The 174865-nt window shown below is 31.9% G+C and carries 138 protein-coding genes, 2 tRNA genes, 1 other RNA gene, 2 pseudogenes and 1 CRISPR repeat array (1 of these 144 cut by a window edge); of the genes and pseudogenes, 86 read left to right on the top strand and 57 right to left on the bottom strand.

Annotated elements, in window-relative coordinates; all coding sequences use genetic code 11:
* Positions 1-119 precede the first annotated feature (119 nt).
* The 5 genes and pseudogenes from EYD46_RS06390 to EYD46_RS06370 form a co-directional block, all read left to right on the top strand.
* Positions 120-1172 (top strand): annotated as a pseudogene (locus tag EYD46_RS06390) (RHS repeat domain-containing protein); the annotation flags it as partial.
* Positions 1173-1177: 5 nt separating this feature from the next.
* A complete protein-coding gene (locus tag EYD46_RS06385) occupies positions 1178-1624 on the top strand; it encodes a hypothetical protein (protein ID WP_130936219.1) in 447 nt (148 codons plus the stop codon).
* Between the two features lie 299 nt (positions 1625-1923).
* Positions 1924-2964, top strand: a complete 1041-nt coding sequence (locus tag EYD46_RS06380; RefSeq protein WP_130936218.1) for a tyrosine-type recombinase/integrase — start codon at positions 1924-1926, stop codon at positions 2962-2964.
* A 347-nt stretch (positions 2965-3311) separates the two neighbouring features.
* Positions 3312-3869 carry an REP-associated tyrosine transposase gene (locus EYD46_RS06375; protein WP_130936217.1) on the top strand — a complete coding sequence of 186 codons (558 nt, stop codon included), beginning with the start codon at positions 3312-3314 and terminating at the stop codon, positions 3867-3869.
* 126 nt (positions 3870-3995) lie between these two features.
* Entirely contained in the window at positions 3996-4763 is a 768-nt protein-coding gene (locus EYD46_RS06370; RefSeq protein ID WP_130936216.1) for a toxin-antitoxin system YwqK family antitoxin, read from the top strand.
* An 8-nt stretch (positions 4764-4771) separates the two neighbouring features.
* On the opposite strand, the gene EYD46_RS06365 is transcribed toward EYD46_RS06370, so the two are convergent.
* From EYD46_RS06365 to EYD46_RS06345, 5 genes are all read right to left on the bottom strand, one after another.
* Complete coding sequence (locus EYD46_RS06365; protein ID WP_130936215.1) at positions 4772-5950, bottom strand: class I SAM-dependent methyltransferase; 1179 nt, start codon at positions 5948-5950, stop codon at positions 4772-4774.
* Positions 5951-5957: 7 nt separating this feature from the next.
* Positions 5958-7046 carry an AI-2E family transporter gene (locus EYD46_RS06360; RefSeq protein WP_130936214.1) on the bottom strand — a complete coding sequence of 363 codons (1089 nt, stop codon included), beginning with the start codon at positions 7044-7046 and terminating at the stop codon, positions 5958-5960.
* A gap of 53 nt (positions 7047-7099) precedes the next feature.
* Positions 7100-7600 (bottom strand): TrmH family RNA methyltransferase, encoded by a 501-nt coding sequence (locus EYD46_RS06355; RefSeq protein ID WP_130936213.1) that lies wholly within the window; start codon positions 7598-7600, stop codon positions 7100-7102.
* Entirely contained in the window at positions 7581-7937 is a 357-nt protein-coding gene (locus EYD46_RS06350) for a hypothetical protein (RefSeq protein WP_130936212.1), read from the bottom strand. Before EYD46_RS06350 ends, EYD46_RS06355 begins: the two co-directional genes overlap by 20 nt.
* Positions 7938-8199: 262 nt before the next feature.
* A complete protein-coding gene (locus EYD46_RS06345; protein WP_229731293.1) occupies positions 8200-8799 on the bottom strand; it encodes a DUF4159 domain-containing protein in 600 nt (199 codons plus the stop codon).
* Positions 8800-8893: 94 nt separating this feature from the next.
* Here EYD46_RS06345 and EYD46_RS06340 point away from each other — a divergent pair, with 94 nt between their 5' ends.
* Positions 8894-9625 carry a DUF1223 domain-containing protein gene (locus EYD46_RS06340; protein ID WP_130936211.1) on the top strand — a complete coding sequence of 244 codons (732 nt, stop codon included), beginning with the start codon at positions 8894-8896 and terminating at the stop codon, positions 9623-9625.
* Here the strand turns inward: EYD46_RS06340 and EYD46_RS06335 are convergent, their stop codons facing one another.
* The 4 genes from EYD46_RS06335 to tsaD all read right to left on the bottom strand — a co-directional run bounded on the left by EYD46_RS06335 (position 9626) and on the right by tsaD (position 12574).
* A complete protein-coding gene (locus EYD46_RS06335) occupies positions 9626-10339 on the bottom strand; it encodes a 16S rRNA (uracil(1498)-N(3))-methyltransferase (protein ID WP_130936210.1) in 714 nt (237 codons plus the stop codon).
* Positions 10339-10980 carry a peptidylprolyl isomerase gene (locus EYD46_RS06330; protein WP_130936209.1) on the bottom strand — a complete coding sequence of 214 codons (642 nt, stop codon included), beginning with the start codon at positions 10978-10980 and terminating at the stop codon, positions 10339-10341. Before EYD46_RS06330 ends, EYD46_RS06335 begins: the two co-directional genes overlap by 1 nt.
* 109 nt (positions 10981-11089) lie before the next feature.
* On the bottom strand, positions 11090-11545 hold the full coding sequence (locus tag EYD46_RS06325; RefSeq protein WP_130936208.1) for a hypothetical protein: 456 nt from the start codon (positions 11543-11545) through the stop codon (positions 11090-11092).
* Between the two features lie 6 nt (positions 11546-11551).
* Positions 11552-12574 (bottom strand): tRNA (adenosine(37)-N6)-threonylcarbamoyltransferase complex transferase subunit TsaD, encoded by a 1023-nt coding sequence (gene tsaD, locus EYD46_RS06320; protein WP_130936207.1) that lies wholly within the window; start codon positions 12572-12574, stop codon positions 11552-11554.
* 202 nt (positions 12575-12776) lie between these two features.
* Here tsaD and EYD46_RS06315 point away from each other — a divergent pair, with 202 nt between their 5' ends.
* The 5 genes from EYD46_RS06315 (at position 12777) to EYD46_RS06295 (ending at position 21516) form a co-directional block, all read left to right on the top strand.
* Positions 12777-17177: a translocation/assembly module TamB domain-containing protein gene (locus EYD46_RS06315; RefSeq protein WP_130936206.1), complete on the top strand. Its 4401-nt coding sequence runs from the start codon at positions 12777-12779 to the stop codon at positions 17175-17177.
* A gap of 153 nt (positions 17178-17330) precedes the next feature.
* On the top strand, positions 17331-18317 hold the full coding sequence (pfkA, locus tag EYD46_RS06310) for a 6-phosphofructokinase (protein WP_130936205.1): 987 nt from the start codon (positions 17331-17333) through the stop codon (positions 18315-18317).
* Between the two features lie 21 nt (positions 18318-18338).
* Positions 18339-19340, top strand: coding sequence for a type I glyceraldehyde-3-phosphate dehydrogenase (gene gap / locus EYD46_RS06305; protein ID WP_130936204.1), 1002 nt, complete (start codon positions 18339-18341; stop codon positions 19338-19340).
* 63 nt (positions 19341-19403) lie between these two features.
* Positions 19404-20264: an N-acetylglucosamine kinase gene (locus EYD46_RS06300; protein ID WP_130936203.1), complete on the top strand. Its 861-nt coding sequence runs from the start codon at positions 19404-19406 to the stop codon at positions 20262-20264.
* Between the two features lie 25 nt (positions 20265-20289).
* Positions 20290-21516, top strand: a complete 1227-nt coding sequence (locus tag EYD46_RS06295) for an ATP-binding cassette domain-containing protein (RefSeq protein ID WP_130936202.1) — start codon at positions 20290-20292, stop codon at positions 21514-21516.
* A 12-nt stretch (positions 21517-21528) separates the two neighbouring features.
* On the opposite strand, the gene EYD46_RS06290 is transcribed toward EYD46_RS06295, so the two are convergent.
* Positions 21529-22569: a GMP reductase gene (locus tag EYD46_RS06290; RefSeq protein WP_130936201.1), complete on the bottom strand. Its 1041-nt coding sequence runs from the start codon at positions 22567-22569 to the stop codon at positions 21529-21531.
* 127 nt (positions 22570-22696) lie between these two features.
* Between EYD46_RS06290 and EYD46_RS06285 the strand changes: the two genes are divergently transcribed.
* The gene (locus EYD46_RS06285; RefSeq protein ID WP_130936200.1) at positions 22697-24133 is read left to right on the top strand and encodes a response regulator; all 1437 of its coding nucleotides are present in this window, start codon (positions 22697-22699) and stop codon (positions 24131-24133) included.
* A gap of 3 nt (positions 24134-24136) precedes the next feature.
* Here EYD46_RS06285 and EYD46_RS06280 read toward each other — a convergent pair whose 3' ends face one another.
* Both EYD46_RS06280 and EYD46_RS06275 read right to left on the bottom strand, forming a co-directional pair.
* Positions 24137-24517 (bottom strand): RidA family protein, encoded by a 381-nt coding sequence (locus EYD46_RS06280; protein ID WP_130936199.1) that lies wholly within the window; start codon positions 24515-24517, stop codon positions 24137-24139.
* 39 nt (positions 24518-24556) lie between these two features.
* A complete protein-coding gene (locus EYD46_RS06275) occupies positions 24557-27340 on the bottom strand; it encodes a putative LPS assembly protein LptD (RefSeq protein ID WP_130936198.1) in 2784 nt (927 codons plus the stop codon).
* Between the two features lie 160 nt (positions 27341-27500).
* Here EYD46_RS06275 and EYD46_RS06270 point away from each other — a divergent pair, with 160 nt between their 5' ends.
* The 5 genes from EYD46_RS06270 to EYD46_RS06250 all read left to right on the top strand — a co-directional run bounded on the left by EYD46_RS06270 (position 27501) and on the right by EYD46_RS06250 (position 32390).
* Entirely contained in the window at positions 27501-28634 is a 1134-nt protein-coding gene (locus EYD46_RS06270; protein ID WP_130936197.1) for an N-acetylmuramoyl-L-alanine amidase family protein, read from the top strand.
* Positions 28635-28685: 51 nt separating this feature from the next.
* Positions 28686-29624, top strand: coding sequence for an MlaD family protein (locus EYD46_RS06265; protein ID WP_130936196.1), 939 nt, complete (start codon positions 28686-28688; stop codon positions 29622-29624).
* 2 nt (positions 29625-29626) lie between these two features.
* Positions 29627-30940: a (Fe-S)-binding protein gene (locus EYD46_RS06260; protein ID WP_130936195.1), complete on the top strand. Its 1314-nt coding sequence runs from the start codon at positions 29627-29629 to the stop codon at positions 30938-30940.
* A 148-nt stretch (positions 30941-31088) separates the two neighbouring features.
* The gene (locus EYD46_RS06255) at positions 31089-31874 is read left to right on the top strand and encodes a (Fe-S)-binding protein (RefSeq protein ID WP_130936194.1); all 786 of its coding nucleotides are present in this window, start codon (positions 31089-31091) and stop codon (positions 31872-31874) included.
* 33 nt (positions 31875-31907) lie between these two features.
* On the top strand, positions 31908-32390 hold the full coding sequence (locus tag EYD46_RS06250) for an ABC transporter ATPase (protein ID WP_130936193.1): 483 nt from the start codon (positions 31908-31910) through the stop codon (positions 32388-32390).
* A gap of 55 nt (positions 32391-32445) precedes the next feature.
* Here EYD46_RS06250 and EYD46_RS06245 read toward each other — a convergent pair whose 3' ends face one another.
* From EYD46_RS06245 to EYD46_RS06235, 3 genes are read right to left on the bottom strand one after another with little or no spacing between them, the layout of a single operon-like run.
* Positions 32446-32958, bottom strand: coding sequence for a MepB family protein (locus EYD46_RS06245; protein ID WP_229731267.1), 513 nt, complete (start codon positions 32956-32958; stop codon positions 32446-32448).
* A gap of 24 nt (positions 32959-32982) precedes the next feature.
* Positions 32983-33732: a C40 family peptidase gene (locus EYD46_RS06240; protein ID WP_130936192.1), complete on the bottom strand. Its 750-nt coding sequence runs from the start codon at positions 33730-33732 to the stop codon at positions 32983-32985.
* A 4-nt stretch (positions 33733-33736) separates the two neighbouring features.
* Positions 33737-34915, bottom strand: coding sequence for an acetyl-CoA C-acyltransferase (locus EYD46_RS06235; protein WP_130936191.1), 1179 nt, complete (start codon positions 34913-34915; stop codon positions 33737-33739).
* A gap of 127 nt (positions 34916-35042) precedes the next feature.
* Here EYD46_RS06235 and EYD46_RS06230 point away from each other — a divergent pair, with 127 nt between their 5' ends.
* From EYD46_RS06230 to EYD46_RS06140, 19 genes and pseudogenes are all read left to right on the top strand, one after another.
* Positions 35043-37091: an HD family phosphohydrolase gene (locus tag EYD46_RS06230; protein WP_130936190.1), complete on the top strand. Its 2049-nt coding sequence runs from the start codon at positions 35043-35045 to the stop codon at positions 37089-37091.
* A 98-nt stretch (positions 37092-37189) separates the two neighbouring features.
* Positions 37190-37273 (top strand) — tRNA-Ser (locus EYD46_RS06225).
* Positions 37274-37345: 72 nt separating this feature from the next.
* Positions 37346-37420 (top strand) — tRNA-Pro (locus EYD46_RS06220).
* A gap of 210 nt (positions 37421-37630) precedes the next feature.
* The gene (locus EYD46_RS06215) at positions 37631-37906 is read left to right on the top strand and encodes a hypothetical protein (RefSeq protein WP_130936189.1); all 276 of its coding nucleotides are present in this window, start codon (positions 37631-37633) and stop codon (positions 37904-37906) included.
* Between the two features lie 158 nt (positions 37907-38064).
* Positions 38065-39115, top strand: a pseudogene (locus EYD46_RS18160) (ParB/RepB/Spo0J family partition protein); the annotation flags it as partial.
* 579 nt (positions 39116-39694) lie between these two features.
* Positions 39695-40555: a tail fiber domain-containing protein gene (locus EYD46_RS06205; RefSeq protein WP_130936188.1), complete on the top strand. Its 861-nt coding sequence runs from the start codon at positions 39695-39697 to the stop codon at positions 40553-40555.
* Between the two features lie 113 nt (positions 40556-40668).
* Positions 40669-41163, top strand: a complete 495-nt coding sequence (locus EYD46_RS06200; protein ID WP_165454349.1) for an OmpH family outer membrane protein — start codon at positions 40669-40671, stop codon at positions 41161-41163.
* 333 nt (positions 41164-41496) lie between these two features.
* On the top strand, positions 41497-42996 hold the full coding sequence (locus EYD46_RS06195) for an O-antigen ligase family protein (RefSeq protein WP_130936186.1): 1500 nt from the start codon (positions 41497-41499) through the stop codon (positions 42994-42996).
* 6 nt (positions 42997-43002) lie between these two features.
* Complete coding sequence (locus tag EYD46_RS06190) at positions 43003-45135, top strand: discoidin domain-containing protein (RefSeq protein WP_130936185.1); 2133 nt, start codon at positions 43003-43005, stop codon at positions 45133-45135.
* 536 nt (positions 45136-45671) lie between these two features.
* Positions 45672-46268 carry a hypothetical protein gene (locus tag EYD46_RS06185; protein WP_130936184.1) on the top strand — a complete coding sequence of 199 codons (597 nt, stop codon included), beginning with the start codon at positions 45672-45674 and terminating at the stop codon, positions 46266-46268.
* 52 nt (positions 46269-46320) lie between these two features.
* The gene (locus tag EYD46_RS06180; RefSeq protein WP_130936183.1) at positions 46321-52830 is read left to right on the top strand and encodes a hypothetical protein; all 6510 of its coding nucleotides are present in this window, start codon (positions 46321-46323) and stop codon (positions 52828-52830) included.
* A gap of 32 nt (positions 52831-52862) precedes the next feature.
* Complete coding sequence (locus tag EYD46_RS06175) at positions 52863-54146, top strand: hypothetical protein (RefSeq protein ID WP_130936182.1); 1284 nt, start codon at positions 52863-52865, stop codon at positions 54144-54146.
* Between the two features lie 3 nt (positions 54147-54149).
* Positions 54150-54857, top strand: a complete 708-nt coding sequence (locus EYD46_RS06170) for a hypothetical protein (protein WP_130936181.1) — start codon at positions 54150-54152, stop codon at positions 54855-54857.
* Positions 54854-64222 carry an RHS repeat-associated core domain-containing protein gene (locus EYD46_RS06165; protein WP_130936180.1) on the top strand — a complete coding sequence of 3123 codons (9369 nt, stop codon included), beginning with the start codon at positions 54854-54856 and terminating at the stop codon, positions 64220-64222. Before EYD46_RS06170 ends, EYD46_RS06165 begins: the two co-directional genes overlap by 4 nt.
* 9 nt (positions 64223-64231) lie before the next feature.
* Positions 64232-65461 (top strand): Hint domain-containing protein, encoded by a 1230-nt coding sequence (locus EYD46_RS06160; RefSeq protein WP_130936179.1) that lies wholly within the window; start codon positions 64232-64234, stop codon positions 65459-65461.
* A gap of 6 nt (positions 65462-65467) precedes the next feature.
* Positions 65468-66337 carry a leucine-rich repeat domain-containing protein gene (locus tag EYD46_RS06155; protein ID WP_130936178.1) on the top strand — a complete coding sequence of 290 codons (870 nt, stop codon included), beginning with the start codon at positions 65468-65470 and terminating at the stop codon, positions 66335-66337.
* Between the two features lie 23 nt (positions 66338-66360).
* A complete protein-coding gene (locus EYD46_RS06150; protein ID WP_130936177.1) occupies positions 66361-66798 on the top strand; it encodes a DUF2059 domain-containing protein in 438 nt (145 codons plus the stop codon).
* A 3-nt stretch (positions 66799-66801) separates the two neighbouring features.
* On the top strand, positions 66802-66870 hold the full coding sequence (locus tag EYD46_RS18115) for a DUF1508 domain-containing protein (protein ID WP_130936253.1): 69 nt from the start codon (positions 66802-66804) through the stop codon (positions 66868-66870).
* A gap of 396 nt (positions 66871-67266) precedes the next feature.
* The gene (locus EYD46_RS06140; RefSeq protein WP_130936176.1) at positions 67267-67977 is read left to right on the top strand and encodes a hypothetical protein; all 711 of its coding nucleotides are present in this window, start codon (positions 67267-67269) and stop codon (positions 67975-67977) included.
* 160 nt (positions 67978-68137) lie between these two features.
* On the opposite strand, the gene EYD46_RS06135 is transcribed toward EYD46_RS06140, so the two are convergent.
* Positions 68138-68437 carry a helix-turn-helix domain-containing protein gene (locus tag EYD46_RS06135; RefSeq protein ID WP_130936175.1) on the bottom strand — a complete coding sequence of 100 codons (300 nt, stop codon included), beginning with the start codon at positions 68435-68437 and terminating at the stop codon, positions 68138-68140.
* Between EYD46_RS06135 and EYD46_RS18110 the strand changes: the two genes are divergently transcribed.
* The 5 genes from EYD46_RS18110 to EYD46_RS06115 all read left to right on the top strand — a co-directional run bounded on the left by EYD46_RS18110 (position 68404) and on the right by EYD46_RS06115 (position 70551).
* A complete protein-coding gene (locus EYD46_RS18110; protein ID WP_130936252.1) occupies positions 68404-68817 on the top strand; it encodes an AHH domain-containing protein in 414 nt (137 codons plus the stop codon). The two genes, EYD46_RS06135 and EYD46_RS18110, sit on opposite strands and share 34 nt — an antisense overlap.
* 121 nt (positions 68818-68938) lie before the next feature.
* A complete protein-coding gene (locus tag EYD46_RS06125; protein ID WP_130936174.1) occupies positions 68939-69595 on the top strand; it encodes a hypothetical protein in 657 nt (218 codons plus the stop codon).
* A gap of 11 nt (positions 69596-69606) precedes the next feature.
* The gene (locus EYD46_RS06120; protein ID WP_229731269.1) at positions 69607-69711 is read left to right on the top strand and encodes a DUF1508 domain-containing protein; all 105 of its coding nucleotides are present in this window, start codon (positions 69607-69609) and stop codon (positions 69709-69711) included.
* A gap of 43 nt (positions 69712-69754) precedes the next feature.
* Entirely contained in the window at positions 69755-69910 is a 156-nt protein-coding gene (locus EYD46_RS17725) for a hypothetical protein (protein WP_165454348.1), read from the top strand.
* A 149-nt stretch (positions 69911-70059) separates the two neighbouring features.
* Positions 70060-70551 carry a hypothetical protein gene (locus tag EYD46_RS06115; protein WP_130936173.1) on the top strand — a complete coding sequence of 164 codons (492 nt, stop codon included), beginning with the start codon at positions 70060-70062 and terminating at the stop codon, positions 70549-70551.
* Between the two features lie 38 nt (positions 70552-70589).
* Here EYD46_RS06115 and EYD46_RS06110 read toward each other — a convergent pair whose 3' ends face one another.
* Complete coding sequence (locus EYD46_RS06110; protein ID WP_130936172.1) at positions 70590-71411, bottom strand: phosphodiester glycosidase family protein; 822 nt, start codon at positions 71409-71411, stop codon at positions 70590-70592.
* A gap of 116 nt (positions 71412-71527) precedes the next feature.
* Here EYD46_RS06110 and EYD46_RS06105 point away from each other — a divergent pair, with 116 nt between their 5' ends.
* Positions 71528-71641 (top strand): DUF1508 domain-containing protein, encoded by a 114-nt coding sequence (locus tag EYD46_RS06105; RefSeq protein ID WP_229731270.1) that lies wholly within the window; start codon positions 71528-71530, stop codon positions 71639-71641.
* 915 nt (positions 71642-72556) lie between these two features.
* Here EYD46_RS06105 and EYD46_RS06095 read toward each other — a convergent pair.
* The 3 genes from EYD46_RS06095 to EYD46_RS06085 form a co-directional block, all read right to left on the bottom strand.
* Complete coding sequence (locus EYD46_RS06095; RefSeq protein WP_130936171.1) at positions 72557-72889, bottom strand: CCC motif membrane protein; 333 nt, start codon at positions 72887-72889, stop codon at positions 72557-72559.
* A gap of 9 nt (positions 72890-72898) precedes the next feature.
* Positions 72899-73198: a DUF2752 domain-containing protein gene (locus EYD46_RS06090; protein ID WP_130936170.1), complete on the bottom strand. Its 300-nt coding sequence runs from the start codon at positions 73196-73198 to the stop codon at positions 72899-72901.
* 74 nt (positions 73199-73272) lie between these two features.
* Entirely contained in the window at positions 73273-75258 is a 1986-nt protein-coding gene (locus EYD46_RS06085) for a T9SS type A sorting domain-containing protein (RefSeq protein WP_130936169.1), read from the bottom strand.
* A 160-nt stretch (positions 75259-75418) separates the two neighbouring features.
* Here EYD46_RS06085 and EYD46_RS06080 point away from each other — a divergent pair, with 160 nt between their 5' ends.
* Together EYD46_RS06080 and EYD46_RS06075 are read left to right on the top strand one after the other, a co-directional pair.
* Entirely contained in the window at positions 75419-75601 is a 183-nt protein-coding gene (locus EYD46_RS06080; protein WP_130936168.1) for a hypothetical protein, read from the top strand.
* 6 nt (positions 75602-75607) lie between these two features.
* On the top strand, positions 75608-76162 hold the full coding sequence (locus EYD46_RS06075; protein WP_130936167.1) for a Smr/MutS family protein: 555 nt from the start codon (positions 75608-75610) through the stop codon (positions 76160-76162).
* Here the strand turns inward: EYD46_RS06075 and EYD46_RS06070 are convergent.
* The gene (locus EYD46_RS06070; RefSeq protein WP_130936166.1) at positions 76159-77166 is read right to left on the bottom strand and encodes a hypothetical protein; all 1008 of its coding nucleotides are present in this window, start codon (positions 77164-77166) and stop codon (positions 76159-76161) included. The two genes, EYD46_RS06075 and EYD46_RS06070, sit on opposite strands and share 4 nt — an antisense overlap.
* Before the next feature lie 98 nt (positions 77167-77264).
* Between EYD46_RS06070 and EYD46_RS06065 the strand changes: the two genes are divergently transcribed.
* Together EYD46_RS06065 and EYD46_RS06060 are read left to right on the top strand one after the other, a co-directional pair.
* Entirely contained in the window at positions 77265-78419 is a 1155-nt protein-coding gene (locus tag EYD46_RS06065) for a cysteine desulfurase family protein (RefSeq protein ID WP_130936165.1), read from the top strand.
* A gap of 137 nt (positions 78420-78556) precedes the next feature.
* Positions 78557-80008 carry a hypothetical protein gene (locus EYD46_RS06060; protein WP_130936164.1) on the top strand — a complete coding sequence of 484 codons (1452 nt, stop codon included), beginning with the start codon at positions 78557-78559 and terminating at the stop codon, positions 80006-80008.
* A 39-nt stretch (positions 80009-80047) separates the two neighbouring features.
* Here EYD46_RS06060 and EYD46_RS06055 read toward each other — a convergent pair whose 3' ends face one another.
* Together EYD46_RS06055 and EYD46_RS06050 are read right to left on the bottom strand one after the other, a co-directional pair.
* Positions 80048-82507 carry a TonB-dependent receptor gene (locus tag EYD46_RS06055; RefSeq protein ID WP_130936163.1) on the bottom strand — a complete coding sequence of 820 codons (2460 nt, stop codon included), beginning with the start codon at positions 82505-82507 and terminating at the stop codon, positions 80048-80050.
* Positions 82508-82519: 12 nt separating this feature from the next.
* Positions 82520-84205, bottom strand: coding sequence for a M23 family metallopeptidase (locus EYD46_RS06050; protein ID WP_130936162.1), 1686 nt, complete (start codon positions 84203-84205; stop codon positions 82520-82522).
* Between the two features lie 176 nt (positions 84206-84381).
* Between EYD46_RS06050 and EYD46_RS06045 the strand changes: the two genes are divergently transcribed.
* The 4 genes from EYD46_RS06045 to rny all read left to right on the top strand — a co-directional run bounded on the left by EYD46_RS06045 (position 84382) and on the right by rny (position 86795).
* The gene (locus tag EYD46_RS06045) at positions 84382-84672 is read left to right on the top strand and encodes a hypothetical protein (RefSeq protein WP_130936161.1); all 291 of its coding nucleotides are present in this window, start codon (positions 84382-84384) and stop codon (positions 84670-84672) included.
* A gap of 14 nt (positions 84673-84686) precedes the next feature.
* Positions 84687-84980, top strand: a complete 294-nt coding sequence (locus EYD46_RS06040) for a cell division protein ZapA (RefSeq protein WP_130936160.1) — start codon at positions 84687-84689, stop codon at positions 84978-84980.
* Between the two features lie 55 nt (positions 84981-85035).
* Positions 85036-85164: non-coding RNA, 6S RNA (gene ssrS / locus EYD46_RS06035), on the top strand.
* A 56-nt stretch (positions 85165-85220) separates the two neighbouring features.
* Entirely contained in the window at positions 85221-86795 is a 1575-nt protein-coding gene (gene rny, locus EYD46_RS06030) for a ribonuclease Y (RefSeq protein ID WP_130936159.1), read from the top strand.
* A 106-nt stretch (positions 86796-86901) separates the two neighbouring features.
* On the opposite strand, the gene xerD is transcribed toward rny, so the two are convergent.
* On the bottom strand, positions 86902-87798 hold the full coding sequence (xerD, locus tag EYD46_RS06025) for a site-specific tyrosine recombinase XerD (protein ID WP_130936249.1): 897 nt from the start codon (positions 87796-87798) through the stop codon (positions 86902-86904).
* 222 nt (positions 87799-88020) lie between these two features.
* On the opposite strand from xerD, the gene EYD46_RS06020 reads away from it, so the two are divergent.
* Both EYD46_RS06020 and aroQ read left to right on the top strand, forming a co-directional pair.
* A complete protein-coding gene (locus EYD46_RS06020) occupies positions 88021-88518 on the top strand; it encodes a hypothetical protein (protein WP_130936158.1) in 498 nt (165 codons plus the stop codon).
* Positions 88519-88596: 78 nt separating this feature from the next.
* Positions 88597-89013, top strand: a complete 417-nt coding sequence (gene aroQ / locus EYD46_RS06015; RefSeq protein WP_130936157.1) for a type II 3-dehydroquinate dehydratase — start codon at positions 88597-88599, stop codon at positions 89011-89013.
* A 298-nt stretch (positions 89014-89311) separates the two neighbouring features.
* On the opposite strand, the gene lpdA is transcribed toward aroQ, so the two are convergent.
* Positions 89312-90688: a dihydrolipoyl dehydrogenase gene (gene lpdA / locus EYD46_RS06010; protein WP_130936156.1), complete on the bottom strand. Its 1377-nt coding sequence runs from the start codon at positions 90686-90688 to the stop codon at positions 89312-89314.
* Positions 90689-90794: 106 nt separating this feature from the next.
* Here lpdA and EYD46_RS06005 point away from each other — a divergent pair, with 106 nt between their 5' ends.
* A complete protein-coding gene (locus tag EYD46_RS06005; protein ID WP_130936155.1) occupies positions 90795-92078 on the top strand; it encodes an NAD(P)/FAD-dependent oxidoreductase in 1284 nt (427 codons plus the stop codon).
* Positions 92079-92253: 175 nt separating this feature from the next.
* Here EYD46_RS06005 and EYD46_RS06000 read toward each other — a convergent pair whose 3' ends face one another.
* Both EYD46_RS06000 and msrB read right to left on the bottom strand, forming a co-directional pair.
* Entirely contained in the window at positions 92254-92805 is a 552-nt protein-coding gene (locus tag EYD46_RS06000) for a DUF1572 family protein (RefSeq protein ID WP_130936154.1), read from the bottom strand.
* A 74-nt stretch (positions 92806-92879) separates the two neighbouring features.
* The gene (msrB, locus tag EYD46_RS05995) at positions 92880-93368 is read right to left on the bottom strand and encodes a peptide-methionine (R)-S-oxide reductase MsrB (RefSeq protein WP_130936153.1); all 489 of its coding nucleotides are present in this window, start codon (positions 93366-93368) and stop codon (positions 92880-92882) included.
* Between the two features lie 159 nt (positions 93369-93527).
* On the opposite strand from msrB, the gene EYD46_RS05990 reads away from it, so the two are divergent.
* The 3 genes from EYD46_RS05990 to EYD46_RS05980 all read left to right on the top strand — a co-directional run bounded on the left by EYD46_RS05990 (position 93528) and on the right by EYD46_RS05980 (position 96633).
* Positions 93528-94346: a M48 family metallopeptidase gene (locus EYD46_RS05990; protein ID WP_130936152.1), complete on the top strand. Its 819-nt coding sequence runs from the start codon at positions 93528-93530 to the stop codon at positions 94344-94346.
* A gap of 63 nt (positions 94347-94409) precedes the next feature.
* Complete coding sequence (locus EYD46_RS05985) at positions 94410-95714, top strand: MFS transporter (protein ID WP_130936151.1); 1305 nt, start codon at positions 94410-94412, stop codon at positions 95712-95714.
* A gap of 82 nt (positions 95715-95796) precedes the next feature.
* Positions 95797-96633, top strand: coding sequence for a hypothetical protein (locus tag EYD46_RS05980; protein WP_130936150.1), 837 nt, complete (start codon positions 95797-95799; stop codon positions 96631-96633).
* A gap of 127 nt (positions 96634-96760) precedes the next feature.
* On the opposite strand, the gene EYD46_RS05975 is transcribed toward EYD46_RS05980, so the two are convergent.
* From EYD46_RS05975 to EYD46_RS05960, 4 genes are all read right to left on the bottom strand, one after another.
* The gene (locus EYD46_RS05975; protein ID WP_130936149.1) at positions 96761-97855 is read right to left on the bottom strand and encodes a DUF4097 family beta strand repeat-containing protein; all 1095 of its coding nucleotides are present in this window, start codon (positions 97853-97855) and stop codon (positions 96761-96763) included.
* Positions 97833-98402: a hypothetical protein gene (locus EYD46_RS05970; protein ID WP_130936148.1), complete on the bottom strand. Its 570-nt coding sequence runs from the start codon at positions 98400-98402 to the stop codon at positions 97833-97835. The genes EYD46_RS05975 and EYD46_RS05970 overlap by 23 nt, the downstream gene beginning before the upstream one ends.
* 9 nt (positions 98403-98411) lie before the next feature.
* Complete coding sequence (locus EYD46_RS05965; RefSeq protein ID WP_130936147.1) at positions 98412-98975, bottom strand: RNA polymerase sigma factor; 564 nt, start codon at positions 98973-98975, stop codon at positions 98412-98414.
* A gap of 120 nt (positions 98976-99095) precedes the next feature.
* Positions 99096-101648 carry an ATP-dependent Clp protease ATP-binding subunit gene (locus tag EYD46_RS05960; RefSeq protein WP_130936146.1) on the bottom strand — a complete coding sequence of 851 codons (2553 nt, stop codon included), beginning with the start codon at positions 101646-101648 and terminating at the stop codon, positions 99096-99098.
* Between the two features lie 262 nt (positions 101649-101910).
* Between EYD46_RS05960 and gyrA the strand changes: the two genes are divergently transcribed.
* The 4 genes from gyrA to EYD46_RS05945 all read left to right on the top strand — a co-directional run bounded on the left by gyrA (position 101911) and on the right by EYD46_RS05945 (position 107117).
* Positions 101911-104448 carry a DNA gyrase subunit A gene (gene gyrA / locus EYD46_RS05955; RefSeq protein WP_130936145.1) on the top strand — a complete coding sequence of 846 codons (2538 nt, stop codon included), beginning with the start codon at positions 101911-101913 and terminating at the stop codon, positions 104446-104448.
* A 20-nt stretch (positions 104449-104468) separates the two neighbouring features.
* Complete coding sequence (locus EYD46_RS05950; protein ID WP_130936144.1) at positions 104469-105710, top strand: tetratricopeptide repeat protein; 1242 nt, start codon at positions 104469-104471, stop codon at positions 105708-105710.
* A 115-nt stretch (positions 105711-105825) separates the two neighbouring features.
* A complete protein-coding gene (locus EYD46_RS17905) occupies positions 105826-106212 on the top strand; it encodes a helix-turn-helix domain-containing protein (RefSeq protein WP_206662888.1) in 387 nt (128 codons plus the stop codon).
* Positions 106212-107117: an IS3 family transposase gene (locus EYD46_RS05945; protein ID WP_206662887.1), complete on the top strand. Its 906-nt coding sequence runs from the start codon at positions 106212-106214 to the stop codon at positions 107115-107117. The genes EYD46_RS17905 and EYD46_RS05945 overlap by 1 nt, the downstream gene beginning before the upstream one ends.
* A 59-nt stretch (positions 107118-107176) precedes the next feature.
* On the opposite strand, the gene rocD is transcribed toward EYD46_RS05945, so the two are convergent.
* Positions 107177-108457 (bottom strand): ornithine--oxo-acid transaminase, encoded by a 1281-nt coding sequence (gene rocD, locus EYD46_RS05940; RefSeq protein WP_130936143.1) that lies wholly within the window; start codon positions 108455-108457, stop codon positions 107177-107179.
* A gap of 271 nt (positions 108458-108728) precedes the next feature.
* Between rocD and EYD46_RS05935 the strand changes: the two genes are divergently transcribed.
* Positions 108729-109898: a mechanosensitive ion channel gene (locus EYD46_RS05935; protein ID WP_130936142.1), complete on the top strand. Its 1170-nt coding sequence runs from the start codon at positions 108729-108731 to the stop codon at positions 109896-109898.
* Between the two features lie 55 nt (positions 109899-109953).
* Here the strand turns inward: EYD46_RS05935 and EYD46_RS05930 are convergent, their stop codons facing one another.
* The 3 genes from EYD46_RS05930 to EYD46_RS05920 are packed head-to-tail and all read right to left on the bottom strand — an operon-like array spanning position 109954 to position 111360.
* On the bottom strand, positions 109954-110340 hold the full coding sequence (locus EYD46_RS05930) for a DUF6768 family protein (protein ID WP_130936141.1): 387 nt from the start codon (positions 110338-110340) through the stop codon (positions 109954-109956).
* Positions 110330-110875 carry an RNA polymerase sigma factor gene (locus EYD46_RS05925; RefSeq protein WP_130936140.1) on the bottom strand — a complete coding sequence of 182 codons (546 nt, stop codon included), beginning with the start codon at positions 110873-110875 and terminating at the stop codon, positions 110330-110332. The genes EYD46_RS05930 and EYD46_RS05925 overlap by 11 nt, the downstream gene beginning before the upstream one ends.
* Positions 110872-111360, bottom strand: coding sequence for a hypothetical protein (locus EYD46_RS05920; protein ID WP_130936139.1), 489 nt, complete (start codon positions 111358-111360; stop codon positions 110872-110874). Before EYD46_RS05920 ends, EYD46_RS05925 begins: the two co-directional genes overlap by 4 nt.
* A 121-nt stretch (positions 111361-111481) precedes the next feature.
* Between EYD46_RS05920 and rlmD the strand changes: the two genes are divergently transcribed.
* The 4 genes from rlmD to EYD46_RS05900 all read left to right on the top strand — a co-directional run bounded on the left by rlmD (position 111482) and on the right by EYD46_RS05900 (position 115356).
* Entirely contained in the window at positions 111482-112897 is a 1416-nt protein-coding gene (rlmD, locus tag EYD46_RS05915; protein WP_130936138.1) for a 23S rRNA (uracil(1939)-C(5))-methyltransferase RlmD, read from the top strand.
* 12 nt (positions 112898-112909) lie between these two features.
* Positions 112910-113467, top strand: coding sequence for a DUF6452 family protein (locus tag EYD46_RS05910; protein ID WP_130936137.1), 558 nt, complete (start codon positions 112910-112912; stop codon positions 113465-113467).
* Positions 113433-114179, top strand: coding sequence for a DUF6048 family protein (locus tag EYD46_RS05905; protein WP_130936136.1), 747 nt, complete (start codon positions 113433-113435; stop codon positions 114177-114179). Before EYD46_RS05910 ends, EYD46_RS05905 begins: the two co-directional genes overlap by 35 nt.
* A 121-nt stretch (positions 114180-114300) precedes the next feature.
* Positions 114301-115356: an endonuclease/exonuclease/phosphatase family protein gene (locus tag EYD46_RS05900; RefSeq protein WP_130936135.1), complete on the top strand. Its 1056-nt coding sequence runs from the start codon at positions 114301-114303 to the stop codon at positions 115354-115356.
* Positions 115357-115407: 51 nt separating this feature from the next.
* Here EYD46_RS05900 and EYD46_RS05895 read toward each other — a convergent pair whose 3' ends face one another.
* Both EYD46_RS05895 and EYD46_RS05890 read right to left on the bottom strand, forming a co-directional pair.
* Complete coding sequence (locus EYD46_RS05895; protein WP_130936134.1) at positions 115408-116412, bottom strand: PorP/SprF family type IX secretion system membrane protein; 1005 nt, start codon at positions 116410-116412, stop codon at positions 115408-115410.
* A 4-nt stretch (positions 116413-116416) separates the two neighbouring features.
* On the bottom strand, positions 116417-122497 hold the full coding sequence (locus EYD46_RS05890) for a PKD domain-containing protein (protein ID WP_130936133.1): 6081 nt from the start codon (positions 122495-122497) through the stop codon (positions 116417-116419).
* A 181-nt stretch (positions 122498-122678) separates the two neighbouring features.
* On the opposite strand from EYD46_RS05890, the gene EYD46_RS05885 reads away from it, so the two are divergent.
* A complete protein-coding gene (locus tag EYD46_RS05885) occupies positions 122679-123611 on the top strand; it encodes a patatin-like phospholipase family protein (protein ID WP_130936132.1) in 933 nt (310 codons plus the stop codon).
* Here the strand turns inward: EYD46_RS05885 and EYD46_RS05880 are convergent.
* On the bottom strand, positions 123595-124116 hold the full coding sequence (locus tag EYD46_RS05880; protein WP_130936131.1) for a DUF7935 family protein: 522 nt from the start codon (positions 124114-124116) through the stop codon (positions 123595-123597). The genes EYD46_RS05885 and EYD46_RS05880 overlap by 17 nt on opposite strands.
* Before the next feature lie 14 nt (positions 124117-124130).
* Positions 124131-125702, bottom strand: a complete 1572-nt coding sequence (locus EYD46_RS05875) for an FMN-binding glutamate synthase family protein (RefSeq protein ID WP_130936130.1) — start codon at positions 125700-125702, stop codon at positions 124131-124133.
* A 130-nt stretch (positions 125703-125832) separates the two neighbouring features.
* Between EYD46_RS05875 and EYD46_RS05870 the strand changes: the two genes are divergently transcribed.
* On the top strand, positions 125833-128184 hold the full coding sequence (locus EYD46_RS05870) for an ATP-dependent helicase (protein ID WP_130936129.1): 2352 nt from the start codon (positions 125833-125835) through the stop codon (positions 128182-128184).
* Between the two features lie 5 nt (positions 128185-128189).
* On the opposite strand, the gene EYD46_RS05865 is transcribed toward EYD46_RS05870, so the two are convergent.
* Genes EYD46_RS05865 through EYD46_RS05855 form a run of 3 tightly spaced genes read right to left on the bottom strand, consistent with a single transcriptional unit; the run spans position 128190 to position 131029 of the window.
* The gene (locus tag EYD46_RS05865; RefSeq protein WP_130936128.1) at positions 128190-129158 is read right to left on the bottom strand and encodes a glycogen-binding domain-containing protein; all 969 of its coding nucleotides are present in this window, start codon (positions 129156-129158) and stop codon (positions 128190-128192) included.
* The gene (locus EYD46_RS05860) at positions 129155-130117 is read right to left on the bottom strand and encodes a pepsin/retropepsin-like aspartic protease family protein (RefSeq protein ID WP_130936127.1); all 963 of its coding nucleotides are present in this window, start codon (positions 130115-130117) and stop codon (positions 129155-129157) included. The genes EYD46_RS05865 and EYD46_RS05860 overlap by 4 nt, the downstream gene beginning before the upstream one ends.
* A gap of 42 nt (positions 130118-130159) precedes the next feature.
* Positions 130160-131029 carry an alpha/beta hydrolase gene (locus EYD46_RS05855; RefSeq protein WP_130936126.1) on the bottom strand — a complete coding sequence of 290 codons (870 nt, stop codon included), beginning with the start codon at positions 131027-131029 and terminating at the stop codon, positions 130160-130162.
* A gap of 47 nt (positions 131030-131076) precedes the next feature.
* On the opposite strand from EYD46_RS05855, the gene EYD46_RS05850 reads away from it, so the two are divergent.
* From EYD46_RS05850 to cas2, 4 genes are all read left to right on the top strand, one after another.
* Positions 131077-131697 carry an L-threonylcarbamoyladenylate synthase gene (locus EYD46_RS05850; protein ID WP_130936125.1) on the top strand — a complete coding sequence of 207 codons (621 nt, stop codon included), beginning with the start codon at positions 131077-131079 and terminating at the stop codon, positions 131695-131697.
* A gap of 508 nt (positions 131698-132205) precedes the next feature.
* Entirely contained in the window at positions 132206-136423 is a 4218-nt protein-coding gene (gene cas9, locus EYD46_RS05845; protein ID WP_130936124.1) for a type II CRISPR RNA-guided endonuclease Cas9, read from the top strand.
* 3 nt (positions 136424-136426) lie between these two features.
* Positions 136427-137347, top strand: a complete 921-nt coding sequence (cas1, locus tag EYD46_RS05840; protein ID WP_130936123.1) for a type II CRISPR-associated endonuclease Cas1 — start codon at positions 136427-136429, stop codon at positions 137345-137347.
* 215 nt (positions 137348-137562) lie between these two features.
* On the top strand, positions 137563-137907 hold the full coding sequence (cas2, locus tag EYD46_RS05835) for a CRISPR-associated endonuclease Cas2 (RefSeq protein ID WP_130936122.1): 345 nt from the start codon (positions 137563-137565) through the stop codon (positions 137905-137907).
* A gap of 196 nt (positions 137908-138103) precedes the next feature.
* Positions 138104-140351: a CRISPR direct-repeat array (repeat unit 46 nt; unit sequence CCTGTGAATTCTCCATAAATTTAAAGAACTGAAAGCAATTCACAAC).
* A 244-nt stretch (positions 140352-140595) separates the two neighbouring features.
* Here the strand turns inward: cas2 and EYD46_RS05830 are convergent.
* The 3 genes from EYD46_RS05830 to EYD46_RS05820 form a co-directional block, all read right to left on the bottom strand.
* Positions 140596-141435, bottom strand: coding sequence for an OmpA/MotB family protein (locus EYD46_RS05830; RefSeq protein WP_130936121.1), 840 nt, complete (start codon positions 141433-141435; stop codon positions 140596-140598).
* A gap of 108 nt (positions 141436-141543) precedes the next feature.
* Positions 141544-142533 (bottom strand): glycosyltransferase family 2 protein, encoded by a 990-nt coding sequence (locus tag EYD46_RS05825; protein WP_130936120.1) that lies wholly within the window; start codon positions 142531-142533, stop codon positions 141544-141546.
* A complete protein-coding gene (locus EYD46_RS05820) occupies positions 142530-142976 on the bottom strand; it encodes a type I restriction enzyme HsdR N-terminal domain-containing protein (RefSeq protein WP_130936119.1) in 447 nt (148 codons plus the stop codon). Before EYD46_RS05820 ends, EYD46_RS05825 begins: the two co-directional genes overlap by 4 nt.
* A 63-nt stretch (positions 142977-143039) precedes the next feature.
* Here EYD46_RS05820 and holA point away from each other — a divergent pair, with 63 nt between their 5' ends.
* Together holA and EYD46_RS05810 are read left to right on the top strand one after the other, a co-directional pair.
* Complete coding sequence (holA, locus tag EYD46_RS05815; RefSeq protein WP_130936118.1) at positions 143040-144044, top strand: DNA polymerase III subunit delta; 1005 nt, start codon at positions 143040-143042, stop codon at positions 144042-144044.
* Positions 144044-144709 (top strand): uracil-DNA glycosylase, encoded by a 666-nt coding sequence (locus EYD46_RS05810; protein ID WP_130936117.1) that lies wholly within the window; start codon positions 144044-144046, stop codon positions 144707-144709. The genes holA and EYD46_RS05810 overlap by 1 nt, the downstream gene beginning before the upstream one ends.
* On the opposite strand, the gene EYD46_RS05805 is transcribed toward EYD46_RS05810, so the two are convergent.
* Positions 144710-144901, bottom strand: a complete 192-nt coding sequence (locus tag EYD46_RS05805) for a hypothetical protein (RefSeq protein ID WP_130936116.1) — start codon at positions 144899-144901, stop codon at positions 144710-144712.
* Between the two features lie 280 nt (positions 144902-145181).
* On the opposite strand from EYD46_RS05805, the gene EYD46_RS05800 reads away from it, so the two are divergent.
* The 7 genes from EYD46_RS05800 (at position 145182) to EYD46_RS05770 (ending at position 151453) form a co-directional block, all read left to right on the top strand.
* Positions 145182-146021, top strand: coding sequence for a 1,4-dihydroxy-2-naphthoyl-CoA synthase (locus EYD46_RS05800; protein ID WP_130936115.1), 840 nt, complete (start codon positions 145182-145184; stop codon positions 146019-146021).
* Entirely contained in the window at positions 146021-146923 is a 903-nt protein-coding gene (menA, locus tag EYD46_RS05795; protein ID WP_165454347.1) for a 1,4-dihydroxy-2-naphthoate octaprenyltransferase, read from the top strand. Before EYD46_RS05800 ends, menA begins: the two co-directional genes overlap by 1 nt.
* A 64-nt stretch (positions 146924-146987) precedes the next feature.
* The gene (locus EYD46_RS05790; protein WP_130936113.1) at positions 146988-147665 is read left to right on the top strand and encodes a metal-dependent hydrolase; all 678 of its coding nucleotides are present in this window, start codon (positions 146988-146990) and stop codon (positions 147663-147665) included.
* Between the two features lie 5 nt (positions 147666-147670).
* Positions 147671-148363 carry a DUF2490 domain-containing protein gene (locus tag EYD46_RS05785; RefSeq protein WP_130936112.1) on the top strand — a complete coding sequence of 231 codons (693 nt, stop codon included), beginning with the start codon at positions 147671-147673 and terminating at the stop codon, positions 148361-148363.
* 6 nt (positions 148364-148369) lie between these two features.
* Positions 148370-149404: an o-succinylbenzoate synthase gene (locus EYD46_RS05780; protein ID WP_130936111.1), complete on the top strand. Its 1035-nt coding sequence runs from the start codon at positions 148370-148372 to the stop codon at positions 149402-149404.
* Between the two features lie 3 nt (positions 149405-149407).
* Positions 149408-150367 (top strand): CPBP family intramembrane glutamic endopeptidase, encoded by a 960-nt coding sequence (locus EYD46_RS05775; RefSeq protein ID WP_130936110.1) that lies wholly within the window; start codon positions 149408-149410, stop codon positions 150365-150367.
* Positions 150368-150376: 9 nt separating this feature from the next.
* Positions 150377-151453 (top strand): AMP-binding protein, encoded by a 1077-nt coding sequence (locus EYD46_RS05770; RefSeq protein ID WP_130936109.1) that lies wholly within the window; start codon positions 150377-150379, stop codon positions 151451-151453.
* Positions 151454-151524: 71 nt separating this feature from the next.
* Here the strand turns inward: EYD46_RS05770 and EYD46_RS05765 are convergent, their stop codons facing one another.
* From EYD46_RS05765 to gcvT, 5 genes are all read right to left on the bottom strand, one after another.
* Entirely contained in the window at positions 151525-152271 is a 747-nt protein-coding gene (locus EYD46_RS05765; protein WP_130936108.1) for a YebC/PmpR family DNA-binding transcriptional regulator, read from the bottom strand.
* A 112-nt stretch (positions 152272-152383) separates the two neighbouring features.
* Complete coding sequence (locus EYD46_RS05760; protein ID WP_130936107.1) at positions 152384-152677, bottom strand: 4a-hydroxytetrahydrobiopterin dehydratase; 294 nt, start codon at positions 152675-152677, stop codon at positions 152384-152386.
* Between the two features lie 111 nt (positions 152678-152788).
* Positions 152789-153619, bottom strand: coding sequence for a sugar nucleotide-binding protein (locus EYD46_RS05755; protein WP_130936106.1), 831 nt, complete (start codon positions 153617-153619; stop codon positions 152789-152791).
* A 23-nt stretch (positions 153620-153642) separates the two neighbouring features.
* Positions 153643-154557 carry a glutaminase gene (locus EYD46_RS05750; protein ID WP_130936105.1) on the bottom strand — a complete coding sequence of 305 codons (915 nt, stop codon included), beginning with the start codon at positions 154555-154557 and terminating at the stop codon, positions 153643-153645.
* Entirely contained in the window at positions 154554-155636 is a 1083-nt protein-coding gene (gcvT, locus tag EYD46_RS05745; protein WP_130936104.1) for a glycine cleavage system aminomethyltransferase GcvT, read from the bottom strand. The genes EYD46_RS05750 and gcvT overlap by 4 nt, the downstream gene beginning before the upstream one ends.
* 306 nt (positions 155637-155942) lie before the next feature.
* Between gcvT and EYD46_RS05740 the strand changes: the two genes are divergently transcribed.
* The 3 genes from EYD46_RS05740 (at position 155943) to EYD46_RS05730 (ending at position 163309) form a co-directional block, all read left to right on the top strand.
* The gene (locus EYD46_RS05740) at positions 155943-156356 is read left to right on the top strand and encodes a hypothetical protein (protein WP_130936103.1); all 414 of its coding nucleotides are present in this window, start codon (positions 155943-155945) and stop codon (positions 156354-156356) included.
* Between the two features lie 18 nt (positions 156357-156374).
* Positions 156375-161402 carry a DUF4132 domain-containing protein gene (locus EYD46_RS05735; RefSeq protein WP_130936102.1) on the top strand — a complete coding sequence of 1676 codons (5028 nt, stop codon included), beginning with the start codon at positions 156375-156377 and terminating at the stop codon, positions 161400-161402.
* 440 nt (positions 161403-161842) lie between these two features.
* On the top strand, positions 161843-163309 hold the full coding sequence (locus EYD46_RS05730) for a coiled-coil domain-containing protein (RefSeq protein WP_130936101.1): 1467 nt from the start codon (positions 161843-161845) through the stop codon (positions 163307-163309).
* Between the two features lie 151 nt (positions 163310-163460).
* On the opposite strand, the gene EYD46_RS05725 is transcribed toward EYD46_RS05730, so the two are convergent.
* Entirely contained in the window at positions 163461-163658 is a 198-nt protein-coding gene (locus EYD46_RS05725; RefSeq protein WP_130936100.1) for a hypothetical protein, read from the bottom strand.
* A 137-nt stretch (positions 163659-163795) separates the two neighbouring features.
* Here EYD46_RS05725 and EYD46_RS05720 point away from each other — a divergent pair, with 137 nt between their 5' ends.
* Positions 163796-164017, top strand: a complete 222-nt coding sequence (locus tag EYD46_RS05720) for a helix-turn-helix domain-containing protein (RefSeq protein ID WP_130936099.1) — start codon at positions 163796-163798, stop codon at positions 164015-164017.
* A 1976-nt stretch (positions 164018-165993) separates the two neighbouring features.
* Here EYD46_RS05720 and EYD46_RS05715 read toward each other — a convergent pair.
* Both EYD46_RS05715 and EYD46_RS05710 read right to left on the bottom strand, forming a co-directional pair.
* Positions 165994-166404 (bottom strand): hypothetical protein, encoded by a 411-nt coding sequence (locus EYD46_RS05715; RefSeq protein ID WP_130936098.1) that lies wholly within the window; start codon positions 166402-166404, stop codon positions 165994-165996.
* Positions 166401-166607: a helix-turn-helix transcriptional regulator gene (locus EYD46_RS05710; protein WP_174719892.1), complete on the bottom strand. Its 207-nt coding sequence runs from the start codon at positions 166605-166607 to the stop codon at positions 166401-166403. Before EYD46_RS05710 ends, EYD46_RS05715 begins: the two co-directional genes overlap by 4 nt.
* A 194-nt stretch (positions 166608-166801) precedes the next feature.
* On the opposite strand from EYD46_RS05710, the gene EYD46_RS05705 reads away from it, so the two are divergent.
* Positions 166802-166987: a hypothetical protein gene (locus EYD46_RS05705; protein ID WP_130936097.1), complete on the top strand. Its 186-nt coding sequence runs from the start codon at positions 166802-166804 to the stop codon at positions 166985-166987.
* Positions 166988-166996: 9 nt separating this feature from the next.
* Here the strand turns inward: EYD46_RS05705 and EYD46_RS05700 are convergent, their stop codons facing one another.
* From EYD46_RS05700 to EYD46_RS05690, 3 genes are all read right to left on the bottom strand, one after another.
* On the bottom strand, positions 166997-167791 hold the full coding sequence (locus tag EYD46_RS05700) for a hypothetical protein (RefSeq protein WP_130936096.1): 795 nt from the start codon (positions 167789-167791) through the stop codon (positions 166997-166999).
* Positions 167784-170045 carry a DEAD/DEAH box helicase gene (locus EYD46_RS05695; RefSeq protein WP_130936095.1) on the bottom strand — a complete coding sequence of 754 codons (2262 nt, stop codon included), beginning with the start codon at positions 170043-170045 and terminating at the stop codon, positions 167784-167786. The genes EYD46_RS05700 and EYD46_RS05695 overlap by 8 nt, the downstream gene beginning before the upstream one ends.
* A 1028-nt stretch (positions 170046-171073) precedes the next feature.
* A complete protein-coding gene (locus EYD46_RS05690; RefSeq protein ID WP_130936094.1) occupies positions 171074-173995 on the bottom strand; it encodes an HD domain-containing protein in 2922 nt (973 codons plus the stop codon).
* 292 nt (positions 173996-174287) lie between these two features.
* On the opposite strand from EYD46_RS05690, the gene EYD46_RS05685 reads away from it, so the two are divergent.
* Positions 174288-174865 carry the beginning of a tetratricopeptide repeat protein gene (locus EYD46_RS05685; RefSeq protein ID WP_130936093.1) on the top strand. 601 nt of this gene lie beyond the right edge of the window, so only the first 578 of its 1179 coding nucleotides appear in the window; its start codon is at positions 174288-174290; the stop codon falls past the right edge of the window.

The raw sequence follows: 174865 nt of genomic DNA, 5'->3' as shown, positions 1-174865 counted from the left end.
CGATTTTAAGTACTAAAAAATAGCTTAAAATTACATTTTTTGGCAATTTTTAGTTTTTAAAAAAACCAATACGTTCTTACTATTACTGATGTTGCAGCGATTTTGATTACTATCCCTTTGGAATGCTGCTGCCTAATCGCCACGGCGCCAGTGATAGTTATAGGTATGGCTTTAACGGCCAAGAAAAGGATGATGAGATTAAGGGTGAGGGCAATAGCTTAAATTTTACATTCCGTATGCATGACCCAAGAATCGGTAGATTCTTTGCTGTAGACCCGTTAATACATCAGTACCCTTGGTATTCTTCTTATTCTTTTGCAGGAAATAAAGTATTACAATTTATAGAACTAGAAGGATTGGAAGAGCAAATTTCACCTTATCTACAAAAAACACAATACAGAATAGTTTTTGCCAAAGATGATAATGCTTCTGTTCTAAAAAGGGTAGATAATGCTCTTTGGAATATTTCTGGTTTTATTAAAAATATCGGTGCTGACTTATATAATGCTTCGAGTAGTACTATAAATAATAGTTATTGGATGATTTCAGGTCAAAAACAATATGATTTCCATAATACTTTTGTTGCACCTGTTCAAGATGGAGCTCAAGACATATACGATTATCATACCCAAACGCCACTTAAACAACAACTTGAAGATACAGGGAATGCTCTAGTGGATTTAAGGAATTGGGAAGGTCCTGCTGAGCTTCTATTGGGTACACGGTTTGGGTTGTCCAAGACTAATAGGTTGTCTCCTAATAATATTAAGACACAAGGTTTAGCGGCTGCAACGGAAAAAGCGGTTGCTACTTTTAGTCATACAATTACTAAAGTAGGCGATGATTTCTTACATGTAGTTATTAAGAGTACAGATGAGGCATTACCTGACATGCACATATTTGCAAATTTAAAAAAGAATGGTAGTCATTTAGAATTCAAAGTAGACATTGTTCCTGAAACTGTTTTGAATGGTTTAGAAGAATTAGAAGATGCTTATAAAAAATATAAAGGAAAATATTCTAAAGGACTGTATCAGGCTCAAAAAGATTTATTAGATTTAGCAAAGGAAGAAGGGTTTGAAACTGCTAAATTTTCTAATAAGAGAGAAACTGGTAAAAGAAAGGGGCAAAACCAAGAATCTAAAACTTATGATTTAAAAGATAAAGGTTAATTTTTATGAATATTGTTAATGAAGTAGAAGAATTAAAGAAAATAACTGAGAAAGGTTATAATGTAAGGTATGCTGTAAACTATTTAGCGGATAAAAAAATATATCATATAGCAGCTTTAAATATATTATCAATTGTTTATCCAAAAAAAAAAGATTTAAATGAGATGCTTTATTCTCACCCCTTTTATTTTGATAAACAAAATGAGAAGAACCCTTTTACAGAAGATTTTTTAACGGATGCAGACAATTCAAGATTATATAAATTAAAATGGGGTGATATTGAAAATGATATAATAGAACATCCTGTACATTTGTATAATTGCCCAAACAATGAAGAACATCTTTTGTCTTATGAAGTTATTCCTTATAAAGAACCGTATAATAAAGCTATAATTATACTTCATTGCTTTGAGTGTAATGAAAAACATTATATAATTAAAGATTTAGCATAAAGGGTAAAATTAGTGGATGAAATAAATCTACCCCGCTAGCGCTAGCATTTGCTAGTGGCGGTAAAGATTGGAACAAGAGTAAGAAATAAAGAAAAGCTTTTATAGAAATATAAAGGCTTTTTTGTTGTTTTGGGAACACTAGCTACAAGCTAGTTGTAGCGTGCTATTCCATGAATAGAGAAAAAAGAGTTAGAAAAGAAAAAAGAACCACCTTATAAACAACATTACCTGCAATCTCAACCCTATTAATTTTTTTCATGTAGATTTATACGCTATAAATAATTACAAGGGTATAGCACATGAAAAAAACCACACTCCTACTCCCATTATTTAAACAGTTTATTCGTGATAGCGAAACAGGAAAACGTCTGAAGAAAAACGGAGAAAGAATAACTAAGAGTTCAATAAATAATTATAAATACACATTTAATAATCTGCAGAAATTCAGTATTGATACAGGTTTTGAATTACGCATTTGTGATGCGTCTAAATTAAATAAACGCGAATTACGATCAGAAAAGAATTACTGGAAAAAGTTTTATAAAAGCTTTACCGATTACATGTATAAAAATGGTTGCTACGATAACTATGTAGGTGCCAATATAAAGTTAATACGCACCTTTTTTAATTATTTAAAGTACGATAGGGACTTCCCTACTGGCGACTTTCAACATCTATTTTATGTAAGAAAAGAAGATGTAGATATTTTAGTATTATCTCCAGAGCAGCTAAAATTTTTAATACATGATACCGAATTTGAAAATAGCTTAACCCCAGCCATAAGGCGTATTAAAGCTATTTTTGTATTTGGCTGTACTACAGGCCTGCGTTTTTCGGATATTTTTAGTTTAACCAACAAAAATTTCGAACAACAAAACAAAGATTGGTACTTAAAAATAAAATCTCAAAAAACAAAAACCTATAGTTTTATTAAACTTCCAGAATATGCCATTGCTATTTATAAAACATATAAATCTAAATCTTCTAAAATACCTGTTTTTAAACCAATTAGCTTATTCATTTTTAATAGAAATCTAAAGTTAATTGGAGAAAAAGCAGGTTTTACGAACCCCATTGCAATGACACGGGAGCGCCAAGGAAAAACTAAAGTATTACATAAAAACACAAAACAAATACGCTTTTGTGATAAAATGAGTTCGCACATGATGCGACGTACTGCAATAACCACACTACTAATATTAGGCATGCCAGAGCATTTGGTTAGAAAAATTAGTGGACACAGTTATGCAAGCAATTCCTTTAACCGATATGTACATTATGCACAAGCGTATATTGATAAGGAAATTGATAAAGTACATAGTAAATTGGAGGCATACTAAAAGCTACCTAAAGTGATAATTACTGTATGTTTATCACAGCAATAAAAGTCACGGTATGTAAGTAGGATGAACATTGAGCTTAGTTTAGAATCTCATTATGAAAAATATGAGCATGAATTGCAATAACGCGATTATGTGTTCAGTCGTTTTTGATTAATGAAGATCACGAACAGGATTCCCCTGATGGTCCTAGTTTGTAGCTCTGGCTACCGCTAGCATTTGCTAGTGGCGGTAAGAGTAAGAAGAAAAAAAGAAAAGCTTTTACGGCAACGTAAAGGCTTTTTTGTTGTTTTTAGTTCACTAGCTACAAGCTAGCGGTAGCAGTAAAGATTTACTATATTGGCATAATGAGTAGAAATTATAAGTTTCACAACAAAGCAGGTTTATATTTTGTAAGCTTTGCTACTGTAAATTGGATAGACGTATTTACAAGGCAGATATATTTTAACGTTTTGGTGGACAGTATAAACTATTGCAGGGCAGAAAAAGGCATGGAACTATATTGCTACTGTTTTATGCCAAGCCATGTACATTTTATATTTAGGTCAACAAATGAACAACCCTCGGAACTGTTACGAGATTTTAAGCGCCATACGTCTAAAAAAGTTATAGAAGCTATAGAAATTAATCCGCAAGAAAGTAGGAAAGAATGGTTATTATGGATGTTTGAAAGAGCTGGTAAAAAGAATGCAGCAACAAGCAAATATCAATTTTGGCAGCATCATAACAAACCTATAGAGCTATGGAGCGAAAAAGTAATCAAACAAAAAATAGATTATATTCATAATAATCCTGTAGAAAGTGGTTTTGTAACTAATCCAGAAGATTGGAAATATTCAAGTGCCAGAAATTATCAAGACGACCATACTGTTTTAGAAATAGATGCTATTGGATTTTTTCAGTAAACGTTAATCCTGTTGTTGTTTAAGATTCATCAACGCTCCAAAACCATACATTTAATAAGGCAAAACCCTAACTAGCATTAAGGTAGAGTATATAACTTTAGCCACAAAAAATTTACTTACCAAAAAATGAAAAAACAGATACTTGTTTTATGTGCGGTCTTAACATGTATAGCGTTTACTACCGATGTGCAAAAACGCATGGTAAGAGAAAATGGCTATGATATTGAGTGTTATATCTCTACCAAAAAGTTAAACAATTACAGTACAGACAAAACATATTACTGGTTTAAGTCTGGAGGCGTACATCAATCATTAGCAAATGCAGGTGGCGATGTGCTGCATAATTCTTATTTAAAATATTACAGATCTAACCAATTGGCAGAACAAGGTACTTTTGATTATGGCCTAAAAACAGGAGTTTGGAAATATTGGGATGAAAACGGACAGTTATTATTACTAGAGCATTGGCAAAATGGTTACAAACAAGGTAAATGCATAACATATAGTACCGATGGAGATATGGCTTTGGCTGGTACATATAGACATAATGTTAAAGTGGGTAGATGGATAAATTATAAAACTAAAGATACAACATACCACACAAAAGATACTATTTATACAGAAAAACCTAAGTTTATGTTGCTTAGTGTCCTAAGAAAAAAAGACTCAACTGAAAAAGCAGAAATAAAATTTAATAGAATTGCCAAACGAAAATTTGATTCTATTGAAAGGTTTAAACTAAAACAAGAAAGGATTATTAAAAAGCGTAATGATTCTATTGAAAGAGCAAAAAATAAGCAAGAACGATTAATCAAAAAACGTTTGGATTCTATCGAGAAGGCCAGAGGTAACAAGAAAAGTTTTATTAGGCACTTATTTAAAAAGAAAGAATAAGTGATTTATTAAATTTTACTACAACTAATAACAACCTTATCACCTTTTGTATCTGTGGTAAAAAAGAGATAATGGTTGCCTCCGTCTTTTAGTTTTAACTTTTTTCGAATAGCTTCAACTTTATCAGGAAAATTTCTGGTGGTTACATTGGCTTTATCAATCTTTAGTGTTTTAAAGTGTTTTTTATTATACGGAATTACAGTATCTATTTTAAATCGTCTTCCAGGGAAATCTATCAAGGTTTGACTAGTATATAAATGAGAATGCGCTTGTAATTTAAAAACATTTAATTGTTTTGATACCTGATTAAAACCACCAGACTTTAAGATAGCTGCATTAGGTTCGTATAAATAGGCTAGGGGTTCGCTATAGCTTGCTTCACATAGTGTTTCATCATTTAAACCTAAGTTAAATCTTTCTATGGCATTGCTCTTTAAATTGACTGTTTTTATTGCTATAGTACTATCGTAATCTTTTTCTAAAACCCATAACAGTTCTTTTACTTCATTTTTTACAGCTACGACGTGTATGGTTTTTACATGCTGTAATTCGTTAATTCCTGCTGAAATATCTAATAGAGGCGCAGTTTTTATAAGTATGTTTTTAGAACGTTGAAATAATACATCTAAATGCTTTGGGATATCTGGCAAACAATCCTTAAGAAAGAACACTTTACCTTTTGAATCGTGACGTCTTGATGGGTCTACATAAATCCAATCGTATGTAGTATTGGTCTCTGATAGTAATGTAATACCATCAACTTGCTTTGTCTTAATATTTTGAATATTTAGTTGCTTAAAATTATGCTTTGCAATAGACGACAATGCGGTATTGATTTCACAATGTGTAACAGTTTTAAATCGTTTTGCGAAGTAGTAGCAATCTACACCAAAGCCTCCTGTTAGATCAATTAGGTTGTTACCTTGTATGAGTTGCGATTTATATTTTGCTGTAGCTTCTGATGATGTCTGTTCAATATTTAGCTTATTGGGATAGTAAATATTTTTGGTTTTAAACCATGTGGGGAGCTTTAATTTGCATCGCTTTTTTGCTTCAATTTGATTAACAATTTCTGAAGTCTCTATATCTTCAAAATTAGTACCCTTTAAAAGAATTGAATTTACATCAGTATATAAATGATAATTTATAAACTCTTGAATTTCATTATTTAAAATTAATGTATTCAAACAAAAACTACAAGTCCTTAGTTAGCTTTTTAACAATCTTATTTTCTGATAAAAAAGCTTTTAAAATAACTTTGATAGCCGTGTAAGCAGGCACTGCAATAATAAGACCAACAACACCAAATAAAATACCTGTAATTAGTATAACTAAAAAGATTTCTAACGGATGGGATTTTACACTTTTGGAAAATATGATAGGTTGGCTCCCAAAATTATCAACCAGTTGGCCAATAACAAAAACAAGCAGCACCCAAAAGGTTTTTGGTAAAATAACATCACTAAAACTTTCACCTAAATTACTGGTCATGGTAAGTGTAAGCATTAAAACAGCACCAATTAATGGCCCCACATAGGGGATAAGGTTTAAAAGCGCACATAAAAAGGCAATTACTACAGCATTTTCTACACCTATTATCAATAATCCTATCATATAGATGATAAATAGGATTAAAATTTGAAAAATTAATCCAACAAAGTAGCGTGATAACAAGTCCTTAATTTTTGTGGATGATGTTTTCCAGCGACTCTCTTTATTGTCAGGAATTAAAGTTAAAATGCTGTTTTCAAATAATCTACTATCCTTTAAAAAGAAAAAGGAAATAAAAATCACAGAAAAGAGCCCTATACTGAAACTGCCAAGTCCACCAATTACAGAATTTAGAAAATTTGGAATTAATGAAAAATCTATTTTAGATAATAGATTAGATTCTTTTAAGGACTGTTCTACATCAATTTGATGCAAATCAAAATAAGTGACTATTTCAGTATACAAGTTTTCTATATTACCCTGTAATTCTTCAATGTTTAGAAGGGATAAGTTTTGTCCTTGTTTTACAATTAAAGGAATAAACAAACTTACTAATCCAATAAAGAGCCCCAATAACAGCGTCATAGTTACAACAACCGCTATAGTGTTTTTAAATTTAAGCTTTCGCTCTAAAAACAGCACTATAGGCCTACCAATAAGTGATATTACAGCTGCAATGGCAATATACCCAATAACGGATTGTATTTGATAAAGAAAATAGAGTAGGAGTGCTACACCACAAATAATAGCAATAGCTCTTAAAATACCGTTGGCTATAGTTTTTGAATTCATGTAGTAAATATAAACAATGCAGTTGGAAGCATGAAAAACCGAAACGAGAAGTTTTACCTCAATTGTTTTGTGATCTCGTAAAGCGAGATATTAGTAGCTTGTACAACATTCATACTACTGTTTTGTCCAAACATATCTATATGCACTACTTGATTAGATAGTTTTAATATGTCTTCTGAAACCCCAAAATTCTCGTCACCTACGACTAAAACAATAGATCTCTTAGATGAAAATTCAACTTGATGAAGTGGTTTACTGTTACTTGTAATTTCTAATGATATAATTTGATAGTCTAACTTTTTATATTGCTTTATAGTTTCTAAAGCAGAAGTTTCAATTTTAAAATTGACTACTTTCTCAGTTGCTCTAGAGGTTTTAGTCATTTTTCTGCCTAGCGGAATACTATCGCCACAAAGTATGAGTTGTTCAACACCAAAAGCATCAGAAATTCTAAACAAACTACCAATATTAGGGGCATTTGTTACACCATCGCAAACTACAATGATTGGGAATGTTTTCTTTTTAAAGTTGGTGTTACCATGTGTAAGCTGCATAATTATTACACCATAACTCTATTAAAATTACTTGCCTTTTTTTCTCGCTCATCCAAACAGCTATAGGTATACTTCCTGTTAATGTTGAAACAAACCCTAAATCCCAAATAAATACTGTTATTAATACAGCAGCTATAATACCACCAATAATTAAATAATAATTTGGTTCTGCCATCAATCTATTAATATGGCGCTTTGTTTGGTGTCCACAATGTTTACAACGTTTATTTAGTTCTTCTCCTATTTCTGCTTTTAAATCAAATCTGTTATTAGATTTTACTTTAATAGTGTTGCTTTTGCCACAAGAGGGGTAACTGCAGTAATATTGTAGTTTCATATTTTAGTCGTTTAGTAAACTTTTATTAAGTATTAGGGATGAATTAAAATTAAAAATGTATTGCGCTTTCAGAACTACATTTAATAGCCAGATGCGTTTCCCAGCATCCGAAGCATCCGCAAGTATAATGATAACTATTAATACCAGTGGTGTAAGTATGAGGGTTGATTGAGTTCAAAGTATTAAAAACAAAGATTAAGGCTATTATAATTGCAAATACTTTATAATGTATACTGAATTTTTTCATATTGAAATTATGAGATTAATGCTCAAACGCATACTTTACAATATTAGCACCCATTTTTAGTGCTTTTTGTCGCACATTTTCTGGGTCATTATGTACTTCGGGGTCTTCCCAACCATCCCCTAAATCACTTTCAAATGTAAAGATTAGTAATAATCTATCTTCATGAAAAATACCAAATGCCTGGGGGCGTTTACCATCATGCTCATGGATTTTAGGTAATCCGTTTGGAAATTTGTATGCAATATTAAAAATAGGATGCGTTGTAGGTATTTCAACTAAATCTTTATTTGGAAATACTTTTTTAAGTTCTTTTTTCAAAAAAGGTTCCATCCCGTAATTATCATCGATATGCAAAAAACCTCCAGAAATTAGATAATTACGTAAATTTTCAGCGTCATCTTCAGTAAAAAACACATTACCATGCCCAGTCATATGTAAAAGTGGATACTGAAAAATGTCAGAGCTTCCAGTTTCAACAGTTTCAGGTTGTACTGTTATTTTAGTCTTAATGTTTTCATTACAAAATTTTATCAAATTGGGTAAAGCAGTAGGGTTACTATACCAATCACCACCACCTTTATATTTTAAAACAGCAACCTCTTGACCTGAAACCATAGCTGTTAAAAAAACGCTAATTAAAAGGGGTAATGTAAGATATCGTAAAGATTGACAACTAAAACTCATAAGTTCAAAAATAATAAGAAATACCATGCGAAAAACGTTTTTGTTACCAATTATAGTACTCAGTACCTTTTTTTACGGACAATCTCAAGTTGATAATAACTTACCGTTAGTTGTTTTAGAATTGTTTACTTCGCAAGGGTGTTCTAGTTGTCCTCCTGCAGATGAATTACTTGATAATGTACAAACCGAAAATGAAGATAAGATTATTGCACTTTCTTATCACGTAGATTATTGGAATTATATAGGTTGGAAAGACCCTTTTAGTAAAGCGATTTTTACAGAGAAACAAAAGGCGTATGGTAAAAAGTTTTATAGTAGTTCTATTTATACACCTCAAGTTGTAGTAAATGGGAAGGAGCACTTTGTAGGTTCTAACGCATCTAAAATGAAAGATAAAATAAAACTTTACTCTAAAAGTTTGCCTAGTAACTCAATCGCTATTTCAAATTTAAAAAGAAAGGATAGCGATATTAATTTTGATTATACTGTAACCGGAACAATTACTGACAAAGTGTTACGATTGATTTTAGTAATTAAAGAACGGATTACTATTGTGAAACGAGGTGAGAATAGAAATAGAACTCTAAAAAACTCAAATATCGTGGTAGAGGAAGTGTATTTAAAAACAGATGCTAAAACTGGTAAAGCACATTTAAAAATCCCCAAAATAATTACTAAAGCTGATAATTTAGCTATTGTTGCTTTGGTACAATCTGAAAATTTAGATATTACTGGAGGTACTCAGATAACTTTATAACTAACTAATAACTTCGTTAACAAAAGCCACTGAATGGCAGGCTACTATTGCTGCTGTTTCTGTACGTAATCTTGTATCGCCTAAAGTTACAGCTGTAAAATTATTTTTTAAAGCTAACGCTATTTCTTTGGTGCTAAAATCACCTTCTGGACCTATCAAAATAGTAACGTTTGTTTTTGGTTTTAGCTGTTGTTTTAATGATTTTTTACTACTTTCTTCACAATGTGCGATAAATAACTCGCCTTGAAACGCTTTGTCTATAAAAGCCTTAAACGATATGGCTTCGTTAAGTTGGGGTTTGTAGCAGCTTAAAGATTGTTTCATTGCAGATTGTAAAATACGCTCAAAACGTTCTGGTTTAATTATTTTACGCTCGCTGTGGTCACAAATAATAGGCGTGATACTGTCAACTCCTATTTCGGTAGCCTTTTCTAAAAACCATTCATAACGGTCATTCATTTTTGTTGGAGCAACAGCTAAATGCAAATAATACTCCTTTTGTTGCTGAAGTTGTTTAGCGGTTATTGTTGCTATACATTTATTTTGAGTTGCTAAAGTAATTTCTCCAGTAAACAATATACCTTTCCCGTCAGTAATATTTACAATATCTCCCACTGATTTGCGAAGAACTTTAACGATATGTTTACTTTCTTCTCTCGAAAAAGAAAAATCTTTAGAATCATCATGTATATCTGGGCTATAAAAAAGTTGCATTACTCTAGGGGTTCAACGATTTTTAAAACTTTAATTTCAGAAATATCTTTTGGTTCATGAGATTGAAACACTAAATAGTACCATTGCTTTGAGGGAATATCAACAATATAAACATCTTCTAGAGCATGATTATCAGATATAATTGCATCCTCAAGTTCAGTAGGCATACTCCCTACAGTAAACCATCCCGTATCTCCTCCTTTTTTACGATTTTGATCCATAGAATATTGATTGGCCAATGCGCTAAACGGGATACCGTTATTGTATTTTTTAATTAAAATCTCTCTCAATTTATTGATACTTTCTAAACTATAAGCATTACCATCTAAAAAAATATATGCTACACGATAATAGGCATTTGTGTTTTTTTCTATGATTTTATAAAGTACTTTTTCGTAAGCTGATTTTTCAGTTTTCACATTACCTTTTTCCAATTTAAACAATGCTTTAGCTAGTTGGGACTTATGCTTTTCTTCATTAAAAGTAAAAATCTTACTATTGAAGGCATATTTATCTTTAATAAATTGTTTGGCTTGCTCTTGGGTTTCTATAGAAGCAAGCGCTTCTTCTGTCTCGTCCTGGGCTGATAATAGACTAATAGTAAATAAAAAACTGAATGTAAAAAGTAGGTGTTGTTTCATGTTTAGAATTAAATTTTTTCAAATTTAAATTTTAAACAAAATGATACGTTTTAAACCATAAGAAGTTTTTAAGAATTAGTTGTTTACAACTTTGTTGTACTTATGTAGATTATACCCAATCTTCTAAAATCCAACCTTCTTCAAGCTTTTCTTTTATGTAAGTGTCATTCATTATACCAAAAGGCGATAACTTTAAATCCCAAATAAACAGTGTTTCTTTGTAAATTATTTTTAAAGTATGCCTATTTATTATATTCCAACCAGAAACTTTATCTGGAATTACATGCTTTGATCTTGCATATGGAGAAATTCTGAAGAATGATGGTACTTTGAAATTATCAACTTTAGCAACAATTTTTCTTTTTAAAGCAATAGATAAAACAAATTCAGTATACCAACGCTCTTTCTTGTCTACTTGTATTTGCGAAATATTTCTTGTATCTGAAATATGATCTAAAACCCTTATGTAATAAATTCCTTTTTCAGCCAGCTCCACATATTGTAAAAAGCCATAGCCAATTTTTGTTTCAAGACTAAATACATCTCCTTTTTGAATTTTAGCCATTATAAGTTATATTTTCAACCTAGCCGAAGCCATAATATCCTGTTCAGCAAAATTACCTTCTAAAAACTTTAAATAACCAACTATAGCAATCATAGCAGCATTATCTGTGGTGTATTCAAATTTTGGGATATAGGTGGTCCATCCAAATTTTTGTTCCCCATCTTTTAAAGCTTTTCTAATTCCTGAGTTAGCCGAAACACCACCACCTATAGCAATATGTTCTATACCAGTTTCTTTTGAAGCTTTTTTCAATTTATCTATCAAAATACCTATAATAGTGTATTGAATAGAAGCGCATACATCATTTAAATTTTTATCTATAAAATTAGGATTCGCTTTTGTTTCCTTTTGTATAAAATATAAAATAGCGGTTTTTAACCCCGAAAAGCTAAAATTTAGTCCATCAACTTTAGGTTTTGTAAAAGGATATGCTTTTAGGTTTCCCAATTGTGCTCGTTTATCTATTTCTGGCCCAGCAGGGTAGCCTAAACCTAAAATTTTACCACTTTTATCATAAGCTTCTCCAACAGCATCGTCAATAGTTTCCCCAATTACGGTCATATTAAAATAACTTTCTACTTTCACAATTTGGGTATGCCCTCCAGAAATCGTCATGGCTAGAAAAGGAAATGGTGGCTTTTTAAAATCGTCCTCTTCAATATAATGAGCTAAAATATGGGCCTGCATGTGATTAACATCAATTAAAGGAATATTTAAACCATAAGCTAAGGATTTAGCAAACGAAGTACCTACCAGTAAACTTCCCATGAGCCCGGGGCCTCTGGTAAAGGCTACAGCATCTAACTGTTCTTTAGTAACCCCCGCTTTTTTAAGTGCTTGGTGTACAACAGGTACTATATTTTGTTGATGTGCTCTAGAGGCCAATTCTGGCACCACACCACCATATTCTTCATGTATTTTTTGGCTGGCGACAACATTGCTTAAAATCTTGCCGTTGTGTATTACAGCAGCTGATGTATCATCACAAGAGGATTCAATCCCTAGAATATAAATATTTTGTTTCGCCATTACTCAATATTAGGCACAATAATTGTTAATTTTGAAAACGAGATAAACATCCGTTTTTCTTAATTGTTTCGTAAATGCAAAACTAGGTAATATTTCATTGTAAAATAGCCTCGATTTTTTTTGTACATGTAACACCTTTTAAAAGCACTATATCATAAAAAAAGCACTTAAAATAGTATATAAAATCCTAGCGATAATATTATTGTTGTTTGTTATTTTGGTGCTTGTATTTTCTATTCCAGCAGTACAAACTAGTTTGGGTAATTATGCCACAAATAAACTTAATGAAGCGTTTAAAACTAATATTAACATTGAAAAAGTAGGGCTTCAATTTAATGGAGATGTAGAATTAAAAAACATCTATGTAGAAGATTTTAAACAAGATACTTTAATAAGTATTAAAGAACTTAATACATCCATACTAAATTTTTCAAATTTAATTAATGGTCAACTAGTATTCGGCGATATTGATATCATGGATTTGATATTTAATATTAAAACCTACAAGGGTTATAAAGAGACTAATCTTGATGTATTTGTAGCAAAGTTAGAAGGCGACAATCCTAAAAAGGGAGATGGTAGCTTTTTATTATCTTCTAGTGATGTTTCTATTTACGATAGTACATTTAGACTATTAGATGAAAATAGAGAAACAACAAAAGTTTTAGAATTAGAAGATCTAAACATTAATGCTACCAATTTTCTAATACTTGGCAGTGATGTTAGTACTAGAATAAATACACTCTCATTTAAAGATAGTAGAGGGGTTAAAGTTAAAAACTTGATGACTAACTTTAAGTATACCTTATCCAGTATGACGTTTGATGCTTTAGAAATAAAGACAGCAAATTCTATTTTAAAAGGCGATTTACAGTTTTTTTACAAAAGAGAAGATTTACAATTTTTTACTGATAAGGTACAGCTAGAAGCATCTTTTAAGGATTCTAATATATTAATGGATGAGCTAAATACATTTTATGATGAATTTGGAAAAAATCAGAAAACCACTTTTAGCGTAGACCTTTCAGGAACACTTAATGATTTAAATGCAGAAAACCTTGAACTTAATACAAGTAGTAATACTTTAGTGTATGGCGATATAATTTTTAAAAATTTATTTAGCAAGGCATCTAACGATTTTTTGATGGATGGTAGTTTTAAAAATCTAACTTCTACATACAAAGATTTAAAGGCGCTTTTGCCCAATGTTTTAGGAGCTGCTATTCCTTCATCTTTTGATAGGTTGGGGAAGTTTAAAATTACTGGTAATTCTCAAGTTACAGCATCTGAGGTGGATGCAGATATTGCAATGGATACCGAGTTGGGCTATGTGAAATCTGATTTACACATCACTAAAATAAATGATATTGATAATGCATCCTACAAGGGAAGGATAGTTTTAGATACGTTTAATTTAGGAACTTTTATAGAAGACCCTAAAGTAGGGCAGGTATCCCTAGATATGAATGTGAATGGACACGGCTTTGTTGCTGAAACTATTGATACAGAAATAAAAGGCGATGTGTATCAGTTAAACTATAATAATTATAATTACAATAAAACTCAGGTTTCTGGTAAAATAAAAAATAAAATATTTGATGGCATTTTGTTAGTTAATGATGATAATCTCAAATTAAAATTTAATGGTTTGATTGATTATTCCGAAACCATAAATAAATATGATTTTGAGGCTGAAGTTGACTATGCAGATTTAAATACCTTAAATTTTGTAAAAAAAGATAGTATTTCAATTTTTAGAAGTACTGTTAATATGAATATGAATAGTAGTAGCCTAGACGATGCTTTTGGAAAGATAACGTTTAGGAATACGTCTTACAAAAATGAACACGACACATATAATTTTAAAAGTTTTAAGATCGCCTCCAGATTTCAAGGTAAAACACGTTATATAGATATTGATTCTCCAGATATTATAGAAGGGGGCATAAGTGGAGAGTTTAACGTAAGAGACATTGTAAAGCTTTTAGAAAACTCTGTAGGTAATATTTATACTAACTATAAGCCACATAAAGTAGCAGATAATCAAAGAATAGATTTTAATTTAAAAATATATAACAAAATTGTAGAAGTTATATATCCTGAAATAGAGTTAGGTAAAAACACATTTATACGTGGAAACATACAAAGTGAAGCAAACAAATTTAAGCTAACATTTAAATCGCCTCAAATTAAACTTTTAGAGAATTTCGCCAAGGGTATAGAATTACAAGTAGATAATGGCAATCCATTATTTAATACTTATATTGAAGTAGATAGTATTAATACAAAGTACTATAATGCCTCTAAGTTTAGCTTAATTAACGTTACCGTTAATGATACATTGTTTATGCGTTCAGAATTCTCAGGAGGAAAACGTAATAATGATAAGTTTAATCTAAGTTTTTATCATACTATTAATGAAGACAATAACTCTGTAATTGGTTTTAAGACCTCAGACGTTATTGTTAAAAATTATAAATGGTATATAAATGGAGATAATGATAAATTCAATAAAATTTCGTTTGCAAAAGATTTATCGTCTCTTGAAATTGATAAGTTAAATATAAACCATGGTAACGAAGAAGTGACTTTATCAGGTTTTATAAAAGATTCTACCGAAAAGGATTTGAAGCTTAAATTTAAAGATGTAAGGCTTTCTAAAATCATCCCAGATGTTGATAGTTTAAAATTAAACGGACGTGTTAATGGAAAGTTAGATATTTTACAGAAAAACGGTAGTTACCTTCCTAATTCTACTGTAGTTATTGATAATTTTAAAGTTAACGATTTTCCACTAGGAGATTTTAACGCACAAATAATAGGAAACAAAGATTTAACCAAGTACAATGTTGATGTTAGCATTATAGATGATATTAAGAGTACTTTTTCTGCTATTGGAGATATTAGTGTTAAACGAAATAACACAAATATAGATGTAGATTTAGAATTTGATAGATTCAATTTAAGCCCGTTAAACCCTCTTTTATCTGGTGTTTTGTCTAATATTAGAGGTAAGGTTACAGGAGAAGCCAACATTATTGGAAATTTAAATCGTCCAAATATTGTAGGAGAACTTAATTTAGATGGTGGTGGTTTTACAATACCATACTTAAATGTAGATTATCAATTTAACAATAACGCAACAGTAGGGTTAGAAAATCAAAGCTTTTTGTTTAGGGATATCCTACTTACTGATACTAAGTATAATTCTACAGCTAGATTAAATGGTAAGTTGAGCCATATAAATTTATCAGATTGGAGATTGGATTTAGGTCTATCAACAGGAAGGCTTTTAGTGCTCGATACCAAAGAAACAGAAGAGTCTCTATATTATGGTACTGGGTTTGTTGGAGGAACCGCAAGTATTTATGGGCCTACTGAAGAATTGGTAATTAGTGTAGTAGGGGAAACGAAACGTGGTACAGTATTTAAGATCCCTTTATCAGACACAGAGTCTTTTGGAGATAATTCCTTTATACATTTTATAACCCCAGAACAAAAATTGGCACGAGAAAAAGGCGAAGAATTTGTTTTAGAAGATGTTGAAGGGTTAGAGTTAGATTTCGATTTAGATGTCACACAAGATGCAGAATTAGAAATAATCATCAATAAAGAAACAGGACACGCCCTTAAAGGTAGAGGAGTTGGTGGTGTTTTAGTAGAAATTAACACCAATGGCAAATTTGATATGTGGGGGGATTTCTCTGTATTTGAAGGGGTGTATAATTTTGCCTATGGTGGTTTAGTGCAAAAACAGTTTACAGTGCAACCTGGTGGAACTATAGCATGGAATGGAGATCCGTTAAGGAATACTACCATAAATATGTTGGCAACCTATAAAACACAAACAAACCCTTCTCCGTTATTGGATAACCCTATAAACAGAAGTATTCCAGTAGAACTAAACATCACATTAACAGGAGATTTAGAGCGTCCACAACCTACATTTGATTTTGAATTTCCTAATGCAAACTCTACAATTAAATCAGAGTTACAATACCGTTTAGATTCAGATGCCGAACGTGAAAATCAAGCATTATATTTCCTAGCTACAGGAGGTTCTTTCCAAAATAGAGGTTCTGGAGAACTAAATGTATCAGGCACAATAGCAGAACGTTTAAATGGCATCGTAAACGGTATCTTTTCAAGTGAAGATGGTAAGGTAAATTTTGGTTTTAATTATGAAGCAGGTCAAAATAGACCTGATTATCAAACTGACGATAGGGTAGTAGCCACATTTCAAACACAAATAAATGATAAAGTGTTTTTTAATGGTAGTGTTGGTGTGCCTGTGGGAGGTGCAGGAGAAACCCAAACTGTTGTCGCAGGAGACTTAGAGATTAATTTCCTATTAAATGAAGATGGCACTCTATCAGCAAAGGTTTTCAATAGAGAGGTTGACATTCAGAGTTTTGGGCAAGATATTGGTTATAAACAAGGTGTAGGTTTATCTTATAACGTAGATTTTGACACCTTTAAAGAACTCATCAGAAGTTTATTTAAAAAGAACCCAAAACCAAAAGAAGTTTCAAAAGAAGAACCACAAGAAAAAGAAGCAGAAGCACTCCCCAGTTTTATTACAGTAAAATCCTCCAAAAAATAAAGAGAAACTAATTTGTAACCTACTTATTTAGTTAACAATAAGGCGCTCTGTTGTTAACTAAAACGTTATAGTTTTATAATATCATTAAAATATGATATATGTTATAAAAATATAATATTTGTTTAGTAATTTTACTTCGAAATAAAAGAGTTGATGTCAAAAAAGATAAGAAAAATTGGTGTTTTTACTTCAGGAGGAGATTCTCCTGGGATGAATGCTGCAGTACGTTCAGTTGTAAGAACTTGTGCCTTTCATAATATAGAATGCGTTGGTATTTATCAAGGATATGAGGGCATGATGAAAGGAGATTTTGAAGTTTTAGGACCTAGAAGTGTTAAAGGTATTATTAATAAGGGAGGGACTATACTTAAATCTGCCAGATCTAAAGAATTTAGAACCAAAGAAGGAAGACAAAAGGCATTTGAACAATTAGCAAAAGCAGAAATTGATGCTCTAGTAGCAATTGGTGGAGATGGAACTTTTACTGGAGCCATGATTTTTAATCAAGAGTTTGGTTTTCCTATAATGGGTATTCCTGGTACCATTGATAATGATATTTTTGGAACGTCTCACACCTTAGGTTTTGATACAGCACAAAATACTGTAGTTGAAGCTATAGACAAAATTAGAGATACAGCAAGTTCTCATAACAGACTATTTTTTATAGAAGTAATGGGGCGTGATGTTGGCCATATCGCACTTAATGTAGGTATAGCTGGTGGTGCAGAAGAAATCTTAATTCCTGAAGAAGACTTAGGGCTTGATAGATTAGTAGAATCTTTAAATAAAAGTAGAAAATCTGGTAAATCATCAAGTATTGTTGTCGTTGCTGAAGGTGATAAAATAGGCAAAAATATATTCGAACTTAAAGAATATGTTGATGAAAATATGGAAGGTTATGATGTGAGAGTTTCTGTTTTAGGTCACATGCAGCGTGGTGGAGCACCATCATGTTTTGATAGAGTACTTGCCAGTAGAATGGGAGTGAAAGCTGTAGAGTCCTTAATAGAAGGTAAAACAAATTTCATGGTAGGATTACAGAATAATGTGATGCAATTAACTCCTTTGGATCAAGCTATAAAAGGAAAATCAAAAATTAACTTAGAATTACTTCGTGTCTCAGACATCATGAGCACATAATAAACATTAATAAATAAAAACATGTCAAAATTGAAAATTGGAATTAACGGGTTTGGAAGAATAGGAAGAATAGCTTTTAGAGTAGCAGCTACTAGACCAGACATAGAAGTTGTTGGAATTAATGATTTGCTGGATGTTGATCATTTAGCATACTTATTAAAATATGATTCTGTACACGGAAAATTTGATGGTACTGTTGAAGTTGTAAACGGTAATTTAGTTGTAAATGGTAATGAAATTAGAATTACTGCTGAGCGTAATCCAGAAGATTTAAAATGGGATGCTGTTGGAGCTGAAGTTGTATTAGACTGTACAGGTATATTCACAACTTTAGATAAAGCACAAGCACACATTACAGCAGGAGCTAACAAAGTAGCTATATCTGCGCCATCTGCAGATGCACCAATGTTTGTAATGGGAGTAAACCACGATAAAATTACTGATGCAGATACTATTGTTTCTAATGCATCTTGTACTACAAACTGTTTAGCTCCTTTAGCTAAAGTTATTAATGATAAATTTGGAATTGCCGAAGGTTTAATGACAACTGTTCACGCAGCCACTTCAACACAATTTGTTGTTGATGCGCCTTCTAGAAAAAATTACAGATTAGGTCGTGCAGCTATTTCTAACATCATTCCTTCATCTACAGGTGCTGCTAAAGCAGTAGGTAAAGTAATTCCAGAATTAAACGGAAAACTAACAGGTATGGCATTTAGAGTTCCTACTCCAGATGTATCTGTAGTAGACTTAACATGTCGTTTAGAGAACCCGGCATCTTTTGATGATGTTAAAGCAGCGCTTAAAGAAGCTTCAGAAAACGAATTAAAAGGTATATTGGGATACACTGAAGAAGGTGTGGTATCTCAAGATTTTGTCTCAGAACCACGTACAAGTGTTTTTGATGCAGGAGCAAGTATTGGTTTAAATGATGGTTTCATTAAATTAATTTCTTGGTATGACAATGAGTTTGGTTACTCAACTAAACTTATTGACTTAGCACAACACATTGGTTCTTTATAATACTTTAAATAACTTTAAGGCTTCGCGATCCTACGATTGCGAAGCTTTTTTATTCCCATACTTATGATTTTAATTGTTGATAGTGGTTCTACGAAGTCAGATTGGTTAGCAGTAGACAACGAAGGAAATAAATTAATGGAAAAAGTTCGTACTAAAGGGCTTAATCCTGCTATTTTGAGTGAAAAAAAACTTCACAAAACAATTTTAAAGAGTAAAGAGTTAAAAGAAAATAAAGAACAGGTAACTCATGTGTTTTTCTATGGAGCCGGCTGTGGTACTGAAAATGCAAGAGAGTTGTTAACCAATGTTTTAACGGGAATATTTACTAATGCCCATGTAGAAGTAAATGAAGATACCTTAGCAGCTGTTTATGCTACTATTAATCACCCTAAAGAAGCTGCTGTTGTTTGTATTATGGGTACAGGTTCTAACTGTAGTTATTATGATGGAGAAGTATTACACCAACGTGTTACATCTTTAGGTTATACTTTAATGGATGATGCTTCTGGTAATTATTATGGTAAACAATTAATTAAAGATTATTATTATAATCACATGCCAGAAAATGTAAAAATAGCTTTTGGTGCTAAATACAATATGGATGCAGATTTTATAAAATACAATTTATATAAACAACCAAGTCCAAATGCTTATTTGGCTAGTTTTGCTGAGTTTATGTTTTTGCATAAAGACTCAGAATACACTATTAAACTAATAAAAGATGGTATAAGAGAGTTTGCCAGAAACATGATTTTTCAATATGAAAAGGAACTACAAACAGTTCCTGTGCATTTTGCAGGTTCCATTGCGTTTTTTGCACAAAAAGAAATTAAAGAAGTTGCTGAGGAAATGGGGTTTAAAGTTGGTAATTTTGAGAGAAGACCAATCGATGGTTTAGTACCATTTCATACTAAAGATTTATAATATTTTCTAATTAGTAGAACGTCTTGTGTTAGAACATACCGCAATTTATATCTCTAATAGAGATGATAAAAAAGCACTTATAAAAAGAATAACTTCAGGATTTATTTTTCCGGAATTGGCATCTCAAAAAGGTGACATTTTTTCTGAAATAACAGTAAACAGATTTATTGAGGAAGAAACGCGTCACGAAAACTATCAAGTATCAACGCTAACCCAAAACAGTCTTAAAAACTCTTCAGATGGTGAGCGAAAAAAAGCATTATTAAATCATATTTTATCAGATAACACTTCAGATTATCTAATTCTTGATAATGTATTTGATTGCTTAGATATTAAGACTCAGGCACAAGTTAGTAAGATGCTTGCAGAAGTAAGTAACACAACTCAAATCATTCAAATTACTACACGTAAGCGTGATATTTTAACTTTTGCAGATAAAGTCTATACAATTAAAAATAACGCCATAAGACCATATTCAACAAAAGAAACAAATAGCAGTACAAATTATTTCATAAAAGATTTACCCCAAGCCTATAAGAATGAGTTTGAATATATAACACCTATCATTTCACTACGCAATTTAAACTTGAGTTATGGTAACAGGCCAATCTTAAATAACGTGTCTTGGGAAGTAAAACCAAATGAATTTTGGCAACTTATTGGTCCTAACGGTTCAGGTAAAAGTACCATTCTGTCTTTAATTTCTGGAGATAATCCAAAAGGATATATGCAGGATATGACCTTATTTGGAATGAAAAAGGGGAGTGGGGAAACTGTTTGGGATATAAAAAAGCATATAGGATACTATTCTTCTGAAATGCTAAGAGGGTTTAAACGAAAAGATTCCATTGAAAGCATGATAATTTCAGGTTTTTTAGACTCTATTGGTCTCTATAAATACCCAACAGATGTACAAGTTAAAATCGCTAGAGAATGGGTAGACTTGCTTAATATGACACCCATTAAAGATAAGAGTTTTCATTTCTTATCAAATGGACACAAAAGGTTAGTATTAATTGCAAGAGCAATGGTAAAACATCCTCCATTATTAATTTTAGATGAACCAACTAATGGTTTAGATGATAATGATGCACAAATTTTTTCAGAATTAGTTAATAAAATTGCAAAAGAAAGTAGCACCTCTATTATCTATGTATCACACCGTAAAGAAGCCTATATTAATCCAGATTTTATATATGAACTAATCCCTAATAATACAGGTTCTGTAGGAAGAATTTCAAAGGCTAAATAACAGCTAAATATATCAAGTTGTATATACTTTATTTTCTTGCTCAGCAACCCTAATAAAAGTTGTGCGTTTGGTTAGTTCCTTCAATCTAGAAGCACCAACATAAGTACAAGTACTGCGTAAGCCACCTAAAATATCTTTTATAGTATCAGCGACTTTACCTCGGTAAGGCACTTCAACCGTTTTACCTTCACTAGCTCTATAATCAGCTACACCTCCAGAATGTTTGTCCATTGCAGTAGCAGAACTCATACCGTAGAACTTTCTGTACTGTTTACCATTACGTTCAATTATACTGCCACCGCTTTCATCATGTCCCGCAAACATACCACCTAACATTACAAAGTCAGCACCAGCTCCAAACGCTTTAGCTACATCACCAGGGGTTGTACATCCACCATCACTAATTATTTGACCTCCTAAACCATGGGCAGCATCAGCACATTCAATAATAGCAGATAGTTGAGGATAGCCAACACCAGTTTTAACTCTTGTTGTACAAACCGATCCCGGACCTATACCTACTTTTATAATATCTGCACCAGAAAGTAACAACTCTTCTACCATTTCTCCTGTAACAACATTACCAGCAATAATTACTTTTTCTGGGTAATCATCTCTTGTTTGTTTTACAAAATCAGTAAAATGCTCAGAATACCCATTAGCAACATCAATACAAATAAATTGTAATTGGGGATTTGCTTTAATATTTTCAGAAAGGCGTATGGCATCCTGCTTACCTATACCAGTACTTACTGCAATATGGTTTTCAATACCTTTAGGGGAAGTATTTAAAAACGTACTCCATTCACCTGTAGTATAGTGTTTATGTATGGTGGTAAATAGCTTAGCTTTAGATAACTCATTTGCCATTTTAAAAGTGCCAACAGTATCCATATTGGCAGCAATAATTGGAATTCCAGACCAAGTTAATGAACTATGTAAAAACTTAAATTCCCTTTCAAGGTTTACCTCTTTTCGGCTTTTAAGTGTTGAGCGCTTTGGACGAATCATAACATCCTTAAACCCTAATTTAATATCATATTCAATTCGCATGAGATACTCATTTTAATAGCATCCAAAATTAAGGCTTTTACGATTTTAAATCACTTAAACGAAAATATATTTTTATAACATAAATAAATCGATATTGTTTCTTATCTTTAATGCTATTTTAGCTTTAATGAAATTTCATCCCAAATCCAAGCAAGGTTTCAGACTATGGACTTTTGGTTTTATCTTAGGTCTGATAAGTTTAGGAGTTCTATTTTTTATTGGAAGTCACTCTTCATATAGTGCTGATTATTTTTCAACGTTTGCCTTATTAGTATTGATGATTCTAGTAGTGGTTACTTGTGGTTTTTTGTATGTATTGAGAACTCAAGTAGGCAATGAGGTTGTTGAGTCCTATTTGAATAATAGAATTGACGAATTAGTAGATGAATTAGAATTAGCAACAGAGAGTTCTGAACATAAATCTATCTATTTAGAGAATATGAGTCATGAAATCCGTATTCCTTTGAGTACAATTTTGGGGATGATTCGTATGTTAAAAAACACTAATTTGGATTCCGATCAACAGGCTCAACTTGAGATTGCTGAGTATTCTTCAGAACACTTACTACAGCTAATCAATATGGTTTTAAATAATTCCAAAGATCTCAATACAGATTTAAAAATAGAACAAGTACCCATTCGCTTGAAATCAGACTTTATTAAACTATTTAAAATATTTGAATATCAAGCTTGGGAAAATAATTTGGATTTCAGCTATAAATTCTTGATTGATAAAAAACAGGATTTTTTATTACTAGGTGATTTTGCTAAAATTCAACAAGTACTTATCAATTTAATTAACAACGCTATTAAGTTTACAAATAATGGGAAAATAGAAGTTACTATTGACCATAAAGTTACTTATGATAACCTACAAGTAGTTTCATTTTATGTAAAGGATACAGGTATAGGTATGAGTTATTTTGAACAAAAGGAGACTTTAAAAAGTATTGAAGAGAAAAGCTTGTCTAGAACTATACAACACTATAAAGGCTCAGGAACTGGGTTAACTGTAAGTAAAAAGCTTATAGAGTTAATGGGAGGAGAACTAAAGTTTGAAAGTAAGGAGAACGAAGGATCTACATTTTATTTTAGTTTGCAATTACAAAAAACACTTAATGTGATTGAAGAGCCACCTAAAGACATTCCAATTTTATTAAATAAATATGATTATAGGTTTAGTGTTTTGGTTGCTGAGGATAGCAAAATGAATCAAAAAGTAATTAAATTTTTATTAGAACAGCATGGTGCAGAATGTACATTTGTAAGCAATGGTTTAGACGCTGTAAATCTGTATAAAGTAATTAATTTTGATATGATTTTTATGGATATTTATATGCCTAAAATTAATGGTTATGAAGCTACAAGAATTATAAAAAACTCTGATAAGTACTCAAAAAATAATATCCCAATTGTAGCCGTATCGGCTAGTGCTTTTGAAGAAGATATTGAAAAGGCAAAGGCTGCCGGAGTTGATGAGTTTTTGGCAAAACCTATAGATAATAAGAGGCTGAGTAGTGTCTTAAAAAAATATGCTTTAAAAAAGGAAGAACAGGTGTCTTAGTTTTTATTTTTCTGCAATCATACTTATTTCTACATTCACATTTTTAGGTAACCTAGCTACCTGCACTGTTTCCCTCGCTGGTGCGATTTCATCATTAAAAAAGCTACCATATACATCATTAATTAAACTAAAATCATCCATGTTAACTATAAATATTGAAGATTTTACAACATCTTCAAATGTATAACCCGCAGCTGCTAAAACAGCTTTCAGGTTTTGCATAATCTGCATAGTTTCAGATGTAATATCGCTTAAAACTAAACGCCCAGTTTCGGGGTTTATAGCAATTTGTCCAGATAGATATAGTGTATTTCCACTCAGTATGGCTTGATTATATGGACCTAATGGAGCTGGAGCTTTATCCGTTGTGATTATTTTTTTCATTTGAATAGTATAAAATTAAAACACCAGCAAAAGTAAAACTTATAATGTTTGATCTGGTTGTCTTCTTTGTTCGTATTTAAGGTCTTTAAGAATATTAGACTTTATACCTATAAAGAAATTCCATGAACTTCTTGAACTAAAGGGCACCCAACTAAAATTCATTCGCCAACTAAGCAAATCCCGCTCAAAGCGTAATTGGGTAAATGTGAATCCATGGTCCTTAAAATCGTATCCAGAAGAGCCTCCAACAGACCATTTTGGGGATAACTCAATATCTCCTGAGAACATTAAAGAGTGTGATGCTATCTCATTATTTCGTCTTTGATTGGAATAATTTACAGCGTACGCTAACCTTAAACTCCAAGGTACTTTAAAATTGTAAAATTTATCATCCTCTTTATCCTCGTCTTTTTTGGCATTAGCGTCAAAACGTTTACTCGTAAAATCTTCTGAACGCCCAAATAAATCATCTGCTCTTCCTCCATTCCTAATGTTTTCTTCTACACTAGCATCTCTGGCATTATCATCTTTTTTATCACCGCCTTTACTAGAGATAGAATAACTCATATTCATATTAGCGCTTGTAAGCCTAAACAAACTACCGCCATTATCTATATTAAAGGTGTTTATTCTTCTGTTGTTGTTATCTAGAGCATAAGGATCTAGTGTTGCACTAAAGTTTACACTTAATTTTTTATCAAATAATTGTGTACCACCATTTATTCTTACAGGACTCCACTGTAAAGAGTCTCCGGCAAAATTATAAGCAGTAGATAAATTAAAGTTATTTAAGAGTATTATCTTTTTGGGCTCAGTTTTAGTAGAATCTTTATCTCTTACCTTGGCTTCAAAATTATTGGATAGAGATATCCCCATTGAGCTGGAAAATCGCCTATTTGGAACACCAAATAAACTTTGCTCAAAACGTGTAAATTCAACATCGTCTCTAGTAACACCATCGGCTGTTATAACTTCAGTTTCATAACTATCGTAATATCTGTCAAAAGCAGGATTAATATTATAGCTAATTGCTGGGCGCATTACATGTCGTATAGCTTTTAACTTTTTATCTTCTCCCTTTTTTTCAAAATTGAACATTCCATAAATTGTAGTACCAATACTAGTACTAAAATTGTAAGTTCTGTAAGAATCAAACCCCTTTATAGTATCCGTAATAGTTTCTCTAGTATCAAAATCAAAACGCCTATCAATGGTATTAAATGTCCATACCTCATTAAAACTACTACTAGCACTTACACTAAAATGCTTAAATAATTTGAAATTTGTACTTAAGGGAACAGAATGCTGAAAACCTGCTTTAGCATCATCAAACATCTCTTTTTTGAAGAATAAAGAATCAGTAGTTTGAATTCGGTTTTCCCCTCGAACATTATATTGAAAGTTGATGTTTTGAATCATTCCCTTCTTAGTTCCTGCTTTAGGAGCAAAAGGAAATACACGCCCCATGTTAGCCTGAAAAGTTGGGAGCGTCATATTTATTTGTTGTGTTTGTGTATTTTGTGAGTGTGTTGCTGTTACACTAAAATCTATCTGAGGCTCTCCTTGAAATGTTTTAGAATAAGAAACTGATGAAGCCAAGGTATTATTTAAAAATGCGCCTGTAGTAGCTTGATTCAAAGATGCTCTAAAAAAGGTACTACTACCTAGGTTTACAGAAGCAGAAAATCGTGAGTTTGGACTTGCCTTAGCATCCTGACTGTGCGACCACCTGAGATTGTATACAGTGGTTTTAGAGTAATCGGGGAATCCACGTTCACTGGTTATTAAGTTTTCGTATCTAAAACCAAAATTACCACTAAACTTATAGCGTAAAGCATAAGTACTCTCTCCTCTAACACCATAACTCCCATTAGTATAGTAATCTCCCATAAGTGCCAGATCTACATGAGGACTAATAGCAAAATAATATCCTCCATTTTGTAAAAAATAACCTCTCTCGTTTTGTTCTCCAAATGTTGGAATTAACACTCCTGAAGCAGCAGTATTTGCAGGTCTTTGTGGAAAGAAACTAAATGGCATCCATATTGGAGTTGGAACATCGTAAAAATACATCTGCGCTGGCCCAGTAACAATTTTTTTCTTGGGAACAATTTTAGCTCTTTTTAGTAAAATGTAGTACTCAGGATCCTCCAAATCTTCTGCCGTAGTATATTTGGCATCTTTTATAAAATATACAGAATCATTTTCTTTTTTGGTAACCTTAGCTATAACAGTACCTTCACCTTGTTCAGTAATACTATTATAAATAAGTGCTTTTTGAGATTTTGTATTAAATATTATTGAGTCTGGTTTTACAATATTACCACCTTGATCAAAAACAGGAGCTTGGGTATATGTTCCTGTAGAATCTACAATTCCTTTAGCAGTAACTTCATCCTTGGTATAATCTATGGTAATATCTCCAGCTTTAATATTTAAATCTCCATAAGTAATCTCTGCTTCATTGTAGAGATATAATTTTTGCTTTCTCTGATTCATAGAGGTGTAATCCTGTGCCTTATAGATAACAATATTTTCTAAAAACTCTTTCTTTTTTGGTTTGATGGAGTCTGTAACTGTAGAGTCTTGAAGTGTCTTAGAAACTTCAGGTTTTATAATACTATCAAGAGATTTTACAACAGTATCTTGTTTTTTTTGAGGGACTGCTTCAATAGATTTTTCCTTTTTCGGGATATCTTGGGCGAAGCTAAAAGTGTTGATAAACACTGTAAAACTCAATGCAAAAAGTATTTTAAATTGGTTTGTACGCAACGCTTTTAAATGTATTTTTGTAAAAGTATGGCTCGGTTTTTGAAATGCCAAAATTACATATATTTTTCTGGGTTTAATTTATATTTCATTAGAAAATTTTCATTTGAAATAAACCAAATTATAAAGTCCTAATGATAAACCATTATGTAATCAAAAACTGAACCTTTTTAGGTAAAATTGAATTATATATTCAAAATTTAACAATTACCACATGAAAACGAACATCATATTACATTTCGTATGTTTTATAATAGTATTAACATTTAGCTTGCCTAATAATGCACAATCTAATGATAAGTTTGTTGTTGTTTTGGATGCTGGACACGGGGGTAAAGATTCTGGAACTCCGGGTACTAAGAGGTATAAAACAGCAGAGAAAGATATAGCTCTTGATGTAACTTTAGCTTTGGGAAAGCTCATTAAAAAGCACATGCCCAATGTAAAAGTGTTATATACCAGAACAAAAGATACCTATCCTACTTTGAATAAACGTGCTGTTTTTGCTAATGATGAGAAGGCAGATTTGTTTATATCAATACATTGTAATGCGCAACCAGGAGGTAAAGGTTCTGCGTATGGTTCAGAAACGTTTGTTTTGGGACTTCACAAAAACGCAGCAAATCTTGAAGTTGCAAAACGCGAAAATTCAGTGATTTTCCTAGAAGATAACTATGAGGAAACATATAAAGATTTTAACCCTAACTCGCCAGAATCCTTAATAAGTTTAATTTTAGCTCAAGAAGATTATCTAGATCATAGTATAGAGTTAGCAAATTATATAGAAACGGAGTTTAAAGTTACTGGTAAGCGAAAAAGTAGAGGGGTTAAACAAGCAGGTTTATATGTTTTGGCATACACTTATATGCCTAGTGTACTTGTGGAATTAGGGTTTTTAACTAATAAAAAAGAAGAAGATTATTTAAATTCTAAAAAAGGAAAACAGGTAATGACCAAGTCATTATTTAATGCCATAGAAAAGTATGTAAATAGTATATTTCAAAATAAGTTAAAATCTGTTGCAGCTAAAAATGATGATTCTCAAAAATCATCTAGTGAACATCTTGAACAAAGAATTATAGAAGGTGTTAATTTTAAAGTTCAAATAGCAGCGAGTTCAAGAGCCTTAGAACCCAAATCTTATAACTTTAAAGGATTAAAAAATATTTCTCGAATTAGTCAAGGGAGTTTGTATAAATATTTTTACGGCAACACTTCAGATTATAACAAGGCGAAGTCTTTAGTAAAAGAAGCAAAAGCAAAAGGTTATGCTAGTAGTTTTGTAGTCGCCTTCAAGAACGGAAATAGGGTTTCGTTAGCAGATGTGCTAAAAACAGCTTCAAATTAATAAGTTTCTATCTAAATTTATTTTAAATTTGTTTTTAAAAGAAAGCAAATTTTGAAAATATCAAAAGAAGTAAAAACAGGCATTCTTGTATTGTCTGGAATTATACTATTCATTTTTGGGTTTAATTACTTAAAGGGAAAAAATCTACTTGATTCTTCCAGAACATTTTATGCAGAATACGAAAATGTTGAAGGTTTAGTTGCCTCTACACCAGTAACTATTAATGGGCTCTCTGTTGGTAAAGTTATGGATATAGATTTTAAAGGAGATGGCTCTGGGAAATTGAAAGTTAAACTTGTAGTAAATAGTGAATTTGAGTTTTCTAAAAATAGTCGCGCAGAATTATACGAAACAGGCTTAATAGGAGGTAAGGCTATTGCAATAGTTCCAGCTTTTGATGGGGCTGAAAATGCTAAAGATGGTGATAAACTTATTGGAGGCGTAAAAGCAGGACTTAGTGAACTGGTAAATCAAAGATTAACACCTTTGCAAGAGAAGATAGAAAAGATGATGTCTGAAGCAGATGCGCTTTTGATAAACCTTAATGAAGTTTTTGATGCTAATACAAAATCTAATCTAAGAAGTAGTATTGCTGGGTTGGATCAGTTAATGAGTGAGTTTAAAACCACATCAAAATCTTTGAACACATTAATTTCAAGAGAAGATAGTAAGTTAAATAAATCACTAAGCAATTTTGAAACTGTATCTTCAAACTTAGTCAAAGTATCAGACTCTATTGCTAGTACCAATATTGCGCAAACAGTTAATAACTTAGAGTCAACTTTAAAAAACGTAGATGCTATTTTAACCGATTTCGAAAAAGGAGAAGGCTCTATGGGGAAATTGCTTAAAGATGAAGCACTATATAATAATATGAAAGGCGCTTCAAAAGAGCTAGAGGAATTATTACGTGATGTGAAATTACACCCTAAACGTTATTTCAGAATCCTATCCAAAAAGGAGATACCATATAAAGAAGAAACTAACTAAGCATGACCTATTTACCCAATATTCTATTTGCTATTGCCTTAGTATTAGGTATTGGCTACTTTTCAAAAAATGTAAAAAAACTTATTAGAAACATCAAACTTGGTCATGATGTTGATGCGTCAGATAACAAATCGCAACGCTGGAAAAATGTTGTAAATATAGCATTAGGACAAAGTAAGATGGTACGTCGTCCCGTATCTGGTATTTTGCACTTAATCGTTTATATAGGCTTTATAATTATTAATGTTGAAGTACTAGAAATTATAATAGACGGTTTATTTGGCACACACCGTATAGGCTTAAAAGTATTACCAGAATCAGTTTACGGTTTTTTAATAGGAACTTTTGAAGTTTTGGCATGTTTAGTTTTACTATCAGTAATTATATTCTGGATACGACGAAACGTTTTAAAACTAGCGCGCTTTTGGAAAAGTGAAATGACCAGTTGGCCTAAAAATGATGGTAACTTTATTCTATATTTTGAAATAGTGTTGATGACCTTATTTTTGGTCATGAATGCTACAGATCTAGATTTCCAGGCATTAAACTCAGGAAATGTTGTAAGTCAACACATCTCACCTTGGTTTTCTAGTTTACCAGAAACCACACTACATCTTATAGAAAGAGGTGCATGGTGGTTACATATATTGGGGATTTTAGTATTTCTTAATTACCTTTATTTTTCTAAGCATCTGCATATCTTATTAGCATTTCCAAATGTATTCTACGGAAGTATAAAACCAAAAGGAGAATTAAATAACCTGGAGGCTGTTACTAACGAAGTAAAATTGATGATGGATCCAGATGCAGACCCGTACGCAGCTCCAGCAGAAGGTGCTCAAGAGGAAGTTCCTGCTAAATTTGGAGCTAGTGATGTGATGGATCTAAATAGAATTCAGTTACTAAATGCTTACACCTGTACAGAATGTGGGCGTTGCACATCAGCATGTCCTGCAAATTTAACAGGGAAAAAATTATCACCACGTAAAATAATGATGGATACCCGTGATAGATTAGAAGAAGTAGGGAAAAATATTGATGCAAACCAAGGCGCGTTTAAAGACGATGGTAAGCAATTACTAGGAGATTATATTACTACTGAAGAGTTATGGGCATGTACAACATGTAATGCATGTGTAGAAGAGTGTCCAGTAAGTATAAATCCATTATCGATTATTCTGGATATGAGACGCTATTTGGTTATGGAGCAAAGTGCAGCACCAACCGAATTAAATAATATGATGTCTAATATAGAGAATAATGGTGCACCTTGGCCATACAACCAAATGGATCGCCTAAATTGGAAAGATGAATAATTAGGGCGTTACCACGCTAAGGCGCGGTCGGGCTTTCGGCAGTCGCTCTCTGCGAGGAGCTTCAACAAATGCCTCAATCCCTAACGCAAATCCGTCGTCAAAATAAAAAGGCATTTATAAATTTATTTATAGCTTAAAAACAAACACTATGAGCGAAACACTCAAAGTAAAAACAATGGCAGAATTCATGACTGAAGGTAAGCAACCTGAAATATTATTTTGGGTAGGTTCAGCAGGAAGTTATGATGATCGTGCTAAAAAAATAACTAAGGCTTTTGTTAAAATTCTAAATGCTGCAAATGTAGATTTTGCTGTGTTAGGACAAGAAGAAAGTAGTACAGGAGATATAGCAAAACGTGCAGGAAACGAGTTTTTATTTCAAATGCAAGCCGTTATGAATATCGAGTTGCTAAATGGTTACGACATTAAAAAAATAGTAACCTGCGATCCGCATTCATACAATTGTATTAAAAATGAATATCCAAGTTTAGGTGGTAATTATGTGGTGTATCACCACACGCAATATATAAAAGAACTAATTGCCTCTGGAAGATTAAAAGTATCAGGAGACACTTATAAAGGTAAACGCATTACGTTTCATGATCCCTGCTATTTGGGACGTGCCAATAATGAGTATAATGCACCAAGAGACGTGCTACAAAATACTAAAGCCAATTTAGTAGAAATGAAACGTCACAAAAATACAGCTTTATGCTGTGGAGCAGGAGGGGCACAAATGTTTAAAGAACCAGAAAAAGGAGATAAAGACATCAATGTTTTAAGAACCGAAGATGCCTTAGAAACCAATCCTAATATTATAGCTACGGGTTGTCCATATTGCAATACTATGATGACTGATGGCGTAAAAGCAAAAGAGAAAGAAGCAGATATTGAAGTATTAGATGTAGCTGAGTTAATTGCGAATTCTTTTTAGTTTTAATTTATTGCAACAACCTAAATCAACAAAATGTTAGTAGATTTTAATACATTACCAGAAGAATCTAGAGTGTGGATATACCAAGCCAACCGTTCATTTACACCAGATGAGATTAATGAGATAGAAGATAAATTAAATATTTTTATAGAGAACTGGACGGCGCATGGCAGCGATCTTCAATCAGGTTATCTGTTTAAATATAAACGATTTATAGTAATAGGTTTAAATCAAAACTTAAATAGCGCAACTGGATGTTCTATCGATGCTTCTGTGCATTTTATTCAGCAATTAGAAAAGGACTATAAGGTTGATTTAATGGACAAAATGAATGTGTCCTACAAGCAAGGCGAATTTATTGCCTACAAGCCATTAGCCGATTTTAAGAAAATGGCTAAACAACGTGCAATTTCAAAAAACACTATTGTGTTTAATAATTTGGTTAGTAATATTGCTGAATTTAAAGACAATTGGGAAGTACCAGCTAGTGAGAGTTGGCATTCTAGGTTTTTATAGGGATTAAGTAATTCCAGTTTGTTATTAGAATTTTCACTTGGAAAAAGTCTGCTTTTTATAAATTATCATACAATTCAACAACTTCTTCTAAATTGGTGGTATTGTTAATTTCATAAAAGTAATTCAATTGCCATTTTTGAGTTTGCTGCGCTTGTTTACTTTTAGTTATGTCCCATTTCGGATACACTCTAAACCCTCTCTTTCCATCTTTTTTCTGTGTTGTAATGATACTTTTATTTATCAGCACAGATTTTGGGAAAACAAATTGTCCAAATCTATTCTCTGCTCTTACATTGACAATGTAGAAATCAATTTGGTCTTTTTCATTAAACGGTTCAATCACACCATTTTTATTTCGTTTCCAAAATGTAACGAACTGTCCAATTTTTTTTGGTGTCATTTTAGCATTTCTACTTATAATACTTCGTCCATTTAATTTAAATTGACAAGCTTGATAAGCTTTACCTTCTAATTCAGTTTGGAAATCCGAAATTTTAAGAGCGCATTTATCATAAATTTCGGTCTTAATTTGTTTAAGATTGTGATCTATTGATTCTAGTGTATTCAATTATATCATTTCCTTTTAAAAATATCAAATTACCTTTTTAATCACACGCAACTTATGAGTATGCGTGTTTGTATCTACATTGTATATGCCAGAATGATCCAATCTATCTATTCTCACTTTACCATGGGCGTGTATAATGTAATTATCTTTCATAATAATGCCTACATGTATAATCGTACCATCAGCATTATCAAAAAATGCTAAATCGCCAGACTCACTTTCTTCTATAAAGCTTAAAGCTTCACCTTGTGTAGCCTGTTGTGAAGCATCTCTTAATAGCTTATAGCCATTTAGCTTATAAACCATTTGTGTAAAACCAGAACAATCAATACCAAAAGGTGTTTTACCACCCCATAAATAAGGACTGTTTAAGTACAGAAAAGCGGTTTGTATAATGTTCTTTTTATCTATAACACCAGTAGAAGTGTTACCATCAAAAGCATGTTTTAATAAAGGTAAACCATTTAGAGTAGAGCCCAATTGAATTGGATAAATCTGCTGATGTTCATCTTCAATAAACTCCACTAAATCCATAGAGAGCTTTAAAGGTTCTGAGTTTAAACTATTGTAGTCATCAACTTCAATATGTTGGTATTGTTTGTTATCAATCCAACCTTCGTACTTATCATAAGCCAATCGGATTTTACTCCAGTTTTTCCGTTTTTCAAGTACTTTAAACCATTCGCCATACAATACCTGAGAAACTAATTCACTTTTATCAGATGCTTCAAATCGTAAAGGAACGATACTTAAATTACAAATTCCGTATTGCATTCGTTTAATTGCGTTCAATTACCATAGCAGAAGCACCTCCACCGCCATTACAAATAGCAGCAGCACCAACTTTGGCGTTGTTTTGTTCTAAAACGTTTAGTAAAGTAATTAAAATTCTAACACCAGAACAACCTAAAGGATGCCCTAATGATACTGCTCCACCATTAACATTCACTTTATCATTAGATAGTCCTAAAATTTTCATGTTAGCCAACGCTACAACTGAAAATGCCTCATTAAATTCAAAATAATCTACATCGTCTTGCGTGATACCAGCTTTCGCTAATGCTTTAGGTAATGCCTTTGCAGGTGCAGTTGTAAACCATTCAGGCTCGTGTGCAGCATCAGCGTAACTTCTAATAGTAGCTAAAACTTTTAACCCTAAGGCTTCTGCTTTTGTTTTACGCATTAAAATCACAGCACCAGCGCCGTCGTTAATGGTAGAGGAGTTCGCAGCGGTAACGGTGCCATCTTTAGTAAAAGCAGGTCGTAAGCTAGGTATTTTATCTAATTTTACTTTTGTAAATTCTTCGTCTGTATCAACAACTATAGGTTCGCCTCTGCGCTGTGGTACTTCTACAGGGACTACTTCATTTTTAAATTTTCCTGCTTCCCACGCAGCAGCAGATCGTTTGTATGATGTAATAGCATAAGTATCTTGATCCTCACGAGAAAACTCATATTTGTTAGCGCAAGCATCAGCACAAACTCCCATTGCATTTTGGTTGTAAGCATCTACTAAACCATCACGTTGTAAACCATCTATTAGAGTAGATGGTCCAAATTTAGTTCCAGTTCTTGCATAAAGGTAATGCGGAATTAAACTCATATTTTCCATACCACCAGCAACTACTATCTCAGCATCTCCTAAACGTATAGCTTGAGCTCCATGCATCACAGCTTTCATTCCAGAAGCACAAACTTTATTTATTGTTGTACAAGGTACAGTATTAGGAATTCCAGCACCTAAAGCAGCTTGCCTAGCTGGTGCTTGCCCATTTCCTGCCTGCACTACATTACCCATAAATACTTCATCAATCATTTCTGGCTTTAAATTAGCATAATCTAGAGCACCTTTAATAGCAACAGAACCTAATTTGGTGGCAGGTACAGTTGATAAAGCACCCAAAAAACTACCAATAGGCGTTCTCGCTGCAGATACTATAACAACATCTGAATTCATAATTTTAGTTTAAAATTAATAAGGCGAAAATAATCAATTTTTAGTTGATAATATAGGGATTAATTGGATTATAAGATTCTCTATAACCCATAGAATTTATTACATTTGACAATATTATCCTCTTTACATGAAAGACTTTATAAATAAGCTGTATAGAAATCATTCGTTAATATATAAAGCTTTATTGTTTGTATGCACCACATTTTTAATAGTGTATTTATTTCCAAAAAGTGGAAAATTTAAGTATAACTTTGAAAAAGGAAAACCTTGGCAATCTGAAAATTTATTGGCGCCTTTTGATTTTGCCATAAAGAAGTCTGAAGAAGAAATTAACAATGAACGTAAATCTATAGAAAGTCAATCTCCTTTATATTTTGACTTAGATGAAACCGTTAAAACAAAAGCGCTTCATGATTACGAAACTTCGTTTTTAAGCGTGTTTTCTGATTCATTAACAATTACTAATCTTAATATACTAAATGATTCTGGAAAACGTGTTTTAGAGGATTTATACACTTTTGGAATATTATCTGATAGTTATACTTTTAAGGAAAACAGATTAGTTGAAATTATAAGCGGGAATGTAAAGCAACAAAATACAGTTTATAGTAGTTTGATTCAACAGGATAAAGTAAAATCTTTTATTGAAAGGAAACTTGAAGCCAAAGGGTTAAATAATTACATCCCTAAATTCACATCGTTATTTTTTGATATTATTGAGCCAAACCTTACCTATAATAAATCATTTACAGAAAAGTCACTTCAAAATGAATTAAGTACTATATCCTTCACGCGTGGTAGTGTAGAGCGTGGTACATTAATTATTTCAAAAGGAGAGGTGGTTGAAGGCGATAAATTTCAAAAATTAAAATCGCTTCAATCTGAATATGAATCGCAAGTTTGGAATGAAGCCAACTACAACTGGATTTTATTTGCATACACATTGCTAGTTGCTTTAGCATTGTTGATGTTACTTCTGTTTTTAAGGAAATATAGGGTTGAAGTTTTTGAGAATAATACTAAGGTTACTTTTATCTTTTTCAACATACTATTAATGGTGTTTATTACCACAATGGTAGTAAATTATAATTCAGAATATTTATATGTAGTGCCCTTATGTATGCTACCTCTTGTTTTAAAAGCATTTTTTGATGCACGTTTAGGTATGTTTACTCACGTTATTACGGTATTATTATTAGGCTCTATAGTTCCTAATAGCTATGAGTATATGTTTTTACAAATTCTTGCTGGTATAGTAACCATATTAACTGTTTCAGAGTTATATAAACGAGCAAATTTGTTTATTTCTGTTGGACAAATAACATTAATTTACATCATTGCCTATTTTGCGTTTTTCGTGATTCATGAAGGAAGTGTAGAAACTATAGATTTAACAACGTTTTTATTGTTTATTCTTTGTGGACTAGCCACATTATTTGTACAACCATTAATCTATGCCTACGAAAAACTATTTGGATTAGTATCAGACGTATCACTTTTAGAGTTATCAGATACTAATACAAAGCTTTTAAAAGAATTATCTAATGTATCGCCGGGGACATTTCATCATTCACTAAACGTCGCTAATTTGGCCGAAGCTTCAGCTAACGAAATAGGAGCAAATGCCATGTTGGTTAGGGTAGGTGCTTTGTACCATGATATAGGTAAAATGGTAAATCCTAATTATTTTACTGAAAATCAATCCACAGGAATTAATCCGCATGATGAATTATTGCCAAGCGAAAGCGCTAGAATAATAACAGATCATGTAATAAATGGAATTGAAATAGCTAAAAAATATAAATTACCAGATAGGGTTATTGATTTTATTAGAACACATCATGGCACTAGTGTTGTTTATTATTTTTATAGGAAAGCAAAAGAGATTGATGCCGAAATCGATGCAGACTTATTTAGATACCCAGGACCAAAACCTTTTAGTAAAGAAACAGCCATCTTGATGATGTGTGATAGTGTAGAAGCAGCCTCTAAAAGCTTGAAGAATCCAACATCAACAAAAATTGATGCATTTGTAGAAAACATTATTAACAAGCAAATAGACGAGGAGCAGTTTTTAAATGCTAATATTACTTTTAAGGAAATACAAGCCATTAAAAAAGTGCTAAAACACAAGCTTGCAAATATTTACCATTTGCGTATAGAATATCCTGAATAATTTTTATTAAAAATTCAATTAAATAGTTGCGTTCTTATAATGTTTAATTTACATTTGCATCCGAAATTTTAGGTTGCGAAAGTTCTTAAAAAAGAATAGGAGAGGTGCCAGAGTGGTAATGGAGCAGATTGCTAATCTGTCAACGCGTAAGTGTTGCCCGGGTTCGAATCCCGGTCTCTCCGCAAGGGTTGTTTTGAAATTCTACTGAGTATGGATTTCTACTAGAAATGTTTACATTTTTAAAACGCTCAACCCGGGGTGTAGCGTAGCCCGGTTATCGCGCCGCGTTTGGGACGCGGAGGTCGCAGGTTCGAATCCTGCCACCCCGACAAAAGGGTATCAAAATAAAATTTTAGATACGTAAACAAATGAAAACCAGTAAAATACATTTTTATTGGTTTTTTTGTTTCCATTTGAGATTATATCGCTTAGTGTCTTATTTAGCGTCCTGTTTTTTAGAAAATAAATTCCTGAATTTATAGTTCAAAGCCCGTATTTGACTTTCGTTTTAACTAATTTTTTAATTAAAAACGAAAGTAATGACAATTACACACACATTCAATATCCATTTTTTGTTGAAGAAGTCTTCAATTAGAAAAGATGAGACCATTTCAATCTATGCACGTATCTGGATAGATAGTATTCCCGTGGATTTAAGTACCAAAGAGGCGGTTTTAGAAGATCATTTGTCAACTACAGTAGGTAGTAAGGCCAGAGGGAGGGCAAAAAGTGTAAAATATATTAATGAAATTCTTGATGATGTAAATTCCAAAATTAAAGTAGCCTACAAACAACTTAAAATGAAGGTAGGATAATTACGGCGCAGGTAATTAAATCATGTTATTTAGGCAAGGATAAGGCGGTTTTAACCTGTAACGACCTTGTAAAATATCATAGAGAGAACGAATTAGAAAAACTTGCGCCAGGAACTGTAAAGAACTATAGTGCAACTGAAAAGTACCTTGACCGTTTTATAAAAAAGGAATACAAGAACAATTATGTTTTTGAAATTCAAATCATTGAAAATTTACAAAGACAAGATGTTGAGCCTACTGAAGAAGCTGAAGCGATTGCGTTCCTAAGTGAAAATATTTACCTACAGAGATTTCGAAACGGTTGGAAAGAACAGATAACTTTGTAAGACAACGCTTGAAGTTAGCAGGTCTAATTGAAGGTTTTAAAGTTTTTGTCTGTAAAGACGAAATGACGATTTCATTAGGAGTAGGTGTTGCACTTTTCGAGCCAGAGGAACAGCAAATGATGCTGGAAACGATGAAAAATTGTTATCAAAAGTAGGTACTTATACAAAATGTCCATTCAATACCTCAAATCAAGACAATTTGTTTGGAGATGGTAAAATGGTTTGTACAAAATCAGCTTGTTATGAAACGAAGAAAAATAAGTCGTTTCTGAACCTGATTGAGACTTCGAAGAAAGATAATGTGCTGTTGATTCCTGAAATTCGAAAGTATTAGGCAGATAACGAAAATAATCAGCTCATTATATCGCAATTAGAAAAAAATGGATTGAAAGTATATCTTCTGGATGATGTTGAAATCATTAAAGAACCAATTGAACCTACTATAGAAACAATTAAGGTTGAATACCAAAATTATGACTATTCTGAAGATTAGCTACAAGCTGAATTTGAAGAAGCGATTGAATTACAAGGAAGAATTTGAAGCATACAATTCCGCAAAAGAGCCAATAGAACAATGGCAGAGTGTACACCTGAAGAGCAAATTGTAAAAATCAACGAAAGGAAAACTCGTAAGTGGCATATTGAGCACAATAAGCAATTCGAGGATATGGTTCAGATGATTCGTGAAACCGATTATATTCACATAAAGAAAACACTTTCGGTAGAAGAAATGGTGGCTTTTTCATTAACCTTATATGAAAATAATCTGGATTATGTAGTTCGTTAAAAATACTTTTCAAAATTATTTGGTAACACATCCAAGATGACTGATAAGGAAACTGTTGAGCACTTCAAGAAGAATTTCAAAAAGGAAACGTTTTACATTTCAAAACGAAGAGCTGATGTGTTTTTTAGATTAAAACAAGGGGAGTTCATAACTTTTGCAGATGGTAAGGATAGAAAAATACAATTTGAACTTCGGGATATTTCAAAGAAGCCCCCCCGTAAATTTAAAAATATTTTTTAATGAAGAATTAAAATTATATTTTCTGCGAGTCTTTACAGATATTAGTAATACTTTTTAATCAATAGGATTCCCTAGCTTTTACATTGGGAGTTAATAAGGTAAATTTAAAAACTTTAGGATATTTGTCAAATTAAAGTGTAAATTTTCCCAGACTATATCTAGCATGTTTACGTTGAAATTTAAACCTTATAAATAGTAAGGCTAAACCTTAGTTTTTTTTCATGTTGTTTAATTAATATTGTATCATGATGATTTTTAAGGCATAAAAAACTTTTTTATTTTATAAGACTGCTAATTTTGGTAGTTAAGAAATTTTTGAAGCCAATAAAAAATCAGGGAAATCTAGTTTTTTAAATTATTTTTTATGTATTAACTCTTGTTTTTAGGTAGATTATAATTTTGAAATATTGTTAAACATCTGAAAAAATAATTTTTATGAAAACTAAAATCTTTCTTTTTGTTTTGTTGAGTTTTGCAATAACGTTTCATATACAATCCCAAATTAAGGTAAACGCATCAGGGAAGGTAGGTATAGCAGGATATGAGCCAAGCAACTCATATAGTATACGGGGTGAGTCAGCAAGTTATTACAATGCAGATTTCAACTCCAGTTATTCTATTAATAACGGAGCTTGGTATAGTTATGTTTATGAAGCTGCAGCTGTAGGGCAAAATATTTCTAATAATTATAGTCTTAGAATACGCCCCAGTCAAAACGTAATAAATACACTTTATATTACCGATGGTTCCTATACTACATCTGGAACAACTTTACATGTTGATGGCGATGCGACAATAACAGGGACTTTACATAATCCTTCAGATAGAAGGTTAAAAAAGGAAGTGGACACCATAGATAGTAAAAAGCTCTTTAGAAAGTTGTCAAAAATAAGGGGTAAACGATATAAGTTTAAATCTAGGAAAGAGTTATTGGCTATGCATGAATCTGGTGAGTTTAAATTTACTATAGATACAATATATAAGAAAATAAAAATACCAAATAAAGAAAAACCAGGGGATTCAATTAGAATTCTTACCGACGATATTAAAAGAATTCGAATAAATACTCCAAAATTCAATAAAGGAAAGCAATATGGGATTATTGCTCAAGATGTTATCGAAGAATTTCCAGAATTAGTTAGTCTTGATGAAAATTCAGGGGTTTATTCTGTAAACTACGTTGGTTTTATTCCCTTATTAATAGAGGCTGTAAACCTTCAGAAAGAAGAAGTTTCTAAAATGTCAAGACAAATAGATAGATTGAAAGAAAGAATTAAAGTTTTGGAAGCTAATTAAATTTGTTTTTTTATTAAAGCAGTAATTCTAATGATTAACAATCGTTTCACTTTTTATAGTTAATGAGGAATAGTAAAAATATATTTTTAGTCTTTGTTTTATTTATATCAATATTGTCCCTTGTCCTAAGTTTTTTTAATAAAGGTTCTAAAGTTGGATATATTTATGTGGATGAGGTTTTATCCGAATATCATGCTTTTCAAGATTATAATACCAAACTAAAAGCACAAGAATCAGAATTTAAAGATGTATTGGATGTTTACTATGCAGATATTCAAGAAAAAGTAGAATACTTTAAAAAGAATAAGAAAAAATTAAAAGAGCCAGAAGTAATACAGAAGAGAAATGAAATTAAGGAGTTAGAAAGAGTACATAGAGAAATGAGTGTTATTTCAAAACAACAAATAGATAGTATAAAAACCGCCTGGCTAGAACCCTTGTATAAAGATGTTAATGATGAAATTAAAATTTATAGTGAAGAAAAGGGATTTGACTATGTTTTTGGGAATTTAGGAAATGGTAATATTATGTATGGAAAAAAAACATATAATGTTACTCTTGATATAATAGATAGAATAAATGTGACTTACAACAAAGACAAATATTGATGCCGTATATTTCTTAACTTTAAAATTGTGATAAGTAATATAAATCTGTTTAAAAAATTATTTTCAACTGGAGAGCTTTTATTTCTTATTTTTATATTATTAACCCCATTAATAACTTCTTTTTCATTTCAGGTTAACCTAATAACTTTTAAGCTTTTATGGTTCAGTTTTTGTATATTTTGCTTTATTTTAATATTTACAGTTAATTTTTTTTTACAGTATAAGAAAACAAACTTACAACTAAGCTTAAATCTAATTGATTTATGTGTTATTTTCTTTATTCTATATGTCCATCTTAACTACTTGTTTTTAGGTAAATACTACGTCTATGCCATGCTAACTCCTTTTTCTTTAATTTTATTATTATACATAATTTTAAAGTTTAAGTTAAAACAAAGACAATTAAAGATTAACGATTATATAAAACATTTTCCCTTTATTTTAGCTTTATTATCTTCCTTAATAGCTCTATATCAAATTGTTCAAATTTATTATTTTAAAAAACCATTACAAGTAAATGGCTTTATGGGTAATTCAGGAGCTTTTTCTTCGTATTTGGCTATTATAATGGTTTTAATGCTTGTTTTTATTAGTTCAATAAATAAATTTCGCCTTAAATATTTTTATATAGCCATAATTTTTGTAACCGTTGTGATTATACTGTTTACTCAAGGAAGGGCTTCTTGGGTTGCTATTAGTATAACAAGTTTATTTATCGCATTCAATGTACTTAAAACCGAAGCGAAAGCACTAACTGGTTTGTATAAAAAATATAGACTAGCAATAATTGGAGTTTCATTATGCTTTATTCTAATCAGTAGTTTTTTTATTTTTAATTTGAAAAAAGACTCATCTAATGGGCGCGTACTCATTTGGAAAATAACAACTGAAATGATAAAAGAAACTCCTTTTCTAGGTGTGGGTTTTGGGAATTTCGGGAGTATTTATCCTTTACATCAAGCAAATTATTTAAAAGTAAATAAAGTCGAACCAATGCGGTTTCTTGCTAATGATATAAGCCATCCTTTTAATGAATACCTTTTTACAACTGCTGAAGTTGGTGTAGTTGGTTTTGTTATGTTTGTTGCCATATTTGTTGCAGTCCTTTATTTTAAGCCTCCAAAAAACAGAACAATTTTAGCTTGCTACTCTGGCATTTTTTGTTTTTTAATACTGTCATTGTTCACATATCCTTTTAAAATATTTTCGATTCAATTTTTAGTTTTTTCCTTCATTGTAATAATTTCTTCAGAAATCAAAAACAAACCGTTGCTTGTATTTAAAAAGAATACTTTATCCATGATTTTTATAGGTGCAGTTATTTCATCCTTTTTAATATTTCAAATGGAATTTAATAGATTTCAATTAGAAAGAAAATGGAATAAAACTAATGAAATCACTAAGGATTTAACTTGGGAAGCAAGGCACGAAGCCCTTTCATCCATTTATGAGAAAGAAGATATTAGGAATTGGTCTATCTTAATGAATTATGGTGTAGAATTAGTGTATCAGAAAAAATACCATAAAGCAATTGAAGTTTTTCTAAAATCATCAAATTTTTTTAAGACTTCTGATTTGTATTTGAATTTAGGCGTTGCTTTTGAAAATACAGACCAACCAAACGAAGCTGAACAGGCTTATTTAACCGCTGCGAATATTGTGCCTCACAAGTTTTTACCAAACTATCGCTTAGTTTTATTGTACGATAGAATGGATCGAAAGTCTGAAGCTAAATCGCTTGCAAAAACCATTCTACAAACTCCTGCTAAGATTAACTCAAGTACCGTTTTGGATATCAAATACGAAATGAGAAAATATTTAAAAAATGATTGATATCAAATGATTATAAAGAAAAAAAATCAGACAATTTGTTTCGGTATATTTATCCTTTTGGTTTTTGGACTTTCTTTTTCATGTTCCACAAAAGAGAATAGTAAGAACTATAATGTAGAAGAAGCTCTTTTAATTTCTAAAACAAATAAAATAGAATTAGAAAATGTACTAGAGTATTTCAAAGATGATTCAGAAAAGTTAAAGGCAGCAGAATTTTTGATAAGCAATATGATTTCACATTATAGTTATGGAGATGTGAAATTCATAAATAACAATCATAAAAAGGCTCTTGAGTTATTAAATTTAAACTCTAGAGAGCAATTTTTGGTTGGATTAAACAGAGTTAAAGTTAAAAAGGAAATTTGGGATAAAAATAAAAAAGTTAAAAAGGAAATAGATTCGCTTGTAAATGGAATCAAAATATTGAAGAATACTATTACAACTAAAGATGTAGAAACCTTGAATGGTAATTTTTTAATAGCCCATATTGAAAAAGCTTTTACGAAATGGAAAACCTCAAATTTAATTGATAAAAACAATTTTGAAGAGTTCGCTGAAACCTTTTTACCTTATAGGTATGGAAATGAGCAATTAAATACTCCCAAGAACTATCCAAGAGATATTACGTTCGAACTATTAAAAAACACAAACCCTAACGATACCAAAGGTGTAGTAAACATACTAAAAGGTTATTTTTCAAGAATACATAGACTAACATCAGGTATTAAAAAGAAAGATAATATTGGTTTTTATAATATTTTAAAGTGGTGGGATTTATATTGTGATGATCAGGTTGTAATTGCTGCTCAAATTTTAAATGACATCTCTATTCCTACATATATTGATTGCACTCCAATTTGGTTAGACCAAACGCTGGGGCATTCCTGGTGTGTCTCTAAAGATTCGTTGGGAAATCACTTGCCTTTTTCCCCTTTTTATCAGTCTGTTGATAGTTTGGAAAATAAAGGCATTTACAATAAAAATTATTTTAAAAGAACATCAAAAGTATTCAGAAGAACTTTCGAGATTCAAAAACAGTCAGCTCTTGATCTAAAAAAGGAAAATGAAGAAATTCCTGGGTTTTTTAAAACGCAACACTGGAAAGATGTTACTGATAATTACCACAAAACAACTTCAATATCATTACAAATTAGGGGTTTTAATTACGCTAAGAATAATTTAGCATACCTAGCGGTTTTTACAGCTAAAGGATGGATACCAGTAGATTATGGTCTAGTAAATCAAAATGAAAGTAAAGTTAGTTTTTATAAAGTACCAAAAGGAATTGTTTATAATGTGGTTACTTTTTCTAATCAAAAAACAATACCAGTTTCTTCGGCATTTTATGTCAAGGATGATGGTCGCATTATAAAAGTAGTACCAAGTCTTCGAGATAAAACAGATATGTATGTTTTAGAAAAATATCCTGAAAAAGAAAGATTATTAGATTTTAGAATAGAGAGAATCAATAGCAAGTTTCAAGGCTCTAATAATCCTAAATTTAAAGATGCTGAAGATTTATATGAGTTTAAAGAAGCACCAAAAAATTATATTGAAAGTATTGATATAAAAAGCGATAATAAATATCGATACTTAAGGTTTGTAACTAATAACAATCTACCTACATATATTTCACTAATAGAGTGCTATGGAAATAATCAAAGTGATAACCCCCCAATACAAAAATCAATACCATATATTTTCGATATTAAAGACACTATTAACGTTAATAACCAGTTAACACTTTTACAAGGTAAATTATTTAGTAACAATAAAAATACATCTTCTGAAAATTTAAATTGTGTTTTTGATGGAAACATAGAAACGTATTCAAGAGATAAGTGGATAGGTGTTGATTTTGGAGAACCAAAAAAAATTGAGGAGATAAGATATGCTTTAAGAAGTGCTAATAATAGAATAAATGCAGGAGATCTATATAAACTTTTTTATTACGATAATGGCTGGGTCTATTTTGGTATTCAAAAAGCAAAGTACAATTTTCTGAATTTTGAGAATGTCCCTTCTGGTACCATGTATATGTTAAAAAACATCACAAAAGGTAAAGAAGAGTTACCATTTATGTATAAAAATGGTAAACAATATTTTGCGAACCATGATGATTTAGCAGAAATACTTTGATATGCTCTTAAGGGAAACTTCAATCAAGAGATTCACTATCAAACACTATTAAGGTATTTAATACACCACTTAAACAAAGAAAAACATCCAATAATTACCTTACAAAAAAGATAAAGACGCTTTAGAGGTTTTAAAAAAATCTACGTAACACCTCAGAGTTAGTAAGATTAGGTTTTAATAAAAACTATAAGTAGTTTAATATTTATTTTCAATATATAATGCGATTCGGTTTGATGAATAATTTGGGGATAGTATCTACTAATAAAGGCGTAAAACACATTTTAAATTATCAGGAAGCTTTTAAAACACTTATTTGTATGGAAGTTTTTCTTTAATAAATGGAAGTCATGTACAAGGTTCTTAGTTTAGTCCCTAAAAAGTTCGTAGTGATATTTTAAATTTCAAAACTAATATATTTGAAATATGAAATACGAAGGAAATTAAAAGGGTTTTTCCTTAAGTAAATAATGGAGAAACCCTAAAACACATATTAAGGCTTTTAATATTTTTAAGAGAGTTTTAACAGGTGTTTTTTTATGAGGTTTAATAAAAAACTTTTTAGTGTTTTTCTCAGTTTATTTATAATTGTATTATTTATATCTTGTAATAATTCAGAGGAACAAAATTACAAACCAGAATTTAAACTCTTCAATTTTCAACAACAAGGGTGGAAATCTAAAAGTATTAATCATTTTATTAATAATATTAACTACACGGCTACTGAAGTTCCGTTACAATATTATCTTTTAAAAAGCACAAATAGTAATTTCAAAAAAGTAGATTCAATATATAATGTGAATTCTAAAGAACGCATTATTGAATTAGAATTTCAACACACCAATCAAACGGACCTTTTATTAGATAAGTATACTAATAAATCTTATGATGATGCTGTAAAATATATAGCATTTACTATAGAAAAAGATTTTACTGTGGTTACTTCAGCTAACGATACAATATTGTGTTCTGGAGTGAACTTTGAACGTAATTTTAAAGTAGCACCTTTTAAACGGGTGTTACTCTACTTCAATAATATAAATCCAAGCGTAAATATAAAACTAATATATCAAGACCAGTTATTTGATAATGGTGTTGTCAAATTTAATTTTAACGAAATGCCTTTAAAATTGTAACTCATAAAATTGTATTTGCAATAGAGTATTATTAGTTGATTAAAAAACCTATATGAAAAATATTAGAACCAGTAAAATTTCAAAAATTATTGCCAGTTATTTAGCAATACAATTAATCCTAACCACCATACAGCCTTCAAATTTGTTTGCGCTTACAGGTGGTCCGTCACAACCAGAGTTTAATTCGTTTACCCCTATTGGTACATCTGATATGGTAAATTTATCATCTGGAGATTTTAACTATAACATCCCCATTATGGATGTTGGTGGGTATCCTTTAAACTTAGCATATAATTCTGGCATTACCATGGATCAAGAAGCTTCTTGGGTTGGTTTAGGCTGGAATCTAAATGTGGGGCAAATAGCGCGAAGCGTTCGCGGTATTCCTGATGATTTTAAAGGGGATGAGATTCGTTATGAGAATGAATTAAAAAAAAATGTTACCATTGGTACGGCTTTGAGTGTTCCTACATCCATATTTGGAGTAGATGCTTTAAACGCTAGCATTGGTTTAGGTGTTGAATATAATAACTACAATGGTTTTACGTATAAACCATCTTTGGGCTTAAGTTATGGGTTAAATGATGCCAATGCTGCGGTTGGCTTAAATATATCTTCAGCGACAGGAGAAGGAGCTACAGTTACCCCATCAGTATCCTTAACTCGTAAAGGTAAGGAAACTGAAAAACATTACATAAATAATATTACTACAGGATTTGGTTTGGGTTTAAATTCTCGACAAGGGGTAACTAATCTAAACCTATCTTTTTCAAATAAACGACAAAGGCAAAACTACATTAATCTGGATATTGGAGGGGTTAAAAGCTCACATAAAACGGATATTACAAATGTCTCTAACCATGGTGCAGGTGGATCTATATCATTCAACGATTTAACAAATTATACACCAACAAAACGTGTTGCCATGTATAATGATAGTAAGACTTTTGCTTTGTCAGGTGGATTTACGGCATTTAGTCTTAGTTTACAAGGACAGGTTTCTGCCTATGGCTCTTACCAAGAGATTAAAGAATCTGAAAAGGATAAATACATTAAATCTTTTGGTTACGAGAATACAGAATTTGCTGAAGGTGTTGATGGCATTTTAGATTTTAATAGAGAAAAGGATAATGTCGTTAATAAGTTCACTACAATGTTACCAGTAACTAATTATTCTTATGATGTTTATTCAATTCAAGGTCAAGGTACAGGAGGAACATTTAGACCCTTTAGAAGCCAAGTAAGTTATGTATATGATAACCCTGTGTCTGACTCAGGTATAGGTGCAACTTTTGGTTTTGAAGTTGCTGGAGGAAATTTAGCATATGTAGGTGCTGAAATTAATATAACTACAACTACTAATAAAACTGGTAAATGGGATACCAATAATTATGCATTAAAAAATTTTAAAGAAAAAAGCTCAGATTTAAACCCCATAGATTATGAGAAAGTTTATTTCAAAAGTATGGGAGAACTAATAGTAGATAATGAAATTAATATTTATAACGACCTACAAGCAGACCATCCTATACGACTAGAAGTAGCAGGTAATAAATATAATAGATCATTACGCTCTAAATTCAAAGTTAAAGATGTAACCGAAGATAAAATAATAACAGGAGTAACTAAACGTACACAAAGAGAAAAGAGGAATCATACCATACATAAAATAAGCCAATCCGAAGCTTCCTTAGATGATTTTGTAGATACGCATCCCAATGCAAAAGGTCATCATACAGTTGGTATAAAAACAACAAAACCAGATGGTAGTACCTATGTATTTGGCAAGGCTGCTTACAATACAACAAAAATTGAAGCTAGTTTCGATGTTTCAGGAAGAAATGATGCTGATTGTCAAACAGGTTTAATAGGCTATAATGGAAATGTAAATGGCAATAATAGTAGTCGTAGCAATAAATATTTAAATAAAATAACTACACCAAGCTATGCACATACTTATATGCTGAGTAGTATTTTATCTAGTGATTATGAAGACCTTTCATTAGATGGTCCAACAGACGACGATTTGGGAGCCTATACTAAGTTTAATTATGATGAAAGAGTAGATAATTATAAGTGGCGTGTACCTTATCAAGAAAATAAGGTAATTTATAATGAAGGGTTAAAATCTAATGAGGATGATCAAATGGGAAATTATATTTATGGTGAAAAAGAATTAAGATACATCTCTTCCATAGAAACCAAAACACACGTAGCCGTTTTTCAACTTGCAGATAGACATGATGCTATAGGGGTTAAAGGAGAGACAGGAGGAAGAGATGCAAGTTCTGCAAAAATGAAAAAGATAGAGAAAATATTCTTGTACACTAAACCAGAGTATAAAACGCTTACAGAAAATACTCTTTTTAAAGATTTAAATTATGTTGATAAATCCAAAGCAGCTATTAAAATAGCACATTTCGAATATAATTATTCACTTTGCCCAGACATGATAAACAATGATGGGCAGCCTTATGATACCGATCTCACAGATAATATTAATTCAAACGATAACCTTAATAAAGGTAAACTAACTTTAAAAAAAGTATACTTTACTTATCGAGGGTCTAACATGGGAAAATATACGCCCTATAAATTTAACTATGAAGGTTTTGATAATATAGATGGAGAAACAATTATACAAGCAAATGCCAGTTATAATTTGAAAGCTCATGATATATGGGGGAATTATAAAGGAGTTACAGAAGGTATTAATTGTAGTGTTTCTAGCGATATTACCAATGCAGAATTTCCATTTGTTGAGCAAGATCAAACAAAAGCAGATTTAAATACTAGAATGTGGACACTTACTTCAATTGATCTTCCTTCTGGAGGTAGATTGGAATTAGAAACTGAGTCTGATGATTATCAATATGTGCAAGATCGAGAAACAATGAGTATGCTAAAAGTTTCTGGATCTGGTAATGACCCTAGTACAGATTCATATACAAGTACAGAACTGTATAGGGGTGTAAATAGGCATAATAAGTATCTGTATGTAAAACTTCCAGAGGTAACTACTAGAGATGAATTTTTAAATAATTATATAGGTGATCAAATTGATAAGGCTATTTATTTCAGGTTTTTGTTAAACCTATCAGCAGGAAACGATGAGGCATATGACTACGTATCTGGCTATTTCGAAATTGATGATGCATTATTGTCAACACTATATAGTAATAATCAGCTAGTTGTTAACGAAGGTGTTAACTATTATGGCGTTATCCCACTAAAAACATTAGATAAAGAAGGCGGGTTTGTTAGTAATAATAAACAAGTAAATCCTATAGCTAAGGCAGGATGGTACTTTGGGAGAACATATTTAAATCGTTTGGTTTATGAGGGAGATCAATATACTGATGTTAATAATTTTGGAGATGTAGCCGAAGGGATATGGGGTGCTATAAAAAATTTGAAAGAGATATTTACTGGCCCCAATTTAAGGTTAGAACAAAATGAATGTGCTAAAAATTTTAATCCAGATAAATCGTGGATTCGATTAAAACATGCTAACAAAGTAAAGTTAGGAGGTGGTTTGAGAGTAAAAAGAATTGTACTAAAAGACAATTGGGAATTAATGACTGAAAATGAAAGTAGTGAAGATGTTAACTTATATAAACAACATTACGGTCAAGAGTATGATTACACAAAAGATGGTTTATCTAGTGGAGTCGCCACATTTGAGCCGAATGGAAGTAAAGAAAATCCTCTTGTAGAACCTTTCTACAGTAAACTTGAAGCTACTAAATATGCAGATAGAATGGTTTCCCCAAATGAAAATAACTATGTTGAAAAACCTATAGGGGAAACATTTTATCCATCACCAACAGTTACTTATGGTACTGTTACAGTTAGAAATTTAGAACGGAAGAATTTAGATCAAAATTTAGTCGTTAATAAGCATGCTACAGGAAAAGTAGTAAATGAATTTTTCACATCTAGAAATTTTCCAACAATATCAGATTATACTCAAACTAATGGTAACGGATTAGATGAAGCACCTAAAATTTTAGGTCTATTTAATTTAAGTGCTAGAAATCATATCACTTTGTCTCAAGGGTTTTCAATAATAACGAATGATATGAATGGAAAACAAAAAAGTCAAAGAGTTTACGGGGAAGGACAATCTGAAGCTATTTCTGGTGTAGATTATTTTTATAATGTTGATGAAAATAATCCTAACAAACTGGATAATACTTTTACAACTATTGATAAAGATGGAACAGTCGGAGAAAGATTAATAGGGCAAACCTACGATGTGGTTAATGATTTTAGAGAAAATTATTCCAGTACAAAAATGGCAGGTGTTAATTCAAATGTAACTACGTTTTTAGCAGCAATAATACCAGCTGTAGTCCCATTTCCGTTACCAACGTATGCCCAACATGAAAATATATTAAGAACAGCAGTTACCACAAAAGTTATTCATAAAACGGGTATTTTAAAGGAGAAAATCGCTTACGATGTAGGAGCCCAAGTATCTACAGAAAACTTAGCCTGGGATGCTCAAACGGGTCAAGTATTACTTACTAAAACCGTAAATGAATATGATGACAACTACTATAATCTTACCTACCCTGCACATTGGTATTATGAAAGTATGGGACAAGCAAGTAAAAACTTGGGAGCTGAGGGGCTTTTAAAAAAATCTGACGTTGATGGTGACGGTAATTTTTATTTAGCTCGAAAAGAAACCCCCAACGAAAACATTAATACAAACCTATTATTCTCCCCAGGAGATGTACTACAAACTTATCATAATGATGGTTTAGATAGTGATGCAGAATTACTTTGGGTCGTCGAAGTAGGTAGTAATACCATAAAGCTCATGAATAAAGAGGGTTTCATGATTAATGATGAATGTAGCGAGCATTTAAAACCTGATTTAAAATTTAAAATTATACGTTCTGGTTACAAAAATTTACAGTCTGCATCAATGGCATCTGTAACCAGTAAAGAAAACCCTATTGTTAACAATAGTATTACTATTAATAATTCCAAAGTTATTAATGCTAGTGCAGTTATGTATAATGAGTATTGGAAACCTCAAGACCAATTAGGGCTACCAAGGTTAACGCCTAGTGTTTTATCACAATACGATAAGGCATTTGATAATGATATTGATTCTCAACCATTAATAGAAGATGTTAATAGTTATGGTTTTAACCCCTACTTATATAATGCTAGAGGAGAATGGCGTACTATAGAGTCTTATGCTTATTTAACCGGACGTACCTCTAACGTAGTAAGTGAAGGGGATAGTCCTAACTTACGAGATGATGGCTATTTTTCAGCATTTAACCCATTTTATAAAAAAAATGGTTCAGAATGGGAAATAGATAGTAATAATTGGACTAACGCAAGCAGCATAACGCATTACAGCCCATACGGCGCAGAGTTGGAAAATAAAGATGCCTTAGGTAGGTATTCATCAGCAATTTATGGGTATGCATATACACTACCAACAGCCGTAGCTTCAAACAATAGGTATAGTGAGATTGCTTTTGATAGTTTTGAGGATGCTGATTATAATGGTGTTTTAAACGAGACCTCTGCACTTATAGACGACGTAAACTTTGTAACAGATGAGATAAACTATTTTACCAGAGATCATTTTAGTTTTAACACTCTTACAGAAGACACTGCGGGTAATGGAGAGGTAAGTGCTGAAGAATCGCATACTGGTACCCAGAGTTATAAAGTAACGGGAAACCAAGTAAGAGTTACTAAAGATCTTACCGAGTTAGAACATGAGTTTACATCTTTATGTTTAGATGAGGAGGAATTGCCTAATTTAAAGGGGTTAGATACAAATCTTACTCAAACAGATAGTATTGGGGATTTTCATGATTCATATGAAAATAAATCATATGATAGTAATGGTCATTTAATTAGAAATACAAGTAGTATGAGTGGGTATGTGGATAGAAAGTTTCTAATACAAATTAGTGCTGATGACATAGAAGATTTAGCTACCATGGATAGAACTTTCCTATTTGTAACTGTTAAGCATAATCTAGATTTCCCAATTTGTGGTGATGATAATGGGCCACAATATAATGATTCTATTCCAGAAGAACCTCATAGTCTTGATCCTCAAGACTTCGAGAATTATGAGCTAATACCTGGCCATGACAATTGGATAGATGCAGTGATTAGTTTAAAAGATAAAGACAGCCAAAATTCTTACCCTGGCTCCCCTTTTAATTTTGGGTTTCTATGTAGTGTATATCATGAAACAATCGTACCTGAGAATTATATGGATGAGGAAAATGGTAGCGGTCAACTAATAGAGCTTACATTCCCAGATACACCTATTGACAACCAAGACCTTTTAATGGAAATAGAAGTAGGACTATACATCGATTACGCATTACACGTTGACCTTAAAGGTGATGAGAAGGAATTAAAATTTGATTCAACTGTACAGTTTCGTCTTTTAGATGAATACGGTAGGCAACAAGGTGGCAGCGGCCTTGATAATGTCGATATTAAAGTAGTCGATATTAAAGTATATGCTGATGATAATAATACTGAAATTACTGTTACTCCACAATTGTAATAATTATAAGTTAATCAACACATAAGATAAGCATGAAAATTTTACATAAAATATTAGTAATAAGCCTCTGTTTGTTAGTCAACTATACTATGTATTCTCAAGAGTGCGAAAGTTTAATACCTAACTATCAAAACGACGAAAATAGCACTACAAATAGTTCTAATTTTGAATTAAGCACAGGATCACATGGTTACAATGAAACTAGTCAACAAGATTTGTCAATAAGTTTAGCTGGATCAGGATGGTTACAACTTAATACCACTAGCAATTATGCCAACATCATTAGTACTCCATGGCATGGAAACATCAAAGTTATCAGTAATTCAGGGATTTATAAAGGGCAAGATCGAGGTTACTTGATATCTCCCTATATTGTAGAAGACACTTACAAAAGCCCTCTTAATTTAGCTGGATCTGGCACTATGTTAGGCGCAAAAACAGGAGGTGGTATTCATAAAGAAATAACTTTTCCAAATGCAGGCACTTACTACCTGTTTTTCTCTCAATTAAACGCTACTCAACTTAATGGTTCTGGACCAATAACCTCTTCGAGATGGGCAGTAACAATAGCTGGAGACACAAGAGAGAGCATATTTATGCCCGCTTCCAACGATATTATTGATAATACGGGAAATTGGAAAAGAGCATTTTTAAAGTTTAATATACCAAATCCAGGGCCATACGATGTTGAGTTCAAAGTAAAAAATATAGTAAGTAGTTTTAATGAAGAGCTTTATATAGATAACTACTTGCTGTTAGACAATATAGAGCTTTATGCAGAGGCAGATTGTAACGCACCAGATAGGGTAACACAAAGAAATAGTAGCTCGTTTAAGCCTGCTCCAGGAAATTATGTGTTAAGTGCATGGGTAAAAGAAGAACATAATCCCCAAGATCCTCCACCTATTAGCTATAGTAGTAATATTCAAGTTTCGTACAGTAATGGAAGTACAATAACTACTGATGGTCCTTTTTTAGCATCGGGTTCAATCATTGAAGGTTGGCAACGAATAGAAAAAGAATTTACAATTCCTGAGGGAAGTACAGATATAACTATTGCATTAAAAAATAATGCAGGGTCTAGTTATGTAACTTACTTCGATGATATCCGTATTCATAAAGCTGATGGTACTATGAAGAGTTTTGTTTACGATCCAGTTACACAACGCCTAATGGCAGAGTTGGACGAAAACAATTATGCAACACTTTATGAATACGATCATGAAGGTGGATTAGTAAGAGTAAAAAAAGAAACCGAAAAAGGAATTTATACCATACAGGAGACGCGTTCAAGTAATGTTAAGCTAAATAATTAGAATATGAGATTAAAAGTGATAGTGTGCCTAATGTTAATTTTTAGGGTTGGTTATTCGCAAAACGATTCTCTGAAAATAAAAGATTTATTTTTAAAATCACAACAGTTATACAGTAGTAAAAAAGCATACCAGATAGATGCTACTTACAAGGTTTATAATTCATTAAAAAGTGAAAACCCTTCAGAATCTTACAAAAGTATTATAATAAAAAATGGTAACGATTACTATTCTAAAATACACAACACAGAATTTATACAAATAGGTAATAGAAGCTTAAAGATGAACCACGATGAGAAAGCTTTATTATTAGCAAAACGGCAATCGCAAACGAATGGTTTAGAGCTTATAAATAATATGCTTTCAATCTTGCCCTATTTTAAAAGCTATGATGTTACAGAAACTGATAATATGATTGTTTGCAAATTTGTAGCGCCAGATATTACCCAGCTCCCCTTTACAAAGGTCTTGATATATTTTAACAAGGAAGACTATTCAATGAAAGAACAAATATTATACTTGTCAAACGCTATGCCTTATGAGGAAAAAGGTAAAACAGTATATGGTAATCCTAGACTTGAAATCAGTATGTCAAAATTTAAACCTTATGTAGAAACTGGAAAATGTAAGTTAGATTCATATATAAAACAAAATAAAAATGAAAATATACTTTCAGATAAATACGCTAACTATCAACTAATATCCAAGCTATGAGACTTCATTCATTATCATTTTTAAAGTTTGTTATATTAGCTTTAACACTATTAAATATTAATGTATTAATATCGCAGAATAATATTCAAGAAGAACCTTGGATATCTGGAAATAATATTATTTCTACCGCACAAAAAACGATAGAAGATTCAAATTTTAACGCTCCAAATTCAGAGAGTTTAAACGCTTTTAGTTACTTAAAATTAAAAGTAAATCCAGACGTAGCATACGCTCACGCTTATACAACTACAATGGTCGTAGATGTATATGCAATGATATCTCCCACTGTTTATGAAACAACTCCTGTAAGCACTACACTAGAAATATCATATAATCCATTTGGAAATGTAGGAAACAAAAAGAATATAGATCTTAAAGGTTTTGAAAATATTCGAGGACTTAGAGCAGTCATAACCAGTATAACATCAACAAATGATGATACTGGAGTAACGATTAATGAAACTCCTGATAATTTAGAGTTATACCTAGGGTTTCAATCTGATTTTTATCAAGTACTAGATTTAACAGCTCCAACTTTTAATACTTCTACTTTAGAAAACAATGAATTAGTCATAGAATGGTACCCTAAAGTTGGTGCAGTTTATTATGAGTTAGAATGGACATGGTTAGATAATTATGATAAAGCAGCAAATGGAAGTGATATAGACTTAACTATTAAACAATTCGAATTAAATAATACAAGAATTCAGACAACTAATTTGAATTATAGGATACCATTAGTTTACGACGAAGGATTTATTATTTATAGAGTAAGAGCTGTTGGAGGTTCGTTAATTGATAAAAAGGTTAATATACCTGGACCATGGTCTTCGGATGATGGAACAAACTATCTTACTGTTGAGCAATGGCCTGGAAATAATACAGGTAACGGAAAATGGAAAATTCTTGAAGAACATGCTCATGAGAACAATAAAAACTGGCAATTTCAAGCCAGTTATGCTGAAGACGGAAAAAAGAAAGAAGTTGTAAGCTATTTTGATGGTACGTTGCGCAATAGGCAAACCGTAACAAAAATAAATAGTGATGATAATGCTATTGTAGGAGAGGTTATTTATGATAATCAAGGTCGGCCAGCGATAGAAGTACTTCCTACACCTGCAGATAGAAATCACCCAAATCAAGGCAATAACTTAAAATTCTATCCAGATTTTAATTTAAATATTGACGGAAAAATTTACACGCATCATGATTTTGATTGGTCGACCACTACAGGTGATAATTGTTTGGTAACCACAGAAGAGATGAGTACGCTAATAGGCGCTAGTGCATATTATAGTCCAAACTCACCTACAGATGTAGAAAAACCATTTCAAAGCTTTGTGCCAGATGCTAAAGGATATCCATTTAGCCAAATACAATACACACCAGATAACACAGGTAGAATAAAATCTAAAGGAGGTGTAGGAAAACAACACCAGATTAATTATGATTTGGCAGACCATGAGATGCGTTATTTTTATACAACACCCACACAAGATGAATTAAACCGTCTTTTTGGAACTACAAATGTTGGTAATGTTTTGCATTACAAAAAGAATATTGTTATAGATCCTAATGGTCAAGTAAGTATAAGTTATATTGATCCTCAAGGCCGTACTATTGCTACCGCTTTAGCTGGAGAAGCTCCTGCTATTACCGAAGGTGAGACGCAGACTAATTTATTAGAACCATTAAGTGATGTTACAGCAAACATTCATGGAGATATTACTACCGATATATTAGAAAAATCCAACTTAAATGATGTAGATACCACAGTAGATAAAAACCGAAGAAGGTCAACTGGAAATTTTCCAGGTTTATTTGATGCTTTAATAGCTACCAAACCTGTGATTTCATCAAAAGAGAACGCAGGTTTTACATTTAATTATAGCTTAAAAAACCTAAATGATGATTATAATTTTATTGCATCAGGGTGTTCAACACCCTATCCTTTAGTATACGATTTATCTATTAGTTTGAAAGACGAATGTGGAGCGGAAAAGTTAATTACTACAGTAAATAACATCACAGAATTAGAAGCTCAAAGCGGTACGTTTTACCAATCTCCAGACTTGGATGCTATTCTACCCGTAGGAACATATCAATTATCTAAACAATTAACGGTAAATAAGGAAACTCTAAATCAATATTTAGAAGACTATGTAACTAGTATTACAACAGAAGGAGAAGCGTGCTATGTGCCTCCAATAGAGCCAGTAGCAGATACCACAGGGTGCTTTCAAAGTTGCACAGAATGTTTAAATAGTTTGCCTATTAATGTAGATACATATGTAATAATAGAATTAGAAGCACAATATAACACCACTACGTTTTCTTTAGGGACTGGAGGAGAAAATACCGCTAGCGGAACTTTTAATGGAGTAACTGTAGATGTAAGCTGGAGTGGTAATCCAACAAATATTGCTGAAGTAGCTTTTGCCATTTCTTCTAAGATAGCAGGTTACGATTTGTTAGTAGAAGCATGCAAAAGTTTACCAGACGAAAATGGGGTTTTTGGGGCATGTGATGCTTTAAATTATGCAACAGGTGGATCATTAACACTACCCTCATGTAGTGTTTATGAAACCAACTTACGAGAAGATATAGCCCCAGGGGGACAGTATGGGAATAGCGAATTTACATTAATAGATATAGGTGGGGGTATTTCTCAAAACCAAGTATTAGACCCACTAAGTGTTTACAATGATTCAAATACGCTTTTATATAATGATAATGGTGTAGATAACGATTGGCGACATCCAATTGGAGGCACCTATTTAGATGCATTAGGACTACCAGCAAAAGTAAGGGTTATTGAGGTTGAAAATGAATTAGGTGTTTTAACGTATTCTCCCGAGCCAATAGTAGATGGGAATATAATTAACGAAGATGAAGAAGGATTATGGATTAGCCCTCAGAATTTAGCAAATGTTGAAGATTTTATAGATTTATTAGGCATCAACGATTCTTGGTTAGATGCATTATTGCCATATCACCCCGAATATTGCTACTTAGAATATTTACAAGAAGATTGCAACATTGGTACTACAAATGTTTTAGACTACATAACCAATGATGGCTCAACCGTAACAGTAGATTCTGATGGTTATGATGCCTATATAAGAAGCGTTAAAACTTTTGATGATGCATATAATAATACAGGGCTATTTGATACCAAAAATAGTATCTATGGTAATAGCAATGGATCTATAATAAAAGATCCTTATTTCGCCAACCACAATGCGCTCCTATTATCTGTTACCACTACTGCTACATCTAATATTAGACGCAGTATTATGTTAAATGCTCTCAATCTGAGGTATGAAAACAATGGTAATAATAATATGTTGGAGACCGCTTATGCAAATATTATGTGTGCAGGAGATCCAACATGCAATGGCGTGAATGGAGTAACTCCAGATTATATTAATGCTAATGTTGATTCTGAAGCTCAAAGAAATCAAATTTGGGAAGTATATAAAGGGTTTTATTTAGGCTTAAAAGCAAGAATTAAAGCTACATTTTTAAATGCTTATGCAAAAAATCAAGGATGTTATAATGTATGTATAGGTAATACAGAAGGAAGTCTGTCTTCAGTCACAAACGAATTAGCTTATTATTTTACAAATGGCATAAATAATTTTGCTAATTTAGGAGCTAGTGATGCAAATCAACTTTGTAGCTCAGATAATGCACCATTGTTTTCTGAAAAGGAAAAACGATTTAAACCAGCAAATGGAGATCTATATCAAGATGAGAATGAACTAATAACCAACTCTGGAACCGATTATCAAAATTATTTAGACTCAGGTAAATGCCCATTATTATTTGATTTAGAATACTTTTTAAATGGATTAATCAAGCAAACAGATAACAATGGGTTAGCTTATAACTTCCCTACACAAACAACTATCTATAATGGTACATATGTAACTAAAGATTTAATAGATAATCTAACTAATGGTAATATATCAGATGGATTAGCCAATGGCTCTTCATTTACACCTTCTATATCTGGTAATGAGCTTACAATTAATCAAGGTATCTATGAGATTTTAACCCTGAATTTGCCAACCTACGTAAGTACAAATTTAGGCTTGAGTTGGAATGATTATGATGCAACAGCTACAGCAGGCTCAAAATGGGTAATATCGGGGTTTTATAATTTCTATTATGATGATTCTGAAGGATCTGAAAATGATCCTGCCAATGGAATATTTGCCTTCCAATCTAATCTTATCATTCGAAATATAGGTACTAACGAAATAGTAGATTATGTAATATATGGAACAACACCCATTGCTATTGGAGAATGTACTATTGGGGGTAATGTAATTACAGCGAATACTGACGACCCCGCAGCACCAGGAGTTAATGGTGATGAACTTGGAGGTCCAGGAGAGCTAGGGGCTGTATTTAATTCTCCTACATGTGAAAACAAAGACCGTTTTGAGATAAGTATACGAAACCTATTTAATGCGTTAAACCAAACTTCTCAGATAAATGCGGTTGTTGATTTGAGTACTATACCTACTTATCATAATGATTCTTTTTTACCAGACTATCTAGGGGATACAAGTCGAACAGCTACTTGGAATAACTCTTCTGGATACTATGCTATAGAAAAAAATGGAATAGAATTATTAAAATTAGACACCTATTTTGTTGATATTCATGGTGTAGGTGCTATTGATCATTTTGTTAATATGGAATTAACAACTGCTGATGGTAGTAATTATGATCATATGATCATAAAAACAATTTCAGCGAATTCAGATCAGGTAGTAACCTCAAGTCCAATTACCGTAAGTCCAAGTGTGATTTGTCCTTGTACTGTTGCTTTTGATGAAGATCTAGAAGAAACGAATATTGCTTTTATAGTAGATGCCTCAGGCTCTATAGATCATATCGAGGAACAATGGATTAAAGATGGGATTAATAATTTTATAGATGATGTTGTTGAAAGCAGATCTAATGCTACAATATCATTGATAGCAATGTCTGATTCTACATTACCAACACAAAATTATATTTTAGAACAAAATTCATCAGTCTCAGCAGAAGTCACTGCATTAAGGTCTTGGATAAATACACAATATAGTGGCAGTGGAAATAGAGATTTTTGGTCTAGTGGTTTGCAAATAGTAGATAGTTTATCTGAAGTGCCAGATATGATCATTATAGTTTCAGATGGTAGTTGTGTTGAAGACATTTCAACAATGTATAAAGGATATGCTGCTAATTCAAAAATTTATGCTTTTGGTCAAAATGGTGGAAGTTATTTTTACAACGGAACTGTAAATGCAACTTTAGATTCATTTGACAGTTTTATGCAATCGTTATATACTCCTGATACTGCAATTGTAAGTAGCAGACCTGATGATTTTTGGGATACAGATTATGCACCGTTCAATCAGTTTAGTGATTTATTCAATAGGTTAGATTACCTTGCTAATAATCTAGGGCTTTGTAGCCATCCGTGTATCCCCCAAACCGTAGCCCCAGTAATACGTAAAGACAAATACGATTTATGGTTTGGAGCAAATGGTATGAATTTTTCAGTAGGTTATGATATGGATGATGATGCAGATCAAGACCTCGTTTCAGGCTTAGTTACAGATTATTATTTTACAGATAATTATCTTGAAGCTGATTTTTACAATATGAATTTTGAATACTTAGTTGATTCATATTTGTATTACACAAAAGATGTTTTTCAAATAAATACTACAGCCCATCCTCAATTTTTAACATTGTCTCAATTTGGAGATACTAATCTTAATTACGGTTTTAATGAAATTAATACAGTAATTGACGATTATAAATTATATGTAGATAGTACCAGTTACAACGGAGAAAATTGGCAAGAATATGTAAATAATATATGGATGCTTTCAAACAATGGTATTTGCCCACCAGCACCAATGATGCCAAAAGAGGAAATTACCATAGACCCAGACACTATTGATAATCAATGCGAAACCTTTGCCATAAATGTGTCTGCAACTTTTACTGAAGATCTTTATCAAAGTTATGTAAATACTTTAAAAGAAGATTTTAAAAGAAATTATATAAACAAAGCAATGAATAACGCCATAGAAAATTTTACTATGGATTATTCAGACAAAGAATACCAATACACCCTTTATTATTACGATCAAGCAGGTAATCTAGTACAAACCGTAGCACCAGAAGGTGTAAATAGAGGGAATCCAGATAATCATACATTCAAAACCCAATACCGTTATAACTCTTTAAATCAATTAGTATGGCAAAGTACACCAGATGGAGGCGAAACGCGTTTTGCTTATGATGAACTAGGGCGTATCATAGCTTCTCAAAATGCCTTACAGTTAGAAAATAGTACGTCAATAAATACACTTATCAGTTATACATTATATGATGGTTTAGGCAGAATTACGGAAGCAGGTCAAGGGCATTTAAATGACCAATATATTATAAATGATATAGGAAAACTAGACCTTTTAATTGGAGGGAATATCATTGATAAAAATGATGCTTTGGTAGCTTTATTTACAAAAACAGAGCAAGTTACTAAAACAATGTATTCTACTCAATCTGCATTAGCAGAAGATGAAGAGTTTATCCAAAACAACCTCCGTAATAGGGTGTCGGCGGTAGTGTATATTGATGATTCAACTTCAGGACTAGATTGTAACAATGCCATTTTTTATGATTACGATATACACGGTAATGTTAAAAAAATGGGGTATTATATCTTCTTGGGTGCAGATGCAGAAAAGAAAATAAAAACCACTGAGTACGATTACGATTTAATAAGTGGAAATGTTAACCAAGTAACCTACCAAAAAGGAGAAAATGATCAATTTATACATCGTTATGAGTACGATGCCGATAACCGAATAACATTAGTTAAAACCTCAAAAGATGGCGTACTCTGGGAAACCGATGCCTCTTACGAGTATTATGCACATGGCCCATTGGCGCGAACCGTTTTAGGGGAGCAAAAAGTACAAGGTTTAGATTATGCATACACCATACAAGGTTGGTTAAAAGGTGTAAATGGAGAAAATGCAGGTGTTAACGATATGGGGAATGATAATGGCACCCTTAGCGCAAAAGATGCTTTTGCATATTCTCTAAACTATTTTAGTGGTGATTATGCCCCCATTACTGCCACTAACCCTTTTACATTGGCCGAAAACGGTAGCAATGTAAATAACAAAAATCTATATAATGGTAACATTAAAACAATGGTTACCAGTTTAATAGATTTAAATGAAAACCCATTAGCTGTATTACAAAACAATTATGCCTACGATCAGTTAAATCGTATAAACTCCATGAAAAGCTATAACGGTAGTGCTTTAGCTTACGAATCTGGATATGAATATGATAGAAATGGTAACTTAACCAGTCTTCAACGGTTTGTTGGAGGAACAGCAATGGACAATCTTAGCTATAACTATAATTATAATGAAGATGGATCTCTACTAGATAAATACTCTCCATTAAGAAATAATAAACTGTATAGCGTTAACGACGATGTATCATTAAATGCATTTGAAAATATTGATATAGACAATCAAAACAATCAAGGTAGCCTAATAGCTTCTGGAGAGTTAAATAATGCAAACTACCAATACGATGCTATAGGCCAATTAACAAAAGATGTAGCAGAAGGTATAAGCAATATAAACTGGCGTGTAGATGGTAAAGTAGAGCGTATAGAAAAAACAGATGGTACCACCATAATTTTTGAGTATGATGGTTTAGGTAACCGTATCTCAAAAACACACGTACCGTTAGGCAACACAAATGATGCCACATACACCTATTATCTAAGAGATGCACAAGGCAATGTTATGGCAGTTTACCATAAAGGTTTAATAGAAACTACAACATCAATACCAACAGATTATTATTTGCCCTCAGGAACTGTTCATACTGGAGTAGAAATTATTGAAGCACCTACAAATATTTTTTTAACAAATTATACTGCCGAATCTGGTTCTAATATAACTGTTAAAGCAGGAAATTCTATTGTAATAAACCCGAATTCGCATATAAAATATGGTGCTGTTGCACATTTTTTTATAGATCCAAATATTATACTACCAACTACTAGCGAAATAGTAGGTTTAAAATTATCAGAGCACCATATTTACGGAAGTTCTCGATTAGGCATGCAACAATATGTTGATGATGCTATTTTAACTGATAATGAATTCGTAAATTCTGTAGGCGATAAGCGTTATGAGCTAACAAACCACCTTGGTAATGTTTTATCTGTAATTAGTGATCGTAAATTAGTAAAAAGTGGTATATTTATGCCTGACGTTCTTACATTTAATGACTACTATCCCTTCGGTGCTTTGTTACCCAATAGACATGGTCAATCTGATGATTATCGCTATGGTTATCAGGGCAATGAAAAAGACGATGAAGTCAAAGGAGAAGGAAAAACTTATACTTCTCAATTTAGGACTTATGACCCAAGGATAGGGAGATATTTTACTATGGACCCATATACTACAGCCTTTGCTAGTCATAGTCCTTATAGTCATGCCTTAAATAATCCCATTACACTTGTAGACAAAGATGGGGATTTCCCAAAACCATCTAAGTTTTTAGCAGATGAATTTGGATTGGATTTACCACCTCTTGCAGCTGGTATTATGGATGGAATTATTGAAAATATTGGATGGGTTTCAGCTATAACTACAGGTAAGTTAGCAGTTGATATTATTCGAGACCCAGAACAGCGAAAAGCATTTTATGAGGGAATAAAGTCCTTGGTTGCAGACCCTATAGGCACATTGAAGTCAATAGGAAAGGAATATATGGGGCTAGTAGAGAGATTAGCCAATGGAACGGCTACAGATGAAGATTGGTATCAGTTAGGTTATGATGGTTCAGGTATTATTGTTGGGGGTGGAGCTAAAATGTTTCTTAAAAAACTAGTAAGGCATGGAAAAAGTAAAATGTCCAGAAAGGCTGTCAGGCGAATGTTTGATTGTGCTTGTTTTACTGGAGAAACAGATGTTCTTACTGTAAGTGGGTATAAAGATATTTCCGAAGTGAATATTGGTGATAAGGTATGGATTTATGATGCTGATGATAAAAAATTAAGGCTACAAGAAGTATCAGAAAAAGTTAAGAAAAATGTCAAAAAGCTATACCAAATTCAATTTGAAGATAATTCTTTAATTGAAGTTTCTGAAGACTTCACGTTTTTAGTAGATAATAAAGAAACTAAAGCTTCTGAGTTAAGAATTAACGATATTATAATACTCTTTAATGGGAAAACTATTAAAATTAAAGGAATTAATATTCTTGAAGGTGATTTTGAAGTTTATGATTTAAACGTAGTATCTAATTAATAAATAAGGATGATGAAAAAATTAATTTTACTTTTATTCGGAGCACTCTATATTAATAATTGCTTTTCACAAGAATTAGCATTACTATCTAATGCTAAACCTGAATTAAGCTCTTTTAATAGTTTTATATATTACCGCCCACAAAATGTTTTTGAAAACCCTTATTTGTTTTCTAGTACTTTTACATCTAAGCCTATCTCAGCAGATTATTACTCTAAAGAAGACATAGAATTACAAAAAGAGTTAAATAAAAAGGAAGAGGGAATAATAACTTTTTCTGATGGTGAAGCTGAATTCTACATGCGGGAAATAGATAGAGAAGATATAACACCATATACATGGAAATGGGTTCATCTGCAAGTTAAAGAAGAAGATGGTAGTTATACCAATGTACATTTAAGACGACCCAATTGGTGGTTCTTGGAACATAACGCTACTAAAATTGGTGATAAAGTTCATATCAATATTCCGCAAATAGGTCTTGATAAAGAAGTTACAATATTAAAAATTTATCCTAACCAATTAGATACTCGATTTTGGGATTTAAATCAAAATGGAAATACGGTAGTTCGTCCCTTGATAGGTAAAGTAGAGCACTATGTTAACAATGTAGTTAATCTACATTTAGAAGATGGAAATAAGCCTATATCTGTTACTAAAAATCATTTATTATGGTCTCAAGATAGGGATGATTGGGTAAAAGTTTCGGATTTAAAAATTGGAGAAAAATTAACCACTAAACAGGAAACTGTAACGGTAAAAGATATAATTGCTAAAGAAGGATGGTATGTTGTATACGACATAGAAGTCTATAGAGACCATAATTTTTTAGTAAGTACTCAAAACATTTTAGCCCACAATGGTTGTACTAAAAAAACAGGTACTACACATAATGGTTTTTACGAAGTCGTGAAAGAAGGGCAAGTAAACTACGCAGGGAAAGGTCCTAGTACTAGGGCTAAGTCAAGTAGAAAAAGAGTCGAAGGAGATAAAGTAGTTCACTATCAGTTAACGGAAGGTATAGGCCATTTAAGTCTTAAAGAGACTGCTGAAATAATGGAGCATAAATTAGGTTTAATGAGGGCCAAACAACAAGGTGGGGGTAATTTTACAGATTTGGATAAAAATAGAATTAATTCCCCTGGTAAAAAGCGATACGAAGCTTTAAGTCAAGATATGAAAGAACAAATAGATAAGGCTTTTGAAGAAATAATTAGTAAAGGTGGAGAAACGTTTTAGTAAATTATGAGTATTAGATTTATAAGTGAAGAACATCATGTGTTTTCATATACAGTTGAAGCACACGAATTAATTGTAGAATATTTAAACAAATATCCTGATGCTCATTTTCATTTGGATGACGAAAGTATTAATGCAGAAAAACAATTACAATATTTCAGTGAAATTAGTAATTTAAATATTTCATCTTTATTAATAGGCTTTAGTGTTTCAAATGTACCTACTGATATTGAAAGTTTGTATCATCATAAATCATTGAAAAGACTAGGTTTGGGAGATGGTTTAAATAAGCTTACAATTGATTTATCAAATTTTCCAGAGCTCAAGTACTTGAGTACAAATTGGTTTTCTAAATTAAAAAATATTGGTGCATTGCATAAATTAGAGAAATTAAATTTATTTAAATATAAACCTAAGAATAAAGATTTAATTGAGTTGTCAGAACTTGTTGAATTAAGAGAACTCAAGTTAGCAAGTGGTAATTATGAAAGTTTGGATGGTCTTGATAAATTAAAACAATTGAAAGAGTTAAGATTATATCAAAATAGTAAATTGAAAATTAATGAAAATGTAGTACTTAATAGTGTTGAGAATTTAGATATAACTAATTGCAAACTAGTCAATGCAGATTTTTATAAAAGTTTTCCTAATGTTAAAATTTTGTGTTTTGACAATACTACCGAGATAATTAGCTTAAAACCAATTTTAGATGGTTTAAAAAAACTTGAACAGATTAATGTTTATGGAGCTAATATATTAGAAGAGGATAATAGTTATTGGTTAGATTATAAAAATATTAAAAGCTTTAATTTTAGAGATAGGCGTCATCATAAATTAAAAACAAAGGATTTTCTTAATTATCCTTATTTAGATTAGCTAAAAAAAAGAAAGATGGTATTATGAAAGTATTAAGTGCATTAATTGTGTTTTTTATGATTTTAAATATAAATGCACAGCAAAATATGGATAAAAAAAGTGTTTTACTAAATAAGTTATTTGAAGTTACTCAAACTGAGCAAATAGCCCCTGCTTTAGTAAGTACGATTTTAAATAATTTTAAAAAAAATGCTTCCAACATACCTAGTTGGTATTGGGAAGATATTAAAAGGAATATACCTTATAAAGAATTTAATACAAAAGTAAAACAGTTATATATGAATAACTATTCTGAAAAAGAGATAGAAGAGTTATTGACTCTGTACAAACCTGAGACTATGAATGTCTATAAAGAAAAATCTAAAAAAATAGAACCTCAATTGTATTTGCTAGGAAATGAGTTTGGTAAGAATGTGGTTAAAATAATTACAAATAAAATACAAACATATAAACCGAATTAGTGAATATTAGAAAACGATATTGCTTCTGTAAAAAATAATGCCCCTGATGCATCTGTAGAAGATAATTCTTAGAATAACAGATTTAATAATATTTAATAAAAACGAGTGTGCAATGTGTATGCTCGTTTTTTTATGGAGTAAATTAAGGTTTATCCATTTGGATAAAGGTTAATTAATCAAGTATATAAATTACTGAAAATGAAACAAAAGAAACTTTAATTATTAAAATCACTGTTTTTAGTATTTAAAAAAGTAAAAACACTTTTTTATACAATCAACACATTCTATTTTTGAAATATTCTTTTAAAATTATTACTATGAATCATATAAACAATATCTTTAACAATCCTTTAGTTACATATAATTCACTAAAAGTTTATTTTAAAAATGGCTCTTATAAAATATACAGGAAGAACAAAAATATTAGGTAAGAAATCATTCTTCAAAAGAATATTCAAAAAATAATTAATGACAAGAAAAGAAATAGAAGAAAAAATAATTAATGGTTTTACAGATAGAATAGACTTACATGGTTGGTCATTATTAGAAAAAAAATTTAGGGGAGACCATTATGCTGACTATGGTAAAAGAATTAATGGATTGGATTATAGACTGTCAATTAACTTTATGAAACCATCATATTTGGAATATTATAATTATGTTAAAATAGTATCTCCAGAGATAACGAATTTATATAAAACTATAAATACAAATTTCATCGGTGATTGTTTTGAAATATCTAGTATACAGTTAAATTCCATAATGCATTTAAGCAATATTAATGGTATATATAAATCGACTGAAAGAGCAAAACATAAAATAGATGATAAACCAATATTAAATGATTTAGATATCAACTCTCTAGTTCAAGAGCTATATGTTAGACAATATTCGTTTGTGGCAAATACAATAGAAGAAAGAACTAATTCATTAAATAAATTAAATTACCTCTTTAATGAATTACCATATGAAAATAATGATTCAACTAAACCCAAAATGACATCTTATTCTACTTTTTTGGTTAGGCAGGTTTTAGTTGGCACTCTGCTTGCGATACATTTGGATATTGAAGAGAAGAAAATATTATTTAATAAATATTTAGACTACTCTAGTAAATTTAGTTCAGGTCAGAATGAAGATATTGACTATATGCGTATTGCAATTGAAAAATATTCTTAATACTCTATAATTGAAAAAAATAGTTTCCCCCCGCTGCCGCTAGTTTAACACGTACTGGCTACCGCAAGTTTGTAACTTGTGGCGGTAAGAGTGAGAAAAAATAAATAAAAGAGAAAAAGCTTTTACAGTCCCGATAGCTATCGGGATGTAAAGACTTTTTTTATTGACTTAATTTTTGTGTAAGGTCGGCCTTGAGCACAAAAGCAGAGAGAAAATCCTTGACCGTTTCCTTTTGTTTTTTGGAGAGTTTTTGAGCCTTGTTAAATAATGTAAGCAAATCTATGTCCTCTATGGTGTCCTGTGCCATGTTCTCGCCATGAGCCAATCTATCCAAAGAAATTTCCAATACTTCGGCCATACGCTTTGCAACTTCTAAAGACGGAATCGAAAGGTTACGCTCATATTTAGAAAGGTTGGTAACATGAACTGCTCGAGCAAATACTGAAAAATGTTGATAAATTTGAAGGTAGAATTCAACGTATAGTTAAAAACACTCAAAAATTTGGTAAAGATGCTGCGTTAAAGATAGACAAGGCACTAACGGCTGCCCGCTTCAATTATAAAGCAAATTATATTAAGAAAACTGGAAAGAAATTAGGAGACTTATTCCAAGTTCATCATGTTATTCCAGTAGAATTATTAAAGAAAAACGATTTTGTTAAAAAAGCAGTTATTGATGGATTTGACTTTAATGGCGTTACTAATGGAATTCCTCTACAATCCTTTTTTAGGGATAAAAGAGGAAGAAAAAGGCTTTCTAGAATGCACGCTCCCTATGGAGATTACACAAAAAACATTGAAAAAGCGATTGAAAAATTTGTTAAATCAAAAGGTGAATAGATAATATTTCACCAGACATGGCTAGAAAATTTTTAGAAGGTTTTGCTGATAAACTTAAAAAGCAGATTGATGCTAAAACTATTAAAAATAGGATACCTTTAAATAAATTAAAAATAAATTAATGAAATATTATAATTTATCCTTAGACCAAGATTACATAGGAAAATATTCACAGGTAGATACACATGGACTAGATACTGAGGCTTATATTCAAGAAATTAATAGAGCTGGTCTAAGAGATATAAACGGCTTGATGGAGTTCGATTTAGAACAAGGTGCTAATTTTACAGATATCTTGAGTCATGGTGGTATTTTTTTTAGTACTGGTTTGCTGATTTCTGAAAGTTTTAAAGATTTTTTATCACAGTTTAATTTGTTTGACCATAAATTTTATTCTGGTAAATTAAATTTAAACGATTCAGTTGAAAATATTTATTGGCTCAAGTTTGATACTAGTGATGACAACCTTGAAATGATAGATTTTAAGCGTTCTACATTTTATAAGGAGAAGTTTATGGATGATTTAGGAGAAATTACTATTGATAATGCGTTAGATTTTAATCGCAAAATCAAAGAAATAAATGAAATTGATGATATGATAGTAATATGTCCAAAAAAAATAGTGTTGAAAGAGTTGTTTTTGGAAAAAGGTTATGATATGATTGCGTTACCAAGGATTATTACGGATGTTTTGGTATCTCAAACTATTAAGAATGCTATGGAAAAAGAATCTTTTAAGGGGATTTTATGTGAGGAGAACATTATAGTAACTGAGTAAAGTTAAAAGAGTTGGAACAAGCAAAAAAAATGTATTCAAGTAAATATGCTATGGAAAACGGTATTGCTTCTGTAAAGCATAATGCTCCAGATGCATCTGTAGAAGATAATTCTTAGAATAAGGAGACTTAATAATATTTAATTAAAACGAGTGTGCAATGTGTACCCTAATAGTTTAAACCCTAATACATATCAAAACCATACACCAGCCCCTACTACGTTTATAACACCTTTGACCCCTAACGCAGTTGATGTACCAGCTGAATTTATTTTAGAGCCTATCGAATATAAGTCTGGTAAGTTTACAAAGTGGTGATGTTTATTAAGTTATTATTAAACCTATTACTTTATATGATAATGAGTACGTTTAGTTATTTATATTTTTTTGGAATATTGCTATTCATCCTTTTGATAGTTTTAATATCAATACTTCTTATCAAAAAAAAGAGGTTAAGGATTTTAGTTTTGGGGTCAATAATTCTAATTACACTTATTTTTTCACCTGTTATAGTCAAAAATTATAAATATTGGAATTTTTGGTTTTATGGTTCTAATCATTATTCGATAAAAGAGAATTCTTTTTTATGGTATCTGACAATAAAAGAATCGGAAGTTTGTAATTTTCCAGTCATTAAACCATTAAATGAAGTATCATTTAATTACTTAGGAGAAAGTAATCAAGATATAATTGTTTGTGAGGTAGAATATAAATCAAATGAATCGTATAATACTTTAATAAATGAAATCAATGATAAATTAAAGCTTGCTTACAATGGTGATGTTAAATTTTCAAGCACTTTCTGTCCATCTATGTGGGATGGAAGACAAATGTTAATGGATACTTTATATTCTGCTGAAATTTCCGATAATGATTGCATTAATATTTCTTTGGAAAAAGAATCTGATAATTCAATTATTGTGACAGCTTTTATTTTTAACGAGTTTGAAGACGAGTAAAGAAATATAAGATATGGATAGGTTGAGGGTAGAAGTAATTATTTATTTACTATCAATAAAGCATTAGATACTGGTCGTTCACCATTTTTATCACTTGGATAACTTACTACTCCTTTGTCTTTAATCCACATGGTTGTAGAGCCGCCCCCATCTAAATTAATTGCATTAATACATCCTAAACTCAGTAAAAAACTTTGGGCTTCGGACAAACTCATACCTTCTGCACCCATACTTCGACCATCAATAGTTATAAATATTGTAGAATCTTTAGTATTACATAAACAAGTTCGAGGGTGTCTATTATCGACAAAACTAACATGAGGTAGTTCTAAGGCTTTCGAATCAATCAATAGCAAGGGACAAGATATCAAAACTGCAGATTCCTGTTTTGAAGATTCATAAAATTGTTCTGATTTAGCATGCTGTATGATGATTTCAGAACCATATTTAATAACTATTGCACCATTCATTAGAATGTCTAACATACTCTTTTTCTTGCTAATTTTCTTTCTATTAATTATAGTATTGTTTATTTCAAAATATGTAGTATTTTGCCCATTATTTATATCAAAAAAACCACCATTAATAGCAGCTATTGCATTATTGCTTTCAGCAAGAATGCTGGTTGTATTTAAGTTTGGAGAATTGTGTCCAAATTTTACATTAAAATTATTAATGTCTTTTTTATTTATGGTTAATAGGCTTATTATCTGATTACTATCAAAAATAGAATCATTTTTTATTTGAATATAATCTATTGAACTCTTTACACTTCTTGATTTTTGATAAAAGAAACTTTTATTGTGCCCACATCCCCAATTCATTATGGATACAATTAAAATGATAATAAGATTTTTCATTCTATTTTTGTTATAGGAAGGAGTATTAATTAGTATGCTTAACAGTTAATAAAATTAAAAGATTTTACCATATTTTGTAAAAATTAAATAATAAAAATAAAGCAAGTTTAAACTTAGTGGCATTAAGAGTTGGAACAAGCAAAATGTATTCAATTAAAGATGCTATGGAAAACGGTTTTGCTTCTGTAAAAAATAATGCTCCAGATGCATCTGTTGAAGATAATTCTTAGGATAAAAAGATTTAATATTTAATAAAACGAGTGTGCTATGCGTATGCTCGTTTTTTGTTTAGAATAGTGGTCGATTTATTCTAAATTAGATTTAATACTACCAATTTTTTCAAGTTTTTCTGTGATTTTTTCGCCCCCGCTCGTCCTAGTATGTTCACACAAGAGTGAGCGCTAGTGCTAGTTTGCAACTAGTACCGTATTGAGTGATAAAAATAAAAAAGAAAGAGCTTTTACAGCAATGTAGAGACTTTTTTATTGACTTAATTTTTGAGTGAGGTTAGCTTTAAGGATAAATGCAGAGAGGAAATCTTTAACGGTTTCCTTTTGTTTTTTTGAGAGTTTTTAAGCCTTGTTAAATAATGTGAGCAAATCCATGTCCTCTATGGTGTCCCGTGCCATGTTCTCGCCATGAACCAATCTATCCAAAGAAATCTCCAATACTTCGGCCATAGCCTGGCAACTTCCAAGGAGGGAATCGAAAGGTTGCGCTCATATTTAGAAAGGTTGGTAACGTGAACCGCTCTTGTTGATGTATATATTAGGATCATGTTCTTGAATAATATTTTCACACTAATTTGTTAAACCCCAAAATTGAAGGGATAAATACAACAAATAGATGGCTAGTAGAAGCTTAAACGTAGTCAATAGAAGAAAAGAGGTAACGATAAAATAAATTAGAATGCAATATAATTTATATCTTTAAATGACATTAAAGACAAGCAAATTTTATGCTTTAATAGTTCTTTTATAAGATAGTGTGCAAATAGGTTAATATACATTGTTGAAATATTCAAAATAGCAGCAATGATAAAGGTTAAGGTAGTTTCGAAATTCCTGCCACCCCGACATAAAGAAGCCTTGAAATATTTTTATTTCAAGGCATTTTTTATAGAGAATAATAATGTAATGTGTTATTTATCCACCCATCATTTCTCTTATTTTTTCTTGCATCAATTCTTGATCTTGCATACCCTCTATTCCTATTACCGAAAATATCCAGATGAAGTATATCAAAGTTAAAGCACTTAATACAATACCTATTATTGCTAAAATTTTACCAGTTTTTACATTTTGAAAACCTGAGTATTGCTCTGGATTTTTGGAATAAACTTGAGTTGCCTTTTTTGCTAATATTATTGCAACTATACCAAGGATTAAACCTACTATTCCATAGCAGCAACAAGTTACTATAGATAAGATTCCGAAGACTAAAATGAGCGTTGAATTAGGTAATTTTTGTTGTTCCATTGTATTTGATTATTTAATTATAAAAGTTTTCATTATAAAGCTACCCACTATTACTGTAGCAGAAATTATTCCAAGTAAAACAATTGCTTTGTATCTATATTTGGATGGCTTAAACGTATTTATACCTATTATTATAAATAATAATACTAATGGATAAATAGCAGGATACATTTTAAAAGCCGCAACGAATTCGCCTTGCATTAAAAGAGCTAAACTACGTTGTAAGCCACACCCCATACATTCAATTCCTAAATACTTTTTACTTAGGCAGGGAAGCATGTATTCTTCAAGTTCACTAATTAGTAGCATTTGTAGTGGAATTTGTGCTAAATATAGTAAAAATGATAGTAATTAAGAACGCAGAGAAATTAACATATAGTAATTTAGTTACCAGAAATCACTACTTTTTTGTTAAGTGTTTGATTATCTGATAATTTTAAGGATACTAAATATATACCTGAACTTAGTGACCTTGTGGATATTATGTTTTTGCGCTTAGTAGAAGTAATATTTTGTTGCAATACTAGCTTTCCAGAGACATCGTAAAGTTTTACTGTGTTTATCTCTTTACGTTTTGGATTAATAATTTCTAAATGGTGGCGTTTAAAGTTTTCAAATACTTTAAAATCAGATATATCTATTGCTTCTATATTTAAGGTACTCTCATTACTAAAGGAAATCTCAAATCTTTCATTATAGATACCTTCTTCTAAAACAACACTAAATGTAGCGTTACGTATATCGGTATATGTATCGTTTAATTTATCATGAACATAAATAGAGACAGTTTCAGGAATCGCTCTAAGATTATGAACTGTAATTTCAAAAGAAGTATTATCCTTATTTGCTTTTAAACCCATTGGGATTTTGGTGTCTTCACTATAATTAATAGACTTAATAACCAATTCTTTGCCTTCAGATAAAAGGTAAGCGTCTCTTGTTAAACCTCCTTCATAATTTCTACCATCAAAAAATCTATTGTAGGTATTATTATTTGGGGTGCCATCTCTAAAAGCTATAACACTCTCTCTGTAAAACGTATTATCAACTTTAGTATGAATTCTTATTTCAGGAATTGTTATAGGGTTATTAATAATTTGCTGGTAATCGATACCATTATGAGACATTGCTATTACCTGAGGTTTTATATGTTCTTCGGTTTTATTTTTTGATTGAGTTTTTGCAAAAACAGAACCATTACCTCCTGTAGTAGAATCTTCAGCTAGATATAATCGCATGGCATTATTAAATACAGCAGTACCGCCAGATGCAGCACCTCCGTTATCTAAACTACTTACAATAAAACCTTGGCCTATTGCAGCATATCGTCTTGCATTATTTGCAGTAAAATCTTGAGTATTACCTGCAGTGGCTCCATTTACACTTCCATCTAAGTTATAATTTTCAAAAGGAGCGGTAGCGTAAGATCCATTATCTGAAAGGTCTAAAGGGTCACCAACATTATAAACACTGTAACCTCCTTGATAGTCTTGAAGATTATGAGAGCCAACAGGTACTTGTTCCCAAAAAAATATTTCTCCACTTAATATATTTCTATTATTTGTTCCTGTTAAGGAAGTAGTGCCATCAAAACCATCAGTTAAGAACAACTTTAAATCTAATGCTGATGGATATGGATTCCCAGTAAGTGTCTCCACTTGTGTTGTTGATCCTGAAAGCGGATCTAAATCCACTCCTGTAAATGTACAGTCAATTGAAATATCTCCATTATTAGGTCTGCCTCTTAAATCTAAAACATTATTTACATTAGGACTACCTTTTAATGTAAATCCATATCCAGAAGCAATATTTCCTGTACTACTTTGATATACCCATCCATTATATCCTCCAGCAGAAATCAAAGTATAAATCCAACGTTGGGAAAGTTGAGTAGCATTACCATTGTAAGAATTTGTATAAGCGTAAGCACTGGAAGTAACATTTGTTAAATCTGTATGATCGGCAGGATCATGAATACTAGTGCCATCAAAATCAACATTTGCATTAGTAGTTCCATCAATACTTACCCCTACTGGAGAACACCAAAAATTATATTCATAAATACCAGTAGTTTGATTTTGATAGATGGATAATTCGCCAGCATCTGAGTTTTTAATGTCTGTGTTTTGCATCAATTGAGCGTTACCCCTCATATAAATATTAGAAGTAGTTGTTTCTAATCTGATATCATCATTAACAAAAAGCACAACATCTCTAGCATATAGATAGCTGTCATTATCTACATATAAATCTTGAGCCAAACAATTATTTAAACCTAGTATAACAATGGCGAATAGTATTACTTTACTAATTATGAAGGTGTAATTAACGGTAATAAGTCTTCTAAGTATATTAACAGCTAAAGTCATTTATTTTTGGAGCTTCAATTGCAAATATACAAAATTTTATCATTTAAACGTATTTATGTGCTTTTTGTCGATATTTTAATATGAATTTTGATTTATTATGAAGTACAATCATCACTATTTTCATGTAAATTTGTGTCTCTTTAGAAAGGAATAGTCTTTTATGAAATACTTTAATTATATACTTATTATTATAGGTGCAATAGTAGCTATGTATGCTAAAGCAGGCGAATCACAAAACCAAATTATTTTAATAGTTGGTATCGTTGTTTTAATGATAGGTGTCTATAGAATAACAAAGACTATCCCGAGCAAGAATGAGGAAAATCAAGAAGGAGAAAAATAAATTTTAATGGCTATTGCAGTAGGAGATATGGTTTTGGTTTTAGACGATGACTTGTCAGGTATAGTAAAGAGTATAAGTGGCGATACTGTTACTGTAGAAACTAAAGATGGCTTTTTACTAGATTTTTTAGAATCTGAATTGGTTATAAAAGATTCAAATATTTCTATAGAAAATACCTTAAGTAACTCTAAAATTAATGCTATAATCACTGAAAAAGAAGTGATTAAAAGAAAACCATCAAAACGAGTAAAACCAAAAGAACGTTCTCAACCTGCAATGGAAGTAGATTTACATATCCATCATTTAGTGAAATCCTCAAGAGGTATGACTAATTTTGAAATGCTAAATTTACAGCTTGACACAGCAAGATATCAATTAGAATTTGCTATTAAAAAACGAATACAACGTATAGTGTTTATACATGGAGTTGGGGAAGGTGTTTTAAGAGAAGAATTAGCAACCCTTTTTAGGAGATATGATAATATTAAGTATTACGATGCAAATTTCCAAAAATACGGCGTAGGAGCAACTGAGGTATATATTTACCAAAATTCTAATTAAGGAAAATCAGGAGTAATTACTCTACTACCAGATAAATTGGATTCTCCTGTTAGAACTCCAAAATCTAACTCATCTTGACCTAAAAAGCTAATATTTATATTTGACACTATAAGTCTTACAACATAAGTTCTTATAATATCATGCTCTCTGTAAGAGACAGCGGCAATAGTATTAGAAACATTTGGGTTTATATAATCTGGCCCTATGTCACTATTTGTAATATCATCAAGCGGGTTCTGATTTTGGGTGTCATTCTCCTCATCTCTAGTTAATACACCGTCTCCATCGTCATCAGCGTCTAGATAATCTGGAGTACCATCTCCGTCAGTATCTAGGGCATCAGAAAGCTCTCCATTATCATCAGGGTCAGGATTTTCATTTTTAGTAAGTACATTGTCTCCATCATCATCTTCGTCGATAAAGTTAGGAAGACCATCTCCATCTGTATCAAAGCCCTCTTCAATCATTCCATTAGCATCTAAGATAGAATTATCATTAGAATTATCATCAAGATAGTTTGGTACCCTATCATTATCAGTATCTCCTAGTGGATCTATTCCATTTGGACCTTCGAGTTCGCTTGGAATTCCATCATTATCATCTTCGGTTAAAACCCTTATTATAGTTGCTGTAGCTGTTTCATCATTTTCATCAATTACAATATTTAGGCCTTCTGCTGGTATGCTTGCACAAAATAAATCATCATTATCTGGTAAACCTATTCTGTCATACGTTCTATATGTAAAACGTACATTAGTTTTCTCAATGACTAAAGAATCATTTTCCTCGTCTTCAGAAAATATCTCATCTACAGTATAATTTAAAATCAAAACAGAAACGGTTTCTGAAGGGTCTTCTTTTGTCTTGAATAATAACAATTCACTTTCTCCACAAGCTCTAAATTCGTCATCAAAATCAAATTCAAAATCTATAACATCCCCATCACTACAAGAGAAAATGAGTAAAAAACTACATGACAAAAACAGAACAAAAACAGATCTCATAGAATTTTATTTTAAGCAAAAATAATAGAATTGCCTATATAACGTAGCTATTTACTAATAATTTTATTTGAAGTATTTTTGTTAGAAATTAAGAACTGATGCAACAGGTATATTTTGATAATGCTGCCACTACACAAATGCGTGATGAAGTAATTTCCGTGATGACAGATGTGTTAAAAAATAATTATGGAAATGCCTCATCTTCATACAATTTAGGCAGATTATCCAAATCATTAATTGAAAATTCTAGAAAAGTAATTGCTAATCTTTTAAATGTTTCCGCTAGTGAAATTATCTTCACATCTGGAGGTACTGAAGCAGATAATTTAGTTCTACAAAGTGCTGTAAAAGATCTTGGTGTTAGACATATTGTTTCATCAAAAATTGAACATCACGCAGTACTACATACTATTGAAGAATTACAAAAACAGTATGGTATAAAAGCAAATTTTTTAAACTTAGATGCATACGGAAATATTGATTTAGACGAATTAGACACACTCTTGACTGATAACGAAAATGTTTTAGTTAGCTTAATGTTTGTGAATAATGAGATAGGGAATATTTTAGATATAAAAAAAGTTGCAGACTTATGTAATACTCACAACGCTCTTTTTCACACTGATGCTGTTCAAGCCATAGGGCATTACAATATAGATCTGGAGTCTATTAAAGTAGATTTTTTAGCGGCTAGCGCACATAAATTTCATGGACCTAAAGGTGTAGGTTTTGCGTTTATACGAAAGAATAGTGGTGTAAAACCAATGATTTACGGAGGAGAACAGGAGCGAGGATTGAGAGCAGGTACTGAAAGTGTTCACAATATAGTTGGACTTGAAAAAGCGATAACTTTAGCTTATGAAAATTTAGAATCTGAGACAAAATATATCAAAGAATTGAAGACTTATTTCATTTCAAAACTAAAAAGTGAAATTCCAAATGTTTTGTTTAATGGGTTTTCTGAAGATTTACAAAAAAGCACTTACACGCTGGTTAATGTGAGATTACCTATCACTCCTAAAAAATCAGCCATGCTATTATTTCAGTTAGATTTAAAAGGAGTAGCATGTTCTAAGGGTAGCGCATGCCAAAGTGGTAGTAACATTAAATCTCATGTTTTAGCGGAAATTTTAAACGCTAAAAACCTAGAATTACCCTCAATTCGTTTTTCATTTAGTATTTATAATACAAAAGCAGAAATTGATTATGTAGTTGGTATTTTAAAAGACTATATAAGCTCTTCAAGCAGTTAAAATTTACCATTTCAATTTCTTTTTAAAAAACAAAAACCGCATTTTATCTTTAAAATTTGTTTTTTATCGATAAAATCACTAAATTGGTAATGCTATTTAAAAAGAAAAGTCTCTCATAACAAATAAAAAAATTTGCAATGAAGAGATCTACTATTCTGCTAGCCGTTTTTCTATTTCTTATAAGCATTAAAATACAAAGCCAAATAGGAATAGGAAATACTAATCCTGATCCAACAGCCATTTTAGATATTACATCTACAACTCAAGGTGTTTTAACACCAAGAATGACCACTACGCAGCGTAATGCAATTGCCAGTCCTGCTGAGGGGTTATTAGTGTTTGATACTGATGATAGTGTTTTTTATTTTTATGATAGTACAGGATGGCTTCCCTTGGAAAGTGTTCCAGTTAGAGATAACTATAAATTAATAAAAAGTGCTGCAGATTTAGCTGATGAGCTAACTGCTGGAGGAGGTAGTACCTACATGCTGGATGAAAATACATATTATGAAATTAATGGTACTATTGCGTTAGCAGCTCCTATAGATTTAAATAATGCATATATTTCAGGTTTAGACGCTAACGAGGATATTTTGGTTTATGTTGGGGGAACTATTTTCTCTGGCGCAAATGGAGGTTCTATTAGGAATTTAACATTAACCGCACCAGGTGGAAGTATTTTTAATTTGACAGGGACCTTAGCACAAACATTAATATTTCAAAACTCCATTATTGCTAATGCTAATAGTGTTGGAGCTATTAATACCTTTGGGGTTGTGTTTATGAATATAATTCAGCTAGTAGGTAATACAACAGGAATAACATATACCAACATCGGTAATTTATTGCTTAGTAATGTGGCTTGGTTTGATTCCAATGGTGGAACTTTCGAGACTTATGTTGGTACATTCTCTTTGATAGAAAAGATAAGTGGTTTTTGCAATGTTCCTGCTGGCGCAACAGGTATAAATGTAAGTTCGAACCCTACAGTTACTACCGGAGTAATTAATAGTACAACTTTTGCAGGAGCAGGGACTTATGTTAATAGATATACTATTGGGTCTTATCCAGGATATAATTTTACAAATGATTGGAATATTGAATGTCCAGGCCTTCCTTCTGAATCCGATGCCTTATCAATAGGGTATTATTATATGACTGGAAATACTACAGTTACAGATTTTGTAGCAGCTGGTGCAGCAGGCACTGATGTTAAAATAGCAGGGGCTACTACACCTTCTGCAAACTTGTTTAGAATGTCATCAACAGACAATAGATTGACCTATGAAGGTAAGGAAAGTAGAGAATTTGAAATATTTTGCACTGGAACTGTGGATAATGATGCCAACTCTCCAAACGCAAGGATTTATGAATTTGCTCTCAGAAAAATACCCAATATAGGTGCTCCTACTATTTTGCCTGAAATCTCCTCAGAAAGGCGATTTTCTAATAACGACATAGGTAATTTTACTTTAATAGGTATTGTAAATTTAGAACCAGGGGATGCTATAGAAATATATGCGTCTGTTAACAATGTAGGTGGCACACTAAATACTGTTGTTACACGGTTAAGTGTTGTATTGAAATAGAGAACTATCCCGAGGCAGGGCCTCGAGGAATTCTATAGATTAAAATTTCATGGTAGTTCTTACATTAAAAACCCGTGGGGTCAAAAAATTTGGGATAGCAAATTGACGTTTGCTTGATACATCTCTAACCCAAGTATTTGTAATAGAGTTTTGTACATCAAAAATATTGAAAATTTCAACTCCAAACGATAGCTTTTTAAAAGGTTTTTTCCAGCCACTTTTAAATTGTTTATTTTCATCAACCAAAACAAATCGAAAACCTACATCAGCACGTTTATAATCAGGTAATCTAATTTGGAAGTCGTATGGGTCTGCATAACTTGGAGAGCCTCCAGGAAGTCCTGTATTATATACTAAATTGAGATACACTTGCATGTTAGGTATATTTGGCACATAGTCCTGAAATAAAGCTGCGAATTTCAAACGCTGATCTGTTGGCCTTGAAATGTAACCTCGATTATCGATATTTTCTTCTGTTTTTAGATAACCAAAGCTAAACCAGGATTCTGTACCAGGCACAAACTCACCATTTAAACGCATGTCTAGCCCATAAGCATAAGCTTTTGCATTGTTTCGTGCGCGATACCTAATACGCACATTTTCTAAAGTATATGGATTAACATCAGTTAAGTTTTTGTAGTATATCTCTGATGTTAATTTAAAAGGTCTGTCCCACATCTTGAAACTATAATCATTTCCTAAAACTAAATGAAATGATTTTTGCGCCTTCACATTGGGTTGAACAGTTCCCGTAGAATCCCTAAGTTCACGATAAAAAGGCGGCTGGTAATACAAACCAGCTGCTGCCCTAAATAGCATATCCTTTTTCCAATTGGGTTTTATAGCAAACTGGGCTCTAGGACTTACAACAGTTTGGTTTGAGGCACTAATATTATCGCCTTTAACTCCCCAATTGTGTATCCGCACTCCAGCGTTATACCACACTTCACTTTCCCCTATATAAGATCGTTTACTCCATTGCGCATAGGCTTGAAGTCTACTAATTTGAGTGTTGTTTCTAGCTCTAACATTAGTAAAAGGTACTAGTGGACCTTCAAAAGCTACATAAGGCTGCTCATTTCTAGGAATAGTTCTTGGAGGTCTTATAGAAAAGCCAGCAGAATCTATAACTTCCCATTCTACTAAGCGATCTCTAATATCTTCGTTTGTATATTTTATTGACCATTCAAATCTGTTATCATCAATTCTTAAATCACCCTTTGTCTGTATGGTTGAAATCAGAGCATCTAAATCATTTCTACCATGGTTTAATTGACTACCAATACCTTCAGTAAATTCAACTTCTCCTAAATTTTCATCTCCAATGTTACCATTTACCTCTCCTAAGTTATACTGTGCCAAAATATCAAAATACTCCTCCTCAGTAGTATGATATGTAGATGCTGTTAAACTTAAAGTTAAATCGTTATTCGCAAAATAGGTACCTTGAAAAGCACCAAAATAAGTTTGGTATTCTGTTTTCTCTTGCCCTTCATAAAATACAATCAGAGCTACAGGATCAGCTAAAGTTCCAAAATTGGTTTGTCGGGTTAGTGGTTCATAATCATATTCATTTAAAGAAGCATTACCTAAAAAACTTAAATGAAATTTGTTTGAAAATTTATAGTTAAAATACCCTTGTAAATCTGCAAAAATTGGACGAAAATTAGTCTGTATTTGTTTTGCATTAACAAAAAGATTATTGTTACGGTATCTTGCCCCAATAATACTTGTCAACTTTGAGTCTTTACTAATATTTTCGACGGATACGGCTGCTCCAAGTAGACTTAAATCTGCATTTACCTCAAACTTATATGGCGTTTTATAAGTAATATCTAAAACCGAGGATAATTTATCACCATACTTAGCTTGAAAACCACCAGCTGAAAAATCAACATTTTGCACCAAATCTGGGTTTACAAAACTCAACCCTTCTTGCTGACCAGATCTTACTAAAAAAGGACGATAAACCTCAATACCGTTTATGTACACTAGATTTTCATCATAATTACCACCTCTTACTGAATATTGTGTACTCAACTCATTGTTGTTATTTACTCCAGGAAGTGATAATAGTAAATTCTCTACACCTGCATTTGCGCCAGGAATATTTTTTACTGTCTCTCTATCTAAAGTAATAATACCTTCAACTTCTTTTCTGCGCTTTCCAGATATAACTACCTCATTTATTTGTTCTATTGAAGTACTCATTACAGGATAAAACTCTCGAATCACACCATTTTTTAAATTAAAAGTAACTAGCACTTTTTTATGAGAAATATGGGTAAATTCTACGATTACATTTTGATTAGCCGGAATGTTAATAGAATAAAATCCGTTTTCATTAGTCTGAGTTCCAATATTTCCAGTTTTCACTGATACATTTTCTATGGGCTTATTATTTTCATCAAGTATTACGCCTTTTAAGGTGGCTTCTTGTGAAAAACCGAGTAAAATTGTAAAAAAGAAAAGTATTGTAATTAATCTATTCGTTTTCAAAGGCTGTTTAGTTTATTTTCTGTAAAATGTAGTTTCAAAAGTAGAACTATTTCCAACATTATCAGTAACAATTACTTTTAAATTATTTTTGGTGTCTGTGATAATGCCATCATTAAAATCATGAGTTAGTATTTTAGTTTTATAGTCATATTCCATTAAAATCCATTTGCCATTTACTGTAGCTCTGTAATTAGATATACCTGAAATTTCATCATTAATTTTTAATTTAAGAAAACGATATTTACTTAGCCATTGTCCTTTTTTAAAGTTTACAGGTACTATAGTTGGTTTCTCATTATCATAAGCCAAAGTATAGGTTCCAAGTCTTTTAGTATAAGATAACAAAGTATCACCTTCACGCTTAGTAAACGAATAATATGGCGTTTTCTTATAGCCTGATAACCTAACTATAAAAAGTTTATTCTTATCTCCAGATGTATACTTATCAATATTATATGAAATTTTAAGATTTTTCTTTAAAGGAGTGATGTCTTTATGAAGTGTTAATGTATCACCTCTTACACTAAAATCCATATAAAAATCTTGGTAAAACGTATCAGGATAAATAGCAATACTAATATTGTTTTCTTTTAAAGTGGTGCTTTTATTAGCATAAATGTAATATGGTGTTGTTGCTTTAGATTTAGTTTTTACAGTTTTACTTTTCTGTCCTTTAATAGGTATTGCAACCCAAGCTGTATTATTTTTATAATCACTTATCTTAATTTTATATACAACGTATGTGCTATCTTCAATAGTTAAAACACCTTCTTTATATAAATCTTTGTAAATACTTAATGGATTGTTTTCTCTAAAAAGTTTTTGAACTCTTTGTTTACTGGTTTTAAACTGTTTATAATCTATCAATTGATTTATATGTTTAGTTTCATCAAAAGTAAATCTTTTAAAATCTAGCTCAAAATTTTTGCTACCGTTTGAGAAGGTTTGAATATTATAAACTCCATTTTTATTAACAGCTAAATCCTGTCTATCCCAAGTGGTAATTCCAAAACCTATTTTTCCAAAAGCTTCAATATTTTCAACGGTATAGTCTCCATTTTTAAGTGGAATTAATCTCAAATTTTGTTTCGAATTAGAATTTTTTACAGATGAACTATCATCTAGTGGATACGCATAAATTGATGTAACGGTTGGCAATTTGCTATCTTTTATTTCTATACCAAACAACATGGGATTAATAGGGCGTTCAGCATTATCACGAATTTCAAAATGTAAATGTGGTCCTCCAGAACCTCCTGAATTACCACTGTAAGCTATCAAACTATTCTTTTCGACTAATAATTCATCATTTTTTGGAAAAAGCTCAATTTCATAAGATTCTTTCTGGTATTGCTTTGCTTTGATGTAATTTTCAATCTCAGGAGCGAAACTTTTCAAATGCGCATAAACTGTTGTATATCCATTTTTATGAGTAATGTATAATGCTTTTCCATAACCATAATGCGATATTTTTATTCTACTCACATAACCATCAGCAGAAGCCTTAACTTTTAACCCCGTTCGCTGTTGGGTTTTTATATCTATACCTGAATGAAAATGGTTTGAGCGTAATTCAGCAAATGTTCCTGAAAGCACAAGAGGAATATCTAAAGGGTTACTAAAGTAGTCTTGAGGATAAATATTTTGAGCTCCAATTGGTAAAGAAAGAAGAAGTATTAGGGCAAGAAGTATTCGCATATTTATGTATTAGGCTAAAATATTAATTTGAGTACAATTTCCAAAGCATTAAACAAAAATCAAGCCACATAAATAGGAGTGAAGGTATTAGAAATAATTTTGGAAAAATTATGAAAAAACAATTGCTATTTAGGGCAAGGTATGTTAACTTTGTTAATTGAGTATTGTTTTTGTAAATGAGTAAGATTGAAGATATTGTTGATTCTCTAGAACACAAAATTAGTAAAGTGCTATTAAAAGCAGACGCTCTAAAGCAAACTAATTTGGAGTTGTCAAAAGATTTAGCATCAGCTCGACAAGAAATTCAAACCCAAAAAAAGGTAAATAGTGATTGGGAAGAAAAATATGAAGCTCTAAAAATTGCAAACTCAATGCTTGGTAGTGACGATAATAAAAGAGAAACTAAGCTTAAAATAAATGCATTAATTAGAGATATTGACCATTGTATTGCGCAATTATCAGATTAATGTTATAAAAATCAATGTCAGAAAAGCTTAAAATAAAGCTATCTATAGCAAATAGAGTGTATCCCTTAACCATTGATATCTCTCAAGAAGAAGGTTTACGCAAAGCAGCTAAGAACATTGAGACTATGATTAAACAATTTGAGCAAAGTTATTCCGTTAAAGATAAGCAAGACGTACTAGCTATGTGTGCTTTACAATTTGCATCGCAAGCGGAACAAAAAACTATAGATAAAGAAGTGAAAAATGAGGCTGTTGAAGAAAAGCTAGAAGCAATCAATAGTATATTGGATGCTCATTTAAGCACTTAACGTTCTTTAAAATAAAGTAAAAAGTTACTACCTACATCGGTTATTTTTTTGATAAACTCAACGTTAATTCTTTAAAAAGGGTAAGTTGAAGTTGTTAAAGCATGCTGCTAGTGCTAGTTTATTCTAGTATCTCGGGCAGACCCTTGATCAGCTTGTTAGCCCTAAACTTGTTTTTAAGGAGTTTATACAAAACACATACTGATGTAGGTTTTTTTATATATATAAATCAACTAAATTAAAATGGATAACTCAATTATATTAATTGTAGGAGGAGTAATTGTAGGGCTTATAATAGGATTTATTATAGCTAAGACAATGGAAAAGAATAATGCATCTAAACTTATAAAAAGTGCTAAAAAAGATGCAGCATCAATACTAAAAGAGGCTAAGAGTGAAGGGGAAACTATAAAAAAGGATAAAATACTCCAAGCTAAAGAAAAGTTTATTGAATTAAAGGCAGAACATGAAAAGGTAATCCTGTCTCGTGATAAAAAAATGGCCGAAGCAGAAAAGCGCACTAGAGATAAAGAATCTCAAGTATCTAATGAGCTGTCGAAAAACAAAAAGCTCAACGTTGAAATTGAAACTAAAGCAAAAGATTATAACCATAGGATAAACGTGCTTGAGAAAAAGCAAGCCGAAATAGATAAACTACATAAAAGCCAAGTACAACAATTAGAGGTAATCTCTAGTTTGTCTGCAGAAGAAGCCAAAGCGCAATTGGTAGAATCGTTGAAAGGTGAAGCGAAAAATGACGCTATGGCTTACATACAAGGCGCACTAGAAGAAGCAAAACTGACTGCGGAGCAAGAGGCTAAAAAAGTAATTATAAATACAATTCAAAGAGTAGGTACTGAAGAAGCTGTTGACAACTGTGTATCTGTATTCAATATAGAATCAGATGACGTAAAAGGACGTATTATTGGACGTGAAGGAAGAAACATTAGAGCCATAGAAGCTGCAACAGGTGTTGAAATTATTGTAGATGACACTCCTGAAGCTATTATTTTATCATGTTTTGATTCTGTGCGTCGAGAAATTGCAAGATTGTCGCTTCATAAGTTGGTAACCGATGGTAGGATTCATCCGGCTAGAATTGAAGAAATAGTTAAAAAGACCAAAAAGCAAATAGAGCAAGAAATTATTGAGGTAGGTAAACGTACTGTGATAGATTTAGGTATTCATAATTTAAACCCAGAATTAATAAAGACTGTGGGAAGAATGAAATACCGTTCATCTTACGGACAAAACCTATTACAACACTCCAGAGAGGTTGCAAAACTATGTGGTGTAATGGCAGCAGAGTTAGGTTTAAACCCTAAACTAGCTAAACGTGCTGGATTACTTCATGATATTGGTAAGGTGCCAGATGCTGAAACAGACATGGAAACACCTCATGCTATTTTGGGTATGCAATGGGCAGAAAAATATGGTGAAAAAGAAGATGTCTGTAATGCCATTGGAGCACACCATGATGAGATAGAAATGAAATCTTTACTTGCCCCCATAGTACAAGTATGTGATGCTATATCTGGTGCAAGACCAGGAGCTAGGCGTCAAGTTTTAGACAGTTACATTCAGCGTTTAAAAGATTTAGAAGATATTGCTTTTGGATTTAATGGGGTTAAAAAGGCCTATGCAATTCAAGCAGGTAGAGAATTACGCGTTATTGTGGAAAGTGAAAAAGTAAATGACGAAAAAGCAGCAGAGTTGTCATTTAATATCTCTCAGAAAATCCAAACGGATATGACATATCCTGGACAAGTTAAGATTACTGTAATAAGAGAAACAAGAGCTGTTAACATTGCTAAATAAAATATTTCTGAAAAAGAGTTATAGAGAATAGAACAAATATAATATTGAAAAATCCAGTGTAAGCTGGATTTTTTAATTTCACTAACCACTAACCACTAACCACTAACTATTTCCTAGGATGAAATTGTTCCACCACTTTTGTTAAATGACTTTTGTCTATATGTACATATATTTCTGTAGTGGTTATGCTTTCATGTCCTAACATCAATTGTATAGCTCGTAAATCAGCATTATTTTGAAGTAAATGTGTCGCAAAAGAATGTCTAAACGTATGAGGTGATACGTTTTTCTTAAGCCCAATTTTTTCAACTAATTGTTTAATTATAGTAAATACCATGGCTCTGGTTAACTGTTTGCCTCTTCTATTCAAGAATAAGGTGTCTTCATACCCCGCCTGAATGTTTAAATGATTTCTAATCTGTTTTCGGTAAATATTTATAAACTTTATTGTTGTTTCAACAATAGGAACAAAACGTTGTTTATCTCCTTTACCCGTAACTTTAATAAATCCTTCATCAAAAAATAAATCAGATAGTTTTAAATTAATAAGTTCACTAACACGTAAACCACAGCCGTATAGTGTCTCAAGCATAGCTCTATTACGTTCGCCTTCGGGTTTACTTAAATCTATAGCACTAATAATTTGATCTATTTCTTCTTCAGAAAGTGTGTCGGGAAGCTTTCGTCCAATTTTAGGAGATTCAATTAAATCCAACGGATTATCATTTCTATAATCTTCAAAAACCAGATAATTAAAGAAACTACGAAGCCCTGAGATTAATCGGGATTGGGAGCGTTCATTAATTATTTTAGCCGTTTCATAAATAAACTGTTGTATAGTTTCCTTGGAAATAGAAATAGGACTAGAGCTAATACTATTGAATTCTAAATACTTTATTAATTTATGAATATCTAAAGTATAATTGTCAATGGAATTTTGAGATAAACCACGTTCAATCTTCAAATATAAAGTATAGTCTTTTATTGCATTTTGCCATTTCATATAACTGTAAATGTATTGAAAAAACATAAATAAATGAAGGCTTTAAAACCTATGTCTTTATAGTTTTTATTTAAAATTGTTAATAACCATTAATTTAATAACCTGAAAAACAGAAATTTAATTTTCATGTTAATAATATTGTTAATAAAGTAAAGATGTAGTAATTATTTTACTAGAAATTTATCTAATTTTGATCTTGTCAAACTATAAACTTTAAACATTATGAAAAAATTATTTTTTGTGGCTATAATTGCCATTTTTGGAAGTCTTAGTGTAAATGCGCAAGGTCAATTTAATGCGGGTATCAGTGGAGGAATTCCAATTGGAGACGCAGGTGACTTTTCGACGTTTGCTATAGCTGTTGATTTAGGATATTTATTTGAAATATCTGATGATTTTGATGCCGGTGGAACTATCGGTTACTCTCATTCTTTTGGAGAGGAGCAAACATTTGGTAGTATTACCATTGAAGCTCAAGATGTTCAATTTTTACCTATTGCAGGATCAGCTAGATTTGAAGTAGCCCCTAGTTTTACTCTTGGAGCAGACTTAGGTTATGCTTTAGGGATTAATGATGGCAATGACGGAGGTTTTTATTACTCACCAAGAGCTCAGTATAGCGTAAGCGAAGCTATAGATATTGTAGCCGCTTATAGAGGTGTTAGTAGAGATGGTGGATCATGGAATATCGTATCATTAGGTATTATGTTTGGTTTATAATCAGCTTTATTAAAAAACAAAAAGCCGAAGCTTAATAGCTTCGGCTTTTTTATGCAATAACTTTTGTATTTTTAACGCATGAAAAAATTAATCATCATTAATGGTCCTAACCTAAATTTATTGGGTAAACGCGAACCAAATATATATGGAAGTCTATCTTTTACAGAATTTCTGGATGAAGTAAAACAAAAATATCCTAAAGTAGATTTAGATTACTTTCAATCAAATATAGAGGGAGAGTTAATTGATAAATTACATGAGGTAGGGTTTAGTTATGATGGTGTAATATTAAATGCAGGAGCTTATACACATACATCTATAGGTCTAGGGGATGCTATAAAAGGCATTGAAACACCTGTTGTTGAAGTTCATATTTCTAATACATTTGGCAGAGAAGAGTTTAGACATCAATCTTATATTTCTCCTAATGCGAAAGGGGTAATACTTGGATTTGGCTTACAAAGCTATGAGTTGGCTATAGGAAGTTTTAAATAATTTAAAAATTCACGTTACTAAGCATCATTTTGTTGTGACTTCTTTAGCTTAAAAGTGTCTTATTTAGTAGAATAAAAAAGATGCTGTTATACCTACTTATACTGATTTGCGTAATTTCAATTTTATGCATTATACTATATAAATCTGAAAAAATTTTATCTAAGCAGATTAAAGATTACAGAAAAATACTTTCTGAAACTCGTAAACTTATTCATAAAAATAAAAACGGTTAAAAGTGAGAGTTACTTTTAACCGTTTTGTGTTATAGTATGTTGTAGATGTATTGTAATCTACTATTTTAAATATGAATTACCTCATCATAAGCAGCAGCAACAGCCTCCATAACTGCTTCACTCATAGTTGGGTGAGGGTGTACTGCTTTTAATACTTCATGCCCGGTAGTTTCAAGTTTTCTACCTAAAACCGCTTCAGCAATCATATCTGTAACACCTGCACCAATCATGTGACATCCTAACCACTCACCGTATTTAGCATCAAAAATTACTTTCACAAAACCTTCTTTATTACCTCCAGCACTTGCTTTACCAGAAGCAGAGAATGGGAATTTCCCAACCTTAATATCAAAACCTTTTTCCTTAGCTGCTTTCTCAGTTAAACCAACACTTGCAATTTCAGGAGTACAATACGTACATCCAGGGATATTACCATAATCTATTGGCTCTACATGATGACCTGCAATTTTCTCAACACATAAAATACCTTCAGCAGAAGCAACATGTGCTAACGCTTGTCCAGGAGTAATATCACCTATAGCATAATATCCTGGGATATTAGTTTGATAAAAATCATTTACTAAAATTTTATCTCTATCTACTACTATTCCAACATCTTCAAGTCCTATATTTTCTATGTTAGTTTTAATACCAACAGCAGATAAAATAATATCAGCCTCTAAAACTTCTTCTCCTTTTTTAGTTTTTACAGTGGCTTTCACACCTTTTCCAGAAGTATCTACAGAAGTTACTTCAGCTGAAGTTTTAATCTTAATGCCGTTTTTCTTAAAAGAACGTTCTAATTGTTTAGATACCTCTTCATCTTCAACAGGAACTATATTAGGCAAATATTCAACAATTGTGACTTCAGTTCCCATAGAATTATAGAAATAAGCAAACTCAACTCCAATAGCACCAGAACCAACAACAATCATTTTCTTAGGCTGCTTTTCCAAAGTCATAGCCTGTCTGTAACCAATAACTTTTTCACCATCTTGTGGTAAACTAGGCAACTCTCTAGAACGCGCACCAGTAGCAATTATAATATGGTCTGCCGAATATTCTGTACCATCAACATCAACTTTTTTACCAGGTTTAATTTTACCATAGCCTTCAATAACGTCAATTTTGTTTTTCTTCATCAAAAATTGCACGCCTTTACTCATACCATCAGCAACACCTCTACTACGGTTTACAACAGCATCAAAATCATGTTCAGCATCTTTAACCTTTAATCCGTAATCCTCAGCATGTTTCAGATATTCAAATACTTGAGCAGATTTTAATAAGGCTTTAGTTGGGATACAACCCCAATTTAAACAAACGCCTCCAAGATTTTCCTTTTCAACAATAGCCGTTTTAAAACCTAATTGTGATGCTCTAATAGCAGTTACATAACCACCAGGACCACTTCCAAGAACTATAATATCGTATTTACTCATGTGTTAAAATTTAAGCTGCAAATTTACAAAATGAAGTTTGAATAACGAATATAGAAGCGTACTAAATTTGTAACTTTTACTACCTTTGTGCTGCAATTTTTACGATATGAATATACCTAGAACAAGTTTTCCGCGAGTTGTAATTGTTGGCGGGGGTTTTGCAGGCGTTGCTTTAGCTAAAAAATTATCAAAACAAGAAGTTCAGGTAGTGTTGTTGGACAAGCATAATTATCACACATTTCAACCCCTATTATATCAAGTATCTACAGGAGGACTTGAGCCAGATTCTATAGCATATCCTATTAGAAAAATATTAAAAGACTTTCCCAACTTTTTCTTCAGACTAGCCTCTGTTGAAGAAATTGATACTAAAAAGAATAAAGTGAAAACAAACATAGGAGAACTAAAATTCGATTATTTAGTAGTAGCATCAGGTTCTAAAACTAACTTTTTTGGAAATTCTGAGATCGAAAAACACAGTATGGCAATGAAAACCATACCACAATCATTAAATTTACGTAGTTTAATTCTCGAAAATTTTGAAGATGCACTATTAACTTCAGATTTAAATGAGCGCAATGCGCTAATGAATTTCGTTATAGTAGGAGGCGGACCAACAGGAGTTGAACTTGCAGGAGCTTTAGCAGAAATTAAAAAAGGAATTTTACCAAAAGATTACCCAGATTTAGATACACGTTTAGCACAAATACATATTATTCAAGCAGGAGATTGTATTTTAAAAGGGATGAGTGCCAAGGCATCACAAAAAGCTGAAGACTTTTTAGAAAAGCTAGGCGTTAATATTTGGAAAAATGTTCGTGTAACGAGTTACGATGGTAAGACAGTAAGTACAGATACAGATTTAACCTTTGAAACCGCAACAGTAGTTTGGGCTGCAGGTGTAAAAGGCGCCACAATTAAAGGGCTAGATGCAGAAGATTACGTTACCAGAGGTAACCGTATAACTGTAAACGAATACAATCAAGTACAAGGATTTAAGCACATTTTTGCCGTTGGAGATATTGCTTGTATGACTTCCGATGAACATCCTTATGGCCTACCAATGATGGCACAACCAGCAATTCAACAAGGTGAACAATTAGGTAATAACCTACTTAGAATAATAGAAAACAAGCCCCTCAAATCTTTCAAATACAAAGATAAAGGCGCTATGGCAACCATAGGTAGAAATAAAGCCGTTGTCGATTTAAAAAACTGGAAATTTCAAGGTGTTTTTGCTTGGTATGTATGGATGTTTGTACATCTTTTTTTCTTAATAGGTTTTAGAAATAGGATGGTGGTATTTGTAAATTGGGTATACAATTATGTGAGGTTTGATAGAGAAGCGCGCCTAATTATTCGTCCCTTTAAAAGTATACATAAAGATTAATTGTATTTGGGCGAGTTGCCAGAAAAATGGCAAACGGGCTTTCACTAGTCGCTCTCTGTGAGGAGCTCCAACATGCCGTTCAATCCCTCTCGCAGGGCATACTTGAAAACAACAGTCTAAAACTATAGCTTTTAGAAAGTTTATAAAAACAAACTATTCTTAATTTTTCTTAACACTAAAGATCATCAGTAAAATGCTTACGCTCTTTAGCTTTACTAAACTTTTCAACATTATACTTTGAAGAATTACCTTTTGGAATTGAAAGCGAATCCCAGTTTTTACCTTTAATCAATTTCCCTGAAAAAACTATTTGTCCCACATGGTAAGCATAATGTGCTAACTGTCTATTAATAGCTTCAGTAACTGTATGCCCTTGATTTCTTATGTAGATAATTCGCTCTAAATCGTTTTCTGCTAGAGGTTTAATAGCATCAAATAAGCAAGACCAACCTTTATCCCAATTAGCAAGCAAATCGGCTTTACTTCTATAAGTATCAATAAACTCCTCGTCACGATGCCTCCATGTTTTCTCACCATCTTCAGTCAAAAAGTTAGTCCATCTACTTAACATATTACCAACAATATGTTTTACAATAATTGATATAGAGTTAGAATCTTCAACAAACTCCTTTTGCAATTCCTCAAAAGTTAAACCTTTAAAAGTTTTATCTCCCAAAGATTTATAATATTCAAATTGTTTAATAACACTGGTTAAGTAACTTTCCATGATACTTCAAAATTTCAATATACAAATACTAAATTCCAAAACCTAAATATTGATTATTGGGATTTAAAAGTCAATTATTCTTTCGGAACAAATTTCAAAGCAACTCCATTAATACAGTGTCTTTTTCCAGTAGTATCTCTTGGGCCGTCATTAAACACGTGTCCTAAATGCCCTCCGCAGGTAGCACAATGTTCTTCAGTTCTAGCATAGCCCAAATTATAATCAGTAGAATAGGCAACATTACCCTTAATTTCTTTATCAAAACTTGGCCATCCAGTCCCAGAATCAAATTTGTGCTTACTTTCAAAAAGAGGTGTGTCGCAACCTTTACATACATAAGTACCTTCCTCATAATTCTTATTTAAAACACTTGAAAAAGAACGTTCAGTTCCGGCTTGTCGCAACACATAATATTCCATATCAGTAAGTTGTGCTTTCCATTCAGCATCAGTTTTAGTAACCTTAAAACTCTTTTCCGTTTCGGTTGCTTTTTCTTTCTTTTGGGCTAATGTATTGCAGCTAAATACCATTATAACTGCAACTAGGGATAGGATTTTTTTCATATTAATAATTTTTTATATTATGTCGATACCTCTCAATTAAAATAACACTTCTTTTTTAATTTCATATAAATATATATGCGTATTGTGACCAATTAAAATTAAAAGTGTCCTATTATTATATATCGATTTTGTATTTTTAACTCTAAATTCAAAGCTATTATGAAACGAAATAAAGTTATACTTGGTATCGGACTCACATTACTTTTAGTTGCGTGTGCTACCAATCCATTTACAGGTAAAAAGACTATAGCATTAGTGCCAAATTCACAGCTATTTCCAACAGCATTTGCTCAGTATAATCAGTTTTTAAATGAAAACAAAGTGGTAACAGGAACAAAAGATTCCGAAATGATAAAACGTGTTGGGCAACGTATTGCTGTAGCAGCAGAACGTTGGCTAAATGCTAATGGTCATCAAGGCTATCTAAAAGATTACAAGTGGGAATATAATTTAGTTCAAGATGAAACCGTAAATGCTTGGTGTATGCCGGGTGGTAAGATTGTATTTTATACCGGTATTTTGCCTATAGCTAAGACTGAAGCAGGAGTGGCAGCAATTATGGGACATGAAGTGGCTCATGCATTGGCTAATCACGGACAGCAGCGCATGAGTGCAGGTATAGTTCAACAGTTAGGGGCTGTAGCTGGAAATGTAGCAATCAAAGATGAACAAACTAGAGCTATTTTTAATCAAGCTTATGGTATTGGTTCCCAAGTAGGAGTAATGCTACCTTTTAGCCGAAATCATGAAACTCAATCAGATAATTATGGGCTACATCTTATGGCTATTGCAGGATATAATCCATATGAAGCTGCAGAATTATGGAAACGTATGAAAGCAAAAAGTGGGGGACAAGCGCCACCAGAATTTATGAGTACGCACCCATCAAATGATACTAGAATTAAAAATTTGACAGAGTGGGCGCCATTAGCAGAAAAAGAAGCTAGAAAATTTGGAGTCACATCATTTAAAAATTAATATCGCTTAGAATAAAATATTTGTTTATTTTAGAAGTCACACAATAAAAGTGTGACTTTTTTTATGAAAGAACCTTTACAAAAGGGAAGCAAAAAACTATTAAATGCCTGGGCTTTTTATGATTGGGCAAATTCAGTTTATACCTTAACTATTGCTTCATCCATTTTTCCTTTATTTTATTCTAGTTTGTTTGATTCAAAAGAAGAGCTAGTGACAGCTTTTGGCTTTGAAATGAAACAAACGGTTTTAATTTCAATAGTTACGGCTTTTACATTTTTGGTGGTTTCTTTTCTCTCTCCATTATTGTCTGGTATAGCTGATTATGTAGGCAATAAAAAGAATTTCATGAAATTCTTTTGCTACATGGGAGGTTTAGGGTGTATTGGTTTGTACTTTTTTGATTTAGATTACATACATACCAGTATTTTATTTTATTTCATGGGATTATTAGGTTACTGGGGGAGTTTGGTGTTTTATAACTCTTATTTGCCAGATATTGCTTATCCAGAACAACAAGACAGTATAAGTGCCAAAGGATTTGCCTGGGGTTATTTTGGAAGCGTAATATTGCTAATTGTAAATTTGGTTATGGTAATGTCTCAAGATACAGGAGAGGCAAAAATAGAGATGATGAAATATTCATTTATAACCGTTGGTTTATGGTGGATTTTATTTAGTCAATACAGCTTTTATCATCTACCTAAAGGGAGTTCTAAAGGTCATAAAATTACCAAAGATGTTATATTTAATGGTTTTAAAGAATTAAAATCTGTTTGGAACGATTTAAAGAATAATCTAAGATTGAAGAAGTATCTCAATGCCTTTTTTGTGTTTAGTATGGCAGTACAAACCATAATGTTAATGGCGGTATATTTTGGCGAGAAAGAAATATTATGGGAAAACGATGAGCAAAAAACTTTTGGTTTAATCATAAGTATTTTAGTAATACAAATTGTTGCTGTGTTTGGTGCATTTCTCACTTCTAAAATGTCTGATAAATATGGAAATATTAAAGCCTTAATAATTGTTAATTTTATTTGGATGGGGCTATGCTTTTACGCTTACTTTATGAAAACCCCAGTGCAATTTTATATCGCTGCCACTATAGTTGGCTTTGTTATGGGCGGAGTACAATCTTTAGGAAGATCAACCTATTCTAAGTTTTTACCTGAGACAGAGGACACAACATCCTATTTTAGTTTTTATGATGTAGCCGAAAAAATTGGAATAGTAATAGGAATGTCCATTTTTGCTGTTGTAGATCAAATATACACCATGAGATATGCTATTTTATTCCTATTTGTTTTCTTTTTGATTGGTATTGTTTTATTATTTCGAGTGAATACAAAGGATAAAATAAGCATTTAATCTAAAATCTAGTTTTTTATGAGAAAAATCGTAGGTAGATATTGCCTTATGATTACTTTTGGGTAATCAAATTTTATTAACAATGCAACTTACCAAATACGCTTTTCTTTTACTTTCCTTATGTCTAACGTTTACTTTTGTTTCATGTAACATTGAACCTTTTGATGGGGAAATTCCAGAGCAAACGAATACTAACTTACCTTCGTCATGTGATGAGGCTACATTGAACACTGCCAATGCGGCACAAGCTTTTGCCGAAGCATCTTCTTCAAGTGAAAACTATTCGGATTTATGTAGTGCATACAAAGCTGCATTAGAACATCAAATAGAATTGTGCGGAGATGATGATGGTGTGTTCCAAACACTAATAAATAGTTTAAATTGTGGAGATGGCAACAGTGGTGGCGAAACCCCCTCTGTTACTGTTCGTGCGTTTATGACAGCTAATATTAACGGACAAGAGTATAATGACATGAAACCCAATGGTTATTTATTTTTTCCTGGAGGAGTTTCTGTTAATGATTTTTTGTCAAGACCAGACGATGATTATATATTGATACAAGGAAATAGTGGTTATACCAAACCTACGATTTTAGCTGACACAGATAGGGAGATAAATTTGAGAATACCTAAACCTCTATGGAAAGAAGGCTCTTATGTTTTGTATGATGAGTTTAATGATGTTTTTGAGGGTGTTTGCTTTTATACTTTCTTTGGTTTAAATAAAGCAGGAGAAGTAAGTACAAAGGAATTACCGGGAGAAATTGTTATTAGCAAGTTTGATTTAGATGAGAGAGTTATTACAGGAACCTTTAAGTTTGAGTATATTCTTGTGTATGAAGATGGAACTCCAGATGAAGGGCCGTATGAAGTAACGGGTACGTTTGATTACTCTCTAGATGACGAGTTTTTTGATTAACACCACTTTTTCAAATTTGCTACAATTTTATCAAAAAAAAGCCTACAATCTAAGATTAGAGATGTAGGCTTAATATTTAGAAAAAAACTAGTTTAAGATTCCGTAGGCTTTCCTCATTTTTCAATCTTTAATTCTTATAAAAATTCAAGCCCCCATAATTAGATTTTATAATTATTTTCGCTCCCGAACCTTTATTTCCATAATATCCTGAATATCTTTTTTGTGTAGATTCTACAGATTTATAGGTAAAATCAAAATCATTATCTCCACTAAGATTTGCATAAGATAAATCCAAATCGAAATCAAAATTTAAGTCTGGATGAAATCCAATTTTTGAACCTGTATAACTAGTCTTTATGGTTAAAGCTTTCAAACTACTCTGTAATTGTTCTATTTTAATAGAACCGTAGCCGGCTTTTATAGTGGCTTTATCATAAATACTACCAAATTTTAAATTTACATAATCGCTATTACCGTTTATAATATTTGCTTTTTCTATGTATAATGAGCCATAATCGCTATTGTAATTTACTTGTTCAGCAATTTCGATTTTTGATTTGGTGTAATCACTATTAATGTTAAGCATTTTGGTTTTTCCTACTGTAAAGCCACTGTAATCTGCATTTATACTACCAGATTTTATATACTCAAAATAACATCCACTGGAATAATCAAAAGTTAAAACATTATCATCAGCCATAAGTTCCTTTGTGGTTATCTTACCATAATCACAGTTTATATTAGCTTGTCCTTCTAACTTTCCTAAGTTTATGCTGCCATAATCATTATTTAAAGCAACACTATTGGTAATTGGCATTTTAACAATATAATTTACCGAAATATTTACATTGTTTTTTTTATTATTCCCCCACCACGAACTAGATTTTCCTTTACCAAACTTAGTTCTGGCTGATACATTACTACTACTGCCTTCAAACTCAACAGTTATATCATTTATACGTTCTTCAACTTTTTCTTGATTGTTACCAGAAGTAGTGATTGTTATTTCAAAAACAATTCTATTTTCATTCCAAGTGATAATATCTAAATTACCATAACTGTTTTTAATACTTAAGTTGGCATCGGATGATACCGAATACTCTTTGTTAATTTTCTTTTCCTTACTGTATTTACCTTTATCATTTGAATTGCTTAATGCAGAAACAAAGAGTGGTATCAGTAAAAAAGTAATAAGTGATTTAAATTGTACTGTTCGTTTCATATGATGTGATTTTTAATTGTTTTATATTATCTATTTCTTGAAGTGTGTGTTTTAATATTTCAATTCTCGTTTGAAAGTTTGTAATCATCGCAAATATTACGCGTTTATCATCTCCACTTTCATTTAAATCCTTTTTTAGATTTTCATAAGCCTTTTCAAGATTAGCTAATCGGTTTACTGCATCTTGAATTAATTGTTGTGTTTCAGGAGTAGATGCGTTTTCAAGTTTGTAAAGCTCTTCGGAAATGGTTACAGTGAAAAAATTTTCTGTTCTAGCCATTTCTGGTGATACACTTGCTAGGTCCCTTAATTCATTATCTTGAGAAGTAAAGCTAAGACCTAGTGTTATAACTAGTAGAATAGAGGCGGCCACACCTAGTAACGGTTTCCATAGACGACGCCTTTGTCTAATTTCACTAGTAGGGTATAGCTCGCCTTTATCATTTAATTTTTCAAGAAACCGTTGCTTATGGTTAGCACTAGGCTCTTCAACATCAAAATCATCTTTTGCCGTTTCAAAAAAACTATCTAAGTAATCTTTATTCATATTCTAAGGTTAATTAACTCTTAAGTGTTCTAATTTTTGACGCAAACTACTTTTTGCTCTTGAAATTATAGTTCTACAATTAGCATTACTTATATTCATTATTTCGCTTACTTCCCCATAATCAAATCCTTCTATTAAATTTAATGTAAGCGCAACTCTATAATTGTCTTTTAAACTATTTAATCCATCTAATACTTGCTTAATTTTTAATGAGACTTCAGCATGATTAGTAGTGTCATTAGTGTTCTGATCTTCAACTTTAAATAAAGTATCGTTTAATGGTGTTTCTTGTTTATTTGATTGTTTTTTATAATGATGTATACTGTTATTAATAACTATTCGTTTTAACCAAGAGCCAAATACTGTTTTGTCTTTTAGGGTATTAAGTTTTGTAAAAGCCATTAAAAACGAGTCTTGCATAATATCTTCTGCTTCAAAACTATTTTTTACTATTCGTAAAGACGTATTGTACATTGCTTTATAATATCTATTATATATTTCTAGTTGCGCAGACTGATTACCAGATATGCACAGTTCAATTAAATTTTCAATATTTTGGTGGTTAGGCGTCAAAAAATAATTGGTTTACTATTATAAGGAGAATAACTTTTTTGATGTGTTACAGTTTTTATCAAAAAAAAGCCTACAATCTAAAATTAGATGTAGGCTTTATGTTTATCTACGGTTACTTTCTTAAGACTCTGTGGGCTTTTCTGCCTTTTCGATATCTATTTTTAGTTCTTCCGTTTTCTTATCTAAATCGATAATAATTTTATCGCCTTCTTGAAGATTTGAAGCTACTATTTCTTCTGCTAACGCATCTTCAATATACTTCTGAATAGCACGTTTTAGTGGTCTTGCCCCATATTGCTTATCAAAACCTTTATCAGCGATATAATCTTTGGCGGTTTTGGTTAATTTTAAATTATAGCCTAAACCTTTAATTCTAGATAGTAATTTTTCTAACTCAATGTCAATGATTTGATTAATGTCTTCTTTCTCAAGAGGATTAAAGACTACTACATCATCAATTCTATTTAAGAATTCAGGAGCAAATGACTTTTTAAGTGCATTTTCAATAACTTTTTGAGCATTGGCATCTTCTTGTGCTTTTTGAGCTGAAGTACCAAAACCTATACCTGAACCAAAATCTTGAAGTTTTCTTGCTCCTATATTTGAGGTCATGATAATGATGGTGTTTCTAAAATCAATCTTTCTACCTAAACTATCAGTTAAATGACCGTCATCAAGCACTTGCAGTAACATATTAAATACATCAGGGTGAGCCTTTTCAATTTCATCTAATAAAATAACAGAGTAGGGCTTACGTCTTACTTTTTCAGTTAATTGTCCACCTTCCTCGTATCCAACGTATCCAGGAGGCGCGCCAACTAAACGGGATATTGCAAACTTCTCCATATACTCACTCATGTCTATTCTAATTAAAGAATCTTCACTATCAAACAATTGACGAGATAGCACTTTAGCTAATTGAGTTTTACCAACACCTGTTTGACCTAAGAAGATAAAAGATCCTATGGGCTTATTAGGATCCTTTAATCCTGCACGGTTACGTTGTATAGCTTTTACAACCTTTACTACAGCTTGATCTTGTCCAATTACTTTACCTTTAATAAGGTTTGGTAATTCAGCCAATTTATTAATCTCAGTTTGTGCAATTCTGTTTACAGGAATTCCAGTCATCATCGATACTACATCTGCTACATTCTCTTCAGTAACAATTTCACGATGTTGCTTAGTTTCCTCTTCCCATTTTTCTTGGGCTATAGCCAAATCTTTTTCTAAGCGTTTTTCATCATCTCTTAATTTTGCAGCTTCCTCATATTTCTGCTTTTTTACCACAGAATTTTTTGTTTCTCGAACTTGTTCTAATTGTTTCTCAAGTTCTAATATCTGTTGAGGCACATCAATATTAGTAATGTGGACACGAGATCCAGCTTCATCTAAAGCATCGATAGCTTTATCTGGAAGAAATCTATCCGTCATATATCTATTAGTCAACTTTACACAAGCTTCTACAGCTTCTGGTGTAAAATCAACATTGTGATGTTCTTCATATTTTCCTTTAATGTTGTTAAGGATTTCAATAGTCTCTTCAACAGTAGTTGGTTGCACAATCACTTTTTGAAAGCGACGCTCTAAAGCACCATCTTTCTCGATATATTGCCTGTATTCATCAAGTGTTGTAGCACCGATGCATTGAATTTCTCCACGAGCTAAGGCAGGTTTAAACATATTAGAAGCATCCAAGCTCCCAGTAGCACCTCCAGCCCCAACTATAGTGTGTATTTCATCAATAAAAAGTATGACATCATCATTCTTTTCTAGTTCGTTCATTACAGCCTTCATGCGCTCTTCAAATTGACCGCGATATTTTGTACCAGCTACTAAACTTGCTAAATCAAGAGTAACAACTCTTTTATTAAATAAAATTCTTGATACTTTTCGTTTTACAATTCTTAAAGCTAAACCTTCAGCAATGGCAGATTTACCTACACCTGGTTCACCTATTAAAAGTGGATTGTTTTTCTTTCGTCTACTCAAAATCTGTGAAACACGTTGTATTTCAGCTTCTCTACCCACAACAGGGTCTAGCTTGCCTTCTTCAGCTAAAGCCGTTAAATCACGTCCAAAGTTATCTAGAACAGGTGTTTTAGACTTCTTATTAGACTTGCCTGATGGGGAATTAAAAATATTATCCTTTTGAGATTCATCTCCTAAATTAGCATCATCATCTTGGAACGATTCAGATTTAGGCTCTATATAATCATCATTATCGTTTGTAATCATTTGTTTAAATTGTTCTTTAACATTATCATAGTCAACTTTTAACTTATTCAATAGTTTGGTAGTTGGGTCATTTTCGTTTCGTAAAATACACAACAGCAAATGTGCTGTGTTTATAGATGTACTTTGAAATAGTTTCGCTTCTAAAAAAGTGGTTTTTAAAGCACGCTCTGCCTGACGTGTTAGGTGCAGGTTTTTCTTTTGATTTGAAGCGATACTAATATTTGGATTAGCAGGACTTAAAATTTCAACTTTTCGTCTTAAATGATTTAAGTCTACATCCAACGCACTTAATATATCTATTGCTTTTCCATTTCCATCTCTAAGCAATCCTAGCATCAAATGCTCGGTGCCAATAAAATCATGCCCTAATCGCAACGCTTCTTCTTTGCTATAAGCGATTACATCTTTTACTCTTGGGGAAAAATTATCATCCATAACTAAATACCTTTCTGCATTAAAAATACTAAAACATTTTTACTAACGACAAAAACTATACCTTAAAATGTATTAGTCGTGCTAATTGACGAAAAATTAATCAAAAAATCAAAACCTATAACCTTATAGTTATTAACTAAAAATAGTAGTGAAATTGTTAATAAAAAGTCTTAAAACAGAAGCAAAAATCACTTATTCACACTAACGAAATTATTATATTAGCATGTTTTGAAAAAATCGTAAAAACTAAATTAAATTATATATGGCAGAAGGAGAAAAACTGATACCTATTAACATTGAAGATGAGATGAAATCTGCGTACATTGATTATTCAATGTCGGTCATTGTGTCACGTGCGCTACCAGATGTAAGAGATGGTTTAAAGCCTGTTCATAGACGTGTGCTTTACGGCATGCATGAATTAGGAGTTAGAGCAAATTCAGCACACAAGAAATCAGCTAGAATAGTTGGAGAAGTTTTAGGTAAATATCACCCACATGGTGATACTTCGGTTTATGATACCATGGTGCGTATGGCACAAGAATGGAGTTTGCGTTATATGCTGGTTGATGGTCAAGGAAATTTTGGTTCTGTAGATGGCGATAGTCCTGCAGCAATGCGTTATACTGAAGCAAGAATGCAAAAGATTTCTGAAGAGATGCTTGCAGATATTGATAAAGAGACAGTTGATCATAAACTGAATTTTGATGATACACTTCAAGAGCCTACTGTATTACCAACTAGAATACCTGGACTACTAGTGAATGGAGCTTCTGGAATTGCAGTAGGTATGGCTACAAATATGCCACCTCACAATTTAACCGAAGTTGTAAATGGTACCATTGCTTACATTGATAATGATGAGATTGAGATTGATGAATTAATGTCATTTATAAAAGCACCAGATTTTCCAACAGGAGGAACTATTTATGGATATGACGGTGTTAGAGATGCATTTCATACAGGTCGTGGTAGAGTTGTGCTGAGAGGAAAAGCAAATATTGAAGAAGTTAACGGTCGTGAGTGCATTATTGTAGATGAGATTCCTTATCAAGTAAATAAGGCAGATATGATTAAGAAGACTGCCGATTTAGTTAACGAGAAAAAGCTTGAAGGGATTTCTACAATCCGTGATGAATCTGACAGGAAAGGTATGCGTATTGTTTATGTGTTAAAGCGTGATGCAATTCCAAATATAGTCTTGAACAAATTATATAAGTATACTGCGCTACAGTCTTCATTTAGTGTGAATAACATTGCTTTAGTTAATGGAAGACCTCAACTTTTAAATTTAAAAGATCTCATTCATTATTTTGTTGAGCATAGGCATGAAGTTGTAGTTAGAAGAACTCAATATGAACTTCGTAAAGCAGAAGAAAGAGCACATATTTTAGAAGGTTTAATTATCGCTTCTGATAATATAGACGAAGTTATTCAAATTATCAGAGCATCTTCAAATGCAGATGAGGCGCGTGAGAATTTAATTAAACGTTTTGAACTTTCAGAAATTCAAGCGCGTGCTATCGTAGAAATGCGTTTACGTCAATTAACAGGACTAGAGCAGGACAAGTTACGATCAGAATACGAAGAGATAATTAAAACCATTGCCGATTTAAAAGATATTCTTGATAATAAAGATCGTAGAATGAATATCATTAAGGAAGAATTGGAAGTAATTAGAGATAAATATGGTGATGAAAGACGTTCTGTAATAGAATATGCTGGAGGAGATTTAAGTATTGAAGATATGATACCAAATGAGAAAGTGGTAATTACCATCTCTCATGCAGGTTATATTAAGCGAACATCTTTAACCGAGTATAAAACTCAAAATAGAGGAGGAGTTGGGCAAAAAGCGTCTACTACCAGAAATGAAGACTTCTTAGAACATTTATTTGTAGGAACGAATCATCAGTACATGCTATTCTTTACACAAAAAGGAAAATGTTTCTGGATGCGTGTTTATGAAATTCCTGAAGGCGCAAAAACCTCAAAGGGTAGAGCTATTCAAAACCTCATAAATATTGAACAAGATGACAAGGTAATGGCATTTATTTGTACTCAAGATTTAAAAGATGAGGACTATATAAACAGCCAATATGTCATTATGGCAACCAAAAAAGGACAAGTAAAGAAAACATCTTTAGAGCAGTATTCTCGTCCAAGAACAAATGGTATCAATGCGATAACAATTAAGAATGGTGATGAGTTGTTAGAAGCTAAATTGACTACAGGAGAGAGTCAAGTGATGTTGGCACTTAAGTCTGGAAAAGCCATTCGCTTTGAAGAAGCAAAGACAAGACCTATGGGTAGAAATGCTTCAGGTGTAAGAGGTATAACTTTAGCACACGACAAGGATGAAGTAATAGGTATGATAGCTGTAGATGACATGGAAAGTAACATATTAGTTGTTTCTGAAAATGGTTACGGAAAACGTTCCAGTTTAGATGATTATCGTATTACCAATAGAGGAGGTAAAGGTGTAAAAACTATCTCTATTACAGATAAAACAGGAAACCTAGTTTCTATTAAAAATGTAACTGATAGTGACGATTTAATGATTATCAATAAATCTGGTATTGCCATAAGAATGGCTGTAGAAGATTTACGCGTTATGGGACGTGCTACACAAGGTGTAAGATTGATAAACTTAAAGGGGAGCGATTCTATTGCTGCAGTTGCCAAAGTTAGACACGACGAGGATGACGTGGATGATGTAGAAACCACTGAAAATACTGATGTTTCAAATGATGGCACAACTGTTGATAATAATGATACTGATAACAACAATAACGAATAAATAATACAAATTGAATTAAAATGAAAAAACAACTAATTATAGCTATAGCTATTTCATTAAGCACATTTTCTTTTGCACAGAAAAAAGAGTTGAAAGCTGTTGAGAAAGCCGTTAAAGCCAATAACTTTGCGGAAGCAAAGGAGGCTTTAAAGATTGTAGAACCTATGTTAAGTTCTTTAGATGACAAATTGTTAACTAAATATAATTATTTAAAAGGATTAGCCCTGTATGCCAATGGAGCGGGATCAAACGAAGAGATTGATACAGCATTAGGTTTCTTAAATAAAGCTAAGGGAGTTTATAAAGATGAAGTAACTAAAATAAATAATGACGTAATTAATAAGCTCTTAGAAAAAGGAAACAAAGCTTATGAAGATAAAAAGTTTGATGTTGCTTCTGATCATTTTGAAAAGTTATATAATTTAAGACAAAGTGACACAATATATCTATATTATGCTGCTGCCACAGCTGTAAATGTCCCTGATTACGATAGAGCATTAGGCTTATATCAACAGCTTAAGGATTTAAAGTATACTGGTATTGAAACTCAGTATTTTGCTGTAAATGTTGAATCAGGACAAAAAGATCGTTTTGAGGATAAAACACAGAGAGACTTCCAAGTTAAGGCAAAGTTGTATAAAGACCCTACTGATGAAGTCACTTCTTCAAAACGAGGTGAGATTGTTAAAAATGTTGCATTGATTTACATATCAAAAGGAGATAATGAAAAAGCTATACAAGCCATTAAAGATGCTAAATCTGAAGCTCCTAATGACATTAATTTAATTCTTTCAGAAGCAAACATCTATTATAAAATGGGTAATACTGAAAAGTTTAAAGAGTTAATGGAAACAGCTACAAAGTTAGATCCTGAAAATGCTGAACTGCAATATAATTTGGGCGTAATATCTGCTGATTCGAATCAACCTGATGAAGCTTTGGAATATTATAAAAAAACTATTGATTTAGATCCAAATTACATCAATGCTTATATTAATAGTGCTGCAGTAATATTAGGAAAAGAGAAAGACATTATTGAAGAGATGAATGGACTTGGAACATCATCAGCTGACAACAGACGTTATGATGAATTACGTGAAAAGCGACAAGCAATCTATAAAGAGGCTGTTCCGTTTTTATCCAAAGCTTTAGAGATTAATCCAAAAAGCTCTAATTCCGCTAAAACTTTGATGAATATTTATAGCGTTCTCGGGGAAACTGAAAAATTTAAAGAAATGAAGGCTATAGTTGAAGCTATGTAAGCTGAGACAATAACCTATATTTAGATAATAAAAAAAACCAGAGCATATGCTCTGGTTTTTTTTATTATCTAAATATGTCTCGTCCTGAAATAGCGTTACACTAAATTTAAGTGTAATGAAAAATAAATATGTAAAACGTACCCAGAAGGATTATCCGAAGTCCTTTAAGTTAGATGTAGTTCGTGAGATTGAGCAAGGAGAACTCACACGTTCTCAGGCATTGGTCAAGTATGGTATCCAAGCTAAATCCACTATTACGGATTGGCTTAGAAAATATGGTAACTTTGATTGGGAGAACCAAAGTTACAAACCTATGTCTAAGAGTCCACAACAGCGTATCATAGAACTTGAAGAGAAAGTTAAGCTATTAGAGAAGCAAAAAGCCAGAGCAGAACACTTAGCAGAACGCGCGGACAAGAAAGCTATTTTGTTCGATATGATGATAGATTTAGCAGAGAAAGAGTTTAATATTCCAATCAGAAAAAACTCCAAACCCAAGTAATGGATATGTTCAGAATCAATTATCAAGAGAGTATCTCAACCACCTGTGAGCTACTTGGGTTTAGTAGGCAGGTATATTACAGAGCTATTAACTCAAGGCAAAAACGACAAGCTATTGCAGATCAAGTTATAGACCTAGTACAGCGTATCCGTATAGAACAACCACGTCTTGGCACCAGAAAGCTATACCATATTCTAAAGGTAGAATTACAAGAGCTAGGTGTTGGTAGGGATCGATTGTTTGCCATTCTCAAAGCTAATAAAATGCTTATCAAGCCCAGACGAAGTTACCACATAACCACTAACTCACACCACCGTTTTAGAAAACATAAGAACCTGATAGAGGATAAACCCGTAACCCGACCAGAACAAGTTTGGGTATCTGACATTACCTATGTGGGACATCGGCAGAACCCGATGTACCTATCTTTAGTCACAGATGCCTACTCTAAGAAGATTGTAGGCTACCATTTAGACAATACACTGCAAGTGGATGCTTCGCTCAAAACATTAAGGCGAGCAATTAAAAGCAGGATGTATCCCAATGACAAACTTATCCACCATTCCGATGGGGGTCTACAGTATTGTAGTGATGGTTATCAAGAATTACTATTGAAAAACAATATTATATGTAGCATGACAGAATCCTATGATCCGTATCAAAATGCAATAGCCGAGCGTGTAAACGGTATCTTAAAGCAAGAGTTTTTAATCAATACCCAAAAATCAGACCTGATAACAATGCGAAAAATAATCAAGCAAAGCATTACTATCTATAATACCAAAAGACCGCATTTATCATGCAAGATGCTAACACCAGAACAAATGCACAAACAAGATAAAATCAAAGTGAAAACTTATAAAAAGAAAAACTCTGAACAACCCATGGGTTGTTCAGAGTTTTAGTAATTTTAATCCTAATTAAAACTGTAACGGTTTTTTAGGACTAGTCAATAATATAAAATTTATTTTTCAAAAGCACTTAGGGTCTTCACAATAATTGAAACACAATCTAATAGCTGTTCCTTATTTATTACTAATGGAGGCGCAAAACGAATAATATTTCTATGTGTAGGTTTTGCCAATAAACCATTATCTCTTAATGCTAAACAAATATCCCAAGCTTTATTATTTTTCTCTTCATCGTTAATTACTATGGCATTTAATAAGCCTTTACCTCTTACTAATTTAACTACACTGCTATTTTTAATGTATGTATTTAATTCACTTCTAAACAGTTTTCCTAAAATATATGCGTTTTCAGCTAAATTTTCTTCCTGAATTACTTCAAGGGCAGCAATAGCTACTGCAGCTGCTACTGGATTTCCCCCAAAAGTACTACCATGATTACCTGGTTTAATCACATCCATTATATTATCTTTAGCCAAAACTGCACTTACCGGATAAGCGCCTCCGCTAAGCGCTTTTCCTAATATCAAAATATCTGGTTTTACATCAGGTGTGTCAGAGCAATTTCCGTTGTTACAACTACAATTACCACATGTAGCCAGTAATTTTCCTGTTCGTGCAATACCAGTTTGTACTTCATCAGCAATAAACAGCACGTTATATGTTTCGCAAAGTGCTTTTGCCGCTACTAAATAACCATCACTAGGTACATAAACACCAGCTTCTCCCTGTATGGGCTCAACTAAAAAGCCTGCAATATTTGGATTCTTTCTTAGTACATCTTCTAACGCTTTAAGGTTGTCATATTCAATCTTTATAAATCCTTTTGTGTACGGACCAAAATTTTCGCGAGCTACAGGATCATTTGAAAACGAAATAATAGTAGTTGTTCTTCCATGAAAATTATTTTTACAAACCACAATTTCAGCTTCGTTTTCATCTATACCCTTTACTTCATAAGCCCATTTTCTAGCAATTTTTAAAGCAGTTTCTACGGCTTCTGCTCCTGTATTCATTGGCAAAAGCTTATCAAATCCAAAAAGTTGTGTAGCATACTTTTCGTATCTCCCCAGCATATCATTATAAAATGCTCTAGAAGTAAGTGTTAATGTTTTGGTTTGTTCAATCATAGCATTCATAATTTTTGGGTGACAATGCCCTTGATTAACTGCTGAGTATGCAGATAAAAAATCGTAATATTTCTTGCCTTCTACATCCCAAACGTAAACACCTTTACCTTTGGTTAGTACTACAGGTAATGGATGATAGTTGTGCGCACCATATTTGTGCTCTAATTCAATTGCTTGTTGTGACGTTAATTGCTCTAAAACAGCCATTTTAAAAAATAGTTTTAAAATTTCTTGACTACATAAATATTCCACTAATAGCTAGACTGAACATTAATAATCAATCTCGATAACCGAGTAAAATAACCATTCCTTCTGTACCTTTATTCTTCCGAGAATTCGAAAAAGCAGCGTGGGAGAGAAATCATCCCTGGATATAGGAGCAAATTAGCGATTTTCTAATAAAAACTGAATTAAAATGTGTCTTTTTGTTCTAATACCGTGTCATAATGATATAATTAACCATTAAATCATTTTTATCATGGACTATGTAACAAAATTATTAGACAATTTATCAGTATCACTCGGAGAAAAATTAACTAATGCCTTAGTCGCATTACTAATCATCATTATAGGCTGGCTTATTGCAGGTTTTTTTAAGCGTTTGTTCTCCAAACTAATTAGAAAAACTGGAGTTGACAACAAATTAAAGAATTCAAAAATTAGTTTATCAAAATTTATAAGTAAACTTATTTATTTTTTAATAATGATTTTTGTTTTCATGCTAGCTTTAGACAAACTAGGCATGAGCAATGTATTGGATCCACTAAAAACTATGCTTAATAATTTTACGGGCTTTGTACCAAACATAATAGGCGCAGGGTTAGTGTGTTATATTGGCTATATGTTAGCAACAATAGTATCAGAACTTGTTGAACTATCAGGTGAATCTATTCAAAAATTAGTGCCAAAATTAAGATTACCCGAAAATATCGACTTAATTAAGATACTAAAAAAGGTTGTTTTTATTTTTATATTTATTCCTCTTTTAATTTCAGCATTCAATATTTTGAATATGGATGCGATTTCAGTTCCTGCAACAGATATGTTAAAGGACTTCTTTGCTGCCATACCTAAAATAATTATAGCTGTATTTATCTTAATTTTATTCATTGTTGGCGGGCGTTTTTTAAGCGGACTGATTAAAGATTTGCTTAACAGCATGAATCTTAATGGTTTATTTAATAAAATTGGTTTAGATACAATAACAGGAAGTACCAATATTGTATCTGTAATAGGGAGTTTAATTTACTTTTTTATAGTTCTTTTTGGATTAACTACTGCAGTTGAAAAATTAGAGTTTACTTACCTTTCTGAAATTCTTTATACCGTAACAACTTATTCTGGCAAGATTTTATTCGGACTAGCTATACTTATGGTTGGTAATTGGTTATCGTCTATAGCAGCTACTAATTTTTCTAAGAAAGAATCTAATGTATTCATCGCTTCTATTATAAGAATAGCTATTATTTCTATTTTCTTAGCTATTGGGTTAGGAACGATGGGAATTGCAGATGATATTATAAACTTAGCCTTTGGAATAACCCTTGCTACAGTTGCGCTTACTATAATTCTTTCTTTTGGATTAGGAGGAAGAGCAGCAGCAGGTAAACAAATGGAAAGAATTTTAGATAAATTTAATAATAAGTAAATTTATTTTTTTGAATTGAAAAGCCGCTTTTCTTTCAAGACTAGCGGCTTTTATATTAGTCTCTTTTTTTAGTTGAAAGCGATGAAATTTGAAGTTCTAAACGTTTCAATTCTCTTAACAAAGCATTTTTATCCATCTGCATCCAAGCAAATATTTTTAGCATACTAACACCTATAAGGAATATAAGACTTCCAGTAGCCCATTTAATGAGCTCTGAAGTACTATCTACATTAAAAAACTGTACAATACAGTATATAAATAATCCAAAAAACACCAGGGTCATAAAGTTCATCATGTACATAATCCATTTATTTTTTCCTCTGAATAAACCCCAAATCATCTGAAGTACATTTTGTTCTTCTAATTCATCGTAGAATTTACTTTCCTCTTCATTTAAAGTTTCCTTTATTAGTTTATCAATATCTTCCATATTAGTTTTCATAATTATAATGTTTTAAAAGTTTTTTTAATTTTTCTCTAGAGTGAAATAATCTAGATTTAGCAGTACCAACAGAGATATTCAATATCTTACATATTTCTTTAAGAGAACAATCTTCAGTATAAAACAACCTGAGAACTTCTTGCTGATGCATTGGTAGCTTTTTAATAGCCTCCAGTAATTTTAATTTAATGAGGCTATTATCGCTTTTATCGTCTATTGTAACTACATTTTCTTGTTCTTTTTCTAATTGATTTAAATGATTACGAGTTCTTGATGTTTTATTAAGCCAATCCATTGAATTATTACATACGATACGTAATGCCCAACTACCAAAACGCTCTGGTTTTTCTAATTGGTCAATTTTATCAATAATTACTGTCCAACTTTCTTGAGCAATATCTTTAGCAACATCAGCATCTTTAACTAACCAATATGCCTTTTCACAAAATGGTTTATGCCATCGTCTAACCAACTCCGTTATTTCTTGCCTATATCCAGATTGGATTTTCAAAACGATATCCTTGTCTGTCTTCATCTAAATAGTCTAAAAATAAAACGCCATAAACGCACCCATAAACTCCATTTAGTAAATACTTTGGTTTCTGAAAAATTGTTTTCAATCCTATCAAAAGTATTTTCTATTAAAGCATCATGTAGCCAACGTATAACTATTAACCATTTAAGTGTAGCTAAACCCTCTGTACTCATAACTATCTTATGACTTACGCAGGTAGAATTCTCATTTACACGCTCAATTTCAAATTTATGGAGACCATTAAATCCTATAGGTTTTAAAAACATGAATGTGATGTGACTATCTGGTAAAAATTCAGTTATCTTATATCGAATGATACCGTGACCTCCACTTGATCCTACTTTAAGTCCTTCTTTAAATCGTATTGCAGGCCAATAATGTTTAGGCCATACTTTATCATCCTTTTGAGATAATGTTAGTATTAAAGCTGTTATTTTAGCTTTAGGTTGGTTAATAATGCGCTTATGAGTGTTTTCTACTTTCATTTCTGATATAAAGACGGTAAAAAACTAAAAAGGTTCATTTTATTTATTGCAAAAGTGAAAATCTCTTAAAGTTAATAGAAATAAATAAACATTTATTTCGTGCTATTGTTATTTTTGCAGCATGCCAAGAAGAAGAAATTCTAAAAGAAAAAACTTTGAACAGCTAGAGGTTATTGATGCTGGTGCAAAAGGAAAAACTATAGCCAAAGCTCCAGATGGTAAAGTAGTGTTTTTACCAAATGCTGTTCCTGGAGATATAGTTGATGTACAAACCTTTAAAAAACGTAAGGCTTACTATGAAGGTAAAGCTATAAACTTTCATAAACTATCTGACAAACGCGTAACGCCAGAGTGTAACTATTTTGGTACTTGTGGTGGCTGTAAGTGGCAAGATATGGGCTACGAACATCAATTGTACTACAAACAAAAAGAAGTCGTTAATAATTTAACTAGAATTGGGCATGTAGATTTGCCAGAAGTCACACCAATATTAGGCTCAAAAAAACAATATTTTTATCGCAATAAAATGGAGTTTTCATTTAGTGATAGCCGTTGGTTAACAGAAGCGGAAATTAAATCTGACAAAGATTTAGGTAACAGAAATGCTTTAGGGTTTCACATTCCAGGAATGTGGGATAAGATTTTAGATATTGATAAATGCCATTTACAAAGAGATCCCTCTAATACCATAAGAAATTCAGTAAAACAATTTGCGATTGAAAATGATTTAGAATTTTTCAACACCAGAAACCAAACAGGTTTCTTGCGCACTATGATGATTCGTACCTCAAGTACAGGAGATATTATGGTGTTGGTTCAATTCTATAAAGAAGATAAAGAAAAACGTGAATTACTTTTAAATTTTATTTCAGAAGAGTTTCCTGAAATTACCTCGTTATTATATGTAATCAATGGAAAAGGTAATGATACTATATACGATCAAGACGTAGTTTGTTACGCAGGGCAAGACCATATTTTTGAAGAGATGGAAGGATTAAAATTTAAGATAAACGCAAAGTCTTTTTATCAAACAAATTCAGAGCAAGCTTACAAATTATATAAAATAACACGAGATTTTGCAGGATTAAATGGGGATGAATTGGTTTACGATTTGTATACAGGTACAGGAACCATTGCACAGTTTGTAGCAAAAAAAGCCAAAAAGGTAGTTGGCGTAGAATCTGTTCCAGATGCTATTATTGCAGCAAAGGAAAATGCACAATTAAATAACATTAATAACGTTGAGTTCTATGTTGGTGATATGAAGCAAGTTTTTAATGATGCTTTTATTACTACACATGGGCAACCAGATGTTGTTATTACCGATCCGCCTCGTGATGGTATGCACAAGGATGTAGTAGCGCAATTGCTTAATATTGCTGCTAAAAAAATTGTTTATGTAAGTTGTAATAGTGCTACACAAGCCAGAGATTTAGCTTTATTAAATGATATGTATAAAGTAACTAAAGTACAACCTGTAGATATGTTTCCACAAACATTTCATGTTGAGAATGTTGTGCTTTTAGAGAAACGATAATTATTTATTTAAATGAAAAAAGTAAGTGTACTTATTTTGATACTACTAGTAGTTGGTAACTACGGTTGTGAACGTGATGATTTGTGCCCAGAATCAACTCAAACCACTGCTAGATTAGTTATTGAAGCTTTTGATGTTTCATTGCCTGATGACAGTAAGAATATCTTTGGTTTGAGAATTGAAGGTATAAACGATAACGGAGAAGGTAATGGTGTGTTGGAGAATTATAATGTGGTTACTTCAAGTGAATTAATTTTACCTCTTAGAACAGATTCTGACGTCACACAATATAAGTTACATCGCGATTATGCTATAGATGATAATGATACACCAGATGATACTAGTGATGATATTATTACTGGAAATGAAGATATTATTACCATAACCTATATTAGAGATGATGTATTTGTTTCTCGTGCATGCGGATTTAAAACTGTATTTAGCAACGTACAAATAAGAATTGATGAAGACGATGTAGATAATGACGAATGGATACGCTCTATAACAACCGAAAATGATAATCAAATTGTAGAAAATGAAGCAGAAGCACATTTTATATTATTACATTAGTTTAGTGTTGATGGTTTTGGTTTGTTCAACAGCACAAGCTCAAAACGATAGTATTCCAAAAACTAAAAACGATTCTACAGTTGTAAAACTAAAATATGGTTTACGTATTGGTGTAGATACAGGAAAACTAATACGATCTTTTTTATATGATGAATATACAGGTATAGAATTAGTTGCAGATTATCGCCTTACCAAAAAACTTTACTTAGCTGGTGAGCTGGGTAATGAAGAACGTATTGTAATTACTGACTTTTTAAATACCACTACAAAAGGGAGCTACTTCAAGGCAGGAATAGACTATAATACATACCAAAATTGGCTGGATATGGATAATATGGTTTATTTTGGATCACGTTTAGCATTTAGTTCGTTTAGTCATACTATTAATAGATATCAAGTATATAGCTCAGACCAATATTGGGCTCCACAAAATATTATAACTGAAAGTATTGAAAAAGAGGGATTAACTGCTATATGGACTGAACTTATTTTAGGCATTAAAGCAGAACTATTTAACAATCTTTATTTTGGATTAAATGTGCAACTTAAAGTATTGCTCACAGAGACTAAACCCGATAACTTCCAAAACATCTATATCCCTGGATTTAACAAAACCTACGACAGTACGCGAATAGGAGTGGGTTATGGGTATACATTGGCCTACAGGATTCCACTTTACAAAAAAACCAAGGTCATAGCTCCAGTGAATTAAACACTACTTTACCATAAAGTTAAGGTTTGGTAATTTTACAATTTTACGTAGAAGTACTTATATCTTTTTTGATAGAAAAGTTTTACATTGGCATATCTGTAATTTAAAAAAGCATCTTATTATGGCCAGTTTAAAATTTACCCTATGGAATGCCGAATGGTTTAATGAATTATTCACAGGATCTCCACCTGTGTTTAGAGCAGACACAGATAAAGGGTATATGACCAAACAGCTTATTGGAGATCGCATTAGGGATTTAAGAGGGGTTATTAATGATGTAGACTCAGATGTTTGGGTTATTGTTGAAGGCCCCAATCAAAGTTCAGAATTACAACTATTTTTTGATAGGCCAGATGTTGTAGGCGATTGGGAATGTGTTGTGCAACCTGCAGGAGCCCAAAGTGTAAGTCTTGCAGTGCGAACTGATACAGGAAAGTTTAGTTCCACACCTATAGACTGGTTTAGTATTGATGGTTCTCCTGAGGCTAATACATTAAAATCAGCAACGAATGAGTTTAGGATGGATACAGACAATGATGGCTTGGATGAAGTACATAAATTTGAAAGACGACCTTTATACGCATCAATTAATTTAGCTGATGGAAAATCGTTTAGGGTACTAGGACTACACCTTAAGAGTAAAGGGGTTTTTCAATCGTTAGAATGGAGTAAATGGTGGTCTAAATCTGATGGTAATAGAAAAAAGATTGTGGCACAATGTCATCAAATAAGAACCCATTTTTTAAATGACTATCTTACAAATAGTGCTACAAAAGACATCCCGCTTATTGTGTGTGGAGATATTAATGATGGCCCTGGCTTTGATACCAGTGAAATGAAAATTATGGCAAGTGGCGTGGAACGCTTAATGGGGTCTATATGGCATCCAGAATTGTGTTTAGGCAATGCTATGTTTGACACGCTGAGCGACCGCCATAAAAAGGAGTTAAATTTTACCTCACTGTATACAGCAAGCTTTAAAGATCCTATTTTTAACAATAGCTACAGAAGATCGTGGATCGATCATATCTTATATTCAAGAGCTCCACAAAACTGGGTGTCGAATGCAGAAATTTTAATTAATATGAGCAGTGGTAATCCTATTTATAAAGATTTCCCAAAATCCTCTGATCATTTTCCTGTGACGTGTACAGTATCTACAGATAATTTTATTTAGTTGGAATTACTTATTTAAACATCTCCTAAACCAATAATTTTAGGAGTGTTTTTATTTTCTACGTTCGTTGTTTACAGGACTTCTACAAATTAAACAATCTGCCAGATAGGTTATAGAGATTTCGTATATACCATCAGTTCTACCAATGTTTGAGGTATTAAAATCATACGAAAAGCCAAATCTAAAACGTTCTAATTCTACACCAACCAAAGCATTTACGGAAGTTAGTAAATGGCTATTACCACTATTTTTCGCGGGATTGGTAACTGCCATAGCCCCCACAAAAAGTTTGTTAAACTTTAAAGTAGCAGATAAATCCAAACGATTAAAACGTCCTTGTTGCATATAGTTTGCAGACAATACCATATCATTATAGTCGTAATAAGGAAACCTATAACTAGCATGTACAGTATAAAAAATATCCAACGGTACATTGCCTTCATCAAAAAAAGAAATATTAGGTTGGTTTAAATGCTTAATCGCTGCCCCAAGCCATAAATCCGTATCATTACGTCTGTTTTTCTTATCAAATACAAATCCTGCAGTAAAATCTATAAAACCTATATTGTTATTGGCATTCATAGCAAAAGGGTCTGAACTGACTGGATTTACCATACCAGAATTAATATTTATTTGGTCGGACAATACTAAGTTTCTAAAATTAAAGGACTTCATACCATAGCCTACTTCTACTGCTGGCCTAAAATACCAATCGTTATTCAACCCTATGATGTAAGCAAAATTTCCATTAAACTGAAAATGATTATAGCTTGTACTATTTTCACGTTGGTTTAAAAAACTAAAACCTATACCAATACCATCTTTTGCATTTTCTAACCATGTATTAAAAAATGCATAATCTGTATCTACTTGTAAATCTAAATAAGGCCATTGTGTACGATGTATTACCCCAAAATAAGTAGCCTGTTCAAATCCAGAGAACGCCGGATTTAAACTTTCTGGCATCATCATATACTGAGAAAAAATAGGGTCTTGCGCTTTCATTTTGAAACAAAAGCAAATTACTACAAGTGTTATATATAATTTTACTTTCATCTCTTTATTTAATTAAAACAACAACACCTTTACTTTCTATTTTTTTACCATAGAATGTTTCTCCAGAAAACGTATAATAATAGTTACCGTTCTCGGCAGGATCGCCTTTTATTTTACCATCCCAGCCTTCAATATTCTCATCGTCTTCTTCAGAATACACCATGCTCCCCCAAGTATTATAAATCTCTAATTTTAAACTAGATAATGCTATTTGTGCTGGTAAGAAGTAATCGTTTAAGTCATCATTGTTTGGAGTGAATGCATTAGGCATAATTAAGCTGTAGCCTTTTTGTATTTCAAGACTAATGGTTTTAGTATAAACACAATCAAAGGGATACACTACGGTTTGGATTATCTCATAAGTCCCAACAGCCTTGTAGGTATGTACAGGGTTTTCTTCATTTGAAAAAGTGCCATCTCCAAAATCCCATGAAACACTAACAAAACTTCCTATTGCTGTATTTGTAAATTGAATGGGGTCTTCAATAGAATAAAAACCAAAGGTATCAAATGCCTCTGCAGAAACAGTAAAATCGGCGTCTCCCAAAACAGGTATATCTACATTGTAAGAAAATGTATTACTACAGCCCAACGCATCAGTGATATCAACAGCTACTAATCCATTGGTATCTGTTTGCATTATTTCGTTATTTGCACCTGTTATCGTTCCACTAGACCAACTAATCTGATAGGGAGGAACACCACCGCTTGGATTGGCAATAAAAGATTGTTCTACAACCCTTGTGTCGCAATTATGATTTGTTATCACTTCAACATCTAAGGCTAGAGGCTCAAAACGATTAATACTAAAGTCTTCTGATATTTCACATCCGTTGGCATCTACAATATTTAATGTGTAGTTTCCTGGAGGGATATTACTTAAATCTTCTGTAGTTGCGCCGTTAGACCATTGGTAGGTTAGTGGTAAGGAGCCACCTGTAATTATTGCGTTGATAGAACCACTATTAGCATCATCACAATCCAAGGCATCAGTTTTTGTTCCAGAAATAACTAAAGGATCAGGTTCTGTAATTACAAATGTTTCTGTAATAACGCAAGGCTTACTATCTGTTATGGTAACTGTATATGTTCCAAGTCCAATGTTATTGCGTTCTACACCAGCAGAAGGGTCATCATCCCAAACAAGATTGATAGGTGCTATACCGCCTTCCAGGTTAAGTATAATTCTTGCATCATTTTCTCCAAAACAGGAGACATTTGATACTTGTGGATTAATCCTGAAAACAGGAGGAGAGTCAATAACCACAGTTTCTTGCTTAACACAGTTGGTAGCATCAGTAACCGTAATAACATAGTTACCCGGAGAAAGATTGTTTTGCACCATTCCAGAGCCCAAATTACTCCAAGCTATAGTGTAAGGGGCATTTCCACCTGTTATAGAATTTATAGTAATAGACGCATCATTATCGTTATAACATTCTATTTCTGTTGCCGTATAATCAATAATAATTTCATCTGTTTGGTTAACTATAACCTCCAAGTCATCTATACAGCCCGACCTATCTGTTACTGTTACATTGTAGGTTCCAGCAAATAACCCTGTTAAATTTTGGTTTGTACTCGCAAAACCATTGGGACCTGACCAACTATACGTATAAGTAAAAATACCTGGGGAATTTTCAAAGGGTCTTCCTCCAGTAACGTCTATATTTATTGCTCCAGCAGCCTCACCAAAACAAATCACATCAACTTTTGTATCTAAACTTGCTTGTAGTTCAGGTGGTTCTATAATATCGAAACTTTCAGTAATCGGGCTACAATTGTTAGCATCAACAACTGTTAAAATATAAGTTCCTGGTAACAGATTAGATAAGTCTTCATCAGAGCTAAAAGATGTACCATTTCTTGTCCAGCTATATGTATAAGGCGCAGTACCTCCAGATACATCAATTTCAATTTCTCCATCATCAGCTTGAAAACACGAGATCGTTTCAGGATCAAAGTCTATGTTGCTAAAAACTAATTCATCAGGTTCTGTTATAGTAAATGTTTCATTGTATGGGCAACCACCATCGTCTAGAATTGAAACCGTGTAAGCTCCAGGAGCTAAATTAAATATATCTTCATCAGTACTTACAAAACTATTAGGTCCTGTCCAGTTTATTTGATAGGGCACACCTGAACTAAATGGTACGCCTCCAGTGATATCTATCTCTAAAGCACCTCCATTATCTAAATAACATAGGCTATTGGTTTGTGATGCAGTAATGGTTATAGAAGGGTTAACCGTAACTACAATCTCAAAAGTATTACCTACACATATGCCAAGGGTTGGGGTTACTGTATAAGTAACGGTAGAAGGCGTTGTTGTTGTGTTGGTTAATGTCTGGCTAATAGTATTTTGGGGCGTTAACTGTTGAGATGCTCCTGTAATTGTCCCTATTGAATTAACAACAGGATTTGCCCATGTGTAAGTAGTCCCCACAGGTGCAATATCTCCTCCAGAACTATCGGGAGTAATATTAAAAGATGTACCACTACAGATTATAGTAGATGTATTACCAATATTTGGGGTTTCATTAACTGTTTGCTCAGAAACTTGAGAAACAATTTCAGAACACCCTCCTGAAGAAAATGTTATCACGGCATAATAATATACAGTACCTATAGTTCCTGAAGGTGGTGTATAAGTATTGGTGGTTTCTCCTGCGATAGCAGTTCCAGTTGTGTTGTTGTTTACAGTGTTACTGTACCATTGATATGTAGGTGTTCCTACGCCGTTGGCAAACGCTACAGACAACGTGTTAAACGTATTGCCAAAACAAATGGTCTCAGAAAGAGGCTGACTGGTAAAAGCTGGAGCAGCATTTATGATAACTTCTGATGTTTGACTCGTAACACTACACCCAGGTTCATTTTCAGTAACAACTACATAATAGTATAGCGTTCCCACGGTATTGGTTGGTGGTGTAAATATGGCACTTGTCTCACCAGGAATGGCTGTACCTCCTGTATTGGTATTGGTGGTATTGCTATACCACTGGTATGAATACCCTGAGCCTATACCGCCAGAAGCAGTAATTTCTAAATCTTGGGGCACCGTACCTTGGCATAACTCTTGGGAAATTAAAGGTTGTGAGGTTATAATAGGATCATCTGCCACAACAACTTCCGAAACATCGCTTGTAATTGGCGAACACCCACTGCCGCTTACAGTAATTATTACATAAAAATAATAACTACCAGAAACTGTAAAAGCAGGTGGAGCATATGTAGCTGCTGTAGCTCCAGGAATAATAGTACCTCCAGTATTTGTATTTGTAGTATTGGAATACCATTGATAAGTAATGGTGCCAGTGCCTCCTGAGTGTGTTACAACCAAATCAGTGTTCACAGCACCATCCACACATACACTTTGGGTTGTTATTGGGTTTGAGTCTATTTGTATACTTTCTACAACTTCAACTCGAGAGGTGTTTGATGTAATCTCGTTACAACCAGCTCCTGACGTAAATGAGACCGTAACATAATAATAAACAACACCAATAGTAGCATTTGGTGGAGTATAGGATGCAGTTGTCTCTCCTGCAATAGCTGTTCCTGTTGTGGTATTATCTACAGTATTACTATACCATTGGTAAGATGGTGTTCCCGGACCGTTAACACTTACCGTTAAAGGCGAAACAGTACCGTTTAAACAAATAGTTTCATCTTGAGGCTGACTGGTAAACTGTGGTGCGGGATCAACTGTAATCACAATATTTACTGAAGCACCATCACAAGTCCCATTTGATGGTGTTACTGTAAACGTAACATCTTCTGAAGTCGTATTAGTATTAAATAGTGTTTGTACTGGTATTATATTGGTGGTAGCATTAGCAATAAAACCACTTACCCCTGCAGGAGCCGTAGCGGTCCAATTATAGGTTGTCCCAGAAATATCGGAAGTTAAAACCACTTCGCTAGTTTCTGTTCCAGAACAAATAGTTTGCGTTAAATCCGTATTGGTAATTGTAGGGATTTCGTTTATAACAAAATCTTCGGTATCGGTAGTAGTACCGCAACTCGAAGTCACACTAAATGTAATTTGATAGTTTCCCGGAGTATTGTATGTTATAGTCCCAGGATTTAGTGTAGTTACAGTAGCTGGTGTTCCTCCAGGGAAACTCCAATTATAGGTTATTGTCTCAGAAGCTGGAGCACAAGTATCTACATTGGCTACTGGTGTAATGGAAGCTGTTCCACAAAAATCAGGAATACTATTAATAACAACTGTAGGAGGTTGTTTTACTTCTACAGTTTCAGAAATAGTACTGCTACCACAGGTATTGGTAGTAGTTAAGGTTAATGTATAAGTTCCTGAACTATTAAATTCAAACGAGGGTGACGCAGAATTTTCATCCGTACCGTTTGTAAAGCTCCATGAGGCAATACCAGTATTACAAAACCCAGAAGTATGGGCTACTTCCCATAAATACGTTACACCACCACAACTATTGCTTAAGTCTGTAGTGTTAGTAGCCTGAACATTTAAAGCCGTACAGCCGTTATTGGTATCTAAAGTAAAGGCTGTGGTTAAATCAGATTCAATACAAATATCTTTGGTAACAGTATTAGTTACACCACAAGAATTTTCAGCATATAACGAAACGGTATAAGTGCCGGGTGCTGTGTATATGTGAGAAGGATCTCTATTGGTTGATGTGGTACCATCTCCAAAATCCCAAAAGTAACCATCATTAACACTACAATTATTGCTAAATCCATCTAATGAGGTATTTACAAATTGCACAGGAGTGTTAACGCAACTTATCGGAGGATCTTCAAAATCCACAACAGGCCTTCGCAATATAATAATAGGCCCAGCAGTTAAATTAGTTTGCCCACAAGATGTTGTAATCGATAAAAACACAGTATAACTTAAAGGACAGCTCGTTTCCGTGTAGGTATGAGGAATAGGGAAATCTTGTGAATTTACGGGGTCTGCAGCATTAAAATATGTGGAAGCCTCTAACTGTGCTTGTGTATAACTTTCAAACGTACCATCTCCAAAATCTACTTGATAATTTGTATCAGGTGGGTTAGTTGCCCAAGAACCTATAGCAAATTCAATAGGATCTACAGGAGTACATAAATTTACCGTATTACCAGGGTTTACTATAGCTCCTGTAGGGTTACTGGAATTTTTAATTAAATACGTTACTGTATTATCACAATTTGTGCCTCTTCCAGTTATCTCCATGTTAAAAGAACCCAATTGCGTATAAGTATGTGTTGCTGGAAAAGTAACACCTGTTTCTACTGCACTGCCATCTCCCCAATCTACATCATACGAGTTAACGCAAGGAGAAACATTACTAATGTCAACATTAATGGTATAAGAAGGATCTGTGGTGTTATTACCACAATTGTTAAATGGGTCAAAAGGACTATCAACATCCCTAAATTCCAACAAGGGTTTTTGCTGCACTGTTACAGGTCTTGTCACAGATGCAGTACACCCATTATCATCAGTAACGGTAAGTGTAACATTAAAAATTTGATTACCACACCCAAGAGATTCAAAAACATGAGAGGGATTGTTGCTTGAAGATGTGTCTCCATCCCCAAAACTCCAATTATAACTAAAGGGGCCATTACCTGTAGCCGATGGTGTAAAGTTTACCGCTATACCTGAGCACGCTGCATTATTATCAAATGTAAAATCTACTGTTGGAAGGGTATTTACAGTTATAGTGGCGGCACCACTGGCTGTATCGGTATCTCCAGTATTATCTTCAACAGAGACCAATCTGTAGATGAATGTTCCTGCTGTATTTGTACTTACGGGTAGATCTATACTACTGCTAGCACCAACAGTGGAAATGGTTAAATTGCCTCCTCCATTTATGGTATATGTAAAGGTATAAGGCGCTGCACCTCCAGAACCTGTAAACGTAATTTCTGGATTTGGGCTGCTATTCAAACACACTTCTGTTGTGCCTGAAATAGATGCAGAAGGCGGTAAAAAAGAATTAGAGCTTTTGTATGTATATTGAAAAACAGGATTCGTATGCTTTAAAGCAAATAGCGATGCAATTATTACAATAGAAAATAATGCAACAAGAATGGATTTCTTTAGCATGGTAAAAGTTAGGTTAATAGCCCTACTAAAATATATATTCTTTTTAGCTTATGTTTAAAATTTCGTGATAACGTGCTTTTTCTCTTTAAAATACATATCGTTAGGTATTCTAATTATTATTTACTCTACATTAATGTTTGAGTCTGGTCTTATTCACTATATTTATGCGCAAATAATTTTTATGAAAGCCTTAGTTATATCAGGAGGAGGAAGTAAAGGCGCTTATGCTGGAGGTGTTGCTCAATATTTAATGGAAGTTGAGGGACGTGATTATGATATGTTTTTAGGTACATCTACCGGTAGTCTATTAGTACCTCATCTTGCCGCAGGAGAAATTGATAAAATTTATCATGTGTATACCAATGTTAATCAAAACGATATTTTTAGTACAAACCCTTTTACCATAAGAAAAAAAGGAAAACGAGAATTTGTTTCTATAGATTTTATTAATACGCTTTGGCAGTTTATAAAAATGAAACGAACTTTTGGAGAAAGTAAAGCTTTAAAGCGTCATATTAAAAAACACCTTACCAAAGCGGAATATGAAAAAATTAAAGCAACAAAAGATGATGTAGTTGTAACGGTTTCTAATCTTTCAAAAAACAGAGTAGAGTATAAGTCTATTAAAGATTATAGCTATGATGAATTTTGTGAATGGATATGGATTTCTTGCAATTACATCCCATTTATGTCTTTAGTCAAGAAGAATGGATTTGAATATGCTGACGGTGGTTTAGGTTGCGTAATCCCTATTAGGGAGGCAATTCTAAGAGGTGCTACTCAAGTGGACGCCATTGTTTTAGAATCTGAAAGTATGGAGTATAATAAGGTTTTAGGGAAGAATCCTTTCTCGTTACTTATTAATCTATTTGGACACCTTTCAGATCAAATAGAACGTAATGATATTACCATTGGAAAATTAGCTGCAAAGAATAAAGGTGTAGAACTTAACTTATACTATACCCCCTCTAAACTGACAGAAAACTCATTGATTTTTAATAAAAAACTGATGACTTCTTGGTGGCAACAAGGTTGGGATTATGCTAAAAATAAATGCGAACAAGCAAAATCTAATGAATTACGCTTTGATGATGAGTCTACCACAACTCCCTAACCTCTTCTTTTAAAATTGAAATTGCAGCATCACTAGGAGAATGACGTTCCATCATTTCTGTTAAAATAACCTCACGAAGTTTATCTGCGGAATCTGTTTTATCAGATAAATTTGCTTTTCTAATTAATTGTACTGTAGCAGCTTTTGCTGTACTTATAACACTCCAACACTTTTCGCTAACATAAATTTGTTGTGTTAAATTATGCTCCATCTCTTGTTGAATGCTTTGTATCAATAAGGATTCGTAATCCTCTTTATTAGAAGATGTTGGCTTAACACGTAAAAGTAATTTATTTGGTGAAATACGTTCCAAAAATAAGGTTAACCGTTCGTAAGCTTGTAAACGCAAAGGTAATGATGTGGTTTGCAAATCCTTTTTTAAAAGAAAACGCCTTCTACCATCTTCATTTTTGGTATGAGTTTGAAAAAAATAATAAGCTATTACTCCTGTTATTAACGATGGAAGTGTAAATAAAAACAAATCTATAATTCTGCTTGAATCCATAATTGAGAACTTGACTAATTAGATTTTTGGACTTTTTCAGTACCTCCCAAATATACGCAATCTTTCAGATGTTGCATGCTTTCAAAAGGCACAATTGCTTTGTTATACATATAGGCTTTATCCAACTTTTTAGATAAATTATGGTCATCTACATTCATTTCAATATCACTCATTCTAAATTGACATGGGTGCTCATATCCCGCAGCATGCGTAATTTCGATGAGTTCTTTTCTAAAGGTCTTAAAATATTGCGCAAGTCGTACCGATTTTAAAGACGTATCAATACCATTTTGCAACCATTTACTTTGAGTAGCAATACCTGTTGGGCAGCGGTTTGTATGACAAATTTGTGCTTGAATACAGCCAATACTCAACATAGCTTCTCTTGCTACATTAATACAATCTACGCCCATAGCAAAAGCCATAGCTGCTTTAGCTGGGAACCCTAATTTTCCACTTCCTATAAAAACAACACGCTCAGTAAGGCCTTTAGATTTAAATAATCTATAAATATCAGCAAAACCATAAACCCAAGGTAAAGACACATGGTCTGCAAAACTTGGAGGCGCAGCACCAGTACCACCTTCACCACCATCAATTGTAATAAAATCAGGGCCTTTTCCAGTTTTTAGCATTAAATCAGCCAATTCTTCCCATTGTTCTAATTTTCCAATTGCCGCTTTTATTCCCACAGGTAAACCTGTGTTTTCAGCAATATCTTCTATAAAATTTACCATTTCAGGCACATTTGAAAATGCTTTATGAGTAGGAGGAGAGAGTACTGTTTTACTAACTTCAACACCTCTAATACCTGCTATTTCCTTTGTTATTTTTTTGCCAGGCAATACACCACCTTTACCAGGTTTAGCACCTTGGGACAATTTTACTTCAATAGCTCTTACAAAGGGATTATCTTCAACTAATTTTACCATTTTCTCCATTGAAAACCCACCATCTTTCGATCTCACTCCAAAATATCCAGTTCCAAAATGAAACATAACATCTCCTCCATTACTATGGTAAGGAGACAATCCTCCCTCTCCTGTGTTATGATAGGCATCAGCCATGTTTACACCTTTATTTAATGACTCAATAGCTTTTGATGATAATGAGCCATAGCTCATTGCAGACACATTAATAATAGAAGCTGGTCTATATGGTTTTTTTCTCTTATTATAAGCCCCAATAACCTTGGCACAAGGAAGAAATGTACTATCAGTTATATTTGGATGATTTTCTTCCATTTTAAAAGGCATCATGGCATTATTTATAAAAATATGCTGATGCTCATAAATGTCTCTATCTGTCCCGAAACCTTCATAATTGTTTTCCTTTTTAGATGAAGCATACACCCAACCACGTTCAATACGATTAAAAGGTAATTCCTCCCTATTATTTGCCACAAAATATTGACGCATTTCTGGCCCTATGCTTTCCAACCAATACCTAAGGTGTCCCACCAAAGGAAAATTATGTATTATAGTGTGCTTTTTTTGAAAAACATCTCGTAAAGTTATTATTAGTAGTACCGTAATAATCCACAACCACCAAGGGATATTATAAAAAAAATTTAGAACGTTGTCCATGTGTTAATTTTGAAAATAAGCCTAAAGATATTCAAAAATATATTAAGACGAATTGTTTATAATTATTGATAATTCAAACCTAATATACCATAAACATTGGTTATTTTCACGTGTTGAAAAAGAGGATACTTTGGAAAAATATTTAAATCAATTAAACAGTGCACAATTAGAACCTACCATCCAAATTGATGGCCCTATGATTGTAATTGCGGGCGCAGGTTCTGGAAAAACGCGAGTACTCACGTATCGTATCGCATATATGATGAGTAAAGGCATTGATCCTTTTAATATTTTGTCGCTTACATTTACCAATAAAGCAGCTCGTGAAATGAAAGAACGAATTGCATCTATTGTGGGAGCTAGTGAAGCAAAAAACCTTTGGATGGGAACGTTTCACTCTGTATTTGCAAAAATATTGCGTATTGAAGCCGATAGGTTAGGGTATCCAAGTAATTTTACAATTTATGACACCCAAGATTCAGATAGATTAATAGCTTCTATTATTAAGGAAATGAATCTTGATAAGGATATATACAAATACAAACAAATTCGTTCTAGAATTTCGTCATATAAAAACAGTTTGATTACTGTACGTGCCTATTTTCAAAATCCAGAATTGATTGAAGCTGATACTATGGCAAGACGACCAAGGATGGGAGATATCTATAAGACCTATGTAGAACGATGCTTTAAGGCTGGCGCAATGGATTTTGATGATTTACTATTGAAAACCAATGAACTATTAACACGTTTTCCAGAAGTACTGGCTAAATATCAAAATCGATTTAAATATATACTTGTTGATGAGTATCAAGATACTAACCATTCGCAATACTTAATAGTAAGAGCGTTATCTGATAAATTTCAAAATATATGTGTGGTAGGAGATGATGCGCAAAGTATCTATGCGTTTCGTGGTGCAAATATTAATAATATCTTGAATTTTCAGAAAGATTATGACGATGTTAAAGTATTTCGATTAGAACAAAATTACCGTTCCACTAAAAATATTGTAAATGCTGCAAATTCAATTATAGATAAAAACCAAACCAAACTAGAAAAAATAGTTTGGACAGCTAATGACGAAGGGTCTAAAATAAAAGTAAATCGTTCTTTAACCGATGGGGATGAAGGGCGTTATGTAGCTAGCACCATTTTTGAAACCAAAATGCAAGAGCATATTCCTAATAAGGATTTTGCTGTATTGTATCGTACCAATGCCCAATCGCGTGCTATAGAAGATGCATTACGTAAAAGAGACATAAAGTATCGCATTTATGGCGGGCTATCTTTTTATCAGCGTAAAGAAATTAAGGATGTATTGTCTTATTTACGCTTAGTTATTAACCCTGCTGATGAAGAGGCTTTAAAACGCATAATAAATTTTCCGCCTCGTGGCATAGGACAAACTACAGTTGATAGATTGGTTGTAGCTGCAAATGGATATGGTAAACCTATTTTTGATATTATTAAAAACCTTGATAAGGTAGAAGTCAAAATCAATTCAGGCACTAAAGCAAAACTTGATAATTTCGCCACGCTTATTGAAAGCTACCAAGTAATGAATCAAACTGCTGATGTTTTTGAATTAGCAGAACACATCACTAGAAGTAGCGGATTGATAAGAGAATTTAATAAAGATGGTACACCTGAGGGTGTAGCTCGTATGGAAAATATTGAAGAGTTGCTAAATGGTATGAAAGATTTTGTGGAAGGCCAAAAAGAAATTGCCGATGCTACAGGGGCTTTAGCCGAATTCTTAGAAGATGTAGCTTTAGCGACAGACTTAGATAACGACAAAGGTGATAGTGACCATGTGGCATTAATGACTATTCATTTAGCCAAAGGATTAGAATTTCCTTATGTATTTATAGTAGGCTTAGAGGAGGATTTGTTTCCTAGTGCTATGAGTATGAATACACGTAGCGAACTAGAGGAGGAGCGAAGGCTCTTTTATGTAGCATTAACCAGGGCAGAAAAACAAGCCTATTTAACTTATGCGCTATCACGCTACCGTTGGGGAAAATTAATTGATGCAGAGCCAAGCCGTTTTATCGAAGAAATAGATGAACAATATTTAGATATTGTAACACCAATTGAAGAACGCCGCTATAACCCAATGCTTGATGCTAGCATTTTTGGAGATATAGAACCTAATAAAGTAACGTCCCCAAATAAAATTAGATTTAAACCAGCCAAACAATTGCAACCTAAAAAGGGCGTCTCTAGAAAAACACCAGAAAAGTTTCAAGCTACCACACCAAAAAACTTAAAACCTGTATCGAAAACAAGTAATGGCGCTTCAAATTTATTTGATAGTAAATTAGCGGTTGGAAACATTGTAAAACACATACGCTTCGGTAAAGGAGAGGTTTTAAAAATTGAAGGTAAAGGCGCTGATACCAAAGCTGAAATTAAGTTTGAATCTGGTGGAAATAAAAAGCTATTATTGCGTTTTGCTAAGTTAGAGGTAATAGGGTAAGCAAACTATTTTACCATATAAACTGAATTAATATGACCCTCAGCATCATATTCTCTAATAGGATTGTCTGGGTCTGTCATCCATTTGCCATCCACAATAAATTTATAGTGATGTTTCCCCCCAGAAAGTGGTATAGTATATACCCATCCATCAATAGTTTTTTTCATTTTAAAGTCAACTTCATTCCAGTCATTAAAGGAACCTGCTAAAATTACTTCTTCAGCATTAGCGTATCCAACCAAAGCAAAAGTGGTATATTTTTGTATATCTATAACTGAATTGTATTCGTGAAATTCATTAGGGGTCTTATTGGGATTATGTGGGTCTTCCATCCATTTACCATCCACAATAAATCGATATTGATATACATCAGGTTTCATTTGAAGTGTTAATTCCCAACCAAAATCGGTTTTATTCATTTTAAACAAACGTTCATTCCATTTATTAAATGATCCAGCAAGAATTACCTTTTTGGCATCTTTAAAACCTTTTAACTTAAAATATACATTACCTTCTTTTGTTGGATAAGCTGTATACATTTTAAGATTGTAAATTCCTCTAAGTTTTTTTCCGTCTTTTAGAGCTTTAGAAACATTTCCATCACGTTTTGAAGGTTCTGCCCAATAGGCGTTATTTATGACGTATTTAAACTCCCAGGTAAAGGCATCATTAAAATCGGTTACACACTTTTTAAGCTCATAAACATAATCACTTACCTTTTCCATTCTCCAACCTTCTCGAGACCAAAGATTAAACTCGCCAGAAACAGCAACAGTTTCTATATTAAAATCTGAAAACTCCAAGCGTTGCCCTGTGTGTTCTTGAGTAAATTTTGAATAGTCCCTTACATCAAAACGAAACACTACAGTGTCGTTTTCAATTTTATAACCTTTTAACGCATCTTCTTGAGCATGCAAACCAAAATTTATAAAACTAAAAAACATTAAAAGCAAACATGTTTTTAGTGATTTCATTGTGTATTTAGAGGATAGTCAATAAAATACAACTTTTCTTTTTTGTAATTGATAATAGTGCGCTTTTGAGCAAAAAATTCATACCCTAAAATACCATCTAGCTGTGTACCAAAGGTTTCATTAAGTTGATTTAAATTGGTTAAAACTGTGTACATAGGACCAAAATAAACATTATTATTCAATTTAACCCTATGCAATTTTCCTGCCAAAACCCGAATACTTTTACCACCAGCATCACTAAGCTTTAATCGTTTCTTGGGAATAAAATAACGCAACGCTTTTTTATTAACACTTTTATTGATTTGGTTAAATTCTGCTGCAGTATCTATACCTAGCTTAAGTTTTTGGTTGTTAATAAGAGCATTAACAACTATAGTATGCTTTTTTAAAGTAAAATCTAAGCTATCAACAATAGTCTCTAAATATATCTTATCGTTAAGTGGGTTTCCCTTTTTATCTGTTTTGGTAAGTGTAATTTGTTTTAAGTATAAATCTACAAACACCTCGTAATCTTTTAAAACATCATAGCCTATAATACCTAAAAGTTTAATTTTTTTACTTTTTTCCACATGCGACAAATCAATAACATCTGAAACTTTATTTTCAAGTCTAAACCCACTTAAATCAAAGGCATCTATTCGTTTTTCATAAGAATAGTCAAGGACATCATTAACACCTGAAACTTCTTTAGAATTTTTATGAAATTCATACAGATTATTAAAATGCACCTGATTTAAAATCATGGCCTCAGCCCCTGTATCAATAATAAAACTTCCTTTTTTATCTAAAAGTTCAGCTTGAACAACCATTAGGTGATCTACCAATTTAAATGGAATTCTAGTAGTGTTTGCATTTAAAATTTCAGCGTTTTTAAAAATTACCGGTGGGTTTACTTTCTTGTTTCCAGAAAAACAAACAATAGGAAGGATTAAAAATAAGGTTAGTACAAGACGGCTCATGCTATAAAGACTGCTAAATCAATAAAATGTTACAAAGTTTAGTTATAAATATGTTTCAATAAATAGTTTTAATTTACTCCAAGTGTCCAATAACTCTAATCCTGTCCATCCATGTCCTGCATTTTCATATAAAGTAAATTCAAAACTAACTCCCAAAGCCTCAAGTTTATCCCTTAAATCAGTACCTTGAGTGGTAGGAATTAACGGGTCTTGTCCACCATAAAACAGTATAGTAGGAGGTGAAGACGCTTTTACTTGAAATAACGGACTTACTTCTTCAAGGAAATCAGTTGTAGTGTCAATTCCAAAAACATTTAGCAGATCCTGCAAAACAGGGTTTGTATTATTTAAATAAGCAGGATCAGTAAAATTGGTTGGCCCCACAATACTACAAACCATATCTACTTTAGCATCATTATCAAAAGCATAGCTCCATAAAAGCGATAAATGTGCCCCAGCACTGGTGCCAACAAACCCAATATCTTCAGAAATAGAATACCTGTCTTTATTAACCTTTAAAAATGCAACTAAACTGGAAATATCATCAATTTGCATAGGGTATGGTGGGTTATTAGCATCTGCTAACCTATAATTCATATTTACAATTGCCACATCAGGAAGTTCTTGATTGATTAAAAGTTTAATAGCATCCATATCGCCTTTATCACCAGATGTCCATCCACCACCGTGTATTAAAATAATAGTTTTAGTAACAGAGGTTCTATTCGCTGGTAAGTACAAATCAAACTTTTGACGCTCATGGCTTCCGTAAGAAATATTTAATTCTTCATAAACTTTGCTTGTGTCTAAAGTATCGTTTGAAGTCTCTTCAACATCAGCTGTTTCGTTAGAACATCCAAAAAACAAACTAACAATAAACAATACTACAAAAGTGTATTTTTCTATTCGCATGAGCTTTTTTTTAATTACTTTGTAAACGTTAGTACAAGATAAATATTATGGCTGAGTTTATTAGAATTTATGAGGAAAACCCAAACCCTAAAGCAATTGATAGGGTAGTGCAAGTACTAAAAAATGGCGGTCTCATTATTTATCCAACAGACACAGTGTATGGCTTAGGTTGCGATATTACTAATATTAAAGCTTTAGAAAAGGTAGCGAGAATTAAAGGCGTAAAGTTAGAAAAATCTAACTTTTCGTTTGTTTGTCATGATTTAAGTAACCTTAGCGACTATGTAAAGCAAATAGATACCTCCACGTTTAAAATCTTAAAACGTGCACTCCCTGGCGCTTATACTTTCATTTTACCAGGATCTAAATCCTTACCCAACCCTTTTAAAAAACGAAAAACAGTAGGTATAAGAGTGCCCGATAATAACACAGCCTTAGAAATAGTAAAACAGTTAGGAAACCCTATTATTTCTACTTCTATTCGAGACGAGGATGAAATTTTGGAATACACTACAGACCCAGAGCTTATTCTTGAAAAATGGGACAACCTAGTAGATTTGGTTATAGATGGTGGTTATGGCGGTAACGACCCCTCAACAATAATTGATTTATCTGTAGATGAACCTAGTGTTATTAGAGAAGGCAAGGGAAGTTTAGAGATTTTTTAGAATCATTTTACGGGCGCTACCATCCCGATAGCTATCGGGAGGTCAGGCTTTCACTACTCAATCCCTCCTACGTCGGGGATTTCAAACATGCCGTTCAATCCTTAGCGCGGAAGAAACTTTCATAGTTTTTACGAAAATTCTGCATTAATAATTAAACTTTTACTATTTTTAAAAACTTCCCTAAAACTTTTAATAGCGTTTAAGTTTATTAGCATGAAAATAAAAATCCCACGGAGTACGCAGGATTTAAGATTTTTCTTCGGCTTATAGCCTTATTGTGAAAAGCTTTCAGATTATAAAAATATAAAAAATAAAGCAATTCACAACATATATCGAAAGTCGATAGAATTATAAAAGAATGAAAAGATAAGTCAATTTAGACCAGAGATAAGTTTTGGACACTTAAAACAAAGTACTGTATACAAATACTCTTTTCTTTTCATTTGTGTAAAAATATTTATTATTTTCGATATATATAACCTGTTTAAATATAATTTTTAACATAATTATGAACATTACTCTTGGTATAGATTTGGGAACCAACTCCATAGGTTGGGCAATACGTAACACTTCGGAAAAGGAAAATCAAATTATTAAAAAAGGAGTTCTAACTTTTGATAAAGGTGTAGGAGAAGAAAAAGGCATTGAATTTCCTAAAGTTAAAAAACGTACCGAAAGTCGTGGAAAAAGGAGAAACTATCAAGCAGAGAAATATCGAAAATGGGAATTATTGCAACTCTTAATAAAAAATGATTTGTGTCCTTTAACCATTGAGGAACTTAACCAATGGCGAAAATACACGAAAGGTCAATCACGTCAATACCCAAGTAGTAAAGCATTTATTGAATGGTTACGTTTTGATTTTAATGGCGATGGGAAACCAGATTTTCATTTGTTTTCAAAAGACAACCATGAAAGCTATTATATTTTTAGAACCAAGGCAGTTTGTGGTAATGCAGATTCTAAGAAAGTGTTCAAAGATAATCCTCAAATATTAGGACGTGTATTTTACCAATTAGTACAACGACGCGGTTTTAAAGGTCGTGATGAAGAAGAAGCAAAAACAATGCTTGAAGGAAGTAAAAAAACAGGAACACCTGGTAGAAACGAAATATCTACTTATTTAAACAAATATAAATCGTTAGGAGCTGCATTATATCATTACCAAAAGAAAACGAAACAAAATAGAATAAGAAACCGTTACAACTTAAGAAAAGATTATGAAAACGAACTAAAACTAATTTGTGATGCGCATGGGGTAGACGAAGATTTTTATAAAAAACTTTGGAAATCAATTATTTGGCAAAGACCTCTTCGAACACAAAAAGGATTAATTGGTATTTGTACTTATGAGAAAAACAAAAAACGAGCGCCAGTAAGTCATCCATTATATGAAGAGTATAGAACTTGGGTTTTTATAAACAATTTAAAAATTAAACAACCTGAAGGATGGAAACTTGAAAATTACTTGTTACAGCATATATATCCTCTTTTTTACAAGGCATCAAACGATTTCAAACTGAGTACGATTATTAATAAGTTAAGAAAGGATGGTGCTAAAATGGAGTCCAGATTTAAAGATAGACCCAAAACTAAAGTACTTTCAGCTAAACTTCTAAATTCTTTTCAAGAATTATTGGGAGAAAACTGGCAGGAGGAATATAATTGGAATACTATTAATGAAAGACCAGAACAGCCTATTAAGAAAACTAAAAAAAAGTATTCGTTTGAAGATGTTTGGCATGTGCTTTTTACTTTTGATAGTCAAGATAAGTTAGAAGAATTTGGAAAAGAAAAACTTAACTTAAGCAATGATAAAGTAGAGAAATTTTCAAAAATAAAATTGCAACAAGGTTATGCTACATTAAGTCTTTCAGCAATAAAAAAAGTACTTCCTTATTTAAGAAAAGGTATTATTTATAGTAAAGCCGTGTATCTCGCTAATATTCACAAAGTATTAGGAACACATGATATTACTGATGATTCTATTGAATATTTCTCGTCTGAAATTGATAAAATACTAGTCGATACTGATAATGAAAAACTATTAAATAATGTAGTAAATGCTATAATACAAGACGAATCTATAAAGTTTGATTCTTATGCCATTGAAGATGACAGAGCTCTTGACGAAAGTGAAAAAAGATTAGTGAATGAAAAACTTAATCAAGTTATTGGAGATAAAACTTGGAGTCGTTATACTCAAGATGAAAAAGAGTTCGCTATAACATATGTTTCTGAAAAGTTTCGGGAGTTCTTAAAAAATAGAAAAACAGGTTTTTTACAACAACCACGGTTGCATGATAGAATTTTTAATTGGCTTCAGGAAACATATCAAGTACCGGATGAAAATAAAAAATATCTTTGGCATCCTTCAGAGCAAGAAAAATATAGTAATGCTGAATACTATCATGAAATAAAGGCAAAAGGAAATACTGTTTACATTAAAGATTCAGACTTAGAAAACTTTTTGTACAAAAACCCCAATGCGGAACAGGAAGCTATCTCGTTAAAATTATTGGGTAGTCCAGAGCCTCTTTCAAAGGGATTTAAAAACCCAATGGCATTAAAAACGCTTCATAAATTAAGGCACTTGCTTAATTATCTTTTACAAACTAACCAAATTGATGAAGATACGCGTATTGTTGTTGAAATCGCAAGAGAATTAAATGATGCTAACAAGAGAAAAGCGATTGAAAAATGGCAAGCTGAACGTGAACGGGAAAACAATAATTTCAAGAAAACAATAGAAGAAATAAATAAAGAGTGCGATACAAGCTATGACACTAATGATATGTCACTAATCCACAAAATACGTTTATGGAATGAACAAAATAAAATATGTATTTACACTGGGAATTCTATAAATGTATGTGACTTATTTAGTGGTAATAAGTACGATTTTGAGCATACTATTCCTGCTAGTATGTGTTTTGACAACGAACTAAAAAATTTAACTATTGCTGATGCAATTTATAACCGAACTGTGAAAAAGAAGCAAATCCCAACACAACTTCCCAATTATTCTGAAACAGTTGATTTTAAAGGCGTACAGTATTCGGCAATAGAACCTCGTCTTCAATTTATAAAGGATAAACTAGAACATTATGAAAATCTTTTTGACGATTGGCTAAAAAAGACAAAATATGCAAGTACAAAAGAGTATAAAGACTATTGCATACAAATGCGTCATTATAATAGGTTTAATCGGGATTATTGGAAGAAAAAGTTAGAAACATTTACAATCACAGAATACAAAGCGGGATGGAAAAATAGTCAATTACGAGACACTCAAACCATGACAAAATATGCATTGCCCTATCTTAAAACTGTTTTTAAAAAGGTAGAAGTTCAAAAAGGTAATGTGGTAAATGCTTTTAAAGAAGTATATAATATAAAGCTTTCTTCCGACAAAAAAGATAGAACAAAACATAGTCACCATGCCATTGACGCCGCTATTTTAACATTAATTCCAAAATTTTCAGTTAGAGATTCTATAATAGAAAAATATAATGAAGAAAAGGATAGTCATACAGGTAAAACCTATCATGAAAGGCCCAGAAATTGGGAAAACTTTAAGCCATCATATATTTTAGATTTTGAGAAGGAAACACTCATTAATAACCAATTAGAGTTCACTGCGTTAACGCCATCAGTTAAAAAAGTGCGAAAACGAGGCAGAATTCAATATGCTACTTTTATTGATGAAAATGGTAAAAAACATTTTAAATTAGATGTTTATGGTAATAAAATTCCATTGATTGCAAAAGGCGATACCGTTAGAGGGCAATTACACGGAGAATCTTTTTATGGAGCAATAAAACAACCAAAAAGAGATGAAGAAAACAAAGTACTTTTTGATGAAAAAAGCAAAATGCTTTTAGAAGATACTATTTCACTTGTTATTAGAAAAGATTTAGTTTTTAAGAAGGATGCAAATTCAAATGGTTTTAAAACTTTAGAAGAAATTAAGAATAAAATTGTTGATAAATCAGTTGGAGAAATTATTGAAGAACAGGTTAAACTAGAGATTTCTGCAGGAGGAAGTTTAAAATCAGCCTTAGATAAAGGGATTTGGATGCTTAACAAAAAAGGAGAGAAAATTAATAGAATTAGACGTATAAGATGTTTTGAGTCTTTGAAGTATGAAACGGCTGCAAAAGTACATGAACATGCTTATAAATCTGATAAAGATTATAAGCAAACAACTTTAGCTCAAAATGGGGAAAACGTTTTCTGTTTATTCTATAAAGGCATTGTTAATGGCAAAGAAGAACGAACAATAGAAATCATAGGTATTTTTGATTTAGTAAAGTTGAAAATTAGAAGTGAAAAGGATATTTATAAAATTCCATTATTTAATACATCAGAAGTTGGAAGAGGAAAAAAGAAATCCACGATTCAATTGTACCATATCCTTAAGTCTGGTCAAAAAGTTTTATTCTATAAAGATGGTATGGAAGAATTGAAAGAATTGAATAAGATGGAGTTATCTCAAAGACTATATAAGGCCTATCAGTTTGAAAGTGATGGAAGGATCAAGCTAAAGCATCATTTGATTGCTGGCAGTAACACAGATATAAAGAAGAAATACAAAGAGGTATCTTTATTTAAATTTGATGGTTACCAACCATTACTTAGACTCAGACAAAAAAACTGGGATTTTGCAATAGAGCATAAAGATTTTGAAATGGAATTAGACGGTTCAATCAATTGGAAATTTTAGAAAATGATTAAACGCACCCTCTTTTTTGGCAACCCCGCCTACCTAAGCACCAAAAATCAGCAATTAGTGGTAAACTTTCCTGAAGAAAATAAGGACGAAAAAACCATCCCCATTGAGGATTTGGGCTATGTGGTGTTAGAAGACCCACAAATTACCATTACCAATGGTCTGTTGCGTAAATTGGTAGAAAATAAAACTGCAGTGATTACCTGCGACCAACAACATTTACCTTGTTCACTCTTACAACCACTAACGGGTCATAGCGAACAGACGGAGCGTATGCGGTATCAACTTAATGCTAGTGTGCCTCTAAAAAAGAATTTATGGCAACAAACGGTGGTTGCAAAAATTGATAATCAAGCCAATCATTTTTTATTACGGCAAAAGAATGCACTACGCCTAAAACGCTACGTAAAGGAAGTAAAAAGTGGAGATTTAGATAATCAAGAAGCGATTGCGGCAGCGTTTTACTTTCAAAATTTATTTGATATAGATGGTTTTAGCCGTAACCAAAAAGGCATTGCACCAAATAATTTACTAAACTATGGTTATGCTATTTTACGTGCCGTTGCGGCTAGGGCATTGGTAAGTAGCGGTTTGTTGCCTTCGGTTGGTATTTTTCATCACAATAAGTATAACGCGTTTTGTTTGGCAGATGATGTTATGGAACCTTACCGCCCTTTTGTTGATGCCCTAGTTTATGATATTGTAGAAACAGGCTGCCAAATAGAAGAACTAAACACGAGTATAAAAACAGACTTATTAATGATTCCAGCCATGGATGTGGTTATTGATGGAAAACAAAGTCCATTAATGAATGCCATGAGTAGAACTACAACTAGCCTTTTTGAATGTTTTGAAGGCAGTAGACGGAAATTGTTATATCCAGGATTTAAGTCGTCTTTGGAGGCTTTTGTGGGATAAAATGGATTCCTGCCTTCGCAGGAATGACAAGGCAGAGACCTTTAACTAAAATAAACCATTATGGATTTGGAATCAATAGTTTTAAACAAAAGAATAAATTTTTCTCAACATTAGGTTGTCATTCCTGCGAAGGCAGGAATCTAAGATAAAATTGGATTCCGTATCAAGTGCGGAACAACAAGACAGATACTTTTAACTAAAATGTAAAAGCATGTATGGCATCTTATTTAACACGATTAAACCAATATAGGTGTATGTGGGTATTGGTGTTTTTTGATTTACCAACGGAGACGCTTACCGAGCGTAAAGCAGCGACACGTTTTAGAAAGAATTTGTTAGATGATGGTTTTGGCATGTTTCAGTTTAGCATTTATACCAGATTTTGCCCAAGCAGAGAAAATGCTACCGTACACATAAAACGTACAAAAAAGGCACTGCCAAAAAAAGGAAAGGTATGTATCATGCAAATTACCGATAAGCAATTTGGGATGATGGAACTGTTCCATGGTCAAAAAGAAGCCGATTTGGAGCCACCGTCACAACAATTGGAACTTTTTTAGGATTGTCATTCCTGCGAAGGCAGGAATCCATTTAAACACGCCCTGTCATGCTGAACTCGATTCAGCATCTCAAATACTATACAAATAGAACTTAAAATGTCAGACTGAGCGCAGTCGAAGTCCATTTGAAAGCCAAATTATTAAAATCCAAACCCATAACATAAAAAACAGGATACCAGCCTGTTACAGTAAGTATCCTGTGAATTCTCCATAAATTTAAAGAACTGAAAGCAATTCACAACCTGTTCGCCAATGGTATAAGTAAATGATAACCTGTGAATTCTCCATAAATTTAAAGAACTGAAAGCAATTCACAACTACGGATGTGATAATAGATGGTTTTGTCGTCCTGTGAATTCTCCATAAATTTAAAGAACTGAAAGCAATTCACAACCACAATACTTTTATCATGAATATGGTTGTTCCTGTGAATTCTCCATAAATTTAAAGAACTGAAAGCAATTCACAACCGCAACAGTATACCCATAGCGCGTTCCGTTCCTGTGAATTCTCCATAAATTTAAAGAACTGAAAGCAATTCACAACTCCGGTTCTTTTTTAAATCTATACCTCCCACCTGTGAATTCTCCATAAATTTAAAGAACTGAAAGCAATTCACAACCATGAGAGCGATAACAAAAACTATCGCCTTCCTGTGAATTCTCCATAAATTTAAAGAACTGAAAGCAATTCACAACCAGGCTTATAAAGTTTCTTTTGTTGGGTATCCTGTGAATTCTCCATAAATTTAAAGAACTGAAAGCAATTCACAACCTAGATGTTGTTGCTTTTTTTTGTATATCCCCTGTGAATTCTCCATAAATTTAAAGAACTGAAAGCAATTCACAACAGGCGAAGATGAAAATGAATTTATGCCAAACCTGTGAATTCTCCATAAATTTAAAGAACTGAAAGCAATTCACAACCAGTAAACCGTTAAGCTTCTAGGGGCTGTCCCTGTGAATTCTCCATAAATTTAAAGAACTGAAAGCAATTCACAACTATTTGGTCATCACTTAATTTTGTGCTAAACCTGTGAATTCTCCATAAATTTAAAGAACTGAAAGCAATTCACAACCTGCGGGGCGGGGGGGCCTCCAGAAGAGGACCTGTGAATTCTCCATAAATTTAAAGAACTGAAAGCAATTCACAACTTAGGCATTAGAGGAGTAAAAGACATCAAACCTGTGAATTCTCCATAAATTTAAAGAACTGAAAGCAATTCACAACGTACTACCATGGCTAATTGCACTAGCTAGCCCTGTGAATTCTCCATAAATTTAAAGAACTGAAAGCAATTCACAACTAGTGGGCAAATCATCCATTGGACAGATTTCCTGTGAATTCTCCATAAATTTAAAGAACTGAAAGCAATTCACAACCAAAACTTTGTTTTATTCTCATCAAACCACCCTGTGAATTCTCCATAAATTTAAAGAACTGAAAGCAATTCACAACCGTTCATTTGCCACCGCACTCTTTATCGCTCCTGTGAATTCTCCATAAATTTAAAGAACTGAAAGCAATTCACAACCCACAGCTCATACTGTGCGTAACATGATACCTGTGAATTCTCCATAAATTTAAAGAACTGAAAGCAATTCACAACCTGCGTTTTACAAGTGCATTACACCGCAACCCTGTGAATTCTCCATAAATTTAAAGAACTGAAAGCAATTCACAACCAAAATATGTGCAAAAACAAATAAATAGGTCCTGTGAATTCTCCATAAATTTAAAGAACTGAAAGCAATTCACAACTAGTAGACCAACACGGTACAGTATCAGCAACCTGTGAATTCTCCATAAATTTAAAGAACTGAAAGCAATTCACAACTTAGAAACCAATACAATTTCTGCAGGCGAACCTGTGAATTCTCCATAAATTTAAAGAACTGAAAGCAATTCACAACTAGAGCCGTTAGATTCTAACCTAACTATTCCCTGTGAATTCTCCATAAATTTAAAGAACTGAAAGCAATTCACAACCCAACATAATGAAATACATTATTTAGGTTACCTGTGAATTCTCCATAAATTTAAAGAACTGAAAGCAATTCACAACTCCATTGTCAAATCTATCTTTTAAGATTGTCCTGTGAATTCTCCATAAATTTAAAGAACTGAAAGCAATTCACAACTATTGAAAAATACAACGGTAAAAATACGGCCTGTGAATTCTCCATAAATTTAAAGAACTGAAAGCAATTCACAACTTGGGACGGGACATCATGGCAGCCTATAGGCCTGTGAATTCTCCATAAATTTAAAGAACTGAAAGCAATTCACAACTACCAAAGCCAAAGACAATTTACCAGCCTTCCTGTGAATTCTCCATAAATTTAAAGAACTGAAAGCAATTCACAACTGAGTTGTTGTTGGTTTAAATGAAAAATTACCTGTGAATTCTCCATAAATTTAAAGAACTAACCGAATACAGCAACCGATGAAATCCTCTAAAAAAATAATAGTGCTTTGCGTTAAGGATTGAAGTCACGCTATGGCGTGATTGAAACTCCCCGACGTAGGAGGGAGCGACTGCTGAAATGTTAACATTCATGAATACAATAATAAAAAATATTGACCAATGAATAAAGCCTGACCCCTTGTGGGTAACGCCATGATACCAAAACAAAAAAAGCTCAACCTTACGGTTGAGCTTTTATATGATTATTTAAAAGGATTTTATTAATTCCCTCCAGCTTCTAAATTTTTCATTTCTTTTTCAATCAAATCATAGAATTGATCTAATTTTGGAAGTACAACAATTCTTGTACGTCTGTTAGTTGCTCTGTTTTCTGCAGTTTCATTATCAACTAATGGCACATAAGAACTACGTCCAGCAGCGATTAACCTACCAGGTTTAACACCTAAGTCTTCTAATACACGAACTACAGATGTTGCTCTTTTTACACTTAAATCCCAATTATCTAAAAGTACTCCACTTTGGTAAGATCTACTATCTGTATGTCCTTCAACCATACACTCAAAATCTGGCTTAGCCTTTACAACTTTAGCTACTTTAGCTAAAACTTCTTGAGCTCTTGTGGTTACATTATAGCTTCCACTTTTAAATAGTAACTTATCTGATATAGAGATAAATACAACACCCTTTTCAACGTTTACTTCAATATCAGGATCATTTATTCCAACCTCACGTTTAAAGCTTGTTACTAACGCTAGAGTAACACTGTCTTTTTGTGTTAAAGCATCTTGAAGACGTGTAATTTTAAGATCTTTCTCTTTCAAACTCTCTAGAGTTTTCTCCATATTGTTAGCGCCCTTTGCAGATATTATTCCAAGATTATCATTTGCATCTTTTAAATCTTTAACGCGCTCTTCTAAAACAGATACTTTCGCTGTCGCTGAAGCTCTTTCTTCTAAACAAGAATTCAATTTAACGGTAGCTGAGTTTAATAAATCTTGAGTTTCTTTTTGCTTTTCTTCTAATGCCAAAAATTCCTTTTTGGAAACACAAGAACTTAGAATAAATAAAGTTGATAAACTAAGTAATAGGACTTTCTTCATAATTAATAATAAGGTTTTATTGAATAAAATAATTGCCATTTTGTTTCGACAAAAGTATATAAAAATCAGTTGAAAACAGTACAGTTAACAAAACTTTTACTAACTGAGTTATAAACTTTTGTAGAATTTTTTTCTATTTACGAAATACAACCAAACTATAGATGTTTTTTGGTAGTATTTTGTTTTCTCTTTTACTGCTTTTCGCTTTTGAAGAAGCCCATAAAAATGAGCATAAAAACTAAAATGCGCCTTTACAATAGCTAAGGAGTGAAGAAACTTAAAATCCAACAAAAATTTCACACCAGCAATGCCATCTAAAATCAATCTTACAACTACTAAAAACAACACATTGCCCTTAGCATTTTTTACAAGTGCAAACAGACTATTACGAAAGTTTAAAAATGTTTTTTTAGGATTAGAGTTGTTTAAAGTTGCTCCTCCTACATGATAAACTTCAGAATTACCATTATATACCACTTGATATCCTTTGTTTTTTGCACGCCAACATAGATCTATTTCTTCCATATGTGCAAAAAATAATTCATCAAAGCCATTAAGCTCATTGTAAACATGTTTTCTTATAAATAAACACGCTCCAGAGGCCCAAAAAATAGGCTGTACATCATTGTATTGCCCATTGTCTTCTTCTAAAGTATTAAAAATTCGTCCTCTACAATATGGATACCCATATTTATCTATAAAACCACCTGCAGCTCCTGCATATTCAAAAAAGTGTTTTTGCTTAAAATCTAAAATTTTAGGCTGCACTATGGCTATACTTAAATTACTACCAAAAGTCCGTTGTATTGGGCCTAGCCAACCTTTTGTAACTGCAACATCACTATTCAAAAGACAAAACACATCAGCATCAACATGCTTTAAAGCATCATTATAACCTTTAGCATAACCACCATTAACGGTATTCTTAATAATTTTTACTTGTGGAAAATTAGATTTTAAAAATGAAATAGAATCGTCAGTAGAAGCATTATCAGCTACATAAATATCGGCAACCTCAGAATGCTTAATTACTGAAGGTAAAAACTGTTCTAAGAGCTTTTTTCCATTCCAATTTAATATAACTACAGCAATTTTCATTTTTTATAATCTGGAATATCTTTTAAAAACTGATACCGTTCTTTTCCAAAATCCATCTCGCAATAATAATGATTTAACCCATTAGTAACCATTAAATAATCAGAGTTAAGTACTAAATTATACCTAGCTATTTGATCAAACACTTTTTGGTCTATATTAATGGAGGGCGCTTTACACTCAATAACAAGCTGAATATCTCCATTTGGTTTGAATACTATAATATCATAACGTTTTTTTAAATCATTAATTTTCAACTCTTTTTCAACGTTAATCAATGATTTAGGATAGTTTTTATCTTCAATTAAAAAGTGAATACAATTTTGCCTTACCCATTCTTCAGGTTGTAAAACCACAAACTTTTTACGAATAATGTCAAAAATTAGAACTTTATTTTCGCTATTTTTGAAACGGAATCGATATGTTGGGAAATTCAATTTGTGCACCTCACAAATGTATCATTATAATGCTACAATTGATATACTTCCCTAAAAATTTTCTATAGCACTTTGGACGAGGTTAAACAATTAGTTACCGATATTAAAAACAGGAACCTTAAACCTATTTATTTTTTAATGGGAGAGGAATCTTATTATATTGATAAAATTTCTGATTTTATTGAAGACTCTATTCTAACTGAAGAAGAACGAGGTTTTAATCAAATGGTATTATATGGTAGAGATATATCTGTTGAAGATATAATTAGTAATGCCAAGCGTTATCCTATGATGGCCGAATATCAAGTTGTAATTGTAAAAGAAGCCCAAGATTTATCCAGAACTATTGAAAAGCTTGCTTCGTATGCAGAGAATCCACAAACCACGACAGTTTTAGTAATCAATTATAAATACAAAAAAATTGACAAGCGAAAAAGCTTATATAAAACCTTAAAAAAAACAGGAATAGTTTACGAAAGTAAAACCCTTTACGAAAACCAAGTTGCGGATTGGATAAGGCGTGTACTTTCACCAAAGGGCTACACGATTACCCCAAAAGCGGCACAAATGCTAGTGGAGTTCTTGGGTACTGATTTAAGTAAAATTAATAACGAGTTAGAGAAACTTCAAATAATTTTATCTAAAAACAGCCAAATTACGCCAGAAGTTATTGAGGAAAATATTGGTATAAGTAAGGACTACAACAATTTTGAGTTAAGAAAAGCAATTGGAAGTAAGAACACTGTAAAAGCCTACAAAATAGTTAATTACTTTGCCGAAAACCCTAAAGATAACCCTATGGTTGTAACTGTTTCGCTGCTTTTTAATTTTTTTTCACAGCTGTTGCATTTCCATGGATTAAAAGATAAGTCGCCAAGGAATGTTGCCACTGCATTAAAAATCAATCCATATTTTGTTAATGAATATACTGAAGCAGCAAGAAATTACCCTATGCGAAAAGTAAGCGCAGTAGTTTCTACATTACGTGATTTTGATGTGAAGAGTAAAGGTGTTGGCGCTAATGCTGTATCACAAGGCGATCTATTAAAAGAATTATTAGTTAGAATATTGAATTAATGGAAGTTGACATTCATAAAAGTTGGAAACCACATTTAAAAAATGAGTTTGAGAAAACATATTTCAAAAATTTAGTTGGGTTTGTAAAAGAGGAATATAAAAATTACCGCTGTTTTCCTCCCGGAGGAGAAATTTTTAATGCATTTAATCATTGTACTTTCGATGAAGTAAAAGTAGTTATTATTGGGCAAGACCCTTATCATGGTCCTGGACAGGCTAATGGTTTGTGCTTTTCGGTAAAAGATACAGTAACGCATCCACCTTCATTAATAAATATATTTAAAGAAATAGAAAATGATTTAGGAGTTATGTATCCAAGTAGTGGGGATTTATCGCGTTGGGCTAAACAAGGTGTATTATTACTTAATGCAACATTAACAGTAAGAGCACATCAAGCAGGAAGTCATCAAAAGCAAGGTTGGGAAACGTTTACCGATGCAGTTATACAAATAATAAATTCTAAAAAAGAGAACATCGTTTTCTTACTATGGGGCGGCTATGCTAAACAAAAAGTAAAACTGATTGATAAAACCAAACATGAGATTTTAACATCAGGACACCCATCTCCTTTAAGCGCCAATAGAGGTTATTGGTTTGGCAACAAACATTTTAGTAAAACAAATGAATTACTTAATAAGTTTAGTAAAGAAACTATAAAATGGTAATTAACTTCCTGTAGGAGCTAATTCTTGTTGAGTATCCACTTCAATGTTTTGATTCAATTTGATTGGCTCTTCAGTATTTTTGAGCCCCTCATTCTCTAATTGTTTCATTTTAGGTATTAGACGGGCCACAAAAAACATTATAGTATTTACTGCAACTAGTGCTAATATAAAAATAGTAATGTTAAATAACATAGGCAAATGGGGTTTAATTTTCGACGAAACTACATGATTTTTCGATGAAAAACAAATTTTATGGTTAAAATGTAATTATCTGTACAAATTTATATAAAAATTAACAAAGTACAAGACGTAAGACTACATATATCTATTTAAAAAGAAAATTCTTATAATTCTTCAAATTTATTGTACAAAAAATGATGATATCTTATTTTAAAGCAGTTATTCTTTCATTTTTACATTTTCATTTAACTCTTAAAAAAATAAAATTTACTTTTGATGCAAATTTTAGACTATGAGCAAACCAGAATGGGTAATTGCAAAAAAATATGAAGACATCACATACAAAAAGTATAATGGTGTAGCCAGAATTGCATTTAATAGGCCTAACGTTAGAAATGCATTCCGGCCTAAGACCACAAGTGAACTTTATGATGCCTTTTACGATGCTAATGAGGATACTTCTATAGGAGTTGTTTTACTTTCTGCAGAAGGTCCGTCTACTAAAGATGGTATTTATTCATTCTGTAGCGGAGGAGATCAAAAGGCTAGGGGACACCAAGGGTATGTAGGAGAAGATGGTTACCATCGCTTAAATATTCTTGAAGTACAACGGTTAATTCGTTTTATGCCAAAGGCAGTTATTGCTGTTGTTCCTGGTTGGGCTGTTGGTGGTGGCCATAGTTTACATGTAGTTTGCGACTTAACATTAGCCAGTAAAGAACATGCAATTTTTAAACAAACCGATGCTGATGTTACGAGTTTTGATGGTGGATATGGTTCAGCATATTTAGCTAAAATGGTAGGGCAAAAAAAGGCTAGGGAGATTTTCTTTTTAGGTAGAAATTATTCAGCCCAAGAAGCTTTTGAAATGGGTATGGTTAATGCAGTTATACCGCATGATGAATTAGAAAGTACTGCTTATGAATGGGCTCAGGAAATTTTGGCAAAATCGCCAACATCTATTAAAATGCTTAAGTTTGCTATGAATCTCACAGATGACGGCATGGTAGGACAACAAGTATTTGCAGGTGAGGCAACAAGATTAGCTTATATGACTGATGAAGCTAAAGAAGGGCGTAATGCATTCTTAGAAAAGCGTAAGCCGAACTTTGATAAAAAATGGATTCCATAATGCAAAATCTCTCAGTTTGGATTTCAGCAATGCGGCTACGAACATTGCCATTGTCTGTTTCAGGTATCATAATTGCTTCTAGTTTTGCAGAGTATAATGGCTGTTTTAATTGGTCAATATTTATTTTGGCGCTATTAACAACTATTAGCTTACAAATACTTTCAAATTTAGCAAATGACTACGGCGATGGTATTAAAGGTACAGATGATAACAATAGGATAGGTCCAGAACGTGCCATACAGAGTGGCAAAATTACGCCAAATGAAATGTTTGAAGTTATTAAATTGAATATTCTAATTTGTATTGTTCTTGCCTTTCTTTTAATCTTTAAAGCGTTTGGTTCTCAATATTTTCTGTTAACACTTTTATTCTTTCTTTTGGGTATATGCTCTGTTATAGCAGCTATTCGTTACACTGTTGGAAATAAAGCCTATGGCTATCGTGGGTTAGGTGATGTTTTTGTTTTTGTTTTCTTTGGTCTTGTTAGTGTTATTGGGTGTTATGTGCTCTATGCAAAAACAATACATCATGTTGTTTTTCTTCCAGCTATCACTATAGGTTTGTTATCAGCAGCTGTTCTTAACTTAAATAATATGAGAGATATTAAATCAGATTCAGCATCTGGAAAAATAACTTTAGCAGTAAAATTAGGTATAGATAGGGCTAAAAGATATCATTCCATTTTAATAATTTCTGCCATCATTATCTCAGCATTATTCGGAATATTATACTACACTTCACTTTACAATTTAATATACTTTGTAGCTTATATTCCACTCATAAAACACCTTAAAACAGTTAAAAACACTAAAATTTCTAAAGATTTAGATCCTGAATTAAAAAAAGTAGCACTTTCTACATTTTTTCTTTCCGTGCTTCTAGCTGTAGGACATCTATTTTAACTGTAGGGTAAATAATTTCAGTGTTCCCTTTAAAAGTATTAATTTAGTTGTTAAAGATTTTTTTATGAAAATAACATTTTTTGGACATGCTAGTTTAGGAATTGAAACAGGCGATTTTAATATTCTAGTAGACCCTTTTATCTCTGGAAACCCTAAAGCAAATACTATTGCTATTGACACCTTAAAAGCAGACTATATTTTATTGACACATGCACATCAAGATCATATATTAGATGCTGAAGCCATTGCTAAACGAACAGGAGCAATCATAGTATCAAACTATGAAATTGTTACACATTACGAGCAAAAAGGGCTTAAAGGACACCCTATGAATCATGGTGGGGCATGGCAATTTAATTTTGGAAAAGTGAAATATGTAAACGCTATACATAGTTCTTCTTTTCTTGATGGAAGTTATGGCGGGCAACCAGGAGGGTTTATCATAGAAACAGATAAAAAATGTATTTACATAGCTGGAGATACAGCACTTACTTATGATATGAAACTTATTGGTAAATACCATGATTTAGATTTAGCTGTATTACCCATAGGAGATAACCTTACAATGGGAGTGGAAGATGCAATTATAGCATCAGATTTTATCAAATGTGACAAAATATTAGGGTATCACTATGATACCTTTGGCTATATTGAAATTGACAAAGTAAAAGCTAAAGCAAAATTTGATGCAGAACTTAAATCGTTATCACTGTTAAATATTGGAGACTCTATAGAAGTATAGTATAAATGAAGAAATATTTACTTATTAGTATAATAGCTTTGTATTGCACTATTGATGTATCTGCACAAGTAGATCAGTCTAAAACAGGAGCTTGGTATATGTACTTTTATAAGCATCAGTTTAAAAATAGTGCTTTCGGAATTCAAGGAGATTTACAATTTAGAAATTGGAATACAATAGGCGATTTAGAGCAATTATTAATACGTTCGGGTATAACCTTAACTCCAAAAAATGCGAATGTTTTACTCACTTTAGGTTATGCTAACATAACAACAGGTCAATTTGGGGATAGTAATACTACAACTTCTGAAAGCAGAATATACCAAGAAGTGTTTATCCCTCAAAAGCTAGGAAATAGATTGTATTTAGCACATCGTTTTAGATACGAACAACGCTTTGTTGAAGACCAAGATTTTAGAACTCGATATAGATATAATCTTTTTCTAAACATTCCTATTAATAACAACGCATTAATTGCTAAAACCACTTATATAGCATTATACAACGAACTGTTCATAAATGGCCAAACTGAAATAGGTAACAGTACTACGGTACAACTATTTGATAGAAATAGAACCTATTTAGGTTTAGGATACGTATTAAAACCTAGTATGAAATTCCAATTAGGTTGGATGAATCAAAAAACAGTAACCTGGGGAAAAGGACAGTTGCAACTCAGTTTTCATCATAGTTTCTAAGCAAACATGAAAGCATCATTTCAACACTATATTTTAAATTTTAAGAATCCTAGTGGTACATCCCGAGGTGTTTTAAAAACAAAAGACACATGGATTATTACTATTTATTCCCAAGGGAAAACAGGAATAGGGGAGTGTGGTATGTTTAGAGGTTTATCTATTGATGATAGACCAGACTTTATTGCTACATTAGAATGGACATGTAAAAATATAGACAAAGGACTAGAGTTTTTGCTTTTAGAATTAAAAGCATTTCCTAGTGTCCAATTTGGATTAGAAATGGCTTTTAAAGCTTTAGAAGCGCAACATTCCTTTGAATTATTCGCATCTAATTTTACAAAGGGAAACGCTTCAATTCCTATTAATGGCTTAATATGGATGGGAGATAAAGCCTTTATGCAGAAACAGATTGCAGAAAAAATTGATGCAGGTTTTAGTTGCATTAAAATGAAAATTGGAGCTATTGATTTTGATACAGAAGTTGATTTGTTAAAATCTATTAGAAAAACGTTTACCTCAAAAGATATAGAATTAAGGATTGATGCCAATGGTGCTTTTAACCCAAATGATGCTTCAGAAAAATTAAAAATTCTCTCTGATTTAGATTTACATTCTATAGAACAACCTATAAAACAGGGGCAAATAGAAGAAATGACTAGCTTATGCGAAACTACACCTTTACCTATAGCTTTAGATGAAGAACTAATTGGTGTTTTTGATGTAACAAAAAAAGCAGAATTACTACAAACTATTCGTCCGCAATACATTATATTAAAACCTACTTTAGTTGGCGGTTATGAAGGAAGTGATATTTGGATAGATATTGCAGAACAAAATAATATAGGATGGTGGATTACAAGTGCTTTAGAAAGTAATATTGGTTTAAATGCGATAGCACAATACACTTTTAAAAAACAAAACCACCTTCCACAAGGTTTAGGTACTGGCAGTTTATTTACAAATAATTTTGAATCGCCACTTTTTGTAAACCATGGGGAATTACATTATAATAAAAATAAAAGTTGGAATATTAATTTATAGATTATGTACATAGAACAAGCTTATAAAGGGTTAACCGATGCATGGCGTTATATTGTTGGTGGCGCAATTATATTTTTTGCGTGGCAAATTTTAGGGGCCATTCCGTTAATGGCAGGTATTTTTATAAACATGGATGGATTTGAGAATTTCCCATCTGATATTTCTGGTATGGTAGCTCTACTGGGAAATAATCTCTTTCTCTTTTTAATGCTAATTTCATTTGCCCTAGGGCTTATTGGTGTTTTTATATCATCTAAATATCTCCATAAATTATCTATAAAGAATTTAACAACTACTAGAAAAAAAATTGATTGGAAGCGCTTTTGTTTTATTTTCTTGTTATGGGGAGGAATAACTACTGGAATGGTACTATTAGATTATTACTATATAACACCAGAAAACTATGTGTTTAATTTTCAATTAAAACCTTTTTTGATTCTTTTAGTTATTGGCATTTTCTTGTTACCGTTACAAACAAGTTTTGAGGAATATGCCTTTAGAGGCTACGGGATGCATTTTCTAGGTACTTTATGTAAAAACAGATGGGTTCCTTTAATTATAACATCAGTTGCGTTTGGTTTGATGCATATTTTAAATCCAGAAGTAGAAAAGCTAGGCTATATTATTATGGTATATTATATAGGAACTGGATTCTTTTTAGGTATTATCACGTTAATGGATGAAGGTTTAGAATTAGCCTTAGGATTTCATTTTGCCAATAATCTGTTCACTGCACTTTTAGTAACTACAGATTGGACAGTATTACAAACTGATAGCATACTTAAAGATATTAGTGATCCTTCTGAGATGGTAATTACAGAAATAATTGTTCCCGTACTAGTAGTGTTTCCAATTCTTTTATTTATTTTGTCTAAGAAATACAAATGGACCAATTGGAAAGACAAATTGTTTGGTCCCGTAGTAGAACCAACTAAAGAAGATTATAAGATTTTAGAAGACTAAAACTACCTTATGACTCCAGATTACACCAAAGTACACAACAGATTTATGCTAGAAGGTTACCATTATAATCGTGAAGATTTAATGGACGTGGCATACAGTTTCGTAAAAGAAGGCTACCCTTACCAGCGAGAATTAGGTCTTTTTTTATTAGACTGGTTAGATAATAAAGATTATATAAAAGTTAAAACATCAGGTTCCACAGGGAAACCTAAAAAACTCAAAATAAAGAAACAGGCTATGGTTAATTCTGCCATTACCTCTGGAGACTTTTTTAATTTAACACCTGGCAAAAAAGTATTAAACTGCCTACCATCAAATTTCATTGCCGGAAAAATGATGATGGTTAGAGCCATTATTTTAGGGCTAGAAGTAGATATGGTAGTACCTTCTGCGTTGCCTAGAATAGATTATGATAAAGATTATGATTTTTGTGCATTTACGCCAATGCAATTAAAAAACTTTGCTAAGTATTTAAAATCTATAAAGACCGTTATAGTAGGAGGGGGGCGTGTTTCAAACCATATTAAGGATTTAATAAAAAATAAAAAGCCACAAGTTTATGAAACTTATGGGATGACAGAAACTGTGTCTCATATTGCAGTAAAAAAGCTTAATAATTTTTCTGGCACTGAATCTGACAATTATTTTACCACCTTACCTGGTGTTAGCATATCAAAAGATAATCGTGGATGTTTGGTTATTGAAGCCCCCAAGCTTTCAGAAGATAAAATAATAACTAATGATTTAGTTGAAATTTATTCTGAAAACCAATTTGAGTGGATTGGACGCTTTGATAATATGATTAATACAGGAGGTATTAAAGTGTTTCCTGAAAAAATAGAGGAGAAGCTTCAGGATAAAATGAAAGGTAAACAATTTTTTATTTATGGTATTGAAGATGACACTTTAGGGGAAAAAATAGTTATGGTAGTAGAAGGAACTGAACATGATTTAGATGCTACTCTGTTTGATGTTTTAGATAAATATGAAAAACCAAAAGACGTCTTTTTCACAAGAAAGTTTAAAGAAACAGCGTCTGGCAAAATTCACAGAGCAAAAACTATGCAATCTATTTTAAAAGCATAAAAAAAATCCGAATCTCATACGATTCGGATTTTTTATATCTATTATTTTTGATAGTAGATTATATTTCAATACTAATTTGCAGTTTCTTGCATGGTATGATATACGTTTTGTACATCATCATCTTCTTCTAATTTTTCAAGCAATTTTTCAACATCTGCAACTTGTTCTTCTGATAAAGGTTTTGTAACCTGAGGTATACGCTCAAACCCAGAAGATAAAATTTCGATTTTGTTGTCTTCTAAATACGATTGAATTTTACCAAAACTCTCAAAAGGTGCATAAATCATAACACTCTCAATCTCATTGCCATCAGCATCTTCATCGGTATCTTCAAAAATTTCTTCAACACCAAAATCTATAAGTTCTAATTCTAGCTCTTCCAAATCGAGTTCTTCGCCTTTTATTTTAAAATTACATGTATGGTCAAACATAAAAACTACAGAACCTGATGTTCCTAAACTACCATCACATTTATTAAAATAACTTCTTACGTTAGCTACAGTTCTAGTATTATTGTCAGTTGCAGTTTCTACTAAAACTGCAATACCATGAGGCGCATAACCTTCAAAAACCACTTCTTTGTAATCGCCCTGATTTTTATCTGAAGCACGTTTTATAGCACGCTCTATATTATCTTTAGGCATATTTACAGACTTTGCATTCTGTATTACTGCACGTAAACGGGAATTACTATCGGGGTCTGGGCCTCCTTCTTTAACAGCCATTACAATATCCTTACCAATGCGAGTAAAAGCTTTACTCATGGCAGACCAACGTTTCATTTTTCTTGCTTTTCTAAATTCAAAAGCTCTTCCCATAATTTTCAGTTAAAAGTTACTAGTATTTAAAGTGCCTAAAGTGAAGGCACGCAAATTTATAAAAAATATTAGTTTTTATTTTTGTAAACTACTATCCGCAGTAACTACTAGATTAGTCTTCATCAGGCTCAACAATAGTTTCAATAGCTTCTGCTAACTTAAAGTCTTTGTTGGTAACACCACCCGCATCATGCGTAGTAAGTGAAATGGTTAATACATTGTATACATTAGACCAATTTGGATGATGGTTTAAGGCTTCACACTCAAAAGCAATACGACTCATAGCGCTAAAACAGTCTTTGAAATTCTCAAATTCAAATTCAGCATGTATTGCATTATCGTAGTATTCCCAATCTGGAAAACGTAATAATTTTGCTTCTATATCTTCTTCTGAAAGTTTATTCATAAACTATTAATTTTTCAACGCTATAGCTAATAATTTAATTAATACTAATTTAAAGAATTTACTTAAGTATTAGCTAGTATTTTAACAAGTATTCAAGTCTTTAAACGAATATCACTTTAATTCTTTTAATAGATCTTGGCTCTGAATTTGCAAGTGCTTAGGTAGCTTGTTGAATTTAGGCAATACTGCAAGATATCTGTCATCATTTGTAGTATACACCCTTTTGTAATGTGCTATTTCTTTTAATTCTAAAGTAGATATTAAATCTTTAATAAAATCGTCGTGGTGTACTAAATCTGTACTTCCTAGGTGGAAAACGCCATATTTATTTCTATTTATGATATAGTGAATTTGTTGTGTTACTTTTGAATCTGTAGTAACATTCATAATCAAGTTTGGAAATATTTCGATAGGCACTTTTTCTTTGATGGACTGAACTATATCTTGAATTCTAGGAGAACCACTACCAAAAACCATGGGTAAACGCAGTATAGCTACTTGCTTTTTAGGTAATCGCAAAAGCATATTTTCAATTTTTATTTTAAAATGCCCATATATGCTATTGCTTAGTGTTTTGTCTTCTTCATAGCTTGGAAATTTGCTATAAGCATCAAATACATTAGCAGAAGATAGAAATAACAATTTTATCTTATTGTTAAAAACATATTCAACTAAGTGTTGATGTAGTAGCACTTGTTTAGAGAAGTCGCCTCTAAGTGCTGAAATAATTATTGTGGGCTTAACAATATCTAGAATCTCATAGATATCATCTTCTTCAAAATTATATTGAAAAAAATGATGGTTTTTTTCTAATTGTGTGTTAGAAGTGTTGTAAGTAGCAAAAGTTCTAAAATAGGAGCAGAGTTCTCCATAAATAACGTTTCCTAAGAAACCGCTACCACCTAATATGAGGATTCTATGTTTTTCTTTACTCTTCATCATTAATCAAACATCAAAAAAAGAAATTAAAATATAGATAGTTGTGTTTTAGTAGTGAATTGTTCAAGGGCATACATGCCCAATTTAGAATTTCCTCTGGAGTTTAATCCAGGAGACCAAACTGATATTACAAAGTGTTCTGGTAATAAAGCTACAATACCTCCGCCAACACCGCTTTTTCCAGGTAAGCCAACCTCAAAAGCAAACTCACCAGCTTCATCATAAAAGCCACAAGTTAACATAATAGCATTGATACGCTTAACTTTTTGTTCTGTAAGCCTTGTAACGTTAGAAATGCATTTCCCTCGATTAGCAAACATGTAAAAGGCATTAGAAATTTGTTCACAAGTCATACTTAAAGAACATTGTACAAAATAAAAATCTAGTACATCATTAACTTCATTTTTTAAATTCCCAAAGGATTTTAATAAATGGGCTGCTGCATAGTTTCTGTAACCCGTTTCTTTTTCAGACTTAGCTACTTTTAAATCATAATCAATAGAATTATCTCCAGTAATATCTCTTACATAGTTTAAAAATTCTTGCTTTGGGTTTTTAAATGCTGAGACTATAATATCAGAAATAACGATAGCTCCAGAATTTATAAAAGGATTTCTAGGAATACCATTTTCAACTTCTAAAAGTGCCAATTGATTAAATGGATGTCCTGAAGGTTCAACATCTAAACGCTCTAAAATGTCATTATTATCAATAGATGCAGCAAGTGCTAAGGCTAAAACTTTGGTAATACTTTGTACAGAAAATGTTGTTGTAGATTGTCCAACACCATAGGTTTCTCCGCTATTCATCTTAAGATGCAAAGCAAAGTTATTGATGTCTACATTTGCCAATTCTGGAATGTAAGATGCTGGAACACCTCTATCCTTCATTGCCATTACTTCTTGGTAAATACCATTTAAAACGTCCTGGTAATTTATCATTGCTTATAAAAAGGAAGTTTTACAACCGTTGCTGGAATTGTTTTTTTTCTGATTTGAATATTGATTTTACTATCTGGACTTGAAAAAATAGGAGGGACGTACCCTAAGCCAATACCTTTATGTAATGATGGGGACATTGTTCCTGAAGTAACATTACCAATGCTATTACCATTACCATCTACGATATCATAACCCTGACGTGGAATACCACGATCGTCCAATTCAAACGCTATTAATTTACGTTCTGGTCCCTGTTCTTTTTCAGCTTTTAAAGCTTTAGAATTTGTAAATTCTTTTGTGAATTTAGTAATCCAGCCTAAGCCTGCTTCAATAGGAGAGGTAGTGTCATCAATATCATTACCATATAAGCAATATCCCATTTCTAAACGCAGGGTATCGCGAGCGGCTAGTCCTATGGGTTTAATACCATAGTCGGCACCAGCTTCTAATACCTTTTTCCAAATTTGCTCTACTTCGCTATTTTTACAATAAATCTCAAAACCACCGCTACCTGTGTATCCTGTAGCAGAAATTATAACATGTTCTATTCCTGCAAAATCGCCAACCTCAAAATTGTAAAATTTAATAGCTGATAAATCATGACTAGTTAAGGATTGCATCGCTTCTATTGCTTTTGGTCCTTGAATAGCGAGTAGGGAATAGTCCTCACTTAAATCTCGCATAGTAGCTCCAACATTATTTTTAGAGCTAATCCAGTTCCAATCTTTTTCAATATTACTTGCATTTACAACTAATAAATAAGTTTCATCCTTAATACGATAAATAATCAAATCGTCTACAATACCACCGTCATCATTTGGTAAACAACTATACTGTGCTTTACCAATAGTTAATTTTGAAGCATCATTACTAGATACGTTTTGTATCAGCTCTAAAGCATGTGGGCCTTCAACCAAAAATTCTCCCATGTGCGATACATCAAAAACACCAACAGCGTTTCTAACTGTTTCGTGTTCTATGGTTACGCCTTCATATTGTACGGGCATGTTGTATCCTGCAAAAGGCACCATTTTAGCACCAAGTGCTTTGTGTGTTTTTGATAAAGCAGTGTGTTTCATATATTAATATCTTTAGGTATTAATGTAATAAAATGTATAAAATTAGAAAACATATTGCAACAATTAGCATTCCAATAAAAAAACCTTTAATTGGTTTAAAGGAATTAACAATATCGCGAATTGTTTCTCCAAAAAATTTAATAATTCCAACAAGAATATCTTCCATAATCAAGGTACACAAATGTATTGAAAATATATAGATTTTTTGCGCTACCAAAATTCAATATTTAGTGCTAAATCAGTAGATACAGTATTCTTTTTTTGTATAAATTATCTTATATTGCAATAAACAACACAGATTACAGATTGCAAAAATTTCTTATTAATTTAAAGCGTTTAGGCAAAAGAAAAATTTACACTGAGACCATCACAGTAGAACACCAGATTAATGACCTAAAAGATTTAATTGTGGCTTGTGTTTCAAGTAAGGTAAAACAATATAATTCCAAAAGAGAAGACAATCAATTGCTGTCGTTTTTAACACCTTCACAAATTCAAGACCAATCAGAAACTGGTAAAATAGGCTTTGAAGATATTGCTAATTTTAAAATGGCAGATGAAATAGAAAGTATTGAAACTGCCCTTCAAGCCTATAAAGACGGTATGTTTTTAGTATTTGTAGATGATAACGAAATTTCAACACTCGACACTAAAGTTTCACTCTCTAAAGACACAAATATCACTTTTTTAAGAATGACGTTTTTAACAGGAACGTATTAGTAAAAAACTAAACACAGCATGATAAAATTAGAAAGCGCCCAAGCCTTTATTGAAAGCAAAAAAACTTCAAAATTAACAAGAAATCACTTAGATGGTTTCAGTAAAAAATACAATGTTTTGGGGTTATTGATTACACAACTTTCAAAAAACACAAGGCAAAGTTATTACTCAAACAACTTAAATATAACGCCTTATAAAGATTATTTTGGTAGTGATATAATCACTAATCCGTGGAAGAGTAAAGAAGGTGTAAAATTAGCCAAGTTATTATTTGGGAATTATCAGGCTGAGTACATTTCAGATATTTGGGATTTAATCTTAAAATCGCCCTACCAAAGCGACTATACAAGGCGCTCGTTTAGATGTAAGTCAACAGATGACTATACTGTAAACAGAATTCGGTTTTTACAAAATTTATATCAGTCTGGAAATTTAGGATATTCAGGATTAAATATTCTAGAATTGGTACAATATGATGTTTACGATGAGTATTATTATAAGAATCATTCGTATGTATTTGCTGCAGCTTTAAATGATGAGAAAGCATCGGTAGCCATTCACAATTTAATAAAAGATATTTTTTTAGGTGAAGATGAAATAGGAGGTGTTACTAGAGGTCTAGTAAAAGGCTTACTACTTACCGATAATCCTGAAAACTGGAAATTAGTTGAAGATTTATTACTGGCAGCCCAACGGCAAGAAGGCTTAAGACAAACTATTTTGGAAGCTTTGGATGAAACTTCAATCGGTGCACTACAGCATTTTATAAAAGTAATTTTAGAGCATAATTTAATACGATTTAGTAGTGTAGTTAGAGCTGTAGATACTTGGTTTGGTTTTGGTTGGGAAGCTCCTAAAAAAGCAACAATAAAAAGAGTTTTAGAGTTAAGCTTATCTTTTTTTGAGAACCCTATTTTAACCAAAAATGCATTAACCAGTAAAGACAATTTAGAGGTTTATGTTGCTTTATGGTTTTTAGGTTTAGAAGATGTTGATAATGCAAATTTAAAGGCAATCGATTTAATCAATACAGACAGTAAAGAGAAAAAAATATTGGCTTGTATGTTTATATCTCAAACAGGGCGAACAAATCATAAAGTTTTAGATTGGATCAACTCTAATTTTGGAAACGATTTAGAAATAGATTTCTGGGTTTTGCAAACCATCCCAATTAATTCTAAACTTAATGATGATTTATTCAACAAAATAAAACACTATGGAGAAGAGCTACCTTCTAAAGGAAAAATAATTAAAGGTCAGGTGTTTTCATGGACTGCATACACTATTAAACCCAATTACTTTTTTGAGTATTTGGTTGATCACGCCAATAAAGACCAGTACCAATTATTGGCTAAAAATTTGAGTACCATAACCTCTGATGAGCGTAGTAACTTTATTAGAAAGTTGTTTCCCGATCATTATTCTTGGTCATACTATAATGCAAATCAAAAGAAAAACCCTAAGATTAATTTAAAAGCAGCACCTTGGAAACGAGATGTTATTCATCAAGCTATTAAGGATAGAAATACTTCTGTAATGGCAACGGGAATTAGCTTGTTTGAATCGATAGATTTAAATGATGATGATATTTTTGTACTTGAAGATTTGCTTCAGCGTAAGAACAAAGATTTAAGAGAAAACATCATTAAGCTCATACTGAAGCAAAAAGAAAATAGAGTGGAGGCTATTACTTCAAACCTTATAGCATCTCCAAAAGTAGACCAAAGGCTAGCTGCTTTAGAAATAATGACCGTTTTACACGATAGTAATCGCATGGTAGCTTTTGTGGATACACAAATCAATTTATATACTGAAAGACCAAAACTCTCTAAAAACGAGCAAGTATATATTGATAAGTTTTCTAAAACCACACAAGATTACAGTTTTGAAAACGGCTTTGGTGCTATAGATTACACTAATCTAGAACCATTAATTACGCCTAAAATTATTTTTGGTAAAGACAAATCATTGCTTTCCAACATCATGTCTAAATTAACGCCAAAAACCAACTTTCTTTTCAACAATTTAATTGATACTGAAAAAACAGTAAATGCTGTAAATACACTCATCCGTCTTTTTGAAAAACATCAAAATTACGAGTATGAAGCACACTATCAAAACGGCGCTAAAGAAACAGTTTTACTTTCAAACAGTATCAATTATACAGAAAAAAAGGCATATCATTTAGAGGATGCAAAAACACAATTACAGTTCCTTCCTATGGCAGATGTATGGATAGATTGGTATGAAAATTCAAAGTTGAACGATTTTGAATTATTGGTGGCAATCTACTATTGCGATAACTTTCCCTATCTATTCAAAAGCGAAAATTATGTTCATTTTGTAAAACAATATTTGCCCAATTTAAAGGGCTTGCGTTTAGTGAAAACCAATAGATGGGATTCCATAAACAAAAAAGTTGCGAGACTACTCGATTTTATATTTAAAGCTTATGCCGATTTCCCAACAATATTACAGTTTAAAATAGATTTGTTAGAAGATGCTATTGCAAGAATCCCAGAAGATTTAAAACGTAAAACCTCTAAAGAGCAATGGAATAACAAAGTGACACATTGGACAGATATTATTGAATATCAAACTTTAGATTTGAATACATTAGGAACAGAATTGCATCAAATTTCAAATAACACCAAATTGCTGAAACGTTATTGGGATTTAAAAATGTATCTATTTGCCGCAAAATTAACCTACCCTAAAGTACCAACAAATATTTCGGATATTGCTAAAACAAACGTTACTATTTTGCAACCAAATTACCCACCCGAATGGATAACAGTTGCATTATACAAAGCAAATACTATAAGTGTAGATAATTTTAAATACCAGCTACTTGTAAATACCGGTTTACTAAATATTATAGAGAAAACCAGATATTATAGACGCAACGATGTTAATATTGATGGCATACCAAATGATATTGCATATGATTTAAAGAAGAACATGATTTCTGTTGAATTAGAACGGGGAGACTTGGCTACTGAAGCGACGCATTACATGAATCATTTTGGTAGCGTAGAGGGTACAACCTATTTATTTGAATTATTAACACGATTAGGAAAAGACACCTTTCATAGAGGATACTCATGGTATAATTTTGATTCGAAAAAGGAAGTTTTTAGTAATTTAATAAAGAAGAGTATTCCGAAAGAAACAGAAACATACACTGATTTTCTGACACTAGCAAAAACATCAAAAATCACAAAAAAACGCTGGATTGAAACAGCTATTTATGCACCACAATGGGCAAACTGGATTGGCAAATTTTTAAATATAGAAAAACTGGAAGATGCAGTTTGGTGGTTTCATGCACATACGTCAGACTATATGAATGCTGAAAAGGAGACCTTAATTTCTAGATATTCTAATGTTGAAAAAGCCGATTTTGCCAAAGGAGTGATAGATTTAGATTGGTTTAATGAAGTATATCCCAAGTTTGGAAAACAAAATTGGAAAGTACTCCATGATGCTGCAAAGTATATTTCTGATGGTAACGGTCACCGACTTGTAAAACTATATTCTTCCGTAATTCTTGGCGAAATTAAAATAAGAGAAACCCTTGCTAAAATAAAAGATAAGCGAGATAAGGATTATGTAAAAGCATTCGGATTAATTCCTTTAAGTAAAGTCAATAGAAAAAAAGACCTTTTAAGTAGGTATACAATTTTACAGGAGTTTTTAAGAGAAAGTAAGCAGTTTGGAGCACAACGACAAGAAAGTGAAAAAAATGCTGTAGAAATAGCTTTGGACAATTTGGCAAGAAATGCAGGATATGACGATAGCATTAGATTTTCTTGGGCAATGGAAGGGGAGGCTACCCAAAATATTATGAAACAAGCGCTTGTTGAGATTGATAATGTAGTTGTAGAATTATTTGTTAACGCACAAGGAAAAGCAGATATAAGAGTTCATAAAGATGGAAAATCCCAAAAATCTATTCCTACTAAATACAGAAAGGATAAACAGATTAAAGCGCTTCAAAAAAATAAAACGTACTTAAGAAAACAATATTCCAGAACACGTATTTCATTAGAAAACGCGATGTTAAGAGAAGAAGTGTTTAGTAAAGAAGAGCTTAAAAACATCCAGATACATCCTGTTGTAAAAGCGATGCTAAATAAGTTAGTGTTGTACAATAAAACACAAAATAGGTTTGGTTTTTATAAGGAAGGTAGCTTAGAAGATAGTGAAGGTAAGGTAAGTAGCATTACAGAAGATGATGTTGTTATTATTGCGCATCCTTCACATTTATATGAAAACGTTGTATGGGATTTGTATCAAAAATATGCTTTTGACACAAAGTTGGTACAACCATTTAAACAGATATTTAGAGAGCTGTATGTAATTACTAAAGACGAAATAGAAAGTAATTTACAATCAGAACGGTACCAAGGGCACCAAATACAACCTCAAAAAACGGTAGCATTATTACGTTCACGAGGATGGACGGTAAATCATGAAGAAGGTTTGCAAAAAGTGTATCATAAAAAAGGATTTATAGCCTCAATTTATGCTATGGCCGACTGGTTTTCTCCAGCCGATATTGAAGCACCAACATTAGAGCATGTAGCGTTTCATTCCAGAAATAATTACAAACCAATACCACTTACTGAAATTGATAGTGTAACTTTTAGCGAAGTTATGCGCGATTTAGATTTAGTAGTAAGTGTGGCGGATGTTGGTGGTGTAGATCCAGAAGCAAGTCATTCTACCATGCAAATGCGAGGTGCTTTAGCAAGAGAAACCGCAAGGCTATTTAAAACAGATAATGTTACTGTAAAAGAACGACATATTTTAATAAAAGGCACTTTAGCCGATTATAGTATTCATCTAGGAAGCGGTATAGTAAGCAAAACAGGTTTACAATTATCTATTATACCTGTTCATAGCCAACATCGTGGACGTTTATTTTTACCTTTTATTGATGATGATCCAAAAACTGCTGAAATCATTTCAAAAATGAAATTATTATCAGAAGACAATAAAATTAAAGACCCAACAATTTTAGCTCAGATACAGCGGTATTGATATTTTAAAATGTTCTTATTTTTGATGTGGTATTGTATTCAGATTTTCTGTTTTACATAATATAGAATTATAGCTTACAAATGGCATAACAACAAGATATAATGGAAATATGATATTTGTACTATAATGTTCTCGCGTTATGTAACTTGAGCTTTGGATAAAAGCTCAAATCCTTTCTACAGTTTCTTGAAAAAATTTATTCCCTAAAGTTTCTTTTAAAAAAGGTAATGGAATACTCTTTGCCCGAAGCGACGAACTGCGTTGGCTAAAGTGTAGGCGAGGAGAGTAGGGGAATGTATATGAAATGGATTAATTAGCACAATTCAAAAACATATATGTCACATTGTCAGTAATTAATGCTCATTTATGTCAATAATTAGTGTTTCTTAAAAAATTGTTAATTGGCACAAAAATTGGGCTTTCAATTCAAAAATAGAATTATGGCATTTTTCGACGACTCAAAGGCTAAACAAATACAATATCTCGAAGAAGAAAGACAAAAACTCTGGGATAGAGTAGGAGGTTTGGAAAAATTTACACAAGAACTCAAAGCTGAAATTGAAAGGAAAGCTTCTGATGATGAAAGAGAGGCTAAACAGAGTTCAAAAAAAGCATCAGAGTATAGAAATAGAGTTGAAGACAAATTGGTCGAAGCAAAGAGTTTAGTTGAACAATTAGAAAACGAATTAGAATCTGCAAGAAATACCAAGAACGAAATTAATGGTTACAGCAATGAAGCCAATCAATCTAAACTAGCTGTTGACGAATCTAAAAGTCGATTAGATGATGCAGAATCCGAATTTGAAAAAAAACTAGAACTAATTAATTCTAGAATTGGCAATATTGATAGCATTTTAGAAAAGTATCCTGATTTAGAATCCCAACTAGATGAAATTGATAATTTCACTTTGAAAGTTGAAGAAAATTTAGAGAAATCATCAGTAAGCCTTAATGCATTAAATAAACGTAAAAAAGATATAGACGAACTACATTTAGAGGTTTTTGGTTATACACAAACAGATGAAGATACAGGTGAGGAAAACAAAATTGAAGGCTTAAAAGATGAGTTAGACGCATCATATGAGGAACTGAAAGAGAAAATAGATAAATCTTTTGAAAATGTTGATGAGATTAATTCCTTGTATGGCAATAAATACCAGTCATTTGAAGACGAATACAAAAAGCAATACAAGAAAATCAATGATGACATTGCGAAATTGCTTCCTGATGCTTTAACAGCAGGTTTGAGTTCAGCTTTTTCTAGTAAAAAAGATAAGGAAGTCGAGGCTTCCGAAAAATTACAGGAACGATTCAATCTAGGTATTTATTTAATGATTGTCGTCAGTTTAATACCTGTAATAGTGAGTATTGTATTCTTATATCAAGGAATCACAATTGAACAAGTCATTACTCGTGTTCCAAGACTTGTACTAGCTATAATTCCAATGTATATTCCAGTATTATGGTTTACTTATTCAGCGAACAAAAAGCTAAATCTTTCAAAGAGATTAATAGAGGAATATTCACATAAAGAAGTTTTAAGTAAAACGTATGAAGGCTTGTCAACACAAATTGAAAATATCGAGAATCCAGAGCAGTCTGAAGAGTTAAAATTTAGATTACTTGCTAACTTTTTACAGGTCTCTTCTGAAAATCCTGGAAAACTTATATCTAATTATGAAGCATCAGACCATCCAGTTATGGAAGCATTAGAGCAGAGTTACAAATTTCAGATGACTATTGACAAGCTCCATGGTATTCCTGGCATGGGTAAAGTCGCTGCAATGTTAGAAAAGAAGTCTAAAAAGAAGTTAAGTAATAAAGAAAAAGTGGTTGATAAGGCTCTTTCTGGAATTAGTGAGAATGGAGAAGATATACCTAATGATAATGATGAAATTGTCATATAATCATTAATCAAAAATTCTAAGTGAAAGACCAATACTCTAAAATCAAAGCAACTGATGAGTTGGATAAACGAATAAGTGATTTAATTTCTAAAAAATAAATTTATATACCTGTCAGATTTTGCAAACAGAGGCAAACGAGATATTAGCTAATTTACTCAAACTTTCCACTCCCATAATTAACCCGTTTCTTAAAATCAATAATTTCATCTTTTAATTTTTTATTGGCATTTTCAATAAGTTCATTTTGAAGTTTCATAATTCTTAAGAGGTCGTGAATAGCATTTAAGTTATCAAGTTGTGTATAAACTATCTCTTCTAATTGTGCTTTTGTATATCTTGAACTTGGCATTGTTCTTGTTTTAAGATTAAATATTCCGATTATCAGAACAAATATACATTATTTCGGATAAAATAAAAATCAATAGTTTACAAAATCGGAATACTTTATCTTAATATGTAAATTTATGTTCTTAAAATCAGACAATAATGACCGAATTAGGATTGTTCCTATCAAGAAAATCAGTTAATCGTTCCGATGTTTCAAGAAAAACAGGAATAAGTAAAACTAGACTTAGTGAGTTAGCTAATAATCAGCGTACTAAACTTAGAGCTGACGAATTATATCTAATTGCTTTAGCAATTGATGTAGACCCTTGCGAAGTATTTAAGCAAGTCTGCAAAGACCTTAAATTAAAAGAAGAAAATTAATGTCTTCGAATTAGCAACCAAAACCGATGGGAGGAAAGTGGTTGACTTTTTAATTGGTAGTAAGTAGTTTTGAGAACAAAAAAAACCTCCTAAGATGGAGGAGGTGGAAAATTAGTGATGCCAAGCTCTACCCAAAATAACTGAATAGCATATACATAAATTAGGCTTTTAGGCATATAAGTTATTTTAAAACGACACCTGCGCTCTACATTTAAGAATAAAAAACGACGATTAGGAAAACGACTATTACGAGGTGTAATTCTGAAATAAAAAAGATAATAAACATCCATAATAAAAATATTAAAAGTTAAACCTTAACAATATTGCCAAGGCAAACCGTATAATTTGTTTTGAATGAGTCAAATGCAAGGGATAAAGCGGTTTACGGTGCGTTGGGTGAAGCGTTGGCTAAATAGCTTTATTTCATTTTACCCTTGTATTTCACGAACCGAAAAACATAACTTTGGTGCGACTTGTGTGTATCAAAACTGTCAACCATTAATATATTATGTAAAATAGACGTGCGTTTTTACCCAGATGAAGCGATGGCAAAACGGCCTCAGAAAACTTTGGTCAAAACAATAGGTGAAATGAGCGGCCATATTTTAGAGAGCTAGCCATACATATTATAAATACTAACCAAAGTTTCAATATAATTTCTAAGCAGTCTTAAGACGTTCCTAGATTTTCTAAAATATAGCGGTTGAGCCGTACATTGTTTCCAAAGGGTTCTGCAGCCTTGATTTTTTTGTTTCTTTTTGTATCAAGACAAAAAGATATGCAAACACTTGAAAGTTTAAAACAAACGCCAAATAAAGCAAGTGTATAGAAATTTTAGTGCGTGGATTTGAGCAAGGGAAAATTTTATACTCTTGCGGCAACCTTGACGAGAATCGCTTAAAATTTTTTTTGACGTACATTTTCCTGTTTACGAGAATTATAATAGGTAGCCAAAACGAAGCTTTTATTATGCGCTGGCAAGCGTTGGCAAATTGTGGTTAAAATAAATTGCCATAAAGCAATTTGATTTTATTTAGCAATATAGCGCTTGGGAGCGGATATTTTACATAACGGCAAATTATAGTACATACCGACGAAATTTTCAATTCTAGACGAATCAAAAGAAATTAAAAAAGCAAAATGTTTAATGACCCCCAGACGAAAGTTTCTTTAAATAGACTACATATTCTGGGGATATTTTACATAATGTAGAATTATAGATATCAAATGTACGTTTGGAAAAACAAACAACATAATTACATTTGTACTATAATTTATATTATGTAAAATATCCCAGAAAGTTTTGTACGTACAATAAACTCTAGTAATTGGGTCATTAAACATTTGGCTTTTTGGTTTAGTACTAAACAAGAAACATCCTGCTGTTTGTACTATAATTAGACGCTATGTAAAATTGCCGCGCCCAACCGCTTTATTGTTTTTAAAAAATTAAATGCTTTATGGCATTTATTTTTAAACTCAATTTGCCATCGCTTGGCCACACCAAAAAAAGCTAAACCTTTTGCTATTAATTATAATTCTCGTATTCGAGGAAAATCCCGTAAAATTTTTTTCTACGACATTCTCGTAAGCTTGCCACAAGAGTATAAAATTTTCCCTAGCTCAAATCCACGCTCTAAAATTTCTATACACTTGTTAACTAAAGAACTATAATTAAACATTTTTAGAGTTTGCATATCTTTTTTTCTTGATAAAAAAAGAAACAAAAAAATCAAGGCTGCACAAAACTTTAGAAACAATGTACGGCTCAATCGCTATATTTTAGAAAACAATCTAACAGCTTAAGATTGCTTTGAACTAGCTTTAAACCTTGTTATTATTAAGAATATGTATTACTAGCCCTCTAAAATATATACGCTCTTTCACCTATTGTTTTACCAAAGTTTTCTGAGGCCGTTTTGCCATCGCTTCATCTGGGTAAAAACGCACGTTCTATTTTACATAATATTAAAAAACTAAACTTTTAATTTGTCAATCATATTATTTAAAGCGTATTTTTCTAGCTCTCCTATAGTTTTGCTTGATATTTTAATTTCCCAATTGGATAAACTGGGCATTAAACTCACTTCATTATCTACGAAGAAATTATTATCAGAATCCTGTAATTGTTTGGGTGGAATTAAATAAACAACTCTTGGTTGTTGCTCTATGATTAAAATTAAAGCGATAAACAAGTTATCGTTTAATTCTCCTAAATCCTGTTTTGTTATTTTGATACTTTGTTTTACAATATCTAAATCTAGTGGTTGTAAGTATATTTGGTAGTTTTCTATAAAAAAATCAGCCCCTTCCCTCCCATCGGTTTTAGCGGTTAATTCTAAGTTATGACTTTTTAATTCTGATTTTAGAAACTCTAAGGCAATCATTTTGTAGAAACTAATAACTCTCTAATATCCACATCCAAGATTTCAGCTATTTTTTTTAAATCTTTTAAATGTGGTTGTGATTTATTATTGCAAAAAGCCGTTACAGAAGTTGTACTTTTTCCCAACTCTTCCGCAAGCCAAACCTGCGATTTTCCTTGAATTACTAATACTTCTTTTATTCTATTTATCCTTTCTATTGCCATAACTATTTGATGTATTCTACTTTAAAGATATAACACATACTTACTAAAACATAAGTTTAAGTTAACTTTTAGTAATCTAAACTTGTGTTTTTAAAATTTAATTTATAAGTTTGAATTAACATTATGTAAGTTAAAATTATATAAATGTAATTTTTAATTAAATTTTTATTGTTAATAACTTTATTTCAAATTTTATGCCATATCCTAAATACACCAAAGCAGACTTAGAGAGAATCGTATATACACAACTGGATAATCTAAATGCTATTCACGATTTATTACGCATTATGAAACTTCAAAATGAATTAATTGAAAATGCCAATAAGAAATTAAAAGATGAAGTCATAGATTTTAAGAAACGGGTTAATTATGGTAAATAGAATAATATTTTATAGATGACTTACATAAATATTTGATTCTTCAAAAGGATTAATTTCAAATGATAATTTTTTAGAATTATTAAAGTTTGTTGAATAGTTTTGGGAAGAAATAATATCGATAAAATCTCTATCATTTCGGAAAATATTTTTTGAGATAAAATCAAAAAAAGTAAAAGGACTTATTATTCTATTTAAAGGTAATCTTAAATCGTTAATAGCTCCGATTTGTATTTCTGTCTTATGATGACTAGTTACTTTCGAATCATAATCAATCCTTAAGTGTGAACTATTTGTAAATTCATATTTACTTTCAAACCTTCCTAAAATAAGTTGCTCTTTATTTTCTGTATTACCAAATTTAATAGCATATTTCAATGCTTTTTCCAAATTTTCATCATCTACATTAAGTTCAAAATTATGATTTAGAATATTCCATAAATCATAATAATATTCTTCTAATACTAAATCATCAGAATCATCAATATATGTTTCTATACTTCCAACATCATCTCTCACTCTTAGAGGATAAGGGTAATATGCCATTTTCAATTTTTCAAGAACATTGTATTTATTCCATTTGTAATAAAACTGGATAAAACCTAAATCATCTTTTAATAAAAAACTATATTGTCTATTACGAATTAGGGATTCATACTCCTTGGCATATAAATTTTTAAATATACCAGATGAGTATTTATCCCAACCAATGGTACTTTCAGATGTTTTTTTATAATTCGAGGTAACTATTAATTTCCTGAAAATATTTTTTGTTAACTCAATATTGGATAATACTGAATCAATCATTTTCTTTCTTTTTAGACTTTTCTAACTTCAATATTTCAGCTAATAGTTCTGGGTCTTTAGAAAGTTTTTCTAGTAATAAAGCCTTGTAATCAGCTTCTTTTAGAAGTTTATCAATTTCTTTATCCGCTTTTTCAACATTCTTGTTACTTTGTAATATTGTTAAACGTCGTTTTATTTCATCTTCACTTGGGAATGGAAAGTTAAAAAATGGATAATCTGTTTTTATATCATCAATTTCTTTTTCTAAATCATCAATTTTATCTCCATACCCATAAATGTAATTCCATCCTCTTGACCTTGTTATTGCAACAAAAATAGCATTTCTCATTCTAAAGGTTGAGTCGTTTATAACTTTCTGAGTATTTATAACAAATACTATATTTGCTTCATTTCCTTTTGCTCTAAAAGCTGTGGTAAGAGTAACAAAACCAGGTTCTTTGAATACATCTGAACGTTCTACATAACCTGGAGTTATAGCTTTTATGTCTTTAATATCTAATTGTTGACGGATATATTGGAACTGACTTCTTGAATTTCTTGTATCTAAGTTGATAATTACTATTTCTTCGGGTTCAACTTTTTGATTATTAATTAACCATTCAACTTTTGAAACTACTGCATTTAATTCTGAGTTAATATCTTCAAATTTTTTAAACTGTACCAGTTTTCTTTCCTCACTATCACTTTCTTTTAGCAAGCGTTCGAGAATATTTTTACTAAATCTTTCTGGTCTTTCAACTTTTACATTGTCACCACTTTCAAAAATCCTTTTGTCTGGAGAGTGAATAGCATATCCTCTAGCTACCCAATCTTTACTATCTTCCATCGGTACTTTTCCATATTTAGAATATAAACCTAAAGCAAGTCCGTGTGCAACCATCAAACTAATTCTTGGATTTCTATATGAATTAGGTAAAACAAAATCTTTTTCAATTTTTCCTTTATAATATCCTTCCAATTTAGAATTAGGTATATTTGGTTCTCCAGAATCAGCCTTTCCAAATAACTCTTCAGGCTCTCTTATTTTTATATCTGTAAGAGATTGGAACTCATCATAAGCCCAAATTATTCTTTTATCATTATTTTCATCATTAACAGATTTAGTAATATGAAATATCGTTTCGAAAAATGATGTAGAAAAATCTTGTGCTTCATCTATTAAAGAAATATCATATTCTGGAATAATTTTACTTTTTGAACTTGATAATAAATCTTCAAAAACTGCATCTAGTGGATTAGCTCTATTCTTGACATTCATAAAAGTTTTTGGCTTTACACCAGCTGAATTTGCAGTATTATAATAAACTCCTGGTTTACTACTTCCTCCCCAAGCGTGTAAAATATGTAAGTTAGCCCAATTAGGCATTGTCTTTGTTTCGTTAAAATAGTATTCAGTAATTGCTTTCTTTACTTGACCATACATACTTTGAGTATTAAAAACAAATAGTATTTTCTTTTCAGGAAACGCTTTATGCGCTAGTGCTGCTTTCATACAAAGAATTACAGTTTTTCCTGTACCTGCCAAGCCTCTTATTCTCTGTGGTCCTGGTGGGACTTGTAAAGCAACTTGACGTTGTATATGGTCTAATTTAAAAGTATAGTTTAGAGATTTTTTTATAAAATCATTTACATTTTCAGGTTGCTCAATTATTTTCTTTTTCTTCGTTTTACTAAAAACATCGGAACCATCAAAAATAGCATCAATTACATCTATTTTATTTTGGTCAATACTATGGTTTACATCCAATAGTGATTTTAAGTCATTATCTAAGTTATCACTAGAAATATAATTTGATAGAATTGGATTCTTGGCTTTCAGATTTAAAGCACTTATTTCTTCATTTGTATTAAAACCGAAAATCAAATAACTTTGAATATTAATTTCTTCTAACCATTTATTTCTTCTAATATCGAAAATTCTACTATCTTTTTTTAATCTTGTTTCTAGTTCTTGTAGGTATAAGTTAATTATTAATTCTCTTGAATATATAAATTCTCCATTTGAAGTTTCCCAATATTCATTTTCTTCATCAAAATCTGCTATTTTTTCATCAATGATTTCAAAAATAATGATACCATACTTTGAACTTCTTAATACAAACGAAGGGATATTATTATAATCGCTTTCGCCTAATGAAGGTATTTTATAACCAAAAACTCCCCTATCATTATCAATTAATTCAGTGATTTTATCCCATAAATCAATTTCTATAGGTTTATTTTCAATTTCAATATTTCCTGCTAAGTATTCCATTTTAACTCTAAAACTTGAACTGCTAAAGATAAAATAATTTAACGCTTAACAACAGAATATTCCATAAATCATTCCCATTCCATACACATTCCCACTTCACTCCTATCGTCGCTTCGGGCAAAGAGTATTCCATTACATTTTTAAAGAAACTTTTAGAAAGAAAAAAAATCAAGAAAATTGGGTTAAAGAACTTCGCTTTTCACCAAAGCAAAGTTACATAACGCAGAACATTATAGTACAAATATATCATATTCAGTTTTCCATCAAAATATAGTTTGTAAGCTATAATTCTATATTATGTAAAATACCCCAGAAACATTTGTCTGCTAAAGAAACTATAGAACTTGGGGCAATTAAACTATTAAGCGGTTTGCTTCGCAGAATTTATAAAACATTAGTACTATAATTTGACGTTATGTAAAATATCCGCTGCCAACGCTTATTGTTTTTATAAAATCAAATTGCTTATTGCAATTTATTTATAACACAATTATCCATCGCTTACCAACGCCAAAAAAAGCAAAAGCTTTTAGCTTCATATTAATAATTCGTCTGTAATTGAAATTCTCGTAGTAAAAGTTTTCAAAGACATCTCGTAAACTTCACGCAACAGTACAAAATTTTCCCTTGCTAAATTCCTTACTTAAAAATTTCTGTACACTTGCTTTATTCTTGATTCTATTAGAATATTCTTTTATTGTAACTTCTAATATTATGTAAAATAGAATTGAACAGTAGAACTTCTTAAGGTTTCATTTATCTTTTTTTCTTGATAAATAAAGAAGCGAAAAAATCAAGACTGCATATAATTTTAGAAACAATTACGGCACGTTACACTATATTTTAGGAAACATTGTAATTAACCTAGACCACTAAAGAAAATACCTTTAAAAAGCAGTAATACCAATAAAAACAGTAACTAAACCCCTAAAATATGATCGCTCCACTCACCTATTGTTTTAGCCAAAATTTTATGAGCCAAGTTAAATTTAAGATTCTATTTTACATAATGATGAATAAAATTATCTTTATAAGTATTTTTCCATATATCTTTTCAACTCCTTGAAAGCTAATGGAAATTTTGCCCTTCTTTCTTTAATATCAAATGGTATTAAAACATCATTACCTATATACTTTTCAAGTAACGAATTTAATAATTTGTCCCCTTCACTATCACATTTTAAAGGTGCTTCTCTAATAAAATTAAACTTTTGAGCATTAACTTTTAAAAATTCTTTATCAATGATTGATTTTTTTGGTTTATCAACAGTTAAAGCTATCCAATCTTTTTCTTTAAAGCTTTTTGCCAACATTTCGCTAACCCATACTGGCATTCTCTTTTTTGATGAGTCAAATAGAAATTTGTATTTTTTTTCTTTTAAATAATAATGAGTATTATAATCCGAAAAATTTGGAGCTTCATCAAGATCATCATCAGTAACTTCTTGATTATCAACATAACCACTATAATCAAATGGTTTAATTATTAATGATTTATAATGACCAATTGAGTCAGAAGTATCATCAGAAATAATTAAAAAATTATTCTTTAAATCTAAATGGATTTCATTAAGACTTTCATAATTAAAAGTTTGTATAAATACTAAGCTACAAGGTTTTATCCTATTTATAAAATAATTATTATTAACTATAAAACCTTTTTTAGAAATTAAAGTTTCGCGCAGTAGATGAGAACCTCTATAATAATAGTACTCTCCAAATTGGGTTCCCATAGTATTTGTTCTAGAATTGTGATAATAACTTGCAACTCCAGGATAGCTTAAGGCTTGATCTTTTATTTTAATAGTATTATTCTTCACAATACTAATATTATTAAACGTTAACAAATAGGCTATATAATCTTTATATATTGATTCTTGAAGTTCTTCATGAAAATCTAAATTTTCTGAAAGATTATTTCTATTTAATGACAATGGAGTTACACCATCATTATCGAAAATTGATATTTTTGGTTTTTTTGAAAACAAACCAACATCAATTATTTTTTTCTCATCATATCTGGCATCTTCTATCGGAATTGCAATACCATTACAAACTAAATCTCTACCCGAATAATTATTACTATATGTCCATAACACTTTATTATATCCTTTTACATCTACATAATTCCAATCATTAGGTATTTTTGAATCCAAATAATGAGGATCAAAATTTTCATATGCTACAATGTCTTTACCTAAAAAAGAAATATTTAATTTTGGTTTACTTAAAGTATACCAATCTGTCCATAATACACTCTCATTATAGGATCTTTTATTATTATTAAGTATTTCAAAAACATCTTCAGTTATTTCAATTGTTATTAAAGTACCTATATCAATATTAATTTCCTTTGAAATATTAATCTGATCCATATTCAAATTAGCATCAAATGAATATCCAAAGTCAGAATTTATCTTTCTTGTTTTTATACTTATATTTTTTCCTATTAGAAAAGCTGCTAAGACTCCAATACCAAATCTCCCATTTCTTTGAACTTTCGATTTTCCTTTCTCATCAGTAAACATTTCTTTCCATTCCCTACTTTTTCTATACGAAGCACCTGCACTTAAAAAATAATTTTTTATTTCATCAAGGCTCATTCCTTTTCCATTATCTCTTATAATAAAAAACTTTCCGCTAGCATTTTCTATTATTTCTATGGTAACTTCTGCAGAATAATCTAAATTAAAGTTTTCAATTTCACTTCTTTCATTACAGGCATCAACTGAATTTTGAAGGAGTTCTCGAATACCATATTTTGGATGATTTCCATACAAAGGGCCTATTAATAACTTAGTAATATCATCATTGGCTTTAAAAGAAATATAGTCACCAATATAAGCTTGCTCTTTGATATAATTTAAGTCATCGAGATTAGAAGATATTCTTCTAAATTTAATTAATGGTTTATTTTCTAAATTACCATATAACTCACCTAATACTGCCCAAGAGATATCAAATTCTGATTGAATACTTCTGAATAATTTTTTTAGTTTTAAATACATAAAACTATCCTTTGGAGCAGCAGAGACATAAATTCTTTCAGGGTCATCTTGATATTTATCATCAATAAAATCAATTGCTAAATGAGAATTGTGCTCTAATTCAGATATTGGGCTTTCGAAAGTTTTGGTCTTCATTATTATTTTAGAAACTCTTGAACTATCTATTTGTAAGTAATCAGATATTCTTAATAATATCATTAAATATGAGGCGTGAATGCCCAGAGGTATTCTTCTCGAACTTCCATGTTTTCGTTCTAAAAATTCAACACACTTTCTTAGATTCATTCCATGACTTCTTGCAATAAGCCCAATAAGGTCTAGTTGTTTTTTATCAAGCTCAGAAGCAAAAGGTATTTTGTTTTTTCCTATACTAGGGAAACCGTTTATAGCTATTTCGTGTGCTATTCTTGGATGATGTCTTCTAATAAACTCACCGATTAATTTTCTATCATTTCCATTTAATTCTCCAGCTTTTAATATAAGTGGATTCCTTATTTCTATATCGTCATATCCAAAAATTGAGGTTAGTTGTTTGCCACTAAATCTTTTAGCTTCTGATAAATAATTTTGCCAAAGATTCTCCCAGGATAATTCACTTAATTCAGGTGTTAAATCATCATATTCCCCAGAAAGAAATATTTTGAATCCATCAAGAGTAAGATGCATCCCAATATCATGAAGTATTACAGATAAAATATAAAATGCTATATCATCAGATGTGAGAATATTTTCAAATGTATCATCTGAAACTAACTTAGAACTACCATGCAAGACATTTTGAATATGTTCTAATCCATGATCAGTATACTCTTCAAAAAAAAAGAGATTATTTTCTTTTAGTATTTCTCCAAAATCTGCTAGAGTTTTTTTTACTATTCCATCTAACTTTTGATCTTTTTGTAATAATAAATTTAATGATTCAGGAATTTTTATATTTGCCATATTCTCAAGCTATTTCTTATCCAAAGATAATTTTTTAACAATAGAATACTTTCAAATTTATAATTGAATTCTGAACAAGTAATTAACAATTATTCCATTTCACACACATTATGCTTTCCTCCTACGTCGTCGCATAAAAAGTGTTTCATTAACTTTAGTAAAAGAAGTTTTGGAGAAGAAAACTTTTAAAAGAAAAATCAGCAAATGAAACTATTGCTTTGTAAACTAAAAACAAATCGTTTTTATTGTATATAATTATTTTAAATTCGTTTTGTAATAATTCTTTTATTCCATGCCTGTAGAAGTTATACTTAAACTTATGTTTTTCGGATTTCTGCTAAGACCAATCACAGTCTTTTTACATGAACTTGGGCATGGAATACCTGCATTATTTTTAACAAAGGGAAAGGTTAGTATTTATTTAGGTTCATATGGAAACTCAAAAAATAGTTTTAAGTTAAATATTAGTAGGCTTGAGTTTTTCTTGCACAAAAGCAATCCCTGTTTCTGGAAATATGGATTATGTAAAATGCACGACCAAGAAATTTCCTTAAACAGGCAGATAATTATCATTCTTTTTGGCCCTATAGCATCTTTAATCTTAGCTGCGTTTTTCACATATCTCATTTTTTGTACGAATCAAACTGATGATTTAATATTTGTGTTTTTTATTTTTATGTTATCGTCTATCTATGACTTTTACATAAACATTGCCCCTAGAAAAAAACCTATAGAACTACATAACGGTAAAACAGTTTTTAATGATGGAAAACAAATATTGAATTTATTGAAGTATAGAAATATACTTGAGGAATATAATATTGGAGCTAAATATTATAACAATGAAGAATATGGTCTGGCAGCTGTAAC

Source organism: Hyunsoonleella pacifica (genome assembly GCF_004310335.1).
GTDB classification, from domain to species: domain Bacteria; phylum Bacteroidota; class Bacteroidia; order Flavobacteriales; family Flavobacteriaceae; genus Jejuia; species Jejuia pacifica.
Note: the sequence above shows the minus strand (reverse complement) of the source record. Positions and strands in the feature narration are given on the sequence as shown.

Excerpts from the sequence above, each read along its gene's own strand:
- EYD46_RS05750 (WP_130936105.1), bottom strand. The coding sequence starts at position 154,557 with ATGATAAATTACCAGGACGTTTTAAATGGTATTTACCAAGAAGTAATG.
- EYD46_RS06070 (WP_130936166.1), bottom strand. The coding sequence starts at position 77,166 with ATGAGATCTGTTTTTGTTCTGTTTTTGTCATGTAGTTTTTTACTCATT.
- EYD46_RS06215 (WP_130936189.1), top strand. The coding sequence starts at position 37,631 with ATGACAATTACACACACATTCAATATCCATTTTTTGTTGAAGAAGTCT.
- EYD46_RS06300 (WP_130936203.1), top strand. The coding sequence starts at position 19,404 with ATGATTTTAATTGTTGATAGTGGTTCTACGAAGTCAGATTGGTTAGCA.
- EYD46_RS05960 (WP_130936146.1), bottom strand. The coding sequence starts at position 101,648 with ATGGATGATAATTTTTCCCCAAGAGTAAAAGATGTAATCGCTTATAGC.
- EYD46_RS06110 (WP_130936172.1), bottom strand. The coding sequence starts at position 71,411 with ATGAAAAATCTTATTATCATTTTAATTGTATCCATAATGAATTGGGGA.
- gcvT (WP_130936104.1), bottom strand. The coding sequence starts at position 155,636 with ATGAAACACACTGCTTTATCAAAAACACACAAAGCACTTGGTGCTAAA.
- EYD46_RS05730 (WP_130936101.1), top strand. The coding sequence starts at position 161,843 with ATGGCATTTTTCGACGACTCAAAGGCTAAACAAATACAATATCTCGAA.
- EYD46_RS05945 (WP_206662887.1), top strand. The coding sequence starts at position 106,212 with ATGGATATGTTCAGAATCAATTATCAAGAGAGTATCTCAACCACCTGT.
- gap (WP_130936204.1), top strand. The coding sequence starts at position 18,339 with ATGTCAAAATTGAAAATTGGAATTAACGGGTTTGGAAGAATAGGAAGA.
- msrB (WP_130936153.1), bottom strand. The coding sequence starts at position 93,368 with ATGAAAAAAATCCTATCCCTAGTTGCAGTTATAATGGTATTTAGCTGC.
- EYD46_RS05990 (WP_130936152.1), top strand. The coding sequence starts at position 93,528 with ATGAAACGAAATAAAGTTATACTTGGTATCGGACTCACATTACTTTTA.
- EYD46_RS06280 (WP_130936199.1), bottom strand. The coding sequence starts at position 24,517 with ATGAAAAAAATAATCACAACGGATAAAGCTCCAGCTCCATTAGGTCCA.
- EYD46_RS06045 (WP_130936161.1), top strand. The coding sequence starts at position 84,382 with ATGAGTAAGATTGAAGATATTGTTGATTCTCTAGAACACAAAATTAGT.
- EYD46_RS06290 (WP_130936201.1), bottom strand. The coding sequence starts at position 22,569 with ATGCGAATTGAATATGATATTAAATTAGGGTTTAAGGATGTTATGATT.
- EYD46_RS05825 (WP_130936120.1), bottom strand. The coding sequence starts at position 142,533 with ATGAAAATTGCTGTAGTTATATTAAATTGGAATGGAAAAAAGCTCTTA.
- EYD46_RS05930 (WP_130936141.1), bottom strand. The coding sequence starts at position 110,340 with ATGAAAACTAATATGGAAGATATTGATAAACTAATAAAGGAAACTTTA.
- EYD46_RS05710 (WP_174719892.1), bottom strand. The coding sequence starts at position 166,607 with ATGGCAATAGAAAGGATAAATAGAATAAAAGAAGTATTAGTAATTCAA.
- EYD46_RS06090 (WP_130936170.1), bottom strand. The coding sequence starts at position 73,198 with ATGCTACTAATTAGTGAACTTGAAGAATACATGCTTCCCTGCCTAAGT.
- EYD46_RS05875 (WP_130936130.1), bottom strand. The coding sequence starts at position 125,702 with ATGGACAACGTTCTAAATTTTTTTTATAATATCCCTTGGTGGTTGTGG.
- pfkA (WP_130936205.1), top strand. The coding sequence starts at position 17,331 with ATGTCAAAAAAGATAAGAAAAATTGGTGTTTTTACTTCAGGAGGAGAT.
- EYD46_RS06345 (WP_229731293.1), bottom strand. The coding sequence starts at position 8,799 with ATGGTTTCAGGTCAAGAGGTTGCTGTTTTAAAATATAAAGGTGGTGGT.
- EYD46_RS06385 (WP_130936219.1), top strand. The coding sequence starts at position 1,178 with ATGAATATTGTTAATGAAGTAGAAGAATTAAAGAAAATAACTGAGAAA.
- EYD46_RS05860 (WP_130936127.1), bottom strand. The coding sequence starts at position 130,117 with ATGAGCCGTCTTGTACTAACCTTATTTTTAATCCTTCCTATTGTTTGT.
- cas1 (WP_130936123.1), top strand. The coding sequence starts at position 136,427 with ATGATTAAACGCACCCTCTTTTTTGGCAACCCCGCCTACCTAAGCACC.
- EYD46_RS06325 (WP_130936208.1), bottom strand. The coding sequence starts at position 11,545 with ATGGCTAAAATTCAAAAAGGAGATGTATTTAGTCTTGAAACAAAAATT.
- lpdA (WP_130936156.1), bottom strand. The coding sequence starts at position 90,688 with ATGAGTAAATACGATATTATAGTTCTTGGAAGTGGTCCTGGTGGTTAT.
- EYD46_RS06085 (WP_130936169.1), bottom strand. The coding sequence starts at position 75,258 with ATGACTTTAGCTGTTAATATACTTAGAAGACTTATTACCGTTAATTAC.
- EYD46_RS05805 (WP_130936116.1), bottom strand. The coding sequence starts at position 144,901 with ATGTTATTTAACATTACTATTTTTATATTAGCACTAGTTGCAGTAAAT.
- EYD46_RS05735 (WP_130936102.1), top strand. The coding sequence starts at position 156,375 with ATGATAAAATTAGAAAGCGCCCAAGCCTTTATTGAAAGCAAAAAAACT.
- EYD46_RS06340 (WP_130936211.1), top strand. The coding sequence starts at position 8,894 with ATGCGAAAAACGTTTTTGTTACCAATTATAGTACTCAGTACCTTTTTT.
- rlmD (WP_130936138.1), top strand. The coding sequence starts at position 111,482 with ATGCCAAGAAGAAGAAATTCTAAAAGAAAAAACTTTGAACAGCTAGAG.
- EYD46_RS05790 (WP_130936113.1), top strand. The coding sequence starts at position 146,988 with ATGAAAATAACATTTTTTGGACATGCTAGTTTAGGAATTGAAACAGGC.
- EYD46_RS05725 (WP_130936100.1), bottom strand. The coding sequence starts at position 163,658 with ATGCCAAGTTCAAGATATACAAAAGCACAATTAGAAGAGATAGTTTAT.
- EYD46_RS06140 (WP_130936176.1), top strand. The coding sequence starts at position 67,267 with ATGACAAGAAAAGAAATAGAAGAAAAAATAATTAATGGTTTTACAGAT.
- cas9 (WP_130936124.1), top strand. The coding sequence starts at position 132,206 with ATGAACATTACTCTTGGTATAGATTTGGGAACCAACTCCATAGGTTGG.
- EYD46_RS06330 (WP_130936209.1), bottom strand. The coding sequence starts at position 10,980 with ATGAAACAACACCTACTTTTTACATTCAGTTTTTTATTTACTATTAGT.
- EYD46_RS06005 (WP_130936155.1), top strand. The coding sequence starts at position 90,795 with ATGAATATACCTAGAACAAGTTTTCCGCGAGTTGTAATTGTTGGCGGG.
- EYD46_RS06255 (WP_130936194.1), top strand. The coding sequence starts at position 31,089 with ATGAGCGAAACACTCAAAGTAAAAACAATGGCAGAATTCATGACTGAA.
- EYD46_RS05880 (WP_130936131.1), bottom strand. The coding sequence starts at position 124,116 with ATGGATTCAAGCAGAATTATAGATTTGTTTTTATTTACACTTCCATCG.
- EYD46_RS05910 (WP_130936137.1), top strand. The coding sequence starts at position 112,910 with ATGAAAAAAGTAAGTGTACTTATTTTGATACTACTAGTAGTTGGTAAC.
- EYD46_RS05975 (WP_130936149.1), bottom strand. The coding sequence starts at position 97,855 with ATGAAACGAACAGTACAATTTAAATCACTTATTACTTTTTTACTGATA.
- EYD46_RS05985 (WP_130936151.1), top strand. The coding sequence starts at position 94,410 with ATGAAAGAACCTTTACAAAAGGGAAGCAAAAAACTATTAAATGCCTGG.
- EYD46_RS06160 (WP_130936179.1), top strand. The coding sequence starts at position 64,232 with ATGATGAAAAAATTAATTTTACTTTTATTCGGAGCACTCTATATTAAT.
- EYD46_RS05865 (WP_130936128.1), bottom strand. The coding sequence starts at position 129,158 with ATGAAATCACTAAAAACATGTTTGCTTTTAATGTTTTTTAGTTTTATA.
- rny (WP_130936159.1), top strand. The coding sequence starts at position 85,221 with ATGGATAACTCAATTATATTAATTGTAGGAGGAGTAATTGTAGGGCTT.
- EYD46_RS06020 (WP_130936158.1), top strand. The coding sequence starts at position 88,021 with ATGAAAAAATTATTTTTTGTGGCTATAATTGCCATTTTTGGAAGTCTT.
- EYD46_RS06170 (WP_130936181.1), top strand. The coding sequence starts at position 54,150 with ATGAGATTAAAAGTGATAGTGTGCCTAATGTTAATTTTTAGGGTTGGT.
- EYD46_RS05885 (WP_130936132.1), top strand. The coding sequence starts at position 122,679 with ATGAAAGCCTTAGTTATATCAGGAGGAGGAAGTAAAGGCGCTTATGCT.
- EYD46_RS05830 (WP_130936121.1), bottom strand. The coding sequence starts at position 141,435 with ATGAAGAAAGTCCTATTACTTAGTTTATCAACTTTATTTATTCTAAGT.
- EYD46_RS05970 (WP_130936148.1), bottom strand. The coding sequence starts at position 98,402 with ATGAATAAAGATTACTTAGATAGTTTTTTTGAAACGGCAAAAGATGAT.
- aroQ (WP_130936157.1), top strand. The coding sequence starts at position 88,597 with ATGAAAAAATTAATCATCATTAATGGTCCTAACCTAAATTTATTGGGT.
- EYD46_RS06335 (WP_130936210.1), bottom strand. The coding sequence starts at position 10,339 with ATGCAACTTTTTTATAGCCCAGATATACATGATGATTCTAAAGATTTT.
- EYD46_RS05705 (WP_130936097.1), top strand. The coding sequence starts at position 166,802 with ATGCCATATCCTAAATACACCAAAGCAGACTTAGAGAGAATCGTATAT.
- EYD46_RS05920 (WP_130936139.1), bottom strand. The coding sequence starts at position 111,360 with ATGAAAGTAGAAAACACTCATAAGCGCATTATTAACCAACCTAAAGCT.
- EYD46_RS05690 (WP_130936094.1), bottom strand. The coding sequence starts at position 173,995 with ATGGCAAATATAAAAATTCCTGAATCATTAAATTTATTATTACAAAAA.
- rocD (WP_130936143.1), bottom strand. The coding sequence starts at position 108,457 with ATGGCTGTTTTAGAGCAATTAACGTCACAACAAGCAATTGAATTAGAG.
- EYD46_RS06185 (WP_130936184.1), top strand. The coding sequence starts at position 45,672 with ATGAGGTTTAATAAAAAACTTTTTAGTGTTTTTCTCAGTTTATTTATA.
- EYD46_RS05770 (WP_130936109.1), top strand. The coding sequence starts at position 150,377 with ATGACTCCAGATTACACCAAAGTACACAACAGATTTATGCTAGAAGGT.
- EYD46_RS06095 (WP_130936171.1), bottom strand. The coding sequence starts at position 72,889 with ATGGAACAACAAAAATTACCTAATTCAACGCTCATTTTAGTCTTCGGA.
- EYD46_RS05935 (WP_130936142.1), top strand. The coding sequence starts at position 108,729 with ATGGACTATGTAACAAAATTATTAGACAATTTATCAGTATCACTCGGA.
- EYD46_RS06080 (WP_130936168.1), top strand. The coding sequence starts at position 75,419 with ATGAAATACTTTAATTATATACTTATTATTATAGGTGCAATAGTAGCT.
- EYD46_RS06075 (WP_130936167.1), top strand. The coding sequence starts at position 75,608 with ATGGCTATTGCAGTAGGAGATATGGTTTTGGTTTTAGACGATGACTTG.
- EYD46_RS06040 (WP_130936160.1), top strand. The coding sequence starts at position 84,687 with ATGTCAGAAAAGCTTAAAATAAAGCTATCTATAGCAAATAGAGTGTAT.
- EYD46_RS05900 (WP_130936135.1), top strand. The coding sequence starts at position 114,301 with ATGGCCAGTTTAAAATTTACCCTATGGAATGCCGAATGGTTTAATGAA.
- xerD (WP_130936249.1), bottom strand. The coding sequence starts at position 87,798 with ATGAAATGGCAAAATGCAATAAAAGACTATACTTTATATTTGAAGATT.
- EYD46_RS05715 (WP_130936098.1), bottom strand. The coding sequence starts at position 166,404 with ATGATTGCCTTAGAGTTTCTAAAATCAGAATTAAAAAGTCATAACTTA.
- EYD46_RS06360 (WP_130936214.1), bottom strand. The coding sequence starts at position 7,046 with ATGAATTCAAAAACTATAGCCAACGGTATTTTAAGAGCTATTGCTATT.
- EYD46_RS05700 (WP_130936096.1), bottom strand. The coding sequence starts at position 167,791 with ATGATTGATTCAGTATTATCCAATATTGAGTTAACAAAAAATATTTTC.
- EYD46_RS05950 (WP_130936144.1), top strand. The coding sequence starts at position 104,469 with ATGAAAAAACAACTAATTATAGCTATAGCTATTTCATTAAGCACATTT.
- EYD46_RS05800 (WP_130936115.1), top strand. The coding sequence starts at position 145,182 with ATGAGCAAACCAGAATGGGTAATTGCAAAAAAATATGAAGACATCACA.
- EYD46_RS05780 (WP_130936111.1), top strand. The coding sequence starts at position 148,370 with ATGAAAGCATCATTTCAACACTATATTTTAAATTTTAAGAATCCTAGT.
- EYD46_RS06230 (WP_130936190.1), top strand. The coding sequence starts at position 35,043 with ATGAAAGACTTTATAAATAAGCTGTATAGAAATCATTCGTTAATATAT.
- EYD46_RS06355 (WP_130936213.1), bottom strand. The coding sequence starts at position 7,600 with ATGCAGCTTACACATGGTAACACCAACTTTAAAAAGAAAACATTCCCA.
- EYD46_RS06375 (WP_130936217.1), top strand. The coding sequence starts at position 3,312 with ATGAGTAGAAATTATAAGTTTCACAACAAAGCAGGTTTATATTTTGTA.
- EYD46_RS06260 (WP_130936195.1), top strand. The coding sequence starts at position 29,627 with ATGACCTATTTACCCAATATTCTATTTGCTATTGCCTTAGTATTAGGT.
- EYD46_RS05765 (WP_130936108.1), bottom strand. The coding sequence starts at position 152,271 with ATGGGAAGAGCTTTTGAATTTAGAAAAGCAAGAAAAATGAAACGTTGG.
- EYD46_RS06380 (WP_130936218.1), top strand. The coding sequence starts at position 1,924 with ATGAAAAAAACCACACTCCTACTCCCATTATTTAAACAGTTTATTCGT.
- gyrA (WP_130936145.1), top strand. The coding sequence starts at position 101,911 with ATGGCAGAAGGAGAAAAACTGATACCTATTAACATTGAAGATGAGATG.
- menA (WP_165454347.1), top strand. The coding sequence starts at position 146,021 with ATGCAAAATCTCTCAGTTTGGATTTCAGCAATGCGGCTACGAACATTG.
- EYD46_RS05855 (WP_130936126.1), bottom strand. The coding sequence starts at position 131,029 with ATGCGAATAGAAAAATACACTTTTGTAGTATTGTTTATTGTTAGTTTG.
- EYD46_RS06370 (WP_130936216.1), top strand. The coding sequence starts at position 3,996 with ATGAAAAAACAGATACTTGTTTTATGTGCGGTCTTAACATGTATAGCG.
- EYD46_RS05895 (WP_130936134.1), bottom strand. The coding sequence starts at position 116,412 with ATGAAAGTAAAATTATATATAACACTTGTAGTAATTTGCTTTTGTTTC.
- EYD46_RS05890 (WP_130936133.1), bottom strand. The coding sequence starts at position 122,497 with ATGCTAAAGAAATCCATTCTTGTTGCATTATTTTCTATTGTAATAATT.
- EYD46_RS06350 (WP_130936212.1), bottom strand. The coding sequence starts at position 7,937 with ATGAAACTACAATATTACTGCAGTTACCCCTCTTGTGGCAAAAGCAAC.
- EYD46_RS06065 (WP_130936165.1), top strand. The coding sequence starts at position 77,265 with ATGCAACAGGTATATTTTGATAATGCTGCCACTACACAAATGCGTGAT.
- EYD46_RS06050 (WP_130936162.1), bottom strand. The coding sequence starts at position 84,205 with ATGCGAATACTTCTTGCCCTAATACTTCTTCTTTCTTTACCAATTGGA.
- EYD46_RS06250 (WP_130936193.1), top strand. The coding sequence starts at position 31,908 with ATGTTAGTAGATTTTAATACATTACCAGAAGAATCTAGAGTGTGGATA.
- EYD46_RS05980 (WP_130936150.1), top strand. The coding sequence starts at position 95,797 with ATGCAACTTACCAAATACGCTTTTCTTTTACTTTCCTTATGTCTAACG.
- EYD46_RS06180 (WP_130936183.1), top strand. The coding sequence starts at position 46,321 with ATGAAAAATATTAGAACCAGTAAAATTTCAAAAATTATTGCCAGTTAT.
- EYD46_RS06125 (WP_130936174.1), top strand. The coding sequence starts at position 68,939 with ATGAAATATTATAATTTATCCTTAGACCAAGATTACATAGGAAAATAT.
- EYD46_RS06190 (WP_130936185.1), top strand. The coding sequence starts at position 43,003 with ATGATTATAAAGAAAAAAAATCAGACAATTTGTTTCGGTATATTTATC.
- EYD46_RS06165 (WP_130936180.1), top strand. The coding sequence starts at position 54,854 with ATGAGACTTCATTCATTATCATTTTTAAAGTTTGTTATATTAGCTTTA.
- EYD46_RS06150 (WP_130936177.1), top strand. The coding sequence starts at position 66,361 with ATGAAAGTATTAAGTGCATTAATTGTGTTTTTTATGATTTTAAATATA.
- EYD46_RS05905 (WP_130936136.1), top strand. The coding sequence starts at position 113,433 with ATGAAGCAGAAGCACATTTTATATTATTACATTAGTTTAGTGTTGATG.
- EYD46_RS06240 (WP_130936192.1), bottom strand. The coding sequence starts at position 33,732 with ATGCAATACGGAATTTGTAATTTAAGTATCGTTCCTTTACGATTTGAA.
- EYD46_RS06195 (WP_130936186.1), top strand. The coding sequence starts at position 41,497 with ATGCTAACTCCTTTTTCTTTAATTTTATTATTATACATAATTTTAAAG.
- EYD46_RS05695 (WP_130936095.1), bottom strand. The coding sequence starts at position 170,045 with ATGGAATACTTAGCAGGAAATATTGAAATTGAAAATAAACCTATAGAA.
- EYD46_RS05850 (WP_130936125.1), top strand. The coding sequence starts at position 131,077 with ATGGCTGAGTTTATTAGAATTTATGAGGAAAACCCAAACCCTAAAGCA.
- EYD46_RS06270 (WP_130936197.1), top strand. The coding sequence starts at position 27,501 with ATGAAAACGAACATCATATTACATTTCGTATGTTTTATAATAGTATTA.
- EYD46_RS05810 (WP_130936117.1), top strand. The coding sequence starts at position 144,044 with ATGGAAGTTGACATTCATAAAAGTTGGAAACCACATTTAAAAAATGAG.
- EYD46_RS06235 (WP_130936191.1), bottom strand. The coding sequence starts at position 34,915 with ATGAATTCAGATGTTGTTATAGTATCTGCAGCGAGAACGCCTATTGGT.
- cas2 (WP_130936122.1), top strand. The coding sequence starts at position 137,563 with ATGGCATCTTATTTAACACGATTAAACCAATATAGGTGTATGTGGGTA.
- EYD46_RS06205 (WP_130936188.1), top strand. The coding sequence starts at position 39,695 with ATGAAAACTAAAATCTTTCTTTTTGTTTTGTTGAGTTTTGCAATAACG.
- tsaD (WP_130936207.1), bottom strand. The coding sequence starts at position 12,574 with ATGGCGAAACAAAATATTTATATTCTAGGGATTGAATCCTCTTGTGAT.
- EYD46_RS06175 (WP_130936182.1), top strand. The coding sequence starts at position 52,863 with ATGAAAATTTTACATAAAATATTAGTAATAAGCCTCTGTTTGTTAGTC.
- EYD46_RS05775 (WP_130936110.1), top strand. The coding sequence starts at position 149,408 with ATGTACATAGAACAAGCTTATAAAGGGTTAACCGATGCATGGCGTTAT.
- EYD46_RS05760 (WP_130936107.1), bottom strand. The coding sequence starts at position 152,677 with ATGAATAAACTTTCAGAAGAAGATATAGAAGCAAAATTATTACGTTTT.
- EYD46_RS17905 (WP_206662888.1), top strand. The coding sequence starts at position 105,826 with ATGAAAAATAAATATGTAAAACGTACCCAGAAGGATTATCCGAAGTCC.
- EYD46_RS06000 (WP_130936154.1), bottom strand. The coding sequence starts at position 92,805 with ATGGAAAGTTACTTAACCAGTGTTATTAAACAATTTGAATATTATAAA.
- EYD46_RS05785 (WP_130936112.1), top strand. The coding sequence starts at position 147,671 with ATGAAGAAATATTTACTTATTAGTATAATAGCTTTGTATTGCACTATT.
- EYD46_RS05925 (WP_130936140.1), bottom strand. The coding sequence starts at position 110,875 with ATGAAGACAGACAAGGATATCGTTTTGAAAATCCAATCTGGATATAGG.
- EYD46_RS06155 (WP_130936178.1), top strand. The coding sequence starts at position 65,468 with ATGAGTATTAGATTTATAAGTGAAGAACATCATGTGTTTTCATATACA.
- EYD46_RS05755 (WP_130936106.1), bottom strand. The coding sequence starts at position 153,619 with ATGATGAAGAGTAAAGAAAAACATAGAATCCTCATATTAGGTGGTAGC.
- EYD46_RS06060 (WP_130936164.1), top strand. The coding sequence starts at position 78,557 with ATGAAGAGATCTACTATTCTGCTAGCCGTTTTTCTATTTCTTATAAGC.
- EYD46_RS06285 (WP_130936200.1), top strand. The coding sequence starts at position 22,697 with ATGAAATTTCATCCCAAATCCAAGCAAGGTTTCAGACTATGGACTTTT.
- EYD46_RS05720 (WP_130936099.1), top strand. The coding sequence starts at position 163,796 with ATGACCGAATTAGGATTGTTCCTATCAAGAAAATCAGTTAATCGTTCC.